At 64.2% G+C, this 230,686-nt stretch carries 203 protein-coding genes and 1 tRNA gene (1 of these 204 cut by a window edge); 73 read left to right on the forward strand and 131 right to left on the reverse strand.

All coding sequences use genetic code 11. From position 1 onward, the window contains the following. Together WD006_RS14590 and WD006_RS14595 are read left to right on the forward strand one after the other, a co-directional pair. Positions 1 to 1,536 (forward strand): PLP-dependent aminotransferase family protein (locus WD006_RS14590; RefSeq protein WP_425648203.1); only part of this gene is annotated, 1,536 nt, incomplete at its 5' end. 111 nt (positions 1,537 to 1,647) lie between these two features. Then, positions 1,648 to 3,054, forward strand: a complete 1,407-nt coding sequence (locus tag WD006_RS14595) for an FAD-binding oxidoreductase (RefSeq protein ID WP_029307969.1) — start codon at positions 1,648 to 1,650, stop codon at positions 3,052 to 3,054. A gap of 47 nt (positions 3,055 to 3,101) precedes the next feature. Here the strand turns inward: WD006_RS14595 and WD006_RS14600 are convergent, their stop codons facing one another. From WD006_RS14600 to WD006_RS14615, 4 genes are all read right to left on the reverse strand, one after another. Then, on the reverse strand, positions 3,102 to 3,827 hold the full coding sequence (locus WD006_RS14600) for an LrgB family protein (RefSeq protein WP_029307970.1): 726 nt from the start codon (positions 3,825 to 3,827) through the stop codon (positions 3,102 to 3,104). 1 nt (position 3,828) lies between these two features. Further along, positions 3,829 to 4,329: a CidA/LrgA family protein gene (locus WD006_RS14605; protein WP_234710849.1), complete on the reverse strand. Its 501-nt coding sequence runs from the start codon at positions 4,327 to 4,329 to the stop codon at positions 3,829 to 3,831. A 98-nt stretch (positions 4,330 to 4,427) separates the two neighbouring features. Further along, complete coding sequence (locus WD006_RS14610; RefSeq protein ID WP_008649637.1) at positions 4,428 to 5,345, reverse strand: LysR family transcriptional regulator; 918 nt, start codon at positions 5,343 to 5,345, stop codon at positions 4,428 to 4,430. 40 nt (positions 5,346 to 5,385) lie between these two features. Beyond that, positions 5,386 to 6,336, reverse strand: coding sequence for a cupin domain-containing protein (locus tag WD006_RS14615; RefSeq protein ID WP_011516335.1), 951 nt, complete (start codon positions 6,334 to 6,336; stop codon positions 5,386 to 5,388). A gap of 152 nt (positions 6,337 to 6,488) precedes the next feature. On the opposite strand from WD006_RS14615, the gene WD006_RS14620 reads away from it, so the two are divergent. After that, the gene (locus tag WD006_RS14620) at positions 6,489 to 7,028 is read left to right on the forward strand and encodes a carboxymuconolactone decarboxylase family protein (RefSeq protein ID WP_011516334.1); all 540 of its coding nucleotides are present in this window, start codon (positions 6,489 to 6,491) and stop codon (positions 7,026 to 7,028) included. Between the two features lie 54 nt (positions 7,029 to 7,082). On the opposite strand, the gene WD006_RS14625 is transcribed toward WD006_RS14620, so the two are convergent. After that, the gene (locus tag WD006_RS14625) at positions 7,083 to 8,321 is read right to left on the reverse strand and encodes a BamA/TamA family outer membrane protein (RefSeq protein WP_029307972.1); all 1,239 of its coding nucleotides are present in this window, start codon (positions 8,319 to 8,321) and stop codon (positions 7,083 to 7,085) included. A gap of 404 nt (positions 8,322 to 8,725) precedes the next feature. Between WD006_RS14625 and WD006_RS14630 the strand changes: the two genes are divergently transcribed. After that, on the forward strand, positions 8,726 to 9,163 hold the full coding sequence (locus WD006_RS14630; protein ID WP_011516331.1) for a MarR family winged helix-turn-helix transcriptional regulator: 438 nt from the start codon (positions 8,726 to 8,728) through the stop codon (positions 9,161 to 9,163). 108 nt (positions 9,164 to 9,271) lie between these two features. Here the strand turns inward: WD006_RS14630 and WD006_RS14635 are convergent, their stop codons facing one another. The 8 genes from WD006_RS14635 to WD006_RS14670 form a co-directional block, all read right to left on the reverse strand. Beyond that, the gene (locus WD006_RS14635; RefSeq protein WP_029307973.1) at positions 9,272 to 11,101 is read right to left on the reverse strand and encodes an NAD(P)-binding protein; all 1,830 of its coding nucleotides are present in this window, start codon (positions 11,099 to 11,101) and stop codon (positions 9,272 to 9,274) included. Then, the gene (locus tag WD006_RS14640) at positions 11,098 to 12,414 is read right to left on the reverse strand and encodes a cytochrome c (protein WP_029307974.1); all 1,317 of its coding nucleotides are present in this window, start codon (positions 12,412 to 12,414) and stop codon (positions 11,098 to 11,100) included. Before WD006_RS14640 ends, WD006_RS14635 begins: the two co-directional genes overlap by 4 nt. Before the next feature lie 18 nt (positions 12,415 to 12,432). Further along, on the reverse strand, positions 12,433 to 13,983 hold the full coding sequence (locus WD006_RS14645) for a glycine betaine ABC transporter substrate-binding protein (RefSeq protein ID WP_029307975.1): 1,551 nt from the start codon (positions 13,981 to 13,983) through the stop codon (positions 12,433 to 12,435). Between the two features lie 81 nt (positions 13,984 to 14,064). Then, positions 14,065 to 14,412 (reverse strand): cupin domain-containing protein, encoded by a 348-nt coding sequence (locus WD006_RS14650; protein WP_011516327.1) that lies wholly within the window; start codon positions 14,410 to 14,412, stop codon positions 14,065 to 14,067. Positions 14,413 to 14,422: 10 nt separating this feature from the next. Then, positions 14,423 to 17,770 (reverse strand): DNA translocase FtsK, encoded by a 3,348-nt coding sequence (locus WD006_RS14655; RefSeq protein WP_029307976.1) that lies wholly within the window; start codon positions 17,768 to 17,770, stop codon positions 14,423 to 14,425. 164 nt (positions 17,771 to 17,934) lie between these two features. Further along, positions 17,935 to 18,519 carry a DUF4136 domain-containing protein gene (locus WD006_RS14660; protein WP_011516325.1) on the reverse strand — a complete coding sequence of 195 codons (585 nt, stop codon included), beginning with the start codon at positions 18,517 to 18,519 and terminating at the stop codon, positions 17,935 to 17,937. A 13-nt stretch (positions 18,520 to 18,532) separates the two neighbouring features. Next, positions 18,533 to 18,946: a DoxX family protein gene (locus WD006_RS14665; protein WP_008649650.1), complete on the reverse strand. Its 414-nt coding sequence runs from the start codon at positions 18,944 to 18,946 to the stop codon at positions 18,533 to 18,535. 147 nt (positions 18,947 to 19,093) lie between these two features. Continuing rightward, the gene (locus WD006_RS14670; protein WP_029307978.1) at positions 19,094 to 20,095 is read right to left on the reverse strand and encodes a LysR substrate-binding domain-containing protein; all 1,002 of its coding nucleotides are present in this window, start codon (positions 20,093 to 20,095) and stop codon (positions 19,094 to 19,096) included. 154 nt (positions 20,096 to 20,249) lie between these two features. Between WD006_RS14670 and WD006_RS14675 the strand changes: the two genes are divergently transcribed. Further along, positions 20,250 to 20,873 carry an FMN-dependent NADH-azoreductase gene (locus tag WD006_RS14675; RefSeq protein ID WP_008649655.1) on the forward strand — a complete coding sequence of 208 codons (624 nt, stop codon included), beginning with the start codon at positions 20,250 to 20,252 and terminating at the stop codon, positions 20,871 to 20,873. A gap of 208 nt (positions 20,874 to 21,081) precedes the next feature. Then, on the forward strand, positions 21,082 to 22,371 hold the full coding sequence (egtB, locus tag WD006_RS14680; protein ID WP_011516324.1) for an ergothioneine biosynthesis protein EgtB: 1,290 nt from the start codon (positions 21,082 to 21,084) through the stop codon (positions 22,369 to 22,371). Between the two features lie 144 nt (positions 22,372 to 22,515). Here egtB and prpR read toward each other — a convergent pair whose 3' ends face one another. Further along, positions 22,516 to 24,507, reverse strand: coding sequence for a propionate catabolism operon regulatory protein PrpR (prpR, locus tag WD006_RS14685; RefSeq protein WP_080711416.1), 1,992 nt, complete (start codon positions 24,505 to 24,507; stop codon positions 22,516 to 22,518). Positions 24,508 to 24,809: 302 nt separating this feature from the next. Between prpR and prpB the strand changes: the two genes are divergently transcribed. The 5 genes from prpB to WD006_RS14710 all read left to right on the forward strand — a co-directional run bounded on the left by prpB (position 24,810) and on the right by WD006_RS14710 (position 32,238). Then, positions 24,810 to 25,718, forward strand: coding sequence for a methylisocitrate lyase (prpB, locus tag WD006_RS14690; protein WP_011516322.1), 909 nt, complete (start codon positions 24,810 to 24,812; stop codon positions 25,716 to 25,718). A gap of 58 nt (positions 25,719 to 25,776) precedes the next feature. After that, the gene (gene prpC, locus WD006_RS14695) at positions 25,777 to 26,934 is read left to right on the forward strand and encodes a bifunctional 2-methylcitrate synthase/citrate synthase (protein WP_011516321.1); all 1,158 of its coding nucleotides are present in this window, start codon (positions 25,777 to 25,779) and stop codon (positions 26,932 to 26,934) included. A gap of 96 nt (positions 26,935 to 27,030) precedes the next feature. After that, positions 27,031 to 29,628, forward strand: coding sequence for a Fe/S-dependent 2-methylisocitrate dehydratase AcnD (acnD, locus tag WD006_RS14700; RefSeq protein WP_029307979.1), 2,598 nt, complete (start codon positions 27,031 to 27,033; stop codon positions 29,626 to 29,628). A gap of 14 nt (positions 29,629 to 29,642) precedes the next feature. After that, a complete protein-coding gene (gene prpF, locus WD006_RS14705; RefSeq protein WP_029307980.1) occupies positions 29,643 to 30,836 on the forward strand; it encodes a 2-methylaconitate cis-trans isomerase PrpF in 1,194 nt (397 codons plus the stop codon). Between the two features lie 274 nt (positions 30,837 to 31,110). Next, positions 31,111 to 32,238 (forward strand): asparaginase, encoded by a 1,128-nt coding sequence (locus WD006_RS14710; RefSeq protein WP_029307981.1) that lies wholly within the window; start codon positions 31,111 to 31,113, stop codon positions 32,236 to 32,238. 21 nt (positions 32,239 to 32,259) lie between these two features. On the opposite strand, the gene WD006_RS14715 is transcribed toward WD006_RS14710, so the two are convergent. Continuing rightward, the gene (locus WD006_RS14715; protein ID WP_029307982.1) at positions 32,260 to 32,700 is read right to left on the reverse strand and encodes a PaaI family thioesterase; all 441 of its coding nucleotides are present in this window, start codon (positions 32,698 to 32,700) and stop codon (positions 32,260 to 32,262) included. 153 nt (positions 32,701 to 32,853) lie between these two features. Between WD006_RS14715 and WD006_RS14720 the strand changes: the two genes are divergently transcribed. Continuing rightward, the gene (locus tag WD006_RS14720; RefSeq protein ID WP_035832812.1) at positions 32,854 to 33,105 is read left to right on the forward strand and encodes a DUF1289 domain-containing protein; all 252 of its coding nucleotides are present in this window, start codon (positions 32,854 to 32,856) and stop codon (positions 33,103 to 33,105) included. Between the two features lie 27 nt (positions 33,106 to 33,132). Here the strand turns inward: WD006_RS14720 and WD006_RS14725 are convergent, their stop codons facing one another. From WD006_RS14725 to WD006_RS14740, 4 genes are all read right to left on the reverse strand, one after another. Further along, positions 33,133 to 33,840, reverse strand: a complete 708-nt coding sequence (locus WD006_RS14725; protein WP_029307984.1) for an MOSC domain-containing protein — start codon at positions 33,838 to 33,840, stop codon at positions 33,133 to 33,135. Beyond that, positions 33,840 to 34,568: a glutamine amidotransferase gene (locus WD006_RS14730; RefSeq protein WP_011516314.1), complete on the reverse strand. Its 729-nt coding sequence runs from the start codon at positions 34,566 to 34,568 to the stop codon at positions 33,840 to 33,842. Before WD006_RS14730 ends, WD006_RS14725 begins: the two co-directional genes overlap by 1 nt. 121 nt (positions 34,569 to 34,689) lie before the next feature. Further along, the gene (locus tag WD006_RS14735) at positions 34,690 to 37,155 is read right to left on the reverse strand and encodes a penicillin acylase family protein (protein ID WP_029307985.1); all 2,466 of its coding nucleotides are present in this window, start codon (positions 37,153 to 37,155) and stop codon (positions 34,690 to 34,692) included. 91 nt (positions 37,156 to 37,246) lie between these two features. Then, complete coding sequence (locus tag WD006_RS14740) at positions 37,247 to 38,677, reverse strand: aldehyde dehydrogenase family protein (protein WP_029307986.1); 1,431 nt, start codon at positions 38,675 to 38,677, stop codon at positions 37,247 to 37,249. A gap of 222 nt (positions 38,678 to 38,899) precedes the next feature. Between WD006_RS14740 and WD006_RS14745 the strand changes: the two genes are divergently transcribed. Beyond that, on the forward strand, positions 38,900 to 39,583 hold the full coding sequence (locus WD006_RS14745) for a hypothetical protein (protein ID WP_029307987.1): 684 nt from the start codon (positions 38,900 to 38,902) through the stop codon (positions 39,581 to 39,583). A 74-nt stretch (positions 39,584 to 39,657) separates the two neighbouring features. Here WD006_RS14745 and WD006_RS14750 read toward each other — a convergent pair whose 3' ends face one another. The 6 genes from WD006_RS14750 to WD006_RS14775 all read right to left on the reverse strand — a co-directional run bounded on the left by WD006_RS14750 (position 39,658) and on the right by WD006_RS14775 (position 44,791). Continuing rightward, positions 39,658 to 41,280 (reverse strand): ABC-F family ATPase, encoded by a 1,623-nt coding sequence (locus WD006_RS14750; RefSeq protein WP_011516310.1) that lies wholly within the window; start codon positions 41,278 to 41,280, stop codon positions 39,658 to 39,660. Positions 41,281 to 41,476: 196 nt separating this feature from the next. Next, positions 41,477 to 42,397: a muramoyltetrapeptide carboxypeptidase gene (gene ldcA / locus WD006_RS14755; RefSeq protein WP_029307988.1), complete on the reverse strand. Its 921-nt coding sequence runs from the start codon at positions 42,395 to 42,397 to the stop codon at positions 41,477 to 41,479. Then, a complete protein-coding gene (gene tadA / locus WD006_RS14760; protein WP_029307989.1) occupies positions 42,394 to 42,963 on the reverse strand; it encodes a tRNA adenosine(34) deaminase TadA in 570 nt (189 codons plus the stop codon). The genes ldcA and tadA overlap by 4 nt, the downstream gene beginning before the upstream one ends. A gap of 21 nt (positions 42,964 to 42,984) precedes the next feature. Further along, a complete protein-coding gene (locus tag WD006_RS14765; protein WP_008649701.1) occupies positions 42,985 to 43,461 on the reverse strand; it encodes a 6-pyruvoyl trahydropterin synthase family protein in 477 nt (158 codons plus the stop codon). A 3-nt stretch (positions 43,462 to 43,464) separates the two neighbouring features. Then, a complete protein-coding gene (gene queE, locus WD006_RS14770) occupies positions 43,465 to 44,100 on the reverse strand; it encodes a 7-carboxy-7-deazaguanine synthase (RefSeq protein ID WP_029307990.1) in 636 nt (211 codons plus the stop codon). 178 nt (positions 44,101 to 44,278) lie between these two features. Beyond that, entirely contained in the window at positions 44,279 to 44,791 is a 513-nt protein-coding gene (locus WD006_RS14775; protein WP_011516307.1) for a DUF1993 domain-containing protein, read from the reverse strand. 371 nt (positions 44,792 to 45,162) lie between these two features. Between WD006_RS14775 and WD006_RS14780 the strand changes: the two genes are divergently transcribed. The 5 genes from WD006_RS14780 to WD006_RS14800 all read left to right on the forward strand — a co-directional run bounded on the left by WD006_RS14780 (position 45,163) and on the right by WD006_RS14800 (position 49,840). Next, positions 45,163 to 45,759 carry a DUF2239 family protein gene (locus tag WD006_RS14780; protein ID WP_029307991.1) on the forward strand — a complete coding sequence of 199 codons (597 nt, stop codon included), beginning with the start codon at positions 45,163 to 45,165 and terminating at the stop codon, positions 45,757 to 45,759. Between the two features lie 120 nt (positions 45,760 to 45,879). Next, entirely contained in the window at positions 45,880 to 46,299 is a 420-nt protein-coding gene (locus WD006_RS14785) for a PAS domain S-box protein (protein WP_029307992.1), read from the forward strand. Between the two features lie 235 nt (positions 46,300 to 46,534). Further along, positions 46,535 to 47,311 carry a TetR/AcrR family transcriptional regulator gene (locus WD006_RS14790; RefSeq protein WP_029307993.1) on the forward strand — a complete coding sequence of 259 codons (777 nt, stop codon included), beginning with the start codon at positions 46,535 to 46,537 and terminating at the stop codon, positions 47,309 to 47,311. A 100-nt stretch (positions 47,312 to 47,411) separates the two neighbouring features. Then, positions 47,412 to 48,245, forward strand: coding sequence for an alpha/beta fold hydrolase (locus WD006_RS14795; RefSeq protein WP_029307994.1), 834 nt, complete (start codon positions 47,412 to 47,414; stop codon positions 48,243 to 48,245). Between the two features lie 62 nt (positions 48,246 to 48,307). Further along, entirely contained in the window at positions 48,308 to 49,840 is a 1,533-nt protein-coding gene (locus tag WD006_RS14800) for a flavin-containing monooxygenase (RefSeq protein ID WP_029307995.1), read from the forward strand. 114 nt (positions 49,841 to 49,954) lie between these two features. On the opposite strand, the gene guaA is transcribed toward WD006_RS14800, so the two are convergent. The 3 genes from guaA to guaB form a co-directional block, all read right to left on the reverse strand. Further along, complete coding sequence (gene guaA / locus WD006_RS14805) at positions 49,955 to 51,574, reverse strand: glutamine-hydrolyzing GMP synthase (protein ID WP_011516212.1); 1,620 nt, start codon at positions 51,572 to 51,574, stop codon at positions 49,955 to 49,957. Next, positions 51,549 to 52,190: a hypothetical protein gene (locus WD006_RS14810; RefSeq protein ID WP_011516211.1), complete on the reverse strand. Its 642-nt coding sequence runs from the start codon at positions 52,188 to 52,190 to the stop codon at positions 51,549 to 51,551. Before WD006_RS14810 ends, guaA begins: the two co-directional genes overlap by 26 nt. An 87-nt stretch (positions 52,191 to 52,277) precedes the next feature. Further along, positions 52,278 to 53,741, reverse strand: a complete 1,464-nt coding sequence (guaB, locus tag WD006_RS14815; protein ID WP_011516210.1) for an IMP dehydrogenase — start codon at positions 53,739 to 53,741, stop codon at positions 52,278 to 52,280. 125 nt (positions 53,742 to 53,866) lie between these two features. Here guaB and WD006_RS14820 point away from each other — a divergent pair, with 125 nt between their 5' ends. Next, positions 53,867 to 54,826 carry a DMT family transporter gene (locus WD006_RS14820; RefSeq protein WP_029308046.1) on the forward strand — a complete coding sequence of 320 codons (960 nt, stop codon included), beginning with the start codon at positions 53,867 to 53,869 and terminating at the stop codon, positions 54,824 to 54,826. Positions 54,827 to 54,920: 94 nt separating this feature from the next. After that, positions 54,921 to 55,460, forward strand: a complete 540-nt coding sequence (locus WD006_RS14825; RefSeq protein ID WP_029308047.1) for a DUF4124 domain-containing protein — start codon at positions 54,921 to 54,923, stop codon at positions 55,458 to 55,460. Between the two features lie 50 nt (positions 55,461 to 55,510). Here the strand turns inward: WD006_RS14825 and WD006_RS14830 are convergent, their stop codons facing one another. Beyond that, the gene (locus tag WD006_RS14830; protein WP_035832852.1) at positions 55,511 to 55,876 is read right to left on the reverse strand and encodes an RnfH family protein; all 366 of its coding nucleotides are present in this window, start codon (positions 55,874 to 55,876) and stop codon (positions 55,511 to 55,513) included. Next, positions 55,851 to 56,300: a type II toxin-antitoxin system RatA family toxin gene (locus WD006_RS14835; protein ID WP_029308049.1), complete on the reverse strand. Its 450-nt coding sequence runs from the start codon at positions 56,298 to 56,300 to the stop codon at positions 55,851 to 55,853. The genes WD006_RS14830 and WD006_RS14835 overlap by 26 nt, the downstream gene beginning before the upstream one ends. Before the next feature lie 176 nt (positions 56,301 to 56,476). Between WD006_RS14835 and smpB the strand changes: the two genes are divergently transcribed. After that, the gene (gene smpB, locus WD006_RS14840; RefSeq protein WP_008652065.1) at positions 56,477 to 56,929 is read left to right on the forward strand and encodes an SsrA-binding protein SmpB; all 453 of its coding nucleotides are present in this window, start codon (positions 56,477 to 56,479) and stop codon (positions 56,927 to 56,929) included. Positions 56,930 to 57,014: 85 nt separating this feature from the next. Here the strand turns inward: smpB and WD006_RS14845 are convergent, their stop codons facing one another. The 3 genes from WD006_RS14845 to ppsA form a co-directional block, all read right to left on the reverse strand. Next, complete coding sequence (locus WD006_RS14845) at positions 57,015 to 57,953, reverse strand: SPFH domain-containing protein (protein ID WP_029308050.1); 939 nt, start codon at positions 57,951 to 57,953, stop codon at positions 57,015 to 57,017. Between the two features lie 49 nt (positions 57,954 to 58,002). Beyond that, positions 58,003 to 58,437 carry an NfeD family protein gene (locus WD006_RS14850; protein WP_011516203.1) on the reverse strand — a complete coding sequence of 145 codons (435 nt, stop codon included), beginning with the start codon at positions 58,435 to 58,437 and terminating at the stop codon, positions 58,003 to 58,005. A 180-nt stretch (positions 58,438 to 58,617) separates the two neighbouring features. Continuing rightward, positions 58,618 to 61,002 (reverse strand): phosphoenolpyruvate synthase, encoded by a 2,385-nt coding sequence (gene ppsA / locus WD006_RS14855; RefSeq protein WP_011516202.1) that lies wholly within the window; start codon positions 61,000 to 61,002, stop codon positions 58,618 to 58,620. 256 nt (positions 61,003 to 61,258) lie between these two features. Here ppsA and ppsR point away from each other — a divergent pair, with 256 nt between their 5' ends. Beyond that, a complete protein-coding gene (ppsR, locus tag WD006_RS14860) occupies positions 61,259 to 62,188 on the forward strand; it encodes a posphoenolpyruvate synthetase regulatory kinase/phosphorylase PpsR (protein ID WP_029308051.1) in 930 nt (309 codons plus the stop codon). A 98-nt stretch (positions 62,189 to 62,286) separates the two neighbouring features. Then, a complete protein-coding gene (locus WD006_RS14865) occupies positions 62,287 to 62,817 on the forward strand; it encodes a hypothetical protein (RefSeq protein ID WP_227874088.1) in 531 nt (176 codons plus the stop codon). Positions 62,818 to 62,850: 33 nt separating this feature from the next. Here WD006_RS14865 and WD006_RS14870 read toward each other — a convergent pair whose 3' ends face one another. The 16 genes from WD006_RS14870 to rpsB form a co-directional block, all read right to left on the reverse strand. After that, complete coding sequence (locus tag WD006_RS14870) at positions 62,851 to 63,639, reverse strand: TrmH family RNA methyltransferase (protein ID WP_011516199.1); 789 nt, start codon at positions 63,637 to 63,639, stop codon at positions 62,851 to 62,853. 9 nt (positions 63,640 to 63,648) lie between these two features. After that, positions 63,649 to 64,329, reverse strand: a complete 681-nt coding sequence (gene rnhB, locus WD006_RS14875; RefSeq protein WP_029308053.1) for a ribonuclease HII — start codon at positions 64,327 to 64,329, stop codon at positions 63,649 to 63,651. Next, a complete protein-coding gene (gene lpxB / locus WD006_RS14880; RefSeq protein WP_029308054.1) occupies positions 64,329 to 65,534 on the reverse strand; it encodes a lipid-A-disaccharide synthase in 1,206 nt (401 codons plus the stop codon). Before lpxB ends, rnhB begins: the two co-directional genes overlap by 1 nt. A gap of 12 nt (positions 65,535 to 65,546) precedes the next feature. After that, positions 65,547 to 66,350, reverse strand: a complete 804-nt coding sequence (gene lpxA, locus WD006_RS14885; RefSeq protein ID WP_011516196.1) for an acyl-ACP--UDP-N-acetylglucosamine O-acyltransferase — start codon at positions 66,348 to 66,350, stop codon at positions 65,547 to 65,549. A 39-nt stretch (positions 66,351 to 66,389) separates the two neighbouring features. Beyond that, positions 66,390 to 66,842: a 3-hydroxyacyl-ACP dehydratase FabZ gene (gene fabZ / locus WD006_RS14890; protein WP_008652053.1), complete on the reverse strand. Its 453-nt coding sequence runs from the start codon at positions 66,840 to 66,842 to the stop codon at positions 66,390 to 66,392. Continuing rightward, positions 66,839 to 67,948 carry a UDP-3-O-(3-hydroxymyristoyl)glucosamine N-acyltransferase gene (lpxD, locus tag WD006_RS14895; RefSeq protein WP_011516195.1) on the reverse strand — a complete coding sequence of 370 codons (1,110 nt, stop codon included), beginning with the start codon at positions 67,946 to 67,948 and terminating at the stop codon, positions 66,839 to 66,841. The genes fabZ and lpxD overlap by 4 nt, the downstream gene beginning before the upstream one ends. 52 nt (positions 67,949 to 68,000) lie before the next feature. Beyond that, on the reverse strand, positions 68,001 to 68,534 hold the full coding sequence (locus WD006_RS14900) for an OmpH family outer membrane protein (RefSeq protein WP_011516194.1): 534 nt from the start codon (positions 68,532 to 68,534) through the stop codon (positions 68,001 to 68,003). Positions 68,535 to 68,555: 21 nt separating this feature from the next. Continuing rightward, positions 68,556 to 70,865, reverse strand: a complete 2,310-nt coding sequence (bamA, locus tag WD006_RS14905; protein WP_008652050.1) for an outer membrane protein assembly factor BamA — start codon at positions 70,863 to 70,865, stop codon at positions 68,556 to 68,558. A 142-nt stretch (positions 70,866 to 71,007) separates the two neighbouring features. Then, positions 71,008 to 72,399, reverse strand: coding sequence for an RIP metalloprotease RseP (rseP, locus tag WD006_RS14910; RefSeq protein ID WP_029308055.1), 1,392 nt, complete (start codon positions 72,397 to 72,399; stop codon positions 71,008 to 71,010). A 41-nt stretch (positions 72,400 to 72,440) separates the two neighbouring features. Beyond that, positions 72,441 to 73,619 (reverse strand): 1-deoxy-D-xylulose-5-phosphate reductoisomerase, encoded by a 1,179-nt coding sequence (gene ispC, locus WD006_RS14915; protein WP_029308056.1) that lies wholly within the window; start codon positions 73,617 to 73,619, stop codon positions 72,441 to 72,443. Between the two features lie 31 nt (positions 73,620 to 73,650). After that, on the reverse strand, positions 73,651 to 74,472 hold the full coding sequence (locus WD006_RS14920) for a phosphatidate cytidylyltransferase (protein ID WP_011516190.1): 822 nt from the start codon (positions 74,470 to 74,472) through the stop codon (positions 73,651 to 73,653). Between the two features lie 42 nt (positions 74,473 to 74,514). After that, positions 74,515 to 75,285: an isoprenyl transferase gene (locus tag WD006_RS14925; RefSeq protein ID WP_011516189.1), complete on the reverse strand. Its 771-nt coding sequence runs from the start codon at positions 75,283 to 75,285 to the stop codon at positions 74,515 to 74,517. Between the two features lie 52 nt (positions 75,286 to 75,337). Continuing rightward, positions 75,338 to 75,898, reverse strand: a complete 561-nt coding sequence (frr, locus tag WD006_RS14930; protein ID WP_011516188.1) for a ribosome recycling factor — start codon at positions 75,896 to 75,898, stop codon at positions 75,338 to 75,340. A gap of 108 nt (positions 75,899 to 76,006) precedes the next feature. After that, the gene (gene pyrH, locus WD006_RS14935) at positions 76,007 to 76,717 is read right to left on the reverse strand and encodes a UMP kinase (RefSeq protein WP_008652269.1); all 711 of its coding nucleotides are present in this window, start codon (positions 76,715 to 76,717) and stop codon (positions 76,007 to 76,009) included. 304 nt (positions 76,718 to 77,021) lie between these two features. After that, on the reverse strand, positions 77,022 to 77,900 hold the full coding sequence (gene tsf / locus WD006_RS14940; protein ID WP_029308057.1) for a translation elongation factor Ts: 879 nt from the start codon (positions 77,898 to 77,900) through the stop codon (positions 77,022 to 77,024). 227 nt (positions 77,901 to 78,127) lie between these two features. Beyond that, the gene (gene rpsB / locus WD006_RS14945; RefSeq protein WP_008652266.1) at positions 78,128 to 78,871 is read right to left on the reverse strand and encodes a 30S ribosomal protein S2; all 744 of its coding nucleotides are present in this window, start codon (positions 78,869 to 78,871) and stop codon (positions 78,128 to 78,130) included. A 347-nt stretch (positions 78,872 to 79,218) separates the two neighbouring features. On the opposite strand from rpsB, the gene map reads away from it, so the two are divergent. The 3 genes from map (at position 79,219) to WD006_RS14960 (ending at position 84,694) form a co-directional block, all read left to right on the forward strand. Next, positions 79,219 to 80,037, forward strand: coding sequence for a type I methionyl aminopeptidase (gene map, locus WD006_RS14950; RefSeq protein WP_029308058.1), 819 nt, complete (start codon positions 79,219 to 79,221; stop codon positions 80,035 to 80,037). Between the two features lie 79 nt (positions 80,038 to 80,116). Then, the gene (locus tag WD006_RS14955) at positions 80,117 to 82,690 is read left to right on the forward strand and encodes a [protein-PII] uridylyltransferase (RefSeq protein ID WP_029308059.1); all 2,574 of its coding nucleotides are present in this window, start codon (positions 80,117 to 80,119) and stop codon (positions 82,688 to 82,690) included. A 27-nt stretch (positions 82,691 to 82,717) separates the two neighbouring features. Then, complete coding sequence (locus WD006_RS14960) at positions 82,718 to 84,694, forward strand: pseudouridine synthase (RefSeq protein WP_060784628.1); 1,977 nt, start codon at positions 82,718 to 82,720, stop codon at positions 84,692 to 84,694. Between the two features lie 63 nt (positions 84,695 to 84,757). Here WD006_RS14960 and WD006_RS14965 read toward each other — a convergent pair whose 3' ends face one another. Beyond that, positions 84,758 to 85,669, reverse strand: a complete 912-nt coding sequence (locus WD006_RS14965; protein WP_011516182.1) for a helix-turn-helix transcriptional regulator — start codon at positions 85,667 to 85,669, stop codon at positions 84,758 to 84,760. Positions 85,670 to 85,788: 119 nt separating this feature from the next. On the opposite strand from WD006_RS14965, the gene WD006_RS14970 reads away from it, so the two are divergent. Then, positions 85,789 to 87,231, forward strand: a complete 1,443-nt coding sequence (locus WD006_RS14970) for an MFS transporter (protein WP_029308061.1) — start codon at positions 85,789 to 85,791, stop codon at positions 87,229 to 87,231. On the opposite strand, the gene def is transcribed toward WD006_RS14970, so the two are convergent. The 4 genes from def to smc are packed head-to-tail and all read right to left on the reverse strand — an operon-like array spanning position 87,219 to position 94,789. Next, entirely contained in the window at positions 87,219 to 87,752 is a 534-nt protein-coding gene (gene def / locus WD006_RS14975) for a peptide deformylase (protein ID WP_008648931.1), read from the reverse strand. The two genes, WD006_RS14970 and def, sit on opposite strands and share 13 nt — an antisense overlap. A gap of 23 nt (positions 87,753 to 87,775) precedes the next feature. Next, positions 87,776 to 89,941 (reverse strand): NAD-dependent DNA ligase LigA, encoded by a 2,166-nt coding sequence (ligA, locus tag WD006_RS14980; RefSeq protein ID WP_029308062.1) that lies wholly within the window; start codon positions 89,939 to 89,941, stop codon positions 87,776 to 87,778. A gap of 11 nt (positions 89,942 to 89,952) precedes the next feature. Continuing rightward, positions 89,953 to 91,272, reverse strand: coding sequence for a cell division protein ZipA C-terminal FtsZ-binding domain-containing protein (locus WD006_RS14985; protein WP_011516178.1), 1,320 nt, complete (start codon positions 91,270 to 91,272; stop codon positions 89,953 to 89,955). 1 nt (position 91,273) lies between these two features. Further along, positions 91,274 to 94,789 carry a chromosome segregation protein SMC gene (gene smc, locus WD006_RS14990; RefSeq protein ID WP_029308063.1) on the reverse strand — a complete coding sequence of 1,172 codons (3,516 nt, stop codon included), beginning with the start codon at positions 94,787 to 94,789 and terminating at the stop codon, positions 91,274 to 91,276. 454 nt (positions 94,790 to 95,243) lie between these two features. Here smc and WD006_RS14995 point away from each other — a divergent pair, with 454 nt between their 5' ends. From WD006_RS14995 to prmB, 7 genes are all read left to right on the forward strand, one after another. Continuing rightward, positions 95,244 to 96,083 carry a ferritin-like domain-containing protein gene (locus tag WD006_RS14995; protein ID WP_029308064.1) on the forward strand — a complete coding sequence of 280 codons (840 nt, stop codon included), beginning with the start codon at positions 95,244 to 95,246 and terminating at the stop codon, positions 96,081 to 96,083. A gap of 100 nt (positions 96,084 to 96,183) precedes the next feature. Then, positions 96,184 to 97,383, forward strand: coding sequence for a succinyldiaminopimelate transaminase (dapC, locus tag WD006_RS15000; protein ID WP_029308065.1), 1,200 nt, complete (start codon positions 96,184 to 96,186; stop codon positions 97,381 to 97,383). A gap of 100 nt (positions 97,384 to 97,483) precedes the next feature. Continuing rightward, positions 97,484 to 98,308: a 2,3,4,5-tetrahydropyridine-2,6-dicarboxylate N-succinyltransferase gene (gene dapD, locus WD006_RS15005; protein WP_008649080.1), complete on the forward strand. Its 825-nt coding sequence runs from the start codon at positions 97,484 to 97,486 to the stop codon at positions 98,306 to 98,308. A 59-nt stretch (positions 98,309 to 98,367) separates the two neighbouring features. Beyond that, on the forward strand, positions 98,368 to 98,754 hold the full coding sequence (locus WD006_RS15010; protein ID WP_029308066.1) for a hypothetical protein: 387 nt from the start codon (positions 98,368 to 98,370) through the stop codon (positions 98,752 to 98,754). Between the two features lie 16 nt (positions 98,755 to 98,770). Next, positions 98,771 to 99,118, forward strand: a complete 348-nt coding sequence (locus WD006_RS15015) for an arsenate reductase (RefSeq protein ID WP_029308067.1) — start codon at positions 98,771 to 98,773, stop codon at positions 99,116 to 99,118. 18 nt (positions 99,119 to 99,136) lie between these two features. Then, the gene (dapE, locus tag WD006_RS15020) at positions 99,137 to 100,288 is read left to right on the forward strand and encodes a succinyl-diaminopimelate desuccinylase (RefSeq protein ID WP_011516174.1); all 1,152 of its coding nucleotides are present in this window, start codon (positions 99,137 to 99,139) and stop codon (positions 100,286 to 100,288) included. 5 nt (positions 100,289 to 100,293) lie between these two features. Continuing rightward, positions 100,294 to 101,187, forward strand: a complete 894-nt coding sequence (gene prmB / locus WD006_RS15025; protein ID WP_029308068.1) for a 50S ribosomal protein L3 N(5)-glutamine methyltransferase — start codon at positions 100,294 to 100,296, stop codon at positions 101,185 to 101,187. A 167-nt stretch (positions 101,188 to 101,354) separates the two neighbouring features. On the opposite strand, the gene WD006_RS15030 is transcribed toward prmB, so the two are convergent. From WD006_RS15030 to WD006_RS15095, 14 genes are all read right to left on the reverse strand, one after another. After that, on the reverse strand, positions 101,355 to 101,705 hold the full coding sequence (locus WD006_RS15030; RefSeq protein WP_011516172.1) for an RcnB family protein: 351 nt from the start codon (positions 101,703 to 101,705) through the stop codon (positions 101,355 to 101,357). A gap of 227 nt (positions 101,706 to 101,932) precedes the next feature. Then, complete coding sequence (locus tag WD006_RS15035; protein ID WP_029308069.1) at positions 101,933 to 103,198, reverse strand: cytochrome c; 1,266 nt, start codon at positions 103,196 to 103,198, stop codon at positions 101,933 to 101,935. Next, positions 103,195 to 103,749, reverse strand: coding sequence for a (2Fe-2S)-binding protein (locus WD006_RS15040; RefSeq protein ID WP_008649088.1), 555 nt, complete (start codon positions 103,747 to 103,749; stop codon positions 103,195 to 103,197). Before WD006_RS15040 ends, WD006_RS15035 begins: the two co-directional genes overlap by 4 nt. Further along, positions 103,746 to 106,571 (reverse strand): xanthine dehydrogenase family protein molybdopterin-binding subunit, encoded by a 2,826-nt coding sequence (locus WD006_RS15045; RefSeq protein ID WP_029308070.1) that lies wholly within the window; start codon positions 106,569 to 106,571, stop codon positions 103,746 to 103,748. Before WD006_RS15045 ends, WD006_RS15040 begins: the two co-directional genes overlap by 4 nt. Before the next feature lie 332 nt (positions 106,572 to 106,903). After that, positions 106,904 to 107,989 (reverse strand): M14 family metallopeptidase, encoded by a 1,086-nt coding sequence (locus tag WD006_RS15050; protein ID WP_029308071.1) that lies wholly within the window; start codon positions 107,987 to 107,989, stop codon positions 106,904 to 106,906. Positions 107,990 to 108,061: 72 nt separating this feature from the next. Next, positions 108,062 to 108,799, reverse strand: a complete 738-nt coding sequence (locus WD006_RS15055; protein WP_029308072.1) for a hypothetical protein — start codon at positions 108,797 to 108,799, stop codon at positions 108,062 to 108,064. An 87-nt stretch (positions 108,800 to 108,886) separates the two neighbouring features. Next, positions 108,887 to 109,714 (reverse strand): M55 family metallopeptidase, encoded by an 828-nt coding sequence (locus WD006_RS15060; RefSeq protein WP_029308073.1) that lies wholly within the window; start codon positions 109,712 to 109,714, stop codon positions 108,887 to 108,889. Next, on the reverse strand, positions 109,711 to 110,769 hold the full coding sequence (locus tag WD006_RS15065) for a P1 family peptidase (protein ID WP_029308074.1): 1,059 nt from the start codon (positions 110,767 to 110,769) through the stop codon (positions 109,711 to 109,713). The genes WD006_RS15060 and WD006_RS15065 overlap by 4 nt, the downstream gene beginning before the upstream one ends. After that, the gene (gene gsiD, locus WD006_RS15070) at positions 110,769 to 111,671 is read right to left on the reverse strand and encodes a glutathione ABC transporter permease GsiD (RefSeq protein WP_011516165.1); all 903 of its coding nucleotides are present in this window, start codon (positions 111,669 to 111,671) and stop codon (positions 110,769 to 110,771) included. The genes WD006_RS15065 and gsiD overlap by 1 nt, the downstream gene beginning before the upstream one ends. A 10-nt stretch (positions 111,672 to 111,681) precedes the next feature. After that, positions 111,682 to 112,602 carry a glutathione ABC transporter permease GsiC gene (gsiC, locus tag WD006_RS15075; protein WP_008649095.1) on the reverse strand — a complete coding sequence of 307 codons (921 nt, stop codon included), beginning with the start codon at positions 112,600 to 112,602 and terminating at the stop codon, positions 111,682 to 111,684. 232 nt (positions 112,603 to 112,834) lie between these two features. Then, entirely contained in the window at positions 112,835 to 114,391 is a 1,557-nt protein-coding gene (gene gsiB, locus WD006_RS15080) for a glutathione ABC transporter substrate-binding protein GsiB (RefSeq protein WP_029308075.1), read from the reverse strand. Positions 114,392 to 114,419: 28 nt separating this feature from the next. After that, positions 114,420 to 116,312 carry a dipeptide ABC transporter ATP-binding protein gene (locus WD006_RS15085; RefSeq protein ID WP_011516163.1) on the reverse strand — a complete coding sequence of 631 codons (1,893 nt, stop codon included), beginning with the start codon at positions 116,310 to 116,312 and terminating at the stop codon, positions 114,420 to 114,422. A gap of 1 nt (position 116,313) precedes the next feature. Beyond that, positions 116,314 to 117,282, reverse strand: a complete 969-nt coding sequence (locus tag WD006_RS15090; protein WP_029308076.1) for an isoaspartyl peptidase/L-asparaginase family protein — start codon at positions 117,280 to 117,282, stop codon at positions 116,314 to 116,316. Between the two features lie 25 nt (positions 117,283 to 117,307). After that, the gene (locus WD006_RS15095) at positions 117,308 to 118,210 is read right to left on the reverse strand and encodes a MurR/RpiR family transcriptional regulator (protein ID WP_029308077.1); all 903 of its coding nucleotides are present in this window, start codon (positions 118,208 to 118,210) and stop codon (positions 117,308 to 117,310) included. Between the two features lie 289 nt (positions 118,211 to 118,499). On the opposite strand from WD006_RS15095, the gene WD006_RS15100 reads away from it, so the two are divergent. Then, positions 118,500 to 120,422 carry an ATP-binding cassette domain-containing protein gene (locus WD006_RS15100; protein WP_029308078.1) on the forward strand — a complete coding sequence of 641 codons (1,923 nt, stop codon included), beginning with the start codon at positions 118,500 to 118,502 and terminating at the stop codon, positions 120,420 to 120,422. A 104-nt stretch (positions 120,423 to 120,526) separates the two neighbouring features. Here WD006_RS15100 and WD006_RS15105 read toward each other — a convergent pair whose 3' ends face one another. Continuing rightward, positions 120,527 to 121,012 carry a disulfide bond formation protein B gene (locus WD006_RS15105; RefSeq protein WP_008649101.1) on the reverse strand — a complete coding sequence of 162 codons (486 nt, stop codon included), beginning with the start codon at positions 121,010 to 121,012 and terminating at the stop codon, positions 120,527 to 120,529. Between the two features lie 306 nt (positions 121,013 to 121,318). On the opposite strand from WD006_RS15105, the gene WD006_RS15110 reads away from it, so the two are divergent. After that, the gene (locus tag WD006_RS15110) at positions 121,319 to 123,415 is read left to right on the forward strand and encodes a hypothetical protein (RefSeq protein ID WP_029308079.1); all 2,097 of its coding nucleotides are present in this window, start codon (positions 121,319 to 121,321) and stop codon (positions 123,413 to 123,415) included. A gap of 74 nt (positions 123,416 to 123,489) precedes the next feature. Here the strand turns inward: WD006_RS15110 and radA are convergent, their stop codons facing one another. Both radA and alr read right to left on the reverse strand, forming a co-directional pair. Next, positions 123,490 to 124,857 (reverse strand): DNA repair protein RadA, encoded by a 1,368-nt coding sequence (radA, locus tag WD006_RS15115; RefSeq protein WP_029308080.1) that lies wholly within the window; start codon positions 124,855 to 124,857, stop codon positions 123,490 to 123,492. Then, entirely contained in the window at positions 124,858 to 125,964 is a 1,107-nt protein-coding gene (gene alr, locus WD006_RS15120; RefSeq protein ID WP_011516157.1) for an alanine racemase, read from the reverse strand. A gap of 459 nt (positions 125,965 to 126,423) precedes the next feature. Here alr and lplT point away from each other — a divergent pair, with 459 nt between their 5' ends. Continuing rightward, on the forward strand, positions 126,424 to 127,743 hold the full coding sequence (gene lplT / locus WD006_RS15125) for a lysophospholipid transporter LplT (RefSeq protein ID WP_011516156.1): 1,320 nt from the start codon (positions 126,424 to 126,426) through the stop codon (positions 127,741 to 127,743). A gap of 49 nt (positions 127,744 to 127,792) precedes the next feature. On the opposite strand, the gene WD006_RS15130 is transcribed toward lplT, so the two are convergent. Genes WD006_RS15130 through tsaB form a run of 4 tightly spaced genes read right to left on the reverse strand, consistent with a single transcriptional unit; the run spans position 127,793 to position 131,157 of the window. After that, positions 127,793 to 128,902, reverse strand: coding sequence for a DUF1853 family protein (locus tag WD006_RS15130; RefSeq protein WP_029308081.1), 1,110 nt, complete (start codon positions 128,900 to 128,902; stop codon positions 127,793 to 127,795). Beyond that, positions 128,883 to 129,836 (reverse strand): uracil-DNA glycosylase, encoded by a 954-nt coding sequence (locus WD006_RS15135; protein ID WP_029308082.1) that lies wholly within the window; start codon positions 129,834 to 129,836, stop codon positions 128,883 to 128,885. The genes WD006_RS15130 and WD006_RS15135 overlap by 20 nt, the downstream gene beginning before the upstream one ends. Beyond that, the gene (gene rimI / locus WD006_RS15140; protein ID WP_029308083.1) at positions 129,833 to 130,399 is read right to left on the reverse strand and encodes a ribosomal protein S18-alanine N-acetyltransferase; all 567 of its coding nucleotides are present in this window, start codon (positions 130,397 to 130,399) and stop codon (positions 129,833 to 129,835) included. Before rimI ends, WD006_RS15135 begins: the two co-directional genes overlap by 4 nt. Continuing rightward, entirely contained in the window at positions 130,396 to 131,157 is a 762-nt protein-coding gene (gene tsaB / locus WD006_RS15145; protein WP_029308084.1) for a tRNA (adenosine(37)-N6)-threonylcarbamoyltransferase complex dimerization subunit type 1 TsaB, read from the reverse strand. Before tsaB ends, rimI begins: the two co-directional genes overlap by 4 nt. Positions 131,158 to 131,351: 194 nt before the next feature. Between tsaB and WD006_RS15150 the strand changes: the two genes are divergently transcribed. Beyond that, positions 131,352 to 131,621, forward strand: a complete 270-nt coding sequence (locus WD006_RS15150) for an acyl-CoA-binding protein (protein WP_029308085.1) — start codon at positions 131,352 to 131,354, stop codon at positions 131,619 to 131,621. On the opposite strand, the gene WD006_RS15155 is transcribed toward WD006_RS15150, so the two are convergent. Both WD006_RS15155 and WD006_RS15160 read right to left on the reverse strand, forming a co-directional pair. Further along, complete coding sequence (locus WD006_RS15155; RefSeq protein ID WP_224446140.1) at positions 131,622 to 133,037, reverse strand: DHA2 family efflux MFS transporter permease subunit; 1,416 nt, start codon at positions 133,035 to 133,037, stop codon at positions 131,622 to 131,624. Positions 133,038 to 133,144: 107 nt separating this feature from the next. After that, the gene (locus WD006_RS15160; RefSeq protein ID WP_029308086.1) at positions 133,145 to 133,615 is read right to left on the reverse strand and encodes an SRPBCC family protein; all 471 of its coding nucleotides are present in this window, start codon (positions 133,613 to 133,615) and stop codon (positions 133,145 to 133,147) included. Positions 133,616 to 133,859: 244 nt separating this feature from the next. Here WD006_RS15160 and WD006_RS15165 point away from each other — a divergent pair, with 244 nt between their 5' ends. Beyond that, the gene (locus WD006_RS15165) at positions 133,860 to 134,270 is read left to right on the forward strand and encodes a VOC family protein (RefSeq protein WP_008649113.1); all 411 of its coding nucleotides are present in this window, start codon (positions 133,860 to 133,862) and stop codon (positions 134,268 to 134,270) included. A gap of 112 nt (positions 134,271 to 134,382) precedes the next feature. On the opposite strand, the gene aceB is transcribed toward WD006_RS15165, so the two are convergent. Further along, positions 134,383 to 135,966 (reverse strand): malate synthase A, encoded by a 1,584-nt coding sequence (gene aceB, locus WD006_RS15170; RefSeq protein ID WP_029308087.1) that lies wholly within the window; start codon positions 135,964 to 135,966, stop codon positions 134,383 to 134,385. A 49-nt stretch (positions 135,967 to 136,015) separates the two neighbouring features. Beyond that, positions 136,016 to 136,729 (reverse strand): haloacid dehalogenase type II, encoded by a 714-nt coding sequence (locus WD006_RS15175; RefSeq protein WP_029308088.1) that lies wholly within the window; start codon positions 136,727 to 136,729, stop codon positions 136,016 to 136,018. A 165-nt stretch (positions 136,730 to 136,894) separates the two neighbouring features. Here WD006_RS15175 and WD006_RS15180 point away from each other — a divergent pair, with 165 nt between their 5' ends. The 3 genes from WD006_RS15180 (at position 136,895) to WD006_RS15190 (ending at position 140,155) form a co-directional block, all read left to right on the forward strand. Continuing rightward, positions 136,895 to 137,854, forward strand: coding sequence for a LysR family transcriptional regulator (locus WD006_RS15180; protein ID WP_008649116.1), 960 nt, complete (start codon positions 136,895 to 136,897; stop codon positions 137,852 to 137,854). 157 nt (positions 137,855 to 138,011) lie between these two features. Continuing rightward, entirely contained in the window at positions 138,012 to 138,446 is a 435-nt protein-coding gene (locus WD006_RS15185) for a universal stress protein (protein WP_008649117.1), read from the forward strand. A gap of 116 nt (positions 138,447 to 138,562) precedes the next feature. After that, complete coding sequence (locus WD006_RS15190; protein WP_029308089.1) at positions 138,563 to 140,155, forward strand: DUF3131 domain-containing protein; 1,593 nt, start codon at positions 138,563 to 138,565, stop codon at positions 140,153 to 140,155. Between the two features lie 99 nt (positions 140,156 to 140,254). On the opposite strand, the gene aceA is transcribed toward WD006_RS15190, so the two are convergent. The 17 genes from aceA to WD006_RS15275 all read right to left on the reverse strand — a co-directional run bounded on the left by aceA (position 140,255) and on the right by WD006_RS15275 (position 156,966). Continuing rightward, positions 140,255 to 141,550 carry an isocitrate lyase gene (gene aceA, locus WD006_RS15195; RefSeq protein ID WP_008649123.1) on the reverse strand — a complete coding sequence of 432 codons (1,296 nt, stop codon included), beginning with the start codon at positions 141,548 to 141,550 and terminating at the stop codon, positions 140,255 to 140,257. A gap of 303 nt (positions 141,551 to 141,853) precedes the next feature. After that, positions 141,854 to 142,816 (reverse strand): alpha/beta fold hydrolase, encoded by a 963-nt coding sequence (locus tag WD006_RS15200; RefSeq protein WP_029308090.1) that lies wholly within the window; start codon positions 142,814 to 142,816, stop codon positions 141,854 to 141,856. A gap of 91 nt (positions 142,817 to 142,907) precedes the next feature. Beyond that, positions 142,908 to 143,324 carry a gamma-glutamylcyclotransferase family protein gene (locus tag WD006_RS15205; RefSeq protein WP_011516144.1) on the reverse strand — a complete coding sequence of 139 codons (417 nt, stop codon included), beginning with the start codon at positions 143,322 to 143,324 and terminating at the stop codon, positions 142,908 to 142,910. A 3-nt stretch (positions 143,325 to 143,327) separates the two neighbouring features. Next, positions 143,328 to 143,828, reverse strand: a complete 501-nt coding sequence (gene rraA / locus WD006_RS15210; RefSeq protein ID WP_029308091.1) for a ribonuclease E activity regulator RraA — start codon at positions 143,826 to 143,828, stop codon at positions 143,328 to 143,330. An 80-nt stretch (positions 143,829 to 143,908) separates the two neighbouring features. Further along, positions 143,909 to 144,730, reverse strand: a complete 822-nt coding sequence (locus tag WD006_RS15215) for a LytR/AlgR family response regulator transcription factor (protein ID WP_011516142.1) — start codon at positions 144,728 to 144,730, stop codon at positions 143,909 to 143,911. A 25-nt stretch (positions 144,731 to 144,755) separates the two neighbouring features. Next, positions 144,756 to 145,928, reverse strand: coding sequence for a sensor histidine kinase (locus WD006_RS15220; protein ID WP_011516141.1), 1,173 nt, complete (start codon positions 145,926 to 145,928; stop codon positions 144,756 to 144,758). Between the two features lie 242 nt (positions 145,929 to 146,170). Beyond that, positions 146,171 to 147,121 carry a CysB family HTH-type transcriptional regulator gene (locus WD006_RS15225; RefSeq protein ID WP_011516140.1) on the reverse strand — a complete coding sequence of 317 codons (951 nt, stop codon included), beginning with the start codon at positions 147,119 to 147,121 and terminating at the stop codon, positions 146,171 to 146,173. Then, the gene (locus WD006_RS15230) at positions 147,118 to 148,221 is read right to left on the reverse strand and encodes a sulfate/molybdate ABC transporter ATP-binding protein (RefSeq protein WP_011516139.1); all 1,104 of its coding nucleotides are present in this window, start codon (positions 148,219 to 148,221) and stop codon (positions 147,118 to 147,120) included. The genes WD006_RS15225 and WD006_RS15230 overlap by 4 nt, the downstream gene beginning before the upstream one ends. Further along, positions 148,218 to 149,126, reverse strand: coding sequence for a sulfate ABC transporter permease subunit CysW (gene cysW / locus WD006_RS15235; protein ID WP_029308092.1), 909 nt, complete (start codon positions 149,124 to 149,126; stop codon positions 148,218 to 148,220). The genes WD006_RS15230 and cysW overlap by 4 nt, the downstream gene beginning before the upstream one ends. 1 nt (position 149,127) lies before the next feature. Then, positions 149,128 to 150,063 carry a sulfate ABC transporter permease subunit CysT gene (cysT, locus tag WD006_RS15240; RefSeq protein ID WP_008649158.1) on the reverse strand — a complete coding sequence of 312 codons (936 nt, stop codon included), beginning with the start codon at positions 150,061 to 150,063 and terminating at the stop codon, positions 149,128 to 149,130. 151 nt (positions 150,064 to 150,214) lie between these two features. Continuing rightward, entirely contained in the window at positions 150,215 to 150,880 is a 666-nt protein-coding gene (locus tag WD006_RS15245) for an RBBP9/YdeN family alpha/beta hydrolase (protein WP_029308093.1), read from the reverse strand. After that, complete coding sequence (locus WD006_RS15250) at positions 150,877 to 151,704, reverse strand: EAL domain-containing protein (protein ID WP_011516135.1); 828 nt, start codon at positions 151,702 to 151,704, stop codon at positions 150,877 to 150,879. Before WD006_RS15250 ends, WD006_RS15245 begins: the two co-directional genes overlap by 4 nt. A 51-nt stretch (positions 151,705 to 151,755) precedes the next feature. After that, entirely contained in the window at positions 151,756 to 152,628 is an 873-nt protein-coding gene (locus WD006_RS15255) for an ATP-binding cassette domain-containing protein (protein ID WP_175582382.1), read from the reverse strand. Between the two features lie 43 nt (positions 152,629 to 152,671). Next, positions 152,672 to 153,478 carry an aliphatic sulfonate ABC transporter permease SsuC gene (gene ssuC / locus WD006_RS15260; protein ID WP_008649165.1) on the reverse strand — a complete coding sequence of 269 codons (807 nt, stop codon included), beginning with the start codon at positions 153,476 to 153,478 and terminating at the stop codon, positions 152,672 to 152,674. A 12-nt stretch (positions 153,479 to 153,490) separates the two neighbouring features. Further along, positions 153,491 to 154,654 (reverse strand): FMNH2-dependent alkanesulfonate monooxygenase, encoded by a 1,164-nt coding sequence (ssuD, locus tag WD006_RS15265; protein ID WP_011516133.1) that lies wholly within the window; start codon positions 154,652 to 154,654, stop codon positions 153,491 to 153,493. A 27-nt stretch (positions 154,655 to 154,681) separates the two neighbouring features. Continuing rightward, a complete protein-coding gene (locus WD006_RS15270; protein ID WP_029308094.1) occupies positions 154,682 to 155,719 on the reverse strand; it encodes a sulfonate ABC transporter substrate-binding protein in 1,038 nt (345 codons plus the stop codon). A gap of 239 nt (positions 155,720 to 155,958) precedes the next feature. Beyond that, a complete protein-coding gene (locus WD006_RS15275) occupies positions 155,959 to 156,966 on the reverse strand; it encodes a sulfate ABC transporter substrate-binding protein (RefSeq protein WP_008649171.1) in 1,008 nt (335 codons plus the stop codon). A 313-nt stretch (positions 156,967 to 157,279) separates the two neighbouring features. Between WD006_RS15275 and serB the strand changes: the two genes are divergently transcribed. From serB to WD006_RS15295, 4 genes are all read left to right on the forward strand, one after another. Further along, complete coding sequence (serB, locus tag WD006_RS15280) at positions 157,280 to 158,134, forward strand: phosphoserine phosphatase SerB (protein ID WP_011516131.1); 855 nt, start codon at positions 157,280 to 157,282, stop codon at positions 158,132 to 158,134. Between the two features lie 201 nt (positions 158,135 to 158,335). Beyond that, positions 158,336 to 158,635, forward strand: coding sequence for a hypothetical protein (locus WD006_RS15285; protein WP_029308095.1), 300 nt, complete (start codon positions 158,336 to 158,338; stop codon positions 158,633 to 158,635). Beyond that, a complete protein-coding gene (locus tag WD006_RS15290; protein WP_029308096.1) occupies positions 158,632 to 158,922 on the forward strand; it encodes a hypothetical protein in 291 nt (96 codons plus the stop codon). The genes WD006_RS15285 and WD006_RS15290 overlap by 4 nt, the downstream gene beginning before the upstream one ends. Positions 158,923 to 158,941: 19 nt before the next feature. Beyond that, on the forward strand, positions 158,942 to 160,573 hold the full coding sequence (locus tag WD006_RS15295; protein ID WP_029308097.1) for a PepSY-associated TM helix domain-containing protein: 1,632 nt from the start codon (positions 158,942 to 158,944) through the stop codon (positions 160,571 to 160,573). Between the two features lie 24 nt (positions 160,574 to 160,597). Here the strand turns inward: WD006_RS15295 and WD006_RS15300 are convergent, their stop codons facing one another. The 9 genes from WD006_RS15300 to phaC form a co-directional block, all read right to left on the reverse strand. After that, entirely contained in the window at positions 160,598 to 161,806 is a 1,209-nt protein-coding gene (locus WD006_RS15300; protein WP_029308098.1) for a cystathionine beta-lyase, read from the reverse strand. Between the two features lie 120 nt (positions 161,807 to 161,926). Next, on the reverse strand, positions 161,927 to 162,508 hold the full coding sequence (locus WD006_RS15305) for a hypothetical protein (protein WP_011516126.1): 582 nt from the start codon (positions 162,506 to 162,508) through the stop codon (positions 161,927 to 161,929). A gap of 75 nt (positions 162,509 to 162,583) precedes the next feature. After that, a complete protein-coding gene (gene bktB, locus WD006_RS15310; protein ID WP_029308100.1) occupies positions 162,584 to 163,768 on the reverse strand; it encodes a beta-ketothiolase BktB in 1,185 nt (394 codons plus the stop codon). A 99-nt stretch (positions 163,769 to 163,867) separates the two neighbouring features. After that, complete coding sequence (gene rimO, locus WD006_RS15315; protein ID WP_011516124.1) at positions 163,868 to 165,238, reverse strand: 30S ribosomal protein S12 methylthiotransferase RimO; 1,371 nt, start codon at positions 165,236 to 165,238, stop codon at positions 163,868 to 163,870. Positions 165,239 to 165,424: 186 nt separating this feature from the next. After that, the gene (locus WD006_RS15320) at positions 165,425 to 165,802 is read right to left on the reverse strand and encodes a hypothetical protein (protein ID WP_227874087.1); all 378 of its coding nucleotides are present in this window, start codon (positions 165,800 to 165,802) and stop codon (positions 165,425 to 165,427) included. A 192-nt stretch (positions 165,803 to 165,994) separates the two neighbouring features. Beyond that, positions 165,995 to 166,546: a polyhydroxyalkanoate synthesis repressor PhaR gene (gene phaR / locus WD006_RS15325; RefSeq protein ID WP_011516122.1), complete on the reverse strand. Its 552-nt coding sequence runs from the start codon at positions 166,544 to 166,546 to the stop codon at positions 165,995 to 165,997. Between the two features lie 368 nt (positions 166,547 to 166,914). Further along, positions 166,915 to 167,655 carry a 3-ketoacyl-ACP reductase gene (locus WD006_RS15330; protein ID WP_008646821.1) on the reverse strand — a complete coding sequence of 247 codons (741 nt, stop codon included), beginning with the start codon at positions 167,653 to 167,655 and terminating at the stop codon, positions 166,915 to 166,917. A gap of 116 nt (positions 167,656 to 167,771) precedes the next feature. Further along, on the reverse strand, positions 167,772 to 168,953 hold the full coding sequence (locus WD006_RS15335; protein ID WP_008646824.1) for an acetyl-CoA C-acetyltransferase: 1,182 nt from the start codon (positions 168,951 to 168,953) through the stop codon (positions 167,772 to 167,774). Positions 168,954 to 169,029: 76 nt separating this feature from the next. After that, positions 169,030 to 170,937, reverse strand: a complete 1,908-nt coding sequence (gene phaC / locus WD006_RS15340) for a class I poly(R)-hydroxyalkanoic acid synthase (RefSeq protein WP_029308102.1) — start codon at positions 170,935 to 170,937, stop codon at positions 169,030 to 169,032. Between the two features lie 328 nt (positions 170,938 to 171,265). Between phaC and WD006_RS15345 the strand changes: the two genes are divergently transcribed. Continuing rightward, positions 171,266 to 171,493 (forward strand): hypothetical protein, encoded by a 228-nt coding sequence (locus tag WD006_RS15345; RefSeq protein ID WP_011516119.1) that lies wholly within the window; start codon positions 171,266 to 171,268, stop codon positions 171,491 to 171,493. 25 nt (positions 171,494 to 171,518) lie between these two features. On the opposite strand, the gene pgeF is transcribed toward WD006_RS15345, so the two are convergent. Continuing rightward, the gene (gene pgeF / locus WD006_RS15350) at positions 171,519 to 172,334 is read right to left on the reverse strand and encodes a peptidoglycan editing factor PgeF (RefSeq protein WP_175582358.1); all 816 of its coding nucleotides are present in this window, start codon (positions 172,332 to 172,334) and stop codon (positions 171,519 to 171,521) included. Further along, the gene (locus WD006_RS15355) at positions 172,297 to 173,499 is read right to left on the reverse strand and encodes an RluA family pseudouridine synthase (RefSeq protein WP_029308103.1); all 1,203 of its coding nucleotides are present in this window, start codon (positions 173,497 to 173,499) and stop codon (positions 172,297 to 172,299) included. Before WD006_RS15355 ends, pgeF begins: the two co-directional genes overlap by 38 nt. A 17-nt stretch (positions 173,500 to 173,516) precedes the next feature. Here WD006_RS15355 and WD006_RS15360 point away from each other — a divergent pair, with 17 nt between their 5' ends. Next, positions 173,517 to 174,347 carry an outer membrane protein assembly factor BamD gene (locus WD006_RS15360; RefSeq protein WP_024570892.1) on the forward strand — a complete coding sequence of 277 codons (831 nt, stop codon included), beginning with the start codon at positions 173,517 to 173,519 and terminating at the stop codon, positions 174,345 to 174,347. Between the two features lie 300 nt (positions 174,348 to 174,647). On the opposite strand, the gene WD006_RS15365 is transcribed toward WD006_RS15360, so the two are convergent. From WD006_RS15365 to WD006_RS15375, 3 genes are all read right to left on the reverse strand, one after another. Next, entirely contained in the window at positions 174,648 to 176,777 is a 2,130-nt protein-coding gene (locus tag WD006_RS15365; RefSeq protein ID WP_224446137.1) for an ATP-dependent DNA helicase, read from the reverse strand. A gap of 142 nt (positions 176,778 to 176,919) precedes the next feature. Beyond that, positions 176,920 to 177,123: a YdcH family protein gene (locus WD006_RS15370; protein ID WP_008646837.1), complete on the reverse strand. Its 204-nt coding sequence runs from the start codon at positions 177,121 to 177,123 to the stop codon at positions 176,920 to 176,922. A gap of 57 nt (positions 177,124 to 177,180) precedes the next feature. Continuing rightward, positions 177,181 to 177,957, reverse strand: a complete 777-nt coding sequence (locus WD006_RS15375; protein ID WP_029308104.1) for a hypothetical protein — start codon at positions 177,955 to 177,957, stop codon at positions 177,181 to 177,183. Between the two features lie 177 nt (positions 177,958 to 178,134). On the opposite strand from WD006_RS15375, the gene WD006_RS15380 reads away from it, so the two are divergent. Then, positions 178,135 to 180,498, forward strand: coding sequence for a Tex family protein (locus WD006_RS15380; protein ID WP_011516006.1), 2,364 nt, complete (start codon positions 178,135 to 178,137; stop codon positions 180,496 to 180,498). Positions 180,499 to 180,590: 92 nt separating this feature from the next. Here WD006_RS15380 and WD006_RS15385 read toward each other — a convergent pair whose 3' ends face one another. The 8 genes from WD006_RS15385 to WD006_RS15420 all read right to left on the reverse strand — a co-directional run bounded on the left by WD006_RS15385 (position 180,591) and on the right by WD006_RS15420 (position 190,055). Continuing rightward, the gene (locus tag WD006_RS15385) at positions 180,591 to 182,489 is read right to left on the reverse strand and encodes a potassium transporter Kup (RefSeq protein ID WP_008646843.1); all 1,899 of its coding nucleotides are present in this window, start codon (positions 182,487 to 182,489) and stop codon (positions 180,591 to 180,593) included. A gap of 371 nt (positions 182,490 to 182,860) precedes the next feature. Then, a complete protein-coding gene (locus WD006_RS15390) occupies positions 182,861 to 183,577 on the reverse strand; it encodes an ABC transporter ATP-binding protein (protein ID WP_029308105.1) in 717 nt (238 codons plus the stop codon). Then, the gene (locus WD006_RS15395) at positions 183,574 to 184,341 is read right to left on the reverse strand and encodes an ABC transporter ATP-binding protein (RefSeq protein ID WP_017513260.1); all 768 of its coding nucleotides are present in this window, start codon (positions 184,339 to 184,341) and stop codon (positions 183,574 to 183,576) included. Before WD006_RS15395 ends, WD006_RS15390 begins: the two co-directional genes overlap by 4 nt. Next, positions 184,338 to 185,402, reverse strand: coding sequence for a branched-chain amino acid ABC transporter permease (locus WD006_RS15400; RefSeq protein WP_011516002.1), 1,065 nt, complete (start codon positions 185,400 to 185,402; stop codon positions 184,338 to 184,340). Before WD006_RS15400 ends, WD006_RS15395 begins: the two co-directional genes overlap by 4 nt. Positions 185,403 to 185,417: 15 nt before the next feature. Further along, complete coding sequence (locus WD006_RS15405; RefSeq protein ID WP_008652164.1) at positions 185,418 to 186,284, reverse strand: branched-chain amino acid ABC transporter permease; 867 nt, start codon at positions 186,282 to 186,284, stop codon at positions 185,418 to 185,420. 25 nt (positions 186,285 to 186,309) lie between these two features. Continuing rightward, positions 186,310 to 187,503 carry an ABC transporter substrate-binding protein gene (locus WD006_RS15410; RefSeq protein WP_029308106.1) on the reverse strand — a complete coding sequence of 398 codons (1,194 nt, stop codon included), beginning with the start codon at positions 187,501 to 187,503 and terminating at the stop codon, positions 186,310 to 186,312. An 85-nt stretch (positions 187,504 to 187,588) separates the two neighbouring features. Continuing rightward, entirely contained in the window at positions 187,589 to 188,404 is an 816-nt protein-coding gene (locus tag WD006_RS15415; RefSeq protein ID WP_029308107.1) for an alpha/beta fold hydrolase, read from the reverse strand. A gap of 1 nt (position 188,405) precedes the next feature. Beyond that, a complete protein-coding gene (locus tag WD006_RS15420; protein WP_029308108.1) occupies positions 188,406 to 190,055 on the reverse strand; it encodes a benzoate-CoA ligase family protein in 1,650 nt (549 codons plus the stop codon). A gap of 248 nt (positions 190,056 to 190,303) precedes the next feature. On the opposite strand from WD006_RS15420, the gene WD006_RS15425 reads away from it, so the two are divergent. From WD006_RS15425 to aat, 9 genes are all read left to right on the forward strand, one after another. After that, positions 190,304 to 191,254 carry a helix-turn-helix transcriptional regulator gene (locus WD006_RS15425; RefSeq protein ID WP_029308109.1) on the forward strand — a complete coding sequence of 317 codons (951 nt, stop codon included), beginning with the start codon at positions 190,304 to 190,306 and terminating at the stop codon, positions 191,252 to 191,254. Between the two features lie 120 nt (positions 191,255 to 191,374). Beyond that, entirely contained in the window at positions 191,375 to 193,051 is a 1,677-nt protein-coding gene (gene boxC, locus WD006_RS15430; protein ID WP_029308110.1) for a 2,3-epoxybenzoyl-CoA dihydrolase, read from the forward strand. 41 nt (positions 193,052 to 193,092) lie between these two features. Continuing rightward, positions 193,093 to 194,517, forward strand: coding sequence for a benzoyl-CoA 2,3-epoxidase subunit BoxB (gene boxB, locus WD006_RS15435; protein ID WP_017512980.1), 1,425 nt, complete (start codon positions 193,093 to 193,095; stop codon positions 194,515 to 194,517). 26 nt (positions 194,518 to 194,543) lie between these two features. After that, entirely contained in the window at positions 194,544 to 195,791 is a 1,248-nt protein-coding gene (gene boxA, locus WD006_RS15440) for a benzoyl-CoA 2,3-epoxidase subunit BoxA (RefSeq protein WP_017512979.1), read from the forward strand. A gap of 105 nt (positions 195,792 to 195,896) precedes the next feature. Then, the gene (locus tag WD006_RS15445; protein ID WP_011515994.1) at positions 195,897 to 196,286 is read left to right on the forward strand and encodes an antitoxin Xre/MbcA/ParS toxin-binding domain-containing protein; all 390 of its coding nucleotides are present in this window, start codon (positions 195,897 to 195,899) and stop codon (positions 196,284 to 196,286) included. After that, the gene (locus WD006_RS15450) at positions 196,246 to 197,010 is read left to right on the forward strand and encodes an RES family NAD+ phosphorylase (protein ID WP_029308111.1); all 765 of its coding nucleotides are present in this window, start codon (positions 196,246 to 196,248) and stop codon (positions 197,008 to 197,010) included. The genes WD006_RS15445 and WD006_RS15450 overlap by 41 nt, the downstream gene beginning before the upstream one ends. A 122-nt stretch (positions 197,011 to 197,132) precedes the next feature. Beyond that, positions 197,133 to 197,208, forward strand: a tRNA-Met gene (locus WD006_RS15455). 151 nt (positions 197,209 to 197,359) lie between these two features. Beyond that, positions 197,360 to 197,944: an NUDIX hydrolase gene (locus WD006_RS15460; RefSeq protein WP_008652183.1), complete on the forward strand. Its 585-nt coding sequence runs from the start codon at positions 197,360 to 197,362 to the stop codon at positions 197,942 to 197,944. A gap of 59 nt (positions 197,945 to 198,003) precedes the next feature. Further along, on the forward strand, positions 198,004 to 198,753 hold the full coding sequence (aat, locus tag WD006_RS15465; RefSeq protein WP_011515992.1) for a leucyl/phenylalanyl-tRNA--protein transferase: 750 nt from the start codon (positions 198,004 to 198,006) through the stop codon (positions 198,751 to 198,753). A 115-nt stretch (positions 198,754 to 198,868) separates the two neighbouring features. Here aat and WD006_RS15470 read toward each other — a convergent pair whose 3' ends face one another. Beyond that, positions 198,869 to 199,300, reverse strand: coding sequence for a hypothetical protein (locus tag WD006_RS15470; RefSeq protein ID WP_051723145.1), 432 nt, complete (start codon positions 199,298 to 199,300; stop codon positions 198,869 to 198,871). 177 nt (positions 199,301 to 199,477) lie between these two features. Between WD006_RS15470 and WD006_RS15475 the strand changes: the two genes are divergently transcribed. The 6 genes from WD006_RS15475 (at position 199,478) to WD006_RS15500 (ending at position 205,537) form a co-directional block, all read left to right on the forward strand. Continuing rightward, on the forward strand, positions 199,478 to 200,266 hold the full coding sequence (locus tag WD006_RS15475; RefSeq protein WP_011515990.1) for an arginyltransferase: 789 nt from the start codon (positions 199,478 to 199,480) through the stop codon (positions 200,264 to 200,266). Between the two features lie 73 nt (positions 200,267 to 200,339). Beyond that, complete coding sequence (locus tag WD006_RS15480; protein ID WP_029308113.1) at positions 200,340 to 201,374, forward strand: quinone-dependent dihydroorotate dehydrogenase; 1,035 nt, start codon at positions 200,340 to 200,342, stop codon at positions 201,372 to 201,374. Between the two features lie 45 nt (positions 201,375 to 201,419). Next, the gene (locus tag WD006_RS15485) at positions 201,420 to 202,478 is read left to right on the forward strand and encodes an aldo/keto reductase (protein ID WP_029308114.1); all 1,059 of its coding nucleotides are present in this window, start codon (positions 201,420 to 201,422) and stop codon (positions 202,476 to 202,478) included. Between the two features lie 292 nt (positions 202,479 to 202,770). Continuing rightward, positions 202,771 to 203,742 carry an ABC transporter substrate-binding protein gene (locus WD006_RS15490; protein WP_011515987.1) on the forward strand — a complete coding sequence of 324 codons (972 nt, stop codon included), beginning with the start codon at positions 202,771 to 202,773 and terminating at the stop codon, positions 203,740 to 203,742. 102 nt (positions 203,743 to 203,844) lie between these two features. Then, the gene (locus WD006_RS15495; RefSeq protein WP_011515986.1) at positions 203,845 to 204,741 is read left to right on the forward strand and encodes an ABC transporter permease; all 897 of its coding nucleotides are present in this window, start codon (positions 203,845 to 203,847) and stop codon (positions 204,739 to 204,741) included. 1 nt (position 204,742) lies between these two features. After that, complete coding sequence (locus WD006_RS15500; RefSeq protein ID WP_011515985.1) at positions 204,743 to 205,537, forward strand: ABC transporter ATP-binding protein; 795 nt, start codon at positions 204,743 to 204,745, stop codon at positions 205,535 to 205,537. Between the two features lie 56 nt (positions 205,538 to 205,593). On the opposite strand, the gene WD006_RS15505 is transcribed toward WD006_RS15500, so the two are convergent. The 3 genes from WD006_RS15505 to WD006_RS15515 are packed head-to-tail and all read right to left on the reverse strand — an operon-like array spanning position 205,594 to position 208,017. After that, on the reverse strand, positions 205,594 to 205,860 hold the full coding sequence (locus tag WD006_RS15505; RefSeq protein ID WP_008648602.1) for a hypothetical protein: 267 nt from the start codon (positions 205,858 to 205,860) through the stop codon (positions 205,594 to 205,596). Continuing rightward, positions 205,857 to 207,269 (reverse strand): LutB/LldF family L-lactate oxidation iron-sulfur protein, encoded by a 1,413-nt coding sequence (locus tag WD006_RS15510; protein WP_011515984.1) that lies wholly within the window; start codon positions 207,267 to 207,269, stop codon positions 205,857 to 205,859. The genes WD006_RS15505 and WD006_RS15510 overlap by 4 nt, the downstream gene beginning before the upstream one ends. A 22-nt stretch (positions 207,270 to 207,291) precedes the next feature. Further along, the gene (locus WD006_RS15515; protein ID WP_029308115.1) at positions 207,292 to 208,017 is read right to left on the reverse strand and encodes a (Fe-S)-binding protein; all 726 of its coding nucleotides are present in this window, start codon (positions 208,015 to 208,017) and stop codon (positions 207,292 to 207,294) included. Between the two features lie 240 nt (positions 208,018 to 208,257). On the opposite strand from WD006_RS15515, the gene WD006_RS15520 reads away from it, so the two are divergent. Continuing rightward, entirely contained in the window at positions 208,258 to 209,043 is a 786-nt protein-coding gene (locus WD006_RS15520; RefSeq protein WP_008648598.1) for an IclR family transcriptional regulator, read from the forward strand. 98 nt (positions 209,044 to 209,141) lie between these two features. On the opposite strand, the gene pbpG is transcribed toward WD006_RS15520, so the two are convergent. The 4 genes from pbpG to WD006_RS15540 all read right to left on the reverse strand — a co-directional run bounded on the left by pbpG (position 209,142) and on the right by WD006_RS15540 (position 212,835). After that, the gene (gene pbpG, locus WD006_RS15525; RefSeq protein WP_011515982.1) at positions 209,142 to 210,323 is read right to left on the reverse strand and encodes a D-alanyl-D-alanine endopeptidase; all 1,182 of its coding nucleotides are present in this window, start codon (positions 210,321 to 210,323) and stop codon (positions 209,142 to 209,144) included. Between the two features lie 307 nt (positions 210,324 to 210,630). Beyond that, entirely contained in the window at positions 210,631 to 211,326 is a 696-nt protein-coding gene (locus WD006_RS15530; protein WP_008648595.1) for a nitroreductase, read from the reverse strand. 32 nt (positions 211,327 to 211,358) lie between these two features. Next, the gene (locus tag WD006_RS15535; protein ID WP_024570904.1) at positions 211,359 to 211,805 is read right to left on the reverse strand and encodes an acyl-CoA thioesterase; all 447 of its coding nucleotides are present in this window, start codon (positions 211,803 to 211,805) and stop codon (positions 211,359 to 211,361) included. A 106-nt stretch (positions 211,806 to 211,911) separates the two neighbouring features. Beyond that, on the reverse strand, positions 211,912 to 212,835 hold the full coding sequence (locus WD006_RS15540; RefSeq protein WP_104669778.1) for a histone deacetylase family protein: 924 nt from the start codon (positions 212,833 to 212,835) through the stop codon (positions 211,912 to 211,914). 434 nt (positions 212,836 to 213,269) lie between these two features. Here WD006_RS15540 and phaP1 point away from each other — a divergent pair, with 434 nt between their 5' ends. Then, positions 213,270 to 213,848 carry a TIGR01841 family phasin PhaP1 gene (phaP1, locus tag WD006_RS15545; protein ID WP_011515979.1) on the forward strand — a complete coding sequence of 193 codons (579 nt, stop codon included), beginning with the start codon at positions 213,270 to 213,272 and terminating at the stop codon, positions 213,846 to 213,848. 266 nt (positions 213,849 to 214,114) lie between these two features. Here the strand turns inward: phaP1 and lpdA are convergent, their stop codons facing one another. The 4 genes from lpdA to aceE all read right to left on the reverse strand — a co-directional run bounded on the left by lpdA (position 214,115) and on the right by aceE (position 221,140). After that, positions 214,115 to 215,893, reverse strand: a complete 1,779-nt coding sequence (lpdA, locus tag WD006_RS15550; protein ID WP_029308118.1) for a dihydrolipoyl dehydrogenase — start codon at positions 215,891 to 215,893, stop codon at positions 214,115 to 214,117. 39 nt (positions 215,894 to 215,932) lie between these two features. Then, positions 215,933 to 216,529, reverse strand: a complete 597-nt coding sequence (locus WD006_RS15555) for an MFS transporter (RefSeq protein ID WP_011515977.1) — start codon at positions 216,527 to 216,529, stop codon at positions 215,933 to 215,935. Positions 216,530 to 216,592: 63 nt separating this feature from the next. Then, positions 216,593 to 218,251 carry a dihydrolipoyllysine-residue acetyltransferase gene (aceF, locus tag WD006_RS15560; RefSeq protein ID WP_029308119.1) on the reverse strand — a complete coding sequence of 553 codons (1,659 nt, stop codon included), beginning with the start codon at positions 218,249 to 218,251 and terminating at the stop codon, positions 216,593 to 216,595. A 201-nt stretch (positions 218,252 to 218,452) separates the two neighbouring features. After that, positions 218,453 to 221,140, reverse strand: coding sequence for a pyruvate dehydrogenase (acetyl-transferring), homodimeric type (gene aceE, locus WD006_RS15565; RefSeq protein ID WP_008650425.1), 2,688 nt, complete (start codon positions 221,138 to 221,140; stop codon positions 218,453 to 218,455). 437 nt (positions 221,141 to 221,577) lie between these two features. Here aceE and WD006_RS15570 point away from each other — a divergent pair, with 437 nt between their 5' ends. After that, positions 221,578 to 224,190, forward strand: a complete 2,613-nt coding sequence (locus WD006_RS15570) for a PAS domain S-box protein (protein WP_029308120.1) — start codon at positions 221,578 to 221,580, stop codon at positions 224,188 to 224,190. A 137-nt stretch (positions 224,191 to 224,327) separates the two neighbouring features. Continuing rightward, entirely contained in the window at positions 224,328 to 224,960 is a 633-nt protein-coding gene (locus WD006_RS15575; RefSeq protein ID WP_008650428.1) for a response regulator transcription factor, read from the forward strand. A 97-nt stretch (positions 224,961 to 225,057) separates the two neighbouring features. Here WD006_RS15575 and WD006_RS15580 read toward each other — a convergent pair whose 3' ends face one another. Beyond that, positions 225,058 to 225,753 (reverse strand): energy-coupling factor ABC transporter permease, encoded by a 696-nt coding sequence (locus WD006_RS15580; RefSeq protein WP_011515973.1) that lies wholly within the window; start codon positions 225,751 to 225,753, stop codon positions 225,058 to 225,060. 169 nt (positions 225,754 to 225,922) lie between these two features. Between WD006_RS15580 and folD the strand changes: the two genes are divergently transcribed. From folD to WD006_RS15605, 5 genes are all read left to right on the forward strand, one after another. Further along, positions 225,923 to 226,780, forward strand: coding sequence for a bifunctional methylenetetrahydrofolate dehydrogenase/methenyltetrahydrofolate cyclohydrolase FolD (gene folD, locus WD006_RS15585; RefSeq protein WP_011515972.1), 858 nt, complete (start codon positions 225,923 to 225,925; stop codon positions 226,778 to 226,780). 133 nt (positions 226,781 to 226,913) lie between these two features. Further along, positions 226,914 to 229,016 (forward strand): M3 family metallopeptidase, encoded by a 2,103-nt coding sequence (locus WD006_RS15590; protein ID WP_029308121.1) that lies wholly within the window; start codon positions 226,914 to 226,916, stop codon positions 229,014 to 229,016. A 38-nt stretch (positions 229,017 to 229,054) separates the two neighbouring features. Next, complete coding sequence (locus WD006_RS15595) at positions 229,055 to 229,510, forward strand: hypothetical protein (protein WP_011515970.1); 456 nt, start codon at positions 229,055 to 229,057, stop codon at positions 229,508 to 229,510. After that, complete coding sequence (gene xth, locus WD006_RS15600; protein WP_011515969.1) at positions 229,507 to 230,304, forward strand: exodeoxyribonuclease III; 798 nt, start codon at positions 229,507 to 229,509, stop codon at positions 230,302 to 230,304. Before WD006_RS15595 ends, xth begins: the two co-directional genes overlap by 4 nt. Before the next feature lie 3 nt (positions 230,305 to 230,307). After that, positions 230,308 to 230,686 carry the beginning of a SulP family inorganic anion transporter gene (locus WD006_RS15605; protein WP_011515968.1) on the forward strand. It continues 1,433 nt past the right edge of the window, so only the first 379 of its 1,812 coding nucleotides appear in the window; the start codon lies at positions 230,308 to 230,310; its stop codon lies off the right edge, out of view.

Below are 230,686 nucleotides of genomic sequence, written 5' to 3' on the forward strand. Positions count from 1 at the left end.
GTCACCGGCAAATCGGGCGAGCATATGAACCGACAGCTCTACGCCATCATCCGTCAGGAGATCCTTGCAGGTGCTGTGCCAGCGGGTAGCAAGCTGCCGGCGTCGCGCCTGCTGGCCAAGGAAATCGGTGTCTCGCGCAACACCGTCCTGTATGCGTACGAGCAGTTATTGGCCGAAGGCTATGTGACCGCATCCACCGGAAGTGGCACCTTCGTGTCGCATACCGTTCCCGACCATCGTGCATTGCACAACGGGAGTGCGGCGAATGGCACCATCACTGTGCCCGCAGTGCAGCAACACCCAAACCGATTCGCGCTGTCGCGACGCGGGCAGCATCTGGTGTCCCACGCCAGCGCGTCGGATCGCCAATGGGGCGCGTTCGTCGCGGGCGTGCCTGATGTCTCGCTATTTCCACACGCGGTCTGGGCGCGCCTGCTGAACAAGCACTGGCGCAATCCAAGCCCGCAGTTGCTGACGTACGCGCATCACGGCGGCTACCTGCCGCTGAAGAAGCTGCTGGCCGAACACCTGCGTCTAGTGCGTTCCGTGCGCTGCGAGCCGGACCAGATCATCCTGACCACCGGCATCCACCAGGCCGTGGACCTGACCACCCGGCTGCTGGCCGACCCCGGCGACAAGGCATGGATGGAAGATCCCGGCTACTGGGGCACACGCAGCCTGCTGGCAAGCGCGGGCGTGGAGCCAATCCCGGTACCGGTCGACGATGAAGGGATCGCGCCAAGCCCCGCGACGCTACAGAATCCGCCACGCTTCATCTTCGTCACGCCTTCGCACCAGTATCCGCTCGGCATGATGATGAGCCTCTCGCGCCGGCGCATGTTGCTCGAATACGCACGGCAGCGCGGTGCATGGATCATCGAGGACGACTACGACAGCGAGTTCCGTTTCGAAGGCAGGCCGGTGGCGTCGTTGCAGGGGCTGGACGACAACGATCGCGTGATCTACATGGGCACGTTCTCGAAGACGCTCTTCCCGGGCATACGCATGGGCTTCATGGTGTTGCCCAAGCCGCTGGCGCCCCACTTCGCCACGGGGCTGTCCGAGCTCTATCGCGAAGGCCAGCTCGTGCAGCAGGCGGTGCTGGCGGACTTCATCGAGGAAGGCCACTACGCCACGCATATCCGTCGGATGCGCCAGCGGTACGCGCAGCGCCAGGCGCTGTTACGCGAAGCCATCGCCAACCGCTTCGGCGCCGACTGGCCCACATCCACGCATGAGGCCGGCCTGCACATGGTGATGCATCTGCCGCGCGGCGCCGATGATCTTGGCATCAGCATGGCCGCGCGCACGCAGGGGCTATCGGCCCGGCCGCTTTCGCGCTACTACAGCGAGGGGGCGGCGACGCAACAAGGGCTGCTGCTCGGCTACGCGTGCGTGCCCGAAGCCGAGATCGGTCCGGCCTTCCGCAAACTGGCCGAAGTCATCGAGCCGGCGCTGGAACATCTGGCGCGCACCCAGGAGCCGCCAAAACCGATTGCCGCGAGGATCAATGCAGAAGCGTGGAGCGGCGCTTGATGTCTGGTGCCATCACGAAGGTGACGAATGGCACTTTACGTTGCCGTGATGGATTCCTACGATCAGGTTTTGTCGCGCGGCATACGCTGACCCTTTCCATTCTGCTACTCGATGTCCAATACACCCGCCCTCCTCTCTGAACTCGCCGCGATCCTCGACCCTGCCGGCCTGCAAACCGGCGACGCCATCGACACACGCTTCCGCAAGGACTGGTACGCGCCGCTGGGTAACCCGCCGCTGGCCGTCGTGCGGCCGCGTACGACGGCGGACGTCGCGGCCATCCTTGCCGCATGCCACAGGCATGGCCAGCCAGTCGTTCCCCAAGGAGGCCTGACAGGCCTGGCGTCTGCCGCGACGCCCGGGCAAGGCGAGGTCGTGCTATCCCTCGAACGGATGCGTGGCGTCGAAGAGATCGACGAGCAGGCTGGCACGATGACGGTCTGGGCGGGCACCACGCTGCAGGCGGCGCAGGAAGCCGCGCGCGCGGCCGGATGGTTGCTGGCGGTGGATCTCGGCGCACGCGGCAGTTGTCAGATCGGCGGCAACATCGCCACCAATGCGGGCGGCAATCGCGTGATTCGGTACGGCATGATGCGCGACCAGGTACTCGGGATTGAAGTCGTGCTGGCCGATGGCACCGTGCTGTCATCGCTGAACAAGATGCTCAAGAACAACGCTGGCTACGACCTGCGCCAGGTTTTCGTGGGCAGCGAAGGTACGCTCGGCGTGATCACGCGCGCGGTCCTGCGGCTCGCGCCACTGCCGTCTGCCACGCAGACGGCGCTCTGCGCGCTGAACAGTTTCGACGATGTGGTTCGACTGCTGCGCCACGCGCAGCGCGCGCTTTCCGGCCGTGTCTCTGCCTTCGAAGCGATGTGGGCCGACTACTACACGCTAGTCACCACGCGTGTTCCGGGGGTACGCGCACCGCTTGCGGCCGGGCATCCATTCTATGTACTGGTCGACCTGCAAGGCAGCGACGCTGATGCCGATGCCGCCGCGTTCGAACGGATGCTGGAAGGCGCGATGGAAAGCGGCCTGATTGTCGATGCCGCGGTGGCCGCGAGTGGTAAGGAGGCGGAGAGCTTTTGGAAGCTGCGCGATGCGGTGGCCGAGTTTCCGCAAATGTGGGCACCGAACGCGGCCTTCGACGTCAGCCTGCCAATTGGCAGCATCGGGCGGTTCGCCGACGCACTGCGTAGCGCCATCCTGGAACGATGGCCGACCGCCGAACTAGTGAACTTCGGACACGTCGGCGACAGCAATCTGCACTTCAGCGTGCACCTGCCCGAGGTGGACGCGGCGGCGTTCCCAGAAGCCGAGATCGACGCGGTAGCCTATGCCATCGTTCGCGAGTTCGCCGGGAGCGTGTCGGCGGAGCACGGCATCGGCATCCACAAGAAGCCCTACCTCGGCAACTCGCGCACACCTGAGGAACTCGCGCTGATGCGCACAATCAAGGCGGCCCTTGACCCGAAGGGGATTCTGAACCCCGGGCGGGTATTCGATCCTGCCTGAGATGAACTACGGGTCGACCGTCGCCGTCGACCTGAAACCAGGGAGCCTCAGCCCACCAACGCCGTAACCCAGCCCGTCAAGGTTGGGCCGGCGATGACCATCAGCACCCCGGCCAGCACCATCGTCAGGCTGGCGACCACCCCCTCTTCGGCGTGACGCTGCCGGGCGCGCGCGGTGCCGAAACCATGCGCGGCAGTGCCAAGCGATGCACCCTGCGCCACGGGCGAGCGCAGGCGCAGCAGGCCGAGCACCGTGTCCCCGACGATCATGCCGGCGAGTCCGGTCATTACGGTGAACAGCGACACCAGTTCGGCGGACCCGCCCGTATGCGCGACGACGGCCACAGCGAACGGCGTGGATACGGAACGCGCCATCAGGCTGCTCGACACCTCGCTGCTGAAATGAAATGCCTCGGCCAGCAGCCGCGCGCTGAGCATCGCCACCAGCATCCCGGCGATCACGCCAAGTGCCAGCGCGATCCAGTGACGGCGCACGATCTCGCGGTGCTCATAGATCGGCACGGCGAACGCGATCGTGGCCGGTCCGAGCAGCCAGACCATCCACCGGGTATCGGCAACGTACTCGGCGTAGGGAATACCGGTGATCAGCAGCAGCGGGATGGTCAGTGCCGGCACGACGATCGCCGGCGACAGCCAGATCCGTGGCAGGCGCTGGTACAGCGGCTTGACCGCGAAGTACAGCGCGACGGTCCATGCCAGGCAGAGAAACGACGCCACGGACGTGGCCAGATGCAAACCGGAGAGCGCAGGCATCTCACTGTGCTCCGTTCGAGCGCGCCCGCACCCGCCGCGCCTCCAACTGCGCCTCCAGCCGGCAGCCGGCATGGACCGCCAGCGCCGTGGCGGCCATGACGAGCACCGTGCCTGCCGTTACGGCGATGACGAGCTGGACGCCCTCGCGCCGGAACAGCGGCAAATAGTTGATCACGGCCACCACGCACGGGATGAAAAACAGCACCAGCTCGCCAAGCAGCCAGTTGGCCCCATCCTTGACCCAGCCGACCTGAAGGCGGCCGGACAGCAGCAGGACCAGCACGCCCAGCAGCCCCAGCACCCCTGGCGACATCGACCACCCGAACGCCCGGGTGAGCGAATCGGCGGCAAACCAGACGGCGAGGAGCCCGCCAACTTGCGTGAGCGTGCGCAGGTGGCGCGAGCCGGCAGGTATGGCGGACGTGGCGGCACTGGCAGAACTGGCAGAAGACGGGGGCGTGGATGCGGGGGCGGACATGGCGGTGGGCAGCAAACCTGACATGCGGCAATTATTCGCCGAGATCGTGCACAACGACAGGCCGCAAATCCGCATCGGTTGTGCAAAGATGCACAACCTCACCCTTTCACTACAGTGACCGATCAGCCCGTACCGTCGAGGAACAGCCCGGTATTCGCCTCGACTTCCTCGGCGATAAAGTTGGCCACGGCACGCACATGCGCCGATTTCCAGTGGTCCTCGTGAACGTGCATGTGGAATGTACGCGTCACGGCCACGGCATCGGGCAGCACCGGCACCAGCGCGGGGAAATCCGCCGCCACGTAGGCCGGGATAATGCAGAGGCAATGTCCGGAGAGCGTGGCGTGAACCTGGGTCAGCAGGTTCGTGCAGCGCACACGCGCCGGAAGCTCGACACCGACCGCGCCGGAAAAGCTTAACTCGGGCGAGAACAGCAATTCCTCCACGTAGCCGACGAAGGGATGCTGCGCGAGGTCTGCCTTGGTACGAATCTGCGCAGCGCGCTTCAGGTACGACTTCGTTCCGTAGACGAACATACGGTAGTCGGTCAGTCGGCGCGACGCCACACGCAGATGCTCCGCGCCCGACAGGCCGATGGCGATATCGGCTTCGCGACGGGTCAGGCTGAAGATCCGGGCGGCGGCGAAGATTTCCACCTCGAGCCTGGGGTGCCGTTCGGTCAGCGCATGGATGCGCGGCGCCAGGAACATGCTGCCGAAGCCGTCGGGCGCGCCGATCCGCACGATGCCGGCGATCTCCTGCTCGCCTGCCGCCGCAGCCTTCGAGGCAAGTAGCGCGCCTTCGATCGTCTCGGCGGTGGCCAGCAGTCGCTCGCCCGCATCGGTCAGCGCATAGCCCGTATGGCTCTTGTGAAACAGGCGCGTATTGAGGGTCCGCTCAAGTGCGTGGATATGGCGTGCCACCGTCGTGTGCTCTGTGCCGAGTTGCTCGGCAGCCGCGGAGAGCGTGCCCGATCGGGCAACGGCCAGGAAGTACCGGTAGTCGTCCCAGTTGTCATTGGGTCTGGTCGCGGAGGGCATTCGTCAATCCAGTTGGTGTCAAATCATCGGTAGTAGGGTCTCAGGCGCCATGGCGCAGCGCGCGATGCTGCCGCCGGTATGCGCCCGGCCCGATGCCGAACTGCTGCGCGAAAACACGGCCAAACGCCGCCTGCGACGCATATCCGCACTGTTCAGCCACGGCCGCCGCCGACAGGCCATCCTGACGCAGCAGCCGCGCGGCGCGTTCCATGCGCAACGTCGTCACCAGTTCCAGCGGCGTCATGCCCAGTTGCGAGAAGCGACGCGCCAGCGTGGCGCGTGACACGTTGCAAACCTGAGCGAGACTGTCGAGAGTCCACGGCTTCTCGGGCGCCCGGACCACAGCGTCGACGGCGCGCGCCATCCGAGGGTCGGCCATCAAGGCAATGACGCCCTGCGAAACACCCCCTTGGGCGATCAGCGTGCGCAGCAGCACGGTGAACAGCGCGGTCGAGAGATCGGCGATGATCGCAGCGCTACCCGGGCCGGGGCGCTCCGCTTCTGCATGCATCATGCCGATCAGGCCGCGCAGCCAGGCCAGATCGTCCGCGCCGCCCTCACCTTCACCATCGCCGTTGCCTCTTGTGCCGACGCACAGCATCTCTGGCAACGCGCTCAGCAGAACCTTGGACGCGCTGCCAAGCACGAACGTGCCGCACAGGATGTCGAGCGGCGCCGCCGCGCCCGGCACCGACACTTCTGTCACCACCCCGTTGAACTGCCGCGACTCCGCCGCCCTGCGCCGGCCGCCCTGCATGCCATGCAGCGTATGGGCGGCGCCGTGCGGAAACAGCAGCACATCGCCCATGCCAACCTGCAGCGTCTCCTTGCCCACCTGCACGCTGGCCTGCCCATCCAGGATCACGTGGTACGGCACGTGACCGGGTGGCGCCTGTTCATTGTGGGCCGACCACGCGCCCGCCACGCGGCAATGGAGGTCTACCGTGCCGGCTGGGGCCAGCAGGCGCACGAGTTCGCTAAGGCTGTCCATGGAGCACGCCCCGACGTGAGACGATCGAGCAAAAAGATGAGCCGATTCTAATCCATCCGAATCGCACTCGCACCTACCATGGAGTCCATGGAAGCGCTGCCATATACCAGCGCCTCCGAACCCCGATACCCGTGACACGAAGGAGAAAGACCATGACCACCCGCCTGCATACCATCGCCGTCCAGGACGCCACCGGCCAGACCGCCGAACTTTTTGGCGCGCTCCGCGGTGCTATCGGCAAGGTGCCGAACGCCTACGCGACGATCGGCAGCAATGCGCCGGCTGTGCTCGCGCAGGCGCTGCAGACAAATGCGGCGCTCAAGAAGGGCAACCTGTCGGCGCGTGAACTGGAAGCCATCAACCTCTCCGTGAGCGAGCACAGCGGTTGCGACTACTGTGTGGCTGCACATACGCTGACGGGCAAGATGGCCGGCTATACCGGCGATCAGATGTGCCAGCTCCGTCGGGGCAGCTACCCAGAGGACGCAAAGATTGACGCGCTGACCCGCTTCGCGGTGGAACTGGTGAGCACGCGCGGCACGGTACCTGCCGCAAGCCTGGAGGCGATACGCGCCGCTGGCTACAGCGATGGGCAGATCGTCGAGGCCATTCAGGCCATCAGCGCGATCCTGTTCACCAACATGATCAATCGCGTCAACGACACGACCCTGGACTTCCCGGCCGTGGCATAAGGAAACGGGCCCGTATGGGCCCGTTTCAGCATCCGTGGCGTCACGCTTGCCCGGCTAGTGCCATGCGCTACCCACCTGGATATAGAACGCATTCTGGTCACGGCTGTGCGCCACGTCGATACCCATCGACAGGCCCAGCTTGCGGGCGATCATGTAGCGGAAACCGCCACCGACGCTGACCACGGTGGACGCATCGGAGTAATCGTTCCACCGTCCGTACGCCTTGCCCGCGCCGGAGAACGCCAGCAGCGACCAGCGCGGCGTGACGTCCCAGCGCAGTTCGACTTCGGTCATCACGGCATTGCGGTCCTGATAGCGTCCCTTCTGCACACCGCGCAGGTCCACATAGGGCTGCGCGTAGAACGGCACATCACCCGTGGAGAAACGCGTATCGCCACGCAAGCCGAGAATCAGCGTACGGGCCACCGGAATCCACGTGAAGCCACGCGCGTTGTACATGTCAAACGTCTGTGTGCTGCCGAAGCCGGCTCGCGCGAACTGCACTTCCAGTTCGGCGTAGCTGCCCTTGTTCGGATAGAAGATGTTGTCGCGCGAGTCGTAGTCGATGACGATACCGCCCTTGCCGATACGCTGGTCGCGCTCGAAGCTACCCAGTTCCTGCGCCGAATTGCCGAACTTGAACGTTGCGGACGTATCGGCAAATACGTAGCGCGGACCGATGAACCAGTGTGTGTCGCCCACCCGGATCAGCAACTGCTGCACCAGCGCGAAGCCGCTCAGCTCATAGGATCGCGGCTGGTTCGAGACGCCGAAGTACTCGAGATTGGCGTCCACCTTGCCGATACCGCCCAGATAACGGATGCGATCGCCATCCCAGGTGTGGAAATGCCCGAAGCCGGCCGCCCACGTACCGTTATCGGTATAGGCACCGCCCAGCACCGTGATATTCGGCGGCGCCGGCCCCTTGCCACTGGCCCGGGCCTCGGCGGCCACATCCGCCATGGATTCGGAGAAAAACAGCAGCCCGAGCCCAAAGCCGTAACCCACCGCCGGTTCGGTGATGATCGTCGGCACCGGCAGCGCGCCCTTGTGATTGAGCAGGAAGTCGCTCATGTCGAGCTTCCCGTCTTCCGGATCGAAGAACGTCAGTTTCTTCTTTGCCGGAGGTTGCATCTGGTCCGCCGGCTTGGCGGATTCGGGCGGTTTTGTGGATTCCGTTTGCGTTTGCGTCTGAGATTGGCTCGGATCTTCAGGCTGGGCCTGCCCATAAACGGGAGATCCGGCGGCGGCAGCCAGCAGCGCCAATGCAGATATCAGAATCGCGCGCGTCATTTTCCAGATGTCATATTGGAACCGGCGAAGACGGTCCACTGCGGGACACCGCCCCTTACTCAGTTTGCCGGGGTCGAATGGAGTGACACTTCGATCCCTTTTTCTGATTTATCCGCGACTGTACCGGAGCAACGCGCGCGACGCGGCGCTATGCGTCATGAACTTTCTCGTCCGCAGAATTTAGACTTTTTTCCCCGCGCACCTTTTCGAATACCCCAATTGGGGCATTTCCAATGACCGGACATCCGCGCCAGACGGCGGTTTCGGGAAATCGCACTCAATTTCATTTCTTCTACATCGACTCACAACAAAACTAAATTCCCATTCTGTCGCGAATTCGCCAGACTTCTTTTCGGCAAGTGTCTGCATCACAAGTCTCTCGATCATCGAAAAAGGACACGATAGTGAAACACTACACACCCGAGAACTTCCATCTCACCCAGAGCATTGGTTTCCACCTGAACAAGGCACGCAACAGCCTGCTTCTGGAAATGGATTCCGCATTACGTCCCCTGGATATCAACGGGCAACAGATGGGTATCCTGCTGGCGCTGACCCGCGGCATGGCGGGCACGCCGTTTGAGATCAGCAAGCTGCTCGGCATCGACAGCGGCCTGATGACGCGCATGCTCGACCGGCTCGAGGAAAAAGGCCTGCTGGAACGCAGCCGCAGCATCGACGACCGTCGCGTGGTGAATCTGACCCTGACCTCCAAGGGCAGACTGGTTTCGGCAGAGATCCCGTCGATCGCACCGGAAGTGCTGAATGAGCGACTGAAGGAATTCACGCCCGAAGAGTTCGACGAATTCCGGCGCCTGCTGCAGAAGTTTGTTATGGGCTGACCACTCCTGGCGAGTTGCGCGCACAACCGGCCAGGTCGTGCGCCGGCTGCGCCTCGCGTCAGCGCGTGACGGACGCAAGCCGTCGCGCTGACCCGCCCCCGCACTCACTCAGGTCTTGGGATTGAGAGACCCCACCGCCCGCATTGACTGCTCGATCGCTGCGGTTACCGACGGGCTCCCGGCCGTATCGGCCCCCGCGATGCGGATGTTCCCCACACCCCGCCCAGCCTGCTCCAGCGCAACTTGCAGGTTTGCGTCGTCGGGCGCGAGCCCGGATGGCATGTAGCTGTATCCGTGCGCCCAGCGATTGACGGTAATGCCCTGGATATCCCGGGCTGACTTGAAACCACCGGCAGCCAGCATACGGTCGAGCTGGGCGCGGATGTCGCGCTCGAGCACCTCGAACGGCGTACCAAGCAGAAAGGCACGACCGGCGCGGAACCGCTCGCGGGCCGACATGCCGCTATCGGGCACGGTCGGTACATAGAGCATGTGGAGCACCACCGGGTCATCCTTGCCGCCCGGCGCGGATTCGAGCCAGAGGTCCGAGTAGGCCATGGTCGGCGCATGGATTCGCCACGTTTTCAGCGCATCGAACGCACGCCAGTTGTCGAGTGCCACCTTGGTGTAAACGAGCGGCGCCTTCACGCACGCGCGCAGCGCGGCCTTGGCCGGCACCGGCAAGGAAGGCAGAATGAACGGCACCATCATGTCGTAGCCGGCCACGACCACGTGCGCGGCTTCCACGCGTTGCAGGTTGCCCTGCCACCCGTAGGTCACGCGCGTGATCCGCACGTCTGGTTCGATCGCGATGGCGGTGCTGTTCAAACGGATACGCACCGGATTCCCTTCCCGGTCGAGCTTGCCGTAGTCGAAACGCGCGCCGACGATATCCCCTCCCTGCGCCGCCACGCCTGGCACCAGCTTGCTTGCCAGCGAGCGCGCCAGTGTGGCATTGCCGTCCGGGAACCAGAGCCGCGAGGCCGGTGACTTGCCCAGCCTCGGGTCGATCGCCGGGGCGGCCATGCCGGCACCGGCCGGCAATCCGATCGAGATGGCCTGGGCCACCGTAATGCCGTCGGCATCGAGCGCGTAGGCGTCCTGGCTGCGGCTACGCAGGAACCGCAGCCCCGGTAGCCCTAGTCCAGCCTTCTCGCGCAGAAACACCGCATAGCGCGTGGATTGCGCGTAACGGGCGCGCGCCTCGCCAGCCATGCCTGGCAGATAGTCGGTCTCACCTTGCGCCAGACGCTGAAGCGCCTGCCGGTCGGCCGCGGGCAACGGCGCGGCGTTCAGGAAGGCGCCCAGATCTTCCGGTGCTGGACGCACTCCAGCATTGCGCGCGTCGACCAGCGCCGCGAACGGATCGCCAGCCAGCCACTGATCGCGCCCAAAATGCTCGGCATCGAAGAACACAGCACGCCCAAGGCCGCGCCGCGCATAGTCGTCCCCGGGGCGCGCCTGGATCCTCGGCGCGAGGTCGAGCCCCGCCAGCAACGCCCGGACGGCCGCATTGTCGTTGGCCGACGGCGGCATCTCGGCACTGCCGCCGTAGGTAACCAGCGTGCGGCCACGCACCGTGAACTCGTTCCGCTTGGCGTGGCCGCCGAAGTCATCGTGGTTGTCGAGGATCAGGATGCGCGCGTTGCCACCGAAGCGCTGCTGGTAGAACCACGCCGCAGCCAGCCCACCGATGCCGCCACCGACCACCACCAGGTCATAAGATTCGCGCGCCAGCACGCCCGGATACTTCGCACCCTCCCGCGCCAGGCTATGTGCGAGCGTAAACGTGCCGGGGTGGTTGCCGCGCAGGCCAGTCAGCGCGGGAGGATAGGCAGGACCCTGCGCCTCCGCGGCACGCAGCACGCTGGTGGGCGCGAGCCCTGCGGCAATCGTCAGCGCCGTACCATTCAGGAAGTCTCTGCGAGTAATGGTCATCGTGCGTTTGTCGCCTGCTTTCCTGTTGCCTTGCGGCGTTCCGCCACGGCTTGCGCCGTCACGGGCGCGGCGCGATTCCCCCAGCTGCTGCGGATGAAGGTCAGCAAATGTGCCAGTTCCTGGTCTTCCATGGTCCAGCCATAGCCGGGCATGTGGTAGTCCGTGGGCGCGGTGTTGACCCGCGCCGTGACTGCGCCGTTGAGCAGCAGGTTCACCAGCGATGCGGGATTCGGGTCCACCACCGTCGGGTTGCCAGCCAGTGGCGGAAATACCCGCTCGTAGCCCTTGCCGCTGGCGTTGTGGCAAGGCATGCAGTAGGTCGCGTACTGGCGCGCGCCGGCGGTATCGAACCGGCCCTGTTCGAGTTGCGTGGCAACGGTTGCGTCATAACGAAACGGCTCAGCCTCCCGGCGCGCGCCCGGGATCGACTTGAGATAGGTCGCCACGGCGTCGAGATCGCCGGGGGTCATGTACTGGGTTGACGAGGCAATGACTGTCGACATCGGCCCGAACGATGTGGCATGGGCGTTGCGCCCCGTATGCAGATACTCGACGATCTCCGCCAGCGACCAGGCGCCGAGCCCGGTCAGCATGTCGCCGGTCAGGTTCGTGGCCGACCACCCCTCGACCGTTGCGCCGGACAGAAACTCGCGGCTGCGTGTATCGGTCCCTTTCTCGCCGAACAGCGTGCCACGCGGGGTATGACAGGCGCCACAGTGCGCCACGGCCTGGACGAGATAAGCGCCGCGATTCCACGCCGCGCCCCGGTCAGCGCTGGCCGGTATCGGCCCTTCCTCCAGATGGAGCAGGTTCCACGGCACCATGAGCCACCGCATGCTGTATGGCCAGCGCATCTGCGCATCACGATTGGTCTGCGCTACCGGCTTGACCTCGGCACGCAGCCACGCATACACGGCGGCCACGTCGTCTCGTGTCATACGCGCGTACGACGGATACGGCATGGCGGGATACAGGCGCCGGCCGTCACGGGCCACGCCGCGCCGTACAGCACGGTCAAAGTCGTCGAGCGAATAGCGGCCCAGGCCGGTACTGGCCTCAGGCGTGATATTGGTGGAGTAGACGGTGCCGGCACCCGTCTGCAGTGGCAACCCGCCGGCCATCGGCGCCCCGCCCTCGGCGGTGTGACAGGCAACGCAATTGGCGACACGCGCCAGGTAGCGGCCGCGCTCTACCTGCGCCTGGAAAGCAGTGGGCGGCGCCGCCCATGCGGCGCTCACCGACAGCCACGTCATCCATGCCAGCCATCCGATTGCGAATCCACGCATCGCGGTACCGTTCTTGTTGTGATGCACCTCGGGGACACCGCATTGTTACCCAAATTTCGCCATGCGTGCACGCTTTCGATCCCGCAAGTATTCGGCCAGACCAAAGCCACCCTGCACCACCAATGCCAGCAGCGCGGCCGGAATCGCGCCGCCGAGAAGCTGGGTGGCGTCGTTCAGCGCCAGTCCGGTCACGATCCGCTCGCCGTACCCGCCCGCGCCGACAAACGCAGCGATGGTCGCCGTGCCTACGCTGATGATGGCTGCGGTCTTGATACCGGCCAGCAACACCGGCAGGGAGAGCGGCAACTCCACGTACCAGAGCACTTGCAACGGCCGCATCCCCAGTGCCAGGGCGGCATCGCGCATCCCCGCCGGCACTTCCTGCAACCCGGTGCACGCGTTGCGCACGATCGGCAGCAAAGCATAGAGGAACAGCGCGACCAGTGCCGGCCAGATGCCGATGCGGCCCAGCGCCGGTATCAGCATCGCCAGCAGCGCCAATGACGGGATGGTCTGCAACATACCGACTAAGGCCAGTAGCACCTGACCGAACCGGCGCCGGCGCGCAGCCACCACACCCAGCGGCACGCCGACCAGCGTGGCGGCCCCCACCGAGCCGCCGACCAGCGCCAGATGCCGGACAGTCAGGCGCCCGGTCTCCGCGTTCGTCAGCATCCCCGCCAGGTTGTCGCGCTGATCCGATCTCGCCACACCGTCCGCCGATACCCCTGGATGCCCGGACAGGAAATTGCGGGCCACAGCAGAGAACGTCTTCCCATCGACTTCCGCTGCCGCATTCATGGCGATCATGTCCTGCGTTCCGATGGTGCCAGCCAGACGCCGCAGTGCCTGCCACGCCGCCGCATGACGCGTCGGCACGTCGAGCCGGTAGACGATCACCGCCTCGTAGCGCGGAAACACGCGCTGGTTGTCCTCGAGCACGCGCAGATGGTACTTGCTGATCTTGGCATCGGTCGAATAGATGTCGGTCGCGTCAATCTGTCCGTGAGCCAATGCCTCGTAGGCGAGGCCATGATCGATCCCGGATGGCCGCTGAGGCAGTCCATACGCGCGCTTGAGCGCGGGCCAGCCATCGGCACGGCCAAGAAACTCGTGCGACAGGGCGATCCGCAGCTCCGGCTGCCCCGCAAGGTCGCCAAGCGCGCGCAGGCTGACTGGCTGGGCATCGGAGACCGCGATCGCATAGGTATTGTCGAAGCCGAGCGCGATGGCCGCGCCCAATCCCATTGGCGCCAGCGCGGCGTTGATCTGCTCCAGCGTGGCGGTACCGGGTAGTCTCAGGATCTCGCTGGCGAGCGTGCCGGTGTAGTCCGGGTATAGGTCGATGCTTCCGGCCTGGAGCGCCTGGAACACGATGGCGGTGTTGCCCAGCCCCGGCAGATATCGCACCGGGCCGTGCGGCTCGGCAACCTGCCTCAGGATCTCGCCCAGGATGTACGACTCGGTAAAGCGCTTGGAACCGATGCGCAGCGTGTCGGCGCCGGCAGCCGGACCACAGGCCATGACCAACAGCACTAACAGCGCGCCAAGGAAGCGGCATTGCCGGAGGGCGAACCGCGTGAATGAATGAGACAAGCCGAAGCCTCCGCTCGGTGATGTCCCCCCATCATAAGGGCATCCGGCAAGCGCCGCGGCAGATCAAGCGTGTCAGGCGGATCAGGTGGCCGCCGGGGAGACGTGGATCGCCAGCCAGATGGTCGGCTGTGCCGCATCGGTCCTTGCCACGCGGTGGCGGCAGTGGGCCGGCAAATGAAGCCAGTCACCGGCGCCCAACGTGTGCGTCGTGCCGTCGTCGACTTCCACGGCGGCGCTGCCGCTGATCACGAGCACCCACTCGTCGTCGGTGCTGTCGTACCAGAAGCCGGGCGCGCTGGCCTGGCCGTTCGAGACGATGCGCTCGATGCGCACCCGGCCCGCCGCCTGCCATTCCATCAGATCGGCAAAGATCTCCGCCGATGCGTGAACCGGTACGTCTCGCAGTAGATTGCCGGTGGTCGCCGTCATCGTCAGTTCCTTAGTCGGACGGCCCCGGCGCCAGCACTTCGCGCGTGCCGTTGCGGCCCATCGGGGATACCAGCCCCGCCGCTTCCATCTGTTCGATAAGGCGCGCGGCACGGTTGTAGCCGATGCGCAGTTGCCGCTGCACGGCGGAAATCGACGCGCGCCGCGATGTCAGCACGAATTGGGCGGCCTCATCGTAGAGCGGGTCGGACTCGCCGTCGCCACCGCTGTCGCCGAACAGATCCGCGGCGCCTTCGGGCGCGTCGCCTGCCAGGATCGCCTCGTCGTAGTCAGGCTCGCCGAACTGCTTCCAGTGTTCGACCACGCGATGCACTTCCTCGTCGGCCACGAATGCGCCGTGCACACGCTGAGGATAGCCTGTGCCCGGCGGCAGGAACAGCATGTCGCCTTGCCCCAGCAGACTCTCGGCGCCCATCTGGTCCAGGATCGTGCGCGAGTCGATCTTCGAAGACACCTGGAACGCCACGCGGGTCGGGATATTGGCCTTGATCAGGCCCGTGATCACGTCCACCGACGGCCGCTGCGTAGCCAGGATCAGGTGGATGCCGGCCGCGCGCGCCTTCTGCGCCAGCCGGGCGATCAATTCCTCAATCTTCTTGCCGGCCACCATCATCAGATCGGCCAGCTCGTCGATCACCACCACGATCAGCGGCAGCGTGGACAGCGGCTCGGGCGCATCCGGCGTCAGCGAGAACGGGTTCGGCACCTTCTCCCCGGCGGCTTCCGCCACGCGAATCTTCTGGTTGTAGCCCGCCAGATTGCGTACACCGAGCGCCGACATCAGCCGGTAGCGCTTTTCCATTTCCCCGACGCACCAGTTGAGCGCGTGCGCGGCCTGCTTCATGTCCGTGACCACGGGCGCCAGCAGGTGCGGAATGCCCTCGTAGACCGACAACTCGAGCATCTTCGGGTCGATCATGATCAGGCGCACGTCTTCCGGCGTGGCCTTGTACAGCATCGACAGGATCATGGCGTTGACGGCCACCGACTTGCCCGAGCCGGTCGTGCCGGCCACCAGCAGGTGCGGCGCGCGCGCCAGATCGGTCACCACCGGGTTGCCGGTGATGTCCTTGCCCATGGCCAGCACGAGCTTCGACGCGTGCGCCTGGAAAGCTCCGCCATTGACGATTTCGGACAGGCGGATCATCTGCCGCTTCGCGTTCGGCAGTTCCAGACCCATGCAGGTCTTGCCTGGAATCGTCTCGACCACGCGGATCGATGTCACGCCCAGCGCGCGGGCCAGATCCTTCATCAGGCCCACCACCTGCGCGCCGCGCACGCCCATCGCCGGGTCTACTTCAAATCGTGTGATGACCGGACCCGCGCTGGCTCCGACCACGGACACCGGCACCTTGAACTCGGCCAGGCGCTGGGCGATCAGTTCGCCGGTCTGCTCTAGCCGTTCCTCGGACACCTGCTCGGCGTTCTCGTCGGCCGCTTCCAGCAGGCTGGCGCCCGGCAGGCGGTAGTCGACGATTCGCGGCGCTGGCGGCGCAGGGGGCGCTGCCGGGGGTGACGGCGGCACAGGCGCGGCCATCACCGGGGCAACCGTCGCCGGCGCCTGGGCGCCAAGTGCCACCGTCCGCCCGACTACGGCCGGCAGGACGATGCGTGGCTTGGGCGTTGGCTGGACGAAGGTGTTGGCATCCACCACGGCGGACGGGTCGTCGGTCTGGCTGTCGTCGGCCTGATCTTCGCCCTCCCCTGCTTCCTCCGCTTCCGCCTGCAATTCGATTCGGGATTCGTCAGACTCGGGATCGCCGGCATCGACCACCGGGGTGCTGGCTTCGTCGCTGGCCGGGACGGCCTCGGCGAGGATCGCTTCGGTGGTCTCTTGTTCTGCGGTTGCAGTTGCGGCTTCGGCTTCGGCTGGCGCCTCATCGATGGCTTCCGCTTGGGCGATCTCCGCCTCGGCCATTGAAGCCGCCACGGCCAACTGGATCGCCATGTCGTCGGCATCGCCCTGCTCGGCTGGCACGTCCGGGACGTCAGCCAATACCGGCTCCGCGATCGGTGCCGGCAGCGCCTCGGCTTCCATCGGCGCGGCTTCGGCCACTGCCTCTGCCACCGGCGAAGGCTCCACTGCCACCGATGGCTGCACGTGCCGGCCGGCCAGCGCCTGCAATTCCGCCAACAGGGCCAGCGCCTCGTCGCGAATCGCGTCCATCGTCACTGACGATTCCGGCATTTCGCCAGACGCCTCGGATTGGCCGTCCACTGCGGACGTTTCCAACGCAGCGGGCGCATCCTGACGTTCGACGGCAAGGTCGTCCGCGACAGCCGCAACAGCCGCGACAGCCGCAATATCTATCGCCTGTTCGACAACCTCCGCCGTGGCAGCCGGGGCGACGGTAGCTGCCGACGCGGCCACCGTGGTCGCAACCGCAGGCTCGGGCAGCGTGGTGATTGCCGAGCGCAGGCCGAGCTGCGGATTACGGAACGGGCTGCTGACCACCGTCGCGCGCGGTGCTGCCGGCTTCGGCGCAACCGTGGCTTCCGCCTTCGCCTGGACCGGTGCGGCAGCGGCGGGACGGGCGGCCGTCGGCACAGGGTTGGCCGCGCGAGGCGTGGGTGGCGTCGAGGAAGGCTTCTGGGCGGAAGACGGAGCAGGCTTCGGCGTCACCGGCTTCACCGCGCCTGGCGCCTCGGCATGATGCAGCCAGATCTCGCCCGGTTGCGGGGGCGACTCACGCGTGCGGGGCGGCGGTTGCCACGCGGGCTGACGGCGGGCGGAAACCGCCTCGATACCTTTCTGGCGCGTCTGCGTGGCCTGCCAGCCGCCGGCCGACTGCGCAGGCAGCGAAGTGGTCTCCCAGCGCTCGACGGAATCACGCGGCGAAGCCTGCGGCGCGGCGCTATCGCTACGGAAATCGCCGCGCGGTTCGCTGCGCGCGTCGTGACGGGAATCTGTTGTACGGGCGCTGCCTCGTGATTCGAATCGGGAATCGGCGCGCGACTTCGTCCGGGTGTCGCCCCGGTCCTCGTCACTTTCCACGCGCGGCTTGCGCAGCAGGAACAGGCTGCGCCATGTCTCGCCGAACACCATGGGCGCGGTCAGGCCCAGCACCGCCAGCATCATCAGCAGCGCGCCGGTCCAGCCGAGCATTCCGGACACCACGCCGGCCAGCGCGTGCCCGACGGCACCGCCCGCGGTCTCGCCTTCGCCGCCAGTCAGCGATTCAAGCGTGGCGCTGGCACCCAGCACGAGTACCGTGCCAAGCAGCACGCGCAGCGAGCCACGACCAAGCAGCCGCCGCTCGCCAGCCAGCACACGCCCCACTGTTTGCCATACGAGCGGCAACAGCCACAAGGTCGACAATCCGAACCAGCCCAGACCCATGATCAATTTGACACGTTCAAAACTACGGGCAGCGATTGTAGCGGGTCTGGCTCTGGTGCCATGCGCGAATTTGTGACGCGATGTCGCGGAAAGCGCCGAATTTGGTGAAAAAAGATGGTGACGCAGGGATGAAGGTGCGCTGCGCCGCGCCGCGTAGCGACGCGTTACTGCGCCGCGCGGAACGGGTACTTGAGGAAAATCTGCGTCACGACCTTGTCGATAGCCTGCTGGCGGGTCTGCGGGTCCACGTCGCTGGCATCGCCCTGCGCCACGCCCTCCCAGACAAGCTGGTTCCTCTGCGCATCGACGATATCGATATTCAGCGTGCCCTCGGTGTAGGTGTAGGTATCGCTGTAGAACCCGTAACCGGGCCATGGCGCATAGAGACCGCCGCGATACGCGTAGTAGCCGGCGTATCCGGGCGGCGGCATCGGGGCCGGGTTGCTGACGACTTTCTCGCGCAACTGCGCGTTGAAGTTGACCAGCAAGTCGGGCAGATGAGCCGCATACCGATAGCCGCGCGCGGACATCTCCCGCTCGACCGCCGTCTTCAGGTATTGCGTAGTCAGGCTCTCGTACCCGCTGCGGTCCGTGCCAGGATGCGCCACGAACCCAAACGTCCGGTACTTCGAGAAGTCGTTCGCATGGTTGTAGTCGGCGCGAATATCAGGGCCAGTCGCGCAGCCTGCCAGCGACACCAGCACCACCATCCAGGGCGCGGCACGACGAATTCCACCAAGACTCAGCATCGCGGTGCCTCCGTCAGTTCCACCTGCCATCGATACCGCCGAAGCTCAGACGTCCGGCACCGAGCAGGGCCACGGCGAGCGCGCCCGCCAGATACATCCCCTGCAACTCCAGCGCCCAGCCACCGGTTGGCGCCATCTCCATGAGTTGTTTGGTGTGGACGAGCCCAAACGCGAAGAGCATGTTGACGACGACGATCAACGCCGCCGCCCGGGTCCACAGGCCAACGATCAGGAGGATGGGGGCCAGCACCTCGCCCACGTAGACCAGATAGGACAGCTCCACCGGCAGGCCGGCGTCGGTGACCACCTTCACCACGAAACCCGGGCCAGCCATGATCTTCGAGATACCGTGCAACAGAATCAGCACCCCCAGCACGATACGAAGTACGGCCTTGCCAAGATCCTGCGATCCTTGCGAGTGACTCATTTCGACAGCTCCTTGCATTTGGCAATGCGGGATCACATGGAACGCATGTGACCTGTACTCCCTACATTAGGTCGTGCTGGCGTGAAGGTAAAGGCGCAGCACCGTGCCGGTTGCCCGCTGCCTGGCCTGTCAGGACGGTCAGGGCGGTCAGGGCGCCTCCAACTCCTTCGCCTTGCCGCTGGCGCGCTGCGCTGGCTCGGTCGGTGGCGCCACGTGCATTCCCAGGCTGACGTTCGGAATCATCCCCATCTTGCGCGCGCATTCGGGCAACACTTCGCCCAGATAGTCGAGAAAGCGGCGCAGTGCAGGCGTTACACTCTGCCGCGACGGAAAGACCGCGTGCAGCACCCCCATCGGCAAGTCCCACTGCGGCAGCAGTACTTCAAGCTCCCCGCGCTCGACTTCATCGCGACAGTACATGCTCGGCAGCAGTGCCACGCCGACGCCGGCAACTGCCGCTTCCCGCAGCAGCGCGAACTCATCGGAGATGAGCTTAGGGTCGTAGCTCACATGGACCTGCTCGCCGGTCTTGCTGACGAGCGGCCACACATGCTTGCCATCATGAGGCTTCTGATTGACGCCGGGCATCCCTTCCAGCGCCTGCGGCGTGCGCGGCCGGCCAATGCTGTCGAGCAGTGCCGGGCTGGCCACCAGCCGCAACTCGCTCTTGCCGAACGTACGCACGGCCAGGCTTGAATCCTCCAGCACGTTTCGCACGCGCAGGGCGAGGTCGAATCCCTCCGCGATCACGTCGACGCGACGGTTGGTGGCTTCGACTTCAAGCTGGATGCCGGGGTTGGCCCGCATGAAATGACCGATCGAAGGTGCCAGCAGCACCTGTGCGATACCGACCGGGCAACTGATTCGGAGAAAGCCTCCCGGCTGGTCGCGAGCATGTTCGATCACTTCGCGGGCGGCCTCCGCCGCATCGAGCATCTCTCGGCAGCGGGCATAGTAGGCCTCACCAAGCGGCGTAACACGCACTTGTCGTGTGGTCCGGCGAAGCAATTGCACACCCAATTCCTTTTCAAGCTGTGCAATCCGGCGGGAAAGTCGCGATTTCGGCACGCCGGTGGCCCGGCTTGCCGCTGAAAAGCTGCCGTGCTGCACCACTTGGGCGAACAGCGACAAATCATTGAGATCCTGCATGGCGGGCTCCTTCAAGGCGGCAACGGCACGTAGGCGGCGAGGCGCATACCGTTGCAGCGATAGAACAATCATTTGCATTTTGCCTCACTACCGGCACCAATGGGGAACCTCTATCTTTCAGCCATCCAAACCGAATTCCCAAGTGGAGCCAGACATGAACATCCTGCAAATCGATTCGAGCGTACTGGGCGACAACTCCGTATCGCGTTCCCTGACCGCCAGCATTGTGGCCGACCTCGTTGCCAAGAACCCCGGCGCCAAGGTGACCGTGCGCGACCTGGACAAGGAAGCCCCCGCCCACCTCGGCAACCACCTGCTGCCGGTGCTGGGTGGCCCGAAGGACGGCCTGAACGCCGTGCAGCAAGCCGAACTCGAGCGCACCGAAACGTTCCTGGCCGAATTCATGGCTGCCGATGTGCTGGTGATTGGCGTGCCGCAGTACAACTTCAGCATCCCGAGCCAGCTCAAGGCCTGGATTGACCGCATCGCGCAAGCCGGCCGCACCTTCCGCTACACCGCCAACGGCCCTGAAGGCCTGGCAGTCGGCAAGCGCGTGATCGTGGTGTCGTCGCGAGGCGGCGTGCGTCAGGACGCCAACACGCTGGACCTGCACGAAGTCACCATCGATGCGGTGTTGCGCTTCCTCGGTATCACCGACATCAGCATCGTCCGCGCTCACGGTCTGGCCATGGGCCCCGACGCGCGCGAAGCCGGTCTCACGACCGCCCGTTCGCAGATTGCCGCACTCAACGACGCCGCGCTGCGCGCCGCTGCCTGAGCCTGACAGTATCTCCCTCTCCGTGTAGTTCCCGGCGCCCTCCCCCGGTGCCGGCGATCCTTAAGACAGGTGCCTCCCGCAGGCACCTGTTTTTTTGTGGGCCTCGCAAACGCCCTCCCAAGTCAAACTCCGATGGCCTTACCGCTCGCCCCGACATGCGGATGGGTCTATGATTGTTCGACATTTGCCGCGCCTTCCAGGAGTCTGCATGACCTCAGCCCTGCTGCCTGCCGCCGCCAGTCATCCACCGCAAGAACCCGCCCTGCTCAGCCAGTACCGTCATGTGCGCAGCGCTACGGAAGCGATGGTGGCGGACCTGTCAGATGCTGACGCAACCGTGCAATCCATGGACGACGCCAGCCCAGCGAAGTGGCATCTTGCCCATACCACCTGGTTCTTCGAGGAGTTCGTGCTTGGCGCCCGGCTGCCCGATTACGAGCCAGTCGATCCGCAGTATCGCTATCTGTTCAATTCGTACTATGAAGCTGTCGGCGCGCGCCACCCGCGCCCGCGCCGCGGGCTGTTGACACGGCCGTCGCTCGACGAGGTACTGGCGTATCGCGAAGCCGTCGATGAAGCGATGGAATCGCTACTAATGCGGGCCCAGACCGACGACGAAGCGGCGTTGATCACGCTTGGCCTGCATCACGAGCAGCAGCATCAGGAACTCCTGCTGACCGATATCCTGCATCTGTTCGCGCAAAATCCACTGCGCCCGGCCTATGCGCCGACGCTGCCGTCCCCGGTTATCGCCGACCCGCGCCCTGCGCCAGAGTGGATCGCCTTTCCGGGCGGCGTGGTGACGATCGGCCACAGCGGAGACGGTTTCGCATTCGATTGCGAAGGCCCGCGCCATCAGGTACTGCTGCATCCATACCTGCTGTGCTCGCACCCGGTCAGCAACCACCAGTGGTTTGAATTCATCGAGGATGGCGGCTATCAGTCGACCGGCCTGTGGCTCTCCGACGGCTGGCGCTGGGTCTGCGACAACCAGATCGAAGCCCCCCTGTACTGGGAAGAGCGCGATGGCACTTGGTGGCAGATGACGTTGCGCGGAATGCAGCCCGTCGATCCGGACAGCCCGGTCACGCACGTGAGTTTCTTCGAGGCCGACGCGTTCGCGCGCTGGGCGGAGCGCCGCCTGCCGACCGAGGCTGAATGGGAGCACGCGGCGCACAATCTGCCCGCCACCGGCAATTTCGCGGAAGGCCGCGCGTTACGTCCCTTGCCCGATCGCCAGAACACGGCCGGCTCCCTGCGTCAGATGTTCGGCGACGTTTGGGAGTGGACAGGCAGCGCCTTCCTGCCCTATCCCCGCTTCCGGCCACGCGAGGGGGCCGTGGGCGAGTACAACGGCAAGTTCATGAGCAGCCAGATGGTGCTGCGCGGCGGTTCCTGCGTCACCGCCGAATCCCATATCCGCGCGAGCTACCGCAACTTCTTCTATCCGCACCAGCGCTGGCAGTTCACTGGGGTGCGACTTGCAGACGATGTCTGACGCGTAAGCCAGTCCCTTTCGGTCTTTCCTGTAGTCTTTCTATTGGTCTTTCAAGGCCTTGGACTTTTAGCCCAAATTATTGGTGGCGAATAATTCTGGCCGTTAATTGCGAAATAACGGACTTCATGAAGGGCCGGATATCGATCACTCCTCGCGCAACCGTCTCCAAAGTGTTGTCGGACTGATGCCTAGCTGCGCGCAGGCCGCCGCGCGGTTACCGCCGCAATCGGCCAGCACACGGCGGATATGCTCGGCCTGGCTTGCCTTGGCCACCCCTGCCAGCGATTGCGCGGGCACGCCGTCGGACATTTCGATGGCCGTCCCGTGATCACCAGAAAACAGTTCCGGCACCGCCGCCTGCAACTCCCGCTGCAGCGCCACAGGTGTCAGGTTCGCGCCGGCCACAAGCACTGCAATCCGCTCGGTCACGTTTTCGAGTTCGCGAATATTCCCCGGCCACACGTAACGCGCCAGGCGTGCCCGCACGATCGCGGGTAGCGGTTCCCCATCCGACATGCCGAGCCGTTCCTGCGCACGCCGGTAGAGCAGTTCCGCCAGCACGGGCAGGTCTCCCGCGCGGTCGCGCAAAGGCGGCATCTCGATGCGGAGGATGTTCAGGCGGTAGTAGAGATCCTGGCGGAATGCCCCATCGCGCACGAGCGCGGCCAGGTCGCGGTGCGTGGCGGCGATCACGCGCACATTGACCGGCACGGCCTCGATCGCGCCGATTGGCAGCACCTGTTTCTCCTGCAGCACACGCAGCAGGCGCGTTTGCAGCGCCGGCGGCATATCGCCGATCTCGTCGAGAAACAGCGTGCCGTTATGCGCCGACTCGAACAGGCCGGCCTTGCCGCCACGCCGGGCGCCCGTGAACGCCCCTTCCTCGTAGCCGAACAGCTCGGACTCGAGCAGCGTCTCGGGGAAGGCCGCGCAGTTGACCGCCACGAAGGGAAAGGCGCGGCGCGGACTCGCGTCGTGCATCCCCTGCGCCAGCACTTCCTTGCCGGTACCGCTTTCGCCGCTGACCAGAACGGTCGAATCGACCATCGCATAGCGCCGCGCCAGCGCACGCAGATCGCTCATCGCCGGCGAATCGCCCGCCAGGTCGTCCAGGCTGTAACGCACGCCCGCCGCCCGGGCGCGCGTGCGCGAGCGCAGGTTGCGGTCCGCTCGGTGAATCGCGTTGGCGTCCTGGATCGTCAGCACGGCGCCTGTCGTGCCGGCCTCGCTCATGATCGGAATCCGGTTGACGACCACCATCTTGTCGCCCAGCCGATGAATTGCTTCGAGCTCGCGCGCGCCGCTCTGCATCACGCCGTCGAGGGACAGTCCGGGCGCCAGCGTGGATAGCTTGCGACCTACCGCAACCCCGGCAGGCGTGCCGAGGAATCGCTCCATCGCCGGATTGAACGCCTGCACCCGCCCCTCGCCGTCGACCGCAGCCACGCCTTCGTTCAGGTGGGCAAGAATCGTGTTCACGTATTCGCGTCGCGTGGATTCGATACGACGCAACCGCGCGGCCTCGATTGCATCCTCCAGCGCCAGCCGCACGGCATTGCCCGAGTAGAGAAACACGCCGACGAGCCCGTACTTGTCGGCCATGTCTGTCACCAGGCCCGGGCCGACCACCACGCGCACGCCCTCCTCCTTGAGCGCCCGTACACGTGCGGTCGCATCGTCTTCAGTCAGATAGGTGTAGCGCGGGATATCGAGCGAGAAGGCCCGTACAAACTCGTCGACCTCGGCGTAGGTGGAGGCATGCGTCACCAGCGCCACCTTCGGCGAAATGCGCCGGGCGGTGGCTAACGCGCTCATGACGTCGAAGCCGGTCACCTTGACCAGCACCACCGGCACGTCGACATGCTGGCGCAGGTAGGCGCCGTTCGATCCGCCCGCCACCACCACGTCGACGCGGTTCTCCCGTGCCTCCCGGTTGATGGCGCTGGCCGCGGCTTCGAAGGCCCGGCCAACGATCCGGAATTCCGCCCGGCCCGCGTAGGCCGGAATCAGTTCGGCAAAGGCGCGAGAGAGACGGCTGATGCCCATGGCCCAGATCCTCGGGCGGGCGCCAGGGGCGACGGGGCCAGCGGGGTTGAGGGGAATCGGCTGAGGAACAGTAGGGTGCGACGGTGTCATGGAACAGCTTCCAACGCGGGCGTATAGTCGATCTGGATTCTGCACCGGCCAGCCCGGTATTTCAACTTTGAAATGCGTGAATTTCAAAGCCGAACACTGGAATGCCATCGACGCCACTTTCCAGCATGGGCCGCGCACTGCACCCACATGGGATAAACCACTGATCGATAAGGAGAAATTGTCGAAAAGCAGGCTCGACCGACACCTGCCGCAAGCATCACTTGACAGCTGGCACACCCCTTGCGCCATAGGGCCGCCCTGTCCCGACAGGTTTCAGCATTCACGAATAACGGATTCACGCCATGACCTTTACCGCCACCGAACTCGCCCGCTCCGCCGGCGCACGCTTCCGCCAGGCCCTGATCGATGAAAGCCCCCTGCAGATCCCGGGCACCATCAATGCCAATCACGCGCTGCTGGCCAAGCGGGCCGGTTACCGCGCGATCTACCTGTCGGGCGGCGGCGTGGCCGCTGGCTCGCTGGGTCTGCCTGACCTGGGCATCTCGAACCTGGACGACGTGCTGACCGACATCCGCCGCATCACCGACGTGTGCGACACGCCGCTGCTGGTCGACGTCGACACCGGCTTCGGCGCCTCGGCATTCAACGTGGCCCGCACCACGCGCTCGCTGATCAAGTTCGGCGCAGCCGCCATGCATATCGAAGACCAGGTCGGTGCCAAGCGCTGCGGCCACCGTCCGAACAAGGAAATCGTCACCAAGGGTGAAATGGTCGATCGCATCCGTGCCGCCGTCGATGCACGTACGGACGAGAACTTCGTCATCATGGCCCGCACCGACGCGCTGGCCGTCGAAGGCCTCGACAGCGCGATCGAACGCGCCGTGGCCTGCGTGGAAGCCGGCGCCGACGCCATCTTCCCCGAGGCGATGACCGACATGGACATGTACCGCAAGTTCGTCGATGCCGTGAAGGTACCCGTGCTGGCCAACCTGACCGAATTCGGCGCCACGCCGTACTACACGCTGGATGAACTGCGCAACGCCGGCGTTGCCATGGCGCTCTACCCGCTGTCGGCGTTCCGCGCCATGAACAAGGCGGCCGAGAATGTCTTCCAGGCGATCCGCCGCGAGGGCACCCAGAAGAACGTGGTCGACACGATGCAGACGCGCGCCGAACTGTACGATCGCATCGGCTACCATGACTTCGAGCAGAAGCTCGACGCGCTCTTCGCACAAGGCAAGGGCCGCTGATCCAGCACCCACCGCCATGACCGCACGCAAACACACCAAGCTTAACCAGGAGACCCAAATGTCCGAAGCCCAACCGCTGGCCACCCCGAAGCCCAAGAAGTCCGTTGCCCTGTCAGGTATCGCCGCCGGCAATACCGCACTGTGCACCGTGGGACGCAGCGGCAATGACCTGCACTATCGTGGCTACGACATCCTCGATATCGCCGACACCTGCGAATTCGAGGAAATCGCTCACCTTCTGGTCCACGGCAAGCTGCCGACCAAGTCCGAACTGGCCGCCTACAAGGTCAAGCTGAAGGCACTGCGCGGCCTGCCCGCCAACGTGAAGGCCGCCCTGGAATGGGTGCCGGCCAGCGCCCACCCGATGGACGTGATGCGCACTGGCGTGTCGGTGCTGGGCACCGTGCTGCCGGAAAAGGACGACCACAACACCCCGGGCGCGCGTGACATCGCCGACCGCCTGATGGCCAGCCTCGGCTCGATGCTGCTGTACTGGTACCACTACAGCCACAACGGCCGCCGCATCGAAGTGGAAACCGATGACGACTCGATCGCCGCCCACTTCCTGCACCTGCTGCACGGCGAAGCCCCGTCGAAGCTGTGGGAACGCGCGATGCAGACTTCGCTGATCCTGTATGCAGAGCACGAGTTCAACGCCTCGACGTTCGCCTGCCGCGTGGTGGCTGGCACGGGCTCCGACATGTACTCGGCCATCTGCGGCGGCATCGGCGCGCTGCGTGGTCCGAAGCACGGCGGCGCCAACGAAGTGGCCTTCGAGATCCAGAAGCGCTACGACACGCCGGACGAGGCAGAGGCCGACATCCGTCGCCGCGTGGAGAACAAGGAAGTGGTGATCGGTTTCGGTCACCCCGTGTACACGATCTCCGACCCGCGTAACGTGGTGATCAAGGAAGTGGCGCGCAAACTGTCGAAGGACGCCGGTTCAATGAAGATGTTCAACATCGCCGAGCGCCTGGAAACGGTAATGGCCGACGCCAAGAAGATGTTCCCGAACCTGGACTGGTTCAGCGCGGTGAGCTACCACATGATGGGTGTGCCGACCGCGATGTTCACGCCGCTGTTCGTGATCGCCCGTACCTCGGGCTGGGCCGCGCACGTGATCGAGCAACGGGTCGACAACAAGATCATCCGCCCGACCGCCAACTACACCGGCCCGGAAAACCTGAAGTTCGTGCCGATCGAAAAACGCGCCTGATTCGATACCCAGGCACGCAAGATCCGCAAGAAAAACGTGCCGCCGTCCGCGCCCCAGGGCGCGCCGGCCGGCGCGAAACAGTCCTCACACGACGCCATGAACACTGCATTCCGCAAGCCGCTACCCGGCACCAAGCTCGACTACTTCGATGCGCGTGCCGCGGTCGAAGCCATCTCCCCGGGCGCCTATGACAAGCTGCCCTACACGTCGCGCGTGCTGGCCGAGAACCTCGTGCGCCGCTGCGACCCCGCCACGCTGACCGCATCGCTCAAGCAACTGATCGAACGCAAGCGTGAGCTCGATTTCCCGTGGTTCCCGGCCCGCGTGGTCTGCCACGACATCCTGGGCCAGACCGCGCTGGTGGACCTGGCCGGCCTGCGCGACGCCATCGCCGATCAGGGCGGCGACCCCGCCAAGGTCAATCCGGTGGTGCCGGTGCAACTGATCGTCGACCACTCGCTGGCCGTTGAATGCGGTGGTTTCGACCCCGATGCGTTCACGAAGAACCGCGCCATCGAGGATCGCCGTAACGAAGACCGCTTCGATTTCATCAACTGGACCAAGAAGGCGTTCCGCAACGTCGACGTGATCCCGCCGGGCAACGGCATCATGCACCAGATCAATCTGGAGAAGATGTCGCCCGTGATCCACGCCGACCACGGCGTAGCCTACCCCGACACCTGCGTCGGCACCGACAGCCACACGCCGCACGTCGACGCGCTCGGCGTGATCGCGATTGGCGTGGGCGGCCTGGAAGCCGAAAACGTGATGCTCGGCCGCGCCTCGTGGATGCGCCTGCCGGACATCGTCGGCGTGGAGCTGACCGGACGTCGCCAGCCTGGCATCACCGCCACCGACATCGTGCTGGCCCTGACCGAATTCCTGCGCAAGGAAAAGGTGGTCGGCGCGTACCTGGAATTCCGTGGCGAAGGCGCTTCGTCGCTGACGCTCGGCGACCGCGCGACGATCTCGAACATGGCCCCCGAGTACGGCGCCACCGCCGCCATGTTCTTCATCGACAACCAGACCACCGAATACCTGCGACTGACCGGCCGCGACGAGGCACAGGTCCAGCTCGTGGAAACCTACGCCAAGACCGCCGGCCTGTGGGCCGACGCGCTGACGAAGGCCGAGTACGAGCGCGTGCTCCACTTCGACCTGTCCACGGTCGTGCGCAACATGGCCGGCCCGTCGAACCCGCACAAGCGTCTGCCGACCTCCGACCTGGCTGCCCGCGGCATCGCCGGCAAGTGGGAAGAAGTGCCGGGCCAGATGCCCGACGGCGCCGTGATCATCGCCGCCATCACCAGCTGCACGAACACCAGCAACCCGCGCAACGTGATTGCCGCCGCCCTGCTGGCGCGCAACGCCAACGCACGCGGCCTGACGCGCAAGCCTTGGGTCAAGTCGTCGCTGGCACCGGGATCGAAGGCAGTGGAGCTTTATCTGGAAGAAGCCAACCTGCTGCCCGACCTGGAAAAGCTCGGCTTCGGCATCGTGGCGTTCGCCTGCACGACCTGCAACGGCATGTCCGGCGCGCTCGATCCGAAGATCCAGCAGGAAATCATCGACCGTGACCTCTACTCCACGGCCGTGCTCTCCGGCAACCGCAACTTCGATGGCCGTATCCACCCGTACGCGAAACAGGCCTTCCTGGCATCGCCGCCGCTGGTGGTGGCCTACGCCATCGCCGGCACGATCCGCTTTGACATCGAACGCGACGCGCTGGGCACCGATGCCGACGGCAAGCCGGTGTACCTGAAGGACATCTGGCCGACCGACGAAGAGATCGACCTCATCGTCAAGCAGAGCGTGAAGCCCGAGCAGTTCCGCAAGGTCTACGAGCCGATGTTCGCGCTGCAAGCGGAAAACGACACGTCGATCAGCCCGCTCTACGACTGGCGCCCGCAAAGCACGTACATCCGCCGCCCGCCGTACTGGGAAGGCGCGCTGGCCGGCGAGCGCACGCTGCGCGGCATGCGTCCGCTGGCGGTGCTCGGTGACAACATCACCACCGATCACCTCTCGCCGTCGAACGCGATCCTGCTGAACAGCGCAGCCGGCGAGTATCTGGCCAAGATGGGCCTGCCGGAAGAAGACTTCAACTCGTACGCAACGCACCGCGGCGACCACCTGACCGCGCAACGCGCCACATTCGCCAACCCGACGCTGATCAACGAGATGGCCGTGGTCGAAGGTGCGGTCAAGAAGGGTTCGCTGACGCGGATCGAGCCGGAAGGCAAGGTCGTGCGCATGTGGGAAGCGATCGAGACGTACATGAACCGCAAGCAGCCGCTGATCGTGGTCGCCGGGGCCGACTATGGCCAGGGCTCGTCACGTGACTGGGCCGCCAAGGGCGTGCGTCTGGCCGGCGTGGAAGCCATTGTCGCCGAAGGCTTCGAGCGCATTCACCGCACCAACCTGATCGGCATGGGCGTACTGCCCGTGGAGTTCAAAGCCGGTGAGAACCGCGCCACGTACGGCATCGACGGCACGGAATCCTTCGACATCATCGGCGCACGCAAGCCGCGCGCGGAACTGACGCTGGTCATCCATCGCAAGAACGGCGAGCGCGTGGAAGTACCGGTGCTGTGCCGCCTGGACAGCGACGAGGAAGTTTCGATCTACGAAGCAGGCGGCGTGCTGCAGCGCTTTGCGCAGGACTTCCTCGAGTCCTCGCGCGCGGCGGCCTGACGGGAGACTGACGAATGGCACATGTACCCCAAATCAGGATTCCCGCCACCTACATGCGTGGCGGTACCAGCAAGGGCGTGTTCTTCCGGGTGCAGGACCTGCCAGAGGCTGCGCGGGTCCCGGGCAAGGCGCGCGACGCGCTGCTGATGCGCGTGATCGGCAGCCCCGATCCGTACGGCAAGCAGATCGACGGCATGGGCGCGGCCACCTCGAGTACCAGCAAGACCGTGCTGATCTCGAAGAGCACCCGCCCGGACCACGACGTCGACTATTTGTTCGGGCAGGTGTCGATCGACCAGCCGTTCGTAGACTGGAGCGGCAACTGCGGCAACCTGTCGGCGGCGGTCGGTCCGTACGCGATCAGCAACGGCTTCATCGACGCGGCGCGCATTCCCGAGAATGGCACCGTGACGGTCCGGATCTGGCAAGCGAACATCGGCAAGACCATCATCTCGCACGTGCCGATCACCAACGGCGCGGTGCAGGAAACGGGCGACTTCGAGCTCGACGGCGTCACGTTCCCCGCGGCCGAAGTCCAGCTCGAGTTCATGGACCCGGCCGCCGAGGAAGGCGATGACGGTGGCGGCGCGATGTTCCCGACCGGTAACCTCGTCGATGACCTCGAAGTGCCCGGCGTCGGCACGCTCAAGGCCACGATGATCAATGCCGGCATTCCGACGATCTTCGTCAATGCGGAGGCCATCGGCTACACCGGCACGGAACTGCAGGAAGCCATCAACGGCGACCCGAAGGCGCTGGCGATGTTCGAGACGATCCGTGCCTATGGCGCCAAGCGCATGGGCCTGATCCGCGACATCGACGAAGCCGCGCGTCGCCAGCACACGCCGAAGGTGGCGTTCGTGGCGAAGCCGGCGACGTACACGGCATCGAGCGGCAAGACCGTCAATGCCGGCGACGTGGACCTGCTGGTGCGTGCGCTGTCGATGGGCAAGCTGCACCATGCGATGATGGGCACCGCTGCGGTGGCCATCGGCACGGCGGCTGCAGTACCGGGCACGCTGGTGAACCTGGCGGCCGGCGGCGGCGAACGCGAGGCAGTGCGTTTCGGCCACCCATCCGGCACGCTGCGTGTGGGCGCGCAGGCCGTCCAGTCCGACGGTGAATGGACCGTGACGAAGGCCATCATGAGCCGCAGCGCACGCGTGTTGATGGAAGGCTGGGTTCGCATACCGGGCGACGCGTTCTAAGCGCGTACAGACGGAAGGTCCTCGCTGCTTGAACGAAGCGGCATCCTCTCTGGCAGAGGATGCCGCTTTGTCTTTTCAGGCATACCTATGCGGCTGTGACCCTGCTGGTGCAGTTGTCGACGCAACACCGGGGCCTCGGTATAGTGCACGCTCCATTCTCGGCAACGACCGCTGGAAAACCCTGCGGCGCTTGACGAGTGGAATCCATGAATCGAAAACCTGCGGCTCTCGCGCTTCCACAAGACGCGCGCCGTTCGCCGATATGAGGAGAATCATGCAACGCACTGCCCGTCTCAAACCCCTGGCCGCCCTGCTGCTTTCGGCCAGCCTGCTCACTGGCGTGGCTCACGCCCAGCTCAGCCCCGCACCGGCCGCCAGCGCCAATGCGCCGGCAGGCACCACCGCCGAAGCACGCAAGGCCAACATCGTCATCATCGGCACTGGCGGCACCATCGCCGGCGCGGGTGTTGCCGCCACCAATACCGCGGCCTATCAGTCCGCCGTGGTGCCGGTCGACAAGATCATCGCTTCCGTGCCGGAGATCTCGAAGATCGCCAACGTCAAGGGTGAACAGGTCTTCCAGATCGGCTCCGAGAGCTTCAACAACGAGCGCCTGATCAAGCTGGCCAAGCGCGTCTCCGAACTGCTCAAGCAGCCCGACGTCGACGGCATCGTGATCACGCACGGCACTGACACGATCGAGGAAACCGCATACTTCCTGAACCTGACGCTCAAGAGCGACAAGCCGGTGGTGGTGGTCGGCTCGATGCGCCCGGGCACCGCACTGGGCGCCGATGGCGCGCTGAACCTGTACGACGCCGTGCTGGTGGCGTCGAACCCCGCCTCGAAGGGCAAGGGCACGCTGGTGGTGCTCAATGACGAGATCCAGACCGGCCGTGACGTGACGAAGACCAACACGTTCAAGGTCGAGACGTTCCGCTCGCCGTTCGGCCCGCTCGGCTACGTGGTGGAAGGCCGCACGCTGTATTTCCGCCTGCCGGCCCGGCCGCACACGACGCAGACGGAGTTCGACATCGACAAGATCGACAAGCTGCCTGAAGTGGCCGTGGTCTACGCGTACGGCAACATGAACCCTGCCGCGATCGATGCCGCGGTGAAGAGCGGCGCCAAGGCCATCATCTTCGACGCCACCGGCAATGGTAGCGTCGGCGACTACATGGTCGAACCGCTCAAGGCCGCCCGTGCCAAGGGCGTGTTCATTGTGCGTGCCTCGCGCACGGGCAGCGGCGTCGTGATCCGTAACGGCGAACAGCCCGACGACAAGTACGACTGGATCGTCACCGACGACCAGATCGCGCAGAAGGCTCGCATCCTGATGGCGCTGGCACTGACCAAGACCAACGACCCGAAGGCACTGCAAGAGATCTTCTGGAAGTACTGATCCTGGTGAACCTGGTGTGAACTAGATCAGGGCCGTGCTCATCAATGCCTTGGCAACGAGCACGGCCTCGGCATCGCCCTCCGCATAGACCGAGACCTCGGTCGCCACCTGCCGTTTGCCACGGCGAATCACTTCGGCCACGGCCCGCAGTGAGGCTGCCCGCGCCGGCGCCAGATACTGGATCGACAGCGAACCCGTCGCCCCGGTCTTGACGACATCCAGATCGACCTTCGAGAACGCCGCAGCCGCGCCGGCCACATCAATCAGCGTTGCGATGACACCCCCATGGACGATATCGCCAACAGTGATGTTCTTCATGCTGAATGGCAGCAGCATCTCCACGCGCTCGGCCGCAAGCGCATCGAGCCGGATACCCAGCGCTTGCGCCACCGGCGAGGCGATCAGCACCGACTCGATCATTGCGGCATTGCGCGCGTCGACGGCATTGGCGGACTCGGACATCGGCAATCTCCCGGTAATCAGTTGCGGTGGAAACATGACCCATCAAGCGTAGACGGGTGACCAGCCAACCACAATGACCTCGGGGGTAATTCCGGATCGGACAGGCGTTTATAATGTGCGGCCAGTCGTTCCTGTCGCCGTCACTCCGTCTTTATGCCCGTCAACCCGTCCGCGTCACTTGCCCCGTGCGCCACCGTCGAAACCGATGGTCAGGCGAAGTTGAGCGATCGTCCGGACAGCCCCTGTATCGGCATCTGCTCGACCTTGTTCGACGAGATCTGCCAGGGCTGCGGCCGCACGGCCGCCGAGGTCAGCAACTGGGTGTTCTATTCCGACGAGGAAAAGCAGGTGATCTGGGAGCGGATCACGCGCGAAGGCACGGCGCGTCGGTTCCAGCCGGATTGACCGGCAGATACGCCGCGCTGGCTGACCCTAGCCTCCGGCCAACCGCTTCTCCATATCCTCCACGACATGGCTCGCCACGCGCTGGCGTGCCAGCTTGCGCCAGCTTTCCGCCAGCGGCGCCAGATCGGCCATCTCGGCCAGTGCCGTGTCGTTGAGGCGATCCACGTAGAGCACGTGCAGCAACCGCTGCAGGGTCCATTGCGGATAAGGCCGCGCTACCAGCACAATCCTGTCGCCGGCTGACACTTCCCCCTCCTCGATCACCCGGTAGTACCAGCCCGTGCGTCCACCTTCCTGCACCGAGCGCGACATGGCCGCATAGCCGAACCGATGATTGAGCTTCCAGCACGGCTGCCGGGCCTGCGAGACTTCCACCAGCGCCGTGCCGACACGGAAGCGGTCACCAATACAGACTTCCGCCTCTGTCAGACCGTGCGTGCTGAAGTTCTCGCCGAAGGCACCCGGGGCATCCAGCACGTCGACGTTACCGCCATGGGCTGCCAGCGTGTCGTGCCAGACCGGATAGTGGTCGCGCGGATAGTGGTGCAGCGCCTTTTCGGGGCCGCCGTGATGCTTCGGATCGCCCTGCTCGTCGATATCCAAGCCGAGCTTCGTGATGCGAACCGACCCGCTGACCACTGTCTTCTCGATCCCGCTCGGGACCCCTTTGGGGCCGAACGGCTTTACCCTGCCCGCCAGTACGGCGGCAATCGGGATGTTGATCACCGCTTCCATCAAACCCCGGCCTCTTCCATCCACCGTGTAAACATCCGCTCACCGGCATTGGCGACGACGGCACCGATTTCACCGGTACGGCGACGGATCGTGCGCGGATCAATACCGGCGCGCCCCAGTTCGACCGTATGCCCGATCAGCCAGGTTTCGATATCGCCCGGCTTGACCTCGGGGTGGAACTGCAACGCCAGCACATGCGAGCCGATGGCATAGGCCTGGTGCGGCGTGGCAGCGGTGGAGGCAAGCAGTTCGGCGCCGGCGGGCAGGTCGAAGGTATCGCCGTGCCAGTGCAACACCTGCCAGTCGGCCTCGGCCAGCGCGGCCAGCGGTGAACGCCGACCAGCTTCCGTGGGCGTGATCGGCGCCCAGCCGATTTCGCGCGTGCCCGGATACACGCGCGCACCGGCAGCGGCTGCAATCAGTTGCGCACCCAGGCACGCACCGATCATTGGCCGCTGTGCATGAAGACGGTCACGAATGACGGCGATCTCGGCTTCGAGCCACGGATAGGCTTCGGTCTCATAGACCCCGATCGGGCCGCCGAGCACCACAAGCAGATCGGCTGGATCATCCTGCACCAGTGCAAGGTCATCCACGCCGGCCTGATACATGCGGATTTCGTGACCACGCGCGCGGGCTGCATCGGCAATCACGCCGGCGTGCTCGAATCCCACGTGCTGGATCACATCGGTGCGGCGCGGGCCGCGAGGTGCATGGGTATCGCTCATCGAATGACTCCTGCAAGGAAAGGTCTCGTGATGGTACTGCCCGCTTACCGGGAATGATTTCCATTGACACAATCTTTGACAACATCGGGCGGGTCAGTTGCCATCGCTCAGTTGCCGTCGATCAGTTGCCATCACTCAGCGGCCGCAGTACCAGCGTGTCAAAGCTGTCACCGCCCGGATTGCGCCGGTGGGCGCCAATCGTGATGAACTGCACGGCGGCCCACTCCTCGGTCCAGTCGCGGTAGTGCGGCGACAGCGCATTGCCAGACTGTCCGGTCGACGTCATGAAACGCGACTCCGACAGGTCGTCCAGATCGTAGATGGCGCGCAGACTGGCCGCGTGCGTGCTCTCGAATGGTGCGTGCTCATCGCGGAGGTTGTGGCGGCCCACATCCACCGTATACGTATCACCGCCGGTGGGCACGCGCACGTTGAACAGGCCGGACAGGTACGGCACCTTGCCGAACGGCTTGTGCTCGGAACGCGCGGTGTGCGCCTTGCCCCAACGCCACTTGGCCGTGTCTTCGCCATAGCGACGATCCAGATCGGCAATCGCCCGCTGCCATGCCAGCCCGATCGTGTCCGCGCAGCTCTCGTGGGTGGGCGTGCGCGAGTTGTCGCACCAGAAGGCACCCAGGCCCTTCGGGTCGCGCATCGCATTGAGCATCGGCAACTGGACGTTGCGTTGCTCCCAGAGTCGGTTGAATTGCGATTCGCCGACCTTGTCCTCGAACAGCAGGCGCGACAGTTCGCGTAGCCATGCGGTCACCACCAGCGGCTCCGCCCGGTCGGCCGACATCGTGCCGTCCCATTTGCGCAGCGCGTCGAGCAGCGCGCGCTCGCGCGGCGGACGTGTGGCGTCCGTCGCCACTGGGGCAGCCAGCAGCAATGGCAGCGCATCGCGCACGGCTAGCGAGACCACGTCCTTCTGGATCGCGGCGAAGGTGTCCTTCGTATGGTGCGGCTCGGCCTCCAGCAGCGTGCGGATGCGCTGGTAGCGATACGGCACCGTCCACTCGCTCGTAATGAAGTACGGGTAGTCGTCGCCCACGATCTTCTGGTTTGCCGTGACGATCATGCCCTCGGGCGGATTGAAGCGGCGCGGCAACTGCTCGAACGGAATGAAACCCTGCCAGTCGTAACGCGCATCCCAGCCCGGCGCTGGCGCGAGCCCCATCAGGTCATTGTCAGGGCGGCGCAGCGGCACGCGCCCCGGGGCGATATATCCGATATTGCCGTCGACATCGGCATAGACGATGTTCTGCTGCGGCGAATGAAAGTCACGCAATGCCGCCACGAACGACTTCCAGTCCGATGCGTGGCTCATGTTCAGGCTGGCCACGAACGTGCGATCGTCGGCGCGCAGCGCCGCCCACTGGAACGCCACCACGTACTGCGCGCCCAGCGGCTTGGCGGCCGCGCTGATCGGCTCCGCCACATCGGACATGACCGGTCCGTGGCGCGTGCCGCGCACCGTCAGCGTGACATCCGGCGCCCCCTTGACCTGGATGGTCTCGGTTCGCGTGCTGAACTCCGCCCAGCCCTCTGGCGTTTGATAGCGGTTGGGATTGGCCGGGTCGACCCGCTCCAGATACAGGTCCTGGACATCGGGCGCGGTATTGGTGAAGCCCCAGGCAATGCGCTTGTTGTGACCCAGCACCACCAGCGGCGCGCCGGGCAGCGTGGCGCCGGTCAGATCCAGGCCAGGGGCCTGCAGATGCGCGAAATACCAGAGCGCGGGCGCCTGGAGCCCCAGATGCGGGTCATTGGCCAGCAGAGGCTTGCCACTGCGCGTATGCGCGCCGGAGACAACCCAGTTGTTCGAGCCCATCCCCTCCACGTAGCCAGACGGCGCCTGCTGGACAACTTGCGCCATGGCCGTGGCCACCGGGCCAAGCTTGCGATAGAAGCTGGCGTAGTCCATCGTCCGCAACGGCTTCTCGCCCGGATACGGCGCCAGGATTTCTGCAATGCGAGAGGCCGGCAACTGCTGGGACAGCCCCATGCGCAGGACTTCCTGCGTCCAGTTGCCCCCGAGATCCCACGCCATCATCGTCTGCCAGCCAATCGTATCCACCGGCTCCCAGTGCTCGGGGCGGGTGCCAACGATCAGGAATTCCGGTGGCAGCGCCGACTTGCGCGTGTCGATGAACGCATTGACGCCGTCGGCATAGGCCTGCAGCACCGCGCGGCCCTCTGGCGGTGTCTGTGCGAGGATCGCCTCTGCATTGCGCCGCACGCCCAGTGTGCGCAGGAAGCGGTCGGTTTCGAGCGCGCTGGGACCCAGGATTTCGGCAAGACGGCCCGCGACGATGCGCTTGTTCATTTGCATCTGCCATAGGCGGTCCTGCGCGTGGACGTAGCCAAGCGCGTAGTAGGCGTCGAGTGAGTTGGCCGCCTGAATATGCGGCACGGCATTCCGGTCTCGCACCACCACCACGCGGTCTCGCAGGCCGGCCAGTCGCAAGGTGCCGGCCACGTCTGGCTGCGACGCCTGCCGGTACCAGATATAGCCGCCGATCGACCCGGTTGCCGCCAACAGCACGATGCCCAGCAAACCCCAGCCCAGCCGTTTCAACCAGCGCATCCAACTCCCCCCGATAGGAAAGACTGCAATGACAGGAATAAAAAATGCCCGGACATGCCGGGCATTGATGATACGACGAACTCGTCCTCGGTCAGGCGGGCTTCTTGAGTTGCAGCGACTTGTACTCGAGGAATTCCTCCAACCCGAACTTGCCGCCTTCACGCCCGTTGCCGGACTGCTTGAAGCCACCGAACGGCGCGTTCATGTTGAACGGGCCGCCATTGATGTCCACCTGGCCGGTACGGATACGGCGCGCCACGCGGATCGCGCGCGACTCGTCACCCGACCAGACACCGCCGCCCAGACCGTAGATGCTGTCGTTGGCGATGCGGATGGCCTCGTCTTCCGTGTCGTAGCAGATAACGGACAGCACCGGTCCGAAGATCTCCTCCTGCGCCACGGTGGCCTTCGGATCGACATTCCCGAGGACGGTCGGCTTGACGAAGAAGCCACGGTCCAGACCAGCCGGCGTATCGGGCCCTCCCGCCACCAGTTCCGCGCCCTCGTCCAGCCCGCGACGGATATATCCGGTGACGCGCTCCTTCTGCACCGCGGAGATCAGCGGTCCCAGCTTCGTCGTGTCAGCCAGCGGATCGCCAACGGTGAAGCCATCCACCACCTTCGCGGCGATGGCCTTGACTTCCTCGTAGCGGCTGCGCGGCACAAGCATGCGCGTGTGCGCCGAGCAGGTCTGCCCCGAGTTCAGGTAGCACGCGCCGATAGTGCCCTTGACGGCCGTCGGCAGGTCCGCATCGTCGAGGATCACCGACGCCGACTTGCCGCCGAGTTCGAGCGCCACGCGCTTGACGGATTGCGCGGCCAGTTCCGAGACGCGCTTGCCGGCACGGGTCGAACCCGTGAACGACACCATGTCGACTTCGGGATGGCTGGCCAGCACCTCGCCGACCACGGGACCATAACCGGTCACCAGATTGAACACGCCCGGCGGCAGCCCCGCGGCCTCGATCACTTCAGCCAGCACGAAGGCATTGAGCGGCGCCACTTCGGACGGCTTGAGCACGACGGTGCAGCCCGCTGCCAATGCCGGCGCCACCTTCAGCGTGATCTGGTTGAGCGGATAGTTCCACGGCGTGATGGCCGCGACCACGCCGACCGGCTCGCGCACGACCAGCGAATTGCCCACCTGCTCCTCGAACGCGAACTGGTCGAGCAGCGCCGCGGCCTGGCCCCAGTTGTAGACGGGGCCACCCACCTGAATGGCGCGGGCCAGCTTGATCGGCATGCCGACTTCGCCGGCAATCATCTGCGCGAGCTCCTCGCTGCGCGCCTTCAGGCCTTCGGCAATCTTCCGGATGTAATCGGCACGCACGGACGGCGGCGTGGCCGACCAGGCTTCAAATGCCGCGCGCGCCGCAGCGATGGCGTTCTCGGCGTCACGCGCGTCCCCTTCGGGGATCTTGCCCATGACGTCTTCGGTAGCGGAATGAATGACATCGATGAACCCCGTACCGTGGGGGGGCACCCAGCTACCATTGATGAAAAGTTTGTCTCGTTGTTGCATGGCCACAGTTCTCGTTAGGTGAATCGGCGGTTGCAATATTTTTTGTTACTTTCGTGGTGCACCACATTGTAGAGCGGTTTGCGGTTTCGAATTTCCTGTGCCGCAAGCTCCGACTGACATCGAGACGGCGATTATCGGCCACATACCAGACTTTGGGAGGGTATGCGTCGGGCGGCCGGTACATAACAAAACAAGACAGAACAAAACAACAAGGAGCGGGGCATGGTCGATCCGATCTTTCGCAAGACGGAGGCAGGACAGGAAGAAATTCGCACGCGCGAACGAAAGCTGGATCAGAAACTGCGTGCGCTATTGCTGATCGTGAATGGGGAGCGCGCCAAATCGGAGCTGGTGGCGCAAGTCGGCGCCCTGGGCGTAGCCGGGGAGGCATTGGACACACTACTGGCACTTGGGCTGATCGAGCCAATACCGGCTCCCACGGGCGCGAAGCCTGCCTTGTCGACAGTGCCGGCCACGGTTCGCACAACTACCGGCCCGGCGCGACCCGCTCCGCAGCGAGCCCCGGCCGAGACCAATCTCTTCGCGGCCTATTCATCGTTCAACACGTCCGATGGCAAGGGCATCGACGACGTCCTGGCGGACACAACGATCGCCCCAGGCGCCCTGCCCGCCGCGAAGCCGTCGACGCAGCCAGCCACGCCGGCACCCGATAGCTACCAGCGGCTTTACCACTTCTTTACGGATGTGATCGGCAATCACCTCGGCCTGCGCGGCTATATGCTGCAAGTCAAAGTGGAAAAGGCGGCGACGCTGGTGGAACTGGCCGCCCTGCGTGACATGCTGGGGGCTGCGCTTCAGAAGGCGAAGGGAGAGATCACGGCGCGCGCGATCATCGATCAGCTGGATCAGCTGCTGGCGGAGATGGGAATGGCGCCGGTGCGATAGCACTAGCCATGAAGCTCCCCTGCTCCGCATTGCGGGACAGGGGAGAAAGACGCCGGATTACCGGCTTACCGACTTTAGGCCTCGATGCCCTGCGATTGCAGGTACTCGTCGTACGTGCCGAGGTAATCGGTGATCCGCCCGTCGGTGCGCACTTCGATCACTCGCGTGGCCAGAGCACTGATCAGTTCACGGTCGTGCGACACGAAGACCAGCGTGCCCGTGAACTTGTCCAGCGCGATTTGGAGCGATTCGATCGACTCCATGTCCATGTGGTTGGTCGGCTCGTCCATCGCCAGCACGTTATGGCGGCCCAGCATCAGCTTGCCCCAGATCATGCGGCCCTTCTCGCCACCGGACAGCACCTTGACGGACTTCTTGATATCGTCGGCCGAGAACAACAGACGGCCCAGCGTGCCGCGCAGCGACTGGTCGTCATCGCCGGCCTGGGTCCACTGGCTCATCCAGTCCATCACGTTCAAGTCGTTCGGGAATTCCTCGTACGTGTCCTGCGGCATGTAGCCCACGTTGGCGTTCTCGGCCCACTTGACCGTGCCGCGGTCCACTTCCACGCCGCGCTGCACGCCGGTTTGCACCACGTTGTTCAGCAGGGAACGCAGCAGCGTGGTTTTGCCCGCGCCGTTCTCACCGATGATGGCCACACGCTCGCCAGCCTGGATCGCCATCGACAGATTGTTGATGATCTTGCGGTCGTAGGTCTTGGTGATGTCCTCTGCTTCGACAGCCAGGTTGTGCAGCTTCTTCTCGAACTCGAAGCGCACGAACGGGTTCTGGCGCGACGACGGCTTGATGTCCTCGACCTTGATCTTGTCGATCTGCTTCAGGCGCGACGTGGCCTGGCGAGCCTTCGACTTGTTGGCCGAGAAGCGGCGCACGAAGTCCTGCAGTTCGGTGATTCGATCCTTGGCGCGCGCGTTGGCGGCCACCTGGCGCTCGCGGGCCTGCATCGACGCCTGCATGTAGTCGTCGTAGTTGCCCGGGTAGACCTTCAGCGTGCCGTAGTCCATGTCCGCCATGTGCGTGCACACGGAGTTCAGGAAGTGACGGTCGTGGGAAATGATGATCATGGTGGAGTTGCGCTCGTTGAGCACGTCTTCCAGCCAGCGGATCGTGTTGATGTCCAGGTTGTTGGTCGGTTCGTCGAGCAACAGCACATCCGGATTCGAGAACAGCGCCTGCGCCAGCAGCACGCGCAGCTTCCAGCCCGGGGCGATCTCGCTCATCGGGCCCTGGTGCTGATCGGTCGGGATACCCACGCCCAGCAGCAGTTCGCCAGCGCGTGCCTCGGCCGTGTAGCCGTCGAACTCGGCGTACTTGGCCTCGAGTTCGGCAGCGTGCATGTAGTCTTCGTCGGTGGCTTCCGGATTCGCGTAGATTGCGTCCCGCTCGCTCGCCGCGCCCCACATTTCGGTATGGCCCATCATCACCACGTCGAGCACGCGGTTGTCCTCATACGCGAACTGGTCCTGGCGCAGCTTGCCCAGACGGATGCCCGGCTCCAGCATGACCGTGCCCGACGACTGCTCCAGATCGCTGCCGAGAATCTTCATGAAGGTGGACTTGCCGCAGCCGTTCGCGCCGATCAGGCCGTAGCGGTTACCCTCGCCGAACTTGACCGAGATATTCTCGAACAACGGCTTGGGGCCGAACTGCATGGTGATGTTTGCGGTAGAAAGCACGTCTGAACCTTGTCTGGAATGTCGGTGTGCCGCGTGGGCACCCTGAGATGACTGCTCGCGGCAGGCATTGGCGCCCGGCGCAGCGAAATGAGGAAATAACCAGATATTTTACCACTCGTGGGGGTATCTGGTAAGTCGCGGGCGGCATGTCGCCGCCCTGGGCGCCCTCCGGCTACAGCGCCGGCTACAGCGCCGGCTACAACGTCGGATAACCCGACAGCGACAGCACGAAACCGTCGGCACGTGCCGTCAGCCGCGCATTTCCGCCCACCGGCAAAGTCAGCTTGCGCGGGCAGTGGCCGAACGGCAGGCCCGTGAGCACCGGAATACGCAACTGTTCGCGCACATAGTCGAATACGGCATCCATGTTGTAGCCATTGTCGTAGTCGGTGGTGCGGTAATTCGAGAAGTCGCCCAGCACGATGGCCTGTTGCCGGGCCAGCACCCCTGCGTGCAGCAACTGGAGCAACATCCGCTCCACGCGGTACGGCGGCTCGTTGATGTCTTCCAGGAACAGAATGCCGCCGTCGATGTTCGGCATGTACGGCGTGCCCAGCAGCGTGCACAGCATGGCCAGATTGCCGCCCCAGAGCGTGCCTTCCACGGTTGCCGGCGCGGCCACCTGGGCCGCCTCGACCTCGATGTCGTGGACCGGGGCGCGCAGGATGCCCTCGAAATGCCGCCACATGAACGAATCGACGTGCTCCTCGCCGAAATCCGCGAGCAGCATCGGCCCTGCGAACGATACCCCGCCAGCCTTGGCCAGATAGGCCAGCTGGAACGCGGTGAAATCGCTGTGACCGACGATCGGCGTGCCGCTTGCGCTGGCCTGCTCCGCGATGCGCCCGAACTCGATGTGATCGAGCAGTCGGCCCAGGCCGTACCCGCCGCGCACCGCCAGCGTCAGCTCCCGAGCGGGACCTGTGCCGATGGCATGGAGATCGGCCAACCGCTCCGCATCCGTACCGCCGAATCGCAGATAGCGGCGCGCGAGCACATCGGGATTGTTGACGTGGTAGCCGTGGTGCTTGAGCCAGGCACAGCCGCGGGCGGCAATGGCAACGTCGTGAGGGTAGCCGGATGAGGCGATGAGACGGACTTCGGTGGGCTGGCTCATGTTTCGGAATTCGGGTCTGAAGCCTGAATTTTCCCCGAATCTGCGTCCACTGGCGAGACCTGCAAGGCTCTTGCCGCTTTCTGCGCCCTGCGGCGCGCCCCGAAAAAGTCGCGCAGCAACTGGCCACACTCATCAGCCATCACGCCTCGCGTGAGTGTGGTCTGGTGATTGAGCGTGGCCTGCGCGAACAGATCGACCACGCTGCCGGCCGCCCCCGTCTTGGGGTCGGTCGCGCCAAATACCACGTGTCGCAGCCGCGCATGGAGAATCGCCCCACTGCACATCGGGCACGGCTCAAGCGTCACGTAAATCTCGCACTCGGGCATCCGGTAGTTGCCCAGCACCTTGGCTGCCGCGCGCAGCGCCTGCATCTCCGCATGAGCGGACGGATCGACCGAACGGATCGGCAAATTGTGGCCGCGCGCGATGATCTTGTCGTCCCACACCACCACGGCGCCCACCGGCACCTCGCCGGCCGCTTCGGCCAGCCGTGCCTCGTCGAGCGCGGCGGCCATGTAGAAGCGGTCGCGCTCCGCGGGGTTGGCAAATACGGGGACGTCTGCCATGAAGCGCCTGTCAGTCCCGCGTCAGTCCTGCGCGGGCAGGCTGAGCGGCGCGCTGACCTCGGCCCAGCAGTTCGGCGTCTCGAACAGCACCAGGCGGGTCAGTTGCAGATGATGATCGAAGCAGTCCTTGAAGACCGGCGCCAGGATGTCGAACGCCACCTGCGCAAGGTTTTCAACGGTCGGAATGCTGTCGATCACCACGGTCTTGTGGTTGTCCATCGACTGCAGGAAATTCAGCAGCGCGGTATCGCCACGATAGATCAGGAACGCGTGATCCCACTTCGACACCAGATGCTCGTTGGCCAGCGTCTTGATATCGCCGAAATCCAGGATCATGCCGTCATCGGGCGCGCCCTCCTGGTGCAGGACTTCGCCGGACAGCGTAAGGTCCAGACGATAGCGGTGGCCATGGATGTTGCGGCACTGTCCGCCATGGCTTGGGATGCGGTGCCCGGCGTCGAATTCGAGCCGGCGCGTAATCGAAACTTGTTTGCTCATGTGTCAGCGAATGCCCAGCAGCTTGTGGGTCTGCAGCGACAGGCGCCAGCGCGGGTGGCGCTGGCAGAACTCCACCGCCGCGGCAGTATTCTGCCGGGCCAGCGGGCCATCCATGGCCTGCACCATGAAATACTGGAAATCCAGTTGCTCGTATGCCGCGAAATCCTGGCCATCCTGCGGAATCACGACTTTGAGTTCGTCGCCCTTCTTCACCACGAGTTCCGAACCCATCTTCGGGCTCACGCAAACCCAGTCGATCCCCTCAGGCACCTCGATCGTGCCGTTGGTTTCGATGGCGATCTCGAAGCCGCGCGCGTGCAGCGCGCCAATCAGCGACGCGTCGAGCTGCAGCAGCGGCTCACCGCCAGTGCAGACCACGAGCGGTTTGCCGCCTGCACCCTGCGGCCATTCGGCCGCCACCACTGCCGCCAGTTCATCGGCGGTCTTGTACTTGCCACCCAGCGTGCCATCAGTCCCGACAAAATCGGTATCGCAGAACTGGCATACCGCCCGCGCGCGGTCTTCCTCACGACCGGTCCACAGGTTGCAACCCGAGAAACGGCAGAACACCGCGGCGCGACCGGCGTTAGCGCCTTCGCCCTGCAGCGTGTAGAAGATTTCCTTGACGGCGTAAGTCATGCGGTTGGTTTTGGGTCTTGGGGGTGTCCGTAATCGCCCGCCTGCCTAAAAAATAAGCAAAATGCGATGGGTGGGCAACCGGTGATTGTAGCAAGAACTTAGGGTTTTTGCTGAGAACCCGAAATCATGACGACCTTGGCGCCGGCCACCGCGAGCAGCAGACGCCACCCATCATCACTCACCGCGGCGGCGCGCCCAGGAAATCCATCTTGCCGATCTGTACCCCCTTGTGACGCAGGATGTCGTAAGCCGTCGTGACATGGAAATAGAAGTTCGGGAGCGCGAAACCAAGCAGATAGTTCTTCCCGTCGAACGTAATCGGACCATGGCGCAGCTTGAGCTCCACCGTCCGCGTCTCGCTGCCTTCGAACTGCTCCGGCCGAATCGTCTTCAGATAGCCAATGGTCTTGGCGATGCGCTCCTGAAGCTCCGGGAAGGTCGCCTCGGTATCCGGAAACGATGGCGTCTCAAGGCCGGCCAGCCTTGCCGCGCAGCCCTTGGCCGCGTCGCTCGCGCGCTGGACCTGCGCCGGCAACGGGTCCATATCCGCGATCAACCGCGTCTGGATCAGCTCCGCGGCGTCCATTCCCTGCGCCTTCGCATGGGCCGCGCCCTTTTCCAGGATCGCGGACAGGTTGGTCAGCGCGCGGATGAATACGGGTACCGATACGTCGTACATCGAGAGGGCCATGTGGGCTCCTTGGCTGTGAATACGGAACGTGCGTTGCTGTTGTCCAGCCGGGGCCTGCCGGCACCCGCTGGCGAGAGCATAGACCGGAATCCCGCCGATTGCCCGGTCAGCCTTTCAATGGCCCGCGCAGGGGCCTGCGGGTCGGCAATGCATGCGATGCCTTCGTAGCCTGACATGTGAGCCTGAGCCTCCGCTGAGATCGATGCCGGCGATCCTGCTCGAACGCGTTGCGCCAGGTTCTGGGCCTCATCAACAAAGTTGCGAAATAGGCCACTTTCCGCAGAACAGGAATATTTTTATCCGGGTGATATTGCGCGCCAAATTATATCCGGGTAATATTTGCAAACCGACTAGCTACTCATTCGACGACGATGACAAACCCACCCTCCTACACCAGCTTCAACGGACACCAACGCATCGCCACAGGCCCCCTGCTGGCGAACGCCCTGGCCGTCAAACATGCGCTCGCGCAGGGTACGACCGGCCCCGTGTTGATCTTCGACGATGCAACCGGCCGCACCTTGGATGTGGATACCAGGGGCACGGAACAAGAGATCACCAGCCGCTTACAGCTGGCGACGCCACACAACAAAGATCCTGAAGCCGGATTGGAAGCGCCGGAAGCCTCCGAGCCCAAAGGCCGCGGTCGGCCGAAGCTTGGCGTGGTGGCGCGTGAGGTCACGCTGCTGCCCCGGCACTGGGAATGGCTAGCCGGCCAGCCTGGTGGCGCCTCCGTGGCGCTTAGGAAGCTGGTCGAGGAAGCGCGCCGCGCGGGCAGCGAGAAAGACCGGATGCGCCAGGCCCACGAGCGTGCCTATCACTTCATGCTGGCCATTGGCGGCGATCTGCCCGGCTTCGAAGAAGCTACGCGCGCGCTGTTCAGCAATGATGCATCGCGGCTCCGCGAACTGATCGGCGGATGGCCGGCTGACGTGCGCGACCACGCGCTGCATCTGGCGGACTATTGATAGTCCGGAGAGAAAGCGCAGGCATCTGCGATTTGCAGCGGAGAATATCGACTGGCAATCGGGCCGCATCAGACGGCCCAATGCCGGGCGAGCGCCCCCACCCCACAAGACGATGAAATCATGACAATTTCAACGAACACGGCAGCGCAAATCCTCGAACAACTCGCCGACGCACTCATCTTTGCCGATACGGACGGCCGAATCACGGGCTGGAATCATGCTGCGGCGGAACTCTTCGGATACGGCCCGGACGAGGCGCTGGGCCAAAGTCTCGACCTGATCATTCCCGAGCGCCTGCGGGCCGCGCACTGGAAGGGATTTCAGGCCGCTATCGACACCGGCAAGACCCGGCTCTCCGGCAAGCCGACACTGACCAAGGCGATCCACAAGGACGGACGCAAACTCTTTGTCGAAATGACGTTTGCGCTGATCAGCGATGCGAACGGCAATGTCATCGGCTCAGTCGCCGTTGCACGGGATGTCACGGACAAGGTCGAGCGGGAACGCGCCCAGAGCGCTGCGGGGCCAGTGTCAAGATAGCCCCCCTTCCTAGACGATCACCAGCAATCAAAACCCGCAGTCACTTGCGGGTTTCGACTTTCCTCCCCTGACGACGGCAACCGGTCAGGTTTGGCAAACACGCCAAATGGGTTCGGCAGACGCCCAACTGCATGGCAGAACGGAAATTGCAGCCGGCCCGCAGTTCCGGCTTGCACAATAGGCTACAGGGACTATAAATAGAACCATAAATCGAATTCTATTTGGGAGACACAGCATGCTCGATGTTCCCATCGGCAGCGCCAAGGCATCGCCTGAGCGATCAGATCGCCAGACAGATGCGACACCCCCCAAGAACCGCAGACTCGCCCTGCAAGCCCGCAGCCAGGCAACAGAGAAAGCGCTGCTGGATGCAGGCCTGGCCCACTTCGAAGCGCACGGATTCGAGGGCTTGTCGATGCAGGCGGTGGCTGAATACGCTGGCACATCGATCGGCGCCTTGTACTTCCGCTTCGGAGACCGCGAAGGCTTCATTCAGGCCGTGCTGGAACGCGGCTTCGACCAGATCCGCCAGGATACCGACGACTTGCTGGCCAAGGTCACTACCGAGCATGCATCACCGCACGAAGTCATCAATGCCTTTGTGGACCTGGCCGTACGCGTACAGAAGAAGAGTCATGGCGTATTCCGTGCCGTGCTGCAGCGTGCGCTGGTCGACCCCAAAGCGTGGGAGCCCGTGGGTCGCCTGGGAAACGACGCCACGCGCCGGCTGGTGTCCGCACTGAGCCGGTTTCCGGAGGTGGTAGCCATCCCCGACTGGGAAGCGCGCTTGATGTTCGGCGTGTACGCAGCGCGCAGCGCGCATTTCAACGCGATGTACAACAGCCAGGCGCCGCTACCCAAGGGCCATGTCGCCATGGTTCACGTGTTGTACGAACTTATCGTGAGCTATCTCGGCCTGCCTCCAATCGGGCGCGTCGGCCAGGGCGCCAAGGATCAGGGCGGCCGCCCCAGGAAGCTCGCCACCTCATCGCGTACCCGCCATACGCCGTAGACATCCGCGCAGGCGTTAGCAGCCAGCGTGTTGAGAGTCGGCTGCTAGCGACCTGACGCAGTCTGGTCGATCCCTTTCTCTTCCTCACTCAAGGACTCCTATGCAACGTCTGAATGTGGACGCGCCCGGCATTCCCAGAACCAGTGTGCTGGACGCGGGCCAGGGCAGAGCCACAATTCTGATTCACGGCACGTCCTCAAGCGCCGAAATGGGTTGGGCGCAGTTGCTGCCCAGGCTGGCAGCCAAACGGCGCTGCCTCGCGTTCGACATGGTCGGCGCAGGCCAGACCGAAGACCCGGGCGGCCCCATCACCCTGACCACGCTGGTCGAGCAGGTCCGCGCCGTCGCCGACCTTGCTGGAGACGGCAAGCCTCTGGATCTCATCGGCTATTCGCTGGGTGCCGTCGTCGCCGCGGTAGCGGCCGCTGCAATGCCCGATCGTGTGCGCCGACTGATCTTGCTAGGTGGCTGGGTGCAGAGCAGCAGAAGCATGTGCGTGCTTTTTGACCTCTGGGCGGAGCTGTCACGAACCGACAAGCACCAGCTTGCGAGACTGCTGCTGGTCAACGGCGTGTCCGATACCTTCTTTCAAGCCAACTCCACTGAGGCGATACAGACCGCACTGGACCGCATCGCCAACCTGCTTTCTGCCGGAGGCGATCGCCAGGCCGAGCTCGATGCCACGATCGATATTCGCGCCGAGCTACCCAGGATAAGAGCCCAGACCCTGGTGATCGGTATGCAACAAGATCGACTGGTGCCGCCCGCGCATTGCCGCGATCTGGCTGCAGGCATAGCGGGCGCGCGTTACGAGCAGATCGACTGCGGCCACCTCGTCACGCTGGAACAGCCCGGTGCCCTGCTCGATCTGGTTGAAAGTCATCTTGATAGTCCGACAGGACATTGCCACGAAGAACGACACGGTGGCGCATGACGTCATCGGCGTTCTTCACGTGAGTGGCCAGGGCCACATACGATATCTCAGGAGACAACCCCATGAATGCCAACATCTTGTCCGGGCGCCAGCCTGCCCGACCCGTAGCCACGGAGCATTTCGACGTGATCATCGTCGGTGCGGGCATCTCGGGTGTAGGCTCGGCCTATCACATGCGGACACAATGCCCCGGCAAGCGTTTCGTCGTGCTCGAAAGCAAGGACAGCTTCGGAGGCACCTGGCACACACACCGCTATCCCGGTGTGCGCTCGGATAGTGACCTCTACACCTTCGGCTACCGCTTCAAGCCATGGATGGGAAAACCCATTGCGACTGCAGAGGAAATCCTCAGCTACATGGCCGAAGTAATCGAAGAAAACGACCTCGCTCAGCACATCCGCTATCGCCATCGCATCGACGCGGCCTCCTGGTCTTCCATCGAAGGACTTTGGACCCTTGATGCCACACGCCTGGAATCGGGAGAGCGCGTACGATTCACCACCAATTTCCTGTGGATGTGCCAGGGGTACTATCGCCACGATCAGGGCTATCTGCCCGAGTGGACGGGCATGGACAATTTCAAAGGCCCGTTGATTCACGCGCAGACCTGGCCGGAGGCACTGGACGTCGAGGGCAAGCGTGTGGTCGTCATCGGCTCGGGCGCTACCGCTGCCACCGTCGTGCCGGGACTGGCCCGCCTGGGTGCCAAGGTCACCATGCTGCAACGCTCGCCCACATACTTCATCTCGGGCCGCAACGCCAACGATCTCGCAAACGAGCTACGCCGGCTCGAAATCGACCCAATGTGGATCCACGCCATCATCCGGAAGAAAGTCCTGATGGATGGCGCCATCTTCGCCCGCCGCTCACGCGAAGAACCAGAGGAGGTGCGCAAGGAACTGCTTGCAGGGGTTCGCGCGCAGCTTGGCGAGGACTTCGAACTCGAACCGCATTTTTCACCACGCTACCGGCCTTGGCAGCAGCGGGTGGCGTTCATTCCCGATGGCGACATGTTCGCGGAAATTCGCGAGGGCAACGCCATCGTGGTCACTGACGAGATCGACCGGTTCGTCGAGGACGGCGTCGTGCTCAAGTCCAACGAGAAGCTAGACGCCGACATTGTTGTGGCCGCTACGGGCTTTCAGCTCAGTGTGCTGGGCGATATTCCGTTTAGCGTCGACGGCCAATCGCTGGATTTCTCGAAAACCGTGACCTATCGCGGCATGATGTTCACTGGCGTGCCTAACATGGTCTGGGTGTTCGGCTACTTCCGCGCCAGCTGGACGCTACGGGTTGACATGGTCGCCGACTTCGTCTGCCGCCTGCTGAAGCACATGGATGCCACAGGAGCAAAGCAAGTCACCCCACAACTCCGTGAAGACGAGAAAGACATGCCTCTATCCGAGTGGATAGACGCCGACAACTTCAACCCCGGCTATCTCATGCGCGACATCCATCTCATGCCCAGGAGCGGCAACACGCGCGAGTGGCAACACACGCAAGACTACTGGGGAGAGAAGGATGAGTTTCCCGAGATTGACCTAACGGATGGGGTATTCCGTTACGACGCAAATCGTCCGTCAGGTAATGCCTGAGCCAGGCCGTGGTCGACAGACCGGTGCCGGAAAAATGGCACAAAAAAGCCCGCAGTTACGCGGGCTTTTTTGTTCTCTGGTGCTACTCGGCTCTGGCCAGCGCCAGAGGCCGAATCACTCCCACTCGATCGTCGCAGGCGGCTTGCCCGAGACGTCGTACACCACTCGGTTCAGCCCGCGAACCTCGTTGATGATGCGGTTCGAGCAGCGGCCCAGCAGCGAGTACGGCAGGTGCGCCCAGTGGGCGGTCATGAAGTCGGTGGTCTGCACCGCGCGCAGCGCGACGACATAGTCGTACGTACGGCCATCGCCCATCACGCCTACGGACTTCACCGGCAGGAACACGGCAAATGCCTGGCTGGTCAGGTCGTACCAGCTCTTGCCCACCTGATTCGCTTCGCACAGACCGGCAGCGGCGTCCTGCTCCGTGGCGATCGTCTTGCGGAGTTCCTCGATGAAGATTGCATCGGCGCGACGCAGCAGGTCAGCATAGTCGCGCTTGACCTCGCCGAGAATCCGCACACCCAGACCCGGGCCCGGGAACGGATGACGGTAGACCATCTCGGGCGGCAGGCCCAATGCCACGCCCAGTTCGCGCACTTCGTCCTTGAACAGGTCGCGCAGCGGCTCCAGCAACTTCAGGCCCAGCGTTTCCGGCAGGCCACCCACATTGTGGTGGCTCTTGATCGTCGTAGCCTTCTTGGTCTTGGTACCGCCCGACTCCACCACGTCCGGGTAGATCGTGCCCTGCGCCAGCCACTTGGCGTTGCTCAGCTTCTTTGCTTCGGCCTGGAAGACCTCGACGAACTCGCGGCCAATGATCTTGCGCTTCTGCTCGGGGTCGGTCACGCCGGTCAGATGACCCAGGAATTGCTCGGAGGCATCAATATGGACAACCTTGGCGTGCAGGCGGCCTGCGAACATGTCCATCACCATCTTGCCTTCGTCCAGGCGCAGCAGGCCGTGATCGACGAACACGCAGGTGAGCTGGTCGCCAATGGCGCGATGGATCAGCGCGGCGGCCACCGACGAATCGACACCACCGGACAGGCCGAGGATCACCTCTTCATCGCCCACCTGTTCGCGGATCTTCTCGACGGCTTCGGCGATGTGGTCACGCATGACCCAGTCGGCCTTCGTGGCGCAGATCTCCAGCACGAAGCGCTCGATCATCTCGCGGCCCTTCGACGTATGCGTGACTTCCGGGTGGAATTGCACGCCATAGTAACCGCGCGCCTCGTCGGCCATGCCGGCGATCGGACAGCTCGGCGTGGAGGCCATCAGCTTGAAGCCGGCCGGCAGTGCCGTGACCTTGTCGCCGTGGCTCATCCAGACCTTCAGCATGCCGTGGCCTTCGTCCGTGGCGAAGTCCTCGATGCCCTTGAGCAGGTTCGTGTGGCCATGGGCGCGCACTTCCGCGTAACCAAACTCGCGCGAATCGCTCCACTCCACCTTGCCGCCCAGTTGCACGGCCATCGTCTGCATGCCGTAGCAGATGCCGAGCACCGGCACGCCCAGGTCCCACACGGCCTGCGGCGCGCGCAGTTGGTGGTCCTCGTAGGTGCTGGCGTGGCTGCCGGACAGGATGACGCCCTTCGGCGCGAACTCGCGCACAAACTCGTCGGTGACGTCGTTCGGATGGATTTCGCAGTAGACGTGCGCTTCGCGAACGCGGCGGGCAATGAGCTGTGTGACTTGCGAGCCGAAGTCAAGAATGAGGATTTTGTCGTGCATGATTGGCAGTTGGCAGTGCTTCCGGATCGGGTTCGGGCATCACCTCGGTGCCCGGACCATAGCCAGGCGGTGGCGTGATACCCGGCTCGCGCCGGTATTCGGGAGATGCAGGGGATCCATTCGGGCGCGCCGTGCGGGGCACGCCGGGTTCGTTGTTCGGGGAGTCGCCATTGGCCGCGCCAGCTTCGCGCTCGGCCGTAGCCAGTTCGGCCTGTTGCCGCTCACGCAGCCGCACCTTCTTGGCCGCGGGAATCTGCACGATGGCAAAAAATATCAGTACGGCTGCCAGCGTCAGCAACCAGACCTTGCCCACGCCTTGTACCGGAATATCGAGAAACAGCGTCCATACGGTCACCAGCAGCGCACTGACCAGATTCACATAGCCCGTGGTCCGCGCCACGGCGACGGTCAACTGGCCGTTGATGGTGGCCTGGAACAGCAGCCAGGACAGTCCAATCGTCGCTACGCCAAGCAATTGCCCGAAGAGGGCTGGCTGGGGCTGCGGCAATTGCAGCGCGGCATACAGCGTGGTGAACGGTGACGCCAGCAGCAGGATGCCAAGCAGCAAGTCCAGCAAGGCGTCGAAGAACAGCACGGCTCGCAGCAATACCTTCATGAGCGCTCCTTTTTTGCAGCGCGGCCGCGCAGCCCCGTCAGCATCGACGAAACCAGCGCGGCCGTGGTGGGAGGCACCAGATCGAAATCAATCGATATGGTAGTTCGGCGCTTCCTTGGTGATCTGCACATCGTGGACATGCGACTCGCGCATCCCCGCGGCGGTGATCTGCACGAACTCGGCGGTCTCGTGCCATTGGGCAATCGAGCTTGCGCCGCAGTAGCCCATCGACGCACGAATGCCACCGGTCAGCTGGTGGATGATCGCCTGCACCGAGCCCTTGTAAGGTACGCGGCCTTCGATGCCTTCGGGCACGAGCTTGTCGACGTTGGCCGTGTTGTCTTCCTGGAAGTAGCGGTCAGCGGCACCGTCCTTCATCGCGCCAACCGAACCCATGCCACGGTAGCTCTTGAACGAACGCCCCTGATACAGGAACACTTCACCCGGCGCTTCCTCGGTACCCGAGAACATGCCGCCCATCATCACGGTGTGGGCGCCAGCGGCCAGTGCCTTGGCAACGTCACCCGAATAGCGCACGCCGCCATCGGCGATCAGCGGCACGTCTGTGCCCTTGAGCGCTTCCGCCACGTTCGACACGGCGGTGATCTGCGGCACGCCGACGCCAGCAACGATACGCGTCGTACAGATCGAGCCCGGACCGATACCGACCTTGACGCCATCGGCGCCATGTTCGACCAGTGCCAGCGCAGCCGCGCCAGTGGCGATGTTGCCACCCACGACCTGCACTTGCGGGAAGTTCTGCTTGACCCAGCGCACGCGATCCAGCACGCCCTGGCTGTGGCCGTGCGCAGTATCGACCACGATCACATCCACGCCGGCCTTGACCAGCAACTCCACACGCTCGTCGTTGTCCGGACCCACGCCCACTGCGGCACCTACGCGCAGTTGGCCGTGCGCATCCTTATTGGCCAGCGGGTTTTCCACGGCCTTCTGGATATCCTTCACGGTAATCAGGCCGCGCAGTTCGAACGCGCCGTTGACTACGAGCACACGCTCCAGACGATGGCGGTTCATCAGGCGCTTGGCTTCTTCCAGCGGTGCGCCTTCGGCGACGGTCACGAGCTTTTCTCGCGGCGTCATCTTCGCGCGCACCGGGGCGTCGAGTTCTTCCTCGAAGCGCAAGTCGCGATTGGTGATAATGCCGACTACGGTCTTGCCTTCCAGCACCGGGAAGCCCGAAATGCCATGCTGCTGCGACAAGGCGATCACATCGCGGACCTTCATTTCCGGAGAAATGGTGATCGGATCACGCAGCACGCCCGATTCGTAGCGCTTCACACGCTGCACTTCGCGCGCCTGGTCGGCTGGCTTCAGGTTTTTGTGGACGATGCCGATACCACCGGCCTGTGCCATGGAAATGGCAAGGCGAGCTTCCGTCACGGTATCCATGGCGGCGGAAACCAGCGGAATGTTCAAGTCGATGGAACGGGTCAGGCGGGTGCGGAGGGAAACATCCCGGGGCAGGACGGCCGAATAGGCCGGGACGAGCAGCACATCATCGAATGTGAGTGCTTTCTGGACAAGACGCATAGCGAATCCTCTAGGCGCAAAAGCAGATTATACAGGAATGCAGGATTTGCTGATGCGTTATCGCATGGCGTTTGCTAATCTCGGCCTCCTTTTTAGACGCCCCTTCGGGGCCAGGCGGGAAGACCATGGGAATCGGGGTGTTATGCGGACTGTTGGCGGGGGCATTCTGGGGCATGGTATTCATCGCGCCCAAGCTGCTGCCAGTGTTCTCCCCCTGGGAACTCGCGATCGGCAGGTACCTGGCCTACGGTCTGGTGGCCTTCGTCGCAGCGCTACCCCTGATGGGCCGCATCGCCCGCAAACTGACACGCGCCGACTGCATCGCCCTGCTGCGCCAGGCATTCACCGGCAACCTGCTCTACTACGTGCTGCTGGCTTTCGGCGTGCAGTTGGCGGGCGTCGGACCGACCTCGCTGATCATTGGCATCCTGCCGATTTCGGTCACGCTGATGGGCCGGCGTGACCATGGCGCCGTGCAGCTGCGCCGGCTGGTGCCGCCACTGCTCGTGGTGGCAGCCGGGATCGCCTGCATCAACATCGATCTTTTCGCCGGGGGCGGCAGCGCGCACGGCGCCACGATCGGCGCGGCGGCGCGCCCCGTCTGGCAGAAAATCGCCGGTGTGATCTGCGCGGCTGGCGCCCTGGTCTGCTGGACGCTTTATGCCGTCGACAATGCCCGCTACCTTCAGCGCAATCCACACTACAGCGGCAACGAATGGTCCGCGCTCTACGGCTTGTCGACTGGGCTGGTATCGGCGGTTCTCGCCGCAATCGGCTGGGTGATGTTTGGCGACACCCTGACCGCCCCCGACAGCGGCCGCGACTGGCAGTTGTTCTGGATGGTCAATGCGGCCGTGGCGCTCGGAGCGTCGCTAATTGGCAACAACCTCTGGAACATTTCAAGCCGCCGTTTGCCACTGACGCTGTCCGGTCAGATGATCGTTTTCGAGACGCTCTTCGCGCTGGCATATGGGTTTGTATTCGATCATCGCTGGCCGCGGCCCCTCGAGATGGCCGCGATCATGCTGTTGATGGCAGGCGTGGCGTGGTCCGTGCGCTTGCACGCGACCGACAAGTCTCAGTAGACTAACGAGCCATGACGCACGGGTCACATCACTGTCAACCCTACTGGCGTCTGATGCCCATCTGCAACCCGCTCGACCTGTTGACGCCTTCGCCATGAACCGATCGTCCGTGCTGTACCTGCTGATTGCTGCAAGCCTTGCCGTCCCCGGCACCGCATTCTCCCAATGGCAATGGAAGGACACCAACGGTCGCACGGTCTACAGCGACACGCCGCCACCGCCATCCGTGCCGGACCGCGCCATCATCATGGCACCGGGCCGCGCGCCGGGCATGTATCACGCGGTGGAAGCCGATGCTCCGCCGAAAGGCGACGCACCGGCAAAGGCCGACGCCCCGCGCATGCAACCCACCAGCGCCAAGGCCGGCGGCACCAAGCCGAAGGACGCGGACACCGAGTTCCAGGAACGACGTGACGCGCGCTTGAAGGCGGATCTCGAAGCCGCCACCAAGGAGCGCGAGCAACTGGCCAGGCAACAGAGTTGCCAGGAATTGCGCAACTACGCGGCAGGGCTGAATCAAGGGATGCGCGCGGCGAAGGCGGGCCCCGATGGCGTGCCGGTGCGTCTGAACGACGACGAGCGTGCCGCGGAGATTGCGCGCGCCAACGAAGCATTGCAGCAGTGCAATAGCTGACGGGGCGCAAAGCGACCCACACGCCACTCATCCGCCACTTAACAAGCCTCTTAGGCGCCCTGCCCGCCGCCACGCAGCCATTTCTGGCCCTCGCGCGTGCCGGACGCGCGCGTCCTCTGAACCCGCTTGCGCCGCGCGGTCTTCGGGTCGGCAGTCAGCACACGATACACTTCCACACGATCTCCCTGCCTTACCGGGGTATCCAGCGTCTTGAGCTTGCCGTAGACACCAACGCGCAGCGTGCTCGGATCGACCTCGGGACAGGCTTGCGTCAGGCCACTGGCCTCGATCGCACCGATGATCGTCGTCCCCGCGGGAACATCCAGCTCCTTCAGGAACACGGTATCCGGCCGCACGTAGCAAACGGACAGGCGCACCAGACCGCCCACCTCAGCCGTTGTTGGCGTTGTTGGCATAAACCACCTCGGCGCGTTTGACGAACGCATCAACAAAGGTATTGGCGATCACGCTGAATACCGGCCCGATGATCTTCTCCAGAAAGACGCTGGTGAACTCGTAATGCAGGTGAAATTCGATCTTGCACGCGTCCTCGCGCAGCGGCGTGAAGTGCCAGGAGCCATTGAAGACCTTGAAAGGCCCGTCGGCGAACGTCATATCAATGCGGGTCGGACGTTCCTGAGCATTACGCGTGTGGAAGAACTGCTTGATCCCTTTGAAGTGAATATGGATCTTGGCATCGAGCAGCGTATCGGTCTGCTCGAACACCTCCACACCGCCACACCAGGGCAGAAACTTGGGATAGTCCTCCACGCGGGTGACCAGATCGTACATTTGTTCGGCCGAGTGGCCGAGCAGGACGGATTTATGGACGTCTGCCATGTATTCGGATTACAGGGCACCGGCGGGCTGGGCCGGGGCCGGGGCGTTTGCTAAAATCGCAATTTTAGCCGACAGCCGCGCGTACGGCACGTCCGGCGCCCGCCGCACCCACCCCGGCTGACTTACGCTGTCGCCCAAGACCGGCGCGACAAATATCTTCAGGAACCACTTCCCGCATGACGATCGCTGACAACAAGAAGGCCTTTTTCGACTACTTCATCGAAGAGCGCTATGAGGCCGGGATCGTGCTCGAAGGCTGGGAGGTCAAGGCGATTCGCGCCGGGCGTGTGCAGATCAAGGAAGGCTACGTCGTGGTACGCGACGCGGAAATGTTCCTGATCGGCGCCCATATCAGCCCACTACAAAGCGCCTCCACCCACATCAATCCGGACCCGGTGCGCACGCGCAAGCTACTGCTCAAGGCCGACGAGATCAAAAAGCTGATCGGCAAGGTCGAGCAGCGCGGCTATACGTTGGTGCCGCTGAATCTGCACTACACGCGCGGCCGCGTCAAATGCGAGATCGGGCTGGCCAAGGGCAAGAAGCAGTTTGACAAGCGCGAAACAGAAAAGAACCGCGACTGGGATCGCGAGAAGGCTCGCATCATGAAGGGCGGCGTGAAGGAATGATGGCTGCGCAGCATAAGCAATAAACAAAAACGGAGGCATGAGCCTCCGTTTTTGTTTCTGCCAACCTATTGGTCCCATGCGGCACTCAGACTGCCTTCTCCGTCTTCTGGCCCTTCACGATCTGCAGCGCGGACGCGATCATCGAACTCATCTCACCAAGGTTGCCCGGCACGATCAATGTGTTGCCCTGCTTGGCCAGGTTGCCAAACGCCGCCACATACTCCTCCGCGACCTTGAGGTTGACTGCCTCGGAACCGCCCTCCCCCCGGATCGCGTGGCCGATTTTCTCGATCGCCTGCGCATTTGCCTCGGCCACGGCCAGAATCGCGGCCGCCTCACCTTGGGCCTTGTTGATAGCCGCCTGCCTTTCACCCTCTGACTTCTGGATCGCCGCCTCGCGCGCGCCAGACGCCAGATTGATCTGCTCCTGCCGCTTGCCTTCCGATGCAGCAATCAGCGCGCGCTTCTCGCGCTCGGCAGTGATCTGCGCCTGCATGGCATGGAGAATTTCCTTGGGCGGCGTCAGATCCTTGATCTCGTAGCGCAGCACCTTCACCCCCCAGTTTGCCGCGGCCTCATCCAGCGCATTGACCACGCTGTGGTTGATGAACTCGCGCTCCTCGAAGGTCTTATCGAGTTCCAGCTTGCCGATCACCGAGCGCAGCGTGGTCTGTGACAGTTGCGTAATGGCCACTACGAAATTGCTCGAGCCATAGGACGCCTTCATCGGGTCAGTCACCTGGAAGTACAGCACACCATCCACCTGCAATTGCGTGTTGTCCTTCGTAATGCAAACCTGGCTAGGCACATCGAGCGGAATTTCCTTGAGGATGTGCTTGTAGGCCACTCGATCGATGAAAGGCACGACGACGGTGAGGCCTGGTGTCAGCGTGGCGTGATAGCGCCCCAGACGCTCCAGTACCCACGCGTGCTGCTGCGGCACGATCTTGACCGACTTCGCAATCAGCACGATGGCGGCAATGAGCAGGATCAGCGGAAACAAACCTAGCTGATAGGCAAGCATATATACGACTCCCTTCGAGAGGATTGACGACTGGGTAATGCGGAAGAAGTCAGGCCGTGTAGTGACGCGCCACGATCAACGTGGCACCACGCACTTCGACAATGCGATAGCGGCCCGGTTTCGGCTCGGCGCCCGGCGCCAGCTCCACGGTCCAATCCGCGCCGCGGTAGGGCACGCGCGCGCGACGGGAATCGTCCCAGGCGGGCACTTCGAGTTCCTGACCGATATCGAGATTGACGTCCGGATTGGATGCGGCGTCGCGGCGCCTCAGCTTGCCAAAGCGCGTGCGGCGTAACAACACGATGCCAATGATCGCAACCAGCGCGGCGGCGACCGTCTGTATTGGCTCGTCAGCACCCAGCAGCGCAGCCACACCGCCTGCGGCAACCCCGAGGGCGATCATCAGCAAATAGAAGGTCCCCGTCGCCAGCTCCGCAATCACCAGCACGACCGCAACGGCAAACCAAAGGTAGTACGACGTCATCCCGCTCCTTTCCCGGAGGAAACAAGACACCCCACCCGCAAAAACAAAACCCCCGCCAAACGCCTACGGCGTCTGCGGGGGCAGATGGAACACCTGCCGCAGGGCCGGTGTCACGCGGCACGCTGGCCGAAGGCCAAGTGCCGTCTATACGTGATCTTCTCTATTGTGACGCGAAATGCCTCACGAAGCCAGTTGCTGCCAGGTTTCGACCACAGAATCAGGGTTCAGCGAGATCGACTTGATACCTTCCTTGGCCAGCCAGACCGCGAAGTCCGGATGATCCGAGGGGCCCTGACCGCAGATGCCAACGTACTTGTTCAGGCGCAGCGCCGTCGAAATGGCGCGTTGCAGCATGAAACGCACTGCCGGATCACGTTCGTCGAAGTCTTTCGCAAGCAGTTCCATGCCCGAGTCGCGATCGAGACCCAGCGTCAGCTGCGTCAGATCGTTCGAGCCGATCGAGAAACCGTCGAAGAACTGCAGGAACTCCTCGGCCAGGATCGCGTTGGACGGCACTTCGCACATCATGATGATGCGCAGACCGTTCTCACCGCGCTTCAGGCCGTGCTTGGCCAGCAGTTCGATCACGCGCTCGGCCTGGCCCAGCGTGCGCACGAACGGCACCATGATCTCGACGTTGGTCAGGCCCATCTCGTCGCGCACGCGCTTCATGGCCTTGCATTCCATCTCGAACGCTTCGGCGAAGTCGTCGGAGATGTAGCGCGAAGCGCCACGGAAGCCCAGCATCGGGTTCTCTTCGTCCGGCTCGTAGCGCGAACCGCCGATCAGCTTCTTGTACTCATTCGACTTGAAGTCCGACAGACGCACGATCACGGGCTTCGGATAGAACGCGGCACCGATTGTCGCAATGCCTTCCGCCAGTTTGTCGACATAGAACGCACGCGGGCTGGCGTGGCCACGCGCCACCGATTCCACGGCCTTCTTCAGGTCGGCATCGACTTGCGGATAGTCGAGGATCGCCTTCGGGTGAACACCAATGTTGTTGTTGATGATGAACTCGAGGCGGGCCAGGCCGACGCCGTGGTTCGGAATCTGCGCGAAGTCGAACGCAAGCTGGGGATTGCCAACGTTCATCATGATCTTGGTCGCGATCTCGGGCATCTCGCCACGCTGGACCTCGGTCACTTCGGTTTCGAGCAGGCCGTCGTAAATCCGGCCCTCGTCACCCTCGGCGCAAGACACCGTTACCAGCGTGCCATCCTTCAGCAAGTCGGTCGCATCGCCGCAACCCACCACAGCGGGCACGCCCAGTTCACGCGCGATGATCGCAGCGTGGCAGGTACGGCCGCCACGGTTGGTCACGATTGCCGCAGCGCGCTTCATCACCGGCTCCCAGTTCGGGTCGGTCATGTCGGCCACCAGCACGTCACCAGGTTGCACGCGTTCCATCTCGGACGGATCGTTGATCACGCGCACCGGACCCGTACCGATCTTCTGGCCGATCGCACGACCGCTGGTCAGCACCGGTGCCGTGCCCTTGAGCTTGAAGCGCTGCTCGGCCTTGCCGGCCGACTGGCTCTTCACGGTCTCCGGGCGGGCCTGCAGGATGTAGATCTTGCCATCCTTGCCGTCCTTGCCCCACTCAATGTCCATCGGACGGCCGTAGTGCTTCTCGATGATCATTGCGTAACGCGCGAGTTCGGCCACGTCGTCATCGGTGATCGAATAGCGATTGCGCAGCTCAGGCGGCACGTCCACGGTCTTCACGCGGCCAGCTTCGCCCGGCTTCGTAAATTCCATCTTGATCAGCTTCGAACCGATCGAGCGGCGAATAATCGGGTACTTGCCGGCTTGCAGCATCGGCTTGAAGACGTAAAACTCGTCCGGGTTCACCGCGCCCTGCACAACCGTTTCGCCCAGGCCGTAGCTCGACGTGATGAAGACCACATCGGGGAAACCCGATTCGGTATCGATCGTGAACATCACGCCCGAGGACGCCAGATCCGAACGCACCATGCGCTGGACGCCGGCGGAGAGCGCCACCACGTCATGCGCAAAGCCCTTGTGCACGCGGTACGAGATAGCGCGGTCGTTGTAGAGCGAGGCGAACACGTGCTTGATCTTGTCCAGCACGTCGTCGATGCCGCTGACGTTGAGGTATGACTCCTGCTGGCCGGCGAACGATGCATCGGGCAAATCCTCGGCCGTGGCCGAAGAACGCACTGCGAACGATGCCTCGGCACCTTCGCGAGCCGACACGCGTGCGTAATGCTCGCGGATCTCTGCCTCCAGACGCGGCTGGAACGGCGCCGCGGCTACCCAGCCACGAATCTCGGCACCGGCTTCCGCCAAGGCCTTGACGTCGTCGACGTTGAGCGTCTTCAAACGTTCGGAGATGCGGCTGGTCAGGTTGTTGTGCGCAAGAAAGTCGCGGAATGCGAGCGCGGTTGTGGCGAAACCGCCCGGAACGCGAACGCCGGCACCAGCGAGCTGGGAGATCATTTCCCCCAACGACGAGTTCTTGCCGCCGACGACTTCCACGTCCTGCATCCGTAGCTGCTCGAACGGCAGCACGTAGGCGCCGGTATCTACCTGGTTGGTCATAAAAGCCTCAAAACAAAGTAAGAAATCTTTTGCACCGACCGGCATATTCTTGGCGTTCTGTTCCCGGCGGATCGCTTGGCTGAGCAATTCCGTGTGCTATCGGTGGTACCGATGCTGCGGCGCACATTGTCGACAATCCGGCCTCAAATCGTTGCCTGGCCGGCATTGGCGGAATTGCTTAGCCAAAAGATCGCCGCTATTCTACCGTGCCGCATCGCACTTTCGCGTAGCCGCGGCTTCAAATAATTGTTCAGACATGTCCCTGCCCGAAACGCCTGAAGGCACACAACCGCTGGCACAGCCCACGGCTGCCTCTGGCGCGACCGACGCCACCGCTCAGTCCGCTGAGGTCCCCGCCACGAATCGCCCTGCCGTGCGCACGGTCTTTATCGTATCGGATGGCACCGGCATCACAGCCGAAACGTTCAGCCATTCGATCCTGGCCCAGTTCGAGATGCGGTTCCGCAAAGTGCGCATGCCGTTTGTCGATACGCCCGATAAGGCACATGTGGCCGTCGGCAAGATCAACGAGGCGTTCTATAACGAGGGCGTTCCGCCGATTGTGTTCACCACGCTGGTCAACGCCGAATCCAACAAGGCGATTCGCCGGGCCAAGGCGATGATCCTCGACATGTTCCAGACCTTCATCGAGCCGCTCGAGAAGGAACTGGGCCTGAAATCCACCCACGCCATCGGCCGTTTCCACCAGAATGCGGACACCGAGGCCTATAAGAACCGTATCGAGGCGATCAACTTCTCGCTGGCGCACGACGACGGCCAGTCGCACAAGAACCTCGAAGACGCCGATGTGATCCTGGTTGGCGTGTCGCGCAGCGGCAAGACGCCAACCAGCCTGTATCTTGCAATGCAGTACGGCCTCAAGGCGGCGAACTATCCACTGATTCCCGACGATTTCGAGCGAGGCCGCCTGCCCTCGGCGCTGTATGCATACAAGCAGAAGATCTTCGGCCTCTCCATCGATCCGCAGCGGCTGACGGAAATCCGCAACGAGCGGCGTCCGGGCAGCAAGTACGCAGCCGTGGAGAACTGCCGCTACGAAGTCAATGAAGCGGAGTCGATGATGCGCCGCGAAGGCATCAAGTGGCTGTCGTCGACGCACAAGTCGATCGAAGAGATCGCCACGACGATCCTCCAGGAAATCAAGGTCGATCGGGACAACTATTAATAGCGGCGGCGTTTTCAGAATCGTCCCCTATCGGCGCTGCACCGATAGGGGCACGATGAAGGCTGTTCCAACATGCCTGCATCGGATAGATGTTCTTCATGACAGCAGATCGCCAGTCCCTCCCGCCAAACAGGGCGGCAGGCCGGAAAGCACCCAACGAACTGGCGTACTCGGGCTCTTCTCACGCCCTGAAGGCTGCGGGCCTGATCTTCAGCGGCGTCGCACTGTCGTTGGCCGGGACCTTCGCCATCATCGAGTATTCGTCCAGCCATTCGCGGGCACTGATCGCTGCGGACATCAAGACTGTTTCAGCCGAGGTCAGGGCAATCAATACTCGGCTGGACTCCCAGCAGGCCGCCACAGACCAGCGATTTAATCGGGTCGAGCAACGCCTCGACAAGTTCGACGAGCGCTTTGAGCGGATCGACGAGCGCTTCGAGAGTCTCGAGTCGAAGTTCGACTTGAAGCTTGAGCACCTCGAGACCAGATTCGATTCGAAACTGGAGCGCCTCGAAACCAAGCTCGACCAGAAACTCGACACCGTGGTGGAGCTGCTACTTCAATTGGTGTCTCAGAAGGCAGAACAGCCTGCTGGCACCGGACAGCCGGCTGCCGGGCGAGCCAGATAACTCAGCCCACCGCCAAGCGGCTTGGCGTCCGTGCTATCCGCCGCTAGCGCGGCGTTGCCGGACGGCTTCAAACAGGCAGACCGCCGTTGCCGCGGCCACATTCAGCGACTCCAAACCTCCAGGCTGCGGAATGCCAACCGTACGGGAAACATGCGCCATCCACTCGGGGCTGACTCCTCCCCCTTCATTGCCAATCACCCAGCCAACCGGCTGGCGCAGATCTGTATCGAACACCGCCGCGTCCGCATGGGATGACGTCGCCAGTAACGGCACTGCCAGCCGGCTCTCAAGCATCTCAAGCGTGCAATGTTCGACGATATTCAAGTGGAAATTCGCGCCCATACCGGCACGCAACGTCTTGACCGACCAGGCGAATGCGCAACCTTTGGTCAGGAACGCATGTGGAATGCCAGCGGCCGCAGCGCTTCGAAGAATCGAGCCGACATTGCCCGCATCCTGCAGACCATCCAGAATGATGCAATCGGTATCGATGGTTGCCGGGAGATGTCCGGCCGGCGTATCGATCACCAGCATCAGATCGACGCCGTTGACCACACTGCTAATCTGCGCGAACAACGCATCAGCCAATACAACCAGCTTGTCCGAGTCGATCTTCTCGAGCAGCGCGCGCACCTCGGCGTGGTCATAATGGCGCTCGCTCACCACACAGCTCGCGGGCTGCCCAAGCGCAGCCACGTAGGCCTGCGCGAGATGGATGCCATCGAGCACGGACTGCCCCGCCTTGCGGCGCTGGTGCGTGGACCCTGTCAGGGCTTTTAACTGTTTGAACAGCGCGTTGTCGCGCGAAGTGACATGCTTCAAGAGTCTGCCTCAGAAAGGCGGCGCTTCGGACGACATGGTGCGTACCATGCCACGCTCAAGCACCTTGCGCACCGGCGCAAACGAACGCCGATGATGCGGCGTCGCGCCGAATTGTTCGAGCGCGGTGAAATGCTGTGGCGTCGGATAGCCAAAGTGAGAGTCGAACCCGTACTCAGGGTACTCCTGGTGCAGCTTCAACAGTTCACGATCGCGCGCCACCTTCGCCAGGATCGAAGCCGCGGAAATTGCCCGTACCTTGGCATCGCCCTTGACGATAGCCTCGACCGGGAACGCTACCTGCGGACAACGATTACCATCGACCTGCACGAGATCGGGAATGACGCCGCTCGCGGCCAAGCCCTGCACCGCCCGTTGCATTGCAAGCATCGACGCGTGGAGGATATTGATCGAATCGATCTCCTCAACCGACGCGGATGCGATATGCCATCCCAGCGCGTGGTCGCAGATGCGATCGAACAGTGCCTCGCGTTTTTCCGCACTGAGGATTTTCGAGTCGGCCAAGCCACGGATTTGCCGCGCGGGATTTAATACCACGGCCGCAGCGTAAACGGGACCCGCCAAGGGGCCACGCCCAGCCTCATCTACCCCACACAAGCGCTGCACCACAGCAACGGTTTGAGTTAGTTCCAGGCCCAACTGGCTAGAAGCCGCAGCATTCGTTCGCGCCATCAGACCACTCCACGGCTGCGCATCAGATCGACGACTACGCCGGCAGCCAGCTTCGCCGTGTCGCGCTTCAGGGTTTCGTGCATCGTCGTGAAATGCTGCCGCAGGAAGGCAATATTGCCCTCGTCATTGAGTTGCAGCAGCGTCTCGCGCGCCAGCGCCTCCGGCGTCGCGTCGTCCTGTAGGAGTTCGGGAACAACAAAGCGTCCCGACAGGATATTGGGCAGCCCGACATACGGCAGATAACCCTGCCGTTTCATGATCTGCGCCGTTAGCCAGGGCACCTTGTACGAGATCACCATGGGTTTCTTGTACAGCGCGGCCTCGAGCGTTGCCGTGCCACTTGCAAGCAGCACCACGTCGGCGGACTCCATCGCGAGATGCGATTGGCCGTCAACCACGGTCAGGTCGATGTCCGGATACTGCGCGTGCAAGCCAGCAACGATCTCCCGCAGCGGTGCGCTTGCAACAGGCAGCACAAAAGCGAGGTTGCCGTCCATGCGATGCATACGGTCCATCGCGGCGAAGAACGTCGCGCCGAGATTGCGCACCTCCGACTGCCGACTGCCAGGCAACACCGCCACGATCCGCTTGCCTTCTGGCAAAGCCAGCTTCTCCCTCGCACCCGCTACGTCAGGCACCATCGGAATTACGTCAGCTAGCGGATGGCCGACGTAGGTCGCCGGAATGCCAGCCTTCGCATAGATCTCGGGCTCGAACGGGAACAGGCAGAGGATATGGTCCACGGCCCGCGCTATCGTGCGGATGCGGCCTCCGCGCCAAGCCCAGATCGACGGGCTGACAAAATGGACAACCGGAATGCCCGCGCGGCGCAGCGGCACTTCCAGACCAAAGTTGAAGTCGGGAGCGTCGACGCCGATGAAGCATAGCGGCGGTCGCGCCAGTAATTGCTCGCGAATCTCACGCCGCATGGCCAGAATTTCGCGTAGCGAGCCCAGAACCTCGACATAGCCATTGACCGATAGCGTTTCCATCGGCCAATGCGAGACAAATCCCTGCGCCATCATGCGATGGCCACCGATACCGGCGTAATCCACCGATTCGCCAAGCCTCGCGCGCAGGCCTTCCAGCAGCAGCGAAGCGAGCAGGTCGCCAGATGCCTCACCGGCAACCATGGCGATACTACCTCGCTTGTTCCCATTAGCACCCGCATCGGCGGGAAGCACTGCCTGCACGGTGTCGACCATGTCGCGCCGGAATCAGCGAACGATACCGCGCTGGGTCGCGGCGAGGAACTCCACGAACGCCTGCAGCGGCACAGCGGTAGTGGCGTCGACCTGACCTAGCATCGCCGTGATTTCCGCCCGCGCGTCGTCGAAGCTCAGATCAGACTTGTACAGCAACTTGTACGCCTGACGCAGCGCCGCGATCTGGCCAGCATCGAATCCGCGACGACGAAGACCTTCGACGTTGATTCCGTGCGGGGTCGCCTTGTTGCCGTTCTTGTCGCTGGCCGCGATAACGAAAGGCGGCACGTCCTGCACCAATGCCGAAGCACCGCCAAGCATCGCATGGGCACCGATGCGGACGTACTGGTGCACGCCGCTCATGCCGCCCAGAATTGCCCAGTCCCCGACCTCCACGTGGCCGGCAATCTGCGCGTTGCTGGAGAACACCGTGTGGTTGCCCACAGAGCAGTCGTGCGCGATGTGCACATAGGCCATGATCCAGTTGTCGTTACCGAGACTGGTCACGCCGCGATCCTGCACGGTGCCCGTGTGGATCGTCGTGAATTCACGAATCGTGTTGCGATCGCCGATCACGAGCTGCGTCGGCTCGTTGGCGTACTTCATATCCTGCGGCACGCCACCCACGGAGGCATACGGACCAATGCGGTTACCGGCGCCGATCGTGGTGTGGCCTTCGACCGTGGTATGGGAACCGATCCGCGTGCCGCTACCGATCCGCACATTCGGGCCGACGATCGAAAACGGGCCGACGGTAACATCGTCAGCCAGTTCCGCCTTCGGGTCGACTAGTGCGGTGGAATGGATTTGCGTCATACGTGCTGTCCTGTGGTCTGTTCTGCTTTGGGTCCGTGCTTAGCCTTCGGCTTGCTTCACGGTGCACATCAGTTCGGCCTCGCAGGCCACCTCACCGTCCACGGTCGCGCTGGCCTTGAACTTCCAGATTCCGCGGATATAGCGCTCCACGGTCACGTTCAGGTGAAGCTGATCGCCCGGATACACCACGCGCTTGAAGCGCGCGCCGTCGATCCCGACGAAGTAATACAACGCACCTTCCTTGCGCTCCATATCGGCGCCGAACGTCAGAAGACCGGCGGACTGAGCCAGTGCCTCGAGGATCATGACCCCCGGCATCACCGGTTGGTCCGGGAAGTGGCCCATGAAGTACGGCTCGTTGATCGTCACGTTCTTCAGCGTCTTGATCCGCTTCTGCGGTTCGAACTCGAGCACACGGTCGACCAGCAGGATCGGATACCGATGCGGCAGCAGCTTCAGGATCTTGCGGATATCGATTTCGGATGCGGTCATGATGATTTCTCTTCGTCTTGTTTGTTCTGTGCGGGGGCGTTGTTTTCACCGCGCTGCCTGCGTTCCAGTTGCACGACACGTTCGCGCAGCTTTGACAAGCCACGTACGATTGCCGCGTTTCGCTCCCACTCGCCATGCGACGTGAACGGGAACACGCTCGTGTAATGCCCACCGGGTTTAGTAATCGATTTGGTAATCGACGTACCGCCGGACACTGTGGTCCGGTCAGCGATATTCAAATGGCCAGAAAAGTTGGCCGCGCCGCCGATCACGCAGAACCGGCCAATCTTTGTGCTACCCGAAACCGCAGCCGTTCCCGCGATAACGGTATGGGCACCCACATGCACGTTATGCGCGATCTGCACCTGGTTGTCGATCTTGCAGCCGTCCTCGATCACCGTGTCAGCCATCGCGCCACGATCCACGGCCGTATTGGCGCCAATTTCCACGTCATTGCCGAGCACCGCGCGTCCCACCTGGGGAATCTTGACGTACTCGACACCCGTCGGTCCGATGTCCGGCGCAAAACCAAAGCCATCTGCGCCAATCACCGCCCCGCTATGCAGGATGTTGCGCGCGCCAATCACGCAACGATGATATACAGAAACATTGGCGTAGATGAGCGTATCTTCGCCTATCTCCGCGCTTGCGCCGATAAAGGCATTTGCGAGGATCCGAACACGCTCGCCGAGCCGGGCGCCGGACTCGATCACCACGTTCGGGCCGATAAAACAGGATGCCGGGACCACCGCATCGGGCGCCACGCTGGCACGGGGATCGATCCCGGTACGTGAGTCGGCATTAGCGGCGCGGTCGAAGCGCTGCGCAACACGGGCAAAGCAGACGTAGGGATTCCGTGCCACCAGCCAATTGCGCCCTTCGGCTTGCCCATCCGCACGAATGCGTTCAAGGTCTGCCGGCGACACGATGACGGCGCCTGCGGCCGAGGCGAGCGCCTGTGGCAAATACAGCGGATTGGAGAGGAAAGACAGGTCGCCGGGACCAGCCTGGTCTAGCGGCGCCAGGCCGACTACGGCCAGGTCGGGATCACCCACAACCTGCGCGCCGTTCTCGGTGGCGAGCTGACCCAGTGTGGGTGTCTTCATGGCAGTACTTCCTTGAGAATCGAAACGGCAGACGACGCTTTGGCGCCGTCGCTTACTTGCCCGTGCTGCCGGCGTTCAGCGCCTTCATCACGTCGTCGGTGATGTCGATGCGCGGATTCACGTAAACGGCTTCCTGAACGATCAGATCATACTTGCGCTGCTCGGCGATCTGACGAATCACGCGGTTGGCACGCTCCAGCACCTGTGCCAGTTCCTCGTTACGCCGCTGGTTCAGATCCTCGCGGAACTCACGCTGCTTGCGCTGGAATTCGCGATCGAGATCGGCCACTTCGCGCTGACGGCGCTGGCGGTCCGAGTCGGCGAGCACGGCTGTGTCCTTGTCGAGCTTGTCAGCCATGGCCTTGATCTTCTGGGCCATATCCTGCAGTTCACGGTCACGCTTGGAGAATTCCTGCTCAAGCTTGACCTGTGCGGCCTTCGCGGGCTGCGAATCGCGCAGGATACGTTCCGAGTTGACCGCAGCAATGCGCGCCTCCTGAGCCATCGCCGGGGCCGCCGCGCACAAGGCCGCAGCGGCCAGCGCGGCCGCGCTCAGGGATTTCGCCAGTGGAGTGTAAATTTTCATCAAACAAATCCTCTGTGGGGATCAGAACGCGGTACCGATCTGGAACTGGAAGCGTTGAACCTTGTCAGTTTCGTCCTTCTTCAGCGGGAAGCCCATGCTGACCTTCAGCGGACCGATCGGCGAAAGCCACGACATACCGAAACCAGTCGAATACTTAAGATCGCTGAACGAAAGCGGCGCCCCTTCCTGGTAAACGTTACCGAAGTCGAAGAACGTGAACAGTCGCAGCGTGCGGTCAACACCCGAGCCAGGCAGCGGGAACACGAATTCCACGTTGCCGATCATCTTCGATGCGCCACCCACCGGGTTACCGTTCTGGTCCTTCGGACCGAGCGTGCTGGTCTGGTAGCCACGCACCGAGCCGATACCGCCGGCGTAGAAGTACTTGAACACCGGGAACGGCGTATTACCGTAACCGTGACCATAGGCCACTTCGCCGTTGAAGGCCAGCGTGAAGGACTTCGACAGCGGGTAGAAATACTGCTGCTGCAGGCTTGCGCGATAGTACTGCGTGTCGCCGCCCGGAACACCCACCTCCAGGTTGGCCTGCGTGTACGGACCCTTGGTCGGAATCAGCGCGCTGTCGCGGCGATCCCGTGCCCAGCCGATCGTGAACGGGAAGTTGTTGATCGGATCACCGCTGGCCTTACCGATCTTCTGCAGCCAGGCCGTGTACTGGTTCGGCGTGTTGGGCGAGGTGTAAACCTGCGTCCGCTCGTAGCCGATGCCGAAGAACACCGTGTCGTTCTCCGAGAACGGCACCCCGAACTTGAAGCCACCGCCAGCCGAGACGATCTTGTAGTCCTGATCACCGGTGTAGTACAGCGGGCGCGACGTACGGTAGTAGATGTCTGTCGATCGGCTAATGCCGTCAACCGTAAAGTACGGGTCGTATTGCGTCAGCGCAATCGTACGGAACGACTTGGCCGTGTTCACATCCAGGCCCAGGCTGGTACCGGAACCGAACACGTTGTCCTGGCGCAGACCTGCCTGCAGCACGAGTTTGTCGGTTGACGAGAAGCCCAGACCCAGACTGATCTGGCCGGTCGGCTTTTCCGTCACGTTCACGTTCACGTCGACCTGGTCGGGCGCGCCCGGCACGTCTTCAGTGGTGATGTTGGTGTCAGTGAAGTAGCCCGTCCGGTTGATACGTGCCTGCGACTGCTGGAGCTTTTCGCTGTCGAACCACGACGATTCCATCTGGCGCATCTCGCGGCGCACCACTTCGTCACGCGTCTTGCTGTTACCCACCACGTTCACGCGGCGCACGTAGACGCGGCGGCCCGGGTCGACCATCAGGGTCAGCGCCACTTCACGCTTTTCCTTATCCACCTGCGGTTGCGGGTTGATCGTCGTAAAGGCGTAGCCGTACGTGCCGAGCAGGTCCGTAATTGCCTTGGTGCTGGCCGTCAGCTTTTCGGACGAGAAGATGTCGCCCTTCTTGAGCTGCAGCAGCTTCTCCATCTCTTCCTGCTTGCCGAGCGTTTCGCCGGCCAGGCGGATGTCGGACACCTTGTATTGATCCCCTTCGCTGATATTCAGCGTCAGGTAAATGTCCTTCTTGTCCGGCGTGATCGACACCTGCGTCGACTCGATCTGGAATTCGAGGTAGCCGCGGTTGAGATAGTACGAACGCAGCGCCTCCAGGTCAGCCGTCAGCTTCTGCTTCGAATAGAGGTCGTTCTTGGTGTACCAGGAGAGCCAGTTCGGCGTGGAAAGCTGCATTTCATCGCGCAGCGTGCTTTCCTTGAATGCCTTGTTGCCGACGATATTGATCTGGCGGATCTTGGCGACCGGGCCCTCATCAACGTTGAACACCACTGACACGCGATTGCGGTCCACTGGCGTCACAGTGGTCTGCACCTCGGCGGCATAGTAGCCGCGAGCCACATACTGGCGCTTGAGCTCCTGCTCTGCCTTGTCGATCAGCGCCTTGTCGTAATAGCGGGCCTCGGCCACGCCAACGGCGCGCAGCGAGCGGCGCAGCGTGTCCTTGTCGAATTCCTTGATGCCGACGAACTCCAGCTGCGAGATCGCCGGACGTTCCTCGACCTGGACAACCAGAACGCCGTCTTCGGCGCGGATCTGTACGTCCTTGAAAAAACCGGTGTTATAGAGCGCGCGAATCGCGTCCGCACCCTTGTCGTCGGTGAAAGTTTCGCCAACGCGAACTGGCAGGTAGCCGAAGACCGTGCCCGGCTCGACGCGCTGCAGGCCCTCCACACGGATATCCTTGACCACGAACGGATCGGCGGCAAAGCCCGCCGGGCTCCAAGCCGCAATAATGGCACTCGTCAGTAGACCCAGCGAGATGCGCTTATTTCTGATCAAAGTCGATCCCCTCTTCCTCATCGATTTCATGCAGGGCATTGGCTCCAAGCCTGGCAATGCTGGCACGGCTGCCCGATCCCGACGAGGTTCTTCCCCTGGGATACGATCGCCCCCTGCCAACTTGGGCTCCGGCTACGCGAAATTAGCCGCGCGCCAGAAACAGTCGGCTGACGTCATTGAACAAAGCGAGTGAGGTCAGGAGCAAGATGCACGCGATGCCTACCTTCTGCAGCATCGCTTGCCAATGGTCTGGAACAGGCCTGCCAGTCAAAAATTCCACGCAATAATACAGCAAATGCCCACCATCCAGAACCGGAATAGGTAACAAATTCAGCACGCCGAGGCTGACACTGACCAATGCCAGAAAGCTGATAAATGGCTGCCAGCCCATGTTCGCAGCGCGTCCCGCATAGTCAGCCACGGTCAGCGGCCCGCTCAAATTCTGCAGGGACGCCTGCCCCACCAGCATCTTGCCGAGCAGTTTCAACGACAGCGCGCTGGTGTTCCAAACCTGGTCCGCAGCCCGCGCCACCGCCTGTACCAGCGGGTACCGGACGATCTCTGTCTGGACGGACTGGTTGAGCGCGGCGCCCAACTTGCCGACCTGAGACCCCCCACGGGCCTCGCCTTCGGGCGCTGGCGCCGCGTCGAGTTTCGCCTTGACGTCAATACGTTCCCCTGCCCGCTCGATACCTAGCGTGACCTCCTGCCCGGGACGGGCACGGACACCGCGAATCAGCGCGCTGGCCTGTGTGAGGGGCTGCCCATCCCATGCCACTACCCGGTCGCCGGCCTTGAGCCCGGCGCGCTGCGCCGCGGAATCGGGGACGATCTCGGTAATGGTCACCGGACCGCCCTTGAGGGCCAGGCCCAGAACGGCCAGTGGATCCTGCTCTGGATCTCCGCCTGTATTCGGAAGGCGTGCCAAGGTAACATCGCGCTCTGCCCCATCGATGCCACGCACCCGCAGTACCGCCCGCGCATCCCCGAAGCCCTGGGAAAACACGGCCATACGCAGATCATTCCAGGAGCGCACGGCTTCGGTATGGTCGTTTGCGATCAGCGACAGCACGCGATCGCCGTCCCGCACGCCGGCCTGCGCCGCAAGCGTCCCGGCGGCCGGCGCGGCCACCACCGGCACCGGCTCGCGCATCCCACCCGCGAACAGCACCACGTACAACACGACGGCCAGCAAGAAATTCGCCAGCGGCCCGGCGGCCACGACGACAAAGCGCTTGCCTACCGGCTGGCGATTGAACGCACGGGGCAACTCCGCGGGATCGATCGGCGGATCGGTCTCCGGGTCACGCTCGCGCTCATCCAGCATCTTGACGTAGCCGCCCAGCGGAATTGCCGCCAGCGTCCACTCCGTCTTGTCACGGCCCTTGCCGACCCAACGCACCAACGGACGGCCAAAGCCGATCGAGAAGCGCAGCACCTTGACGCCGCAAGCGCGCGCGGCAAGGTAGTGCCCCATCTCGTGCACAAAGATCAGGATACAGAGGGCGACGACGAACGCAATTACGGTTTGCATGGCAAATCACCCTTTTCAGAATCTGCCCACGGCGGACTGGTTCAACGGCCAGCCAGGCTTCCCAACTGCGCCTGCGCGCCGCGACGCGCTGCTGAATCGGCAGCCAGCACGCCCTCGAGCGTATCAGCCGATCCGTCCGCCGGCTGCTCCAGCACGGTTGCCACCACGCGAGCGATATCGGTGAAGCGGATCTTGCCGTTCAGGAACGCTTCCACGGCCACCTCGTTGGCTGCATTTAGCACTGCGGGCGCCACGCCGCCGGCACGCAATGCATCAAAGGCTAGCCCAAGGCATGGGAAGCGCTCAAGGTCTGGAGTCTCAAAATGCAGGCCACCGGCAACCGTCAGATCGAGCGGCGTTACACCGGAGTCGATCCGCTCCGGATAGGCCATACCGTAGGCGATGGGTGTCCGCATGTCGGGGTTGCCCAGTTGCGCCAGCACGGAGCCGTCCGCGTAGGCCACCATCGAGTGGACAATGCTTTGCGGATGGATCAGCACCTCGATTTTCTCGGCCGGCGCGCCAAACAGCCAGTGCGCCTCGATGACCTCGAGACCCTTGTTCATCATCGTCGCGGAATCGACCGATATCTTCCGCCCCATCACCCACTTCGGATGCGCGCAGGCCTGGTCGGGCGTGATGTCGTGCAGCGTGGACGGATCACGCGTGCGGAACGGGCCACCCGAGGCGGTAAGCAGCACCTTCGATACCCCGGCGCCATAGCGCGGATCACTGGTCGGCAGGCACTGGAAGATGGCGTTGTGTTCGCTGTCGATGGGCAGCAGCGTGGCGCCATGCTCACGCACGGCATCCATGAAGATGCCGCCGGACATCACAAGCGATTCCTTGTTGGCCAGCAGCACACGTTTGCCGGCCCGAGCAGCCGCCAGCGAGGATCGCAAGCCTGCCGCACCGACGATGGCAGCCATCACGGCATCCGTGCCAGCGTCCTCGGCGATGGATTCGAGCGCGGTCTCGCCATAGCTCACCTCGGTGGGAACACCGGCGGCACGCAGCTTGGCTTCGAGTTCACGCGCCGCCTCGGCCGAACCTACCACGGCCCGCGCGGGACGAAACTCCACGCAGGCGGCCGCCAGCTTGTCGACCTGCCGATGCGCGCTGAGTGCGTGGACAGTGTAGCGATCCGGATGGCGTCGAACCACGTCAAGTGTGCTCTCGCCGATGGAACCCGTAGCGCCGAGGATGGTGATGCGTTGCATAGAAGCTGGAATGCGAAATCAGATTATTTGTTCAGATCCACGCGAGCAGCAGAGCCGCCAGCGGGAACACCGGGATCAACGCATCGATCCGGTCCAGGATCCCGCCATGGCCGGGTAGCAGACGGCTGCTGTCCTTCATGCCGACCTGGCGCTTGAGCAGCGACTCGAACAAGTCGCCGACAATACTGGCCGCGACCAGCAGCGTGGTCAGGATAACCACGAGGCGCAGCCCGCCCTTGTCGGCAACCAACGAGTACCACGTTGGGGCGAACGTGTGCGTCGCGGCCAGCGAGAGCGCCACGATCATCGCCAGCAGCCAGCCGCCAATGGCACCCTCCCAGGACTTGCCCGGACTGATCGTGGGTGCCAGCTTGCGCTTGCCGATGGCCTTGCCAACGAAGTATGCGCCGATATCGGCGGCCCAGACCAGCACGGCAGCCGTCAGCAGCACGCCAATGCCCGCAGCCCGAAGCACCATGACGGCGTGACCGAAGGCCGGCAGCATGATCAGCCCCAGAACGACGCCTAGCGCCGTGAACGCGGGGGTGGCAGTTCGCACGCCGCGCGCCATCAGCACCAGCGCCACACCCCAGGCAATCAGGGACGCCTCCAGCAGCCACGTCACCGCGTCACGCTGCGGCGCATCATGCCATCCGATCAGGACCAGCAGGCAAGCTACTGCGTACACATAGGGCCAGGCCCCGCGCAACCCGATCAGGCGACCAAACTCCCAGCCGCCCAGCAGCACGATGACGGCGACCAGCCCCGCCAGTGCCGCCGGCGGCGCCAGGAACAGGATCGGCAGGATCAACAGCAACAGGCATACGGCGGTGATGACGCGGGTAAGGAGCATATGCGCTGTGGGTTCCCGTGAGTTTGTTGGGCGTTGGATGCGTCAGGCTGTACCGGACAGGCCTGGCGCCACCAGCTGCGCGCTGGTCCGTCCGAAGCGCCGCTCGCGCTGACGGTACGAGGCAAAGGCCTTGTCCAGCTCGGCGGCATCAAAATCCGGCCAGAACGTTTCGGTGAAGTACAACTCCGTGTAGGCAAGCTGCCAGAGCAGGAAGTTGCTGATGCGCTGCTCCCCGCCGGTGCGGATGAACAGGTCCGGCTCGGGCGCGTAGGCCATAGCCAGATGCGGCGCCAGAACGGACTCGTCGATCGCGTCCGAATCGAGCAACGGCGAACGCGCCAGCATCTTGCGCATCGCCTGGAGCAGGTCCCAGCGGCCGCCATAGTTGGCGGCGATCGTCACGGTCAGGCCCGTATTGCCTTCCGTGCGCGCCTCGGCATCCTTGATCGCCTGCTGGATGCGCGGGCTGAACCGGCTGAGATCGCCGACCACACGCAGGCGAATATTGTTGGCGTGCATCCTGACCACTTCGCGACGCAAGGCGGTCATGAACAGACGCATCAGGAATGACACCTCGTCGGCGGGCCTGCGCCAGTTCTCGGAACTGAATGCAAACAGCGTCAGGTACTGCACGCCACGAGCGGCGCACGCCTGCACGATCTCGCGCACTGCGTCCAGGCCACGGTTGTGGCCGGCCACGCGGGGCAGATGACGCTGCGTCGCCCAGCGACCGTTGCCATCCATGATGATGGCAACGTGCCGAGGCACATAGGTGGTATCGGGAACGCCTAGCGTCGAACTGATGTGCTGCATGGATTCGCGGACGATATCCGGCAACCCTGGCGGCTCGGCCGCCAGGACGGCCTTACACCGTCATGATCTCCTTCTCTTTCTCGGCAACGAGCTTGTCGATTTCGGCCACGAACTTGTCCGTGAGCTTCTGCACTTCGTCCTGACCGCGACGCTCGTCGTCCTCGGAAATTGCCTTGTCCTTGACCAGCTTCTTGAACTGCTCGTTGGCGTCGCGGCGCAGGTTGCGCACGGCCACCTTGGCGCCTTCGGCTTCGCCCTTGACGACCTTGGTCAGCTCCCTGCGGCGCTCTTCGGTCAGCGGGGGCATCGGCACGCGGATCACGTCGCCCATCGTGGCCGGGTTCAGGCCCAGATCGCCGTCGCGAATCGCCTTTTCCACAGCCTGGACCATCTTCTTTTCCCAGGGCTGCACGGAGATCGTGCGGGCGTCGGCAAGGCTGACTGCAGCCACCTGGCTGATGGGCACCATCGAGCCGTAGTAATCCACCTGAACATGGTCAAGCAAGCCGGTATGAGCGCGGCCGGTACGAACTTTCGCCAGATCGGCCTTGAAAGCTTCGATCGACTTCTGCATCTTCTGCTCGACGCTCTTCTTAGTGTCGGCGACGGTCATGATTACCTCCGAAAAACGGCCAGACATGATCCCGCCCAGCGGGATCGAAAATGAAACATTCTACTCTGAGGAAGGACCGAATCCGCATCCAGATGCGGTCCCCGCCCCTTAAACGTGCACCAGCGTGCCCTCATCCTCGCCCAGGATCACGCGCTTCAGTGCGCCCGGCTTGACGATCGAAAACACCTTGATTGGCAGCTTCTGGTCACGGCACAGCGCGAACGCGGTGGCGTCCATGACCTGCAGGTTGCGGGAAATGGCTTCGTCGAACGAGATGGTCGTGTAGCGCGTGGCGCTCGGATCCTTCTTGGGATCGGCGGTATACACGCCGTCCACCTTGGTCGCCTTGAGCACGATTTCAGCACCGATTTCAGAGCCACGCAGCGCCGCGGCCGTATCGGTCGTGAAGAACGGGTTGCCGGTGCCGGCGGCGAAGATCACCACCTTGCCCTCTTCGAGCTGGCGAATCGCGCGCGGGCGGATATACGGCTCGACGACCTGGTCCATGCGCAGCGCGGACTGCACACGGCCTTCGATGCTGGCGTGGCGCATCGCGTCCTGCAAGGCCAGCGCATTCATCATCGTGGCCAGCATACCCATGTAATCGGCCGTTGCGCGGTCCATGCCGGCAGCACCGCCAGCGACACCGCGGAAGATATTACCGCCGCCGATGACGACCGCGACCTGGACACCCAGCTTCACGATTTCGGCAATGTCATTGACCATGCCCTCGATGGTGGCACGGTTGATACCGAAGGCATCGTCGCCCATCAGGGCTTCACCGGACAATTTCAGAAGGACGCGCTTATAGGCAGGCATGTTCACCTCGGGCTGGTTCTTGATCGCTCGTTTGAACGGAGGGTGGGCGCGGGCGGCACGAAGCATCTGCGCACCGGCCGCGCAAAAATACGGATCGCTTGACTGAGACAAGCCGGTTTTCGCTGTCATCTGCCCGCAACATCTGTCAAAAGACGCGCGAAATGCCGGTGACTGCGAAAACTGGCTGGTGCGGCGCCACTGAAGGCCGCACTTGTGCAGAGGGGCACCTTTCGGCGCCCCTCTGCATTATACGGTGGCCAGGTGGTCACCCCTCAAGGGGGAAATCCGCCCAGCCACCAGGACATCAGGCCTTCTGGGCGGCGGCCACCTGGGCAGCCACTTCAGCAGCGAAATCGTCCTGCTTCTTCTCGATGCCTTCGCCAACCACGTACAGCGTGAAACCCTTCACGGTCGTGTTGACGCCCTTCAGCATCTGTTCCACGGTCTGCTTGTCGTTCTTCACGAACGACTGGTTCAGCAGCGAAACTTCCTTCAGGTACTTCTGGACCGAACCTTCCACCATCTTGGCGACGATCTCGGCCGGCTTGCCCGATTCGGCAGCCTTTTGCTCGGCGATGCTGCGCTCCTTGGCGATCAGCTCGGCGGGCACCTGGTCAGCCGACAGCGACACCGGCTTCATGGCGGCCACGTGCATGGCGACGTCCTTGGCGGCGGTTTCGTCGCCATCGAACTCAACCATCACGCCAATACGGGTGCCGTGCAGGTACGAAACCAGCTTGCCACCGTTGGTGTAACGCACGAAGCGGCGGATCGTCATGTTCTCGCCGATCTTGCCGATCAGGGCCGAGCGCACGGCGTCGACGGTCGAACCGTCCATCTCCAGCGCCGACAGAGCAGCCACATCGGCCGGGTTCTGCTTGGCTACCAGTTCGGCAACCTTGGCACCGAAGCCCAGGAAGTCGTCGTTCTTCGACACGAAGTCGGTTTCGCAGTTCAGTTCGACCAGCGCGCCCGTGGTGCCGTCGATGTACGAAACCACGATGCCTTCTGCGGTCACGCGCGAAGCAGCCTTGCTGGCCTTGTTGCCCAGCTTGACGCGCAGCAGTTCTTCAGCCTTGCCCAGATCGCCGTCGGCTTCCGTCAGGGCCTTCTTGCATTCCATCATCGGCGCGTCGGTCTTCGCGCGCAGTTCTGCAACCATGCTTGCGGTAATTGCCGCCATTTGTCACTCCTTGATTGGTTCGGGCCAGCTGCCCAGCACGTCGCGCGTGGCAGCCGGCCGGGATCAGATCCACTTCAGTCCGGCTTCACCCGCGGCGAATAGTATCCGCGGCGGATGACAACAAATTCTGTTTGCAAAAAGGGGGCGCCAGCTGTGCCCCCTTTTTTAGTTGCCGCAAGGCAGGCGTCAGTGGCCGGTGTGCCCCGGCCTCAGACGCCAGCGGGCAATCAGCCTTCCTGGACTTCGACGAATTCGTCGTCGCCGCGTGCGGCTTCCACGACTTCCTGAACCGCGTTTGCACGGCCTTCCAGGATCGCGTCGGCCACGCCGCGCACGTACAGGGCCACAGCCTTGCTCGAGTCGTCGTTACCCGGGATCACGTAGTCGATGCCTTCCGGCGAGTGGTTCGTGTCGACCACGCCGATCACGGGGATACCCAGCTTGTTGGCTTCGGTCACGGCGATCTTGTGGTAGCCGACATCCACCACGAAGATGGCGTCAGGAATGCCACCCATGTCCTTGATGCCGCCGATGGACTTTTCCAGCTTTTCCATCTCGCGCTCGAACATCAGCGCTTCCTTCTTGCTCATGGTTTCCAGCGCGCCGGCTTCCTTGGCGGCTTCCATGTCCTTCAGGCGCTTGATCGAGATCTTGACGGTCTTGAAGTTCGTCAGCATGCCGCCGAGCCAGCGGGCGTCGACGTAGGGCATGCCAGCGCGACCAGCTTCTTCAGCCAGGATTTCGCGCGATTGACGCTTGGTACCCACGAAAAGCACGGTGCCGCGGTTTGCTGCCAGTTGGCGCACGTACTTCAGCGCGTCCTGGAACATCGGCAGGGTCTTTTCGAGGTTGATAATGTGGATCTTGTTGCGGTGACCGAAAATGAAGGGGGCCATCTTCGGGTTCCAGAAGCGGGTCTGGTGGCCAAAGTGGCAACCGGCTTCCAGCATTTCGCGCATAGTCACGGACATGAGAGGTGCTCCAATAGGGTTTGGTCTGAAGTCCGCCCCGACATTCCTGAAAAGGAACACCCCGGATGGGCGGACCAGCGATTTACAAAAAAGTGATTTCTGACCCGCCTGAGCCACCGCAACGCTTGTCGAGCAGCCCGGAGCAAGTCAGCCCGTGATTGTAGCAACAAAGTCGGGGTCGGCTCAACCCCCTTGGAAATCGACCAAGAGCAGCCCGCTCCGCCGCCGTCAATCGGACAATTCCCCGTGTTCCCCCTGCTTTCCCGTCACGATGGTGCGATAATCCCGTTTTGCGAATCGTTTCCGGCGCGGCCTGTGGCTGAGCCGTCACTTACAGGCAAAGCAGCATGAGCATCCATATCAACACCGCCGAAGACATCGCCCAAATGCGCGTGGCTTGCCGCCTTGCCTCCGAGGTCCTCGACTACATCACCCCACACGTGAAGCCCGGCGTCACCACCGGCGAACTCGACCGCCTCTGCCACGCGTATATGCGCGACGTGCAGGGCACCGTGCCGGCGCCGCTGAACTATGCGCCCCCCGGTTACCCGCCCTTCCCTGGCGCCATCTGCACGTCGGTCAACGACGTGATCTGCCACGGCATTCCGGGCGATCGCGTGCTGAAGAGCGGCGACGTGGTGAATCTCGACATCACCGTGATCACCAAGGAAGGCTACTACGGCGACACGAGCCGCATGTTCGTGGTCGGCGAGGCATCGATCCTGGCCAAGCGCCTGTCCCAGATCACTTACGAATGCATGTGGAAGGGCATCCAGCAGGTGCGCAACGGCGCGCGCCTCGGCGACATCGGTCATGCTATCCAGACCCATGCCGAGGCCGCCGGCTATACCGTGGTGCGCGAATACTGCGGCCACGGCATCGGCAAGGTCTTCCACTCGGACCCGCAGGTCCTGCATTACGGCCGTCCAGCCACTGGGATGGAGATCAAGACCGGCATGATCTTCACGGTCGAGCCGATGATCAACGCAGGCAAGCGCGATATCCGCACGATGCCTGACCAGTGGACCGTCAAGACGCGCGACCGCAGCCTGTCGGCCCAATGGGAGCACACCGTGCTCGTGACCGAAACCGGCTACGAAGTGCTGACGCTTTCCGAAGGCTCGCCGTTGCCGCCTGCGTTCATTACGGAAACCGTGGCGGCCTGACGCCGCATCGTTCGCCAGGGCGCCAACCACGGCGCCCTTTCTTCTTGCAGCCGTGCCTACGACCTCCATCGACCCGCCCATGGACACCACGCCGGAACTGCTGCTCTGCCAGCGCATTCGCGACAAGCTCAAAGCTGACAAGCAGGTGCTGTTCGCCGAATTCGACGCGAACAACCAGGTCAATCCACTCGTCACCAAGCTGCGCCGCGCCGTCGACGTCGCGCTGACGGAAGCCTGGACCGGCCTGGAACTGCCCGGAGATGTCGCCCTGGTGGCGGTGGGCGGCTATGGGCGCGGCGAGCTGTTCCCCCACTCCGACGTCGATGTGCTGCTGCTCCTGCCCGGCGAGCCCGATGCGGAAATGGCAGCGAAACTCGAGCGCTTCATCGGCCTATGCTGGGACCTGGGCCTCGAGATCGGTTCGTCGGTACGTACGGTCGACGACTGCATCCGCGAGTCGGCGGCCGACATCACGATCCGCACATCGCTGCTCGAGGCACGTCTGCTGATCGGCAACAAGGCGCTTTTCAAGTCCTTGCAGACGCGCTATCAGGCCGACATGGACGCGGCCGACTTCTTCCAGGCCAAACTGCTGGAAATGCGCCAGCGACATGCCAAGTACCAGGACACGCCGTACGCACTGGAACCGAACTGCAAGGAAAGCCCGGGCGGCTTGCGCGACCTGCAGGTCATCCTGTGGATGACCGAGGCCGCCAGGCTCGGCGACAGCTGGAAGCAACTGTTCGAGCGCGGCCTGCTGACCGAGCGCGAAGCGCAGGAACTCACGCGCAACGAGCGCCTGCTGCGCACGATCCGCGCTCGCCTGCACCTGCTGGCCGGCCGCCGCCAGGACGTGCTCGTGTTCGACTTGCAGACGGCGCTGGCCGAAGCATTCGGCTATCGGCAAACCACGAACAAGCGCGCCAGCGAACAGCTGATGCGCCGCTACTACTGGGCAGCCAAGGCGGTCACGCAGCTCAACAGCGTGCTACTGCTGAACATCGAGGCGATGCTGTTCCCGAGCGAGTCGATGGTCACGCGCGAGATCAACGATCGTTTCGTCGAACGCCAGGGGATGCTGGAGATCACGAGCGACGATCTCTACGAGCGCAATCCGCACGCGATCCTGGAGACGTTCCTGCTCTATGAGCGCACGCCCGGCGTGAAAGGCCTTTCGCCGCGCACGCTGCGCGGGCTCTACAACGCGCGAACGGTCATGGACGCCAGCTGGCGCAACGATCCGGTGAACCGTCGCCTGTTCCTGGCCATCGTCCAGGAGCCGCAGGGGATCACCCATGCGTTGCGCCTGATGAACCAGACCAGCGTGCTAGGCCGCTACCTGATCAATTTCCGACGCATCGTCGGCCAGATGCAGCACGACCTGTTCCACGTCTATACCGTGGACCAGCACATCCTGATGGTCGTGCGCAATATGCGCCGCTTCGCCATCGTCGAGCATACGCATGAGTTTCCGTTCTGCAGCCAGTTGATGGCCGGCTTCGACCGCCCATGGGTGCTGTGGGTGGCGGCGCTGTTCCATGACATCGCCAAGGGTCGTGGCGGCGATCATTCGAAGCTCGGCACCGTCGATGCGCGCCGCTTCTGCAAGCAGCATGGCATCTCGCGCGAGGACACCGACCTGATCGCGTGGCTGGTCGAGCATCACCTGACGATGAGCCACGTCGCCCAGAAACAGGACCTGACCGACCCCGACGTGGTCAAGGCATTCGCCCAGGTAGTGGGCAACGGGCGCTATCTGACCGCGCTGTACCTGCTGACCGTGGCCGATATCCGCGGCACCAGCCCGAAAGTCTGGAATGCCTGGAAGGGCAAGCTGCTCGAGGACCTGTACCGCATCACGCTGCGCGTGCTCGGCGGCGCGCGGCTCGACACGCATTCGCTCTGGGCGCAGAAGCGCGACGACACGATCGCCCAACTGCGACTGAAAGCATTCGATCCCGAACTGGCCAAGCCGCTGTGGGACAAGCTCGACATGTCGTTCTTCATGCGGCAGGACGCTCGCGACATCGCCTGGCTCACGCGCAGTCTGTTCAACAAGGTGAACAGTCCCAACCCCGTGGTCAAAGCGCGCATCTCGCCGGCGGGCGAAGGCCTCCAGGTGGCGGTCTACGTCAAGGATCAGCCCGACCTGTTCGCGCGTATCTGCGGCTACTTCGAGCGCAAGGCCTTTTCGATTCAGGACGCCAAGATCGAGACCACGCGCGACGGGTACGCGCTGGATACGTTCCAGATCACGGACCCAGGCCTTGCCGGTGACTACCGCGACATCCTGACGCTGGTCGAGCACGAACTCGGTGAGCGCGTGCGGCTGGAGTGCCCACTGCCCGACCCTACACAAGGACGCCTGTCGCGCCAGTCGCGCAGTTTCCCCATCAAGCCGCGCGTGGACCTGCGTCCCGACGAGCGCGGCCAGTATTACCTGCTGTCGGTATCCGCCAACGACCGCACCGGCCTGCTGTACGCGATCGCGCGCGTGCTGGCCAAACATCGCGTGTCCGTGCATTCGGCACGCATCAATACGCTCGGTGAACGCGTGGAAGACGTGTTCCTGGTCGACGGCTCGCGACTGGCCGCCGACAACCGATTGCAGATTCAGCTTGAACAGGACCTGCTCGACGCGCTGGCCATCTAAGGCCGGCACGCCGGTAGTTGAAACGATATGACCGATAGCAATACGCCCGGCCGCAAGACGCTGGGCATCAAGACCACCTCCTCCGGCACAACGCGCAAGGCGAGCCGCCCGGTGCGCGTGTCTGACCTGAACCGCAAGCGTGTCCAGGAAGTGGTCACGGGGATCAAGCAGGCCAAGGACCGCGCCTCCGACAAGGACAAGCGCAAGGCTGGGCCGGCCGATGGCGCGCCGCGCAATGAGCGTCAGGACCGACCGGCGCGACCGGCACGTCCGCGCCCCGCCGAAGGCGAGCGGGCACCTCGCCGTTTTGCCGAAGGAGAGCGGGCACCACGCCGGTTCAGCGATGAGGAGCGCCCGCAGCGCGAGCGCCGGTACGGCGATGACAACCGCCCCGCGCAACCGCGCCGCTATGGCGATGACAATCGAGCCGAGCGTCCGCGTCGGTTCAGCGATGAGAATCGCGCCGCGCCGCCCCGTCGCTTTGGTGACGAGGAACGCCCCCAGCGTGAACGCCGCTATGGGGATGACAACCGCCCCGCGCAACCGCGTCGCTATGGCGATGACAATCGCGCCGAGCGTCCGCGTCGGTTCAGCGATGAGAATCGCGCCGCGCCCCCCCGTCGCTTTGGCGATGAGGAACGCCCCCAGCGTGAACGCCGCTATGGGGATGACAACCGCCCCGCGCAACCGCGTCGCTATGGCGATGACAATCGCGCCGAGCGTCCGCGTCGATTCAGCGACGAGAATCGCGCCGCTCCGCCCCGCCGCTTTGGCGACGAGGAACGTCCGCAACGCGAGCGGCGCTACGGAGATGACAACCGCCCCGCGCAACCGCGTCGCTATGGCGATGACAATCGCGCCGAGCGTCCGCGTCGATTCAGCGACGAGAATCGCGCCGCTCCGCCCCGCCGCTTTGGCGACGAGGAACGCCCGCAGCGTGAACGCCGCGCTGGAGACGACAACCGCTCCGCGCAACCGCGCCGCTATGGCGACGACAATCGCGCCGAACGTCCCCGCCGCTACGGCGATGACGAGCGCACGCAGCGTACCGAGCGGCCGCACCGCAGCGACGAAGCTCGCGCGCCGCGCCGGCAGCACCAGGACGACAACGCACCGCGTCGTGGTGACGCCCCGGCACGCCGCTTCAGCGATTCCGCCGACCGCGCCCGTGGTGAACGTACCGAACGCCCGGCACCGCGCGCCGAAGCGCGTCAGCCGGTCTCCGAGCATGAAGACGGCCTCGTCCGTCTCTCGAAGCGCATGTCCGAACTGGGCCTGTGCTCGCGCCGCGAGGCCGATGAATGGATTCCGCGCGGCTGGGTGCTCGTCGACGGTAAGCCGGTGACCGAACTCGGCACGCGCATTCGTCCCGAAGCGGAGATCGAAATCCTGCAGGCCGCGCGCTCGGAACAAGGCGAACGCGTGACGGTGCTGCTGAACAAGCCGGTCGGCTATGTCTCCGGCCAGGCCGAAGACGGCTATGAGCCGGCTGCTGTGCTGTTCGCGCCTGAAAACCAGTGGGAACTGGACCCCACCCGCAAGCGCTTCGCCCCGTGGCAACGCAAGAATCTCGCGCCGGCTGGCCGGCTCGACATCGACTCGACCGGGCTGCTCGTGCTGACCCAGGATGGCCGCGTTGCACGCGCACTGATCGGCGACGATTCGAATGTCGAGAAGGAATATCTGGTGCGTGTGGAGTGGGAATCGCCGCAGGGCCTGGTCGAGCGCAATATCAGTGCCGTGTTCCCCGATGACCTGCTGGAGCGTCTGCGCCACGGTCTGTCGCTGGACGGCGTGGCGCTCAAGCCGGCCAAGGTCAGCTGGCAGAACGAGGAGCAACTGCGCTTCGTGCTGCGTGAAGGCCGCAAGCGTCAGATTCGCCGGATGTGCGAGCAGGTTGGCCTGAAGGTGGTTGGCCTCAAGCGCGTGCGCATGGGCCGTGTGGTGCTCGGCGACCTGCCGCCGGGCCAGTGGCGCTTCCTGGGGGCCTTCGAGAAGTTCTGACAGGGGCGCCTGCCGGCTATTCCTCTCGTCCGTCAGCGGGAGGGAGGAATAGCCATCAATCACTCAAATGCCTGCGCTCTGCCCGGTCACCGGCCGCAGCTTGTGCAGCGCTTCCTCGGCCGACTCATCGGCCGGCACATAAACCAGAAGCCGCGCGCCGTTGCGCGGCGCGGTCCACCAGTTGGTCTGCGTCAGGTTGAAAGCCCCCGTTTCCGGATGGGTGAACTGCTTGACGTGGTTCTGGATACCGCGCACCTGATAGCGCTGCCAGAGATCCCGGAATAGCGCCGACACCGCCATATAGCGCTTGAGTTGCGCGTCCCAGACAGGATCGTGCACATGCTCGGCCATCGCGGCCCGGTAAAGCGCCACCATGTTCGCGACCATGCCGTGCCAGTCAACCACGATCGCGCGCCAGGCCGGATGTGTCAGCGCCAGATAGATGCAGTTGCGATCCTCGACCGGCAGGCCCGGCAGATCGACACCAAGCAGCCGGCAATAGGCTTCGTTATGCGCGACGATGTCGAATCTCGCGTTCTGCACCAGGGCGGGAATCGGATCGAGCTGATCGAGGACCCGTTGCGTCGTGGCGGACACCGTTTCACAGACCGACGTCCCCGCAAGTGGCGCCGGCCGTTGCATGCCGGCCAGTGTGAACAGGTGCTCGGTCTCCGAGGGCGAGCACTGCAGCGCTGCGGCAACCGCGTTGAGCACCTTCGGCGATACCCGGATCGGACGGCCCTGCTCCAGCTTCGTGTACCAGGTGATGCCGATGTCGGCCATCGCGGCCACTTCCTCGCGCCGCAGACCAGGCGTGCGCCGCCGGCCCATGCGCGACAGGCCCAGCCGCGCCGGATCCAGGCTTTCGCGCCGGGCGCGCAGGAATGCGCCCAGTTCCGGCTCCCTGCCGGTGCCCTCGATCTCCTCGTAGCCATCCACATCGAGCAGGACACCCGGTTCCTGGCGAGCATTCATGATGATTCACTCCGTTTGCCTAGGCTGACACAATTTATACCAGTCTAACTGGACTCTTGTACCAGTCTGATCGGGCCACCATACTCCGGTCCTCAAGCGTTGTCGAGGCCAGATCCGCCATGCAAACATCCCCCGCTCCCACCCTCGGCCGAGCCGGACTTTACGTCCTGCTGGCCGGCCAGCTACTGCCACAGATCGACTTTTCGATCGTCAATGTGGCGCTACACCCTATCGAGCACTCCCTGGGAGCGACGCCGTCCGAACTGGAACTGATGGTGGCCGTCTACGGCGTGGCATTCGCCGTCTTCCTGGCCATGGGCGGGCGGCTCGGCGACAACTACGGCCGCCGTCGCATCTTCAACATCGGCGTGCTGCTCTTCGGCGTCGCGTCGCTACTGTGCGGCGTGGCGGGTTCGATGCTGTCGCTGCTGATTGCGCGGACGCTGCAAGGCGCGGCGGCGGCGCTGCTCGTGCCGCAGATCCTGGCGACAATTCACGTCGGCCTGCGCGGACACGCTCACTCCCGTGCCCTGGCGTTGTTCGCGTCGATTGGCGGCATCGCGTTCATCATCGGGCAGGTTCTGGGCGGCTTGCTGGTCGATGCCGACATCGGCGGCCTGGGATGGCGCAACGCGTTCCTCATCAACCTGCCAATCTGCCTGGCCATCCTGGTTCTTTCGCCGCGCGTGATCCCCGAGACCCGGCGTGAGAACGCCACTGGCATCGATGCGCCAGGCACCGTGCTGCTGGCAGCCGTGATCCTGGCAATTCTGCTTCCGATCGCGTTGGGACCCATGTTTCGCTGGTCGTGGCCCGTGCTGGCCGTTCTGGCCGCCACGGCGCCGTTGATGCTGCTGCTCTGGTACATCGAACTGCGCCAGGAACGCCGCGGCGTGCATCCGCTGTTGCCGCCGTCGCTGCTGCGACTGCCAAGCGTGCGCTTCGGTTTTATCGTCGCCGTGCTGTTCTATGCGTGCTGGAGCGGCCTGATGTTCGTGCTGGCGCTAACGCTGCAGAGCGGCGCAGGTATGACGCCCACGATGGCGGGCAACGCATTCATTCCGCTTGGGCTGGCCTTTATTGCGGGATCGCTGACGAGCCCGCGCGTGGTGAACGGCTGGGGCCGCACGCGTGTGCTGATTGTCGGATGCGTGACACAGATGGCCGGCGTTGTGGTGCTGGCCTACGTGCTGCGGCAAGCCTGGCCCCACCCGGACATCCTGACGCTCGCCCCGCCAAGCTTGCTGATCGGCTTCGGCAATGCGCTGGTGGTCGGGTGCTTCTACCGGATTGGCCTGGCGGACATCCCCACCGACCAGGCCGGCGCGGGCAGCGCCGCGCTGGCCACGGTTCAGCAGGCCTCGCTCGGGCTCGGCTCGGCCCTGCTCGGCACGGTATTCGCGCAGCGACTGCATCACGCCGCGACTTATCTCGATGCGGCGCTGGCCAGCCTCGCCGCCGAGTTGTGCCTGATGACGATCCTGGTTGCCGCTGCGCTGGTCTATCACAACCGGCATGGGCAGCCGGCAATCACGGCGTGCGCCTCGCCTCAGTCGTCGTAATTGGGTGGTAGTTCGGGGAACAGGATCTCGGTAAAACCGAAGCGCGTGAAGTCCTTGATCCGCATTGGATACAGCACGCCGATCAGGTGATCGCACTCGTGCTGCACCACGCGCGCATGGAAGTCCTCGGCCACGCGCTCGATCCTGTTGCCCATCATGTCGAAGCCCGTGTATTTCAGCCGCGTGTAGCGCGGCACCACGCCGCGCAGGCCCGGCACCGAGAGGCACCCTTCCCATCCATCTTCCATCTCGTCGGACAGCGGCTCCAGGGACGGATTGATCAGCACGGTCTTCGGCACGGTGGGTGCGTCGGGATAACGCGGGTTGCGATCGAAACCGAAAATCACTACCTGCAGGTCCACGCCGATCTGCGGCGCGGCAAGGCCGGCGCCGTTGGCATGTTCCATCGTGTCGAACATGTCGTCGATCAGCAGGCGCAGCTCAGGCGTATTGAACTGCGTCACGGGGCGCGCCTGTTGCAGCAGGCGTGCGTCGCCCATCTTCAGAATGTCCCGAATCATTGCGCGTTCTCCCTCTCTCCGTATCAGGCTGCGCCAACCTCGGCCAGCAACTTCAACATCCCTTCCTCGTCCAGCACCGCCACGCCCAGTGTCTGCGCCTTCTCGAGCTTGCTGCCCGCCTCGGTCCCGGCCACTACGTAGTCGGTCTTCTTCGACACCGAACCCGCCACCTTGGCGCCAGCGGCTTCCAGCTTCTCCTTGGCGTCCTCGCGGGACATCGTCGGCAGCGTGCCGGTCAGCACGAACGTCTTGCCAGCCAGGGGCAGCGGCGCACGCGCGGTCGGCTCTGTCTCGGCCCAGTGCACACCCGCCGCCCGCAACTGTTCGATAACTTCGACATTGTGCGGTTCGGCAAGGAAGTTGGCGATCGACTGAGCCACCACGGGGCCCACGTCGTTGACTTCGAGCAAGGCGGCCTCGTCCGCGTCCAGCAGGTTGTCCAGCTTGCCGAAGTGCTTGGCCAAATCCTTGGCGGTGGCCTCTCCTACATGACGGATGCCGAGCGCGAAGATAAAGCGGTTCATCGTGGTCTCGCGAGACTGCTCGATCGCCGCCACCAGGTTCGATGCCGACTTGTCGGCCATCCGGTCCAGCGCCGCGAGCTTCGCCACGCCGAGCTTATAGAGATCGGCAGGCGTGCGCACGATGCCCAGGTCGACCAGTTGCTCCACCACCTTGTCGCCCAGCCCTTCGATATCCATTGCCCGACGCTGCGCGAAATGCAGCAGCGCCTGCTTGCGTTGCGCAGCGCAGATCAGCCCGCCCGTGCAGCGTGCAATCGCCTCGCCTTCGAGCCTTTCCACGTGCGATCCGCAGACCGGGCACTCAGTCGGCATCACGAACGCACGGGCGTCCGCCGGGCGGCGCTCCAGCACCACGGCAACCACCTCCGGAATCACGTCACCCGCGCGGCGCACGATCACCGTGTCGCCGATATGCACGTCCTTGCGCCGGATCTCGTCCTCGTTGTGGAGCGTGGCATTGGTCACGGTGACCCCGCCGACGAACACTGGCGCCAATCGCGCCACCGGCGTGATCGCACCGGTGCGCCCGACCTGGACCTCGATGTCCTCGACCGTAGTGGTCATCTCCTGTGCAGGAAACTTGTGCGCCAGCGCGAAACGCGGCGCGCGCGAGACAAAGCCGAGCTGTTCCTGTTCGGCAATCGCATTGACTTTGTAGACCACGCCGTCGATGTCGTACGGCAACTGGTCACGACGCTCGCCAACCTGGCGATGGAATGACAGCAGGCCCTGGGCGCCCCGGACCACACGTCGCTCGTCGCAAACAGGCAAACCGAGCTTTGCAAAGCCGTCAAGCATTGCGCTGTGCGTGCCCGGACGGTCGACGCCTTCCATCTCGCCCACGCCATAGGCAAAGAACGAAAGCGGGCGCTTGGCCGTGATACGCGGATCAAGCTGGCGAAGGCTGCCCGCCGCCGCGTTGCGCGGATTGACGAATGTCTTCTCGCCCGATTCGGCCTGGCGCGCGTTGAGCTTGTCGAAATCGGCGCGATACATAAACACCTCACCGCGCACCTCCAGCACGGACGGGGCCGTGCCGCGCAGCTTGAGCGGAATCGCCTTGATCGTGCGCACGTTCGCGGTCACGTCTTCGCCCGTCTCGCCGTCGCCGCGCGTGGCGGCCTGCACGAGCGTTCCGTTCTCGTATCGCAGCGACATCGCGAGCCCGTCGAACTTCAGCTCGCAGGCGTACTCGACGGCATTCCCGGCGGTGTTTGCGGCTGCCTCGGCGGCATCGGCCGCGCTGAACAGATCGTCAGCCGGCGCGGCGGGTGTCGCGGATGCTGCGGGTGCTGCGGCCGTGGCACGGCCGAGGCCCTGCGCGCAGCGCCGGTCGAAGTTGATGACGTCCTCGTCCTCGAAGCCATTGTTGAGCGACAGCATCGGCACGCGGTGGCGCACCGAGTCGAACGCCGACAATGGCGCGCCACCCACGCGCTGCGTGGGGGAATCGGGTGTCAGCAGCTCGGGATGTTCGGCTTCCAGCGCCTGCAACTCGATGAACAGCGCATCGTAGTCGGCGTCGGGAATCGTCGGCGCATCGAGCACGTAATACTGGTAGCTGTAGCGCTCCAGTTCTTCGCGCAACCATTGCGCGCGCTCGGCGGGGGAAGCGCCGGACGGCGCGGAGGCCGAAGCCTGCGCGCCTTGTTTCTTGGCGGTCATGACTGGCTCCGTTACTGGCTGAACAAGCGCACGGCAACAGGCGATCCGGCGGGCATTCCGCGCGATTCCAGCTTCTCGTATAACTTCTCGAGTTGGCCGAAGATCGCCACGAACGACGCCTCGGTCAGCGGCCGCATATTGTCGTCGACCAGTTGCGCGCCCATGCGCTGGGCCAGGCTGTACCCGTACTCGCACACGGTCTTGAACGGCTTGGCCGCCTGCGATGCCTGCGGCACGTCGAGCAGCAGCGTGATCTGTCGGCCGGCGCTCAACGTCAGGTCGTCGCGCAGGAAGTTGGTATCGCCGAATTGCAGCGTGAACAGCGGTCGCTGCACGCCGTCGGCGCCCGGTTCATAGCGGATGAAGCGTGTGCCGTCGCGCGACAGCACCAGCCCGTCCTGCGTCGCCACCGTCTGGACATAGGCGGCCGACCACGGCGCGCCATCAGAGATCACGTTCACACCGAGCTGCACGTCCGCGCCCGCCGCAAACGCGTCGAGTTCGCGCGCATTCCCGACGGTCTCGGTCATGTCCGGCAGGTCCGCCGATGCATCGAGCGATTCGGACAGGGCTTCCACTGCGTTGACGAACTCGGAGAATTCGAGCGCGTTGAGCGGACCACTGCGATTCGCCAGTTGCACGGCCACCTGGATGTCTTCGTACTGGTGACCTGCGGTCACGGCTTCCCACGCGTTGGATTCGACGCGCAGGCCCTCGATATGCACCTGCTTGGTACCGGCGCGACGCAGACGGCCCGTCAGCGGCAAAATGCGATCGCCCGACGCTTTGCGCTCCAGATGCATCGGCACGATGCAGTCGATCAACGGATCAATCACCGCGGGCGTGGGCTGGCCATTGAGGGACTCGGCTTCGGCAGGCTGCGCGCTGGCAGGCACCTCGGGGGCTTTCGCCTGTTCATCGGCCTCGGCCGACGTCACGTCATCCGCGGCATGCGCCGCCGCTGGCGAGGCGGCTACAGCAACCTCGTCGGCCACCGCCTCGTCGGCATCCGCGGTGCTGGCTGCCGCGCGGGCTGCCGCCGCCACCGTGGCCACGTCCTTGTCCTCGTCGTGTTCGGCGGGACGCTGTCCGCTCCCACCAAGCGTCGGCTCGCGGCGCGAGACTTGTTCCGGCGGCGTGGCCTCCTTGAGCTTGGCCGCCGTCTCGGGATGGGTGGTCTTGCCCACTACCGGCTCCCGCATCGGCTGAACGTCGTCCTCGGGCATTAGCGGCCGTACGCGGCGCGCCTTGTAAATCTGCCAGCGGTTATAGGCCACCAGCAGCAGGAGCAATACGACACCAGCGATGATCAATGCGTTCTGCAGTTCCATCTTAAGCGACCTCCGCCATCGATACGGCTGCATCCATGTCCACCGCCACGATCCGCGATACACCCTGCTCCTGCATTGTCACGCCGATCAACTGGTGGGCCATCTCCATCGCAATCTTGTTGTGGGAAATAAATACGAACTGGGTCTTGTCGGACATACGCGCAACCATGTTGGCATAGCGCTCCGTGTTGGCATCGTCCAGCGGCGCATCCACCTCATCGAGCAAGCAGAACGGCGCGGGGTTGAGCTGGAACATCGCGAATACCAGCGCGATCGCGGTCAGCGCCTTCTCGCCGCCCGACAGCAGGTGAATCGTCGAGTTCTTCTTGCCCGGCGGTTGGGCCATCACCTGCACGCCGGCGTCGAGGATTTCCTCTCCGGTCATGATCAGGCGTGCCTGGCCGCCACCGAACAGCGACGGGAACAGTTCGCCGAAGTGGTGATTGACCTGGTCGAAAGTGCCTTGCAGCAGTGCCCGCGTTTCCTGGTCGATCTTGGCGATCGCGTCCTCCAGGGTGTTGATGGCGTCGGTCAGGTCGGCGGTCTGCGCATCGAGGAAGGTCTTTCGCTCACGCGCCGCCGTCAGTTCATCGAGCGCGGCCATGTTGACCGGGCCCAGCGCGTTGATGGCGTTGTTCAGGCGCGTGACCTCGCCCTGCAGGTAGGACGGCTTCAGGTCGCCGGTCAGCTTCTCGGCCAGCGAGGCTTCATCGACTTCCGCCGTGGCCAGTTGCTCCGTGAACTGATCCTGGTTCAGGCGCGCGGCCTGCTCCTTGAGCTGGCATTCGGTGATGCGGTCGCGCAGCGGCTGCAGGCTGCGTTCGGCGGCCAGGCGCTGTTCATCGAACTGGCGAAGCTGGGCCGAGAGCGCGTCGAGTTCAATACGCGCGGCAGACAGCTTCTGTTCCTTCTCGGCGCGCACTTCCAGCGCTTCCTGCAGGCCGGTGTTGGCGGTCTGCTCGTTGATCGTTTCGAGTTCGGTGCGCGCGTTTTCAAGCGACTCGGCGATGCGCTCGCTCTGATCGCCCGCCATCTGGATATTGCGGCGCAGTTCGTCGATGCGGCCGGCGAGATTGCGTTCGGCGAACAGCGCTTCCTGCGCGGCGCGTTCCAGGTCGCGCAACTGCTGGCGTGCCCCGCTCAGCTTCGCATCCATGCCCTCGAAGGCCATCTGCTGGTCTTCATGCGAGGCCTGCATATCGGCCAGTTGGGCGTCGTGCTGCTCGAAGCTGGCTTCCGATTCGGCGCGGATCGCGCGTTGCTCGTCGATCTGCGCATCGATCTCGGCCAGTTCCTCGCGAATCTGGTTGCTACGCGCCGAGAACCGCTCCATCGCCTGCGAGAGCTTGAGCACGTCCATCTGCAGCGTGTGCACCCGGCGCGTGGCCTGTTCGGCACGCGACCGCGTGTCAATCAGCACCGCGCTGGCGTGCGTGTACGCCGACTCGGCACGCACCGACTGCGTCCTGGCTTCGTCCGACAACAGCATCTGGGCACGGGCCTGCTTCTGCAGATTCTCGATCTCCTGCTCGCGGGCCAGCATCCCAGCCTGTTCGGAGTCGGCGGCATAGATCTGAATCGCATTGCGGCCGACCAGATGGCCTTCGGCCACCACGAACTGCGCGCCCTCGGGCAGGGTGCCGCGCGCGGCCAGCGCCTGCGTCATGTCCGTGGCGGTATAGATATCGGCCAGCCAGTCCTGCATCACGGCACGAATGCCGGGCTCGGTGATCTGCAGCAGCGACATCAGCGGACGCAGCCCGGCCGGGGCCTCTACGGGACGCGCGGCAGGCGGCGGCGAGTAGAACGCCAGCTTGGCGGGCGGCGCGTCCGAAAGGAATGCCTTGACCCAATCGAGGTTCGACACTTCCAGCGCGGCCAGCTTCTCACGCAACACCGATTCGAGCGCGTTTTCCCAACCCGGCTCGATATGTACCTTCTTCCAGAGACGCGGAAGCTCGGCTAGCCCATGGCGCTCCAGCCACGGCTGCACCTTGCCGTCGGTCTGCACGTTCTCCTGCAACTGTCGCAGCGCGGACAGACGGGCTTCCAGCGAAGCGATCGCCGCGGCCTCGCTCTGCACGCGCTCCTGCGCGGCACGGCGTTCGCCGTCCAGGCGGGGAACCGCCTCCTCGCTGTCCATCAGCACGGCCTGCGCTTCCTCGAGCAGCGCTTCCTGCTCGGTCAGATCCATGCGCAGTTCTTCCAGACGGACTTCGTCCGGACGATCCAGGCCCTTTTCCTCGCCCTGCAGTCGCTCCTTGCGCTGCTCGAGTTGCTGGAGCATCTGGTTGGCGTTGCGCTGATGCGCGGCTTCGAGCTTCAGTGCCTGCTCGGCCTGCATGATGCCGGCGCGCTGCTCGTTGAGCATCTGCTGGGCATCGCGCCATTGGGCCTCCAGCGTCGGCAGTTCGTCGCTCTTCTGGGCGACGGTTTCCTGCGATTCGATCGTGCGTGCCTCGGCCAGCGCCAGGTTTTCCTCGGCCTGCGCCAGTTCGTCATTCGCCTGATCGGATTTGCCCTGCCATTGCTCGCGTTGAGTGGTCAGCGCGGCGATCTGGGCCTGCAGACGGTTGCGCGATTCAACGACGTAGCGGATCTCGGCCTCGAGCTTGCTGACCTCGGTGTTGGCTTCATACAGCGAGCCCTGTGCCGCATGCATGCCGTCCGAGGCCGCATAGTGCGCCGCGCGCATCGTTTCCAGTTCGGCCTCGACATGGCGCAATTGCGCGGTCTGGGCTTCCAGGTCAATCTGCGCCTGGTCGATCGCGCGTGCGTGACGCTCCTGTTCTGCCTGGGCCTCGCGCTTGCGCAAGAGCCACAACAGATGCTGCTTCTCTTCGCCTTCCGCCTGCAGTTGGCGGAAACGCTGCGCCACTTCGGCCTGGCCCTCGAGCTTATCGAGGTTATTGCCGAGTTCGCGCAGGATGTCTTCCACGCGGGTCAGGTTTTCGCGCGTGTCGCCCAGCCGGTTCTCGGTCTCGCGGCGGCGTTCCTTGTACTTGGAAACACCGGCGGCTTCTTCGAGGAAGATCCGCATGTCATCGGGCTTCGCCTCGATGATCCGCGAGATCATGCCCTGCCCGATGATGGCGTAGGCGCGCGGACCCAAGCCGGTACCCAGGAAGATGTCCTGGATGTCCTTGCGGCGCACCGGCTGGTTGTTGATGTAATAGGAGGACGTGCCGTCACGCGTCAGCACGCGCTTGACCGCGACTTCGGCGTACTGGCTCCACTGTCCGGCCGCGCGGCCTTCGGCGTTGTCGAACACCAGCTCGACGCTGGCGCGACCGGCCGGCTTGCGCGCCGTGGAACCGTTGAAAATCACGTCCTGCATCGACTCGCCACGCAGCTCCGAGGCGCGTGATTCGCCGAGCACCCAGCGTACCGCGTCGATGATGTTGGATTTGCCGCAGCCGTTGGGACCTACGATGCCGACCAGTTGGCCGGGCACTTGAAAATTGGTGGGATCGACGAAGGACTTGAAGCCCGCCAGCTTGATCGAGGACAGTCGCACGGTTGTCGTGTGGTTTGGGCGATACGCAATTGGATAAGCCGGGCCATACGGAGCCCGCCGCCCAGACGTGACGCCTGCGCCGCATCCTGCCCCCGGTGCCCGATAGATTGGCGCTAATCATACCATCGCCATTCTCTCGGCCGGCCGCTTTATCTACCGTTGCGCGGGTCGTAACACCACTATCGCCCGGTGCCGAAAACCTATAGATATCCGTCAGTTGCCGGCGTTGCTGCAAGGATTTTCTAGGCACACGCCGTTGTTTGGCAAATACGCGCCGCAGTCAAAGTCTGGCCGCTCCGCCAGGAAACTTCTTAGGGTTAGTGCTAGTCTCTCACTATGCCGGCGTGATCCCGGAGTCCCCTCCGGCCTCATCGCCCTCCGGGCCGTTCTCCGCACTCGACGTGACAGCGGCCAGCCTGAAGCGCCAAGCAGCAGTCTGGATGGAGGATTGAGCATGACCGCAACGCACCCGGCCAAGGCGCCGGGGGACCTGCCCTGGTCCATATCGGAGATCGACTATTCGTCGATCGATGTCGTCAAGGTACGCAACAACCGCACACTGTTCTATCTGCTCGCCGCCGCCTCGTTCATCGAAAGCGGATCCGACACCTACGCGGGCAACCTCGCCAAGTACTACGCCGACGTACCCGAAGCCGCCCGGTGGCTCGCCGAACACTGGGAGTGCGAGGAACTCCAGCACGGGCAGGCGCTACGCCGCTACGTGGAGCATGTCTGGCCCGAATTCAACTGGGAACGTGGATACCGGCGCTTCTTCGACGAATACAGCGTGACCTGCTCGATCGACAATTTCGAGCCTTCGCTGGCCCTGGAAATGGCCGCCCGCTGCGTGGTGGAAACCGGCACCGCCACCTACTACCGCGCGCTGGAACAGGCCAGCGACGAACCGGTGCTGCGCGATCTGACCCGCCGCATCGCCAACGACGAAGTCCGCCACTACAAGCACTTCTATCGCTACTTCAACGCGCTGCACGAGCACGAGCGACTCGGCCGCGGCAAGGTACTTGGCGCGCTGGCCCGGCGGCTGCTGGAAATCAAGAACGAGGACGCCGAGATCGCGCTGCGCAACGTCCTGCGGATCGAACATGAACGCGAAGACGTGCCCGAGGGCGATGTCAGGGCGCTGAATTCCCGCTGCAGCGCCGTTATCCGGCATCATCTGCCGCTGGAGATGACGGTCAGGATGCTGTTGCGCCCACTGCACCTCAATCCCCGCGTGGAGCGGTTTCTGCGCCGGCCGATCGTGGCTGTGGTGTCGCGGGTGATGCTGTACTGATCCCCGGCGCCCGCCGGGGCGGATTTGCCGGATTCACACGCGCGGCGATGGGCGGCATTCCTTTATAATGCTGGGTTTCAACCGCCCCGCCGCTGCCACCGTGAATCCGCGCCTCGACCTGCTCCAAACCTATCCTTTCGAGAAACTGCGCGCGCTGGTGGCCGATGTGAAACCGGCCGCCGTCCCGGCAATCAGTTTCGGCATCGGCGAACCCAAGCACCCCACTCCGGCCTTCATCAAGGAAGCGATGACCGCGTCGCTCGGCGGCCTGGCCAACTACCCGAGCACCGCCGGCAGCGACGCGCTGCGCGCGTGCATCGCGGGCTGGCTCGAACGCCGCTACAACCTGCCGAAGGTCGACGCCGCCACCGAGGTGCTGCCCGTCACCGGTTCGCGCGAGGCACTGTTCGCGTTCGCGCAGACCGTGATCGACAGCAGCAAGCCCAACCCGCTGGTGCTCTGCCCGAACCCGTTCTACCAGATCTATGAAGGCGCAGCCCTTCTGGCCGGCGCCCGTCCGGTGTTCGCCAACAGCGATCCGGCGCGCAACTTCGCGCCGGCGTTCGACCAGATCGGCGCCGATGTGTGGCCGCACGTGCAACTGCTGTACGTCTGCTCGCCGGGTAACCCGACCGGCGCGGTGCTGTCGCTCGAAGACTGGAAGCAGCTTTTCGAATTGTCCGACCGCTATGGCTTCGTGATTGCCTCCGACGAGTGCTACTCGGAGATCTACTTCGACGAAGCAAAGCCGCCGCTCGGCGCGCTCGAAGCGGCCCACAAGCTTGGCCGGGGCCTGGAACGGCTGGTGATGTTCTCAAGCCTGTCGAAGCGCTCGAACGTGCCGGGCCTGCGCTCGGGCTTCGTCGCCGGCGACCCCGAGATCCTGAAGAAATTCCTGCTCTACCGCACCTACCACGGCGCCGCGATGAACCCGGCCGTGCAGGCCGCCAGCGCCGCGGCGTGGGGCGACGAGGCGCACGTGCGCGAGAACCGCGCGGCCTATGTGCGCAAATTCGCCGAGGTCACGCCGATGCTGGCAGGGGTGCTCGACGTGGCCCTGCCCGATGCGGCGTTCTACCTGTGGGCCGATGTCTCGCGCACTGGTCTGTCGGACACCGAGTTCGCCGTGCGGCTGCTGGCCGAACAGAACCTGACGGTGCTGCCCGGCAGCTACCTGGCCCGCGACGCCCACGGCGTGAATCCCGGCGCGAACCGGGTCCGCATGGCGCTGGTGGCCACCCCGGACGAATGCCTCGAAGGCGCACGCCGGATTGTCGAATTCTGCAAGTCGCTGGGCTGACCGGCGCGAACGCTTCACCCTGAATCACCGAATGTCCTGATGCCGGAACGAGGATTTCCGGCATCGCTCCCGATACATATTCACCACTGAGAACACAACCATGACGCAAGCACTGCAAGCCCTGATCGACCAGGCCTGGGAAGACCGCACCAGCCTGTCGCCGAAGTCCGCGCCGAACGACATCCGCGAAGCGGTGGCCAACGTGATCTCGCAACTTGATTCGGGCGCACTGCGCGTGGCCGAGAAGCAAGGCAAGGACTGGGTCGTCAACCAGTGGATCAAGAAGGCTGTGCTGCTGTCGTTCCGTCTGGAAGACAACGCGCCGATGAGCGCTGGCGGCTTTGCCCAGTTCTACGACAAGGTGCCGACCAAGTTCGCCAACTGGACTGGCGACGACTTCGCGAAGGCCGGCTTCCGCGTGGTGCCGCCCGCCGTGGCCCGCCGTGGTTCGTACATCGCCAGGAACGCCGTGCTGATGCCGTCGTACGTCAACATTGGCGCCTACGTGGATGAAGGCACGATGGTCGACACGTGGGCTACCGTCGGCTCGTGCGCGCAGATCGGCAAGAACGTGCACCTGTCGGGCGGCGTCGGCATTGGCGGCGTGCTTGAGCCGCTGCAGGCCAACCCGGTCATCATCGAGGACAACTGCTTCATCGGCGCCCGTTCGGAAGTCGTGGAAGGCGTGATCATCGAGGAAAACTCGGTGATCTCGATGGGCGTGTACCTGGGCCAGTCGACCAAGATCTACGACCGTGAAACGGGCGAAATCCACTACGGCCGCGTGCCTGCCGGTTCGGTCGTCGTGGCCGGCAACCTGCCGTCGAAGGATGGCAAGTACAGCCTGTACTGCGCCGTGATCGTCAAGAAGGTGGACGCGCAAACCCGCGCCAAGACCAGCCTGAACGACCTGCTGCGCGACTGAATCGCGCCTTGACAGCAATGCCGCCGCCGGGCACGCCCCGGCGGCGCGAAGCCCAGCCGATGCCATCCCTCCGCAAGCGACTCATGGCCCTCGACCCCGCCACCGTCAGTACCGTTCTCTCCCTCCTGCCGACCATCCTCGAACAGGCCAACAAGACCATCGAGAAGCTCAAGAAAGGCAAGAAGAAGGACGAGGAAGGCGCGCAACCCGGCGCGGCCGACACACGCGACCCGGCCGCTCGCATCGCGGAGCTGGAAACCACCGCCATGCAGCAGGCCGAGGCCGTCAAGCTGCTGGCCGAGCAGCACGCCATCACGATCGAGGCATTGCGCCGCGAAGCCGCGCGCCTTGACCGGCGCCTGCGCCTGATGACGGCCGTGGCCATGGCCGGCGTGGCGCTTGGCCTGGGCGGACTGGTCATCGCGCTCAACCTGCTGTTCCGCTGAACCCGAACCTGACACCATGACTACCCTGCTCTACGGCATTCCCAACTGCGACACCGTCAAGCGTGCCCGTACCTGGCTGGAGTCGAACGGCGTCGACTACACGTTCCACGATTTCAAGAAGCAAGGCGTCGACGAGGAGATGTTGCGCGCCTGGCTCAAGCACGTGCCCCTGACCACGTTGCTGAACAAGAAGGGCACCACGTACCGCGCGCTGTCCGATGCGGACAAGACGCGCGCGGAGTCCGAAGCCGGCGCCATCGCGCTGATGCAGACCAGCCCGTCGCTGATCAAGCGTCCCGTGCTGGACCGCGACGGCAAGGTCAGCGTCGGTTTTTCCGCTGACGGCTACGCCGCCCTGTTCTAACGATTCATCCCCCGCCCCATGAACCCGACCCTTGCCCTGACCGAAGACCTGATCCGCCGCCGCTCGGTCACCCCCGCCGACGAAGGTTGCCAGGCCGTGCTCGAGACCCGACTCAAGGCCCTTGGCTTTACCTGCGAGAACATCGTCAGCGGCCCTGACGATTTCCGCGTCACCAACCTGTGGGCGGTCAAGCGCGGCACCCAGGGCACGGCAGGCAAGCTGCTGGCCTTTGCCGGCCATACCGACGTAGTGCCGACCGGCCCGCTCGACCAATGGTCATCGGACCCGTTCGAGCCCTCCCATCGCGATGGCAAGCTCTACGGTCGGGGCGCGGCCGACATGAAGACGTCGATTGCCGGCTTCGTGGTGGCGGTCGAGGAGTTCGTGGCGAAACACCCCGAGCACAAGGGATCGATCGCCTTCCTGATCACGAGCGACGAGGAAGGCCCGGCGCATGACGGCACCGTGAAGGTGGTGGAAGCGCTGAAGGCACGCGGCGAACGTCTCGACTATTGCGTGGTGGGCGAGCCGACCTCGGTCGACACGCTCGGCGACATGGTCAAGAACGGCCGCCGTGGCTCGCTGTCCGGAAAGCTCACGGTCAAAGGTGTGCAAGGCCACATCGCCTACCCGCACCTGGCGCGCAACCCGATCCACCTTGCCGCGCCGGCACTGACCACGCTGGTGAACGAGGTATGGGACGCGGGCAACGAGTATTTCCCGCCCACCACGTGGCAGATGTCGAATATCCATGGCGGCACCGGCGCGACCAACGTGATCCCGGGCCACGTGACGATCGATTTCAACTTCCGCTTCTCGACGGCCAGCACGCCTGACGGCCTGAAGTCGCGCGTGCACGCAATCCTCGACCAGCACGGGCTCGACTACACGCTCGACTGGACGCTGGGCGGCGAGCCGTTCCTGACGCCGCGCGGCGACCTGTCCGAAGCACTGGGCGCGGCCATCGCGGCCGAGACCGGCGTGAAGACGGAACTCTCGACCACCGGCGGCACCTCCGACGGCCGTTTCATCGCGAAGATCTGCCCGCAGGTCATCGAATTCGGCCCGCCGAACGCCAGCATCCACAAGATCGACGAACACGTGGAAGTCCGCTTCGTCGAACCGCTCAAGAACGTTTACCGTGGCGTGCTGGAACGCCTGATTGCCTGATCCCCATGGCCACCACCTCTTCCCTGAAAACCGTCCGCGACATGCTGCGCCTGGCGGTTTCGCGCTTTACCGCCGCGAAGCTCTCTTTCGGTCACGGCAGCGCCAACGCCTATGACGAAGCCGCCTACCTGGTGCTGCATACGCTGAACCTGCCGCTGGACACCCTCGACCCATTCCTCGACGCCCGTCTGCTGCCAGAGGAGATCGACGCTGTGCACAAGGTGATCGATCGTCGCGTAAACGAACGTGTGCCGGCCGCCTACATCACGCACGAAGCGTTCATGCACGGGCTGCGTTTCTACGTGGATTCCCGCGTGATCGTGCCGCGCAGCTTCATCGGCGAATTGCTGCAGGAAGGACTGGAACCGTGGATCGGTGATACCGGGCAAATCGGCCCGGTACTGGAACTGTGCACCGGTTCCGGCTGCCTGCCGATCATCGCCGCACACGTCTGGCCGCACGCACGAATCGACGCGGTGGACATCTCGTCCGACGCCCTGGCCGTGGCCCGCCGCAATGTGGCGGACTACAAGATGGAAGACCGCATCACGCTCTACGAAGGCGACCTCTACGCGCCGCTGCCGTCGACCGCCACCTACGACGTGATCCTGACCAACCCGCCGTACGTCAACGAGCAGTCGATGCGCGACCTGCCGCCCGAATACATGGCGGAGCCGCGCATTGCGCTGGCCGGCGGCGACGACGGCATGGACGTAGTGCGCCGGATCATCGCCGGCGCGAAGAAGCGCCTGAACCCGGGCGGCGCGCTGGTGGTGGAAATCGGCAACGAGCGCGAGAACGTCGAAGCAGCCTTCCCCGATCTCGACATCGTCTGGCTTTCGGTCAGCGCCGGCGACGACCAGGTGTTCCTTGTCACTTACGAGGCACTGCCGGGTTAAGTAGAAAGGGGATATTTCGGCACACACCGGACCGAGCAGAACTGGCTGCGACTGGGCGGCCCCGGTAGTCATCCCCAAACGCAAGATTCCAGGCAAAAAAAGCGCCGTGATCACTCACGGCGCTTTTCACATCTCAAGCTCGGAAAAGCAACGGCCGCAACGGCCAATCAGCCTCCGGGCCCAACCGAGTACACCGTCCCATTGGACGACACCTGGTAATAGTCAGCACCGATACCCACCCAGTGGTAGCCCTTCTTTGGCGCCGGAAGGTTGTATTCCTTGTACTTGTCGATGACGTACTGCCGGTCACGGAACTCGGCTGGCAACTTGTCACCCTTGTTCCACTTCTGAGGCGTATACGGCGATGCCGCACCCATCGGCGCCGTGCCCGATGACGATGGCGATGACGACATCGAGCCAGAAGACTTCATGGAACCAGAGTGCTGAGCAAGGGCAAAAGGCGCCGCCAGCATACCGGCGGCTGCCACGGCGATGGGTATTAACATCCTCGTTTTCATCGTGATCTCCACAGATGGAACACAAGAACTGCTCCAGAGTCGGGCAATCCTCTTGAAGCTTAGTAACAACTGTGGGGAAAACGGTAGTTCTGCCGCACTCTGGGTGCCGCAAATACCACTTTACGGTCATGAAACACGCGAATTCTCCCCGCTCTCCCACATGGTGAAAGAGCGGGCGATCCACCGACCTCGATGATGCGCGGTGACGGTTCAGATGCCGTGCGACGTCAATGACTCGGCGTCTCGCGCAGTACCTTGACCGAGTCAGCCGTCACATCGGCCGGCTGGCCGCCGTAGCTGGCCCGCAGGTAGTTGGCGAGCGCCGCCACCTCGGCATCGTTCATGCGCGTGGCGAAGCCCGGCATATCCTGCATGCTCTCCAGCCCCGGGAAGTCCTGGCGCTCAATGCCGTCAAGCATCGACACGATCAGGTTGCGCGGATCCGCATTACGCACCGTCGAATTGCCAAGCATCGCCACCGCGACGTGAGGCTTGCCTTCGCCTTCGCGTCCGTGGCACCCCGCGCAGACCGCCAGATAGTGCTGCCGGCCCGTGGCCATGGCGCCCGCGTCGGCATTAGCCGGCTTCAGCGGTTGCGGTACCGGCGGCTTGTCACCGAGCAGGTAGGTGGACATCGCGCCGACATCGGCGGCATTCAGGTAACGGCTACTCAGATGCACCACGGGAAACATCTCGCCGTAGGCTGAGCCTTGGGGCGCGATGCCGGTGGAGAAGAACGTCTGCAGGTCCGCCGCGGTCCATCCGCGCGCCGCCAGCCCGGCCGGCGAGATATCGGGAGCCCCGACCCGAGCCAACGCCGAACCAGTCAGCGGACGGCCACCATCCATCTGTCCGAACTTGCCACGTGGCGTGTGGCACTCGGCGCAGTGACCGAGCGCGTTGGTCAGGTAGCGGCCGCGTATCCACGCCGGCGACTCGCCCTTCGATGCATCGGGCAACGCATCCTTGCGGAACAGCAGGTTCCAGCCTGCCATGGCAAAACGCTGGTTGTACGGAAAGCCCAGTTCTGGCTCGCGATTCTGCACCGCCATCGGCTTGAGCTGCATCAGGTAGGCGTACATCGCATCGGTATCGGTACGCGACAGACCCCGGTACGAGGTGTACGGCATCGCCGGATACAGATGCTTGTCGGGCGCCACGCCATCATGAAGCGCCTTGTAGAAATCGTCGGCGCTCCATTTGCCGATGCCATGGTCCTTGTCCGGCGTGATATTGGTGCCGTAGAACTTGCCGAACGGCGAAGCCAGTTCCACGCCGCCCGCGAACGGCGCGCCGTTCGGTGCCGTATGACAGGCCGCGCAATCGGCCGCGCGCACGAGGTAGCGGCCACGCTCGATCTGCTGGGCCGGGGTCAGCTTCGTGGCCGGCGCCAGGTCGGCGGCCTGAGGCACATCGGAACTGCCCGATCCGCATCCGGCAAGCAGTAGCGCCGAGCCAGCGGCCAGCGCGGAAATCCATCGGATTGTCGTCATTGCGCGCCCTTCCCCTTCACCAGCCCCGGCGTGCTGGTGACCACGTCCTTGATGGCCTCGTAGTAGCGCACATAGCCCGTGCAGCGGCAGATGTGCTCGTCCATGGACGACATGATGGTCTGCTCGACCTTGTCCGCCGCTACCGGCTCACGCTTGAGCTTTTCCACGAGCACGGTCGCACCATTGACGAACCCAGGCGTGCAGTAGCCGCACTGGAAGCTGAAGTGCTTGAGGAAAGCCTGCTGCACTGGCGTCATCTCGACGACCTCGCCCTTGTCGTTGCGCTTGCCATGGCCTTCCACGGTGCGGACGCGCTTGCCCTGGAAGAAATGCGCGCCAGTGATGCAGGTGCGAATGGTTTCGCTCGTGCCATCCGGGTGGTCGAGAATCGCCACGCAGGCGTGGCAGACGCCCTGCCCGCACCCCAGCCGCGAGCCGGTCAGGTTCACGTACTCGTGCAGGAAATCGATCATCATCAGGCCGACGGGCACCTCGAGCGGGCCGACGTCCTTGCCGTTGATGTTCATGGACAATGCTTGCGTGGCGATCATGCCAGTACCTCCTGGATCTTTTCGGCCGTGACCGGCAAATCGGTGAAGCGGTGCCCAATGGCGTGGGCGATACCGTTGACGATGGCACCCACCACCGGAATCATCACCACCTCGGCAATACCCTTTGGCGGGTCGGTGTCGGAGATGGGCGGCAGCACGGTTCCGGTCTGCGTCCATACAGCCACGTCGCTGGCACGGGGCAGGTGATAGCGGTTGAAATTCCACGTGCCGTTGCCGGGGCCATCCTCGTAGAGCGGCAGGAACTCGTGCAGCGCGTGGCCGATGCCCATCGCGATGCCGCCCTGCAACTGACCCGACACCAGTGCGGGCGACAGTTGCGAGCCGCACTCCATGATCGAATGGTGCGTCAGCAGGCTGACCTTGCCGCTGGCCTCGTGCACCGACAGCTCGACCAGCGTGCCAACCGCGCTGTAGTACGTCACGGACGCATTGTTGCGCTGGACCGGCGCGATATAGACCTTGCGTCGATCAAGCACGTCATAGCCATTGGTCGTGCGCTTGCCATTGGCTTCGCCCGCACCCATGCGTACCGACAAACCATCCACCGGAATCCGCACGGCCTGGCCGTTGACGACGAAATCGGCTTCGGTCCACTGCCAGCGATTGAACACGTGCACCGTGGCGCCGGTGACCAGCCCCAGTTCGTGCGCCTTCTTGACGAGTTGTTCGTATGGCAGCGCCTGCAGGCCGCCGGCGCTGAGTTTGCCATCGACCCAGCGGGCATCCTCCACACGCACCACCAGCGATGCCGCCTGGCCGCCGCCGATGCCCTGGCTCCAGATCGCCATCGCTGCCGGCCACAGTCCATGCATGAAGACCACGCGGGCCGCTTCGCGCGTGCTGTGCGTGAAGTAGTAGGCCGAGTTCGTCGCGCTGGATGGCGACGCGTAGCCCGGGGACCAGCGCGGATTCTGCGATAGCTTGTCCTGATCCGCCTGGCTCATCAGGTAGGGATCGCCACTGGTCGTGACAGGCAGGTCCGGCCACTCGGTAATCGACGTCCGCACGTCCGTGGCCGCGCGGCTCAGCCAGCGCGACACCGCGGAGGCCTGCGACGTCGACATGCCGGTGCCGATTTCCGCGCCTGAGTGGTACAGCGCGATACGGCCTTCGGCATCGATCTCGACACGCGCGAACGATGTCTCCGCGCCCGTGCCGAAGTCCTTCTGCACACAGGCAAAGCCCACGCCATAGCGATGGCCCGGATGCGCGGCCTCGTACTCGGCCTTCTTCATCGCGCGATTGGTCCACAGCGGATGCTTGCGCGACGCTTCCAGTACTTCATCCACGCGAATGGCCCCGGCAGGAATCGCGCCCTGCGTGTTCTTCATGCCGGAGCGCAGCGCGTTCTTCAGCCGGAATTCGATCGGGTCGAGTTTCAACTGCTCGGCGAACTCGTCAATCATCATCTCGGTCGCCGCCATGCTTTGCAGCGTGCCGTACCCGCGCGCGGAACCGGCGTCGATCGCACGGGAGGCAATGGCCACCGTGGCGAGATCGTTCTTTGGGAAGTAATAGATTGACTGCGCCGCCGTCGCGCCGACCATGGCCACGGACGGCGAGAAATTCATACGGCCACCACCGTTGGCCTCGAAGTCGCCCTGGAACGACTGGAGCAGTCCGGTTTCCTTGTCCACCGCGATGCGGTAGTGCATCTTGAACGCGTGGCGCTTGAGCGCGGTCTGGAACTGCTCGTAGCGGTCGTTGGCCAGCCGCACGGGTTTGCTGCCGGCATAGAGCGCCGTTACCAGACCGTAGAACGGGAAGTTGTAGTGATCCTTCGAGCCGTAGCCCACCGTGTAGGTCGGATGCAGGACCACCTGCTTCACCGGAAACGCGGACTTGCAGCGCGCCAGCATTTCCGCGGTCGATTCGCCCACCTCCGACGGCGCCTGCGTTGGCACCACCATGTGCAGCGTCTGGTTGTCGCGGTCGTACCAGCAGTTGGCGTTATCGGCCTCGAGCGCGGCGGTATCGATCGACTGCGTGTTGTACTCGCGATCCAGCACGAGCCAGTTGGCCGGCGGATTCGCCAGTTCGTCGCGGATCGACTTCGCATGGGCCATACCCTGCTCGCCCACCTGCCCATGATCCTTGCCGTCCGGCCAAACGGGCTGGTGCTTGCGCATCGCACTGGGGAACACCGGCGCGAACTTCAGGCTTGAGAACACGTCGTCGTCGAACGGCGTGGCGCCGCCCACGCGGACGAAACGGAACGTGCCCCAGGGATCGCGTTCAAGCGCGCCAGTCTGGGTGCCATAGCGCACGACCTCGTCGCGATACTTGAGCTTGTCCTTGGCAAAGCGGAAGCGCGCGAAGTCGTGATAAATCAGGATGGCCACCGCATGGCCGAGATACGCCGGGGTCTTGCCTACAGGCAGCAGCATGTCGTCGCCGTAGAACTTCGGGAACGTCACGCCGTCGCGCTCCAGGTCGGCGGCCGTCACCACAACGTCAGGCTTCAGCTCATCGCCGAGCAGGCTCAGGTCGATGCCGTCGAAGGTACGGTCCGCACGGGTCGTGCGCACGATGAAGGCGTGCGATTGCTGCGCGGGCCAGTGTGGCATATCGCGTGCGCGGATATCGCGTGCGAAGACTTTCTCGCCGTTGACCTTGGCGATGCCATCCACACGGAAGCGTGGCGCGCCGGTGGCGGGATCGGTTTGCACCGGCGTCAGGTGCTTCTCTTCGAACAACGCGGCCAGAGCCGCCTTGTCCGCGAGGGGCACGATGCAAACCGATACCCCGGCCACGACGCTCGTCTTCAGGAACGTGCGGCGCGATGGATTGAAACTGGGCATGGAGATTCTCTCGAGGAGTGCGACGGGCGAACGCTGCCATCCGGTCCATTCGACCGGCGCGGATCACGAACCACGCGGGAGATGCCGACGCGCTCTCGCTTGCGTGCGGCTGAGGATGTGGGGCTGGGCAACGACGCCTGTTCTTCTTACTGTGCTGTCATGGCGCACGGCATCGACCAGGCGATGCCGGCACGCCCGGGCGATTGTCTCGCCATCCCGCCCCACGTCTCAACCGGGCACGATCAATAACGACTATCAGCGCTTCCGTATGGTCGTTGAAAGGTAGTCGAAAGATGAGTCGATTACGAACCGCCGCCTATCGGCATGAGCCGCTACGCGCCGATTCCCTTGCGCACCGCGTCGGTCACCTGGGCCACCACGCCATCGCGCCATTCGTCCGAATCGCCATAAAAGGCACGCCACACAGCCTGCTTGATCAGTGCGCGCTGGTTCTCGTCCGCTTCAGGATGCACATGCAGCCAATGGTCGCCACGCAACGCATCGAGCACCTCGGGCAACGGCAGCGTGCCGAACTCCAGGGCGATGCCTGCGTAGTCAATCGTCGGCAGCGTCTGCGGCACAGCCGCCCACGCGAGCCCGGTCAGGTTGGCCGATGTCGACGAGCCGTCGTAGATCGACGTCACGCTGCCGCCCCAGATGGCCCGCGTCTTGTTCAACTGGCGCGCCTCGTCGGGCCCCATGTAGATCGCTTCGCCATAGCCCCACGGTCCCAGCCCCGTGTGCACATCGACCCATCGCAAAGTGGTCCGTCCGGAGCCAAAGCGGGCCAGGATGCGCCGTAGCGTGTAGTTGCTCCACGTTGCCTGCTGACCGCCGAAGAACATGCCATCCGGGTCCTGATACTGTCCGGCGCTGATCGCCGCCTGGAACCAGCCCATGCCCCGCTCCGTCACCCGCTTCATCAGCGCGGTGTGTTCGTCGCACGACGGCGGCCACTGGCTCGGCAGCAGCATCGGGGCAATCTCGGCATAGGCCGGATTGGCCGGCAGTGGCCGTTCGAAGTCCGCGAAATTGCGGTTCAGGTCGACGTTATCCTCGTTGACACGGCGCAGGTGGGAAAAGCCATAGGGGTTGACCGCGTGGATGAACATCAGCGCGCAGCCGGCGCGGTGGCAGTCCGAATGCAGCCCCGTGTCGGCAAGCATCGCCACCTGCGTGCCCGATCCGCAGAACCCTTCGGCGCCGTGCGTGCCGGACGTCACCAGCAGCACGCGCGACGCATCGGCGGCCCCGACCCAGGCGACGTCCATCGCCAGGGCCTCGCCCTCGTTGCCTGTTTCAGTGGGGTGGGGAAACTCGGTCAGCGCCGCACCACATGCGCGGGCGGCCGCCAGGAATTTCTGGCGGGCTTCGGCATAGCTGCGTGCGAAGTAGCGCGCAGTCTGACTGGCAGGCATGGCGGGAATGGCCTGGGCCGAGTGGGGATGCCCTCAATGTAACGCCAATCCGGCGTTTTTATCCAGCGAACGTCAGAACAGCTCCGCCGGACCGCCCTCCGACGGCCAGGCGCTGCGGAACGCGTGCGGGTGCATCACGATGCCGGCGGCGGCAATCTGCGCGGCGGACAGCACCAGATGTCTGGCCAGCCAGTCATGCAGGCTGCGCAGGAAACGTATCTGATCCACGCGGTTTGCCCCCGCGATCAGCCACTCGAGCTTGACGTGCGCCGTATAGACGTCGAGCAGGTTCGTGCTCTTGAGCTTGGGCGGCGTGGCCTTGCTGCGTTCGATCGCCAGCACGCGTTGCACCTGCGCGTTCGTGAGCGTGCCGCCAGTGGCGATCCGCTGATAAAGCTCATCGAGCGCGGGGAACAGGACTGTCGGCTGCACGCGCGGCACGGCAGCCACTTTCTCCATGCGCAGCACCACATAGCGCGTGGCCGCATTGCGGCGCGCCAGCTCCAGTTCGGCCGCCGAGGGCTTGCGCCTCACCGGCGCGGGCAGATCGGCGTCGATCCGCTTCACCGCATCGCGCTCGGTATAGTCCGGGATCTGTTCCAGCGCCTCGGGCACGGCCAGCACCTCGCGCGCGCATTCCGGGCCGAATGGGTACTCGTGGCCATCCGGGCCGCGCAGGATATAGGCGTGCCCCTCGGGAAAACCGTGGTGGCGGCCGCCTTTCGCGTTGCGCGCATGGCATCGCGTGCTGGCCGGATCGACGAAGTCCTTGCGAACGGGCGTCCAGCTCCCGTGCGTCGGATGGGTCATTGGAAGTCGGGCGAAATCGGGAACGGGCGCTATTGTCCCACTGTTTTCGCTCCGTTCTCCCGCGTTGCGGGAAAACGGGGAAAACAACTACTTCAGCATGAACGACATCGCCGAGCAGCAGTTCAGCATCCGCACCACAGCCTGCACGGTTGGCCCCGTGAATGTCAGCGTGACACCGTCGACCCGTTCGAACTCGGGCCATTGGCAGAACAGGTCGGCGTGGGCGGTGGTCGTTGTCTGCAGGCGGCAACTCACCGGCCCAGGCAGTTCGAAGCAACGTGCCTTGGCTTGGACGATCGCATCGCGCGTCACGGACTCGGCGGCCACTGCGATCGCTTCACGAGCGGCAGCGGGCGACAACGAGGTGCCACTGCCCTGCCCGCCCGCGGCCTTGGTCTGCACGTAGCGCGCCCAAGGCATCAGCGGCTGCGTTTCCGCGATGAAGACGTCATCGCCGCTGGCCAGCATCACCGGCACGCCGAACTCGCCGGCCAATGCGGCGTAGATGCCCGCCTCGCCCAGCTCCAGCCCATTGAGCCAGACGCGCGCGAACGCGCCGCTGTTGATCGTATGGGCCAGCACGCCACGGCTCTGCGCCCGGCCGTGATAGCCGATCATGAACACGCCGTCGCAATCCTGCTCGACGCCAGCCATCATGCTCAGATAGCGCGGCTTGCCCAGCACCAGTTGCGCGCGCGGGTCGATCTGATCCGGCAGCAGGTTGCGGAAGCCCCCGTGCGAATCGTTGACCAACACCTCGGTGGCGCCACCCGCAAATGCGCCCTGCACGGCGGCATTGGCTTCGGCCGTCATCCAGGCACGCGCGCGTTCGTACTCTCCATTCCCCGCGCGTGTTTGCTCGGCGTGGAATACGCCGGCCACGCCTTCGATGTCGGTGGAAACCAGAATCTTCATGCCATCAGTTCCTGCAACAGGTCTCGTAGTGCCCGACGGGTGTGCCCATCGCGGCCATGAACGGTTTCGCCATGCCAGAGCGCATTGACGATGGCCTGCTCCACGCTGTCAGCCGCGGCGCGGAACAGCGGGTCGAGCCGTGTTTCATGCACCATCTGCACGGCCGGCATCGGTACGTCGGCCAGATGTGGCACGGTGTACGCCGTCGAGAACGCCAGCGCGATATCGCCAGAGCCATGGCCAAATACGGAACCCGTTCGCGCCAGCCCCGCGCCGGCGCGCAGCGAAAGCCGGCCTAGCTGCCGCGCGTCGAGCGGTGCATCGGTGGCCACGATCATGATGATCGATCCCTTCTCCGGGACGATCTCCTGCCTCAGTTGGCCAGCAAGCGCCGCGCCCAGCAGCCTGCCGCCGTAGATCAGGGAATCCGGTGTGCCGAAGTTCGACAACACCAGCGCGCCAACCGTGTAGCCGCCCGCAATGCGGGATGCGGTGCCGATACCACCCTTGACGCCGAACGATGACATGCCCCGCCCCGCGCCCACCGCGCCTTGCGCGACATCCACGCTCGCGGCCGCCAGGGCGCTGTCGTAGTGCATCCCCTGGACCGCCATCGCCTGGATGTCGTTCAGATAGCCATCATTGCACTCGAACACGAGCGGATTGACGGTGGGCCAGGCGCGGCCGATCTCGGGGTTCTCGGCAATGGCCGCGCGGATCTGCGCCTGTGCCAGTGCGCCAACAGAGAAGGTGTTGGTCAACGCGACCGGCGTTTCCATCACGCCGAGTTCGTCGACCTGCACCAGGCCGATGCTCTTGCCGAATCCGTTCAGCACGGTGGCCGCTGCGGGCACCTTCTCGCGGTAGACATTGCCCGCGTGCGGGCGAATCACCGTCACCCCGGTCTGGCAAGCCCCGTCGGCCAGCGTGCAGTGGCCGACGGTCACGCCAGCCACGTCGGTAATCGCATTGCGAGGGCCCACCGGCAACGTGCCAATCACGGGGATATCCATCATCGTGCTCGACTTGTGTTCAATGCGTGCTGAAGGTGCCATCAACGCCGGTCGATCTTCGGATCGAGCGCATCGCGCAGGCCATCGCCCAGCAGGTTGAACGCCAGCACGGTCAGGAAGATCGCCAGGCTCGGGAAAATCGCCACGTGGGGCGCGGTCACCATGTCGGCGCGCGCCTCGTTCAGCATCGCGCCCCACTCGGGCGTGGGCGGTTGCGCGCCAAGACCCAGGAACGACAGGCCAGCCGCAGTGATAATCGACGTGCCGATCCGCATCGAGAAGTACACCACGATCGACGACACGGTACCGGGCAGGATATGCCGCATCAGGATCGTCCAGTCGGATGCGCCAATGCTGCGTGCCGCTTCCACGTACGTGAGCCGCTTGAGCATCAGCGTGTTGCCCCGCACGAGGCGCGCGAAGGCTGGAATGCTGAACACCGCCACTGCGAAGATCACGTTGACCATGCCATTGCCCAGGATCGCGACGATGGCGATCGCAAGCAGGATGCCCGGAAACGCGAACAGCACGTCACAGATGCGCGTGACGATGCGGTCCCACCAGCCCTCGTAGTAGCCGGCCAGCAGGCCCAGCACCGTGCCGATGACCGCGCCGATGATCACCGAGAAGAAGCCGGCCGCCAGCGAAATGCGCGTACCGGCCAGGATGCGGCTGAAGATGTCGCGCCCGAGCGAGTCAACGCCCATCCAGTGCGCAGCCGACGGGCCTGCGTTGAGCGCGTCGTAGTCGAAGAAGTTCTCGGGGTCGTACGGGACGATGTGCGGCGCCAGAATCGCGACCACCACCAGCAGCAGCACGAACGCGCCGGCGGCCAGCGCGAGATGCTGCTTGCGGAACTTGCGCCAGAACTCGGTCCAGGGCGTGCGGACGGCCTCCGGGACGCTGGCGGCCTCGGGAGCGGCGGGCGTGGAAATATCGGACATGCCAGCCTCCTTATTTATAGCGGATGGTGGGATTGATCACGGTGTACAGCACGTCCACCACCAGGTTGATCAGGATGAACTCGAGCGAGAACAGCAGCACCTCGGCCTGGATCACCGGGTAGTCACGCATCTCCACGGCATCCACCAACAGGCGGCCGAGGCCGGGCCAGTTGAACACCTTCTCGACGAGGATCGAGCCGCCCAGCAGAAAGCCGAACTGCAGGCCCATCATCGTCACGACGGGAATCATTGCGTTGCGCAGCGTATGCTTGATCACGACCACGGTCTCGCGCACGCCCTTGGCGCGTGCGGTACGGACGAAGTCCTCCTGCAGCACCTCGATGAACGATGCGCGCGTGAATCGCGCCATCACGGCGGCCACGGCCGCGCCGAGCGTCAGCGACGGCAGGATGTAGTGCTTCCAGCTATCGGCGCCGATCGACGGCAGCCAGCCAAGCTGCACCGAAAACACTTCCATCAGCAGCATCCCCAGCGCGAAGGCCGGGAACGAGATACCCGACACCGCCAGCGTCATGCCCAGGCGGTCCGGCCACTGATTCCGCCACACGGCCGAGCAGATGCCGATGGTCATGCCGAAGATGACGGCCCAGACCATCGACGCGATCGTCAGGTACAGCGTGGGCAGGAAGCGGTCGCCGATTTCTTCCGAAACGGGTCGCTTGGTGCGCAGCGAGGTACCGAAGTCCCCCCGCAGGGCGTTCGAGAAGTAACGCACGAACTGCTCCGGCATCGGGCGATCGAGCCCGAGATCCTTGCGCACCAGTTCCACGGTGTCCGCGTCGGCCTCCGGGCCCGCGGCCAGCCGCGCCGGATCGCCGGGCAGCAGATGGACGAACAGGAATACCAACACCGCCACGATCAGCATGGTGGGTATCACGCCCAGAAGTCGTTTAAGGAAGTAGTTCAGCATCAGGCAACGGAAAATTGAGGACCGCCGGCCGCCCGCCCTCAACCCCGCGTATACGGGCAGGCAGCCACACGGCTTACTGCATACAGCTTGTTATTAGTACTGCGATACCGCGACTTGCAACCACTCTTACTGCTCTACTGCTCTACTGCTCTACTGCTCTACTGCTCTACTGCGGTACTCCCCCTCTCACCATGCATGGGAGAGGGGCAAACACCGAAGACATGTCAACCGCTTACTGCTTGATATCGATCTCGTCGAAGTTGAACGAGCCGTCGGGCATCACGTAGGCACCAGTCAGGCGCTTCGAACGCGCGTACAGCACCTTCTCGGTCACCAGGAAGGCCCACGGCGCGTCCTTCCAGATTTGTTCCTGGGCGTCCTTGTAGAGCTTGGCCTTCTCGGCGCGATCGGTCGTGCGCAGCGCGTTGGCGATATCGGCATCGACCTGGTCGTTCTTGTAGTAGGCCGTGTTCAGCAGCTTCGGCGGCATCGCTTCCGAAGCCAGCAGCGGACGCAGCGCCCAGTCCGACTCACCGGTCGACGACGACCAGCCCACGTAGTACATGCGCACGCCGGCGTCCTCGGGCTTGGCCACGGACTCCACGCGTTCCACGCGCTGGCCAGCTTCCAGTGCCAGCACCTGCGCCTTGATGCCCACCTGTTGCAGCTGCTGCTGCACGAACTGGATCACCTTCTGCGCGGTGGTGTGGTTATAAGCCGACCACAGCGTGGTTTCGAAGCCGTTCGGGTAGCCGGCTTCCTTGAGCAGCTCGCGCGCCTTGGCCGGGTTGTACGGCCATGGGCCCAGCTTCTCGGCGTAATCCACGCCCGGTGGCACCACGCCGGCCGACGGTACGGCGTAGCCGGCGAACGCCACCTTGGCCAGCGCCTCCTTGTTGATCGCGTAGTTGATCGCCTGGCGCACCTTGGGGTCGTTGAACGGCTTGACCATCGTGTTCAGCGACAGGTAGCGCTGGATGATCGACGGCCCGTCGATCAGGTCCACCTTCGGGCTGGCCTTGAGCACCGCGGCCTGCTCGAACGGAATACTGAACGCGAAGTCGGCCTCGCCGGTCTGCATCACGGCCGAGCGCGTGTTGTTGTCGACCACAGGTTTCCAGGTGATCGTGTCGATCTTCGGATAGCCGGTCTTCCAGTAGCCCGCGAACTTCTTGCCCTTCAGGTAATCGGTCTGCTTCCATTCCACGAACTCAAACGGTCCGGTGCCCACGGGGTGGAAGGCAATCTCCTTGCCGTACTTCTTCAGCGCGGTCGGGCTGATCATCACCGCCGACGGGTGGGCCAGCACGTTGATGAACGGCGAGAACGGCTCCTTGAGCGTGATTCGCACCGTGTTCGGGTCCACCACGTCGGTCTTGGCCACACGGTTGAACAGCGTGTAGCGCTTGAGCTTGTTGGCCGGATCGGTCACGCGGTCCAGATTGGCCTTGACGGCGGTCGCGTCGAACGTGGTGCCGTCGTGGAACTTCACGCCCTTCTTGAGCTTGATCGTGTAGACCAGGCCATCCTTGCTGACGTCGTAGCTCTCGGCCAGCACGTTGACCAGCTTCATGTCCTTGTCGAAGCCGAACAGGCCCTGGTAGAACGACTTCACCGCCGCCTGCGACAGCGTGTCGTTCGCGTCGTACGGGTCCAGCGTGGTGAAGGTGGAGTACACGGCCATCACCGCGTCCTTGGCGGCGAATGCCGGCGCGGCAGCCATCATGCCCATGGCGCCCACTGCGGCGGCGCCGGCCATCAGGCGGAACGAAACCTTGCGGTCAGACATCTTCACTTCTCCTTGAGGAAAACGAACTTCAGTAGGCGCCGCCGACGGCGTGCCGGGCTACGTAATGTCCGTGCGCGCCACTGCCTGCTACGGCAACCAGCGGCTGGACCACTGGCTCGTCGCCGACCGCGCGGATCGGGCTGGGAATCTCGTCGGAAAGCGGCTCGCGCTTCATGTGGCGTCGGGCCGGATCGGCAATTGGCACCGCCGACATCAGCTTCTTCGTGTATGGGTGCTGCGGGTTCTCGAAGATAGCGCGACGCGGACCGATCTCGACGATCTGGCCCAGATACATCACGGCCACGCGGTGGCTTACGCGCTCCACCACGGCCATGTCGTGCGAGATGAACAGGAAGGCCACGCCCAGCTCGCGCTGCAGGCCGAGCATCAGGTTGACGATCTGCGCCTGGATCGACACGTCGAGCGCCGACACCGATTCGTCGGCGACGACCACCTTCGGGTTCAGCGCCAGGGCGCGCGCGATGCAGATCCGCTGGCGCTGGCCGCCCGAGAACTCGTGCGGATAGCGCGATGCGTGCGCGGCTGTCAGGCCCACCTTTTCGAGCAGCCAGGCGACACGCGCCTCGGCTTCCTTGCCGCTGGCCACCTTGTGCACCAGCAGCGGCTCCATGATCGAGTAGCCAACCGGCACGCGCGGGTCCAGCGACGCAAACGGGTCCTGGAAGATGAACTGGATATTGCGGCGTAGCGCCTGAAGCGCCGGTCCCCGCATCTGGCTGATGTTCTGGCCTGCGAACTCGATCGTGCCGCTCTGCGAATCGACCAGCCGCAACAGCGAACGTCCCGTGGTCGATTTGCCGCAGCCCGACTCGCCAACCAGCGCCAGCGTCTCGCCCGGGTAGAGATCGAAGCTGACCTGCTCCACCGCGTGAACGCGGCGCGTGACCTTGCCAAACAGGCCGCCTGGCACATCGAAGCGCGTCACCAGGTCGCGTACGCGCAGGATCGGCTCGGCGCCTGCCGGAATGGTGTCCTGCGGCGCTTCCTCGACCACCTTGTCGGTGTCGCTCATCTGCACCAGCGGGAAGCGGGCCGGCAGATCGGTGCCGGCCATCGCCCCGAGCTTCGGCACGGCCGACAGCAGCGCGCGCGTGTACGGGTGGGCGGGCGCGTGGAACACCTGGTCTGACGTGCCCTCCTCCACCTTTTCGCCCCGGTACATCACCAGCACACGATCGGCCACCTCGGCCACCACGCCCATGTCGTGCGTGATGAAGACCACGCCCATGTTCATCTCTGCCTGGAGATTGCGGATAAGCTGCAGGATCTCCGCCTGGATCGTCACGTCGAGCGCGGTGGTCGGCTCGTCCGCGATCAGCAAACCCGGCTTGCAGGACAGCGCCATCGCGATCATCACGCGCTGCCGCATACCGCCCGAGAGCTGATGCGGGAAGCGGTCGAGCACGCGCCGTGCTTCCGGAATGCGCACCAGTTCCAGCATACGCAGCGCCTCGGCAAGGGCCGCGGCCTTGTTCTTGCCCTGGTGCAGGCGAATCGACTCCGCGATCTGCTCACCAACCGGAAACACCGGATTCAGTGAGGTCATCGGCTCCTGGAAGATCATCGCCACGTCCGCGCCGCGCACCTTGCGCAACGTCGATTCGCCGGCATTGGCCAGATCGAGCACCTCGCCATTGCGCCGGCGCAGCGCCATGGCGCCATTGGCGATCTTGCCGCCACCGTGCTCCACCAGGCGCATCAACGCCAGCGACGTCACCGACTTGCCCGAGCCCGACTCGCCAACCACGGCCAGCGTTTCGCCACGGTCGACATGGAACGACAGGTTGCGCACGGCCTCGACGGTACGCTCCGAGGTGGCGAAGCGCACGGTGAGGTTGTCGACGGCCACCACGCGCTCGGGCGGCAGCACGATGCCTTGTTTCGAAACGGTCTTTGCCATATCAGCCGTAGATCCAGACAGTGGCCGGCTCGCCAACGCGTGCCACGCCTCGGTACATGCCTTCCGTGTTGAACGGTAGCGTGACGTTGCCGGCACGGTCCACCGCGATCAGGCCGCCACGGCCGCCAATCGCGGGAAGCTTTTCCATCACCACGCGGCGCGCCGATTCCTCGAGCGACAGCCCGGCGTAGCGCATTTGCGCCGAGACGTCGAACGCGGCCACGGTGCGGATGAACATCTCGCCCGTGCCCGTGGCCGAGACTGCCGCGACATCGTCCGCGTAGCAGCCGGCCCCAACGATCGGGGTATCGCCCACGCGGCCCACCTGCTTGTTGGTCACGCCGCCGGTCGACGTGGCCGCGGCGAGGTTGCCAGCGGCATCGCAGGCCACCGCGCCAACCGTGCCGAACTTGTTGTCGGGATCGATCGGATCGGCAGCCCCCGCCCTGGCGGCCAGTGCAGCCGCGTCATGGTCGAGCAGCGCCATGCCGGTACTGGCTTGCGCACGCACCCATTGATCGTGGCGGGCCTGCGTGAAGTAGTACTCGGGCCCGACCAGTTCCAGCCCCTGGGCTTCGGCAAACGCCTCGGCGCCCTCGGCGGCAAACAGCACATGCTCGCTGCGTTCCAGCACGGCACGCGCGGCCAGCACGGGGTTGCGCAAGCGCTTGACGCAGGCCACGGCGCCGGCGCCCAGCGTCTGGCCATCCATGATTGCCGCGTCGAGTTCGAAAGTGCCGGCATGGGTCAGCACGGCACCCCGGCCGGCGTTGAACAGCGGACAGTCTTCGAGCAGGCGCACCGCTTCGGTGACCGCGTCGAGCGCGCTGCCGCCGTCGGCCAGCACGCGCTGGCCAGCGAGCAGTACCTGCTCGAGCGCGGCGGCGTACTCGCGTTCGCGCTCGGCATTCATCGCGGCACGGGTGATCGTGCCCGCGCCACCGTGGATGGCGATAACAGCTTGAGGCATGGGGTCCTTCTACTTCGGTCGGGGATCAGTCGGAAGATTTCGCGGCAATCCGGCCACCACGCGCGTCGGGCGCGCCGTGGAGCCAGGGCAGCAGGAACTCGGTCATTTCGGCGGCCGCCTTGACCGACCGCGCGGACCGGTGCGCCACGGCGCCGCACAGCGCCTCGATCAGCGCCAGAACCGTGGCATCGGAATTGGCGGAGAACCGGTATCCGGTATTGGCGTAGAGCGTGTAGTCAGCCAGCGGTGCCAGCGGCGATGCCGGGCCATCGGTCAGCGCCATCAATCGGCCGCCGTGCTCCTTGACGCGCTGGGCCAGCATGATCGTGTCGGTCACGTAACGCGGAAAGGCGATGGCGATAACCAGATCCTGCGGCTGCAACTTGAACAGTTGCCGTCCCGCATGGGATGCGCCACCCGAATTGGACACCGACGTGACCATGCGGCAATGCATCTCCAGACCGTGCTGCAGCAGCCCGGCCAGGAATCCGCTGGCGCCAAAACCCATCACGTAGACACGCTCCGCCTCCAGGATCGCCGACACCGCACGCTCGCAGGCTTCGGGGTCCAGCGCGCGGCGCGTGGCTTCCAGGTTACGGATGCCGTCCTCGAGCGAGGCCGCGAACACCTCCGCCGCCGTGGTGGGGCGCGCCAGTTCGTCGCGCAATCGCTCCACCGGGGCCAGCGTGGCCTCGAAGCCGCGTACCAGTTCGGTGCGGAACTGCGGATAGCCTTCGAATCCCAGCGCGCGCGCAAAGCGGTTGGCCGTGGCCACCGATACGTCCACGGCCGTGGCGAACTCGTCGATCCGCATCGTGGCGGCACGGAACGGGTTCTCCAGCACGTACTGCGCCATGCGCTGGTGCGCGGGCGTCAACGTTGGCAAGGCGCGTGCAATACGCTCGGAAATTAGCAGGCCGTCTGGCATCTCGGGACTACAGGATCCATTCAAAACCGCGCGAATCAGCGCGAAACAATGATTGGCGCACCAGGACCGGCATCGCGCTTTGATGAAAACGCACTTTCCCGGTGCAACCGTCTATGTAAATAAATTTACACGCAATTGCTGTACCAGGAGAGTGAAAAGTGGCCGATTAGGGGTAATCCCTCAGAACAAGCGGCCGAACATAGCCCGTAGCGACAGTCTTTGGATGCCAGCGCGATACAATGCCGGCCTGCCGAAAAACCGTTTCCAGCATTAGCCTCCCGTCTCCTCCGTGATCCGAATCGACCAGCTTGTCCTCCAGCGCGGCACCAAGGTGCTGTTCGACCACACCAGCGTGACGCTCAATCCGGGCGAGCGCGTCGGCCTTGTCGGCGCCAACGGCAGTGGCAAGTCCACGCTGTTCTCCATGCTGCGCGGCGAGCTGCACGCCGACGGCGGCGACGTCTTCCTGCCCGCCCAGTGGCGCATTGCCCATGTGGCGCAGGAGACGCCAGCGGTAACCCGCTCCGCCGTGGACTATGTGGTCGATGGCGATACCCGCCTGCGCGAGATCGAGGCTCGGATAGCCGCCGCCCAAGCCAGCGGCGATGGCTCGGCCGAAGGCGAAGCCCATGCAGCCTATGCCGACGCCGACGGCTACACCGCCGCCGCGCGCGCCGAGGCGCTGTTGCTGGGCCTGGGCTTCACGCTGCCGCAGGTGTCGCAGCCCGTGGCATCGTTCTCGGGCGGCTGGCGGATGCGCTTGAACCTGGCGCAGGCGCTGATGTGTCCGTCGGACCTGCTGCTGCTTGACGAACCGACCAACCACCTGGACCTCGACGCCATCGTCTGGCTCGAAGACTGGCTTGCGCGCTACCCCGGCACGCTGGTGATGATCTCGCACGATCGCGAATTCCTCGACGCGATCTGCAACGTCACGGTGCATATCGAGAACCAGCAACTGAAGCGTTACGGCGGCAACTACACGCAGTTCGAAACGATGCGGCTGCAGCAGATGGCGCAGCAGCAGTCGGCCTACGCGCGCCAGCAGAAGGAAATCGCGCACCTGGAGTCGTTCATCAACCGATTCAAGGCCAAGGCCACCAAGGCACGCCAGGCGCAAAGCCGGGTGAAGGCACTGGAGAAGATGGAGCGGCTGGCGCCGGTGCACGTAGCAGCGGGCTTCGCTTTCGAATTCCGTGAGCCCGATTCCGCGCCGAACCCGATGATGGTGCTGGAAGGTGTGGACTGCGGCTATGCCGAGGCCGACCCGCCCGTCACGATCCTGCACAACCTTGCACTGTCGATCCAGAACGGCCAGCGCATCGGCCTGCTGGGCGCGAACGGCCAGGGCAAGTCGACGCTGGTGAAGACGCTGGCCGGCACGCAGGCGCCGCTGAACGGCACCGTCCGGCTGGGCAAGGGACTCGTGATCGGCTACTTCGCCCAGCACCAGCTGGAAACGCTGCGCGACCACGATTCGCCGCTCCAGCATCTGGCGCGGCTGGCGCCGGACGTGCGCGAGCAAGAACTGCGCGACTTCCTGGGCAGCTTCAATTTCCGCGGTGACATGGCGACGTCGCCGATCGAACCGTTCTCGGGCGGCGAGAAGGCCCGGCTGGCGCTGTCCCTGATCGTCTGGCAAAAGCCGAACCTGCTGCTGCTAGATGAACCGACCAACCACCTGGACCTCGACACCCGCGAAGCGCTGACGATGGCGCTGGCCCAGTTCGAAGGCACGCTGATCCTGGTCTCGCACGACCGACATCTGCTGCGCGCCACCTCGGACCAGTTCATGCTCGTGGCCGAGGGCACGATCCGCCCGTTCGATGGCGATCTGGACGACTACCGCGACTGGCTGCTGCAACAGGCGGCCGCCAAGCGCAACGCGGCCACGGCCGCGCACGCCGCCGAAGCCGCGCCCGTGGTCAACCGGAAGGACCAGCGCCGCGCAGAAGCTGACGAGCGCCAGCGCCTGTCGGTACTGCGCAAGCCGCTGACGAAGGAACTGGAAAAGGTGGAAAAGCGGATGTCGGTGCTACAAGCCGACAAGACCACGATCGACACGTTCATGGCCGACGCGTCGAGCTACGACGACACCAACAAGACGAAGCTGAAGGACATGCTCAAGCGCCAGGGCGAAGTCACCGGCGAACTCGAGCAACTGGAGGAACGCTGGCTCGAACTGCAGGAGCAGATCGAGCAGATCGCCTGAGGCATCTCAATCGACCTGAAGCTTGTGCCCCTCTACCACACGCGGGAGGGGACAAGCTCGGGCACGAGGGACAAGAGGGACAAGACGGCCAAGAACCACGCCGCTCAGCGGAAATGCTTCTCGCGGCGAATCAGCCCGACGGCAAGCGTCAGCGTCAGAATCAGCAGCCAGATCAGCGACCACGCCGGGATCGAAAGGCCCAGGATGGGCGGCGTGGGTGCCGTGCACAGACCATCCGAATAGAACACCTGCGGCAGCAGCTTGGCCGTGGGCAGCGAGTTGACCCAGTTCTCCAGCGGGTCGATGCCGCAGGACGCCTTCGGGTTCATCAGCAACGCCACCTGGTAGCCCGCCACGGCAATGCCGCCCACGCCGGAAAGCATCCCCAGGCCCTGCCAGAGCGTGCGCGTGTTCTGCGCGATGACCGCCAGCAACGAAAAGATACCGATACCAATGAACGCGAAGCGCTGCATGATGCAGAGCGGGCACGGTTGCAGGTTCTCCGCGTACTGCATATACAGCGCGGCACCGACCATCGCAAAGGAGACGATGGCGATCAGCAGGAAATAGGTTCGGGAATTGGCTTGCATGGGCATCGGGTGCGAAATTTCTTCGACGCGATTATTACCCATTTTCATCGATGTCTTCGTTGCGCCCCGGCAACCAGCCTCGCCGGCAGCTGTGGCGGATTGCCGCATCGACCCGATTCGGCGTTGACAAGGTGCCCGCGCATGGTCCGCCGTCAAGCGTGGCCGGCCTTTGTGTCGCACTCGCCACACCCCACCAAAGTGGGGAACAGCATCATCGTCACGTGAATATCCTCTCGGATCGGCGAACGCAAGAAATCCAATAAGACAGCCGGACTCGCCATCCGGTACTCAGGGAAATCAAATCAAATGGGGATTCAAGAGACGTTGCGCGGGCGTGGCTCGCGCATCTGGACGCCCGTGCTCGGCGTCATGACGGTTGCGGTGATGGCGGCATGTGGTGGTGGCGGCGATAGCGGCAGCAACGGTGGCAGCAATGGCGGCGGCAGCCAGCCAGCCGCAACGGTGCAAGGCACTGCGGCATCCGGTGCATTCATGGGCGGCGCGCAGGTCACCATGTTCGATGCCGATGGCAAGACCGTCGGCACCCGCCTCGCCGACGCAAACGGACGGTACAGCTTTGACGTATCCGGCTTCCGCGCGCCGTTCGCCCTGCAGGCAACCGGCACGGCCGGTGGCGAGACCGTGACCTATGTGTCCGTGCTGCCGACCAAACCCGCGAGCGGCGCCACGGTCACGGCCAACGTGACGCCACTGACTACCGCGCTTGCGGCATTGCTGGCCGGCGGCAATCCGGCCGACCTGACCGGCGCCAGCGCGCTCAACAGCAAGGTCAGCAGCGCCGGCGTGCAGCAAGCCACGGCCGCCCTGCGTGCCGTGCTGGCCAATGTCGCAGCCAGTGCCGGAATGAACGCCGGCAGCTTCGACCCGATCTCCACCCCGCTCACCACCGAGGGCCAGGGCGCCGACGCGGTCATCGACCTCGTCCACGTGACCCTGACCGCCAACGGCGTCAAGCTGGCATCCCGGGGAGCGCAACTCACGGGCGGTTCCATTCCGGAAGCCGTGCTCGACGCCAGCGCATTGACCAAGCCGCCCGCCGCGCTGCCCACGCCGACGACCTCCACCAATGCCCGCACGTTCGAAGCAATCCGCGCGAACCTGCAAGCCTGCTTCACCGCCGCGCCGGCCGCACGTGCCAGCGCCACCGCGCTGCTCACGGCGTGCGCGCCGGCATTCGCCAGCGACTATCTGAACAACAGCTATTCGGCAGCCGTCGATTTCTCCGCCCTGTTCTCGTCGACCGACATGAACGGCGCCGTCTTCCAGGCCCCGGTCGTGCTGTTCAACGGCAAGGCCGATAGCGGCGAGGCCACGGCATTCGTGCGCTTCCCGTTCGTGCGTGCCGACGGCAGCACGTCGCAGTTCACCCGCCGCGTGACCAACCGCGCCGGCACGTGGACGATGACCGGCAACCAGCGCCAGTACGAAGCTGCCGTCACGCGCCGCATCAGCAAGGTGATCGAGCGCAATCCGGGTGCGGGCATCGCTTCGCGCTATGAAACCAGCCTGCGCGTGTTGCTGAATCCGCAGACCGGCCTTGGCATCAAGGCGCAGCTCGTGCGCGTCACGGGCCCCGGCCTGCCCGGCGCGGGTGTCGTGCTGGCCCGTTCGCGCGTATGCGGCTCAAGCGCCAACCTCGTGATCCAGAACCTGAACGGCTCGCCGACGTATGCCGCCAACGACCCCGTGGCGCCCAACGCGGTCATCAGCAGTTCAGGGCAGTCCAGCAGCACCGTGGTGCTGGCCGCGACGCCGCTGAAAGCTGGAGACGCGCTGACCTGGTCGTCGCTGAGTTCGGGCGCCAACACCTATGCATCGGCGCCGCTGTCCGACGGCGACATCGCCGCGATCCCGACCTTCGCCAGCTACACATTCGACGTCTGGTACCTGAACAGCGATCTTTCCCCCAAGACCACCCTGCCGACCTCACCGGACGACTCGTTCACCGTGACGTCGTCGGGTGGCGTGCTGATGCCGTCGGTCATCGCGCGCCAGACCTGGAACGAGATCGCGGAAGGCAGTCTCGATTTCGTGACGACGGGCGGCGGCAAGACCGGCGTCCAGACCACCGTCGATGTGAACTGGACACAGAACGCCGAGCCCGTGGATCGCGCCCTCGCCTTCGGCCGCCAGTTCGCCGCCGCAGTTGCGCCCGCGCCCGCAGCGGGCGATCGCACGTTCATCCAGACCAACGTGCCGTCGTACCTGCAGCGCTCCGTCACGGTCAGCACCGCCAAGCAGGGCTCCAGCGCATTCGTTAGCTGCAACGGCGCCACGTTCCCGGCCTTCGCTTCGGCCGGAGACCAGCGCACCGTCGAAATCCGCTCGACCACGGGCGACGATACCCAGAAGTTCGTGCGGGTGGTGGGTACCTACCGCTGATCCGGCAGCACAGGCTGCGAGAGAAGGCGCCAATGAAAAAGCCCCGCTTCGGCGGGGCTTTTTTTCCTTCCACGTCAGTCCAGATGCCTGACCCGGTCGATGGCCTGTTCCAGCCGGTCCACCGCGATGACCTCCAGGCCGTCGATCCGCTGCTTGGGCGCATTGGCCTTCGGGATCACCGCCATCGTGAAACCAAGCTTGGCGGCTTCCTTGAGCCGCTCCTGTCCGCGCGGGCTCGGGCGGATTTCTCCCGCCAGGCCCACTTCGCCGAACACCACCAGACCGCGAGGCAGCGGCTTGTTGCGCATCGACGAATGAATCGACAGCAGCACGGCCAGGTCGGCGGCCGGCTCGCTGATCTTGACCCCGCCCACCGCGTTCAGGAAGACGTCCTGGTCGAAACACGCGATGCCCGCGTGACGATGCAGTACGGCCAGCAGCATCGCCAGCCGGTTCTGTTCGAGGCCCACGGCCAGCCGACGCGGATTCGGCACGTTGGCGGTGTCGACCAGCGCCTGCACTTCGACCAGCAATGGCCGCGTGCCCTCCTGGGTCACCAGCACGCAGGAACCGGCCACCTGCTCCTCATGCTGGGAGAGGAACAGCGCAGACGGATTGCTGATGCCGCGCAGGCCGCGCTCGGTCATCGCGAAGACACCGAGTTCGTTGACCGCGCCGAAGCGGTTCTTGAACGCCCGGATCAAGCGGTGCGAGGAATGGGTGTCCCCCTCGAAGTACAGCACCGTGTCCACGATGTGTTCGAGCACGCGCGGGCCGGCCAGGCTGCCTTCCTTGGTTACGTGGCCGACCAGGATGATCGTGATGCCGGTACTCTTGGCGATCCGCGTCAGTTGCGCCGCGCATTCGCGTACCTGTGCCACGGAGCCCGGCGCGGACGTCAGCGCCTCCGAGTAAACCGTCTGGATCGAGTCGATCACGGCCACCTCGGGCTTGTCGGCCTCGAGCGTGGCCTGGATCTTCTCCAACTGAATCTCGGGCAGCAGGCCCAGCGTGGCGGCCTCCACGCCCAGGCGATGGGCGCGCAGCGCGATCTGGGCGGCGGATTCCTCGCCGCTCACATAGAGCACGCGCCGGCTGGCCGACAGGTTGGCCAGCGTCTGCAGCAGCAGGGTCGATTTACCGATGCCGGGGTCCCCGCCGATCAGCACCACCCCACCCGACACCAGGCCGCCGCCAAGCACGCGGTCGAATTCGTCGATGCCGGTCGAGAAGCGTGGCACATCGGCCGCCTCGATTTCCGACAGCTTGCGCACCACAGCGGACGTCGCCAGCGGCTGGAAGCGGCGTGCCGCGGACGAACCCGAATCCGCCACCGTTTCCACCAGCGTGTTCCAGGCGTTGCACTGTGGGCACTGGCCCGCCCAGCGCGGCGTGGTGCCGCCGCACTCGGTGCATGTGTATACCGTCTTGGTCTTGGCCATTTATACGGCGTCGGCGGTGGTCAACGTGGCAACGGAAGTCGGCACGCGCGGCGCCAGCGCGCACATCAGTTCATAGCCAACCGTGCCGCTGGCGGCGGCCACGTCGTCGATTGGCAGACCATGGCCCCAGAGCGTGACCGGCGTGCCTACCTTTGCCTTCGGGCAGGGGGTCAGGTCGACGCAGATCATGTCCATCGACACCCGCCCCACCAATTGCGTGCGCACGCCGTCGACCAGCACCGGCGCGCGGCGCTCGCCCCAGCCCACCGCGTGGCGTGGGTAGCCGTCGGCGTAGCCGCACGCCACCACCCCGACCCGCATCGCGCGGTCGGCAGTAAACATGGAACCATAGCCGACCGTATCGCCCGGTTGCAGATCCTGTATGCCGATCAGCTCGCTATGGAGAGACATCGCCGGTTGCAGGCCGGTCTCTGCGATATCGGACGACACCCCGGTGGGCGATCCGCCGTAAAGGATGATGCCGGGACGCACCCAGTTGCGATGCGCCTGCGGATGCCAGAGCACGGCTGCCGAGTTGGCCATGCTGACCTCCCCCGGCAGGTTGGCCGTGGCGGCTTCGAAGGCTTCCACCTGATGCGCAATGCCGCGCTTGCTGTCGGCATCGGAAAAGTGCGTCATGTGGACAATGCTGCCGATGCAGGACATGGTCCGGGCCCGTTCCCAGGCGGCGCGGTACTGCGCCGGACGGAAGCCCAGGCGGTTCATGCCGGTATTCAGCTTGAGCTGGATCGCCAGCGGCCCCTTGGGGCGGGCCAGCTCAAGCATCCGCAACTGCTCCTCGCAGTGCACGGCGGTGGTCAGGCGGTATTGCTCGAGCAGCGGTACATCCTGCGCCTGGAAGATGCCTTCGAGCAGCAGGATCGGGCCCTGCCACCCAAGGTCGCGCAACAGCACGGCTTCCGAGAGATCGAGCAGGCCAAACCCGTCGGCGGCCTTGAGGCCGGCAAAGACTCGGCGGATGCCGTGGCCGTAGGCGTTGGCCTTGACCACCGCCCAGATGCGGGATGCGGGTGCTTGGCGACGCACCACCTCAAGATTGTTGGCCAGCGCGGGCTGGTGGATGACGGCTTGAATGGGTCTTGGCATGGAATAGACAACTTGGGCCGGCTGCCGGATCGGTCTTGCACCATTTCAGGGAAGACCCGGTCAGCAACCTGCGGGATTCGTGCGTTGATGGGGACACCGGGCGGTGGTGGATGGCCGGCAGAAACGCCGGCCTGCGGCTCTCGCATCGCGCAGTCGATATTTGAACACAATCGGACGAAAATTCCGGGAATCCAAGCGGCGACATGCTGTCCAATGCGCGTTTGCCTGTGTGCTGAAATGTCGCGGTTTCGTGATATAAAGCCGGACGCTCCGGCAATGTTTTAAAAGAGAAGCAATATGTCAATGACGGTCAGGCAGGCGGCAAAGCACGCGAATGTTGCGCAACCGCCCCACTTTGACAAAGCTGGAGCGACAGGTTCCCTGCAAGCCGCGGCGCTGCCTGCTGGCGCGCATTTGCCCGCCCAGGCGAGCTTCCGCGATGGAGACAAAGTCGAAGGTATGAAGAAGGGTTTCTACACGATCATGGCCGCGCAGTTTTTTTCGTCGCTGGCCGACAATGCGCTGCTCATTGCTGCCATTGCCCTTCTCACCGAATTACATTCCCCGCAGTGGATGACTCCGCTGCTCAAGCTGTTCTTCGTGCTGTCCTATGTGGTGCTGGCTGCCTTCGTGGGCGCCTTCGCGGACTCGATGCCCAAGGGCAAGGTCATGGCGATCACCAACACGATCAAGATAGTCGGCTGCGCCATCATGATGTTCGGGCTGCACCCGCTGCTGGCCTACGGGATCGTCGGGTTCGGTGCAGCGGCCTATTCGCCGGCCAAGTACGGCATCCTGACCGAACTGCTGCCCCCCGAGAAACTGGTCATGGCGAACGGGTGGATCGAAGGCCTCACCGTCGGCTCGATCATCCTGGGCACCGTAGTGGGCGGGGCGCTGATCTCGGTTCACGTCTCCACCATTCTGCTGCACTTCGACATGCCGTACGTCGACACCGGCATCAATACGCCGGCCGAAGCGGCGATGGTGGTGATCATGTTCTTCTACGTGATCGCGTCGATCTTCAACCTGTTCATTCCGGACACCGGCGCCCGCTATCCCCAGCAGGAAAAGAACCCGGTCAAGCTGATCGCGGAGTTCGGCGACTGCTTTATCGCGCTCTGGCGCGACAAGCTCGGCCAGATCTCGCTGGCGGTCACCACCCTGTTCTGGGGCGTGGGCGCCACGCTGCAGTTCATCGTGCTCAAATGGGCGGAAAAGTCACTCGGCCTGAACCTGTCGCAGGGCGCGCTGCTGCAAGCCGTAGTGGCCGTGGGCGTGGCCGTGGGCGCGATCATGGCGGCGGCAAGGATTCCGCTGCGCAAGTCGCTGTCCGTGCTGCCGTTTGGCGTGGCCATGGGCGTGACGGTGATGATCATGGCGTTCTATACCAAGGACACCATTCCGGATGTGACGCTGGACCTGTTCGGCCTGCACATGCCGCTGTACATGGCCATCGCGTACGTGTTCCTGATGATCGTCGGCGCGATGTCCGGCTATTTCGTGGTGCCGATGAACGCGCTGCTGCAGCACCGCGGCCACGTGCTGCTCTCGGCGGGTCACTCGATCGCGGTACAGAACTTCAACGAGAATGTGTCGGTGCTGCTGATGCTGTGCCTGTACGCGCTGCTGATCAAACTGAATGTGCCGATCGGGTTCGTGATCGTGGCGCTGGGCCTGTTCATCTGCGCGACCATGCTGCTGGTCATGCGCCTGCACAAGCACAATGTGAAGATCTACAACTCGCTGGCGATGATCGGCGAGGACAAGCACCACTGACCCAGGCGGGGCCTGCGGCCCTGCTGGCGGGGCCATCACCCCGCGCCGGTCAATCCCTGCGCGCCCGTTCAATGGCGCGCGCTTCCCAGCCGGGCGGCACGACGAAGCCGCGCGAACGCTCCACCCAAATGCCGGGCTGATCGGTCCCGGCGGGCTCCAGTTCACAAACCATGACAGGCGCATCGCGCCGCCAGCCGTGGTCTGGATGCGCGTCGGTAAATCGTTCCGTCAGCACCGCATGAAGCACTTCGGCTGATTCGGTTTCGGCCTCCGGCACGCGCGCGCCAGACAGCCAGTCTGCACGCTGCAGACGGCACCAGCGCGCCGCGCCACTCCCCTGACCTGCCCGCTCCGACGCACGGCCCATCCAGGCATCCAGCGTGGACCACCAGCCACGCTGGTGATCGGGGGCGATACCCAACACATCCAGCCCCGGCGGCGTCACCCCGTCCCGATAGAACAGCCAGCCCAGCAGATAGACCTCGCTCCGGTCGATCGCGTGGCCGAGCGCGGCCTTCGCCTCTGCGGTGCGGCCCAGCGGCAATTGCCGGCGCACGATATGGTCGAGCTTGTCGCCCAGCCGATCTACGAGATTCGGCCCGACAAACGCGCGAAGGTCGAGCCACCGGTCCTCGATGCCATCGACCATCAAATAGAACTTGGCCGCCATTTCCCAATGCACGGTTTCCATGACGGCGGGATCGCGCCAGACGACGTCGAGTTCGCCGAGCGTCTGCACGCCATGCCCATTGGCGCGGCGGATAGGCACATTGGCCGCCAGCAGTTCGATGCCCGGCGCATGGTCCAAGGCGAAGTGCAGCAACCGTTCGGCATGGCGGCCCAGCCGGAGGCTGCGACCGTCGTTGGCATCGGCGTGGTGGCTCAGTTCGGTGATGGTCTCGGGGAGCGAGGACGGATCGGCCTGGGCCAGCCAGTCCTGCCATGCGGCGCGCACACCGGCTGGCCATTGCGCCACGCGCACAACATCGGCCCCATCCGGCAGCCGGGAAAGCAGCGGCGGCGACAAGGAACTCCACGCCAGATCGCGGGTACGCTGCGAGGGCGCGCGCCGCCAAAGCGGCATCTGCCCGTCGGCGCCGGTCAGTGCCGGCCCGCCCGGGGCGATGCCCTGCGCGAGATCAGGCTTGAGCTCCCGCACGATCGTGTACCTCGCGGGCCAGGCAAAGATCTTCCCAGGCGCGTGCCTTGTCGGTCAGCGTGCGCAGCAGATAGGCCGGGTGATAAGTCACCACCACCGGGATGCCCTCATAGCTATGCACCGCGCCGCGCAGCTTGCCGATCGGCGTGGTGGAACGCAGCAGCGACTGCGCCGCGAAGCGGCCCAGAACCACAATCACCTTCGGCTTGATCAGCGCAATCTGGCGCTTCAGATACGGTTCGCATTGCGCCACTTCGCCTGGCTCGGGATTGCGGTTGCCGGGCGGACGGCATTTGAGTACGTTGGCGATATAGACGTTGCGGCCACGCGCCAGGCCCAGGGCCCCCAGCATGTTGTCGAGCAGCTTGCCAGCCTGGCCGACGAACGGCTCGCCTTGCAGGTCCTCGTTTTCGCCAGGCGCCTCGCCAACAAGCATCCATTCGGCCTGCTGATCACCGACACCAAACACGGTGTTCGTGCGCGTCGAGCACAAGCCACAGGCCGTGCATCCGGCAACGCTGTCGGCCAGCACCGGCCAGTCCATCGTGGCAATCAACGCTTCCCGGCCATCCTGCACCGGCGCCAGTGCGATAGGCACCGGCACTTCCACGGCATGGGCTGGGCCAGGGGCATCGAAGGCTTCGATCGTTTCCGCGACCTCCGCCTCGTTGACGGCGTGCACGGTATCCGGTGCTGCGGCAGGTTTGCCAATGTCAGCGACTTCGGCAACTTCGGCGAAGTCCGCCAATCCCGGCGCAACGGCCGAAGACACCGCAACCTGCGCGGGCTCCGCCGACGGGCGCGCGGCACCGGCGACCTCTTCAGCTATTTCGGCGACTTCGGCCTGAGCAAGTTCAGTGGTTTCCGGCGCCCTGCGGGGCACCCATTCGGCCGGGATGCCAAGCACTTCGAGGAACATGGCCCGACGGTTCATACCGTACCTTCCTCGGTCGACAATGCCGCCGACGGGTCCGCCGACCAGTCGCGCCGCAGCACCAGCGCGTCCTCGCGCCCGAGCGCCGTGGCCGGGTAATAGCCCTTGCGGCGGCCGATTTCCACGAACCCGGCATCCAGGTACAGCGCCAGCGCACCGGTATTCGACGGGCGAACCTCTAGCAGCATGGTATGAAGCTGGTGAGCGTGCGTGGTAGCCAGCGCGATGCCCAGCAGCAACCGGCCATAGCCATGCCGCTGGAACACCGGATCGATGGTGATGTTGAGCAGATGCATCTCGTCGACCACCGGCATCAACATGACGTAGCCAATCAGCGCCGCCGACGGATCGCGCAAGGTCAGCCCGAGATGACCGGCCTTGAGCGAATTCTCGAAGTTACCGCGTGTCCAGGGATGGCTGAAGGCCCGTTGTTCGATTTCAGCCACCGCCTCCACGTCCAGCGCGCTCATCCGATCCAGCGCCCAGCCCGCGGGCAGCGCAGGCATGGTCGGGGTCGCCGGCCAGATGGGCTGATCGGGAACCGGCGCGATAGCGACACTCACGCTGCATCTCCAACTTTTGCCGCAGCGGCCTTGGCGGCGGCAACCGCCTCGCGCTCGGCGATGGTCTGGGCGACCTTGTCGCGTACGTAGTACGGCATGGCATCCGCGGCGTCGATGGTCTCGCCGCGCGCCAGCGCACGCAGGCCGATCGTTACCATGGCACGCGCGTCAGGCATGGCCTCCGGCATCACGCGCCCTGCCTGGGCCGCAACGACCAGCCGCTCGCCGAACACCTGCGCCGCGTTGCCCGCAATCCAGAAATCGCCGTCGGGCCGCGCCACGGCCTCCGGCGCGACAACCTGCATGTCGCCGTCCATGCGCCATTCGTTGGCAGCATCTTCCCAGCGGAACACGGCGGCATAGGCTTCGTCCATGCGCGCATCCAGCGCGACCAGCACCGCCGTGCCGGCGGGCAACAACGGCGTGCCCGCACGCGCACTTTCCGCGCAGGCCATCAAGACATTGACGGGAATGACCGGCAGCCCGGCGCCAAACGCCAGGCCTTGCGTGACACCGCAGGCCGTGCGCAGGCCCGTGAACGAACCGGGGCCGGCGCCAAAGGCAATAGCGGCGCAATCGGCCAGGCGGATACCGGCCTCGGCCAGCACTTCGCCCACGGCCGGCAGCACGCGCGACGACGACCGCGCGCCGGTATGCTCATGACGGGAGAAACACTCGATAGCACCGTCTGCTCCGGCGCGTCCGAGTGCGACGGAACACCACTCAGTGGAGGTTTCGACAGCAAGAATCCAGGACATGGCGCGATTGTATCCGTTGCCGGGCCAAAGCTGTAAGGCGCCGACGCCCGGTGGCAGCCTTGCGAACGGCATCGCTTCGGCCATGCGCCAACCGGAGCAACCGAGCGGTTCCTCGGTTTTTTTGCGCGGAAACAGCCGACGTCGCCGCTTATCATCGCAGACTGTACTGATCCACCGCCTTACCGGAGATATTCATGAGCGACCTGCAGACCCGTTTCGACCAGGCCCAGATTGACGTCAAGACGCTGAGCGAGCGTCCCAACAACATGACGCTGCTGAGTCTGTACGCGTTGTACAAGCAAGGCGCTGAAGGCGATGCCCACGGCGACAAGCCGGGCATGACCGACTTCGTGGGCCGCTACAAGTTCGAGGCTTGGGAAGCCCTCAAAGGCACCGGCCGCGAGGAAGCGATGCAGAAGTACATCGAACTCGTGACCGACCTGCTCGAAGGCAAGGCCAGCTGATCAATCAGCCGGCACTGGCCGCGGGCGGATGCGCCAGGCGGCCAGGATGGCCGTGGCAATCACCACGCCCACGGCCAGGAAAGTCTCATCGAAAGCCTGGATGCGCGCGGCTTGGGCCGCCACGTCACCGCCCTTGCCGAGCACCGCACCGTGTTCGGCAAGGCGCCATTGCAGCCCCACACCAGCCAGACTCACGCCGATCGCCCCGCCCAGTTGCCGCACGAAGTTGATGCAGCTCGAGCCCTGCGCGATCATGGAGAAATCCACCCCGCGCATCGAGCCCATTGTCAGCGAGGGCAGGACGCAGCCCAGGCCGATCCGGCCGATCACCGCATATAAGACCAGCAGCAGGTATGGCGTAGCCGTCGACCCGGTGGCCATGAGCAGGAACGACCCCGCAAGCAGTGCCAGCCCGAACGACACCTGCCGGTGCGGCGGGACCCGGCTGGTCAGGCGCCCGGCCACGGCAATCGTCACCGCCAGCGCAACGCCAGCCGGCATCAGCACGATGCCCGCGGCCGACGGCGTATAGGACAGCGCCATCTGCATATAGACCGGCAGCAGGTACGTGGAGCCGAACAGCCCCGCCCCGTAAATGAACGCCACAATGGCGCCGGCCGAGAACTGCTGGTAGCTGTACAGCCGCATGTTCATCAGCGGATACGGCGCGCGCAGTTGCCAGAACACGAATCCAGCAAGCATGACCACGCCCAGGGCGACCAGTCCGATCCCGGAATGCACGTCGCCGCGCATCTCCACCAGCCCGTTGAGCAGGCTGACAGTAGCCACGCCGACCAGCATCAGCCCGCGCCAGTCCAGCGGCTTGCGCTCACCCATCATCGCGGAGTCCACCGCCATGAAGCGGCGCGCCATCGCCAGGGCGATCAGCGTCAGCGGCACCACCACGAAGAAGATCGAGCGCCAGCCGAATGTCTCGACGAGAAAGCCGCCCACGCTGGGCCCGACGGCCGGCGCCAGCACCACACCGAAGCCGAACAGCGACAGGGCCTTGCCCTGCTCGCGTTCGTCGAACACACGCAGGATGAAGATATTGGGCAGCGGCTGCATGATGCCCGCCGCGACGCCTTCGGCCACACGCATCGCCAGCATCACGCCGAAGGTGGGCGCGACACCACCTATCAGGCCACCCGCACCAAGCAGCGCCAGCGCACCAATGAAGGTCCTGCGCAGGCCATATCGGTTCAGCAGCCAGGGGGTGAGCAGCATCGACAGCGTCATGGCGATCATGAAGCTGGCCGCCACCCATTGGGCGCGCTCCTGGCCGAGCAGGAAATGCCGGCTCAGGTCCGGAATGGCGACATTGACAATGGTCGATGACACGATGGAGGACACCGTGCCAAGCATCAGCGTCAACAGGATCAGCCAGCGCAGGCGATCGCCATAGCGGGCGCGCAGTTGCGCGCGCGTGGGCCCACCGCGGCGCGGCCCTCCGCCGCCACCGCCGTGGTTGCCGCCTCCGGATTCCCCGCTGCCAGTACCTGCCGGCGCGGTGGATTCGCGCTTCACCCGAGCTGCCCCGTCGCGGCGATCTCCCGGATCTTGCGCACGGTGTCGAGGTCGGCCTCGTGGTAGGCGGATTTGACGATCTCGGCGTAACGGTCATCGCCACTAGCGTCGACGTTCGGCATCGTGGTCTCGTAGATGAAACGCGCCAGCAACGCGCCCGGCCCCGGGGTCTCGATGATCATGGTCAGCGTGCCGCCCGCATGCTCGGCCGTGGCTGCCGATTCGTACCGCACGGCGCGGCGCGGCTCGAATACGACCCGGTCGCGTATGTTGGCCTGACCGAAATGCAGCACGCGCTCGATCCAGCCGTCACCCCTTTCCACGATCTCTGCCCGGTCCAGCCCGAGCATGAACAACTCTGGCGACTCCGCGCGCAACACCAGTCCCTGCCAGAGTTGGTCCGCGGTCAGCGGCTCCAGCGTGGGGTTGGCCGGGTCATTGATCTCCACCAGGTGCTCGAAACGCAACTTGATTCTCCCAATCGTGAATGTCCGTATTATGAGGCCTCTCGCGTGCCAACGTCGGTGGCTTTTGACCCGGATCGGGTCGATCGCGGGTGGGCATTCGTGCATCACTCCTGACAGCTTTTGTCAGGAGCCTGGGCGCACAATGCTCGCCCGGTACCGGCATGGAGTCAGGAGCCGTCAGGAGCGGCCGCCGACATGACCCCGGCACCGGAAACATCGCCCAGAAGGCGCTCAGGAGGCAGGCATGGAGTTGTTGATCAACATCGACGTCGATGACCTCGAACGCGGTATCGGCTTCTATGAAACAGGACTGGGGATGCGGCTCGCCCGCACCCTCTTCGACGGCACGGTGGCGGAAATGCACGGCGCCTGCGCGCCGGTCTTTCTGCTGGCAAAACCGCCCGGCACATTCGCCACCACGCGAAGCGACAGCCGGCGCGACTACGCCCGCCACTGGACGCCGGTGCATCTGGATTTCGTGGTCGAATCGCTGGAACCGGCGATCGAGCGCGCGCTCGGCGCGGGAGCGGAACTGGAAGACTGGCCGCGTGATTTCGACTGGGGCCGGCAGGCCATGCTGTCCGACCCATTCGGACACGGACTCTGCTTCATCGAGTGGAAAGGCGATGGCTACGGCGCCAACGCGGAGCGCTGAGCGGGCGCTGGCCATGGCCACGCCCCCACCGCGACGCTCTTATCCAGTCACGGCGGCAAAAAAAATCCCACGGCTCATCACCGTGGGATTTTTTTCAGGCTGACGCCCGGACTCAGACTTCTTCGTACAGCGGCAGCGTCAGGAATTCGGCAAAGTCTTCCGAAGTCGACATCTGCTCGAAGATCTGCGCGGCACGGTCGTACGTGGCGCCTGCGCCCACCACTTCGCGGACCTTGGCCAGTTCTTCCGGAATCAGCGCGCGCACCATCTCGGCGGTCACCTTGCGGCCGTCTTCCAGCTTGCCCTTCGGCGAGCGGATCCACTGCCACACCTGGGAGCGCGAGATCTCGGCGGTGGCGGCGTCTTCCATCAGGTTGTGGATCGGCACGCAGCCATTGCCAGCCAGCCAGGCGCCCAGGTAGTGGATGCCGACGTTGATGTTCATGCGCAGGCCGGCTTCGGTGATCGGCGCTTCCGGCTGGAAGTTCAGCAGGTCGGCACCCTTCACTTCGACGTCCGGACGTTGCTTGTCGAACTGGTTCGGGCGGTCGCCCAGCACGTCCACGAATTCCTTCATTGCCGGCTCGACCAGACCCGGGTGGGCCACCCAGCCGCCGTCGTAGCCGTCGGTGGCGTCACGGCGCTTGTCGCCGATGATGCCCTGCATGGCGATAGCGTTCTTCTCCGGATCGTTCTTGATCGGGATCAGCGCGCTCATGCCGCCGATCGCAGGCGCGCCGCGCTTGTGGCAGGTCTTCAGCAGCAGCAGCGCGTAGGCGCGCATGAACGGCGAGGTCATCGTCACCTTGGCGCGATCAGCCAGGCAGAAGTTCTTGTCGACCTTGAACTTCTTGATGCACGAGAAGATGTAGTCCCAACGGCCGGCGTTCAGGCCAGCGCTGTGGTCGCGCAGTTCGTACAGGATTTCTTCCATCTCGAACGCGGCCAGGATCGTCTCGATCAGCACCGTGGCCTTGACCGTGCCTTGCGGCAGACCGATTTCGTTCTGCGCCATCACGAAGATGTCGTTCCACAGACGCGCTTCCAGATGGCTTTCCATCTTCGGCAGGTAGAAGAACGGGCCGGCGCCGCGGGCAATCTGCTCCTTGGCGTTGTGGAACAGGAACAGCGCGAAGTCGAAGATGCCGCCCGAGACGCGCTTGCCGTCGATCGTGACGTGCTTCTCGTCCAGGTGCCAGCCGCGCGGACGCACCTGCAGCGTGGCGATCTTGTCGTTGAGCTTGTAGTGCTTTCCGTTGCTGTCCAGCGTCAGCGTGCGGCGCACGGCGGCCTTCAGGTTCACCTGACCCTGCATCTGGTTGTGCCAGTTCGGGGTGTTGGAGTCCTCGAAGTCGGTCATGTAGCTGTCAGCGCCCGAATTGAAGGCGTTGATCACCATCTTGGCTTCGACCGGGCCGGTGATTTCCACGCGGCGGCATTCCAGCGCCTTCGGCACCGGCGCAACCTTCCAGTCACCTTCGCGGATGCTCTTGGTTTCCGGCAGGAAGTCGGGCAGTTCGCCGGCGTCGAGGCGCTTGGTGCGCGCCACGCGCGCGGCCAGCAGTTCCTGACGGCGGGCCTCGAAGGCACGGTGCAGCTTGTCGACCAGGGCCAGGGCTTCCGGCGTCAGGATGTCTTCATAAGCCGGCAGAATCTCGCCGGTAATCTTCATGCCCGCGGGCAGCGTGATAGCCATCAGTCATCTCCTGTAGGTGCGATGGTGTGTTAAGGGTTGGCCTGGCTCGTCAGAGCGCAACGCCAGTGGCGGCAACCAGTGGCGAAGCGAAAGCAAGCAGGTCGTTCATGTCATGCCCGGTACCGGTGGGCGCCACGTCGAGGCGCTCCGCCGGATGACCGGCACGATTGATCCAGAAAGTGGTGTAGCCAAACCAGGTGGCGCCACAGGCATCCCAGCAGTTGGACGAGACAAAAAGGATCTCGCCAGCAGGCAGGTTGAACGCTTGCGGCCCCAGCGCGTATGCGGCCGGCGAAGTCTTGTACTGGCGCACCGGATCGACCGACAGCACGTGGTCGAACAGTCCGTGCATCCCCGCGCTCTTCACCGCGATGTCGAGCATCTCCGGATTGCCATTGGACAGGATGCCGAGCGGCAAATTCGCCCGGCGCAGCCGCTTGAGCGCGCCAAGGTTCTCCGGAAACGCCGACAGGCACGCGTATTCCTTCAGTAGTTGCGCTTCCGCCGCTTCGTCGAGCGGCAGTCCGAGCCGTTCGGCCGCGTAGCGCAGCGCATCGATCGTGATGTCCCAGAACGGCTTGTAGCGCGATCCGTCGGGCGCGGCGAGCGAACGCAGCCGCGAGTAGTCGATCTGCCGCTCGCGCCACAGCAGGGCCAGCGTCTCGCCCTTGCCGGGGAACAGTTGCTCCGCGCGCGCCGTGACCGAATACACGTCGAACAGCGTGCCGTAAGCATCGAAAACTACCGCGCGAATCTTGCTCATCTAACGACCGGATCGACTGAATGGACCTGTACACGATTGAATGCATCGAATTGTAGTGAGACGTTGCAGTGCGGCAAAGCCAAGGCTGGTCACTTGATCTTTTACTTTTGCACCACTAATCTTGCCCAACTTGACCTCGACTTATGTATCAACCGGCGAACATCCGTGGCTCAATTCAAGCAGTTGGAGACCTTTGTATCGGTCGCATCACGTGGCAGCCTGTCTGCCGCCGCGGCCGCGGAGGGCGTCGCGCCCGCGATCATCGGGCGTCGCATCGATGCGCTCGAAGAACGGCTCGGCGTGAAGTTGCTGGTACGCACCACACGCAAGATCACCCTGACGTTTGAAGGCTCGGCGTTCCTGGAGGATTGCCAGCGCATCCTCAATGACCTTCACAATGCCGAAGCCAGCGTCTCCGCCGGCGGCGTCAAGGCCAGCGGCCACCTGCGCATCACCGCGCCGGCCGGCTTCGGCCGCAAGCACGTGGCACCGCTGGTACCCCTGTTCATCGAATCGCATCCTGACGTCACGCTCACGCTCGATTTATCCGACCGCGTTGTCGATCTGGTCAACGAAGGCTTCGACTGCGCGATCCGGCTTGGCGACCTGCCCGATTCGAGCCTGGTCTCCATCCGGCTGGCGGAAAACCGCCGCGTCGTCGTCGCCTCCCCCGAATACCTGGCGCGTGCCGGCACGCCGACACAGCCCGAGGAACTGGCACGTCACAATTGTCTGGCCTTCGGCGCCAGCGCCAACGTTCAGCGCGGCTGGGTCTTCCAGCAGGACGGCCGGGCCACTACCGTCAAGGTAGGCGGCAACATGGAATGCACCGACGGTGCCGTGCTCCACGAGTGGTGCCTCGGCGGCTACGGACTCGCCTGGCGTTCATGGTGGGAAGTCGGCCAGGAAATCGCCAGCGGCCGACTTGTAACCGTGCTCGACGAATTCCAGGCGCCGCCGATCGGCATCCACGCAGTCTTTCCGCAACGCAAGCACCTGCCGCTGCGCGTCCGCCTGTTTATCGACCACCTCAAGAACACCTACGGCAACCCCGCCTACTGGCGCCGCGCCGAAATGGCGCAACCCAGCACAAACGCCGGCGTCGATATCACCGCACCTGCCTAGATCGATGGCTACCGCCTGCGCCGCTGTCACGATGCGTCTAGTGCTTTCCCTCACGCATTGATATTTCGCAATGGCGCACAGCGCACTCTGACTACAATCAAGTCAGACAGGCGCTGCACGGCCTGGTCCCCTATCTACTCACAAAAGGAGGTCCGGTATGTTCAAGCACATTCTGCTGCCCACCGACGGCTCGGAGCTGTCCAAGAAAGCCATCGACGGCGGTCTTGAACTGGCCAAGGCCATCGGCGCCCGCGTGACCGCCTACGTCTGTCTCGAGGAATATCCGTACACACCCTTCAGCGAGATCGTGGTTGAGGCTCCGCAAGCGTTCAAGGAACGCATCGAGAACCAGGCCAGGCTCTACCTGAAGGAAATCGAGAACGCCGCCGTGGCGGATGGCCTGCCGTTCGATGCCGACATGACCACCTTTGCGGTGCCCTATCTCGGCATCATCGACGCGGCGGAACGCCATGGCTGCGATGTCATCTTCATGGCATCCCACGGCCGGCGCGGCCTGTCGGGCCTGCTACTCGGCAGCGAAACGCAGAAGGTGCTGACCCACACTGACATCCCGGTGATTGTCTATCGATGACACACCCTCGATGTTGCAGTCCGTAGCAATAACACGCCAAAAAATCGGCATAGTACGATTCTAATTGTGCGCGATCCCGCCAAGAATGCGTTATTCAACGCATTCTTGGCTAGATCATGGCACACCATGTCCCGGGACTCTCCTTTAGCTGGGGACTCTCCTTTGCGCGCCGGGCGTTCTGCATCGGCATCAGCGCGCTGCTGATGGCCTGCGGCGGCGGCGGCACGGACCCCGTCACGACGGACACCCCCGCAGCCCCGTCCGGCGCTGGGGATGCTCCCAATTCAGCACCTGCTCCCCAGCCCGACCCAAAGCAAGGCGATACGGAGACGACGCCTGCCCCGGTGCCAGAGCCGCCAGCTCGCGAACCTGACCCGGAGTCCACGGGCAAGCATGCGCCCCCTCACGCTGCGCTCAAGGTCCAGGCGCGCGAGTACGCGCTGGCGCTATGGAAGGCTTCCGAGACGCTGGATCCGAAGGGCCGTGCTCTGCCTTCCAACCGTGCATGCCTGAACACCCATGGCGTGGCATCCGCCTATCCGTGGATCTTCACCGGCAACATCGGCCAGCACATCCAGAACCTCACGGCGGCACGGGATCTCGGCTTCATTCCGGCCGACGAGGCCGAGCAGCGCGTCGCCCGCCTGCTGACCACCATCGCCAGACTCCAGCAGAAAGCCAGGGAAAAGGGCGCTATCGGCGGCTTGCTGCTCGGCGCGACGGACAGCATCACGGCCGAGCCGAACGGCGATGTCGGGTCGATCGAGAACGCGTGGCTGGCCGTCAGCCTTGCCTTGGCCAAACAGGCGTACCCCCCGCTCGCCGGGCAAGCGCAGGCCATCCTCGGCCAGATGCGGTTCGACACGATGGTGAACCCCGCCAACCAGCGATACTTCATTTCGTACAACCCCAAGACCCAGACGCACCAGGGCGGCACGTACGGGCTGCTGGGCGAAACACGGCTGCTGGCCTACGCCGGCATCGCGCTCGGGCAGGTGCCGCGCAGCCAGTACTTCCACATCAACCGGGTACCGCTCTGGGCTGCCGGAAAGATCGACGAATCGAAATACCGCAACTACGAAGGCGTGCGCGTCTATGAAGACACGTGGCAGTACGGCGGACTGCGCTTCATGCCGACCAACGGAGGTTCCGTATTCGAAACCTTTGCGGTGCCGGTCGTAATTTCCGAGGCCAAGTGGGGCGTCAACAACTGGGGCCGTTCGCACCCCAATTTGGCCAAGGCACACATCCAATACGGCAAGGATAAATTCGATGGCTACTGGGGCTTCTCGCCCGCCACCATCCCGTCCACCAACGGGTACACGGAGTTCGGCGCGCCGCCGTTATCGGTGGGCGGCTACCGCCCAGACGGGAACCGTGAATCCACGCGCGCCGGGCCGGTTGTGTCGATCTATTCCGTGCTGCTGCTGATCGAGGAGCAACCGGAGGCCACCATGGCCAACATGGAACGGCTGCTCAAGAACTTCCCGGCACTGAACCATCCGGTCTACGGCATGATGGACAGCGTCGCTGTGCAAGGCGGCACAGTCGCCAAATGCATCCTGCATGACAACAACGCGTGGGCGCTCGGCGCCGTGACCAACTTCCTGACCGATGGCAAGCTGCGCGGCTATGTGGACAAGGAGTGGGGCCACGCGCTTCAGCCGCTGCTCGAACTCGAAGAGTTCTACATCCCGGCGAACACGTAAGCCGGCCAGCACGCACCAAAGACAACGCCGCGCCGTCCCCTACCGGACGACGCGGCGTTGCGTACTGCAACCTCAGGTTTCTACTGTCTCAAACCAGGATCAGGCCACCTTCTTTTCAAAGAACTGTTCGTCTTCGGTCGATCCCTTGAGCGCCGTCGTCGACGACTGGCCGCCTTCGATGGTCTGCGTCACGGCGTCGAAGTAGCCCGTACCCACTTCGCGCTGGTGCTTCACAGCGGTAAAGCCCTTCTCCGCGGCGGCGAATTCCGCTTCCTGCAACTCCACGAATGCCGACATCTGGTTGCGGGCGTAGCCGTGGGCCAGGTTGAACATTGAGTAGTTCAGCGAATGGAAGCCCGCCAACGTGATGAACTGGAACTTGTAGCCCATCGCGCCGAGTTCCTTCTGGAACTTGGCGATCGTTGCGTCGTCGAGGTTCTTCTTCCAGTTGAACGATGGCGAGCAGTTGTAGGCCAACAGCTTGCCCGGGAACTTCGCGTGCACGGCTTGTGCGAAGCGCTTGGCGAACTCGAGGTCCGGCTTGCCGGTTTCGCACCACACAAGGTCAGCCACCTCGGCATAGGCCAGGGCACGGGCGATCGACTGCTCGATGCCGGGCTTCGAACGGAAGAAGCCCTCCACGGTACGCTCGCCGGTCAGAAACGGCTGGTCGCGCTCGTCCACGTCGGAAGTCACAAGGTCAGCGGCTTCCGCGTCGGTCCGGGCGATCACCAGGGTCGGCACGCCCGAGACGTCGGCGGCGAGACGCGCTGCGGTCAGCTTGGCGACAGCCTCGCGGGTCGGCACCAGCACCTTGCCACCCATGTGCCCGCACTTCTTCACCGAAGCGAGCTGGTCTTCGAAGTGAACGCCGGCAGCGCCCGCGTCGATCATCGACTTCATCAGTTCGAAGGCATTCAGCACGCCACCAAAACCGGCTTCCGCGTCAGCCACGATCGGTGCGAAGTAGTCGATGTCGCCCTTGCCTTCGCTCCACTGGATCTGGTCGGCACGCTGGAACGTGTTGTTGATGCGCTTCACGACCATTGGCACCGAGTTGGCCGGGTACAGCGACTGGTCGGGGTACATTTCGCCGGCCAGATTGGCGTCGCCAGCGACTTGCCAGCCCGACAGGTAGATGGCCTTCAGACCGGCCTTGACCTGCTGCATGGCCTGATTGCCCGTCAGCGCGCCGAGCGTGTTGACGAACGGCTCGGTGTTCAGCAGGTGCCAGAGTTTTTCCGCGCCGCGGCGGGCCAGCGTGTGCTCGATCTGGACCGAGCCGCGCAGACGAACCACATCTTCGGCGGTGAAGTTGCGCTTCACACCCTTCCAGCGTGGATTGGTGTCCCAATCCTTCTGCAGGGCTTCAATCTGTTGTTGGCGCGACGTCATGTTCACTCTCCTGATAACAACTAGGCGATTGGCGTTGGATTCTGTGACACCCACCGTACTCATCTGCCGAGCGACCCGGACGCTGTGCATTTCGCGTCTCAAGTCATGTGTCTTATATAAGAGTGTAGAGAAGACTCCCGCGTTGCAACAAGCGACTTATGTGGTGATCACCTCGTTTTTTATCTCTTTACAAACAGTGACTTAGATCAATCCTTCCACCATACGGCAAGCAATCTTTCATCATGAGAAACCCTCTTGTGCCCCGCACGCTCGTATTTTTGCGAAACAAAACATCTTTCCGCATTATGAAATTTTGCCTGCCTCCGACGTAACACGTGCGGACTGCAGCGCGGGGGACGCTGGCGCGCCCTGCAGATGGTCGACAAATTCGCGCACCATTGCCGCCATGCGCTGGGGATCGGCAAGCGGAAACCAGTGGGGGGCATCCACGGGACGCCGCCACGCCTGTGCGGCCCAGCGTCCCACGCCTTCCGTCACGGCGGGGCGCACATAGCGGTCGCGCGTCGGCACAATCACCTGCACCGGCGCGTGCGCGTGACGGTTGTGCGGATGACGCAATCGGGTTCTGATGTTGGCGCGGTACAGGCGCAGGCCATGGACGCCATCGGCGGTCTGCGTCGGGTTGGCGGCGGTATGGAGCCCTTCCGTCCGGCGCAGCCAGAACGTCCAGTTACGTCCCAGCCAGAGTTTCCAGTTCCACTCTGGCAAGCCGGGAATATGGAAGAACACGATGTACCACGATGCCAGTGCCTGACGCAGCGTGGCGCCCCAGTGCCGGGGCGGCTCGCGCAACGCGCGGGCGGCGTGATCGAGACAAGGCCCGGAACAGGAGGTGAACGAGGCGATGCGACCGTAGAGACGCGGATCAGTCACGAACTCCCATCCCTGGATCGAACCCCAGTCGTGGCCCACCAGATGCACCGGCCGATCCGGCGACACCGCGTCGATGACAGCGATGAAGTCGTCGGCCAGGCGTTCGAGCCGGTAATCCGCCACGCCAGCCGGCACATCGGATGTCCCAGCACCGCGCACATCGTAGGCCACCACACGGAAGCGGCCGGCCAAGGCTTGCGCCACGCCATGCCAGACATGGCTGTTGTCCGGATAGCCGTGCACGAGCACGACCACCGGATGGCCCGGATCGCCCCACGCTGTGGCAGCCAGCCTCACTGGGCCGGACTGCACGGCGAAGTGTGTCGGAGCGGGCGGAGGGAACTCAGGATGTGCGGAATCTACAGGGGTCATGGCGTCCGTTGACAGTGAAGGATGTCATCGTCGGCCATGCTAACGCCGCCGCGCACCGGGCAACGGCGTTTGAAACGCGATTCTTCTGCCGTCAGGCAGCCGCCGCGTCCCGCGCGCGCCGATAGGCAACCCAGTCACCGCTATCGATGCACACCAGGCCCGTCACCGCGCTATCGGCAACCGGATACAGCAGGCAGTCGGTCGCCGCTCCGGCCAGCGCCACAGGTTGGGTTTCGCGCACGAACAAGGTGGCCTGCCCGGGGTAGACCTCTTCGATCTCGTCCAGCACCGGCAGCAGCGCATCGGGGATGTCGTAGATGTCCCCGGCAACCGGGCCAGCGGCGGCATCGAGCACCAGCCCGGGATAGGTACCAAAATCGTAGAGCCGACCGGCAATCGTCCCGGTACCCACCAGCGTGGGTGCCTCGATGCCGTGGCGCGTGGCAGCGCGATTCAGGTCATTGACCTCGCCGGCACGCAGCGTGCCATAGACAAACACTCGCGGCATGGCTCAGGCCCCGTCCAGCTTCTCGTCGGAGACCAGCACGCCATCGGCGTCCGCGTAGATCCAGTTGCCCGGCCGCACGACCGCACCCGGCATCTGCACGGTCACGTCCTCCTGACCGACATTGCGCTTCTGGCTTTTCTGCGGATGCACGCCCAGCGCGCGGATGCCGACGTCGCACACCTTGAGCTCTTCCGAATCCCGCACGCAGCCGTTCACGATGATCCCAGCCCAGCCATTCTTCTCGGCCAGCACGCCGAGCATCCCGCCAACCAGCGCGCAACGCATCGAACCACCCCCATCCACTACCAGCACCCGACCCGCACCCGGCGTTTCCAGCGTGGCGCGCACCATTGAGTTGTCCTCGAACACTTTGAGCGTCACGGCAGGCCCCGAAAAGGCCATGCGCTTGCCGAAATGGAGGAACCCCGGCGTCAGAACGCGCAGGGAGCCATCGGCCAGGCGGTCTTCATTGGCGTCGCAAATATCGGTGGTTACGGGCTTCATAACAGGCTTCATCTCTGACTCCTCTGGATGGGAACTGACGAGGCAGTCATCTTAGAGGAATTTGGAGACACTCGGCCGCGCTACATCTGCTTGAACAGATGGGCGTACTGCCTGGCGACCGCCAGCGATTCCGGGCGATTGCGCAGCTTGAGCGACAGGCGCCCAAGCGATTGCGTCGCCGCGCTGGCCACGCAGTCGATATTGACCACCGTGCCGCGGTGGATCTGCCAGAAACGGTCAGGGTCGAGTTGCTGCATCAACTCCCTCAGGCTCGTGCGGATCAGCGCCTCGCCGTTGCTGGACACCACGTTCACGTACTTGTCGGTGGCTTCCAGATAGACCACTTCGTCCACCGGGATGATGCGCACCTCCTGCCCCACCAACGCCTTGATGAATCGCAGATACTGGCCCCGTGCCTGTGCGGGTCTCTCCAGCATTTCCAGCCGCTGCAGTAATTGCCCCAATCGGTCCGTGTCGACCATCGTGCCGATGTCGCTATCGGCATCGCCCTCTTCCTCCGCTTCGATCCGGGCGGCCATGCGCGCCTTCAGGCGGCCGACGGTGGCTTCCAGCCGCTCATGCTGCACGGGCTTGAGCACGTAATCGACCGCCGCGCGCTCGAAGGCTTCTAGTGCGAACTGGTCATAGGCGGTGACGAACACCACCAGCGGCGGCCGGTCGAATTCGATCAACTCGCGAGCCACGTCCATGCCACTCATACCCGGCATCCGGATATCAAGGAAGGCCACATCGGGTTGCTGATCGCGCGTGGCCTCCAGCGCCGCCACGCCGTCATGCACCACGGCGACGATCTGGGCCTCTGGCCACAGCGCCTTCAGTTCGGATTCCAGCACGCGCGCGAGCAACGGTTCGTCGTCGGCGATCAGCAGCGTCGGAGACATGGGGATGAATTGTCAGGCTGTGCAATCAGGATCGGGAAACTGCCGGGGCCACACCGGCAGGCGCATGTTGCAGATCGGCGGCGCCCGCAGCGGCGCGAACCGGTACGGACATTGGTTCGAAACCGCGCTGGAGCGGCAACGTCAGGCGCACTACCACACCACGTGGCGTGTTCTCTTCCATTTGCATCGTGGCCGCTGCGCCGAAGATCCGTGCCAGGCGCTCGCGCACATGGGTCAGGCCAAGCCCGGAACCGCCCTTGCTGCCCTTATTGCCCTGGCTGAATCCCACGCCGGTGTCGGCGATGACCACCTGCAGGCTGCCGTCCCCAGTCTCGCGCGCGGACAGCACGATCTTCCCGCCGCGCATGCACGGCTCGATACCGTGAGTCACCGCGTTCTCGACCAGCGGCTGCACCAGCATCGGCGGAATCTCCGCCTCGGCCAGCGCTGGCGGCAGGTCGATCTCGTAATCGAGCCGCGCGCCAAATCGCATACCCTGGATATCGAGGTAGCTGCGCAGCAACTCGAACTCCTGCGCCAGCGTGCAATGCTCAGCGCGGGTGTGGGACAACGACATGCGCAGGAAACCGATCAGCCGCTGCAGCAACTGGCGCGCCGCGCGGGGGTCGGTGGCGATCAGGCCGTCGAGATTGGCCAGCGAGTTGAACAGGAAATGCGGCTCGATCTGTGCCTGCAGCGCCATCAACTGGGCGCGCACGAGTTGCTTTTCGGCTTCCTCGCGCTGCAAGGCGTCGAGCGCGGCCTGCCGCTCCAGGTACGCCAGCTTCTCGCGCGACCAGTAGAAGTAGATCATGCTCGCCGACGCCAGCATCCCGACGATCAGGCACATGCGCAGCATGTCGCCGGTCTCCGCCGCGGACTTCTCCGGCAGCCCCAGCAATTCGCGTGTCGCCCAGCTACCCATCACCACGCCCATTGGCACCGCCACCACGGCCAGGCACATGAACGGCCATCGACGCGGACGATCGTTCCACCAGATCAGGACGCGGGGGATATCGATCAGCACCCAGATCGAGAGACCGATCAGCTGGCTGTAGGCAAAATTCTGGAGCAGCGTTCCGGCGGTACGGAAGCCGTAGTTGAGGCTGACGGCGATCACCGTGTTCATGCAGAGCACGAACAGCAGGTCGCGCCAAAGAATATTGAGCCGCGACGGGCCCGCGCACGATAGGCGCATGTTCTCTCCCTCCTCTCGCTACAGGTACCGCGTGCAAATCTCTGATGCACTGCAGCATCGCGCAAGACCGGGCAAGGAAACACCGCCGGGCCGCGATGGGGGCACTTTACGCCGGACCGGCCCGGGACGGAAGCGCCGTGCGACGAACCGGCGACAGATGGCGCGAAAGGTAGTGGAGCCCGACAAGCGAGCGGAAAGCGCCAAACGTGGCGATGGCCCCGACGCCTGCCGGGGCCGCCAACTCAGGCAGCAGCCAGCGCCGGGCGATGCGCGGATTCGGCCAGGGCCGTGGAGACCGTGTCGCGCGACAGGTGCGGCGCGAACATGTTGATGAACGCATGGGCGTAGCCGCGCAGATAAGCGCCGCGTCGCACGGCCACGCTGGTGACGTTCGGTTCGAACAGATGGTCGGCCGAGATCCGCACCAGCCCTTCGTCCTTGCGCGCGTCATACGCCATCGACGCGATGATGCCCACGCCCAGTTCCAGCTCGGCATAGGTCTTGATGACGTCAGCGTCCATCGCGGTCAGCACGATCTCCGGCTGCAGGCCGGCCTCGGCGAACGCACCGTCGATCTTGCGGCGGCCTGTGAAGCCCGCGTCGTAGGTAATGAGCGGGAAGTTGGCGATGTCCTCCAGCGTCGGCTCGGGCAGCCGCGTCAGCGGATGGTCGGGCGACACCACGATCACGTGCTGCCAGCTATAGGCCTCGAATGAAGTCAGACCGGCTTCGCTGGCCACGGCCTCGGTGGCGATACCGATATCGGCCTGCCCCGTCAGCAGCAGTTCGACGATATGCGCCGGCGACGCTTCCTGCAGCGCCAGCGTCACATGCGGATACTCGCGCCGGAAGCTCTGCACCACCTTGGGCAGCGCGTAGCGCGCCTGCGTGTGGGTGGTGGCGACAGTCAGCCGGCCCGTATGGCGGCCGGCGAACTCGTCGCCCGCCTGGCGCAGGTTCTCCGCTTCGAGCAGAAGGCGCTCGACGATGCGGACGATCTCCCGGCCGGGCTCGGTCAGGCCGGTCAGCCGCTTGCCATAGCGTTCGAAGATCTCCACACCCAGCTCTTCCTCGAGCTCGCGAATCTGGCGGGACACACCGGGCTGCGACGTGTAAAGCGCGTTGGCCACTTCGGTGAGGTTGAACTGGCGGCGCACCGCCTCGCGAATCGATCGCAGTTGCTGGAAATTCATCGTGCCGCTCCCTGTTCTTGTGTTGTCCGGCCCTGATTGAAGACACGCAACTGCCGCGGCCGTACCGCCAGCAGTTCGCCCTCCTTGAAACCATGATGGCGGAAGCGCTCGAGCGGCAGCGCCACCTCGATCACGTCCTGGTTGTCTTCGCGTTCGAGTTCGAGCTGGGCCACCGGGCCCAGCGTCAGCGCGCGACGCAGCGTTACCGCGATGCCGTCGGTGCCCGGCGCATAGCGTTCAAGGTCGAGATCATGCGGACGGACATAGGCCACCGCATCGCCCTCGGTCTCATGGCCGCTACCGACCACGGGCAGCACGGCCTCGCCGGTGTGCAGCAGGCCGCCGCTGTCACCCACCTCCAGCCGGCCGTGAAACAGGTTCACGTTGCCCAGGAAGCCGAACACGAACGGCGTGGCCGGGTGGTTGTACACGGCCTCGGGCGTGCCGAACTGCTCTACGCTGCCACGGTTCATCAGCACCACCTGGTCGGCCACTTCAAGCGCCTCCTCCTGGTCATGCGTGACGAACACGCTGGTAACGTGCAAATCGTCGTGCAGCCGGCGCAGCCAGCGGCGCAGTTCCTTGCGCACCTTGGCGTCCAGTGCGCCGAACGGCTCGTCGAGCAGCAGCACGCGTGGTTCCACGGCCAATGCGCGAGCCAGTGCGATGCGCTGGCGCTGACCGCCCGACAACTGCGCGGGGAAGCGATCAGCAAGCCAGTCGAGCTGCACGAGTTCGAGCAGCGACTTCACCTTCTCGCGGATCTTCGCCTCGGACGGACGCTCGCCGCGCGGCTTCACGCGCAGGCCGAAAGCCACGTTCTCGAATACGGTCATGTGCTTGAACAGCGCGTAATGCTGGAACACGAAACCCACATTGCGCTGGCGCACGTGCTGGGTCGAGGCATCCTGCCCTGCCAGCACCACCTGTCCCGCGTCGGCGCGCTCCAGGCCCGCGATGATTCGCAGCAGCGTGGTCTTGCCGCAGCCCGACGGCCCCAGCAGCGCGGTGAGTTCGCCTTCGGCGAAGTCCAGCGAGACGTCGTTGAGCGCTACGAAATCGCCAAAGCGCTTGTGTACGTTCCTGACCTGAATGCTCATGATGGCTGCCCTTCCAGTTGTTCCCGGCTGGCGCGGATTTCGACCAGCGTCTTGATACCGAGCGTGACCAGCGCCAGCAGCGTCAGCAGGGACGCCACCGCGAACGCGGCCGCGAAGTTGTATTCGTTGTAGAGAATCTCGACGTGCAGCGGCATGGTGTTGGTCAGGCCGCGGATATGACCCGATACCACCGACACGGCGCCGAACTCGCCCATCGCCCGCGCGTTGCAGAGAATCACGCCGTATAGCAGGCCCCAGCGGATGTTCGGCAGCGTCACGTGCCAGAACGTCTGCCAGCCGGAAGCGCCCAGCACGATGGCAGCCTCTTCCTCCTCGCTGCCCTGCGCCTGCATCAGCGGAATCAGCTCGCGCGCCACGAACGGGAACGTCACGAAGATCGTCGCCAGCACGATCCCGGGCACGGCGAACATGATCTTGATGTCGTGCGCCTCCAGCCATGGTCCGAACCAACCCTGCGCGCCGAACATCAGCACGTAGATCAGGCCGGAGATCACAGGCGACACCGAGAACGGCAGGTCGATCAGCGTGATCAGCAGGTTCTTGCCGCGGAAATCGAACTTGGCGATGGCCCACGCGGCGGCCACGCCGAACACCACATTGAGCGGCACCGCGATCGCGGCGACCGTCAGCGTCAGCTTGATGGCCGACACGGCATCCGGCTCGGTCAATGCAGCCAGATAGGTATCGACACCCTTGCGCAGCGCCTCATAGAACACTGACGCCAGCGGGATGAACAGGAACAGCCCCAGGAACAGCACCGCGACCGTGATCAGCCCGTACCGCACCCAGCGTGATTCGCCAGTGGCGTCGTGCGGGAACTGTGCGGCCTGTACGTGGGTACCTGGGGCGCCTGGGCCACCCAGACGGGAAATTGCACCAGCCATCTCAGTTCACCTCCGGATTGCCATCGGGCAGCGCGGCGGCACGGACACCGCTCTGGTGACGGCGCGTCCAGGCTTGCAACAGGTTGATCAGCAACAGCAGCACGAAGGAGATCACCAGCATCACCACGGCCACGGCCGTGGCACCGGCGTAGTCGTACTGTTCGAGCTTCGAGTAGATCATCAGCGGCGCGATCTCGGAGACCATCGGCATGTTGCCGGAGATGAACACGACCGATCCGTACTCGCCCGTGGCACGGGCGAACGACAGCGCGAAGCCCGTCAGCAGCGCCGGCAGGATGGCGGGCAGGATCACCCTCGAGAACGTCTGCAGCCGGGAAGCGCCCAGGCTCGCGGCGGCCTCCTCCAGTTCGCGCTCGACATCCTCGAGCACCGGTTGCACCGTGCGCACCACGAACGGCAGGCCGATGAAGGTCAGGGCCACCACCACGCCCAACGGCGTGAAGGCCACCTTGATGCCAAGCGGTTCCAGCCAGCGGCCAATCCAGCCGTTGCCCGCGAACAGCGCGGTCAGCGCAATACCAGCCACGGCAGTGGGCAGCGCGAATGGCAGGTCCACCAGCGCGTCGATCACCCGTTTGCCGAAGAACCGATAGCGCACCAGCACCCATGCCACGACCAGGCCAAACACCGTGTTGATGATCGCGGCTACCAGCGACGCACCAAAGCTGAGTTCCAGCGACGCCACCACGCGCGGGTTCGAAACCGTGGTCCAGAACGCGTCCCACGTCATCGTGAACGTCTTCAGGAACGTGGCCGACAGCGGGATCAGGACGATAAGCGTCAGGTAGAAGATCGTGAAGCCGAGCGACAGGCCAAAGCCCGGCAACACCGTGAAGCGCTGGCTCGCGGATACGGGCCGCCTTGGTGCTTCGGCGGCCGGCGGGGGGGCGTCCGCCAGGGAAATCGTGGAAGGCATGCGTGTCTCGTCTGGTCTTGTGCCGGCGGGCATTTATGCCGCATCCGACGCTTCCTTATGAAACCGGCGCATATCGCGCCGGCCTACGAGACAAATTTTGCAGATGCGCCCTTATAAACAGAACGAATCTTTACGAATTTCTTTAGACGTTTTAGATATATGGCGCTGCCTGCGTCACTTCGATCGACATATCCCAGGTGGTCGATCCATCACCCAGGGATAGAACCCGGCCATCCGACTCGATCCGCTGCAGCAATGTGGCGAGCAAGGCCTGTCCCTGCGGCCAATCGTTCAGGCCGGAGTCCGCATTGATATGACCGGCTGCACCGGCATCAACCAGTTCACTGCCCCACAGCGTGCCCCAACTGAAGGCAGTGCGTTGCGACATCCATGGGTCGTTGGTGCTGGCGACGACGATGGTCGGGAATGGCAGCCGCCATGTGGGCAGCAGCGCTGCCACGCCGAACTTGTCCGGATCGGCAGGCGCCACAAGCAGCGCCCCTGCAATGCCGACCGGATCGAGCACCGCCTGACGCAGCGTCGCCAGGCAACCGAAGCTATGCGCCACCAGCACCGCGCCGTGCCGCGCCACGCGCGACGCGCGCGAGACGCCCTCGGACACCCGCTCCGCCCAGAGCGGCAGGCTCGGCCGGCTCCAGTCGTGCTGTTCGATGCGTTGCCAGTCCGGATAGCGCGATTCCCAACGGCTTTGCCAATGCGCGGCCCCACTGCCATGCAAGCCCGGCACGGTGAGGATCTGCAAGCCGCGTGGCACTTCCAGCCGGGACACCCCGCCCGGCAGCTTCGATATCGTCATGCCCTCTCCAGTTTGTGTTGTTCCGGTACCGCCCGGACATGCAATCCGCGTGCCGGCACCGGTTCATCGGCGATCACTCTGCCCTGCCCGAGCACGATGCCCGCGTTCTGCAAGCGCTCGACGGCCTCGTCGTCCTGCAGGCGCCGGCCGATCAACGTCACGCCGGCGCCCTCGGCGCTGGCGCGTAGCCCGCTCAGTTGACGGTCGGTCCACGTGCGGCGCATGTCCAGCTTGAGCCAGTCCGGCATGGCGTGCGCCATCAGGGCGCCGGCCTCGGCGGGGTCGGATGCCTGCAGGCTCACCGCGAAACCATTGCGCCGGTAGTTGCCCACCACGTGCAGCAGCAGCGGCAGGTCGTCGTTCGCGCTGGCAGGCACCTGGATCACAAAGCGCCCGATTGGCAAACCCAGCGACTCCAGCGCGCGACGGAAGGCCGCTCCATGATCGTCCGCAACCGCGGCCAGCAAACGGTTGTGCACATTGAGCACGAGCTTGTGCTCGCCATCGGCCGCGAAGTAGTTGATCGCATGGACCAGCCGCGTCAGGCGATCCAGCGACACCAGCGATGTGTCGTCGGCGGCCATAGCAAACAGCTTCCACGCCGCCAGCCCCACGCCATCCTCGGCATAGGTACGGATCGACCCTTCGTGCGCCACCACGCCGCGATCGGCCAGCGTGACCAGCGGTTCGAAGGCGCTGGTCAGCGAGCATTGGAAATACTGGCCCTGCACCTGCCCGTTCACGTCACGCCACAGCTCGCGGCCAGGCACGGGTTCACGGGGCAACGTTTGAAGATAGCGTTCAAGTGCGGAATCGATGGTCATGATGGATTCGACTTCAAGACAGCTTTCGATGCGAGCGGATCGCCTGAAAGCTCATGATAGGAACTCCTCGGCGGAGCGAAAGTGAAGTTCGGCATCGGAGGCGGCCGGAGACTCCTGCCGCATCACACGGCGCAGCACCGTGTCCTCGATTTGCGCAAAATCCGCAGTGCCACGCTGGCGCGGTCGTGCCAGCGTCACCTGCTGATCCAGCGTGATACGTCCGTCTTCGATCAGCACCACACGGTCCGCCAGCGCGATGGCCTCGGATACGTCATGGGTCACCAGCAGCGCAGTGAAGCCGAGCCGGCGCCACAACGATTCGATCAGCGCCTGCATCTCGATCCGCGTGAGCGCGTCGAGCGCGCCGAGCGGTTCGTCGAGCAGCAGCAGGCGCGGATGGTGAACCAGTGCGCGGGCCAGTGCCACGCGCTGACGCTGGCCGCCAGACAACCGCGCCGGCCATTCGTTGGCGCGATCCGCCAGACCCACCTGATCGAGCAACGCAGCCGCATCGGCATGGCGTTCGCGCGGCAGGCCGATCGCGACGTTGTCGAGTACACGCTTCCACGGCAACAGACGCGCATCCTGGAACATCACGCGGACACTCGATGGCGTGCCGCCCGGTTGACCGTCGAGCGCCACGGCGCCCGCGTCCGCAGACTCCAGCCCCGCCACCAGGCGCAGCAGCGTGCTCTTGCCGCACCCGCTACGACCAACAATCGCCACGAACTCGCCTGGCGCCGCACGCAGGTTCACACCGTGCAGCACCTCGCGCCCGTTGTAGCGCTTCACAACCTGCTCCACATGCAGCGCGATGCCGCCGACACCGTGCGAAGCACGCGCGGCCGGGCGCGCCGCATCACGTCGGGCAAGATTCGCGTCAAGCCAGGCCAGCGCAGCCTGTTCCACCGGATGCGTATGCATCATCGCAAGCTCCTTCATCCTTCAAACAGATCTCAGGCAGAGTTCAGGCAGACAGGTAACCGGGGTGCCAACGCAGCCAGTGCCGCTCCAGCGCCCGTGACAGCACGTCGGCCAGCTTGCCGAGCAGCGCGTAGAGCAGGATGCCCACCAGCACCACATCGGTCTGCAGGAACTCGCGCGCGTTCATCGTCATGTAGCCGATACCCGATTGGGCGGAGATGGTTTCCGCAACGATCAGGATCACCCACATCAACCCGAGCGAGAACCGCACGCCGACGAGGATGCCGGGCAGCGCGCCGGGCAGGATCACCTCGCGATACAGGCGCCAGCCCGACAGGCCATAGCTGCGCGCCATTTCGACCAACGCCGGGTCGACCGCGCGGATGCCGTGGTACGTATTCAGGTACACCGGAAAGAACACGCCGAGCGCCACCAGAAATAACTTGGCCGTCTCGTCAATGCCGAACCAGAGAATCACCAGCGGAATCAGCGCCAGCGGCGGGATGTTGCGCACCATCTGCAGCGTGCTGTCGAGCAGCGTGGCAGCCGTGCGAAACGTGCCGGTCAGCAGCCCGAGTACGAGACCCAGACCGCCGCCGATGGCCAGACCGACCAGCGCGCGCCATGTGCTGATCCACACGTGCTTCCAGAGTTCGCCGGATGCGGCCAGCGTCCAGGCCGCTTCGACCACGGCCAACGGTGCTGGCAGCACGCGGTTGGATAGCCAGCCCGCCTGCGAGGCAACCTGCCAGACGACGATCAGAAGGATCGGGACGATCCACGGCGCAATCGCGCGGGCGGCCTGGCGCCAGTCGATCCGGCGTGGCGCAATGGAATGGGGCGCGCTCATGGTCAGCCTCCCTCAGCTTTGCGAGGCGATCGGCACGATGCCGGTGGCCATGACTTCACCAAACGGACCGGACAGCACCTGCCCCGGCAACTTGTCGCGCACCTTGCGCGGCAGCAGCGGGAACACGAGTTCGGCAAAACGATAGGCCTCCTCCAGATGCGGATAGCCGGAGAGCACGAAAGTATCGATACCCAGCGCCGCGTACTCCTCGATGCGTGCCGCCACGGTCTTCGGATCGCCGACCAGTGCGGTGCCAGCCCCGCCACGCACGAGTCCGACACCCGCCCACAGATTCGGGCTGATCTCGAGCGCCTCACGCGTGCGACGGGTGCCACCCGCGTGCAGCGCCGCCATGCGCCGCTGCCCTTCCGAATCCATCTTCGCGAACACGGCCTGGGCGCGTGCCACGGTCTGGTCGTCGAGCTTGCTGATCAGTTCGTCGGCAGCCGCCCATGCTGCGGCGTCGGTCTCGCGCACGATCACGTGCAGGCGGATGCCGAAGCGCACCGTGCGGCCGTGCTTCGCGGCGCGGGCGCGCACGTCGGCGATCTTCTTCGCGACGTCGGCGGGCGGCTCGCCCCAGGTCAGGTACGTCTCCACCTGCTCGGCGGCGAGGTCGTGCGCAGCCTCGGAGGACCCGCCGAAGTACACCGGCGGATGCGGTCGCTGAATCGGCGGGTACAGCACGCGCGCGCCCTTGACCGTGACGTGCTTGCCTTCGAAGCTGATCTCGCCGTTCTCGTGGCTGGCGGCCAGCAGGTCGCGCCACACGCGGATGAACTCCGCCGAAGCCTCATAGCGTTCGGCGTGGTTCAGGAACAAGCCGTCGCCTTCCAGTTCGGCCACATCGCCGCCAGTGACCAGATTGACGAGCAAGCGGCCGTTGGACACGCGATCGAACGTGGCGGCCATGCGCGCGGCCAGTGTCGGTGTCATCAAACCCGGACGCAGCGCCACCAGGAACCGCAGCTTGCGGGTGACGGCGGCCAAGGCCGATGCCACCACCCACGGGTCTTCGCAGGAGCGGCCGGTGGGAATCAGCACACCGTCATAGCCAAGCGTGTCGGCAGCCACGGCGACCTGCTTCAGATAGTCGAAGCTGACCTCGCGCGCGCCTTCCGACGTGCCGAGGTAGCGGCTGTCGCCGTGGGTGGGAATGAACCAGAGAACTTGCATGTCGTGCCTCCTGCGGGTCGATAAAAATCAGCGCTGCGCCTGTTGCGTGGTGGGGGCTTGCCACGCAGCGTCTGCAACTCTGATCGGTTTGGGAATCAGCTTGAGTGTCTGGAACACATCTGCAATGCGCTGCTGCTCTGCCAGGACCTCGGGCGAGACCGGCTTCGCCCCGTACGAGAATCGCGACACGGCCAGATCGAGCACGCCGGGGTCGAGCGAAGTCTCCTTGACCAGCACGGCAGCAGCGTCCTTCGGATGCTTCTCGGCCCATTGGCCCAGTTGCGCGAGTTCATCGAGAATCGCAGTCACCACCTCGGGACGCGCTTGCGCGTAAGGGCGCGACGCCAGATAGAACTGGTGGTTGCTGACCACGTTCTTGCCATCCGCGCCACGGCCATCGACCAGCACACGGGCATCGAGCTGCTTCTGGGCAGCGGCGAGGAACGGATCCCAGATCACCCAGGCATCGACGGCGCCTCGCTCGAAGGCGGCACGCGCATCGGCGGGCGGCAGGTAAACGGGCTGGATCTCGCCATAGGCCACCCCGGCTTTCTCTAACTGGCGCACCAGCAGGTAGTGCACGTTCGAGCCCTTGTTCAGCGCCACGCGCTTGCCGCGCAGATTGGCCACGCTCTTGATCGTGGAGTTCTTCGGCACGACGATGGCCTCCGCCGTGGGCGCGGGCGGCTCATTGCCGATGTAGGCCAGTTGCGCGCCGGCGGCCTGGGCAAAGATCGGCGGCGCTTCGCCGACCGTGCCGAAATCGATCGCGCCAACGTTGAGCCCCTCCAGCAACTGCGGGCCAGCCGGGAACTCAGTCCATTTGACCGTGATACCTTGCGGCGCCAGACGCTTTTCCAACGTACCGCGCGCCTTGAGCAGCGTCAGCGTGCCGTACTTCTGATAGCCGATGCGCAGCAGCTTGGGATTGACGGTCTGGGACTGGGCCTTGGCCGGCCCGGCAAACAGCACATAGGAAAGGCCGGTGGCAACCACCAGCACACCGGTCAGCAGACGGCGGCGCAGCGAGTTGTGGAAAAGAGAGATGCGGATGGGCGATGACATACGGGTGTCCTTGCGTTCTGAGATCTGAAGTTCTTGGGTCCTGGCGTTGTGCCCGAATCGGCGGGCAACACCCCTCCCTGCCGGCTTCACGAGCGGCAAGGCAGACGGGGTGGATCGGGAATCAGGTCAGGCGGGACATCGCCGCGTGGCGATGCGGGATGAAACCTTGAGAACTGCGGACATCTTCGGGCTCCTTCAACTGGCACGCCGGGGCAGCGTGGCCGCCCCGGCCGCGCGTGTTACCGCTTGCCAGGCTGATAGACCTGGTCGAATGAACCGCCATCGGCAAAGTGGGCTTTCTGAGCCTTGGCCCAGCCGCCAAACACTTCGTCGATCGTGAACAGCTTCACCTTCGGGAAATTCGCCGCGTACTTGGCGGCCACCTTCTCCGAGATCGGACGGTAGTAGTTCTTGGCGGCGATTTCCTGACCTTCCTCGGTGTAGAGGAACTGCAGGTAGGCTTCGGCGGCCTTGCGGGTGCCCTTCTTGTCGACAACCTTGTCGACCACGGCCACTGGCGGCTCGGCCAGGATCGAGACCGATGGTGCGACGATGTCGAACTTGTCCGGACCCAGTTCCTTGATGGCCAGGATCGCCTCGTTTTCCCAGGCAATCAGCACATCGCCGAGACCGCGTTCGACGAAGGTCGTGGTGGCGCCACGTGCGCCCGAATCGAGCACCGGCACGTTCTTGAGCAGCGCGCCGACGAATTCCTTGGCCTTGGCCTCATTGCCACCCGGCTGGCGCAGCGCATAGCCCCACGCGGCCAGGTAATTCCAGCGCGCGCCGCCCGACGTCTTCGGGTTCGGCGTGATCACCTGCACGCCGGGCTTGATCAGGTCGTTCCAGTCCTTGATCTGCTTCGGATTGCCCTTGCGCACCAGGAACACGATCGTCGACGTGTACGGCGATGCGTTGTGCGGCAGGCGTTTCTGCCAGTCGGGCTTGATCAGGCCCTTGTCGGCAATGGCGTCGATGTCGTAGCCGAGCGCCAGCGTGACCACGTCGGCATCCAGCCCATCAATCACGGAGCGGGCCTGCTTGCCCGAGCCGCCATGCGACTGGCGGATCGTCACGGCGTCACCGGACTGCGCCTTGTAGGCCTTGGCGAACGCGGCGTTCACATCCACGTAGAGCTCCCGCGTGGGGTCGTACGAGACATTGAGCAGGTTGGTGTTGGCCGAGGCGGTCTGTGCGGCGCCGAGTACCGAAAGAACGGCGAGGCCGATGGCCAGTTTGCGAATCATCTGTATTGCTCCCGTCAGGTGTCGTGAAGTGGCGCGTTGGCAATCTTGCGCCCTGCTGTTTTGGGCCCCACGCGGCAGCACGGGGCTTGTGTCAGGGAGAAAGGCTACCGACGGGCCTATCTGAACGGAACGAATGGTTTCGCCGATCCATGCACGAAATCCGCATAAGATCGGACGGCAATATCGACATATCCGCGCAAGGCAGAAGCAGGAAGGAAGGCTTGGTTACAATACCGCCTTTCCCGCGCGCTTCCGCTCGCCCTCTCAACTCCCGCGACCCCTGCGACGCCCGCATCGCCTGCCTACCCCCGCCATGCCGCTGATTCTCCAGAGCCTGTCCCCGCTCGCCAATGCCGACCTCGACACCCTGCGCACCGTTGCCGGCGCCTCCGCCTTCGAGCGCCGCGCCGACAACGTGGCCACCGCGGACGATTGCGCGCCGCTGACGCCCGCGCTGCGCGAAGCGCTCGACGCGGCGTGCGCGCCACGTGGCATCGACTGGGCCGTGGTACCGGGTGGACGCAAGCTGTCGGACTTCCGCCTGGTGGCGATGGACATGGACTCGACGCTGATCACGATCGAGTGCATCGACGAGATCGCCGATTTCTGCGGCCTCAAGGCCGAGGTGTCGGCCATCACCGAAGCCGCGATGCGCGGTGAGATCACCGATTTCAACGAAAGCCTGCGTCGCCGCGTGGCGCTGCTCAAGGGCCTGGACGCCAGCGTGCTGGATCGCGTGTACGACGAACGGCTGCGCCTGTCGCCCGGCGCCGAGAACATGCTGCAGACCATCCAGGCGCTGGGCTTGCGCACGCTGCTGGTTTCCGGCGGCTTCGTCCACTTCACCGACAAGCTCAAGCCGCGCCTGAAGCTGGACTTCACCCGCGCCAACACGCTCGAGATCGTCGACGGCAAGCTGACGGGCAACGTGGTGGGCGAGATCGTGAACGCCGACGTCAAGGCGCGCACGGTGCGCGAGGTGTGCGAACAGATCGGCGCCGATCCGTCGCAGGCGATCGTGATGGGTGACGGCTCGAACGACCTGAAGATGATGGCCGTAGCCGGCCTTTCCGTGGCATTCCGCGCCAAGCCCGTGGTGCGCGCGCAGGCCAGCGTGGCGTTCAACCATGTCGGCCTGGACGGCCTGCTGAATCTGTTCCCGCATTAAGTCCCCGCCTTCCGGTGTCCGGCTGCTGGTGCCGGACACCATCTGCTGCACCACTCCCTGTCGTCCCCAAGCCTCGCCGCATCGCTGGCGTCGAGCGCCTCTTCAGCCACCCCGCCAACCCATCCAAGCATTGCCACGCTTGATCAATTAAATACGAATCATTATTATTTCGTTCTCTGTCGATCCGCAAAAGCTCAATTCATGCAGGCGTTGGCCGTACTTCTCGCTTTGGCAGGCGCCGCCTGCCTCTATCTGGCCGCGCCCAACCAGGCTCTCACCCGCGCTGCGCCGATCCGCCCGCACCTGTCCTGCTGGCTCGGCCTGGGACTGACGCTCGCCAGCGCGTGGACAATGAGCGTGCCGGAAGGCTGGCCGGTAGCCATCGCCAGCACATTGGTCACCATGACTTGCTGCCTGTCCATCTGGCCTTTCATTGGCACGTGGATGCAGAAGCGGCGCTCCGCCACGCGCCTCACCGTCGCGGAAAGGAACACGCCATGATGGGAACCCGATGGCTTGCAGGGTCGCTGCTGGGCCTGCCGCTGGCAATCGCCCTGTGCACGCTTGGCATTCTCTGGCTGCCCGGTGGCTGGGAAAGCGGTGTGGTGGTGGCCATCATGCTCGGTTTCATGCTCTGGGTGGCGATCATCTGCCTGAGCCTGCTGTTCGCATCGAGCCGCTCGGCGTGGCTCTGGCTGCTTGGCGCCAACCTGATCTGCTACGGCGTACTCTGGGGCGTACGGGTGATGCACCTCATGCCGCCTGCCTCCCCGCTTTCGGGCGCCTGAGACTCTCCGGGACATCCGCATGAAACCCAACACCCTGCGTGTATTCAATACGCTCCATACCTGGGTCGGCCTGATGGCAGGCTGGGCGCTGTTCATAGCGTTCTTCGCCGGGGCGATCACGGTCTTCCACCACGAACTGCACGTGTGGCAGAACCCTGCCCGGCTGGAAGGCCGGCACGTCACGGAGGTCCAGGTCGACGGCCCTGCCGTTGATGCCTTCGTACAGCAACTCATCGCCGCGCACCCTGATGCCGCCAACAGTGTCTACGTTGGCCTGCCGAGCAAGGAGGAACCGGACTTCAACGCATACTGGCAGGACAAGTCCGGCGCCTGGCAGACGATGAACGGCACGCGCCTGAACGGCGATGCCGCCGCGCGGAACGATACCTCGCTCGACCATGCAACCGGCGAACTCTCGGCATTCCTGAACGCCCTGCATTACTCGCTCGGCCTGGGCATGAACGGCATGTATTTCATGGGCGTGATCTCGATCCTGTACGGCCTGGCGCTGGTATCCGGCGTGCTGTTACATCTACCGCGCCTGAAGAAGGACCTCTTCGCGGTGCGCCCGGGACGCAACCTCAAGCGCTTCTGGATGGACACGCACAATGTGCTTGGCCTGTTCAGCCTGCCGTTCCACCTGATATTCGCAATCACCGGCGCATTCTTCTGCCTGTCACTGATCATGGTGATGGTCTTCAACGTGCTGACGTTCGACGGCAAGCTGATGGAGGTAGTGCCACGCGTCACAGGCGCCACGCCCGAGGTGACCGCCGCAGGCCGCCCCTCCCCGACGATGCAGGCGGCGCAACTGCTGGCAATCGCCCGCGAACACGGTGGCGATCGGTTCACGCCGGAAGCCATCCGCTTCCAGCACTACGGTGACGCGAACGCGCTGGCCGAAGTCCGCGGGGACAGCACCCGGACGCTCGGCAACGGCGGATCGGTGGGCATTCACGCCGCGGCAGCCGAGCCCGAGGCGGGCAAGCTGATCGCCAACCAGACCGCCGGCGCGCGCGACACGAACCACATGGTCTACAGCGCGATGTTCGCGCTGCACTACGGCACGTATGGCGACCTGGCCATGCGGATCGTCTATCTGCTGGCGGGGCTGGCGGGTGCGTTCCTGTTCTACTCGGGCAATTTGCTGTGGATCGAAACACGCCGCAAGACGCGGCAGGCCGAACAGCCTCGCGTGCATCGACTGCTCGCCCAGGCGACGGTTGGGGTGTGCATCGGCACCTGTATCGGCGTTGCGCTGTGCTTCCCGGCTGCGCTGCTTTGGCCGGATCAGGCCGTCAGCCATGTGTTCTGGCCCGCCTTCATCGCATCCGTGGGCTGGGCCCTGATTCGCCATCCCGCACGCGCGGCCGTGGAATTGCTGTGGATTGCGGCGATCGCCACGCTGAGCGTGCCGCTGTCGAATGCCATCCTGACCGGCGACCACTTTATCGTTGCGGCACTCAACGGCCGCTGGGCCGTGGCGGGCTTCGACATTGGCGCGATCGCGCTGGCCGCCGGATATGTCGCGCTGGCCCGCGCCACACTACGCCGCGCCCGTGGCGGGCCGGCAGAATCGGTATGGGCGCTGCGTAGCGCATCACCCAATACCCAACAGACAGAAGAACCCGCGGCGCTCGAACGCGTCTAGCGCGTCCGGGCGCATTCTGGCTCGTCAGCGCAGCTGAGACTCCAGCGCCTGCTTCAGATCGGCGATCAGGTCGCGGGTGTCTTCCAGACCAATATACAGCCGCACCAGTTCGCCGGCGTTCTCCCATCCAGCGGGCGGCCACGTGCCAGCCGGGCGCATTGTGTCGACGTGATAGGGCACAGCCAGACTGTGCGCACCGCCCCACGACCAGCCAATCGCGAACAGCTTTAGCGCCTCGACGAACGCATCGACCTGCTCGCGCGTATAGCGGCTGTGCAGAATGATCGAGAACAGACCACTCGCCCCGCTGAAATCCCGCAGCCATTCGGCATGGCCGGGGCAATCGGGCAATGCCGGATGCAGCACACGCGCGACCTCCGGACGTTTCGTCAGCCATTCGGCCACCTCGCGCGCTGCGCGGTCGTGAGCGGCCAGGCGCACCGGCATGCTCGCCAACCCACGCAGGACCAGGTAGCAATCGTCGGCGGAGACACCCCAGCCCATCAGCATGCGGGTGCGCTTGAGGCGGTCGTGGAGATGGTCATCCCGCGTGATCACGGCGCCCATCAATACATCGCTGCCACCGGATTGGTACTTGGTCAGCGCCTGCACGGAGATATCGATGCCCTTCTCGAACGGCCGATAGTAGACGCCGGCAGACCAGGTGTTGTCGATCGCGGTCAGCACACCACGTGCCTTCGCGGCGGCCACGATCGCCTCGGTGTCAGGCACTTCCATCGTGACCGAGCCCGGCGATTCCATCCAGATCAGACGCGTGTTCGGCTGGATCATCGAGGCGATTCCAGCGCCGACCGACGGATGATACGGGCGCACGGTAATACCGAACTCCCGCGCCATCCAGTCGCCATGATCGCGATTGGGTCCGTAGACGTTTTCTGGGACGAGGACATCGTCACCGATACGCAGCAGGCCGAAATAGACCAGCGAAATGGCGCCCAGGCCCGACGGGAACAGCAGCGTGTGACGGCCACCTTCGATCTGCGCCAGTTGCTGGCAAAGCGCCTCGCTGGTCGGCGTGGCGTGCAGGCCATAGCGCCAGTAGGTCTTGCTGCGGTCGCCATAGGCGCGCAGTTCGGCAAGGTTGCGGAAGACGACAGTGGAGCCGCGGTAGGTCGGCGTGGAGAACGAATCGAAGCCCGGCGCGATGTCCAGTTCTGGCTGGACGGCAATGGTCTTGATGTAACGGGACGAGTCGGAAGCGGACACGGCGATTTCCCTGGAGGAGTCGAATCAGGCGTTCGAGCTTACCAGCAAATGCCAGTCAGGCCACGTGCGAGGCCGGCGAAAACACGTCAGGTCAGGACGGACGGACTAGCCGAGCCCGATGGGGATTCAGCGCGGCTTCTCAGTCGAGATTGATGACTTGGGCGAAGGTGGGGCGTACGTCGCGCCGCTGCCCTGGCGGTTATCGAATGGTGGGATCACCAGGAAGCCGCCAAGCGGCCGGATAACAAACGGCAGGATGATCGCGGGGTTGAGCGCATCGGTCCAGGTACCTCGCACCACGCCCTGCTGGTCGATCTGCCCTTCCCAATTGCCGGATACGCGCGTGCCGTCGTCCGACTCTTCCATCAGGAAGCTGCCGTCCTCCCATTCGCCGGAGAGCAGCCGCACGCTCTTGCCATCCCCGATCGAATACTCGCCTTGGAGGCTGTCCCGTGTATCGGTCTTCGGGGCCACCCGCAATCGCACCGGCTTGTCGCCGAGCGTGCCGGTATAGACCGGATACTTCGCGTACTCGGGGCGCGGTGACAATGGGCCCGCCGAGCCGGTGGACAGCGAGGTGCCCCGCTTGGCCTCACCGGCACGAATGGCGTCATTGATACCGAGCCCACCGCCCTGCCCGTCCACCGCCTGCCCCGTCGATACAACGGCTCCGTCGGCCGCGCGCGCTGCAATTGGGAGAGACAGCATCGCGACGGCCAACAGGCAAAGCAGAACGGGACGGGACAAGACGGACTTCCTCGGGCAGATTGACTGCCCGCGACTTTAAACGCGCTCGAAGATCGCGGCAATGCCCTGGCCACCACCGATGCACATCGTCACCAGCGCGTAGCGACCCTGTACACGCTGCAGCTCGTACAGCGCCTTGACCGTGATGAGCGCACCCGTGGCGCCGATCGGGTGGCCAAGCGAGATACCGGAGCCATTGGGGTTGACCTTCGCCGGGTCGAGACCCAAAGCCTTGGTCACCGCGCAGGCCTGCGCCGCGAATGCCTCGTTGGCCTCGATCACATCGAGATCCTTGACCGTCAGGCCGGCACGTTCCAGCGCGATCTTCGTAGCCGGCACCGGACCGATACCCATCGTTTTGGGATCGACACCGGCGTGGCCGTAGGACACCAGGCGAGCCAGCGGCTTCAGGCCGCGGCGCTTGGCCTCGGCACGCTCCATCAGCACCACGGCGGCGGCGGCGTCGTTCAGGCCCGAGGCGTTACCGGCCGTGACCGTGCCATTCTCCTTGGCGAACACCGGCTTGAGCTTGGTCATGTCGTCCATCGTCGCATCGTGACGCACGTGCTCGTCGGTATCGAACACCACGTCGCCCTTGCGCGATTTCAGCGTAACCGGAACGATCTGATCCTTGAAATAGCCTGCCTTGATGGCGGCGGAAGCACGACGATGCGATTCGAGCGCGGCTTCGTCCTGCTGCTGGCGCGAAATGTCATATTCCTTGGCGACGTTTTCCGCCGTCACGCCCATGTGGATCGCGTGGAACGGATCGTGCAGTGCACCAAGCATCATGTCGACCAGCTTGGCATCACCCATGCGCGCACCCCAGCGGGCCATCGGCGCCAGGTACGGCGCGCGGCTCATGCTTTCCGCGCCGCCGCCGATTGCCACGTCGGCATCGCCCAGCAGAATCGTCTGGGCTGCGCTGACGATTGCCTGCAGGCCGGAGCCGCACAGGCGATTGACGGTCAGTGCCGGCGCGTTGATCGACACACCACCATTCACAGCCGCCACGCGGCCAAGATACATGTCCTTCGGCTCAGTCTGGATCACGTTGCCGAACACCACATGACCCACGTCATCGCCCGAAACACCGGCGCGGGCCAGTGCTTCGCGCACGACCAGAGCGCCCATATCCGTCGGGGCCTGATCCTTCAGGCTGCCGCCGAAGGTACCGATTGCGGTGCGCACACCGCTGACAACCACCACTTCACGTGCCATGTCTTGTCTCCATGCGTTCATGTTGCGCCGCACAGTATAGACCCGACCCCGGGAAAACGAACGACCGTACTTTTACCTAATTGTATGCACAAGTACGGCTTACGCCACTTCACCCCAAAGATCGTGACCGTCGGCGCCGGTAATCTTCACATTGACGAAGTCGCCCGTCTTGTAGCGCTGTGAAGCCTTGGCCGCCGGATCGATATAGACGAGACCATCGATTTCCGGCGCATCCGCCGACGACCGGCCGATACCACCGTCCTGATTGACCTCGTCCACCAGCACGCGCAGCGTCTGGCCGACCTTGCGCTGAAGACGGCGGGCGGAGACCTCCTCGGCTACTTCCATAAAGCGGGCACGTCGCTCTTCGCGCACTTCGTCCGGCAACGCACCGGGCAGGTCGTTGGCCGTGGCGCCTTCCACCGGGGAATAGGCAAAGCAGCCCACCCGGTCAAGCTCGGCTTCGGCGATGAAATCGAGCAGCGTCTGGAATTCTTCCTCGGTCTCACCGGGGAAACCGGCGATGAACGTGCTACGAATCGTCAGGTCCGGGCAGACTTCGCGCCACGCGCGGATGCGGTCGAGTGTCTTCTCGGCATTCGCCGGGCGCTTCATGCGCTTGAGCACATCCGGATGCGCATGCTGCAGCGGCACATCGAGGTAAGGCAGCACGTTGCCCTGGTTCATCAGCGGGATGATCTCGTCGACGTGCGGATACGGGTAGACGTAGTGCAGGCGAACCCATGCACCATACTGGCTCGCCAGCTCGCCGAGCGCGGCCACCAGTTCCGTCATGCGCGTCTTGAGCGGGCGCCCATTCCAGAAACCGGTGCGATATTTGACGTCCACGCCATAAGCGCTGGTGTCCTGCGAGATGACCAGCAGTTCCTTGACGCCCGCCTTGAACAGGTTTTCGGCCTCGAGCATGACTTCAGCCACGGGGCGCGAGACGAGGTCGCCACGCATCGACGGGATGATGCAGAACGAGCAGCGATGGTTACAGCCTTCCGAAATCTTCAGGTAGGCATAGTGCTTCGGCGTCAGCTTGATACCGGCCGCCGGCACCAGGTCAGTGAACGGGTCATGCGGCTTCGGCAGGTGCGTATGCACCGCCTGCATCACCTCGCCCAGCGCGTGCGGGCCGGTCACAGCCAACACCTTCGGATGCACGGCACTCACGATGTCGTGCCCGGCGGCATCCTTCTTGGCACCCAGGCAGCCGGTCACGATCACCTTGCCGTTCTCCGTCAGCGCCTCGCCGATCGCGTCCAGGCTCTCCTGCACAGCCTCGTCAATGAAGCCGCACGTATTGACGACCACAAGGTCGGCGCCGTCATAGGTGCCGCTGATCGAGTATCCCTCGGCACGGAGCTGGGTAATGATCTGCTCGGAGTCCACTAGGGCCTTGGGGCAGCCGAGTGAAACAAAGCCGACTTTGGGCGGATTGGACAAGTTGGTATCAGACGACATGGGGCACCGCAAATAGGGGGGATTCGGGGCGCATCCGACCGTCCCCGGTGGCGCGCCGCTCTGGGCCAAGGGCATCCGGCGTGCCTGCCGGGCGCCGTCATTGCCATGAAAGGCCGTGATTTTACCCTGAGCAAGCGATATTGGCGCGCCTGCCCTTGGCGGGCTTCGTTCTGTGCCCGGGGCGCATCACGTTCCAAGAAGACTGGCGGCCCGGGCAAGAATCGGCCTCCAGCCGAGCGCCAGGCCCAACACGACCCCGCCGCCACCGGTTGCCCAGAACACCCGGTTGACGCGGACTTTCATAACGGAGAGCTTGTCCTCGGTCGACTGGATGCGCCCGGATAGATCTGACTCCACTTTATCGACCCTTGCAGTGAGACGAGCCTCGAACTGGTCCATCGCATGAATGATCCGCGACTCGGACTCCCGCATCTGGCTTTCTTGTTGCCGAAGCTGTTCCGTCATGGCCTGCTGGCCGGCCGTGAGCGAACCAATGTCGCGCTGTACCTGGCCGAGCTGGGTGTAGAGGTCGAGTACGAACGGTTGAAATTTGTCGATTTCCATCGGGCGACGAGGAGATGATGTCTGAACAGGACCCCTGAACAAACAGGGCATGGCCAATTGGACCATGCCCTCTCGCCCGATTCGACGCGTCAAAGAGAATGACGCACGGATATGGGAATTTGCCACGCTTTCACAACAGTCCGTGGTGGTGACACCACTGCACGGCTGTTGCGCGGCGAAAACAGAACCTGCTTACTTCTTGTCCGGCTGGTTGAACGGGAACGTGCCGAACATCGACTTGGCCTGGTTCTGCATCTGCTCCTGCATCTGCACAAACAGGTTTTTGCTCTGTTCGATGTAGTTGCTCATCATGCCCTGCATCATCGGCCCCTGCAGGTTCATGAACTGCGACCACATGTCCGGGCTGAATGGCTCACCCGAGTAAAGACCCTTGGAATTCTCGGCCAGCTTGCTCTGGATATCGATGAAGGCCTGGATATTCTTTTCCAGGTAGGTGCCCATCATGCCCTGCATCGCATGGCCGTAGAAGCGGATGATCTGCGAGAGCATCGCGCTCGAGAACATTGGCACGCCGCCGGTTTCCTCTTCCAGGATGATTTGCAGCAGGATGCTGCGCGTGAGTTCTTCGCCCGACTTGGCGTCGACGACCTTGAACTCCTCGCTGTCCATGACCAGTTGTTTCACATCCGCGAGCGTGATGTAGGTACTGGTCTGCGTGTCGTAGAGCCGGCGATTGGGATACTTCTTGATCAGTCGCTCTGCGCCTTTTTTGCTCGTGGCCATCGGTGCTCTATCCTTGTGTCGTCGCTGATGCCGTTGTCCGGCATCGCTGCTGCGCCATCGCTCGGTACTGCTGCACCGCGTGCGATGCAGTGCGCAAGAACAACCGGACCGGACACAGCCGAAAGGCTCCACAGTGGTGCCGGTTGCGCTATTGCCCTGATTCTATGCTCAACAAGGCACTAAGAAAAGACGGCAAGGTTTAAGGAAAACCCGCAGCAAAACAGCGTGGAAAGATGACAAACGGGCAATGAACGCGCACGAATGCGCGGCATCGCCCGCCAGAAACGCCAGCCGGAGCCCGGCCGGGTCATGCTTGTGCACTGCGCTGGATGCGCCGCATCAACGGCGACATCCGGCGCGCGCGCCGGTCAGCCCATGTGCAGGCCGCCATTCAGCGAGAAGTCGGCACCGGTGGAGAAACCCGACTCGTCCGACGACAGCCAAGCGCAGATCGAGGCGATTTCTTCGGGCGTGCCCAGACGCTTGACCGGAATCGTGCCGACGATCTTGTCGAGCACATCCTGGCGAATCGATTTGACCATGTCCGTGGCGATGTAGCCCGGCGACACCGTGTTCACGGTCACGCCCTTGGTGGCCACTTCCTGCGCCAGCGCCATCGTGAAGCCGTGCAGGCCTGCCTTGGCGGTCGAGTAGTTGGTCTGACCGAACTGACCCTTCTGGCCGTTCACCGACGAAATATTGACGATTCGACCCCAGCCGCGGTCAGCCATGCCGTCGATGACCTGCTTGGTCACGTTGAACAGCGACGTCAGATTCGTGTCGATCACCGCATCCCAGTCCGCGCGGGTCATCTTGCGGAACACTACGTCTCGCGTGATGCCGGCGTTGTTGATCAGCACATCGACCTCGCCCACTTCGGACTTGACCTTATCGAAGGCTGCCTTGGTGGAGTCCCAGTCGGCGACGTTGCCTTCGGACGCCACGAATTCAAACCCGAGCGCGCGTTGCTGTTCGAGCCACTTCTCACGACGTGGCGAATTCGGGCCGCAGCCCGCCACCACCTTGTAACCATCCCGCGCCAGTCGCTGGCAAATCGCGGTCCCGATGCCGCCCATGCCGCCGGTCACATATGCAATGCGCTGAGTCATATCCACTCCTAGTTGGCTCGCCCGATCGTGTCGAAGCTTTGGTCTTTCTTATTCACGCCGGCCGCATCCGTCCTGGACGCACACGGCCGGCACACCCCTCAATGCAATTGCGATGCTTAATTCCGCTCGACTGCGAGCGCCACGCCCATCCCACCACCGATGCACAGCGAGGCCAGGCCCTTCTTGGCATCGCGGCGCTTCATTTCGTGCAGCAGCGTGACCAGGATGCGGCAGCCTGACGCGCCGATCGGATGGCCGATGGCGATCGCGCCGCCGTTCACGTTGATCTTCGACTGATCCCAGCCCATTTGCTGATGCACGGCCAGTGCCTGAGCGGCAAAGGCCTCGTTGATTTCCATCAGGTCCAGGTCCTTGACCTCCCAGCCGGCACGCGACAGGCAGCGCTTGCTGGCAGGCACCGGGCCCATGCCCATCACGGCCGGGTCCACGCCGGCGTTGGCGTACGCCTTGATGGTCGCCAGCGGGGTCAGGCCCAGTTCGCGCGCCTTGGCGGCCGACATCACGACCACAGCGGCGGCGCCATCATTCAGGCCCGATGCGTTTGCGGCCGTCACCGTGCCGCTCTTGTCGAAGGCCGGTTTCAGGCTAGCCATGCTTTCCAGCGTGGCGCCCTGACGCACGTACTCGTCGGTCTTGAACGCAACCGGATCGCCCTTGCGTTGCGGAATCAGGACCGGAACGATTTCCTCGTCGAACTTGCCGGCCTTCTGGGCAGCTTCGGCTTTGTTCTGGGAGCCCACGGCGAACTCGTCCTGGGCCTGGCGGGTGATGCCGTATTCCTTGGCCACGTTCTCGGCCGTGATACCCATGTGGTACTGGTTGTACACATCCCACAGGCCGTCAACGATCATCGAATCGACCAGCTTGGTGTCGCCCATGCGGAAGCCATCGCGCGAACCCGGCAGCACGTGCGGCGCGGCGCTCATGTTCTCCATGCCGCCGGCCACGACGATCTCGGCCTCGCCAGCCACAATCGCGTTGGCGGCCAGCATCACGGCCTTCAGGCCCGAACCGCACACCTTGTTGATGGTCATGGCCGGCACCATGTCTGGCAGGCCCGCCTTGCGCGAAGCCTGGCGTGCCGGGTTCTGGCCCGAGGCGGCCGTCAGCACCTGGCCCATGATCACTTCGCTCACCTGGTCCGGCTTCACGCCGGCGCGTTCCAGCGCGGCCTTGATCACGATGGCGCCCAACTCCGGCGCGGGGATCTTCGCGAGCGAACCGCCGAACTTGCCAACTGCGGTACGGGCTGCGGAAACGATGACGATATCGGTCATTTGATGTCCTTTCGAGAAAACGAATGCGGAACGGTTCGAAATCCGGGCCGGCGTCGCGGGCCGGCCCTTATGAAGCTCAGGCGCGCTGTTTGACGTAGCGCCCTGGCGCGGGTTCAATCGCCCGGTAGTGGTCATTGCCGTAATCGGCTGGCGCGGCACGCTTCTGACCCGCCTGCTTGCCCAGCCATGTCACCCAGTCCGGCCACCAGCTTCCCGGATGCTCCTGCGCGCCGGCCAGCCAATCATGGGCCGATTCCGACAATTTGTCATTGGTCCAATGACTGCGCTTCTTCTTGGCCGGCGGGTTGATGACGCCCGCGATATGGCCAGAGGCACCCAGCACGAAACGCAACTTGTTCCGCAGCAGCGCCGTGGAAGCGTAGGCCGCGGCCCAGGGCACGATGTGGTCTTCGCGCGACCCGTAGATGTACGTTGGCACGTCGATCGCCCCGAAGTCCACCGGCGCGTTGCAGACCGTGAGCTTGCCCGGCACCTTCAACTCGTCCTGCAGATACGTATGCCTCAGGTACCAGCAGTACCACGGGCCCGGGAGATTGGTGGCGTCGCCATTCCAGAACAACAGGTCGAACGGAACCGGCGTGTTGCCCTTGAGATAGTTGTCGACCACGTAGTTCCAGACCAGGTCGTTCGGACGAAGGAACGAGAACGTATTGGCAAGTTCCACGCCGCGCAGCAGCCCGCACGGCGCGCCGCCGGCCCCACCCAGCGTGGCCTCGCGCAGTTGCACGTGCGCTTCGTCGACGAAGACATCGAGGATGCCCGTATCGGCGAAATCCAGCAGCGTGGTCAGCAATGTCAGGCTGGCTGCGGGACGCTCGCCACGCGCGGCCAGCACCGAAAGCGCCGTCGAGACGATCGTGCCGCCGACGCAGAAGCCCAGCACGTTGATCTTGTCCTGTCCGCTGATATCGCGCGTCACTTCGATCGCGCGGATCGCCGCGTGCTCGATGTACTCATCCCAGGTGCGCTCGGCCATCGATGCATCGGGGTTGCGCCACGACACCAGGAAGACGGTATTCCCCTGCTCCACCGCATGACGCACAAGCGAGCTCTCGGGTTGCAGGTCCAGAATGTAGAACTTGTTGATGCACGGCGGCACCATCAGCAGCGGCCGCTCGTAGACCTTGTCGGTCAGAGGCTTGTACTGCAGAAGCTGGAAATACTCGTTCTCGTAGACCACAGCGCCTTCGGTCACAGCCATATTGCGGCCGACCTCGAACGCTGTTTCATCGGTCTGCGAGATCTTGCCCCTGGCCAGATCCTCCAGCATATTGCGCACGCCCTTGCGCAGTGACTCACCACCGGATTCGATCAGGCGCTGTTGCGCGTCGGGGTTCGTCGCCAGGAAGTTGGCCGGCGACATGGCATCCACCCATTGCGATACCGCGAAGCGGATGCGCTGACGAACCTTGGGATCGGCCTCGACCGCCTCGGCCAGTTCGGTCATGGCGCGGGCCGTCAGCAGGTAAAAGGCTGCGGTATAGCGATACGGGGCATTGTTGCGCCATGCCGGGCTGGCGAAACGCTTGTCGGACAAGCGCTGGCTGGCTGAATCGGCATTGGCCGCGCCGTTGGGCGCAGGCGCGCTGGCTGCCACGGCGCCCTCGCCCATTTCTCGCCAGAGTTCGGCGAAATCCCTGAAAAAGCGTTCCTGGATACGAGCAAGCTGCGCGGGCGCGATCTTCACGCCGCCGGCGCCATTCATGCCGTTCGCACCCTGCGCGGTGGCACCCTGGAAAGCGTTCTGGAAGGCCTGGACGAATGCCTCGCCGCCCGGGAATCCACCCGGAAACGCGCCGGCCATACCGGCCGGGAAACCTGACGGCATATCGCCGTTGGCCTCGGGTACCCATTGACGGGACCACTCCAGCCAGGTGGCTGGATCAAATGGCCCCGGCACGAACTGAAACGGTTGGGACTTGCCTTCCTTAGCGGAAGCTGCCGCACCTTTGCCGGTCGCCATAATGTATTCGTCTCTCTGCCGTCGTATTGGTTGACGGGCTCGGGGTGACTGTCTCCCGACCCGCCCCTGATCCGGGTTGCGTCTGACACTGCTGCAGAACGACCTCGGATGCCCTGCGTCATACGCTATGCTAGCCGGCGAAACCCTAGAGTAATTCCTCGGTTTCGATACATTTAAAGGCATTGTTGCCTCGCAATGTAGACGCTGTCAATGCGGAAATCCGCACGACAGGTAACTCCCTGGCCGCCAAATCCCGACCTACCGGACGGTAGGCCTGGCGCGGCGTGCCAGGCAGCATGAACTCATACACGAAAGAGATGAAAGTCTGATGTATATCGTGGCAATTGGCTGGCTCTACGTCGTCCTGATGATGTCGATTACCGAGACCAACGCGGTGGCTGGCGTGGCCACCTTTCTGTTTTACGGACTGGCTCCGGTCGCGATCGTGATGTACATCATGGGGACGCCGGGCCGGCGCAGGCGGCGAAAAGCGCGTGAAGCCGGCGAAGCCGCCGCGGCAAAGACGGCGGAATCCGAGTCGAAAGCCGGCCAATAGACGGTGCCACGGCCGGCGGCGGCTGTCAGCGTTCCAGCCAGACGAGCGTGGCCATGCGGCCAGTCGTGCGGTCCCTGCGGTAGGAGAAAAAGCGATCGGCGTCGGTAACGGTACAGGCATCCCCGCCGTAAGCCCGCACGCAACCCGCGCGTGCCAACCGGATGCGGGCCAACGCATAAATATCGGCCCAGTACTTGCCCGGCGCGCCCGGGAGAAACGCTGCCTCGACCCCTGCCCGCTCGTCGTCGCGCGCGCGCTCGATGAAGGCGGCACGGACCTCGGCACCTACCTCGAATGCCGTCGGCCCGATGGCCGGACCAAGCCATGCAAGCCAGGTTGGATCGGGGCCGGCACGCGCTGCCATGCGTGCCAGCGTGGCCTCGATGACCCCATCACAGAGCCCTCTCCAGCCCGCATGTGCCGCGCCAACGACCGTGCCCGCCGCATCGCAGAGCAGCACTGGCAGGCAATCGGCCGTCATGATCGCGCAGACGTGGCCTGACTCGGTGGCGATGCTCGCGTCCGCCTGCGGCACACCATCCGTGACGCCGTCGGCCGTGACCACGCCACAGCCATGCACCTGGTCGAGCCAGCGCGGCATAGCCGGCAGATGTTCCGCCAAGCGCTGCCGATTCTCGGACACGGCGGCCGGGTCATCACCGACATGCGTGCCGAGATTCAGGCCACCGGTCGATCCATCGGCCAGGCCGTAGGGGCTTGCACTGACACCACCATGGCGCGTGGTCGACAATGCGCGCACCCACGCCGGCGCGGGCCAGTCGGGCACGATCCAGGCCGGGCGATCATTCGTCGTCATGGTCGTCGTGGTCGCCTTGGTCATCGTCGTCCCCTTCGTACCAGTCGTCTTCCTCTTCATCGTCCTGCGCATGCCCCTCGAAGTCGAGGGCATCGATCAAGGCCTGGAGGTCTTCGGGCGGCTCGGCTTCCCACGACATCTTGCGGCCGGTGACCGGATGCACGAGCCCCAGCCGGTAGGCATGGAGCGCCTGGCGCGTGAACGGGACAGGCAGCGGCACACGGATCGCGGGGCGCTGCCCGCGTTGCGTGGCCTTGTGATAGACGGGATCGCCCACCAGCGGATGGCCGATCGACTCGAAATGCACGCGGATCTGGTGCGTCCGACCGGTCTCGAGCTGGCACATCACCATCGACACCTTACCCCGGCCCAGCGGCACCGTGCCAAGGGTCTCGAAGTGCGTGCGCGACGGTTTGCCGCTGTTCGTATGCACGATCGCCATGCGCGTGCGCTCGCGAGGGTCCCGGCCGATCGGTGCATCGATCGTGCCGTCATCGGGGGTCTCGCCCCAGACCAGCGCGAGATAGGTCCGCTTGACCGTGCGCGCGGCGAGCTGTCGCACCAGATCCGTCTGGGCGACCAGCGTCCGTGCCACCACCATCAGGCCGGAGGTTTCCTTGTCCAGCCGGTGGACAATCCCCGCGCGGGGCAGCCTTGCCGCAGACGGGTCGCGATGCAGCAGCCCGTTCAGCACGGTGCCGCTCCAGTTGCCGGCGGCGGGGTGGACGACCAGTCCGGCAGGCTTGTTGATGACCAACATGGCATCATCCTCGTACACGACGTCGAGGGGCACGTCTTCCGCCGTGAATGCCATGGACTCCGGGGCGGCCTGCGGCTGGACCTCGATCTTCTGGCCCATCTGGACCGATGCCTTGGCACGGCTTGGCTCGCCATCGACCCTTACGGCGCCATCCTCGATCCATTGCTGGATACGGCTACGCGAAAACTCGCTGAAGTGCCGCGCGAGCAGCTTGTCGAGGCGCTCGCCGTGAGACGCGCTATCGACTTCCATGTACAGTGGCACGAAATCCGACGCGGCCGGCGGCGAGACCGGCACATCGTCGTTGAACTCACCGAGGTCGCCAAACTCCTCCGTATCGACGTCCGCTACGGCGGTGGATTCGGTGTGGCGCTCCGGCCCGGTTTCGGGCTTGGGGCTTCGGCTATAATGCTTGGCGCTATTTTTCATCCGGGAACAGGTTGCCCATGCAATTGCAGAGCATGAGACGCGCTAATTGGCGCGCGAGATTTGGAGCGATTTTGCTTGCAGGCGGCTGCGTCATGCTGTCCGCGTGCGGCCTGCTGGGCGACCAGCCGGACGAAACGGCTGGCTGGTCAGCGAACAAATTATATTCTGAAGCCAAGGATGCTCTAGATGGCGGCGACTACACGCGCGCCGTCAAGCTCTACGAGAAGCTCGAGGGCCGCTATCCATTTGGCCGTTACGCCCAGCAGGCGCAGATCGATACGGCCTACGCCAACTACAAGGATGGCGAGACCGCTGCCGCGCTGGCTGCCGTCGACCGCTTCATCCAGTTGCACCCGAGCCACCCGAACATCGATTACGCCTACTACCTCAAGGGGCTGATCAACTTCAACGACAACCTGGGCTGGCTGGGCCGGTTCTCCGGCCAGGATCTGAGCGAACGTGATCCGAAGGCGGCGCGAGCAGCCTATGACGCGTTCCAGATCCTGATCACCCGCTACCCGGACAGCAAGTACACGCCCGACGCCACGCTGCGCATGCAGTACATCGTCAACTCGCTGGCCCAGCACGAAGTTCACGCGGCGCGTTACTACTATCGCCGCGGCGCCTACCTGGCTGCGGTCAACCGCGCGCAGCAGGCGCTGAAGGACTACGACGGCGCGCCGGCCAACGAGGAAGCGCTGTATATCATGGTCCGCTCGTATGATGCGCTGGGCATGAAGGATCTGCGCGACGATGCCGCCCGCGTGATGGAACGCAACTATCCGAACAGCGACTACATCAAATATGGGCAGCGCCGCAAGGACAAGTCCTGGTGGGAAGTGTTCTGAGGTTGCCGAACCTGTCCGCAATGGACATTTCGATGCAAGCAACAAAAAAACCGCACGCGATCCGTGCGGTTTTTTTTGGCCTGACGCCAGACGTTGGGCTCATGAACACGCCCCCTTCTCGGCACGATAACCATCGTACGTGCCGTAGGCCTCGTCATGGCGACCAAGCCGCTTGGATGCGCTGGCTGCGGTCACTCGGAATCTCGTAGCCGCTGCCGATCGAGTAAGTCTGGTGCGGGAAGACCATCCCCGGCGGGCAGATGCTACGAACTCGTGGTTGCCTGGTACAAACTGGGACAGCTACTCCGAATCCGTGTCGGACTCGGACGCCGGTGCCTCACCTCGCCCCAACCCTTCCAGGAACCGAATGACGGTGTCGGCTTCTCGCGTGCGCGTGAACGGCGGAAGACTCTGCCAGATCTGCCGGCCATACGGCTTTTCCACGAGCCGGGTATCGCAAATCGCCAGCACGCCGCGATCGGTCTCAGACCGGATCAGTCGGCCAGCACCCTGCTTCAGCGTGATCACCGCATGCGGAAGCTGGTGAACCGCGAACGGGCTGAGCCCCTTCTTCTGCAGTACTTCCATGCGCGCTGCCAGCACTGGATCATCGGGCGGTGCGAACGGCAGCTTGTCGATGATGACCAGCGACAGCGCCTCGCCACGGACATCAACGCCTTCCCAGAAACTCTGGCTGCCCACCAGCACGGCATTGCCAAGCTCGCGGAAGCGGTCGAGCAATTCGGTACGGCTCGCCTGGCCCTGCACGAGCAGCGGCAGGTTGATACCACGCTCAGCGAACAGGTCATAGAGCATGTCCGACGCCTTCTGCACCGCCCGCAACGTGGTGCAAAGCAGGAACGTGCGACCACCTGCCGCCTCGATCAACGGCAGCGCCCGCTCCACCACCGCCTCGGTAAATTGAGGCGATTGCGGCGGTGGCATATCCCGGGGCACATACAGCAGCCCCTGTTTCGCATAGTCAAACGGGCTCGGCAGTGTCAACGACCGATCGCGATCCAGCCCAAGCTGCGCGGCGTAATGGGTGAAGTTGCCCTTCACGGACAGCGTGGCAGAGGTGAAGACCCACGCGCGTGGTTGGCCTGCGCGTTGCCGGCTGAAGATTGGCGCGATCGACAACGGCGTCCGATGCAACTGCACCGTGTGCGAGAACACTTCCACCCAGCGTACGGTTTCGGGGCCAAGCTGGGCAGGTTGGACAGACTGGGAAGTCTGGTCGCCTTCCGCATCGTCGGCCGGCTCGGCCGCAGGCACCGGGGATGCGGCAATCCGGTCGTCGCGCCATGCCGCCAGCCGCTGGGCGAGTTCGAGCGCGCGGCGATGGCACTGTTCAAGCTCCTCGGCACGCTCGGCCTGCGATTCCAGTGCCTCGACAAAGTCGGACAGCGCCGTGTCGAGCGCGTCGAGCGTTTCGTGAAACGGCTCGCGAATGCGCGGGTCGGCGTCGATCTGCCCCAGCGCAAGGCGGGCGTTCTCCCTGCCGAAAGCCAGGCGCAGATCGCGGGCAGCCCGTTCGAGCGGTGCCCCAAGCGCGACCCAGTCCACCGCATCGCGCGCGTGCGACAGCCCTTCGGCCACGGTATCACGGGCCAGCTCGAGCAGTTGGCTCGTCGACAACGTTTCGCCGAAGAACAACGTCGCCGTCTCGGGCAACTGGTGCGCTTCGTCGAAGATCACTGTGTTGGCGGCGGGCAGCAATTCGGCCATGCCGGTATCGCGCAGCACAACGTCGGCAAAGAACAAGTGATGGTTGACGACCACAAGGTCGGCCTGCTGCGCCTCCTTGCGGGCGCGCATCACGAAGCATTCCTTGTAGTTCGGACATTCGCTGCCCAGGCAGTTGTCCCGTGTGGACGTCACGAGCTGCCACACTGGCGCGTTCTCGGGTACTTCGGCCAGCTCGGCCTTGTCCCCGGACGTCGTGGTCTTGGCGAATCGGCTGATCTCGCGCAACCAGGCCGCATCCTGCTTCGACGCCAGCCGGCCGTTGGCCTGTGCCCGCTCCAGGTGATAGTGGCAAACGTAGTTGGCCCGCCCCTTGAGCAGGGAGACGGAGATCGGCACGTTCAGCGCATGGCGTACCGTCGGAATGTCGCGGAGGTAAAGCTGGTCCTGCAGGTTCTTGGTACCGGTCGAAAGGATGACCTTCCCGCCCCAGAGCATGGCCGGCACCAGATAGGCGTACGTCTTGCCCGTACCCGTGCCAGCCTCGACGATCACCGTGTCGTTGTCGGCGATCGCATTGGCCACGGCCTCGGACATCTTCTCCTGCGCCGCGCGCGGCCGGTAGCCGGGGATCGCACTGGCCAGCGTGCCGGTTTCGGCAAAGATCGTAGCGAGTTGCGAAGACCTTAGCGCGGCCTGGTCGGCTGCCGCCGCGGCAACGGCGTTCGCGAGCGACTCCGGCATGTCGGCGGCTCCGGCCACATTGGGGCCGTCGGATAAGGATGTGTCTTCGATCGGTTCGGACAAGTTGGAACTTCCTGAGGCGTGGCGCGATTGGTCGCGCACGCTTTTGTCATGGCGCCGGAGGGACCGGTGGATATCTATGCTAGGCGGGTACGTCGGGCTCGACCTGCACTTGCAACAGGGTGATGGCGTCCTTGAGCTTGAGCCGGCGCTTCTTGAGCCGGCGCAGTTGCAATTCGTCATGCGACGGATCGGACGCAAGGCGGTCGATCATGAAATCCAGATCACGATGCTCGATCTGCAGTTCGATGATCTGTCGCGCCAGCGTATTGAGGTTCTCGTCCATGTTGCGCCTTCCCCTGCCCTGCCTTGCGGCCATTGCCCGGGTGTTGTTCGAGCCAGATCAGAATCCGAATGGGCTGGGCTTCGACGACTGCCCCTGATTCTGCTTTTCCGCGGCGCGGGCGCGGCGTTCTTCCAGTTCCTTCTGACGTTGCGCGGCATCGACCTGTTTTTGCTGGTATGCCTTCGCGTTCTCCTCGTGCTGACGGGCCTGCTCGGCACCCTTCTGCTGTGCCTCCTGCATCTTGGTGGCGAAATCGTCCTGCTTCTTCTGGTAAGCCTCGGCATTGGCCGCCCGCTGCGGCGCGCCAGCATTGTGCTGCGCATCACGCAGCGCCTGGTCCTGCTGCTTGCGTTCGAAGGCTTCGCGGCTGGCCTGTTCGTCGGCGGCCCGCTTGGGCAGGCTGGCCTCGTACTCCGCACGCCGCAGGGCCTGGTCGTGATCACGCTGGGTCGCCCGGTAGGCACGCTCGGCATCGCCCACCTCCAGATCGCGCTCGCGCAGCACCTGCAGCTCGCCGCGTTGGACTTCCTTGGCCTTGTCGATGCAGTTGTTCACCAGGAACTTGCTGTAGCACGCACGTTCCGCCACCGCGTAGCGATATTTGGTCCAGGTCCGCGAGTCGTCGATCGCCTTGCGCTCGGCATCGAAATCGCGCGCGACGCCTGGGGCCGGCGGCACAGCCGCTGCAGCCGGCGTGGACGCCTGCGCCATGGCGGGCCGAAACGGCGCAGCCAGCAGTAGCGCCGCGAGCGCGATGGTGAGAGCCGTGGAAGACACTGTGGGCACTTGGGAAACCGGGGCAGCCATGGTGGCCGGATGGGGCTTGACGATCATGGCGGAATTCTAACATCCGGGGCCACTTCGGACCCCTGGGCGAACGTTGCAACTTGTGCCTGCCCGTGGATGCGCCACCACGTCGGAAAACAGCGGGCACAAAAGGTGTCTCCCCGTCACCAGGCGCGCATCGCGCTTGTGGCACAATGCCCCGCTTTCGACTGACACGTATTCTCGATGTCCAATCTGCCTGCTTCCGTTCTGCAAAAGATTGTGTCGCTGATCGCGGCCGAACTGTCCGTGCAACCCCGCCAGGTAGCGGCTGCCGTCAACCTTCTGGACGAAGGCGCCACGGTGCCATTCATCGCCCGCTATCGCAAGGAAGTCACGGGCAACCTGGACGACACGCAGCTTCGCACGCTTGAGGAGCGCCTGCTTTACCTGCGCGACATGGAAGATCGTCGCGCCACGATCCTGGCGTCGATCGAGGAACAGGGCAAGCTCACCGACGAACTGCGCGCGGCCATTGAAGCGGCCGAGACCAAGCAGACGCTGGAAGACCTGTACCTGCCCTACAAGCCGCGCCGTCGCACGCGCGCCCAGATCGCCCGTGAATGCGGCCTGGAACCACTTGCGCAGGCACTGCTGGCCGACCCGACGCTCGATCCCCAAGCCGAGGCCGCCAAGTACGTCAACGGCAACCCCACCGCCGACGGCGGCGTGCCCGACGTCAAGGCCGCGCTGGACGGCGCGCGCGACATTCTGTCGGAGCAGTTCGGCGAAACGGCGGAACTGCTCGGCAAGCTGCGCGAGCATCTCTGGAGCAACGGCGTGGTGACGTCCTCCGTCGTGGAGGGCAAGGAAACCGCCGAGGAAGAGAAATTCCGCGACTACTACCAGTACAGCGAGACGATCCGCACCGTGCCGTCGCACCGCGCGCTGGCGCTGTTCCGCGGCCGCAACGCGGGCGTGCTGATGGTCAAGCTGGGCCTTGGGGAGGAACAGGACGCGATGGTGCCGCATCCGTGCGAAGGCATGATCGCGCGCCACGTCGGCATCCAGAACCAGAATCGCCCCGCCGACAAGTGGCTGGCCGACGTCTGCCGCTGGAGCTGGCGCGTCAAGGTGCAGCCGCATCTGGAAACCGAACTGCTCACGCAACTGCGCGAGACCGCCGAGGGCGAGGCCATCAAGGTGTTCGGCCGCAACCTGCACGAGCTGCTGCTGGCCGCGCCGGCCGGCCCGAAATCGGTGATGGGTGTCGACCCGGGCATCCGCACGGGCTGCAAGATCGCCGTGGTGGACACCACGGGCAAGCTGCTGGAAACGGCAACGATCTACCCGCACGAGCCGCGCCGCGACTGGAACGGTTCGCTGGCCACGCTGGCACGTCTGGCCAAGCAACACAACGTCGCGCTGTGCTCGATCGGCAACGGCACGGCCAGCCGCGAAACGGACAAGCTGGTGCAGGACCTGATGAAGGGCGCGCCCGAGCTGAAGCTCACCAAGATCGTGGTCAGCGAGGCTGGCGCATCGGTCTACTCGGCCTCGGAACTGGCGGCCAAGGAGTTTCCGGAACTCGACGTGTCGCTGCGCGGCGCGGTGTCGATCGCCCGCCGGCTGCAGGACCCGCTCGCCGAACTGGTCAAGATCGACCCGAAATCGATCGGCGTGGGCCAGTATCAGCATGATGTGAACCAGCGCGAACTCGCGCGTGCGCTGGACGCCGTGGTGGAAGACTGCGTAAATGCGGTGGGTGTGGACGTCAACACGGCCTCCGCCCCGCTGCTGGCACGTGTCTCGGGCCTGAACTCGGTACTGGCGCGCAATATCGTCGAATACCGCGACGCCAATGGCGCGTTCTCGAATCGCGATGCGCTGAAGAAGGTGCCGCGCCTGGGCGACAAGACGTTCGAACAGGCCGCCGGCTTCCTGCGCGTCAACGACGGGGACAACCCGCTCGACCGCTCGTCGGTGCACCCGGAAGCCTATCCGGTGGTGCAGCGCATCCTGGATCACATCAAGAAGGGGCTGCCCGATGTGATGGGCAACCGCGACGCCCTGCGCGGCCTGTCGGCCCAGCAGTTTGCCGATGACACGTTCGGCCTGCCGACCGTGCGCGACATCCTGTCCGAACTCGAAAAGCCGGGCCGCGACCCGCGCCCCGAGTTCAAGACCGCGACGTTCCAGGATGGCGTGGAGGACGTCAAGGATCTGCAGCCCGGCATGGTGCTTGAAGGCGTGGTGACGAATGTGGCGGCCTTCGGCGCGTTCGTCGACATCGGCGTGCATCAGGACGGCCTGGTCCATATCTCGGCACTTTCGACGAAGTTCGTCAAGGATGCACACGAGGTGGTCAAGGCCGGCCAGATCGTCAAGGTCAAGGTGATGGAAGTGGACGTCAAGCGCAATCGCATCGGCTTGACGATGCGCCTCGATGACGAGCCGGGCCAGGCTACGGCACGTGCAGGCGGCGCCGATCGTTCGAATGATCGCGGTGGCCAGCGTAACGGCAGTGGCAAGGGTTCCAACGGCGGCAACCGTCGTGAAGCGGTGCAGCAAGGCGCGATGGCAGCGGCATTCGCCAAGCTGAAGCGCTAAGTCCGGCAGTTCTCCTCTCCCGCTCGCGGGAGAGGAGGAAAAAACAAAACGCCCCGCAATTGCGGGGCGTTGTCACATCTGGACCTCGGGAATCAGATTTCTACCTTCGTCCCAAGCTCCACCACGCGGTTGGCCGGAATCGAGAAGAAGTCCGACGGTTTGGCGCCGTTCTGATGCATCCACGCGAACAGGCTTTCGCGCCACATCGACATACCCGGCAGCTTCGACGGAATCACCGATTCACGCGCGATGAAGAATGAGGTTTCCATCAGCTCGAATTGCATGCCGAGCTTGCGCTGGGCCAGATCCAGAACCCGCTGCACATCAGGCGTTTCCTTGAAGCCATATTCGGACTTGAGGATGTAGACGCCTCCCCCCAGATCCTTGCAGCTCAGGCGCTCGTCGTCGTCCACGTACGGAATGTCACGCGTCACGAACTGCAGGAAAACCACCCGCTCGTGCAGCACGCGGTTGTGCTTGAGGTTGTGCAGCAGCGACACCGGCACCGATTCGGTGTTGCCGGTCAGGAACACGGCCGTACCTTCCACGCGATGCGGCGGGTGCGCCAGCAGGCCGGCGATAAACGGCTCCAGCGGAATGCCATCCTCCAGGCTACGCGCGCGCAGCAGCTTCCGGCCACTGTGCCAGGTCATCAACAGGAAGAACGCGCTACCGCCCATCAGCAGCGGGAACCAGCCGCCCTCGGCGATCTTGAGCAGGTTGGCCGCGAAGAACGACATGTCGACCACCAGGAACGTCAGGCTGATCAGCGTCACCAATGCAGGGTTCCACTTCCAGACGTTGCGCATCACCAGCGCGGCCAGGAACGTGGTGATCACCATCGTCGTGGTCACGGCGATCCCGTACGCGGCCGCCAGGTTATCGGACTTCTTGAACGCCAGCACCACGCAGATCACAAGTACCAGCAGGATCCAGTTGATCACGGGCATGTAGATCTGGCCGATTTCCGCCGCCGAGGTATAGCGGATACGCATCCGCGGCATGAAACCAAGCTGAATGGCCTGGCTCGTCAGCGAGAACGCTCCCGAGATGACGGCCTGCGACGCAATCACCGTGGCCGCGGTGGCCAGCAACACCATCGGCAATTGCAGCGCCGACGGCACCATCAGGTAGAAAGGATTTTCGATCGCGTCGGGGTTGCCCAGCAGCATTGCCCCCTGGCCAAAGTAGTTCAGGATCAGGCACGGCATGACCAGCACGAACCAGGCCGTGCGGATCGGCTTCGCGCCGAAGTGGCCCATATCGGCGTAGAGCGCCTCCGCGCCAGTCAGCACCAGGAACACGCTACCCAGCACGATGAACGCCTGGAGCGAGTGGTCATGCAGGAATGACACCGCATAGACCGGGTTGATGGCCTTGACGATCCCGGGTGCCTGCACCAAATGGATCAGGCCCAGCGCGCCGAGCGCCAGGAACCACACCACCATGATCGGCCCGAACAGCTTGCCCACCACATGCGTGCCGCTGCGCTGGATAAAGAACAGCAAGGCCAGGATCAGCAGCGTGATCGGAATCACGAAGTGGGAAAGCCCCGGCGCGGCAATCTCCAGGCCTTCGACGGCAGACAGCACCGAGATGGCCGGCGTGATCACCGCGTCGCCGTAGAACATGCACGCGCCGAAGATGCCGAACATCATGATCAGCTTGGCCATGCGTGACCGTGGCGCCGCTGTGCGCAAGGCCAGCGCCATCAGCGCCAGAATGCCGCCCTCGCCGTTGTTGTCGGCGCGCATCACGAACATCACGTACTTCAGCGACACGACGATAACAAAGGCCCAGAACAGCATCGAGATGATGCCGAGTACCGCATCGGGACTGAACGGAATGCCATGTTCCGGGCTGAAGCATTCCTTGAGCGAGTAAAGGGGACTGGTGCCGATATCGCCGAAGACGACACCGATCGCGCCGACCACGAGCGCACGGGAGCTCGGGCTTTCGACGTAGTAGTGACTGGTTGTGGATTGAGTCATGGATTTGGGTCTGGTGGACCGGCTCGCGCCTCTACGGCCTGACTTCGGCTCACCCGGCGGGCTGCCGGACATAACACCTACCGATGTGGTGATTCAGGCACAAATTCTCTCGCGCAAGCGGCTCCGGTCCCCGATGGGGCGGTATGGCCGTCTCTACCTCTATTGCATTGCACAAACGCGCGCATTCTAGATGAAGTGCTGTAAGACGACCACTGTGGAAGATGCCCGTGTTGCCAATGCGACCGAACAAGCATGGAAGCGAACCGGGCCATGGTCAAGCTCTGGTCACACTTTGCAGTGGGTTGCCCCACCAAACGAGCGTTGCGGACAAGCCACAACGGCGCCCCATGGTGGGCCGCCGAATCTGGAAATCAAACACCCAGGTAACGGTCCAGCGCCGCCGGCGCGGCGGCCAGATCGGCAGCGGGCCCGGACATGACCACCAGCCCCTTTTCCAGCACGACCACCCGGTCCACATGGGCCAGCACGGCCCGGTAGTTTCGGTCGACAACGACTGACGCGATCCCCGTCGCCCGTATCGTGGCGATCACATTCCAGATTTCGTGGACGATTTTGGGCGCCAGCCCTTCGGTGGCCTCGTCCAGAATCAGGCAATCCGGGTTGGTCATCAGCGCGCGGCCGATCGACAGCATCTGCTGTTCGCCGCCCGACAACTGCTGCCCGCCGTGCGACAACCGCTCTTTCAGGCGTGGGAACAGGTCCAGCACGCGGACCTCGTCCCAATCCTTGCGGCCCTGGCTCCCGGCGCGCGCAGCCATCAACAGGTTCTCGCGCACGCTCAGGTTAGGAAATATCCCCCGCCCTTCCGGGACATAGGCGATGCCGAGCCTGGCGACCTCATGCGGCCGCGCCCGCGACATATCGCGCCCCACCACGCGGATCCCGCCTTCACGTTCGCGCACGTGGCCCAGCAGCGTCCGCAGCAGCGTGCTCTTGCCCATGCCGTTGCGGCCAAGCAGGCCAACCGACTCGCCGGCGCCGACGCGAAAGTCGATGCCGCGCAGCACGTGGCTCGACCCATACCAGGCGTTGACGCCATCTGCGTCAATGATCGCGGCATGGCTCATGCGGCCTCCTCTTCGCCGAGGTAGGCCAGTTGCACTTCCCGATTGGCCCGGATGCTGGCCGGATCGCCAGTGGCGATCACCGTGCCGTTCACCATCACCGTGATGCGATCGGCCACGGCAAACACGGCCTCCATGTCGTGCTCGACCAGCAGGATCGCGTGGCCCTCCTTCAGGCCGCGCAGCAGGTCAAGCATCCGCTCAGACTCCTCCGCCCCCATGCCAGCCAGCGGTTCGTCGAGCAGCAGTGCCACGGGCTCGGTCGCGAGGCACATGGCCACCTCGAGCTGGCGCTTCTGGCCATGCGCGAGATCGCTGGCAAGCCGACCGGCGTGCTGCATCAGCCCCGCCCGTTCGAGCGCTTCGTCGGCCAGCGCGCGGCTCGTGCGGCAGCCCTGCGCCGGCTCCCAGAGACGCCAGGCCCGCTGCGCGCGCGATTGCGCCGCAAGCCGGCAATTTTCGCGCACGGTCAGTGGCAGGAAGATGTTGTTGCGCTGGTAGCTGCGGCCAATGCCGTGGCGCGCCAGCTTGGGCTGCGCCCAGCCCGTGACATCGCGCCCTTGCAGTTGCAGCCGGCCCTCCGATGGCGGCAGTTCGCCCGACAACAGGTTGATCAGTGTCGACTTGCCGGCGCCGTTGGTGCCGATTACCGCATGGATCTCGTGCAGATGCAGGGCCAGGTCCACACTGTTGACCGCCGTCAGCCCGCCAAATCGGCGCGTGAGGCTTTGCGCATCGAGTACCGGAACCGATGGGATCGTGTTCATACGGCCTCCCGGCTGCGTGTGTTCGATTCGGTGGCCGCGCCGGCCCGCCGCGCGCGACGCGGAGAACGATGCCGCAGCACCGCCGGCACGCTGACCAGCCCACGCGGCAGCAACGCCACCGCCAGGATGATGAAACCGCCCATCAGCAACTGCCAGTGCTTGGTCAACGTGCCGAACCATTCGGCCAGCAGCACGAACGAGAATGCACCCAGCACGGCGCCAGCCAGGCTGCCGACGCCGCCAAGAATCACCATCAGCATCGCGTTGCCCGACTGATGCCAGGAAGCAATCTCGGGATTCACGAAACCGAACTGGATCGCATAGAGGTACCCAGCCAGCCCCGCGAACGCACCGCCCACGACGAACGCCCCGAGCTGATAGCGATACGTGCCAAACCCGGCCGCCCGCATCCGCTGCTCGTTGTGCCGGATCCCCACCAGCGCGTGGCCGAAGCGGGAACGCAGCAGCAAGGTCAGCGCGGCCACGGTCAGCGCCAGCGCAACGAGCACCAGCCAATAGAACTGCACGGGGTCGTTCACGGTCACCGGTCGCGCCGAAAACAGCCCGAACTCGGGACGGAAGTAGATGTAGGTGCCGTCGCTGCCACCGGCGATCTTCGTGTCGTGGAACACGAAGTACACCATCTGCGCGAAGGCCAGCGTGACCATGATGAAGTAGATGCCGCGCGTGCGCAGCACGAGCGCGCCAACCACCAGCGCCAGCGCGGCCGCCGCGCCCACGGCGCCGAACAGCAGCAGCCAGCCATTGCCCGGCCCGCTCTCGGGCGCCAGCATCGCCGTGGCATAGGCGGCCATTGCGAAGTAGGCGGCGTGGCCCAGGCTCACCAGCCCGGTGTAGCCAATCAGCAGCTGCAGCGACAGCGCGAAGATCGCCATGATCATGACCTTGCTGAGCAGCTCGATGTAGTACTTGTGGCTGTCGGCGGTCAGCAGCATCGGCATGGCGCAGAGCACGGCCAAGGCCACCAGCCAGCCAGCGGTCGCCATCCAGGCCGGGCGGCGGATGTCCTGCGGTGGCGGTGTCAAGGAATCGGAATGCATGTCAGGATTTCCTGCTCAGCCCGCGCGGAACAGCCCCTGGGGCTTCCACAGCAGGATCACGGCCATCAGCAGGTAGACCAGCACGCCAGCCGCATCCTGCCAGAACACCTTGCCGAACGTATCGACGAAGCCGATCAGCAGCGACGCCACCAGCGCACCCTTGACCGAGCCGATACCGCCGATCACGACCACGACAAAGCAGATGATCAGCACCTGCCCGCCCATGCCCGGGTAGACCGAGGAAACCGGCGCGGCGATCATGCCTGCCAGCACGGCCAGGGCCACGCCGAGCGCGAACACGAAACGATAGAGCACGGTCACGTTGACGCCAAGCGACTGCACCATCTCGCGGTTCGTGGCGCCGGCGCGGATCATCATGCCCACACGCGTGCGGCGAATCACGTAGTACATCGCGCCGGCCACCAACAGGCAGACGGCGGAGATGAACAGGCGATACACCGGATAGGTCATGTCGTTGCCCACCGGCAGCGACCAGTCTAGCAGCGACGGCACTTGCACACCGTGCACGTCGTCGCCCACCAGGATGCTGCGCAACTCCTCGAAGACCAGGATTAGCCCGTATGTCATCAGCACCTGTTGCAGGTGGTCACGCTGATACAGGTAGCTGAAGAAGGCCCACTCCAGCACGTACCCGAACAGCACGGCCAGCACGATGCCGAGCGGCAGCGCAATGAACAGGTTGCCCGTCAGGCTGGCCAGCGTGAATGCCAGATAGGCCCCCAGCATGTAGAAGCTGCCATGTGCGAGATTGATCACGCCCATGATGCCGAAGATCAGCGTCAAGCCGCTGGCCACGAGGAACAGCAGCAGCCCGTACTGCACGCTGTTCAGGCACTGGATCAGAAACGAGACAAGGTCCATCGCGATGCCGCTTTCCAACGTGCGATTACAGGCGGCAGCCGCGCGCCGGATCGGCCAGCGCCTTCACGGCGACGCTGCTGACCTTGTTGTCGCGGCCATCGACCTTGCGCAGATAGAAGTCCTGCACCGGGTTGTGCGCCTTCGACAGCGTGAAGGCGCCACGCGGGCTATCCACCTTCGCGGCTTCCATCGCCTTGATGACCTCCGGCTTGCGCGACATGTCGCCCTTGACCGCATTGGCGCCAGCGGCCAGCAGTTGCGCGGCGTCGTAGCCTTGTACCGCGTAGACGTCGGGCTGCAGCTTGTACAGCTTGGCGTAGTCGAGCCGGAAGCTCTTGTCGCGCGGATTGGTCAGGCCATCGGCATAGTGCAGCGTGGTCTCCAGACCCTGCGCCGCGACGCCCTGCGCCTCGAGCGTGCCGTCGGTCAGGAAGCCTGATGCGTACAGCGGAATCTTGTCCTTGAGACCGGCGGCCTGCCAGTCCTTGACGAACTTGACCGCGCCGCCGCCGGCGAAGAACACGAACACGGCGTCGGGCTTGATCGAAGCCACTTCGGTAATCAGCGCCTGGAATTCGACGTTCGGGAACGGCAGGCTCAACTCCTTCACCACCTTGCCGCCCTTGGCTTCGAACGCTTCCTTGAAGCCCTTGACCGACTGCTCGCCCGCTGCGTATTTCCACGTCAGCGTGACCACCTTCTTCAGGCCGCGATCCGCCAGCACATGGCCCATGGCATAGCCCGGCTGCCAGTTCGAGAACGACGAACGGAAGATGTTGGGACCGCACAGCGGCCCGGTGGCTTCGTCCACGCCGGCATTGGGAATGATCAGCAGCGTATTGTTTTCCTTGGCCACCTTGACGATGCCCATTTGCACGCCCGAATGAACCGTGCCGACCACCACGTCGACCTGGTCGCGCTTGATCAGCTTGGTGGCATTCTCCGGCGCCTTGGCCGGATCGGACTCGTCATCGACCTTGAAGTATTCAACCTCGCGGCCGCCCAGCTTGCCGCCCTGCTCCTGCACGTACATCCGGAAGCCATTCTCGATGGCCCCGCCGAGGGCGGCATAAGTGCCCGTGTACGGCAGCATGAAGCCGACCTTGATCTTGCTGGATGTGGCCGGCGCACTCTGGGCCAGTGCCACGGACCCCGTGGCGAGCAGCGTGGCGACGGCGAGGCAGGCTGGCAATAGCCTGCGCGATGCATTGCGATGCATGGGGGTCTCCTCCCTGGTGGTCTGAAGCCTTTGGTTTCAAGCCATTTGGCCCGCGGTACGGCAGCGTTCCTGCCGTCCGGGCCAATTATTTTATATTTGAAGTATGTGTGTTTATAAACGCCACGGCCGCCGCCGTCAATGCGCCGGACTGGTCCCGGTGCGGCGAATGTCCACACCGCGCGAGTTTAAGCAGCACAGTTTGCGGCGCATATCGCTGGATACCCTCGATTTGCTCCATCGTGCCGTACTCGTCGTCCTCGCCCTGTACCGCCAGCGCCGGGCAGCGGATGTCGTGCAACAACGGGCGTAGGTCAAAGCGGCGGAAATCGGGATTGAGCCAGATGTCGTTCCACCCCCAGAACGCCGAATCGACATCATGGTGGTGACGCGCGAGCCTGTCGCGCAGGTCTGTCTGCAGATAGGTCTCGCGTGTGACGGCGATGCTGCGCACGGACAGGTCTTCCACGATGATGTGCGGCGCCAGCACCGTCAGGCCATCCACTGCATCCGGAAAGCTCGCCGCATGAATCAGCGCGATCGACCCGCCGTCGCTGTGTCCGAGCAGCCACGGCTTGCCATGGCTGCGGCCCAGCCCGATATCCAGCGCCTCGAACAAGGCCGGCAACGCCTCCCGCGCCTGCCGGTGCATGAAATCGACGCCCCATTTCTCTGCGTGCGGGCGCGGCGTGGAGCCGCCGTAGCCATAGCGCGAAAATACAAGCCCACGGAAATCACCGGCTTCGCAGAACTGGCGCGGAAAGTCGCGCCACATGCTGATCGAGCCCAGCCCCTCATGCAGGAAGACCACGAGAGGCCGCGTCATCCGTTCCGCGCGCAGCCATTGGTACTCGATGTCGATACTGCGTCCGTCGAACGGAATCTGAACGATGTCGGTATCCATGTCAGTGCTGCCGTGCGGCTTCCTCGCGCTGGCGCAGCCGGAAACGCTGGATTTTGCCAGTAGCGGTCTTGGGCAATTCTTCGACACATTCGATCTGCCGCGGATACTTGTACGGCGCGAGGCGGGACTTCACGAACGTCTGCAGTTCCGTGGCCATGCCTTCGTGCCATTGCTGGCCCGGCCGCATCACCACGAACGCCTTCGGCTTGATCAGGTCGTCCGCATCGGCCACGCCGATCACCGCGGCCTCGAGCACCGCCGGGTGCAGAGCCAGCGCAGCCTCCACTTCGAATGGCGAAACGTAGATGCCGCCGACCTTGAGCATGTCATCGCTGCGGCCCGCGTAGGTGAAATAGCCGTCGGCATCGCACACGTACTTGTCACCGCTGCGCGTCCAGGCGCCAACGAACGTGTCGCGGCTCTTTTCGCGATTGCACCAGTACATCAGCGCGGCCGATGGGCCTTTGATATAGAGATCCCCAACTTCGCCGGACGCGCAGGGCTCGCCTCGCTCGTCGAGCAGTTTCAGTTCGTAGCCCGGCACCGGCTTGCCCGTGGTGCCATAGCGCACCTCGCCTGGCCGGTTCGACAAGAAGATGTGCAGCATCTCGGTGGAACCAATACCGTCGAGGATGTCGCACCCAAAATGCGCGAGGAAGCGGTTGCCGATGTCCTGGGGCAACGCCTCGCCTGCTGACGTGCACACACGCATCGCCACATCGGCGCGCGGCGGCAAATCTGGCGAGGCGAGCATACCGGCGAACAGCGTGGGCACCCCACAGAACACGGTGGGACGATGGGTGGTCAGCCGCTGGAACACGGCCTGCGGGGTTGGCCGTTCGGCCATCAGGATCGTGGTGGCGCCCACGGCCAGCGGAAACGTCAGCGCGTTGCCCAACCCATAGGCAAAGAACAGTTTGGCCGCCGAGAACACGGTGTCGTCCTCACGGATGCCCAGCACGCGACGCGCGTAGAGATCGGCGGTGTGAAACAGGTTGCCATGCGTGTGGACCGTGCCTTTGGGCCGACCAGTCGACCCGGAGGAGTACAACCAGAACGCCATATCGTCGGGCCCGGTTGCGACGGATTGCGCCAACGGCGGCGCGCTCGCCGCCATGGCGCTGACCGTATTGGCCGCCTTGGCCGAATCCTCGGTATGCGGCGCGGCCACGATCAGATCCGGTGTGACACCCGCCTTGGTCATAGCCGCGCGCATCGTCGGCAGCAATTGCGCCGAGACCACCACCGCCCGCGCCCCGCTGTGCTCCAGCATGTAGGCGTAGTCCTCGGTCGTCAGCAGCGTATTGACCGCCACCGGCACCACGCCGGCAAGCAGGCAGCCAAGAAACACGGTGGGAAAGTCGATCGTATCGAACGCGCAGAGCAGTACACGCTCCTCGCGGCGGAAGCCCGCCCGCAACAGCGCGCCGGCGAAACGGCGGCAGCGGTCGTCGAGTTCGGCGAAGGTCAGGCTGCCCGCGTCATCAATGTATGCCGTCCTGACGCCCCGTCCTGCGACAAGGTTACGTGTCAGCAAATCCTCGGCGGCGTTATAGCGCGGCGGCAACGCGGCAATCGCCGTTTCGGCACGGGGGTCGGTCGATGCGGTGGCGCAGCCGGCTTGGCCAGCGCTCGAGATCGGGGGCGTCATGTCTCCACTCCTCTGGCCATCCGGCGTTCTCGAACAACACTGCGCGCGGCATGGCATCCAGCAGGTTTGTCTTTTTGTGCCGACAGCCAAGAGAGGTCGCCGACGATGTGCGATGCATTTTATTGCATATCGACTATTATGCAAGCAAGGGTATGCACTATATGACCGCAGAGGCACGGATCCGCCGCGCACTTTCCTGCACGTATAATGCCGCCGCTCCGATTGTGGAACCCCAACCGCCCTGAATCATGCGCCGCGACCCTGATCCGCTTATGACCGCCGAAGGCCGCCCGGACAACCGCGCGACCGGTGAACGGGACCCGTATCTCACGCATCTGGGCGAGCGCATCCGCTCACTGCGCGCGGCACGCGGCATGTCGCGCAAGGATCTGGCGCGCGGCGCGGACGTATCGGAGCGCTATCTCGCCAATCTCGAAACCGGCACCGGCAATGCATCGGTGCTGCTGCTGCGGCAGGTCGCCAACGCGCTGGACGTGCCACTGCCCGTGGTGCTGGCGGAGGTTGACGGCCATGCCGATGCGGGCGGCGCGGGCAACCCTCGCGCCACAGAGTTCTCGCAACTGATTCAGTGGCTCGCACAACTGCCGGCGAGCGATCTGGCCCGCGTGCGGGAAGCCGCGCGGCACGCGCTGTCGCCAACGGAATCCCGTGACGCCCGCCATCGCCGTATCGCGCTGATCGGCCTGCGCGGCGCGGGCAAATCGACGCTGGGCCGCGCGCTCGCGGCCGCGGAGGACATGCCGTTCGTCGAACTGAACGCCGCCATCGAAAGGGAGGCCGGCGCCAGCCTTTCCGAGATCCATTCGCTGTACGGCCAGGCCGCGTATCGCCGCTACGAAATGCGCGCGCTGGAGCGCGTGCTGCGCGAGAACGACACCATGGTGCTGGCCACGCCGGGCAGCCTGGTCTCCGAACCCGCCACGTTCAACCTGCTGCTATCGCGATGCTTCACGATCTGGGTACGCACGTCACCCGAGGAACACATGGCCCGCGTGGTAGCGCAAGGCGACATGCGGCCGATGGAAGGCAACCGCGAGGCGATGACTGACCTGCGGCGCATCCTGCAAGCCCGCACGCCACTCTATTCGCGCGCGGACGCCACGATCGACACGAGCGGCCAGGATGCCGCCACGTCACTGCACGCGCTGCAGGTGCAGATCCTGCACACACGGGCCTGACACCCCTCCCTTCAGTTTTTTCTTCGCAACGGGCTTGCACGATCTTGCATCGCCTTGATTGATGCACTATATTTCATGCCAGAAGATAAGGCACTATAGTGCATCAAGGAGACAGCCCTCATGTCGGACACCGCCCCCATCGCATCCAGCGCCCCCGTCACGTTCGAGCGCGATCCCGAGCAATACCGTCACTGGCAACTTACGTTCGAGGGCCCCGTCGCCACGCTGGCGATGAACGTCGACGAGGAAGGCGGACTGCGCCCTGGCTATGCGCTGAAGCTGAACTCCTATGACCTGGGCGTCGACATCGAACTGCACGATGCCCTGCAGCGCATTCGCTTCGAACATCCGGAAGTGCGCACCGTCGTGATGACGAGCACGAAAGATCGCATCTTCTGCTCGGGCGCCAACATCTTCATGCTCGGCAAGTCCAGCCACGCCTGGAAGGTCAACTTCTGCAAGTTCACGAACGAGACCCGCAACGGTATCGAGGACGCCAGCCTCCACTCGGGCATCAAGTTCATCGCCGCCTGCAACGGCACCACGGCGGGCGGCGGCTACGAGCTGGCGCTGGCCTGCGACGAGATCGTGCTGGTCGACGACCGCTCCTCGGCCGTGAGCCTGCCCGAAGTGCCGCTGCTGGGCGTGCTGCCGGGCACCGGCGGCCTGACGCGCGTCACCGACAAGCGCCATGTGCGCCGCGACCACGCCGACATCTTCTGCCTGACCACCGAAGGGGTGCGCGGGCAACGCGCCAAGGACTGGAAGCTTGTCGACGAGGTGGTCAAACCCGCACGCTTTGCCGAATACGTGCGCGAACGCGCGCAGGCGCTGGCCGCCCAGAGCGACCGCCCCGCCGATGCACAGGGCGTGAGACTGACGCCACTGACGCGCACCGTGACGCCCGAAGGCTATCGGTACGAAACCGTACGCGTCGACATCGACCATGAGTCACGCCGCGCAACGATCACCGTGTCGGCGCCCGACGCCGGTCAACCCCGGGATCTGGCCGGCATCCTCGCCGCCGGCGCCCAGTGGTGGCCGCTCAAGATGGCGCGCGAGCTAGACGACGCCATCCTGACGCTGCGCACCAATCATCTCGATATCGGCATGTGGATCCTCAAGACCACCGGCGATGCCGCACAGGTGCTGGCGGCCGATGCGCTGATGGATGCGCACGCCAGCCACTGGTTCGTGCGCGAGACGATCGGCATGCTGCGCCGCACGCTGGCGCGCCTGGATGTGTCGTCGCGCAGTCTGTTCGCGCTGGTGGAACCGGGCTCCTGCTTTGCCGGCACGCTGCTGGAACTGGTGCTGGCCGCGGACCGCGCCTACATGCTGCAACTGCCCGACACGCCGGACGAAGCTCCTCGCGTTCATGCCGACGTCGCCAACTTCGGCCGCTATCCGATGCCGAACGGCCTGACGCGCCTGGCCGCACGCTTCTATGAAGATGTCGACGCCATCGTCGCCGTGCGCGAACAGGCCGGCAAGCCGCTAGACGGCCCCGCCGCCGAAGCACTTGGCCTGATCACGGCCGCGCTCGACGACATCGACTGGGAAGACGAAATCCGTATCGCCACCGAGGAACGCGCGAGCCTGTCCCCCGACGCCCTGACCGGTCTGGAAGCCAACCTGCGCTTCGGCGGGCGAGAAACGATGGAAACGCGCATTTTCGGGCGCCTGACGGCCTGGCAGAACTGGATCTTCAACCGGCCCAACGCGGTCGGCGAACACGGCGCGCTCAAGGTATTCGGCACCGGTAACAAGGCACGCTTCGACTGGGATCGGGTCTGACGACTGTCCGATCTGACGGCAAATATAAAAGGAGACCCGCAATGAGCATCGACTACAGCCAGAAGATTCCGAACAACGTGAACCTCTCCGAGGACCGCACGCTGCAGCGCGCGCTCGAACACTGGCAGCCGGCGTTCCTGGACTGGTGGCGCGACATGGGGCCGGACGGCTCGCACAACTTCGATGTCTACCTGCGCACCGCGGTCTCCGTCGATCCGTCAGGCTGGGCGCACTTCGAGCACGTGAAGATGCCCGACTATCGCTGGGGTATCTTCCTGCAACCGGCAGATCCCAATCGCCGGATTCACTTCGGCGAGCACAAGGGTGAGGCGGCCTGGCAGGAAGTACCGGGCGAACACCGCGCCAATCTGCGCCGCATCATCGTCACGCAGGGTGACACGGAACCGGCATCGGTGGAGCAGCAACGCCATCTGGGCCTGACCGCCCCGTCGCTCTATGACCTGCGCAACCTGTTCCAGGTCAACGTGGAAGAAGGCCGACACCTGTGGGCCATGGTCTACCTGCTGCACCGCCATTTCGGTCGCGACGGCCGTGAGGAAGCGGAAGCGCTGCTCGGCCGCCGCTCGGGTGACGAGGACAATCCACGCATCCTGGGCGCGTTCAACGAGCGGACCCCGGACTGGCTGTCGTTCTTCATGTTTACCTACTTCACCGACCGCGACGGCAAGTTCCAGCTCTGCGCGCTGGCGGAATCTGGCTTCGACCCGCTTGCGCGCACCACGCGCTTCATGCTGACCGAGGAAGCACACCATATGTTTGTGGGTGAGTCCGGCGTCTCTCGAGTGATCCAGCGCACCTGCGAGGTCATGCGCGAGCGCGACATCCAGGATCCGGCGGACGTGCGCGCCGCTGGCGTGATCGACCTGGAAACGATCCAGCGCTACCTGAACTTCCACTACAGCGTCACGATCGACCTGTTCGGGGCGGACCAGTCTTCCAACGCCGCCACGTTCTACAGCGCCGGCCTCAAGGGTCGGTTCGACGAAGGCAAGCGCGACGATGACCACTTGCTCAAGGGCGACGTGTACCGCATCCTCGACGTGCGGGATGGCAAGCTGACCGAGCGTGAAGTGCCGATGCTGAATGCGTTGAACGAGGTGCTGCGCGACGACTACATTAAGGACTCCATGGGCGGCGTGGCGCGCTGGAACAAGGTCATCGAGAAGGCAGGCATCCCGTTCCGCCTGACCGTGCCGCACAAGGCCTTCAACCGCAAGATCGGCACCTTCGCAAACCTGCACGTGTCGCCCACCGGCGAAATACTGACGACCGCCGAATGGGAAGCCAACAAGGACAAATGGCTGGCGACCGAACAAGATCGCAAGTACGTGGCTTCGCTGATGGGGAGGGTGGTAGAACCCGGCAAGTACGCCAACTGGATCGCGCCGCCGGCTGTTGGCATCAACCGCCAGCCGATTGATTTCGAGTACGTTCGTTTCAACTGACGACCTATCCATCGAGGCTGACGATCATGGGCGCCGCCGACATCATCAAGCAACATCTGATCGACCCGGAAATCTGCATTCGCTGCAACACCTGCGAAGACACGTGCCCGATAGATGCCATCACTCACGACGACCGCAACTACGTGGTCAAGGCTGACGTCTGCAATGCGTGCAATGCATGCCTGTCGCCCTGCCCCACCGGCGCCATCGACAACTGGCGCACGATGCTCAAGGGCCAGGCCTACACCATCGAAGCCCAGTTGACCTGGGACGAACTGCCGGAAGAGGTGCCGTTGCCGGAAGCGGAGATCGAGGCAGCGGCTGCGGCCGGGCAGGTCATCGAGGAAGCGTCGCGCGGCAGCAAATCCGTGGCCGTTCAGGAGGTGGAGGCCAGTCGGCATACGTCATCCAGGGCGCCGTGGTCGGCCGCGCATCCGTACGTCAACCTGCATGGCGTGCGCGAGCCGGTGACCGCCACGGTGGCCGGCAACTACCGGCTGACCGCCGAGGATGCATCGAGCGACATCCATCACATCGTGCTCGACTTCGGCAATCACTTCTTTCCGGTGCTGGAAGGTCAGGCAATCGGGATCGTCCCGCCCGGCACCGATGCATCCGGAAAGCCGCACTACATCCGCATGTATTCGGTGGCCAGCCCGCGCGACGGCGAGCGGCCGGGTTATAACAACCTCGCGCTGACCGTAAAGCGCGTGGACACCGATCACGATGGCAACCCAGTGCGCGGCGTGGCGTCGAACTTCCTGTGCGACCTGGCCAAGGGTGACCCTGTGCAGGTGGTCGGGCCGTTCGGCAGCACATTCCTGATGCCGAACCACCGCGAAGCGAGCGTGATGATGATCTGCACCGGTACCGGATCCGCGCCGATGCGGGCGATGACCGAGCGTATGCGCCGCAACATGGACCACTTCAGCGGTCGCCGGCTGCTGTTCTTCGGCGCCCGCAATCGGCGGGAACTGCCCTACTTTGGGCCGCTGCTGAAGCTACCCAAGGACTTCCTGGACATCCACTTCGCGTTCTCGCGCGATCCGGAGGTACCGCGCCGGTATGTGCAGGACGCCATTCGCGAGGCCTCGGCCCAGGTGGCCGCGTTGCTGGCGGACCCGCATGGTCATATCTACATCTGCGGACTCAAGGGGATGGAGGAAGGCGTGCTGGATGCATTCGCCGAGGTCTGCGCCACGTCGGGTCAGTCGTGGCAGGACATCGAACCGCGCCTGCGTGCCGAAGGTCGCCTGCATATCGAAACGTATTAGGAACAGGATCGGGAAACGGAATCGCCACAGGAATCAACACCATTTGCAGCTTCCCTTCTGAAACTGGGTGCCTATAATGTTTCTCAAGAAACAGGAGCATAGGCGATGCAATCTGGTCAGATTCCGACGCCGGACCCCGGAAGTGCCCCCGATCCTGGCGTGACGCTCACCAAGGCCGTGATGCGCGCGGCTAGCTTTCTCGGCATCAGCCAGGCCATCGTGGCCAGCGTGCTGGGGATCAGCACCGCTTCAGTTTCGCGCATGGCCTCGGGCGGCTACGTGCTCGATGTCCATCGCAAGGAATGGGAGTTCGCCGTCCTGTTCGTGCGCCTGTTCCGCTCGCTCGATGCCATCCTTGGCCACGAGGAACAGGCGCGGCTCTGGCTGACCCACGACAATCTCGCACTCGGCGGCAAGCCGCTCGAACTGATCCGCACAACGGAGGGCATCGTACGTGTCGTTCACTACCTGGACGCCACCCGCGGTCGCATCTGAGCGCAAGCCGTTCGCGCTCAGGCTCTGGCGGGCGGTAGAAGCGCAACACGTGGTGTCGACCATGCCGCTGGTCGATACACTCGAGGAGCAGGCCGTGCTGGAGGCCGTCCTCGACGCCGGCAAGCCCGTCGTGCCACTCGATGCGCGGCATCTGCACTATCTGATCTACACGCCGTTCCGCTACCCGCCCGCCGCCGAGGGCTCACGCTTTCGCGGCCCCCAGGACATCGGTGTGTTCTATGGCGCCGAAGCCATTCGCACAGCCTGCGCAGAGCTTGGATTCTGGCGCTGGCGGTTCCTGCAGGACAGCCCGGCGCTGCCGCGCATCGATGCACGCGCGCAGACCCTGTTCCAGGTCAGCGTGAAGACCGACGGGGTGGCACTCGATACGCCGCCGTTTGTGGACGACGGCGCGCGCTGGACCGACCCCAACCAGCACGATGAATGTCAGGCGTTCGGCCGCACCGCGCGCGAGGCAGCCATCGGCCTGATCCGGTACACATCGGCGCGTGACCCCGTGCACGGCGCTTGCGCTGCCATCCTCACCCCCCGCGCCTTTGACGCGCCCGAGCCGCTCGCCACCACCACCTGGATGCTGACCGTACGCCGCGACCGCGTGATGTGGCAACGCGACGACCTGCAGCAGCGCGACAGTTTCGAGTTCGAAGGCGCCTGGTGGGACGCCCTACGGCAGCGCACAAGCGAAAGTCCTTCCACGCCCTGAACCGACTGCCACGCGCAACGATCTAACCCTTGTCAGCAGGCCATCTAGCGTGTCTCCGCAATTGTTCGGATGTTTCTGTTGCATTGCGTCAACGACTCACCTATAATCACAGCTTCGACGGACGCGGGGTGGAGCAGTTGGCAGCTCGTCGGGCTCATAACCCGAAGGTCGCAGGTTCAAGTCCTGCCCCCGCAACCAACCGACCGTCGCACAGCAAACCCGCCTATTGGCGGGTTTTTTGTTTGCCATGGCGCGCACGCTTTGCATGACGCGCCGGACGGCGGGCGCCATACAGAAGCGCCCCGGCGCGGTGATACACTTGCCGCCATTCCTCCCGAGTGCCTCCCTCATGAAATTCTGCTCGAACTGTGGCCATGCGGTAGTTCTGCGCGTGCCTGAAGGCGACAACCGCCCGCGCAGCGTGTGCGATAGCTGCGGCACCATCCACTATGTGAATCCACGCAATGTCGTGGGCACGATCCCGGTGTGGGAAGACAAGATCCTGATCTGCAAACGCGCAATCGAGCCGCGCTATGGCTTCTGGACGCTGCCGGCGGGGTTTATGGAGATTGGCGAGACCACCGCACAAGCCGCTTCGCGCGAAACGCTGGAGGAAGCCGGCGCCCGCGTGGAAGTGGGTGAACTGTTCTCGATGCTGAACGTGCCGCACGTGCATCAAGTGCATCTTTTCTATCTGGCCCGCCTGCTGGATCTGGATGTAGCCCCGGGCGAAGAAAGCCTCGAGGTCAAGCTCGTCGACGAGGCCGACGTGCCTTGGGACGATCTGGCATTCCCCACGGTCATCCACACGCTGCGCTGCTTCTTCGCCGACCGCGCTGCCGGCCGGATCGCCGATAGTAGCTTCAGGTTGCATACGCTCGACATCGACAAGCCGATGCGTCCGCTGACCAGCCGCGCCACGGTCACGCCGTAACAGGCGACGTCCAACCCGCAGGTTTCCCGCAATTCCAGCCGCAACTCCAGCCTCAGAGCATGATCACCTGGCTCGACCCGCAGGACCCGTTTCCACCGGTCGAGCGCGCGCTCGGACCAGCAAGTGACGCGCCGGGACTCCTTGCGGCCAGCCGCGATCTTTCACCGCAGCGCCTGCTTCTAGCCTATCGACAAGGCATCTTTCCCTGGTACTCGGAAGGCCAGCCCGTTCTATGGTGGAGCACCGACCCGCGTATGGTGCTGGCCCCGCATCGGCTGAAGATTTCGGTGTCCCTGCGGAAGACCCTGCGTCGCATCCTGCGGGACCCCGACTGGGAAATCCGCGTCGATGACGATTTCGTCGCCGTGATGCAGGCTTGCGCAATGACCCCACGCGATGGCCAGCTCGGCACTTGGATCACGGACGACATCGTCGCAGCGTACGGCAGCCTGCATCGCCTCGGACTCGCGCACTCTGTCGAGACCTGGTATCGCGGCGAACGCGTTGGCGGCCTCTACGGCGTGGCCCTGGGGCGCATGTTCTACGGCGAGTCGATGTTCGCCCACCGCACGGATGCGTCGAAGATCGCCCTTGCGGCGCTATGCGGATTCCTCGAACGCCACGGCGTAACCATGATCGACTGCCAGCAGGAGACCGATCACCTCGCCTCGCTCGGCGCCGAACCAATCCCTCGCGAGCAGTTCATTGCACACGTTCGCCAGACGGCTGCCGAAGCCAATATCTCTCCCTGGCGTTTTGACAAATCTGAACTGACGCGCTGGACATCACAGGCAAGCACCGAACTCTGATTGCACGGATCATCGGGGACAAGTGTCGGCGTCACGTGCCCACACTGGCATCAGCGCTCCCTCGACGCGTAACCTGGCGATTGTGCACGCTGCAGCCCACCCCACGTATGCGCGGCTATGGGACATTTCGTCTACCCACCTGGATCCGATCAATTCGCTGATCCATCTGATGCAGGCGTCGATCGACTTGGTCCAGCCGCCCCGTGAGTCGCTTATCCATCTCACCAATCGAATTGGTAAGCCGCCTGTCCATCTCGTCAATTGTATTGGTGAGCCGCTTGTCCATTTCGCCGATCGATGTGGCGAGACGCTTATCCATCTCAATGATCGAAGTGGCAAGCGGACTCACCGCAGCCGTGAGCTTTTCCTCCATGACCGCATTCTGATAGCTCATCACCGCGACCAATGTCGCGCCGCCCGCAGCGATCGCCGCGATCAAGGCGGCGATCTCCGTGATCTTGGACGGCCGCGATTCACGCGGCCCGTCAGTGCTGGCGTCTACGACGCTGCGCTCGATAGCCTCTGCCTGAATGACCGTGGCTGTCATTGCAAATTCTCCGCTGTGTCAGATGACTCACATGCTAGGCGTCCGCCATCCGCCGCACCATGCGAGGAATCTCAAAATGGCACCTCATCTCGCCAGCAGGCCACGGCATCGCCTTGCAGACGTGCGCCGGCCCGCTCTGATAGACTGCGAGACAAGCCCCCGTCCATCTCCGACGCCATGAGCAAGCTGAAGGAACTCCCGCTTTCCGCGCTGCAGTTTTATGCGACGGCGCCCTACGCTTGCAGCTACCTCGAAGGCCGCATGGCACGCTCTCAGGTGGCCACGCCGGCGCACCTGATCAATGCCGACGTCTACTCGCGGCTGGTGCGGGCTGGCTTCCGGCGCAGCGGCATCTTCACCTACCGCCCCTATTGCGACGAATGCCGCGCCTGCACGCCATGCCGGGTGCTGGTCGATCAGTTCAGACCCGATCGCAGCCAGCGCCGCGCATGGCGAGACCATCAAGGCCTTCAGGCCCTCGTGGCGCCGCTCACCTACGTCGAGGAGCATTACGCGCTGTATCTGCTTTACCAGTCGATGCGCCATGCCGGCGGCGGCATGGACCAGGACAGCCGCGACCAGTACGAGCAGTTCCTGCTACAGAGCCGTGTGAACTCCCGTCTGGTGGAGTTTCGTGAACCACCGGGATCCCCGGAAGCGGGACGCCTGCGCATGGTCAGCATGATCGACGTGCTCGACGATGGCCTGTCGTCTGTCTACACGTTCTACGACCCCCTGATCGTGGGCGCGAGCTACGGGACCTACAACATCCTGTGGCAGATCAACCAGACCCGCGAGCTTGGCCTGCCCCACCTGTACCTCGGGTACTGGATCGCCGACAGCCGCAAGATGGCCTACAAGGCACGCTTTCAGCCATTGCAGGTACTCACTGGCAATCAGTGGCACACCTTCAAGGCTCCGGCGGAAGCATCCGGGCAACCGGCACCCGACCCAGCCCTGGAGTAAAAACGGGCGCAGGAGGCGCTACAATGCCGCCTTGGTTCCGACTCCTCGCCGGCCCTGGCCGCGCCCCACCCTCGTGCTCAACGCGCTTTACCCCCTGCTGCGCCCCGCCCTGTTTTCCATGGATGCGGAGGACGCCCACCATTTCACGCTCAATAACCTGATGCGCGCCAAGCGCATGGGGCTGGCCGGATGCATCGGCAACAGCATCGCCGACGACCCGCGCACGGTCATGGGCGTTCGCTTTCCGAATCCGGTCGGCCTGGCGGCCGGCCTGGATAAGGATGGCGCCTATATCGATGGCCTGGCGGCATTCGGCTTCGGCTTCATCGAAGTCGGTACGGTCACACCTCGGGCGCAGCCGGGCAACCCGCGCCCGCGCATGTTCCGACTGCCGCAGGCCGACGCGCTAATCAACCGCATGGGCTTCAACAACGGGGGCGTCGATGCATTCATCCGAAATGTCCAGGCATCCCGCTGGAAGGCCGAAGGCGGTGTGCTGGGGCTCAATATTGGCAAGAACGCCGATACGCCGATCGAGCGCGCGGCAGACGATTACCTGTACTGTCTTGAGCGCGTCTATCCGCACGCAAGCTATGTCACGGTGAATATCTCATCGCCGAACACGAAGAACCTGCGCCAGCTCCAGGGTGCCAGCGAACTCGATAGCCTGCTGTCCACACTCAAGGCTGCCCAGCAGCGCCTGGCCGACCAGCACAAGCGCTACGTGCCCGTGGCGCTCAAGATCGCTCCCGATCTCGACGATGACCAGGTTCGCAACATCGGCGATGCGCTGGTGCGCCACAAGATTGACGGCGTGATCGCCACAAACACGACGATCTCGCGCGACGCCGTGAAGGGCCTGCCTCATGCCGAGGAAGCTGGCGGCCTGTCCGGCCGCCCGGTGTTCGAAGCCTCCACGCGGGTGGTGCGCGCGTTGCGTGAAGTCATTGGCGACGCGCTGCCGATCATCGGTGTGGGCGGCATCTTCAACGGCGTCGATGCACGCGCCAAGATCGACGCCGGCGCGCAGCTCGTGCAGGTCTACAGCGGCCTGATCTATCGCGGGCCGACGCTGGTGCGCGAATGTGCCAGCGCCCTGCGCCGATAGCGGTTTTCAGGCATTCTGTCGGCCGACACGATCCAGGGAAACACCATGAAAATGATCCGACTCGGCCGCAGCGACCTCGAAGTCTCGCGCATCTGCCTCGGCACGATGACCTTCGGCGAGCAGAACACCGAGGCCGAGGGCCATAGCCAGCTTGACTACGCATTCTCGCGCGGCATCAATTTCATCGACACCGCCGAGATGTACCCGGTCAAGCCGCGCGCCGAGACGTACGGCAGCACCGAGCGCATCATCGGCACCTGGCTGAAGAAGCAGCCGCGCGATCGCGTCGTGCTCGCCAGCAAGGTGGCCGGCCCGGCGCGCAATCCGTGGATACGCAATGGCGGGGATCTGACGCCTGACAGCATCCGCGCCGCGGTCGAGGACTCCCTCAAGCGACTGCGGACCGACTACATCGACCTCTACCAGATTCATTGGCCGGCGCGTAACGCGCCGATTTTCGGCCAGAAGCGCTTCAACCCCGAAGCTGAGCGCCAGTGCGCGACAATCGAGGCGCAACTCGAAGCGATGGGCGATCTGGTGCGGGCCGGCAAGATCCGCTACGTCGGCGTGTCGAACGAAACGCCGTGGGGCGTGACGGAGTTCGTCAATGTGGCCGAGCGGCATGGCCTGCCCCGCATCGCCACGATCCAGAACCCGTACAACCTCGTCAACCGCAGCTTCGAGCAGGGGCTGGACGAGACCTGCTTCCGCACCGAGGTCAGCCTGCTGGCGTACAGCCCGCTCGGGTTCGGCCAGTTGACCGGCAAATACCTGACCGGTGATGCAAACCACCCCGTATTCAACCCGGACGCCGTTGGCCGGCTGACGCGCTTCTCCCCTGACTGGAGCCCGCGCTACATGCGAGCCGAGACGATGGCGGCCGCCGCGCGGTACCTGGAACTCGCCCGCGCGCACGGGATGTCGGGCGCCACATTGGCGCTCGCATGGTGCTATTCGCGCTGGTTTATCGCCAGCACGATCATCGGCGCCACGGGCCTTGCGCAACTTAAAGAAAACGTAGACGCCCTGGATACCGCACTTTCGGCCGAGGTGCTGTCGGCCGTTGAGCGCATTCACGCCGAAATCCACAATCCGGCGCAATAATTTGCGGTGCACCTCCCCAGTAGAGGTGTTTTTCAGCAGGATATGGCGCGGTGCGGCATTAAAAGCGAGCCATCCAGGCGGTGAAAATGGTATGCTGCGAGCCTTCGCGCCGTCGTATCCGTTGCGACCGCGCGCGCGCCCGCACCTGCCGCCGGGCGCAGCGCGCCCGCACGCGGACCGACCGGGTCACCCTGCCTGACATGTTTCCAGTGCCAGCAGGCTTACTGTCAGGACGGCGGTCACGTTTTTGCGGCTGATCTAAAGCACCGAACCCTCGGGGGAGAACAAATACATGCTGCGTCTCAAGGCATCCACCAAAACCATCCTCGGCAGCGCAGTCGCGCTGGCTCTGCTCTACGGCGGCGCCGTGCAGGCTCAGACTGTGAAGGTCCTGTCGATCGTGGATCACCCGGCACTTGACGCCATTCGTGACGGCGTGCGCGACGAACTGAAGGCCAACGGCTACGACGCCGACAAGAACCTGAAGTGGGAATACCAGAGCGCCCAGGGCAACACCGGCACGGCCGCCCAGATCGCCCGCAAGTTCGTGGGTGACCAGCCGAACGTGATCGTGGCCATTGCCACGCCGTCGGCGCAGGCCGTGGTGGCTGCCACCAAGTCCGTCCCCGTGGTGTATTCGGGCGTGACCGATCCGGTGGCTGCTCAGCTGGTCAAGAGCTGGGGCGCATCGGGCACCAATGTGACCGGCGTGTCGGACAAGCTGCCGCTGGACAAGCAGGTCGCCCTGATCAAGCGCGTGGTGCCCAAGGCCAAGAACGTGGGCATGGTCTACAACCCGGGTGAAGCCAACTCGGTGGTGGTGGTCAAGGAACTGAAGGAACTGCTGGCCAAGGAAGGCCTGACCCTGAAGGAAGCCGCCGCACCGCGTACCGTAGACATTGGCCCGGCCGCCAAGAGCCTGATCGGCAAGGTGGACGTGATCTACACGAACACCGACAACAACGTCGTGTCCGCATATGAATCGCTGGTCAAGGTGGCCAACGAATCGAAGATCCCGCTGGTGGCTTCGGACACCGACAGCGTGAAGCGTGGCGCCATCGCCGCCCTGGGTATCAACTACGGTGACCTGGGCCATCAGACCGGCAAGGTCGTGCTGCGCATCCTGAAGGGTGAAAAGCCGGGCGCGATTGCTTCGCAAACCTCCGACAACCTTGAGCTGTTCGTGAACACGGGCGCCGCCGAGAAGCAAGGCGTCACCCTGTCGCCGGACCTGATCAAGGAAGCCAAGACCGTCATCAAGTAAGACCCAACGAGGCCGCGCCGCCTACCCTACGAGCGCGGCCTTGAGCGCCCCCAGGGCCCTACCCGGGCCAAACCGGTCGGGCTAGCAACAGGATTTTCCCCAATGTCCCTCTTTTCCCTTCTGGGCGCCCTCGAGATCGGCCTGATCTTCAGTCTCGTGGCGCTCGGGGTGCTGATTTCCTTCCGCATCCTCAATTTCCCCGACCTGACCGTCGACGGCAGCTTCCCGTTGGGCGGTGCCGTGGCTGCCACGCTGATCTCGGCCGGGCACGACCCGTTCACCGCCACGGTGGCCGCCATCATCGCCGGATCGCTGGCCGGTTTCATCACGGGCTGGCTCAACGTGCGACTCAAGATCATGGACCTGCTGGCCAGTATCCTGATGATGATCGCGCTGTACTCGGTCAACCTGCGCGTCATGGGCCGCCCGAACGTGCCTCTGATCACCGAACCGACCATCTTCACGATCCTGCAGCCGGAATGGATGCCCGACTACGTGCTGCGCCCTGTGGTGCTGTTCGTGGTGGTCGTGATCGCCAAGATTGGCCTGGATTGGTTCTTCTCGTCGCAGCTTGGCTTGGCGATGCGCGCCACCGGCGCCAACCCGCGCATGGCCCGCGCCCAGGGCGTGCCCACTGGCCGCGCGACGCTGGCCGGCATGGCGCTCTCGAATGCGCTCGTCGCACTGGCAGGCGCACTGTTCGCGCAGACACAAGGCGGCTCCGACATCTCGATGGGTATCGGCACGATCGTGATCGGCCTGGCCGCTGTGATCATCGGCGAAACGATCATTCCGGCACGACGTCTGGTGTACGTCACGCTGGCTGTGGTGGTTGGCGCAATCCTCTATCGTTTCTTCATCGCGCTGGCGCTGAACAGTGAATTCATCGGCCTCAAGGCACAGGATCTGAACCTGGTGACGGCTGCCCTCGTGACGCTGGCGCTGGTGCTGCCGGCCACGCGCAAGAAGCTGTTCGCCCGCAAGAACGGAGGTGCCTGATATGTTGCGCGCCGAAAACCTGAAGCTCACCTTCAACCCGGGCACCCCGATCGAGAACCGCGCCCTGCGCGGCCTGAGCCTGGAGATTCCGGCTGGCCAGTTCGTTGCCGTGATCGGCTCGAATGGCGCCGGCAAATCGACCTTCCTCAACGCGGTCAGCGGCGACCTGATGATCGACACCGGCCGAATCATGATCGATGACGCCGACGTCACGCGCAAGCCGGCCTGGGATCGCGCCCATCTGGTGGCCCGCGTGTTCCAGGACCCGATGGCCGGCACCTGCGAGGCGCTGACGATCGAGGAAAACATGGCATTGGCGATGGCACGTGGTTCGCGTCGCGGCTTCCGCCCGGCGCTGAACAAGTCGTCGCGCGAGCTGTTTCGCGACAAGCTGCGCCTGCTGAACCTGGGCCTCGAAAACCGCCTGACGGACCGGATTGGTCTGCTGTCCGGGGGCCAACGCCAGGCAGTAAGCCTGCTGATGGCATCGCTGCAGCCGTCGCGCATCCTGCTGCTTGATGAGCACACCGCGGCGCTGGACCCGAAGACGGCGGCATTTGTGCTCGAACTGACGGCCCGGATCGTCGAGGAAAGCAAGCTCACGACGATGATGGTCACGCACTCGATGCGCCAGGCACTCGACTATGGCCAGCGCACGGTGATGCTGCACCAGGGCCAGGTCGTTCTGGATGTGTCCGGCGACCAGCGCAAGGGGCTGGACGTGCCCGATCTGCTCAAGATGTTCGAGCAGACGCGGCATGAGCAGCTCGATGACGACGCGCTGCTGCTGGGGTAAATAGGCAAGCTCCCCTCACCCGCATTGCGGGAGGGGAGCTTACCTGTGGCAGTGCCTTATATCGTTCCCGCCTTATCCAGCCACTTCTTGAGCTGGTCGGTCACCGCAGTGCTCGAGAACGAGCAGCTATCCTGCGCGAACACGGCCGACATCTCCATCCTGCGCAGCAACTCTTCCATCGCCTGACCGAATACCGGCGGCAACGTCAGCGACGATGCGGAGGCACGCCACTGTTCGATCAGGTCCCCCACCGGCAGGCTGCCGGCGACGTGTGCGTCCAGCGCAGTCCGCATTGCGGCCAGCGTCTCCTGATTGGCGCTCATGAACGCGCCCTCCTTTCCTTGTAAAGTTCGCGGAACGTTCGGCCGCTCGGGGCCGGCATGTCACGTGTGTCCGTCCATCCCTTGCCCGCCATCGGCAGGCTCCCGATCAGCTTTCCACGGCCGCCCATGCGTGCGAGCAGGCGCGCACCCATACGCGTGACAAACGCGTACAGATCCGGGCGTCGTGCAATAAAACCCCAAGCCTGCAGTGCCGCCCGCTCCTGCCAGGGACGCAGGCGTCGTTCCATCTGTTTCTCGCGCAGCTTGCGCAGCAGATCGGACAGCGGGATCGACGCCGGACAGACGCGGTTGCATTCGCCGCACAGCGTGGCTGCCTGCGGCAGGTCCAGGGCATTCGCCAGCCCAACGTAACTCGGCGTCAGCACGCTGCCCATCGGGCCCGGATAAACCCAGCCATAGGCGTGCCCGCCGATCTTCTGGTACACGGGGCAGTGGTTCATGCAGGCGCCGCAGCGGATGCAGCGCAGCATCTCCTGGAACTCTCCGCCGATCAGGCCGCTGCGTCCACCATCGACGAGCACGAAGTACATATGCTCCGGACCGTCCTGCTCGCCCTCGGCACGCGGCCCAGTCAGCAGCGAAAAATAGTTCGAGATCGCCTGCCCCGTTGCCGAACGCGGCAGCAGCCGCATCACGGTGGCCAGATCCTCCAGCGTCGGCAGGACTTTCTCGATACCGGTCACGGCCACGTGCACGCGCGGCATGATCGTGCACATGCCCTCATTGCCTTCGTTGGTGACCACGGCCACCGAGCCGGTCTCGGCGATGATGAAATTCCCGCCCGTGACGCCCATGTCGGCGGACAGGAACTCTGGCCGCAGCACCTCGCGCGCTTCGCGCGTCATCTCGGGGATATCAGTCAGACGGGGCTTGTTATGGACCTTGGCGAACAGGTCGGCAATCTCGTCCTTGTCTTTGTGGATCACCGGCGCAATGATGTGCGACGGCGGCTCGGCATCGTTGATCTGCAGGATGTACTCGCCGAGGTCGGTCTCGATGCTCTGCACGCCCATCTCGCCAAGCACCTGGTTCAGACGCATCTCCTCGGTCACCATCGACTTGCTCTTGATGACCTTCTTCACGCCATGCTTTTGCGCGATTTCGCCCACTAGCCTCGCGGCATCGGCGGTCGATTCGGCAAACAACACCGTGGCGCCACGCTTTGTCGCGCTCTCCTCGAACTTGGCCAGCCAGACGTCGAGATTCTCGAGCGCCCGGTTGCGCCGCTCCTTCAACGCGGCGCGCGTGGCATCGAAATCGATGTCGCGGATCGCATCGGCGCGCGCGGTGACGAACTTGGTCGAGAGCTTCTTGAGGTTCTGCTGCAGGCGCTGGTCGGCAAGCTTCTGCCCTGCGCGCGCCTTGAATTCCATGCTGTGGACTTGCATCGTGGGGGCTCGTTGCGGGTCTTCAGGCGTCGCCAGCCAGCACCTGGGCAATATGCAGCACACGTGTGCGCGTATCGCCCGTGCGGCGCAGCCGGCCTTCGATGTTGAGGATACAGCCGAGGTCACCGAGCACCACGGCATCGGCCCCGCTCGACTGAATATTCGCGCACTTCTCGTCGACGATCGCCGTGGAGATGTTGCCGTACTTGACCGAGAACGTGCCGCCGAATCCGCAGCACGCCTCGCAGTCCTTCATTTCGGTCAGCGTCACGCCCGGCAGCTTGCCCAGCAGCTCGCGTGGCTGCTGCTTGACGCCCAGCTCGCGCAGCCCGGAACAGGAATCGTGATAGGTGACACGGCCGGCAAACGTGGAATCGAACCGGTCAATCTTTGCCACGTTGACGAGGAAATCGGTCAGTTCGAAGACGCGCTCCCGCAGGCGCTCGTAGCGGCCATGCAGTTCCGGTTCGTCGCGCAGCAGGTCCTGATAGTGCTGGCGAATCATGCCGCCGCAGGAGCCGGACGGCACCACCACGTAGTCGAACATCTCGAACTCGCGCAGGAATTTCTCCGCCAGGTCACGTGATACAGCGCGCTCACCCGAGTTGTAGGCAGGCTGTCCGCAGCAGGTCTGCGCCTCGGGCACCATGACCTCGTAGCCAGCCGATTCCAGCAGCTTCAGCACCGAGAACCCGATCTCGGGGCGCATGAGGTCCACCAGACAGGTGGCGAACAGTCCGATTCGCATCACTTCCCTTTTTCCAGACCCAGAAACATCGCAATTATGCCCCTTGCCCCCGCCGCTGCGGGCATCCGGCGCCGCAATCTTGTTCATCCCGCCGCACAATGCGGCTCACGCGAAATGTTCGGTCATCGCGCAAGCGATTGGAGGTTGATTTCAGTAATCGCGTTTCATCAGTTGAAATTTTCACGATGTGAGATAGAATCAGGCAAACGCTTAATTTGCCGCACGGCACAAATTTTCTCCATGGCAGAAGCAGACAAGTCACCCGGCAAGACCTCGATCCAGGTGATCGAGCGCATGATGACGCTGCTGGACGCGCTGGCCCAGCACGCCGACCCCGTCAGTCTGAAAGAGCTTTCGCTGGCCACCGGCCTGCACCCGTCCACGGCCCACCGGATTCTGAACGACATGGTGGCGTGCCGCTTTGTCGACCGCTCCGATCCGGGCAGCTATCGACTGGGTATGCGGCTGCTCGAGCTGGGCAATCTGGTCAAGGCACGCCTTTCGGTGCGTGACGCTGCACTGGCACCAATGCGTGCCCTGCACCGCGTCACCGGCCAGACCGTCAACCTGTCGGTACGTCAGGGCGACGAAATCGTCTACATCGAGCGCGCCTACAGCGAGCGCTCGGGGATGCAGGTGGTGCGTGCCATCGGCGGCCGCGCCCCGCTGCACCTGACCTCGGTCGGCAAACTGTTCCTGGCCGCGGACGAAGGCGCGCGTGTACGCAACTACGCCACCCGTACCGGACTGGCCGGCCATACGCGCACGTCGATCACGGACATCTCCAAGCTCGAACGCGAACTGACCTGGGTGCGCTCGAATGGCTACGCACGCGATAACGAGGAACTGGAACTCGGCGTCCGCTGTATCGCCGCAGGCATCTATGACGACTCGCGACGCCTTGTCGCCGGCCTGTCACTCTCTGCCCCGGCCGATCGGCTTCAGGATAGCTGGCTGCAGAACCTCAAGGACACCGCGCTGCAGATCTCGCGTGGCATGGGATATGTCCCCGAGCCTACAGCTTGATCGCCTGATCGCAGCCGAGGCAAACAAAAAACGCGCCGCCGGGTTTTCGCCCGGCGGCGCGTTTTTCTTGTACGGCCCAAACGCTCAGATGTCGTCGCTCAGGTTCCGTGCGACTGCTGCGAGACCAGGATCGCCGTGGGCGATTTAGGGCCCTGAGTGAGATTGGGATTCGATGGGAAAGGGCGCGGTTGCGCCGACGTCGCCGGTTGATGCTCGAGCCAGCTACGCACGCGCGTGGCATCGGCAAAGCGCGACAGCTTGCCAACCGAGTCAAGGAACACCATCACCACATTGCGATCATTCACGCGTGTCTGCATCACCAGGCACTGGCCGGCTTCGGAAATATAACCGGTCTTCTGCAGACCGATATCCCAGTTGCCGCCACGCACCAGGCGGTTGGTGCTGACGTAGTGCATCGGACGGCCAAACACGGTGACTTCGTGCTCGGGTTGCGTCGAGTACTCGCGGATCGTCGGATTGCGATAGGCGGCATTGACCAGGCGGGCCAGATCCATCGCGCTCGACACATTGCTGCTCGACAGGCCATTCGAATCGACGAAGTGGCTGTCACTCATGCCAAGCTCGCGCGCCTTGCGGTTCATCGCGCCAACAAAGGCCGGCAGGCCACCCGGATAGTTACGACCCAGCGCCGAAGCAGCACGGTTTTCCGACGACATCAACGCCAGCAGCAGCATCTCCTGGCGGGTCAGCTGGGTACCAAAGCGCAGACGCGAACTGCTGTGCTTCTCGGTATCGCGGTCTTCCTCGGTCACCGTGAGCATCTCGTCCATCGGCAGACGTGCGTCCATCACCACCAGCGCGGTCATCAGCTTGGTGATGGATGCGATCGGCAGCACAGCCGTGGGATTCTTCTGGAACAGCACCTCATTGGTGTTCTGATCCATGACCAGCGCCACTGACGATCGCAGGGCAAGCGCATCCTCGGTATCGCGCAGGCCCATCGCCTCGCCCAGCGACGGCTTGGACGGCACGAACGCCGCACGCACTGGCGCCGCGCGGCTTGCAACGACGGTACGTTTGCCGTTGCGCACGACGATCACCTTGCGCGGCGACGCCTCCGCCTTCGCGGAAGCCACCTTTTTGGTGGTTTTAGTGGATTTTGCCTGCTTTTTCGACGACGACTTCGTCGCAGTCGACGACGTCGCTGCGTACGAGGCCGGCGCGGCCAGCAGGGCAATGGACACGACCGCCGAAGTGGCGAGCGCGGTCAATTGGGGTAGGCCGAAGAATCGGGGCATGAGAGATTCGATCCGGAACATGATCTGATCAGCGCGGCTGCGGAATGGCGCTAGTTTAGGAAATTAAGAAATTGTTAGCAAGATTAATGACTTAGAAGCGCTCGTTAAAGTTTGGTTGGCAAACATTTCCACATCACGGGAAAAGCGCCTACTTCGTCACATTTCCGCAACTCCAAAAACAACAGCTGGGTCGGCTGCTGTGTAACTGGCATCACGTCGACAAACCATGTCGACATCCCCGCACAGCCAGCCACCCTTTACAAAATCAAAGTGCCCTCGGCGTCCATATCGGTCGATTTCGTCGATTCCTGAGGACACCGGCAGCGACTCAGGAAAGAAAACGCGCGAACCCGCTGACCGGTTCACGTTCCGTCGTCAATTGATTGGCCGTAGCCTCGGGGTCGGCATATCCAAGCGACATGCCACACACCACCATCTCTTCCTCCGGCAAACGCAAGTGTTGCCCAATGATCCTGTGGAACTGCGTAAAGGCGGCCTGCGGGCACGTATCCAGGTCACGTGCGCGCGCCGCCACCATGATGCTTTGCAGGAACATGCCGTAATCGAGCCAGCTTCCTTGTTCCATGATCCGATCAATCGTGAAGATCATGCCTACAGGGGCATCAAAGAAACGGAAATTGCGCGCATGTTGTTCGTGCATGCGCGCCTTGTCTTCGCGGCTGATCTGCAACAGGCTGTAAAGATCCCAACCAACCTTGCGGCGGCGCGCCAGATACGGATTGGTCCACTCGCGCGGGTAGTACGGATATTCCTCGCGGTACTTGGCATCACGCTCGGGATCCTCGTACGCGGCCAGCACATCCGCACACAGGCGGGCCTTGGCATCGCCGGCCAGCACATACACCTTCCACGGCTGGGTGTTGGTACCGGAGGGTGCGCGGCTTGCCACCGCAAGAATCTCCTCGACGGTCTCGCGTGGTACCGGCGTATCCAGGAATGCGCGGATCGAACGGCGCGTTGTGATGGCGCGATCGACGATCGCTGCGTCACCAGGGGTCGACATGCTCTGCGGTCTCCTTGTTTTTGTTAATGTGGTCACTGTGCCTGCTGGCCAATCACCAGCGCCTCGAGCGCCTGGCGCAAAGGCTGCGGCAGCGGCACTGGCCGGCGCGTTTCGCGATCGACATACACGTGCACGAAATGCCCTTGGGCGGCGGCGACGTCATCATCGTTGCAAAACAGCCCTACCTCGTAGCGCACGCTCGAATTGCCAAGCTTCGCCACGCGCAGCCCCGCCACCACTGTGTCGGGAAAACTCAGGGACGAGAAGTAGTTGCACTGCGTCTCGATCACCAGACCGATCGTCTCGCCCGCCTCGATGTCCAACACACCAGCCCGGATCAGGTACGTGTTAACGACCGTATCAAAATAACTGTAGTAGACAACGTTGTTGACGTGACCATAGACATCGTTATCCATCCAACGCGTCGTGATCGGCTGGAAGTGTGCGTAGGCACTGCGGCGGTCGGGTTCGGGCTTCATTGTTATTGGGGTCAGGAATGGCTCGGACAAACGGCACCGGCCAGATGCACGACAGCTCGATATGAGCGCACTGGCCGCCACAAGGTTCCAACGGATTGCAATCGATTCATGACACGCTCGCGCGTTCGGCGGCAAGCTGTGCGTGATACCGCGCGGCAAGCATGATGGTCTGCGTATGCACGGCGACCGTGTCCTCGATCTGGTTGCCATAGCCACCCGCCATGGCAACGGCGACCGGCAACCCACGCGATCGTGCCGCTTCGAACACCATGCTGTCTCGCTGCGCGAGACCGGCCATCGTGAGCTTCAATCGCCCCAGGCGATCACCCTCATGAGGATCGGCGCCGGCCAGGTAGATCAGCAGATCGGGATCGAATCGTGCGAACAGGGTTTCTAGCGCGGACGCCAGCGCGACGGCATAGGTACCGTCATCGCACCCATCCGGCAACCCGACGTCGAGATCGCTAGCTTCCTTGCGAAACGGGTAGTTCTTCTCGCCATGCAGCGACAGCGTGAATATCGTCGGGTCATCACGCAGGATCGATGCGGTACCGTTGCCCTGGTGGACGTCGAGATCGATGACCGCCACACGCCGGACGCTGCCGTCGCGCTGCAGGCGACGCGCCGCAATCGCCGCGTCATTGAATACGCAAAACCCCGCCCCTTTGTCCGCGTACGCGTGGTGAGTGCCGCCAGCCAGATTCGCCGCGATACCCTGCTCCAGCGCCACCCTGCAAGCGGCAATCGTCGCGCCGGCCGAGCGCCGGGAACGCTCCACCATTTCATGCGACCAGGGAAAGCCGATCTCGCGCTGACGCGCGGCATCGAGTTGGCCAATGGAAACGTCCTCGATATAGGCAGCGGTGTGGGCCAATGCGAGTGTTTCATCGTCGGCACGCGGCGCCTCTTGCAGTTCCACCCCGCCTACCTCGCGCACCACCGCATCACGCAGCATGCTGTATTTGCGCATCGGAAAACGGTGACCCGGCGGCAACGGCAGGACGAAATGATCGGCGTAAAAGGCAAGCATCGGGATCGGGCAGGATGAGCGGCCCGGAAAGTGCCTGAATGACATCATTATCCGACCGGGCAGTCAGCGATGGTAGCACTCCCCTCCCGCTGCGGCACACCAATCGCCGAAACCGCCAGAAAACGCCAGGATCTCCCGCGCCGCATCAAGCGACAGACTCAGGAAAAACCCTTAACCTACGCGCCATACGTCGACTTCTATGCGCTTTCGACGGGGTGTTCCGGGTGATTTTTTGTGCAACGCACAAAAACCGCTTGACACTCATCGTTGTTCTCTTAGAATTGCAATTGTTGCGGCGCATCAAAGCCTTCGGGCAGCGCCGAGAAACGAGACACACGCTCGGGCTGGCCAGGACACTGAAGTCATGGCTTTGACATCTGGGCGGCTTAATTTCACTTTTGCTTGACCTTGAAGCTCACCACTGGAGACCCGCAATGATCCTGACCCCGGAACAAGTTGCCGCCGCACAAAAAGCCAACCTCGAAACCCTGTTCGGCCTGACCTCGAAGGCTTTCGAAGGCGTGGAGAAGCTCGTTGAGCTGAACCTGCAAGTAGTCAAGGCCACCCTGGCCGAGAACGCCGACAACGCCAAGAAGGCGCTGACCGCCAAGGACGCCCAGGAACTGCTGGCCATCCAGGCATCGCTGGTGCAGCCGGTTGCCGAGAAGACCCTGGCCTACACGCGTCACCTGTACGAAATCGCTTCGGAAACCCAAAGCGAGTTCACCAAGGTTGCTGAAGCCCAACTGGCCGAAGGCACGAAGAACGTGCAAGCTCTGGTCGACAACCTGGCCAAGAACGCTCCGGCGGGTTCGGAGTCGACCGTAGCCATCGTGAAGTCGGCGATCTCGGCGGCCAACAACGCCTACGAGTCGGTGCAGAAGGCTACCAAGCAAGCCGTTGAAATGGCTGAGAGCAACTTCCAGGCCGCTGCCACCGCCGCGACCAAGGCTGCCCAGCAAGCCAGCGCCACGGCCCGCACCGCCACCAAGAAGTCGGCTGCTGCTGCCTAAGCATCTGTAATACCAACGCGCCGGCTCTGGCCGGTCCGTTGGCAAAACGCCCCGCCCACGCGGGGCGTTTTGCCAACGGAGGCAATCCCGATCGCCTCGTACCGGTGTCTCCTCGGTACCCGATTCCAAAAGGTATCGTTCAAGCCCGGCCTCTGACCACCAGAGGCCGGGCTTTTTTTCGTCGCGTTCTCCCCCAGTGCTCGCAGGAGAGTCGAGACAAAAAAAACCCGCCGAATCGGCGGGTTCTCTCACTACGGCGCCAGCAATCAGCGCTTGCGCGGCGGCGGCACGTCGGTACACACACCTTCGTAGATTTCCGCGGCCATGCCAATCGACTCGCCCAAGGTCGGGTGCGGGTGAATCGTCTTGCCAATATCCACGGCATCCGCGCCCATCTCGATGGCCAGGCAGACTTCGCTGATCAGGTCGCCCGCGTGGGTGCCGACGATACCGCCACCGATGATGCGATGGGTTTCCTCGTCGAAAATCAGCTTGGTGAAGCCTTCGTCACGCCCATTAGCGATCGCGCGGCCCGAAGCGGCCCACGGGAACACACCCTTGCTGTACTTGATGCCTTCGGCCTTGCACTGGTCTTCGGTCTTGCCGGCCCATGCCACTTCCGGATCGGTGAACGCCACGGACGGGATCTGCTTCGCGTCGAAGTAGGCCTTCTCGCCATGCGCGGCTTCGGCGGCCACATGTGCCTCATGCACCGCCTTGTGTGCGAGCATCGGCTGGCCGACGATATCGCCGATCGCGTAGATGTGCGGCACATTGGTGCGCATCTGCTTGTCGACATCGATGAAGCCACGGTCGGTCACTGCTACACCGGCCTTCTCGGCACCGATCTTCTTGCCGTTCGGGGAACGGCCCACCGACACCAGCACGGCGTCGTAACGCTGCGGCTCGGCCGGCGCGGACTCGCCCTCGAACTTCACGTAGATGCCATCCGGCTTCGCTTCCACGCCGACAGTCTTGGTCTTCAGCATCACGTTATCGAAGCGATGCTTGTTCACCTTGTCCCAGACCTTGACCAGATCGCGGTCAGCGCCCTGCATCAGGCCGTCGAGCATTTCCACGACATCGAGTCGCGCGCCGAGCGTGCTGTAGACAGTGGCCATTTCCAGGCCGATGATGCCGCCGCCAATCACGAGCATCTTGTTCGGGATGTCGCGCAGTTCCAGCGCGCCCGTCGAATCGAAAATGCGCGGATCCTCAGGGACGAACGGCAGCTTCACGGCCTGGCTGCCAGCCGCGATGATCGCCTTTTCGAAGCGGATCACGGTCTTCTTGCCATTGGTGGCCTTGCTGTCGCCTTCCGTTTCCTGCACTTCCAGATGATGCGGATCCAGGAACGTGCCGATGCCGCGCACCACCTGCACCTTGCGGGCCTTCGCCATTCCCGACAGACCGCCGGTCAGCTTGCCGACCACGCTTTCCTTGTAGTGCCGCAGGCCATCCAGATCGATCTTGGCTTCGCCGAACAGGATGCCGTGCGCGGCCAGTGCCTTGGCCTCGTCGATCACCGCCGCGTTGTGCAGCAGCGCCTTCGACGGGATGCAGCCCACGTTCAGGCAAACGCCGCCCAGGGTGCCATAGCGCTCGACCAGAACGGTGTTCATGCCGAGGTCCGCCGAGCGGAATGCCGCCGAGTAACCCCCGGGGCCTGCGCCCAGCACCAGCATTTCGCACTGCATGTCGGCGCCACCGGCATGCGTGGCGGCCGCCGGAGCCGCTGCCGGCGCCGGAGCAGGCGCAGCCGCGGGCTTGGGCGCCGCCGCCGGCGCCGGGGCAGGAGCCGCCGCCGCGCCACCTTCGACGGTGCAGATCAGCGTGCCCTTCGCGACCTTGTCGCCCACCTTGACCTTGACGTCCACGACCTTGCCGGCGGCCGACGACGGCACTTCCATGCTGGCCTTGTCGGACTCCAGCACGATCAGCGACTGTTCTTCCTCGACCGTGTCGCCAGCCTTGACCAGCACCTCGATCACTTCCACCGCGTCGAAATCGCCGATATCCGGCACCTTGACTTCGATCACACTCATGTTCTTCCTCCTGGGATGCGCGCCCTGCCCGCCTTGGGATCAGGCCGCGCCGTCTTTGTTGGTTGCCACTTGCAGCCGTACCGTGTGCACGTCGATCGGTGCCGCCGAACTCTTGTCGAACTCGATACCCGCTTCCACGCCGATCCTCGCGATCGCTCCGGCATCCAGGTCCGTGCGGTCATACACCGCGTGCATGGCGCCGAGCGCGTAGTTGCGGCCCGAGCCAATGCCCCAGAAACGATCGAACGAAAACACCTCGCGGTACGAATAAACGCCGAAAATGCCGCCCGAATTGGCGATCAGGCAGACGATCTGCGATGACTCGTAGGGGTCGTCCTCGTCTTCCTTGGTGTTGATGAAATACTCGTTCTTGAGCTTTTCATGCACCTTGAGAAAGGTTCGGAACACATCGTCACGGGTATGCAGCCGGCATTCCTCGCCCATGCCCGTCAGCAAGCTGCGCATGACCGGGAAATGCGCGGTGGTGCCTGCCAGCCCGACGAAGCTGTCGCCAACGGGAATCACCTTCTGGTTCCGCTCATAAGCGCGCGACAGCCGCGTATCGCCGAATGTCACCAGCGCATCGGCACCGATCGCCACCTCGTCACCTTTCCTGACGACAACGCAGGTAGTCATGGCTCGCCCCTTGAATGCAATGCAGACGCGCCCGCCAGGTTCGCTGGCGGGCGTTGCCGATGCTTACAGCAGAATCCGGCGGAAATCCGCCAGCAGCGCCGCGAAGTACGTGTTGAAGCGTGCGGCCTCGGCACCGTCGATCACGCGGTGATCCCACGACAGCGACAGCGGCAGCGTCAGGCGCGGGGCGAACTGCTTGCCGTCCCACACCGGCTTCATATACGACTTGCACACGCCCATGATGGCCACTTCCGGCGCATTGATGATCGGCGTGAAGTACGTGCCACCGAGGCCGCCGAGCGACGAGATCGAGAAGCAGCCGCCTTGCATCTGGTCAGGCTTCAGCTTGCCGTCGCGCGCCAGCTTGGCCAGATCGCTCATTTCCTGGCTGATCTCGAGCACGCCCTTCTTGTCGGCGTCCTTGATCACCGGCACGACCAGACCGTTCGGGGTGTCGGCCGCGAAACCGATGTTGAAGTACTTCTTCAGCACCAGGTTGTCGCCGTCCAGCGAGGCGTTGAAGTTCGGGAACTTCTTGAGCGCCGCAACGGTGGCCTTGATCATGAACGCAAGCATCGTCACCTTGATGCCAGTCTTCTCGTTTTCCTTGTTGAGCTGCACGCGGAATGCCTCGAGCTCGGTGATGTCCGCTTCGTCACAGTTCGTGACGTGAGGGATCATGACCCAGTTGCGATGCAGGTTGGCGCCAGAGATCTTCTTGATGCGCGACAGCGGCTTCGACTCCACTTCGCCAAAGCGCGTGAAGTCCACCTTCGGCCACGGCAGCAGGTCCAGGCCCACGCCCGTGCCAGCGGCGGCAGCCGGTGCGGACGGCGCGCCAGTCTGGCCGCTCATGACGCTCTTGACGTAGTTCTGCACGTCTTCCTGCGTGATGCGGCCCTTGGGAGCGGTGCCCGGCACACGCGACACGTCGACACCCAACTCGCGCGCGAACTTGCGCACGGACGGGCTGGCGTGTGCGGCCTTGCCGGTCGTACCCTGCACCGCTGGCGCGACGGCCGGCGCGGCAACAGGTGCCGGCGCCGCGGCCGCCGGTGCGGGCGCGGGAGCGGCAGGCGCCGGGGCGGCTGCCGGGGCCGGAGCTGCTGCGGCAGCACCGCCAGCAGCTTCCAGGATCAGGATCAGCGTGCCTTGGGCGACGTTTTCACCGACCTTGACCTTGATTTCCTTGACCGTGCCGGCCTGCGGCGACGGCACATCCATGGTGGCCTTGTCGGACTCCAGCGTCACCAACGCGTCTTCGGCGTTGATCTGGTCACCCACCTTGACGTGGATTTCGATGACCGGCACGGCGTCGTAGTCGCCGATATCGGGCACCTTGACCTCGACCGTGCCACCACCAGCAGGGGCAGCGGCCGGAGCCGGGGCAGCGGGAGCCGCCGGCGCGGGTGCCGCGGCGGCAGGGGCCGGAGCTGCCGGAGCAGCAGCGGCTGCGGGAGCCGGAGCGGCGGCAGCGGCGCCTGCGGGCTCGAGCATCACCAGCACGGAGCCTTCGGAAACGCTATCGCCCACCTTGATCCGGACTTCCTTGACCGTGCCGGCCTGCGGCGACGGCACGTCCATGGTGGCCTTGTCGGATTCCAGCGTCACCAGCGCGTCTTCCGCGTTGATCGTGTCGCCCGGCTTCACGTGCACTTCGATGACGGGAACGGCGTCGTAGTCGCCGATATCCGGCACCTTGATTTCAATCGCTTGACTCATTCAGTGTCTCTCCTGGGCAGCCGGCACTCTGGCCAGATACGACAAACGCGACAAACGCAATCGGCGAGGTTACTCTCGCCACACGCATCTGTCACGCTGCCGCGCATCACCATTCGCCGTGGTGCGCCGCCGGGTCAGCCGGTGGCACACTGCGGCGCGGCGGGTGCCGCGCTGCGGGGGTTCAGTCGTGCAAGTCCGGGGTCAGACCGACATCGGGTTCGGCTTGTTCGGGTCGAGGTTGTACTTCTTGATGGCCTCGGCCACCTTCTCGCGACCGATCGCGCCTTCGTCAGCCAGCGCCTTCAGCGCGGCCACCGTGACCCAGTAGCGGTCCACTTCGAAGAAGTGGCGCAGCTTCTCGCGGGTATCCGAGCGGCCGAAGCCATCGGTGCCCAGCACCACGTAGCGACGCGGCACGAACGGACGGATCTGCTCGGCGAACGCACGGATGTAGTCGGTGGACGCGATGACCGGACCGCGCACGCCCTTGAGCTTCTGGGCGACGAACGATTCGCGCTGCGTGCCGGTCGGGTTCAGCAGGTTGTGACGCTCAACTTCCTGGCCTTCGCGGGCCAATTCGGTGAAGCTCGGGCAGCTCCACAGATCCGATTCCACGCCCCAGTCCTTCTTGAGCAGGTCGGCGGCGGCGATCACCTCGCGGAAGATCGTGCCCGAGCCCAGCAGTTGCACGCGCGGCGCGTTGCTGTTCTCCACGCCCTTGCGGAACTGGTACATGCCCTGGACGATGTCGCGTTCCACGCCAGCCGGCATTTCCGGATGCTCGTAGTTCTCGTTCATCACCGTCAGGTAGTAGTACACGTCTTCCTGTTCGGCATACATGCGGCGCAGGCCGTCCTGCATGATCACGGCGAGTTCGTACTGGAACGTCGGATCGTACGAGATACAGTTCGGGATCACAGCGTGGAACACGTGCGAGTGACCATCCTCGTGCTGCAAGCCTTCACCGTTCAGCGTGGTGCGGCCAGCGGTGCCGCCCAGCAGGAAGCCGCGCGAGCGCATGTCGGCGGCGGCCCAGCACAAGTCGCCGATACGCTGGATGCCGAACATCGAATAGTAGATGTAGAACGGGATCATCTGCACGCCGTGCGTCGAGTACGACGTGGCGGCGGCGATCCAGTCGCACATGGCGCCGGCTTCGTTGATGCCTTCCTGCAGCACCTGACCCGTCTGCGATTCCTTGTAGAACATCAACTGGTCATGGTCTTCCGGCACGTACTTCTGGCCTTCCTGGTTCCAGATACCAACCTGGCGGAACAGGCCTTCCATGCCGAAGGTGCGCGACTCGTCCGGCACGATGGGCACCACGTGCTTGCCGACCTGCTTGTCCTTGAGCAGCGTGTTCAGGATACGCACGAAGGCCATCGTGGTGGACACTTCGCGGCCTTCGCCAGTGGCCTTGAGCAGCGCTTCGAACGCCGACAGCTCGGGCACCTTCAGCGCCTCGGCCTTCATACGGCGGGCCGGCAGGTAGCCGCCCAGGTCCATGCGCGCCTTGCGCATGTACTCCAGTTCCTTCGAGCCTTCCGGGAAGGTCAGGTACGGGACTTCTTCCAGCTTGTCGTCCGCCACCGGGATGTTGAACTGGTCGCGGAACGCGCGGATCGCGTCCACCGGCATCTTCTTCTGCTGGTGGGCCACGTTCATGGCCTGCCCGGCATCGCCCATGCCATAGCCCTTGATGGTCTTGGCCAGGATCAGCGTCGGCTGGCCCTTGTGCTCGCTAGCCGCCTTGTAGGCCGCGTAGACCTTGTGCGGATCATGGCCGCCGCGGTTCAGGCGCCAGATGTCGTCGTCGGACCAGTCGGCCACCATGGCCTTCAGTTCCGGCGTATTGAAGAAGTGCTCGCGCACGTAGGCGCCGTCCTTGGCCTTGAAGGTCTGGTACTCGCCGTCCACGCATTCCATCATGCGCTTCATCAGCAGGCCCTTGGTGTCGCGCTGCAGCAGCGGATCCCAGCGGCTGCCCCAGATCAGCTTGATCACGTTCCAGCCCGAGCCACGGAATTCCGATTCCAGCTCCTGGATGATCTTGCCGTTGCCGCGCACCGGGCCATCCAGGCGCTGCAGGTTGCAGTTGATCACGAAAACCAGGTTGTCCAGCTTCTCGCGGCCGGCCATGCCGATCGCGCCCAGCGATTCCGGCTCGTCGGTCTCGCCATCACCCAGGAACGCCCATACCTTGCGGTCGCCGGCGTTCACCAGGCCACGGCTGGCCAGGTACTTCATGAAGCGGGCCTGGTAGATCGCCATGATCGGGCCCAGGCCCATCGACACGGTCGGGAACTGCCAGAAGTCCGGCATCAGCCACGGGTGCGGGTACGACGAGATGCCCTTGCCGTCCACTTCCTGACGGAAGCTGTCGAGCTGTTCGGGCGTCAGGCGGCCTAGCAGGAAGGCGCGCGAGTAGACGCCCGGTGCCGAATGGCCCTGCACGAAAACGAGGTCGCCGCCGCTCTGCTCCGACGGGGCGCGCCAGAAGTGGTTGTAGCCCACGTCATAGAGCGTGGCCGCCGAGGCGAACGACGAGATGTGGCCGCCGACGTTGGTGTGCTTGTTGGCACGCAGCACCATGGCCATCGCGTTCCAGCGCGTGTACGAGCGGATGCGGTGCTCGATGTCCTGGTCGCCGGGAATGCGGGCCTGCTGCTCCACCGGGATGGTGTTGATGTACGGCGTTTCGGCATGGAACGGCTGGGTAACGCCGTTCACGCGCGCGTATTCGATTTGCTTGTCGATCAGGAACGCGGCGCGCTCGGTGCCTTCCGCGTTGAGGACGCCCTGCAGGGCGTCCAGCCATTCGTGCGTTTCCTGGGGATCTGCGTCGTTGGCGCTGCTGGCGCCGAGGATCTGCTCTGGTACAGCGGACATGACTGTCTCCTGGTGAATTCCTGCCCGGTGCCCACACAGCGAAGCGCGGGACTCCAGCGGCCGGTCTTGACGGTTTGTGACGTCGCGGCGGAGCGCCAAGCCTTGCCCTGGCATCGGTAGGCCAAAGCCGGATCCTCCGTGGGGCTGATGACGCGTTCATCGCCCGGATCCTGTACTCAGCAAGCGCAGTGCGCCCGCCCGCATTGATCGGTCGAAGCGATTCTATGGAAGCACAGCAAGTGCTGACAAGCTAAATTTTCAGATTACGAAGTCATTTCTTATAATGTGAAATATTGCGGCAGTGCATCAGAAATCGCATCGTGTCCGTCTCGCAAGGCCTCGCGACCAGCGCGCAAATACTGTGCCGTGTAGGCGCTTTCCCCAAGCGACGCACCGCAATAAAGTGGATAAACTGCTCGGTCAGCCGTCAATCCCCTATGCAGTTTCTCAAACGAATTCTCTCCGGCCTGCGCACGGCCATTCTGCCTCCGAACCCTGCCGGCGCCGTCAGCGATGCCCCTCACGGGGTAGTCCATGCCGACCGTAGCAACGGTGGCAACGCTCATGGCGCCCCCCAGGTCGAGGCACAAGACAGCACCGATGGCACGGACGGCGGCACGCCGCTGGCCGCCGCCCCCCGCCGCCTCTGGATCACGCGCTGGCGCAATCTCGTCGCTACGAGCTGGTTCATGTTCATCCCGCTCGTGGCCATCGTGCTGTTCACGGTAGCGATGGGCGTCATCCTCTGGTCGCTCCACGAAACCGAGCACCAGCAGCAGCGCGACGCGCTGTACCGCGACGCCGCCTGGGCGCAGCAGCGCGTGCGCCTGTCCCTGCTGAGCAACCAGGACCAGTTGGCCTCGCTGGCGCGGGATATCGCGGCCGCGCAGCTCGACCAGGGCGCCTACCGGACGGCCGCACAGGAAATCCTGCGCGAGAACCCGGAGATCGTCTTCATCAACTGGCTCGACGCCACGCGGCGCGGCCGCTGGTCGCTGCCATCGACGTCGGAATTCGCCGCCCGCCTGCGCGAAACCGCCGATCAGCCGCTCGAGCCCGAGGTCCTGGACACGTTCGACGCCGCGCGCGAGACCCAGCGTGTGGTCTATTCCCGGCCGCTTATGAACGATCGCGGCGACAGCTTCATGCTGATGGAAGTGCCGATCGTGCGCGATAACGAGTTCCTGGGCACGCTGGGCGCGCTCTACTCGATCAACGGCATCCTGACGCACCTGCTGCCACCGGAGCTGACCGAGCGCTACCGCTTCTCGCTGATCGACAAGAACAACCAGACCCGGGCCAGCACCTCGGTACGGCCGGTACCGGGCAATGCCCTGTCCTACGAGGTCCTGCTCGACCCGCCGGGCCATTCGCTGTCCCTGCGCGCCGACGCCTACCCGCCACCCTCGAACCTGCCCAACAACATGCTGCTGTGGCTGGTGGTTGGCCTGTCGTGCTTCCTGCTGTGGAGCCTGTGGAGCATGTGGCGCCATACCAGCCGCCGCTCCGAAGCCCAGCGCGCCCTGCTGGCCGAAACCTCGTTCCGTCGCGCGATGGAAAACTCGATGCTGATCGGGCTGCGGGCACTGGACCTGAACGGGCGAATCACCTACGTGAATCCCGCGTTCTGCCGCATGACGGGCTGGACCGAGAACGATCTGGTCGGCCGCGTGCCGCCCTTCCCGTACTGGCCGCCCAATGACCAGCAGGAGATGCAGAAGCAGATCGACCTGACGCTGCAGGGCAAGTCGCCGGCCACCGGCTATGAAATGCGCGTCATGCGCCGTGACGGCAGCAGCTTCTTCGCCCGCATGTACGTATCGCCGCTGGTAGACGGCCGTGGCCGCCATACGGGCTGGATGAGCTCGATGACGGACATCACCGAGCCGAAGCGCGCCCGCGAGGAACTCGCCGCCGCGCACGACCGCTTCACGACGGTGCTGGAAAGCCTGGACGCGGCTGTATCTGTGCTGGCCACGGACAAGGCCGAGTTGCTGTTCGCCAACCGCTACTATCGGCAGCTCTTCGGCTGGGAAGCCGAGGGCCACCTGAAGCTGGCCGGGGACGACTTCGACAAGGACCAGATGTCGAGCGACAACACCGACTTCGTCGATGCTTATGCCGGCCTGCCCGCCTCGGAACTGATGCCGTACGCGTCCGACGCCCGCGAGGTGTTCGTGCCGGACATGCAGAAATGGTTTGAAGTGCGCCGCCGCTATATCCAGTGGGTGGACGGCCACCTCGCGCAGATGCAGATCGCCACCGACATCACGGTGCGCAAGGCAGCCGAGGAAATGGCGCGCCAGCACGAGGAACGCCTGCAGTTCACGAGCCGCCTGACCACAATGGGCGAGATGGCGTCGTCGCTGGCGCACGAGCTGAACCAGCCGCTGGCGGCCATCAACAACTACTGCATGGGCGCCGTGGCTCGCCTGCATTCGGGCCGGAGCACGCCGGAAGACCTGATCCCGGTGCTGGAAAAGACCTCGGCACAGGCAGTGCGCGCGGGCACGATCATCAGCCGCATTCGCGGTTTCGTGAAGCGTAGCCAGCCGCAGCGGCGCGAAGCCTCGCTGCACGACATCGTGGCCGATGCCGTGGGCCTGGCCGACCTGGAGGCCGCGCGGCGCCGCGTCACGATCCTGACCCGCCTGCCGACCCCGCCGCTGATGCTCTACGTGGACCCGGTGCTGATCGAGCAGGTGCTGGTCAACCTGCTCAAGAATGCCGTGGAAGCGATGGCCGGCATGCCGGCCCTGCGCGCCGCGGGCGTGGTACGGTTGCACGCGCGCGTAGAAAACGTCGAATTTGGCCAGAGCGTCTGTATCGACGTGATCGACCAGGGCCCCGGCGTGGACGAAGCCACCAAGGAGCGCCTGTTCGAGCCGTTCTTCAGCACCAAAGCGGACGGCATGGGCATGGGCCTGAATATCTGCCGTTCGATCATCGAATCCCATCAAGGCCGTCTGTGGGTAGAAAACAATGTGGACGGCATCGGCTGTACGTTTAAAATCACCCTGCCGCTGCAGCCTGCGCTACCCGAACAGTAACGGGGATGCCCTCGGGCGAAGCGGACGACCCTCTGCCGCGGGGCATCGGGAGGTCGTCCGGATCGTTCACCCGGGGTGTTGCGCACTGCCGCTGGCGGTTACACTTCGTTGCAAACGACTTTGCCCCAGGAGATTTCATGACCGCAACGCCCAGCCCCACGCCTCATCGTGGCGAGACCGTATTCATCGTCGACGACGATGAAGCCATGCGTGACTCGCTGACCTGGCTGCTCGAGGGCAACGGCTACCAGGTGCGCAGCTTCAACAGCGCCGAGCAGTTCCTGTCCGCCTACGACGCCAGCCAGGTTTCGTGCCTGATCCTGGACGTCCGTATGCCCGGCATGAGCGGCCCGGAGTTGCAGGAGCGCATGATCGCCGAGAACATCGACATCCCGATCGTCTTCATCACCGGCCACGGCGACGTGCCGATGGCGGTCTCGACGATGAAGCGCGGCGCGATCGACTTCATCGAGAAGCCGTTCGACGAATCGGAACTGCGCTCGCTAGTGGAACGGATGCTGCAGAAAGCCCGCACCGATCACTCGGCCGCGCGCGAGCAACGTGCCGCCAAGGACCTGCTGAGCAAGCTGACCACGCGCGAGCAGCAGGTGCTCGAGCGCATCGTGGCAGGCCGTCTGAACAAGCAGATCGCCGACGACCTGGGCATTTCCATCAAGACCGTGGAGGCGCACCGCGCCAACATCATGGAAAAGCTCAACGTCAACACGGTGGCGGATCTGTTGCGCCTGGCGCTCTCGCGCAATAGCTGAGTCCCGCCTTGCCGCTCCTTCTCCCCGTCGCGGGGGAAGGAGCCGCCTCCCTGCCCACTGCCGGCCGAACGGCGCTTGTCCTTCCCTTGGCCGCTCGTTACTTCCCCGTCAAATAGTCCTCGTCTGTGAACGTCAGCACCCATTGCGGGCGATAGACGACGAAGATCGCCACCAGCATCCCCGTCAGGAATGCCTCACCGAACCCGATCACCACGGCGCCGGTCAGGCTGTCCCCGATCGTCAGCCCGGCATGGGGCGGTCCCAAATGGAACTGCCAGAGCGTGCGAAGGCCGCCGGCGACGATGGCGGCCACCAGCGGGGCGAAATAGCCGTGACCGAGAATGAAGATGAACGGGTGGCGCGGTAGTCGGCGTCGCATCACGGCCTGTAGCCCGGCAGTCAGCAACCCCGGAGCCGCCGCCATCCAGATGAAGCGCGGCGCCAGGGACACCCAGGCGATATCCGCCCAGCCCTGCCCCGCCAGGTAAGCCAGCCCCAGCAGCGACACCAGATCGACAATGGCCAGCGTCAGCATCGCCAGCGGCAGCCCGAACATCGTCACCGCCAGCGGGGCCCCCATCAGTTGGACCACGACCCCGGTCCCGACCGTCGCCCGCGCCGACCACAGCAAGGTCAGGAAGACGAGCCCGCCGAGCCAGGCGTGCTGGAGCGGTTCCTGCCGCAGCAGCCGCCATGGCCGCTGCGACACCACCCAGGCGAGCATCGCCACGGAGAGGGTCGGAAGCGGCCAGGTTGCCAACAGGGCCTGAAGTGAGGAATCGTCGATCTGCATCGGGCGGATGCTAGCAGCCCCGGCCAGAAACCGGGTTGTATCCGATCAAGCCAGGCAGCCCGTTCTGATTCTGATCAACCCCTTTATAATCCGGGTTTCACGAGCGACGCTGGCGACCCCCGCCGGCGTCGCTCCCCGTTTCCCCAAGCCTCTCCAGTCACGTATCCCCATGTCCGCTCACCTGATCGACGGTAACGCCCTTGCCAAACAAATCCGCGCCGAGGCCGCCCAGCGCGCTGCCCGCCTGACCGCGGCCGGCCACCAGCCCGGCCTGGCCGTGGTGCTCGTGGGCGAGGACCCCGCCAGCCAGGTCTATGTGCGCAACAAGGTGAAGGCGTGCGAGGACAACGGATTCTATTCGTCGCTGAACCGCTACCCGGCCGACCTGTCCGAAGCCGACCTGCTGGCCCGCATCGACGAACTGAACAACGACCCGAAGATCCACGGGATCCTGGTCCAACTGCCGCTGCCCAAGCATATCGACAGCCACAAGGTGCTCGAAGCCATCGCCCCGGAAAAGGACGTCGACGGCTTCCACGTGGCCAACGCCGGCGCGCTGATGACCGGCGCCCCCCTGTTCCGCCCCTGCACGCCGTACGGCTGCATGAAGATGCTCGAATCGATCCAGTACCCGCTGCGCGGCGCGCGTGCCGTGGTGGTGGGTGCCTCGAACATCGTCGGCAAGCCGATGGCCATGATGCTGCTGCAGGCTGGCGCAACCGTAACGATCTGCAATAGCAAGACGCGCGACCTCGCCGCCCATACCCGCGACGCCGACGTGATCGTCGCTGCCGTGGGTCGCCGCAACATCATTACTGCCGACATCGTCAAGCCGGGCGCCGTGGTGATCGACGTAGGCATGAACCGTGACGACGCCGGCAAGCTGTGCGGCGATGTGGACTTCGCCGGTGTGCGCGAAGTGGCCGGCCATATCACCCCGGTTCCGGGTGGCGTCGGCCCGATGACGATCACGATGCTGCTGATCAACACGCTGGAAGCCGCGGAACGCGAAGCCGGCATCGCCTGAGTGATGCTCTAGGTGATGGCCTGAGCGATGGGCCAATTGCGCCAATAGCTAAGTCGTACTGGATATTTCGGCGCATAGGCCTCATCTTGCACGTGTGATGCCGCATCCCGGCAGCCAATCGGAATTTGCCACCATGACTGATACTACCGACCGCGCCAGCAACCCTCTGCTTGATTTCTCCGACCTGCCGCGCTTCGCGGAGATCCGGCCCGAGCACATTGGCCCGGCGCTGGACGTGCTGCTCGCCCAGGCGCAGGCAGCCGTCGCCCGCGCCGAGGACCCGGCCACCCCCGCCACCTGGGCCAGCGCCGTTGAGGCACTGGAGGTCGCCACGGAGCCGCTCGGCCGCGCCTGGGGCGTGGTCGGGCATCTCAGCGCCGTAGCCGACACCCCCGAGTTGCGCAAGGCACACGCCGACAACCTGCCCCGCATGACCGAATTCTGGTCATCGCTGGGCCAGAGTCTGGCCCTGTACGAGAAGTACAAGGCCGTCGCCGCCGGCCGCGAGTTCGCAGGCCTTTCGCCGGCGCGCAAGCAACTGCTCGAGAACGAGCTGCGCGGGTTCCGCCTGGGCGGCGCCGAACTGGCCGAGGACAAGAAGCCGCGCTTTGCCGAGATCCAGGAACAGCAGGCGCAACTGTCGAAGGCGTTCTCCGACCACGTGCTCGATGCCACCAATGGCTACGCCCTCTATATCGAGGACGAGGCACGCCTGTCCGGTATTCCGGCCGACGCAAAGGAAGCCGCGGCGCTGGCCGCCCAGAAGGATGGCAAGGCAGGCTGGAAGTTCACGCTGCACTTTCCGTCGTACTTCCCGGTGCTGCAGTATGCGGACGACCGCGCGCTGCGCCAGACCATGTACGAGGCCAGCGTCACGCGCGCCTCGGAACTGGGCCCGCGGCACGGCAATGGTCAGGCCGACTGGGACAACACGGCCAATATGCGCGAGCAACTGACGCTACGCCGTGAAGAGGCGCATATGCTGGGCTACGCCAACTATGGCGAAGTCTCGCTGGTGCCGAAAATGGCCGAGTCGCCGGCCGAAGTGCTCAAGTTCCTCGACGAACTGGCCGTCAAGGCCCGCCCGTTCGCTGAACACGACTGGAGCGAACTGCGCGAGTTCGCCGCGGCCGAACTCGGCCTGAACGACGTCGCGCCGTGGGATGTCGCCTACGCGTCCGAAAAGCTGCGCCAGAAGCGCTATTCGTTCTCCGACGACGAGGTCAAGCAGTACTTCCAGGAACCGAAGGTGCTCGAAGGGCTGTTCGGCGTGGCCGAGAAGCTGTTCTCGGTCCGCATCCAGCCGGACACGACGCAGACCTGGCACAAGGACGTGCGCTTCTTCCGCGTGGTGTCGCCCCAGGGCGCGCTGCTCGCCCAGTTCTACATTGACCTGTACGCGCGCGAAGGCAAGCGCGGCGGCGCCTGGATGGACGATGCGCGTGGCCGCAAGGAACGCGGCAACGGCACCGTGCAAACGCCGGTGGCCTACCTGACCTGCAATTTCACCGCGCCGGTCGGCGACAAGCCCGCGCTATTCACGCATGATGAAGTGATCACGATGTTCCACGAGTTCGGCCACGGGCTGCACCATATGCTGACGCAGGTGGGCGACCTCGGCGTGTCCGGCATCAACGGCGTGGAATGGGATGCCGTGGAGCTGCCGTCACAGTTCATGGAGAACTTCTGCTGGGAATACGAGGTGCTGTCGACGATGACGGCCCACGTGGAAACCGGCGCACCGCTGCCGCGCGCGCTGTTCGATCGCATGCTGGCCGCGAAGAACTTCCAGAACGGCATGATGACGCTGCGCCAGATCGTGTTCTCGTCGTTCGACATGCACCTGCATACCGACTACGACCCGCAGGGTGCGGCATCGGTGCTTGAGCTGTCGCGCCAGATCAACGACGCGAAGCACGTGGTGCCCCAATCGCCGCTGTCGCGCTGGCCGAATACGTTCAGCCACATCTTCGCGGGTGGCTATGCCGCCGGTTACTACAGCTACAAGTGGGCCGAAGTGTTGTCCGCCGATGTTTACGCAGCATTCGAGGAAGCCGCGCAGCTCTCCGGCAGCGTGCTCGACAGCGCCACCGGCGAGCGTTATCGCCGCGAGATCCTGTCGGTGGGCGGTAGCCGCCCGGCGATGGAATCGTTCGTGGCGTTCCGCGGCCGCGCGCCGCAGATCGACGCACTGCTGCGGCACGGTGGCATGACGGAAGCAGCAGTCGCTGCCTGACCGCCACCCACCCCGCCCTGCCCCCAAGCGCCCGGACCATGAACATTCCTTTCCCGATTCGCAAGGAATGTCCACCGGGCGCCTGTGTCTGCAATCGCGACGCGCTGCTTGCGGACCCCCACGCCGATCTGCGCATCCTGCAACTGACGCAGCAGGAAGAGAAAAAGCTGGTGGACCGGCTGGAGAACGTTGCCACACTCGATGAACTCGAGCGGATGAAGGCGAGGATGCGCGAGTTGCTCGGTATCGAGGTCAGCATCACGCCGAGCGACAACGTGGTACGCACGACGCGCGGCTTCCGCATTGAACTTGCGGACCAGCCAGGCCTGTGCCGCAAGACCCGGCAGGCGATCCCGGCCGCGATCCGCCGCAGCATGGATACCCATCCGGAAATCGCCTACGCGATCCTGGACCAGCGCGGACTGCTTGGCGGCATGGACGCCATCGGCGACGCGCACGGCGACAACGACAATCCAAACAAAAACGAGATATGAGAATCGCAAGCTGGAACGTCAACTCCCTCAAGGTACGTCTGCCGCAGGTGCTGCAATGGCTAGGCGCGCAGGATGCCGCGGGCACGCCGATCGATGCGCTGTGCCTGCAGGAACTAAAGCTGCCCGACGACAAGTACCCGCTGGCCGAACTCCAAGCGGCCGGCTTCCATAGCATCTTCACAGGTCAGAAAACCTACAACGGTGTGGCGATCCTGGCACGCAACGCGGCCATGCCCGTGCCGACTGACGTGGTGCGCAACATTCCCGGCTATGAGGATGCGCAGCAACGCGTGATCGCCGGCACGTACGGCGACGTACGTCTGATTAGCGCGTACTTCCCAAATGGCCAGGCGCTGGACTCGGACAAGTTCGTCTACAAGCTCGACTGGCTCAAGGCCATGATCGAGTGGCTGCGCGCCGAAATGACCCGGTATCCGAAACTCGCGCTGCTGGGAGACTTCAACATCGCCCCGGAAGACCGCGACGTCCACGACCCGGCCAAGTGGGAGGGCCAGAACCTGGTCTCGCCGCAGGAGCGCGACGCGTTCCAGACATTGATCGGCCTGGGTCTGGTTGACTCCTTCCGCATGTTCGAACAGCCCGAGAAAATGTTCTCGTGGTGGGATTACCGAATGATGGGTTTCCGCCGCAATGCCGGGTTGCGTATCGACCATATCCTGCTTTCGGCCGACCTGGCGCGGCAGTGCGCGACGTGTGTCATCGACAAGGAGCCGCGCCGCTGGGAGCAGCCGTCTGACCACACCCCTGTCGTGGCCACGCTCACGCTCGGCTAGCCGATGCGTGCGAATCTGGCCCTGACGCGCTGGTTTCCCTGGCTCCCGCGCGTCACGCCGCTGACGCTGCGCGCCGATCTGGTTGCCGGACTGCTTGGCGCGGTGCTGGTGCTACCGCAGGGCGTGGCCTTTGCCACGCTGGCGGGTCTACCCCCCCAGTACGGCATCTATACGGCCGTGATCCCCTGCATCGTCGCCGCCCTGTTCGGCTCGAGCTGGCATGTGATGTCGGGACCGACCAACGCCAATTCCCTCGCGCTGTTCGCCATGCTGAGTCCGGTGGCATTTGCGGGCAGCCCCGCCTATATCTCGCTGGCGCTGGCGGTCACGATGCTGGTCGGCATCCTGCAACTGGCGGTAGGCGCGCTCCGGCTCGGATCGC

The sequence above is a fragment of the Cupriavidus sp. Met-2 genome (genome assembly GCF_049843575.1).
GTDB lineage: Bacteria > Pseudomonadota > Gammaproteobacteria > Burkholderiales > Burkholderiaceae > Cupriavidus > Cupriavidus metallidurans.

Coding starts and splice junctions, on each gene's coding strand:
- WD006_RS15095 (WP_029308077.1), bottom strand. CDS start 118,210: ATGCCAGACGGCCTGCTAATTTCCGAGCGTATTGCACGCGCCTTGCCA.
- WD006_RS15445 (WP_011515994.1), top strand. CDS start 195,897: ATGCAATCTGGTCAGATTCCGACGCCGGACCCCGGAAGTGCCCCCGAT.
- WD006_RS15505 (WP_008648602.1), bottom strand. CDS start 205,860: ATGAGCGCCAATCAGGAGACGCTGGCCGCAATGCGGACTGCGCTGGAC.
- aceB (WP_029308087.1), bottom strand. CDS start 135,966: ATGGCTATCACGCTGCCCGCGGGCATGAAGATTACCGGCGAGATTCTG.
- rseP (WP_029308055.1), bottom strand. CDS start 72,399: ATGCAAACCGTAATTGCGTTCGTCGTCGCCCTCTGTATCCTGATCTTT.
- WD006_RS14900 (WP_011516194.1), bottom strand. CDS start 68,534: ATGAAAATTTACACTCCACTGGCGAAATCCCTGAGCGCGGCCGCGCTG.
- map (WP_029308058.1), top strand. CDS start 79,219: ATGAGCATCCATATCAACACCGCCGAAGACATCGCCCAAATGCGCGTG.
- gsiC (WP_008649095.1), bottom strand. CDS start 112,602: ATGCTGAACTACTTCCTTAAACGACTTCTGGGCGTGATACCCACCATG.
- boxB (WP_017512980.1), top strand. CDS start 193,093: ATGAGCATCGACTACAGCCAGAAGATTCCGAACAACGTGAACCTCTCC.
- pyrH (WP_008652269.1), bottom strand. CDS start 76,717: ATGCCTGCCTATAAGCGCGTCCTTCTGAAATTGTCCGGTGAAGCCCTG.
- ppsA (WP_011516202.1), bottom strand. CDS start 61,002: ATGACCAACCAGGTAGATACCGGCGCCTACGTGCTGCCGTTCGAGCAG.
- smpB (WP_008652065.1), top strand. CDS start 56,477: ATGACGATCGCTGACAACAAGAAGGCCTTTTTCGACTACTTCATCGAA.
- xth (WP_011515969.1), top strand. CDS start 229,507: ATGAGAATCGCAAGCTGGAACGTCAACTCCCTCAAGGTACGTCTGCCG.
- WD006_RS15490 (WP_011515987.1), top strand. CDS start 202,771: ATGCTGCGTCTCAAGGCATCCACCAAAACCATCCTCGGCAGCGCAGTC.
- WD006_RS15330 (WP_008646821.1), bottom strand. CDS start 167,655: ATGACTCAGCGCATTGCATATGTGACCGGCGGCATGGGCGGCATCGGG.
- aceE (WP_008650425.1), bottom strand. CDS start 221,140: ATGTCCGCTGTACCAGAGCAGATCCTCGGCGCCAGCAGCGCCAACGAC.
- WD006_RS14775 (WP_011516307.1), bottom strand. CDS start 44,791: ATGGCCCTCTCGATGTACGACGTATCGGTACCCGTATTCATCCGCGCG.
- WD006_RS15200 (WP_029308090.1), bottom strand. CDS start 142,816: ATGACCCCTGTAGATTCCGCACATCCTGAGTTCCCTCCGCCCGCTCCG.
- WD006_RS15495 (WP_011515986.1), top strand. CDS start 203,845: ATGTCCCTCTTTTCCCTTCTGGGCGCCCTCGAGATCGGCCTGATCTTC.
- WD006_RS15290 (WP_029308096.1), top strand. CDS start 158,632: ATGATGGGAACCCGATGGCTTGCAGGGTCGCTGCTGGGCCTGCCGCTG.
- WD006_RS15055 (WP_029308072.1), bottom strand. CDS start 108,799: ATGACCCATCCGACGCACGGGAGCTGGACGCCCGTTCGCAAGGACTTC.
- folD (WP_011515972.1), top strand. CDS start 225,923: ATGTCCGCTCACCTGATCGACGGTAACGCCCTTGCCAAACAAATCCGC.
- dapE (WP_011516174.1), top strand. CDS start 99,137: ATGAACCCGACCCTTGCCCTGACCGAAGACCTGATCCGCCGCCGCTCG.
- WD006_RS15150 (WP_029308085.1), top strand. CDS start 131,352: ATGAGCGACCTGCAGACCCGTTTCGACCAGGCCCAGATTGACGTCAAG.
- ppsR (WP_029308051.1), top strand. CDS start 61,259: ATGTCCCTGCCCGAAACGCCTGAAGGCACACAACCGCTGGCACAGCCC.
- WD006_RS15110 (WP_029308079.1), top strand. CDS start 121,319: ATGGGGATTCAAGAGACGTTGCGCGGGCGTGGCTCGCGCATCTGGACG.
- lpxD (WP_011516195.1), bottom strand. CDS start 67,948: ATGAAGACACCCACACTGGGTCAGCTCGCCACCGAGAACGGCGCGCAG.
- ispC (WP_029308056.1), bottom strand. CDS start 73,619: ATGCAACGCATCACCATCCTCGGCGCTACGGGTTCCATCGGCGAGAGC.
- WD006_RS15535 (WP_024570904.1), bottom strand. CDS start 211,805: ATGAAGCCCGAACCCGACCGCCGCAGTGCCTACGCACACTTCCAGCCG.
- bktB (WP_029308100.1), bottom strand. CDS start 163,768: ATGGCACGTGAAGTGGTGGTTGTCAGCGGTGTGCGCACCGCAATCGGT.
- phaP1 (WP_011515979.1), top strand. CDS start 213,270: ATGATCCTGACCCCGGAACAAGTTGCCGCCGCACAAAAAGCCAACCTC.
- prmB (WP_029308068.1), top strand. CDS start 100,294: ATGGCCACCACCTCTTCCCTGAAAACCGTCCGCGACATGCTGCGCCTG.
- aat (WP_011515992.1), top strand. CDS start 198,004: ATGATCACCTGGCTCGACCCGCAGGACCCGTTTCCACCGGTCGAGCGC.
- WD006_RS14850 (WP_011516203.1), bottom strand. CDS start 58,437: ATGACGTCGTACTACCTTTGGTTTGCCGTTGCGGTCGTGCTGGTGATT.
- rpsB (WP_008652266.1), bottom strand. CDS start 78,871: ATGTCCGTGACTATGCGCGAAATGCTGGAAGCCGGTTGCCACTTTGGC.
- WD006_RS14655 (WP_029307976.1), bottom strand. CDS start 17,770: ATGGGTCTGGGCTGGTTCGGATTGTCGACCTTGTGGCTGTTGCCGCTC.
- WD006_RS15425 (WP_029308109.1), top strand. CDS start 190,304: ATGCGCCGCGACCCTGATCCGCTTATGACCGCCGAAGGCCGCCCGGAC.
- WD006_RS15380 (WP_011516006.1), top strand. CDS start 178,135: ATGTCCAATCTGCCTGCTTCCGTTCTGCAAAAGATTGTGTCGCTGATC.
- WD006_RS14865 (WP_227874088.1), top strand. CDS start 62,287: ATGACAGCAGATCGCCAGTCCCTCCCGCCAAACAGGGCGGCAGGCCGG.
- gsiB (WP_029308075.1), bottom strand. CDS start 114,391: ATGTCTGACCGCAAGGTTTCGTTCCGCCTGATGGCCGGCGCCGCCGCA.
- WD006_RS15035 (WP_029308069.1), bottom strand. CDS start 103,198: ATGACGACAATCCGATGGATTTCCGCGCTGGCCGCTGGCTCGGCGCTA.
- WD006_RS14635 (WP_029307973.1), bottom strand. CDS start 11,101: ATGACCATTACTCGCAGAGACTTCCTGAATGGTACGGCGCTGACGATT.
- WD006_RS15365 (WP_224446137.1), bottom strand. CDS start 176,777: ATGCCGGAGTCGCTCGCGAACGCCGTTGCCGCGGCGGCAGCCGACCAG.
- WD006_RS15185 (WP_008649117.1), top strand. CDS start 138,012: ATGTTCAAGCACATTCTGCTGCCCACCGACGGCTCGGAGCTGTCCAAG.
- WD006_RS14810 (WP_011516211.1), bottom strand. CDS start 52,190: ATGAAGGTATTGCTGCGAGCCGTGCTGTTCTTCGACGCCTTGCTGGAC.
- WD006_RS15510 (WP_011515984.1), bottom strand. CDS start 207,269: ATGCAAGTCCACAGCATGGAATTCAAGGCGCGCGCAGGGCAGAAGCTT.
- acnD (WP_029307979.1), top strand. CDS start 27,031: ATGAACACTGCATTCCGCAAGCCGCTACCCGGCACCAAGCTCGACTAC.
- WD006_RS14730 (WP_011516314.1), bottom strand. CDS start 34,568: ATGAGCGATACCCATGCACCTCGCGGCCCGCGCCGCACCGATGTGATC.
- WD006_RS15305 (WP_011516126.1), bottom strand. CDS start 162,508: ATGCTGTCTCTCCCAATTGCAGCGCGCGCGGCCGACGGAGCCGTTGTA.
- WD006_RS14920 (WP_011516190.1), bottom strand. CDS start 74,472: ATGCTCCTTACCCGCGTCATCACCGCCGTATGCCTGTTGCTGTTGATC.
- WD006_RS15375 (WP_029308104.1), bottom strand. CDS start 177,957: ATGATCGTCAAGCCCCATCCGGCCACCATGGCTGCCCCGGTTTCCCAA.
- WD006_RS15275 (WP_008649171.1), bottom strand. CDS start 156,966: ATGATTCGCAAACTGGCCATCGGCCTCGCCGTTCTTTCGGTACTCGGC.
- WD006_RS14650 (WP_011516327.1), bottom strand. CDS start 14,412: ATGACGGCGACCACCGGCAATCTACTGCGAGACGTACCGGTTCACGCA.
- WD006_RS15010 (WP_029308066.1), top strand. CDS start 98,368: ATGCCATCCCTCCGCAAGCGACTCATGGCCCTCGACCCCGCCACCGTC.
- WD006_RS15295 (WP_029308097.1), top strand. CDS start 158,942: ATGAAACCCAACACCCTGCGTGTATTCAATACGCTCCATACCTGGGTC.
- WD006_RS14735 (WP_029307985.1), bottom strand. CDS start 37,155: ATGCGCTGGTTGAAACGGCTGGGCTGGGGTTTGCTGGGCATCGTGCTG.
- guaB (WP_011516210.1), bottom strand. CDS start 53,741: ATGCGTCTTGTCCAGAAAGCACTCACATTCGATGATGTGCTGCTCGTC.
- boxC (WP_029308110.1), top strand. CDS start 191,375: ATGTCGGACACCGCCCCCATCGCATCCAGCGCCCCCGTCACGTTCGAG.
- WD006_RS15400 (WP_011516002.1), bottom strand. CDS start 185,402: ATGCATTCCGATTCCTTGACACCGCCACCGCAGGACATCCGCCGCCCG.
- WD006_RS14745 (WP_029307987.1), top strand. CDS start 38,900: ATGGTCGATCCGATCTTTCGCAAGACGGAGGCAGGACAGGAAGAAATT.
- WD006_RS15015 (WP_029308067.1), top strand. CDS start 98,771: ATGACTACCCTGCTCTACGGCATTCCCAACTGCGACACCGTCAAGCGT.
- WD006_RS15135 (WP_029308082.1), bottom strand. CDS start 129,836: ATGAACCGTCGGGCCATGTTCCTCGAAGTGCTTGGCATCCCGGCCGAA.
- WD006_RS14830 (WP_035832852.1), bottom strand. CDS start 55,876: ATGCCAACAACGCCAACAACGGCTGAGGTGGGCGGTCTGGTGCGCCTG.
- WD006_RS15570 (WP_029308120.1), top strand. CDS start 221,578: ATGCAGTTTCTCAAACGAATTCTCTCCGGCCTGCGCACGGCCATTCTG.
- ligA (WP_029308062.1), bottom strand. CDS start 89,941: ATGACCGCCAAGAAACAAGGCGCGCAGGCTTCGGCCTCCGCGCCGTCC.
- WD006_RS15175 (WP_029308088.1), bottom strand. CDS start 136,729: ATGAGCAAGATTCGCGCGGTAGTTTTCGATGCTTACGGCACGCTGTTC.
- WD006_RS15580 (WP_011515973.1), bottom strand. CDS start 225,753: ATGCAGATCGACGATTCCTCACTTCAGGCCCTGTTGGCAACCTGGCCG.
- WD006_RS15460 (WP_008652183.1), top strand. CDS start 197,360: ATGAAATTCTGCTCGAACTGTGGCCATGCGGTAGTTCTGCGCGTGCCT.
- WD006_RS14795 (WP_029307994.1), top strand. CDS start 47,412: ATGCAACGTCTGAATGTGGACGCGCCCGGCATTCCCAGAACCAGTGTG.
- WD006_RS14665 (WP_008649650.1), bottom strand. CDS start 18,946: ATGAGTCACTCGCAAGGATCGCAGGATCTTGGCAAGGCCGTACTTCGT.
- WD006_RS14715 (WP_029307982.1), bottom strand. CDS start 32,700: ATGTCCGAGTCCGCCAATGCCGTCGACGCGCGCAATGCCGCAATGATC.
- WD006_RS14765 (WP_008649701.1), bottom strand. CDS start 43,461: ATGAGCAAACAAGTTTCGATTACGCGCCGGCTCGAATTCGACGCCGGG.
- pgeF (WP_175582358.1), bottom strand. CDS start 172,334: ATGACCAAGGCGACCACGACGACCATGACGACGAATGATCGCCCGGCC.
- WD006_RS15270 (WP_029308094.1), bottom strand. CDS start 155,719: ATGTCATCGCCCATCCGCATCTCTCTTTTCCACAACTCGCTGCGCCGC.
- WD006_RS15190 (WP_029308089.1), top strand. CDS start 138,563: ATGGCACACCATGTCCCGGGACTCTCCTTTAGCTGGGGACTCTCCTTT.
- WD006_RS15395 (WP_017513260.1), bottom strand. CDS start 184,341: ATGAACACGATCCCATCGGTTCCGGTACTCGATGCGCAAAGCCTCACG.
- WD006_RS14845 (WP_029308050.1), bottom strand. CDS start 57,953: ATGCTTGCCTATCAGCTAGGTTTGTTTCCGCTGATCCTGCTCATTGCC.
- WD006_RS14615 (WP_011516335.1), bottom strand. CDS start 6,336: ATGGACAGCCTTAGCGAACTCGTGCGCCTGCTGGCCCCAGCCGGCACG.
- pbpG (WP_011515982.1), bottom strand. CDS start 210,323: ATGTTCCGGATCGAATCTCTCATGCCCCGATTCTTCGGCCTACCCCAA.
- egtB (WP_011516324.1), top strand. CDS start 21,082: ATGACCTCAGCCCTGCTGCCTGCCGCCGCCAGTCATCCACCGCAAGAA.
- WD006_RS15105 (WP_008649101.1), bottom strand. CDS start 121,012: ATGCAAGCCAATTCCCGAACCTATTTCCTGCTGATCGCCATCGTCTCC.
- ssuD (WP_011516133.1), bottom strand. CDS start 154,654: ATGCAAGTTCTCTGGTTCATTCCCACCCACGGCGACAGCCGCTACCTC.
- lpxA (WP_011516196.1), bottom strand. CDS start 66,350: ATGACGCAAATCCATTCCACCGCACTAGTCGACCCGAAGGCGGAACTG.
- WD006_RS15255 (WP_175582382.1), bottom strand. CDS start 152,628: ATGCATACGCATCCGGTGGAACAGGCTGCGCTGGCCTGGCTTGACGCG.
- dapD (WP_008649080.1), top strand. CDS start 97,484: ATGACGCAAGCACTGCAAGCCCTGATCGACCAGGCCTGGGAAGACCGC.
- guaA (WP_011516212.1), bottom strand. CDS start 51,574: ATGCACGACAAAATCCTCATTCTTGACTTCGGCTCGCAAGTCACACAG.
- prpB (WP_011516322.1), top strand. CDS start 24,810: ATGACCTTTACCGCCACCGAACTCGCCCGCTCCGCCGGCGCACGCTTC.
- WD006_RS14600 (WP_029307970.1), bottom strand. CDS start 3,827: ATGCCTGCGCTCTCCGGTTTGCATCTGGCCACGTCCGTGGCGTCGTTT.
- WD006_RS15520 (WP_008648598.1), top strand. CDS start 208,258: ATGGCAGAAGCAGACAAGTCACCCGGCAAGACCTCGATCCAGGTGATC.
- WD006_RS15060 (WP_029308073.1), bottom strand. CDS start 109,714: ATGAAGATTCTGGTTTCCACCGACATCGAAGGCGTGGCCGGCGTATTC.
- WD006_RS14970 (WP_029308061.1), top strand. CDS start 85,789: ATGCAAACATCCCCCGCTCCCACCCTCGGCCGAGCCGGACTTTACGTC.
- WD006_RS15360 (WP_024570892.1), top strand. CDS start 173,517: ATGCAATTGCAGAGCATGAGACGCGCTAATTGGCGCGCGAGATTTGGA.
- WD006_RS14720 (WP_035832812.1), top strand. CDS start 32,854: ATGCCCGTCAACCCGTCCGCGTCACTTGCCCCGTGCGCCACCGTCGAA.
- WD006_RS14610 (WP_008649637.1), bottom strand. CDS start 5,345: ATGCCCTCCGCGACCAGACCCAATGACAACTGGGACGACTACCGGTAC.
- cysT (WP_008649158.1), bottom strand. CDS start 150,063: ATGCCTTCCACGATTTCCCTGGCGGACGCCCCCCCGCCGGCCGCCGAA.
- WD006_RS14605 (WP_234710849.1), bottom strand. CDS start 4,329: ATGTCAGGTTTGCTGCCCACCGCCATGTCCGCCCCCGCATCCACGCCC.
- ssuC (WP_008649165.1), bottom strand. CDS start 153,478: ATGAGCGCGCCCCATTCCATTGCGCCACGCCGGATCGACTGGCGCCAG.
- WD006_RS15050 (WP_029308071.1), bottom strand. CDS start 107,989: ATGCCTGCCAGTCAGACTGCGCGCTACTTCGCACGCAGCTATGCCGAA.
- WD006_RS14965 (WP_011516182.1), bottom strand. CDS start 85,669: ATGAATGCTCGCCAGGAACCGGGTGTCCTGCTCGATGTGGATGGCTAC.
- phaC (WP_029308102.1), bottom strand. CDS start 170,937: ATGGCGACCGGCAAAGGTGCGGCAGCTTCCGCTAAGGAAGGCAAGTCC.
- WD006_RS15045 (WP_029308070.1), bottom strand. CDS start 106,571: ATGCCCAGTTTCAATCCATCGCGCCGCACGTTCCTGAAGACGAGCGTC.
- WD006_RS15285 (WP_029308095.1), top strand. CDS start 158,336: ATGCAGGCGTTGGCCGTACTTCTCGCTTTGGCAGGCGCCGCCTGCCTC.
- lplT (WP_011516156.1), top strand. CDS start 126,424: ATGAAGAAGGGTTTCTACACGATCATGGCCGCGCAGTTTTTTTCGTCG.
- WD006_RS15485 (WP_029308114.1), top strand. CDS start 201,420: ATGAAAATGATCCGACTCGGCCGCAGCGACCTCGAAGTCTCGCGCATC.
- prpR (WP_080711416.1), bottom strand. CDS start 24,507: ATGACACCGTCGCACCCTACTGTTCCTCAGCCGATTCCCCTCAACCCC.
- WD006_RS15540 (WP_104669778.1), bottom strand. CDS start 212,835: ATGCTTGCCTTTTACGCCGATCATTTCGTCCTGCCGTTGCCGCCGGGT.
- WD006_RS15420 (WP_029308108.1), bottom strand. CDS start 190,055: ATGACGCCCCCGATCTCGAGCGCTGGCCAAGCCGGCTGCGCCACCGCA.
- WD006_RS15385 (WP_008646843.1), bottom strand. CDS start 182,489: ATGACTCAATCCACAACCAGTCACTACTACGTCGAAAGCCCGAGCTCC.
- aceF (WP_029308119.1), bottom strand. CDS start 218,251: ATGAGTCAAGCGATTGAAATCAAGGTGCCGGATATCGGCGACTACGAC.
- WD006_RS15500 (WP_011515985.1), top strand. CDS start 204,743: ATGTTGCGCGCCGAAAACCTGAAGCTCACCTTCAACCCGGGCACCCCG.
- frr (WP_011516188.1), bottom strand. CDS start 75,898: ATGACCGTCGCCGACACTAAGAAGAGCGTCGAGCAGAAGATGCAGAAG.
- WD006_RS15415 (WP_029308107.1), bottom strand. CDS start 188,404: ATGGATACCGACATCGTTCAGATTCCGTTCGACGGACGCAGTATCGAC.
- prpF (WP_029307980.1), top strand. CDS start 29,643: ATGGCACATGTACCCCAAATCAGGATTCCCGCCACCTACATGCGTGGC.
- WD006_RS15090 (WP_029308076.1), bottom strand. CDS start 117,282: ATGCCTCAAGCTGTTATCGCCATCCACGGTGGCGCGGGCACGATCACC.
- tsaB (WP_029308084.1), bottom strand. CDS start 131,157: ATGTCCTGGATTCTTGCTGTCGAAACCTCCACTGAGTGGTGTTCCGTC.
- phaR (WP_011516122.1), bottom strand. CDS start 166,546: ATGGCCACGAGCAAAAAAGGCGCAGAGCGACTGATCAAGAAGTATCCC.
- WD006_RS14800 (WP_029307995.1), top strand. CDS start 48,308: ATGAATGCCAACATCTTGTCCGGGCGCCAGCCTGCCCGACCCGTAGCC.
- WD006_RS14790 (WP_029307993.1), top strand. CDS start 46,535: ATGCTCGATGTTCCCATCGGCAGCGCCAAGGCATCGCCTGAGCGATCA.
- WD006_RS14960 (WP_060784628.1), top strand. CDS start 82,718: ATGACCGATAGCAATACGCCCGGCCGCAAGACGCTGGGCATCAAGACC.
- WD006_RS15555 (WP_011515977.1), bottom strand. CDS start 216,529: ATGACTACCTGCGTTGTCGTCAGGAAAGGTGACGAGGTGGCGATCGGT.
- cysW (WP_029308092.1), bottom strand. CDS start 149,126: ATGGCTGGTGCAATTTCCCGTCTGGGTGGCCCAGGCGCCCCAGGTACC.
- radA (WP_029308080.1), bottom strand. CDS start 124,857: ATGGCCAAGACCAAGACGGTATACACATGCACCGAGTGCGGCGGCACC.
- WD006_RS15530 (WP_008648595.1), bottom strand. CDS start 211,326: ATGTCGACCCCTGGTGACGCAGCGATCGTCGATCGCGCCATCACAACG.
- WD006_RS15165 (WP_008649113.1), top strand. CDS start 133,860: ATGGAGTTGTTGATCAACATCGACGTCGATGACCTCGAACGCGGTATC.
- WD006_RS14660 (WP_011516325.1), bottom strand. CDS start 18,519: ATGCTGAGTCTTGGTGGAATTCGTCGTGCCGCGCCCTGGATGGTGGTG.
- WD006_RS14710 (WP_029307981.1), top strand. CDS start 31,111: ATGCAACGCACTGCCCGTCTCAAACCCCTGGCCGCCCTGCTGCTTTCG.
- lpdA (WP_029308118.1), bottom strand. CDS start 215,893: ATGAGTGTGATCGAAGTCAAGGTGCCGGATATCGGCGATTTCGACGCG.
- WD006_RS15475 (WP_011515990.1), top strand. CDS start 199,478: ATGAGCAAGCTGAAGGAACTCCCGCTTTCCGCGCTGCAGTTTTATGCG.
- WD006_RS14620 (WP_011516334.1), top strand. CDS start 6,489: ATGACCACCCGCCTGCATACCATCGCCGTCCAGGACGCCACCGGCCAG.
- queE (WP_029307990.1), bottom strand. CDS start 44,100: ATGACTTACGCCGTCAAGGAAATCTTCTACACGCTGCAGGGCGAAGGC.
- gsiD (WP_011516165.1), bottom strand. CDS start 111,671: ATGTCCGATATTTCCACGCCCGCCGCTCCCGAGGCCGCCAGCGTCCCG.
- serB (WP_011516131.1), top strand. CDS start 157,280: ATGCCGCTGATTCTCCAGAGCCTGTCCCCGCTCGCCAATGCCGACCTC.
- WD006_RS15405 (WP_008652164.1), bottom strand. CDS start 186,284: ATGGACCTTGTCTCGTTTCTGATCCAGTGCCTGAACAGCGTGCAGTAC.
- WD006_RS15390 (WP_029308105.1), bottom strand. CDS start 183,577: ATGAGCCATGCCGCGATCATTGACGCAGATGGCGTCAACGCCTGGTAT.
- WD006_RS14595 (WP_029307969.1), top strand. CDS start 1,648: ATGTCCAATACACCCGCCCTCCTCTCTGAACTCGCCGCGATCCTCGAC.
- WD006_RS15225 (WP_011516140.1), bottom strand. CDS start 147,121: ATGAATTTCCAGCAACTGCGATCGATTCGCGAGGCGGTGCGCCGCCAG.
- WD006_RS15245 (WP_029308093.1), bottom strand. CDS start 150,880: ATGACGATATCGAAGCTGCCGGGCGGGGTGTCCCGGCTGGAAGTGCCA.
- WD006_RS15575 (WP_008650428.1), top strand. CDS start 224,328: ATGACCGCAACGCCCAGCCCCACGCCTCATCGTGGCGAGACCGTATTC.
- WD006_RS14820 (WP_029308046.1), top strand. CDS start 53,867: ATGGGAATCGGGGTGTTATGCGGACTGTTGGCGGGGGCATTCTGGGGC.
- WD006_RS15355 (WP_029308103.1), bottom strand. CDS start 173,499: ATGAAAAATAGCGCCAAGCATTATAGCCGAAGCCCCAAGCCCGAAACC.
- ldcA (WP_029307988.1), bottom strand. CDS start 42,397: ATGAGCCAGCCCACCGAAGTCCGTCTCATCGCCTCATCCGGCTACCCT.
- WD006_RS14835 (WP_029308049.1), bottom strand. CDS start 56,300: ATGGCAGACGTCCATAAATCCGTCCTGCTCGGCCACTCGGCCGAACAA.
- tsf (WP_029308057.1), bottom strand. CDS start 77,900: ATGGCGGCAATTACCGCAAGCATGGTTGCAGAACTGCGCGCGAAGACC.
- WD006_RS15250 (WP_011516135.1), bottom strand. CDS start 151,704: ATGACCATCGATTCCGCACTTGAACGCTATCTTCAAACGTTGCCCCGT.
- WD006_RS14825 (WP_029308047.1), top strand. CDS start 54,921: ATGAACCGATCGTCCGTGCTGTACCTGCTGATTGCTGCAAGCCTTGCC.
- prpC (WP_011516321.1), top strand. CDS start 25,777: ATGTCCGAAGCCCAACCGCTGGCCACCCCGAAGCCCAAGAAGTCCGTT.
- rimO (WP_011516124.1), bottom strand. CDS start 165,238: ATGTCGTCTGATACCAACTTGTCCAATCCGCCCAAAGTCGGCTTTGTT.
- WD006_RS15370 (WP_008646837.1), bottom strand. CDS start 177,123: ATGGACGAGAACCTCAATACGCTGGCGCGACAGATCATCGAACTGCAG.
- WD006_RS14955 (WP_029308059.1), top strand. CDS start 80,117: ATGGACACCACGCCGGAACTGCTGCTCTGCCAGCGCATTCGCGACAAG.
- WD006_RS15515 (WP_029308115.1), bottom strand. CDS start 208,017: ATGCGAATCGGACTGTTCGCCACCTGTCTGGTGGACCTCATGCGCCCC.
- WD006_RS14675 (WP_008649655.1), top strand. CDS start 20,250: ATGAACATCCTGCAAATCGATTCGAGCGTACTGGGCGACAACTCCGTA.
- WD006_RS15345 (WP_011516119.1), top strand. CDS start 171,266: ATGTATATCGTGGCAATTGGCTGGCTCTACGTCGTCCTGATGATGTCG.
- WD006_RS15220 (WP_011516141.1), bottom strand. CDS start 145,928: ATGCGCCTATCGTGCGCGGGCCCGTCGCGGCTCAATATTCTTTGGCGC.
- def (WP_008648931.1), bottom strand. CDS start 87,752: ATGATTCGGGACATTCTGAAGATGGGCGACGCACGCCTGCTGCAACAG.
- WD006_RS14670 (WP_029307978.1), bottom strand. CDS start 20,095: ATGCAGGATCTCAATGATTTGTCGCTGTTCGCCCAAGTGGTGCAGCAC.
- WD006_RS14625 (WP_029307972.1), bottom strand. CDS start 8,321: ATGACGCGCGCGATTCTGATATCTGCATTGGCGCTGCTGGCTGCCGCC.
- fabZ (WP_008652053.1), bottom strand. CDS start 66,842: ATGACCGCATCCGAAATCGATATCCGCAAGATCCTGAAGCTGCTGCCG.
- tadA (WP_029307989.1), bottom strand. CDS start 42,963: ATGGCAGACGTCCCCGTATTTGCCAACCCCGCGGAGCGCGACCGCTTC.
- WD006_RS15470 (WP_051723145.1), bottom strand. CDS start 199,300: ATGACAGCCACGGTCATTCAGGCAGAGGCTATCGAGCGCAGCGTCGTA.
- WD006_RS14785 (WP_029307992.1), top strand. CDS start 45,880: ATGACAATTTCAACGAACACGGCAGCGCAAATCCTCGAACAACTCGCC.
- boxA (WP_017512979.1), top strand. CDS start 194,544: ATGGGCGCCGCCGACATCATCAAGCAACATCTGATCGACCCGGAAATC.
- WD006_RS15215 (WP_011516142.1), bottom strand. CDS start 144,730: ATGTCTCCGACGCTGCTGATCGCCGACGACGAACCGTTGCTCGCGCGC.
- WD006_RS14725 (WP_029307984.1), bottom strand. CDS start 33,840: ATGGAAGCGGTGATCAACATCCCGATTGCCGCCGTACTGGCGGGCAGG.
- WD006_RS15040 (WP_008649088.1), bottom strand. CDS start 103,749: ATGATCGCCACGCAAGCATTGTCCATGAACATCAACGGCAAGGACGTC.
- WD006_RS15320 (WP_227874087.1), bottom strand. CDS start 165,802: ATGGAAATCGACAAATTTCAACCGTTCGTACTCGACCTCTACACCCAG.
- WD006_RS14780 (WP_029307991.1), top strand. CDS start 45,163: ATGACAAACCCACCCTCCTACACCAGCTTCAACGGACACCAACGCATC.
- WD006_RS15030 (WP_011516172.1), bottom strand. CDS start 101,705: ATGAAAACGAGGATGTTAATACCCATCGCCGTGGCAGCCGCCGGTATG.
- rraA (WP_029308091.1), bottom strand. CDS start 143,828: ATGAAGCCCGTAACCACCGATATTTGCGACGCCAATGAAGACCGCCTG.
- WD006_RS15065 (WP_029308074.1), bottom strand. CDS start 110,769: ATGGCACCTTCAGCACGCATTGAACACAAGTCGAGCACGATGATGGAT.
- lpxB (WP_029308054.1), bottom strand. CDS start 65,534: ATGGTCGACACCGTGCAGGCAGTGCTTCCCGCCGATGCGGGTGCTAAT.
- WD006_RS14985 (WP_011516178.1), bottom strand. CDS start 91,272: ATGGAACTGCAGAACGCATTGATCATCGCTGGTGTCGTATTGCTCCTG.
- WD006_RS15230 (WP_011516139.1), bottom strand. CDS start 148,221: ATGAGCATTCAGGTCAGGAACGTACACAAGCGCTTTGGCGATTTCGTA.
- WD006_RS15205 (WP_011516144.1), bottom strand. CDS start 143,324: ATGCCGCGAGTGTTTGTCTATGGCACGCTGCGTGCCGGCGAGGTCAAT.
- WD006_RS14925 (WP_011516189.1), bottom strand. CDS start 75,285: ATGCAGCACATCAGTTCGACGCTAGGCGTTCCCGATACCACCTATGTG.
- WD006_RS15590 (WP_029308121.1), top strand. CDS start 226,914: ATGACTGATACTACCGACCGCGCCAGCAACCCTCTGCTTGATTTCTCC.
- WD006_RS14995 (WP_029308064.1), top strand. CDS start 95,244: ATGACCGCAACGCACCCGGCCAAGGCGCCGGGGGACCTGCCCTGGTCC.
- alr (WP_011516157.1), bottom strand. CDS start 125,964: ATGCCAAGACCCATTCAAGCCGTCATCCACCAGCCCGCGCTGGCCAAC.
- WD006_RS15085 (WP_011516163.1), bottom strand. CDS start 116,312: ATGGCAAAGACCGTTTCGAAACAAGGCATCGTGCTGCCGCCCGAGCGC.
- WD006_RS15410 (WP_029308106.1), bottom strand. CDS start 187,503: ATGCATCGCAATGCATCGCGCAGGCTATTGCCAGCCTGCCTCGCCGTC.
- WD006_RS15595 (WP_011515970.1), top strand. CDS start 229,055: ATGAACATTCCTTTCCCGATTCGCAAGGAATGTCCACCGGGCGCCTGT.
- WD006_RS14740 (WP_029307986.1), bottom strand. CDS start 38,677: ATGCAACAACGAGACAAACTTTTCATCAATGGTAGCTGGGTGCCCCCC.
- WD006_RS15335 (WP_008646824.1), bottom strand. CDS start 168,953: ATGACCGATATCGTCATCGTTTCCGCAGCCCGTACCGCAGTTGGCAAG.
- aceA (WP_008649123.1), bottom strand. CDS start 141,550: ATGACGTCGCGCCAACAACAGATTGAAGCCCTGCAGAAGGATTGGGAC.
- rnhB (WP_029308053.1), bottom strand. CDS start 64,329: ATGGCGCGAACGAATGCTGCGGCTTCTAGCCAGTTGGGCCTGGAACTA.